The 230,686-nt window shown below is 38.6% G+C and carries 212 protein-coding genes, 1 tRNA gene and 1 pseudogene (2 of these 214 only partly in view); 86 read left to right on the top strand and 128 right to left on the bottom strand.

Annotation, left to right across the window (positions count from 1 at the left end; all coding sequences use genetic code 11):
• Nucleotides 1-276: the final stretch of a RagB/SusD family nutrient uptake outer membrane protein gene (locus tag ACY2A0_RS13045; RefSeq protein WP_461789957.1), read on the top strand. The gene continues 1,101 nt to the left of window position 1, outside the view; only the last 276 of its 1,377 coding nucleotides appear in the window; its start codon lies beyond the left edge, outside the window; its stop codon occupies nucleotides 274-276.
• A gap of 56 nt (nucleotides 277-332) precedes the next feature.
• Here ACY2A0_RS13045 and acs read toward each other — a convergent pair whose 3' ends face one another.
• On the bottom strand, nucleotides 333-2,231 hold the full coding sequence (acs, locus tag ACY2A0_RS13040; protein WP_461789956.1) for an acetate--CoA ligase: 1,899 nt from the start codon (nucleotides 2,229-2,231) through the stop codon (nucleotides 333-335).
• 428 nt (nucleotides 2,232-2,659) lie between these two features.
• Between acs and rpmB the strand changes: the two genes are divergently transcribed.
• From rpmB to ACY2A0_RS13000, 8 genes are all read left to right on the top strand, one after another.
• Nucleotides 2,660-2,893 (top strand): 50S ribosomal protein L28, encoded by a 234-nt coding sequence (gene rpmB / locus ACY2A0_RS13035; RefSeq protein ID WP_113637762.1) that lies wholly within the window; start codon nucleotides 2,660-2,662, stop codon nucleotides 2,891-2,893.
• A gap of 37 nt (nucleotides 2,894-2,930) precedes the next feature.
• Nucleotides 2,931-3,113, top strand: a complete 183-nt coding sequence (rpmG, locus tag ACY2A0_RS13030; RefSeq protein WP_107216618.1) for a 50S ribosomal protein L33 — start codon at nucleotides 2,931-2,933, stop codon at nucleotides 3,111-3,113.
• An 84-nt stretch (nucleotides 3,114-3,197) separates the two neighbouring features.
• Nucleotides 3,198-3,362, top strand: a complete 165-nt coding sequence (locus ACY2A0_RS13025) for a DUF4295 domain-containing protein (RefSeq protein ID WP_461789955.1) — start codon at nucleotides 3,198-3,200, stop codon at nucleotides 3,360-3,362.
• A gap of 67 nt (nucleotides 3,363-3,429) precedes the next feature.
• The gene (ftsY, locus tag ACY2A0_RS13020; protein ID WP_461789954.1) at nucleotides 3,430-4,392 is read left to right on the top strand and encodes a signal recognition particle-docking protein FtsY; all 963 of its coding nucleotides are present in this window, start codon (nucleotides 3,430-3,432) and stop codon (nucleotides 4,390-4,392) included.
• A 35-nt stretch (nucleotides 4,393-4,427) separates the two neighbouring features.
• On the top strand, nucleotides 4,428-4,805 hold the full coding sequence (locus ACY2A0_RS13015) for a GxxExxY protein (protein WP_461789953.1): 378 nt from the start codon (nucleotides 4,428-4,430) through the stop codon (nucleotides 4,803-4,805).
• Between the two features lie 79 nt (nucleotides 4,806-4,884).
• On the top strand, nucleotides 4,885-6,216 hold the full coding sequence (gene rimO / locus ACY2A0_RS13010) for a 30S ribosomal protein S12 methylthiotransferase RimO (protein WP_461789952.1): 1,332 nt from the start codon (nucleotides 4,885-4,887) through the stop codon (nucleotides 6,214-6,216).
• Between the two features lie 147 nt (nucleotides 6,217-6,363).
• Nucleotides 6,364-7,950: a bacillithiol biosynthesis cysteine-adding enzyme BshC gene (bshC, locus tag ACY2A0_RS13005; protein ID WP_461789951.1), complete on the top strand. Its 1,587-nt coding sequence runs from the start codon at nucleotides 6,364-6,366 to the stop codon at nucleotides 7,948-7,950.
• 138 nt (nucleotides 7,951-8,088) lie between these two features.
• Complete coding sequence (locus ACY2A0_RS13000; protein ID WP_461789950.1) at nucleotides 8,089-9,168, top strand: Ldh family oxidoreductase; 1,080 nt, start codon at nucleotides 8,089-8,091, stop codon at nucleotides 9,166-9,168.
• On the opposite strand, the gene ACY2A0_RS12995 is transcribed toward ACY2A0_RS13000, so the two are convergent.
• From ACY2A0_RS12995 to hemA, 10 genes are all read right to left on the bottom strand, one after another.
• Nucleotides 9,165-10,298 carry a hypothetical protein gene (locus ACY2A0_RS12995; protein ID WP_461791536.1) on the bottom strand — a complete coding sequence of 378 codons (1,134 nt, stop codon included), beginning with the start codon at nucleotides 10,296-10,298 and terminating at the stop codon, nucleotides 9,165-9,167. The two genes, ACY2A0_RS13000 and ACY2A0_RS12995, sit on opposite strands and share 4 nt — an antisense overlap.
• A 181-nt stretch (nucleotides 10,299-10,479) precedes the next feature.
• Nucleotides 10,480-11,028, bottom strand: a complete 549-nt coding sequence (locus ACY2A0_RS12990; RefSeq protein ID WP_461789947.1) for a CopD family protein — start codon at nucleotides 11,026-11,028, stop codon at nucleotides 10,480-10,482.
• 78 nt (nucleotides 11,029-11,106) lie between these two features.
• Nucleotides 11,107-12,132 (bottom strand): uroporphyrinogen decarboxylase, encoded by a 1,026-nt coding sequence (gene hemE / locus ACY2A0_RS12985; RefSeq protein ID WP_461789946.1) that lies wholly within the window; start codon nucleotides 12,130-12,132, stop codon nucleotides 11,107-11,109.
• A 6-nt stretch (nucleotides 12,133-12,138) separates the two neighbouring features.
• Nucleotides 12,139-12,657 (bottom strand): hypothetical protein, encoded by a 519-nt coding sequence (locus ACY2A0_RS12980; protein ID WP_461789945.1) that lies wholly within the window; start codon nucleotides 12,655-12,657, stop codon nucleotides 12,139-12,141.
• The gene (locus tag ACY2A0_RS12975; RefSeq protein WP_113637784.1) at nucleotides 12,657-13,361 is read right to left on the bottom strand and encodes a response regulator transcription factor; all 705 of its coding nucleotides are present in this window, start codon (nucleotides 13,359-13,361) and stop codon (nucleotides 12,657-12,659) included. Before ACY2A0_RS12975 ends, ACY2A0_RS12980 begins: the two co-directional genes overlap by 1 nt.
• Before the next feature lies 1 nt (nucleotide 13,362).
• Nucleotides 13,363-14,229: a sensor histidine kinase gene (locus ACY2A0_RS12970; protein ID WP_461789944.1), complete on the bottom strand. Its 867-nt coding sequence runs from the start codon at nucleotides 14,227-14,229 to the stop codon at nucleotides 13,363-13,365.
• A 420-nt stretch (nucleotides 14,230-14,649) separates the two neighbouring features.
• Nucleotides 14,650-15,948, bottom strand: a complete 1,299-nt coding sequence (gene hemL / locus ACY2A0_RS12965) for a glutamate-1-semialdehyde 2,1-aminomutase (RefSeq protein WP_461789943.1) — start codon at nucleotides 15,946-15,948, stop codon at nucleotides 14,650-14,652.
• Nucleotides 15,949-16,025: 77 nt separating this feature from the next.
• Complete coding sequence (gene hemB, locus ACY2A0_RS12960) at nucleotides 16,026-16,994, bottom strand: porphobilinogen synthase (RefSeq protein ID WP_461791061.1); 969 nt, start codon at nucleotides 16,992-16,994, stop codon at nucleotides 16,026-16,028.
• A 431-nt stretch (nucleotides 16,995-17,425) separates the two neighbouring features.
• Complete coding sequence (gene hemC / locus ACY2A0_RS12955) at nucleotides 17,426-19,006, bottom strand: hydroxymethylbilane synthase (RefSeq protein ID WP_461789942.1); 1,581 nt, start codon at nucleotides 19,004-19,006, stop codon at nucleotides 17,426-17,428.
• 116 nt (nucleotides 19,007-19,122) lie between these two features.
• Nucleotides 19,123-20,349 (bottom strand): glutamyl-tRNA reductase, encoded by a 1,227-nt coding sequence (hemA, locus tag ACY2A0_RS12950; RefSeq protein ID WP_461789941.1) that lies wholly within the window; start codon nucleotides 20,347-20,349, stop codon nucleotides 19,123-19,125.
• Between the two features lie 274 nt (nucleotides 20,350-20,623).
• On the opposite strand from hemA, the gene ACY2A0_RS12945 reads away from it, so the two are divergent.
• From ACY2A0_RS12945 to ACY2A0_RS12935, 3 genes are read left to right on the top strand one after another with little or no spacing between them, the layout of a single operon-like run.
• Entirely contained in the window at nucleotides 20,624-21,454 is an 831-nt protein-coding gene (locus tag ACY2A0_RS12945; RefSeq protein WP_461789940.1) for an alpha/beta hydrolase family protein, read from the top strand.
• 9 nt (nucleotides 21,455-21,463) lie between these two features.
• On the top strand, nucleotides 21,464-22,033 hold the full coding sequence (locus ACY2A0_RS12940; RefSeq protein WP_461789939.1) for a hypothetical protein: 570 nt from the start codon (nucleotides 21,464-21,466) through the stop codon (nucleotides 22,031-22,033).
• Nucleotides 22,034-22,043: 10 nt separating this feature from the next.
• Complete coding sequence (locus tag ACY2A0_RS12935) at nucleotides 22,044-22,466, top strand: secondary thiamine-phosphate synthase enzyme YjbQ (RefSeq protein ID WP_461789938.1); 423 nt, start codon at nucleotides 22,044-22,046, stop codon at nucleotides 22,464-22,466.
• 1 nt (nucleotide 22,467) lies between these two features.
• Here the strand turns inward: ACY2A0_RS12935 and ACY2A0_RS12930 are convergent, their stop codons facing one another.
• Together ACY2A0_RS12930 and ACY2A0_RS12925 are read right to left on the bottom strand one after the other, a co-directional pair.
• On the bottom strand, nucleotides 22,468-23,187 hold the full coding sequence (locus tag ACY2A0_RS12930) for a LytR/AlgR family response regulator transcription factor (protein WP_461789937.1): 720 nt from the start codon (nucleotides 23,185-23,187) through the stop codon (nucleotides 22,468-22,470).
• Nucleotides 23,187-24,278, bottom strand: a complete 1,092-nt coding sequence (locus ACY2A0_RS12925) for a sensor histidine kinase (RefSeq protein WP_461789936.1) — start codon at nucleotides 24,276-24,278, stop codon at nucleotides 23,187-23,189. Before ACY2A0_RS12925 ends, ACY2A0_RS12930 begins: the two co-directional genes overlap by 1 nt.
• A gap of 225 nt (nucleotides 24,279-24,503) precedes the next feature.
• Here ACY2A0_RS12925 and ACY2A0_RS12920 point away from each other — a divergent pair, with 225 nt between their 5' ends.
• Entirely contained in the window at nucleotides 24,504-24,821 is a 318-nt protein-coding gene (locus ACY2A0_RS12920; protein ID WP_461789935.1) for a hypothetical protein, read from the top strand.
• 104 nt (nucleotides 24,822-24,925) lie between these two features.
• On the opposite strand, the gene ispG is transcribed toward ACY2A0_RS12920, so the two are convergent.
• From ispG to ACY2A0_RS12895, 5 genes are all read right to left on the bottom strand, one after another.
• Nucleotides 24,926-26,929 carry a (E)-4-hydroxy-3-methylbut-2-enyl-diphosphate synthase gene (gene ispG, locus ACY2A0_RS12915; RefSeq protein WP_461789934.1) on the bottom strand — a complete coding sequence of 668 codons (2,004 nt, stop codon included), beginning with the start codon at nucleotides 26,927-26,929 and terminating at the stop codon, nucleotides 24,926-24,928.
• An 84-nt stretch (nucleotides 26,930-27,013) separates the two neighbouring features.
• Nucleotides 27,014-27,613: an RDD family protein gene (locus ACY2A0_RS12910; RefSeq protein ID WP_461789933.1), complete on the bottom strand. Its 600-nt coding sequence runs from the start codon at nucleotides 27,611-27,613 to the stop codon at nucleotides 27,014-27,016.
• 121 nt (nucleotides 27,614-27,734) lie between these two features.
• On the bottom strand, nucleotides 27,735-28,721 hold the full coding sequence (locus ACY2A0_RS12905) for a LiaF transmembrane domain-containing protein (protein WP_461789932.1): 987 nt from the start codon (nucleotides 28,719-28,721) through the stop codon (nucleotides 27,735-27,737).
• 55 nt (nucleotides 28,722-28,776) lie between these two features.
• Nucleotides 28,777-29,454, bottom strand: a complete 678-nt coding sequence (locus ACY2A0_RS12900) for a PspC domain-containing protein (protein ID WP_461789931.1) — start codon at nucleotides 29,452-29,454, stop codon at nucleotides 28,777-28,779.
• 14 nt (nucleotides 29,455-29,468) lie between these two features.
• Nucleotides 29,469-30,158: an SDR family oxidoreductase gene (locus ACY2A0_RS12895; RefSeq protein ID WP_461789930.1), complete on the bottom strand. Its 690-nt coding sequence runs from the start codon at nucleotides 30,156-30,158 to the stop codon at nucleotides 29,469-29,471.
• A 181-nt stretch (nucleotides 30,159-30,339) separates the two neighbouring features.
• On the opposite strand from ACY2A0_RS12895, the gene ACY2A0_RS12890 reads away from it, so the two are divergent.
• From ACY2A0_RS12890 to ACY2A0_RS12875, 4 genes are all read left to right on the top strand, one after another.
• Complete coding sequence (locus tag ACY2A0_RS12890) at nucleotides 30,340-31,074, top strand: MlaE family ABC transporter permease (protein ID WP_461789929.1); 735 nt, start codon at nucleotides 30,340-30,342, stop codon at nucleotides 31,072-31,074.
• Complete coding sequence (locus tag ACY2A0_RS12885) at nucleotides 31,071-31,823, top strand: ABC transporter ATP-binding protein (protein WP_113637815.1); 753 nt, start codon at nucleotides 31,071-31,073, stop codon at nucleotides 31,821-31,823. The genes ACY2A0_RS12890 and ACY2A0_RS12885 overlap by 4 nt, the downstream gene beginning before the upstream one ends.
• A 92-nt stretch (nucleotides 31,824-31,915) precedes the next feature.
• Nucleotides 31,916-32,797, top strand: a complete 882-nt coding sequence (locus tag ACY2A0_RS12880; RefSeq protein ID WP_461789928.1) for a class I SAM-dependent methyltransferase — start codon at nucleotides 31,916-31,918, stop codon at nucleotides 32,795-32,797.
• 332 nt (nucleotides 32,798-33,129) lie between these two features.
• Nucleotides 33,130-34,179: a hypothetical protein gene (locus ACY2A0_RS12875; RefSeq protein WP_461789927.1), complete on the top strand. Its 1,050-nt coding sequence runs from the start codon at nucleotides 33,130-33,132 to the stop codon at nucleotides 34,177-34,179.
• 164 nt (nucleotides 34,180-34,343) lie between these two features.
• Here the strand turns inward: ACY2A0_RS12875 and ACY2A0_RS12870 are convergent, their stop codons facing one another.
• The 4 genes from ACY2A0_RS12870 to ACY2A0_RS12855 form a co-directional block, all read right to left on the bottom strand.
• Nucleotides 34,344-35,420: an acyl-CoA dehydrogenase family protein gene (locus tag ACY2A0_RS12870; protein WP_461789926.1), complete on the bottom strand. Its 1,077-nt coding sequence runs from the start codon at nucleotides 35,418-35,420 to the stop codon at nucleotides 34,344-34,346.
• A gap of 66 nt (nucleotides 35,421-35,486) precedes the next feature.
• A complete protein-coding gene (gene pnuC / locus ACY2A0_RS12865) occupies nucleotides 35,487-36,110 on the bottom strand; it encodes a nicotinamide riboside transporter PnuC (RefSeq protein WP_461789925.1) in 624 nt (207 codons plus the stop codon).
• A gap of 296 nt (nucleotides 36,111-36,406) precedes the next feature.
• Nucleotides 36,407-36,808 (bottom strand): hypothetical protein, encoded by a 402-nt coding sequence (locus tag ACY2A0_RS12860; RefSeq protein WP_461789924.1) that lies wholly within the window; start codon nucleotides 36,806-36,808, stop codon nucleotides 36,407-36,409.
• 76 nt (nucleotides 36,809-36,884) lie between these two features.
• A complete protein-coding gene (locus tag ACY2A0_RS12855; RefSeq protein ID WP_461789923.1) occupies nucleotides 36,885-39,728 on the bottom strand; it encodes a DNA gyrase/topoisomerase IV subunit A in 2,844 nt (947 codons plus the stop codon).
• Nucleotides 39,729-40,198: 470 nt separating this feature from the next.
• Between ACY2A0_RS12855 and ligA the strand changes: the two genes are divergently transcribed.
• From ligA to ACY2A0_RS12830, 5 genes and pseudogenes are all read left to right on the top strand, one after another.
• Entirely contained in the window at nucleotides 40,199-42,214 is a 2,016-nt protein-coding gene (gene ligA, locus ACY2A0_RS12850) for an NAD-dependent DNA ligase LigA (RefSeq protein WP_461789922.1), read from the top strand.
• Nucleotides 42,215-42,361: 147 nt separating this feature from the next.
• Nucleotides 42,362-42,477: pseudogene (locus tag ACY2A0_RS12845) on the top strand (GxxExxY protein); the annotation flags it as partial.
• Nucleotides 42,471-42,650 (top strand): GxxExxY protein, encoded by a 180-nt coding sequence (locus ACY2A0_RS12840; protein WP_461791060.1) that lies wholly within the window; start codon nucleotides 42,471-42,473, stop codon nucleotides 42,648-42,650. The pseudogene ACY2A0_RS12845 and the gene ACY2A0_RS12840, both read left to right, overlap by 7 nt.
• 79 nt (nucleotides 42,651-42,729) lie before the next feature.
• The gene (gene dapA / locus ACY2A0_RS12835) at nucleotides 42,730-43,608 is read left to right on the top strand and encodes a 4-hydroxy-tetrahydrodipicolinate synthase (protein WP_461789921.1); all 879 of its coding nucleotides are present in this window, start codon (nucleotides 42,730-42,732) and stop codon (nucleotides 43,606-43,608) included.
• 237 nt (nucleotides 43,609-43,845) lie between these two features.
• Complete coding sequence (locus tag ACY2A0_RS12830) at nucleotides 43,846-44,118, top strand: hypothetical protein (protein ID WP_461789920.1); 273 nt, start codon at nucleotides 43,846-43,848, stop codon at nucleotides 44,116-44,118.
• A gap of 62 nt (nucleotides 44,119-44,180) precedes the next feature.
• Here ACY2A0_RS12830 and ACY2A0_RS12825 read toward each other — a convergent pair whose 3' ends face one another.
• From ACY2A0_RS12825 to ACY2A0_RS12725, 21 genes are all read right to left on the bottom strand, one after another.
• Nucleotides 44,181-44,357 carry a histone H1 gene (locus tag ACY2A0_RS12825; RefSeq protein WP_113637836.1) on the bottom strand — a complete coding sequence of 59 codons (177 nt, stop codon included), beginning with the start codon at nucleotides 44,355-44,357 and terminating at the stop codon, nucleotides 44,181-44,183.
• Nucleotides 44,358-44,571: 214 nt separating this feature from the next.
• Nucleotides 44,572-45,816, bottom strand: a complete 1,245-nt coding sequence (locus tag ACY2A0_RS12820; protein ID WP_461789919.1) for an aminotransferase class I/II-fold pyridoxal phosphate-dependent enzyme — start codon at nucleotides 45,814-45,816, stop codon at nucleotides 44,572-44,574.
• Between the two features lie 153 nt (nucleotides 45,817-45,969).
• Nucleotides 45,970-47,655, bottom strand: a complete 1,686-nt coding sequence (gene ftsZ, locus ACY2A0_RS12815; protein ID WP_461789918.1) for a cell division protein FtsZ — start codon at nucleotides 47,653-47,655, stop codon at nucleotides 45,970-45,972.
• Between the two features lie 132 nt (nucleotides 47,656-47,787).
• Nucleotides 47,788-49,140, bottom strand: a complete 1,353-nt coding sequence (ftsA, locus tag ACY2A0_RS12810) for a cell division protein FtsA (protein ID WP_461789917.1) — start codon at nucleotides 49,138-49,140, stop codon at nucleotides 47,788-47,790.
• Between the two features lie 30 nt (nucleotides 49,141-49,170).
• Nucleotides 49,171-50,280: a cell division protein FtsQ/DivIB gene (locus tag ACY2A0_RS12805; protein WP_461789916.1), complete on the bottom strand. Its 1,110-nt coding sequence runs from the start codon at nucleotides 50,278-50,280 to the stop codon at nucleotides 49,171-49,173.
• Nucleotides 50,273-51,625, bottom strand: a complete 1,353-nt coding sequence (murC, locus tag ACY2A0_RS12800; RefSeq protein ID WP_461789915.1) for a UDP-N-acetylmuramate--L-alanine ligase — start codon at nucleotides 51,623-51,625, stop codon at nucleotides 50,273-50,275. Before murC ends, ACY2A0_RS12805 begins: the two co-directional genes overlap by 8 nt.
• A 113-nt stretch (nucleotides 51,626-51,738) precedes the next feature.
• Complete coding sequence (gene murG, locus ACY2A0_RS12795; protein WP_461789914.1) at nucleotides 51,739-52,842, bottom strand: undecaprenyldiphospho-muramoylpentapeptide beta-N-acetylglucosaminyltransferase; 1,104 nt, start codon at nucleotides 52,840-52,842, stop codon at nucleotides 51,739-51,741.
• Nucleotides 52,843-52,885: 43 nt separating this feature from the next.
• Entirely contained in the window at nucleotides 52,886-53,254 is a 369-nt protein-coding gene (locus tag ACY2A0_RS12790; protein WP_461789913.1) for a four helix bundle protein, read from the bottom strand.
• A 43-nt stretch (nucleotides 53,255-53,297) separates the two neighbouring features.
• Nucleotides 53,298-54,479, bottom strand: a complete 1,182-nt coding sequence (locus ACY2A0_RS12785; protein WP_461789912.1) for an FtsW/RodA/SpoVE family cell cycle protein — start codon at nucleotides 54,477-54,479, stop codon at nucleotides 53,298-53,300.
• An 81-nt stretch (nucleotides 54,480-54,560) separates the two neighbouring features.
• A complete protein-coding gene (murD, locus tag ACY2A0_RS12780) occupies nucleotides 54,561-55,889 on the bottom strand; it encodes a UDP-N-acetylmuramoyl-L-alanine--D-glutamate ligase (RefSeq protein ID WP_461791755.1) in 1,329 nt (442 codons plus the stop codon).
• Nucleotides 55,890-56,054: 165 nt separating this feature from the next.
• On the bottom strand, nucleotides 56,055-57,317 hold the full coding sequence (gene mraY / locus ACY2A0_RS12775) for a phospho-N-acetylmuramoyl-pentapeptide-transferase (protein ID WP_461789910.1): 1,263 nt from the start codon (nucleotides 57,315-57,317) through the stop codon (nucleotides 56,055-56,057).
• Nucleotides 57,317-58,774, bottom strand: a complete 1,458-nt coding sequence (locus ACY2A0_RS12770) for a UDP-N-acetylmuramoyl-L-alanyl-D-glutamate--2,6-diaminopimelate ligase (protein WP_461789909.1) — start codon at nucleotides 58,772-58,774, stop codon at nucleotides 57,317-57,319. Before ACY2A0_RS12770 ends, mraY begins: the two co-directional genes overlap by 1 nt.
• 99 nt (nucleotides 58,775-58,873) lie before the next feature.
• Nucleotides 58,874-60,979 carry a penicillin-binding protein gene (locus ACY2A0_RS12765; RefSeq protein WP_461789908.1) on the bottom strand — a complete coding sequence of 702 codons (2,106 nt, stop codon included), beginning with the start codon at nucleotides 60,977-60,979 and terminating at the stop codon, nucleotides 58,874-58,876.
• Nucleotides 60,976-61,401 (bottom strand): FtsL-like putative cell division protein, encoded by a 426-nt coding sequence (locus ACY2A0_RS12760; RefSeq protein WP_461789907.1) that lies wholly within the window; start codon nucleotides 61,399-61,401, stop codon nucleotides 60,976-60,978. Before ACY2A0_RS12760 ends, ACY2A0_RS12765 begins: the two co-directional genes overlap by 4 nt.
• The gene (rsmH, locus tag ACY2A0_RS12755; protein WP_461789906.1) at nucleotides 61,398-62,303 is read right to left on the bottom strand and encodes a 16S rRNA (cytosine(1402)-N(4))-methyltransferase RsmH; all 906 of its coding nucleotides are present in this window, start codon (nucleotides 62,301-62,303) and stop codon (nucleotides 61,398-61,400) included. The genes ACY2A0_RS12760 and rsmH overlap by 4 nt, the downstream gene beginning before the upstream one ends.
• Nucleotides 62,293-62,760 (bottom strand): division/cell wall cluster transcriptional repressor MraZ, encoded by a 468-nt coding sequence (mraZ, locus tag ACY2A0_RS12750; protein ID WP_461789905.1) that lies wholly within the window; start codon nucleotides 62,758-62,760, stop codon nucleotides 62,293-62,295. The genes rsmH and mraZ overlap by 11 nt, the downstream gene beginning before the upstream one ends.
• Before the next feature lie 231 nt (nucleotides 62,761-62,991).
• Nucleotides 62,992-64,182, bottom strand: coding sequence for a phosphoglycerate kinase (locus ACY2A0_RS12745; protein ID WP_461789904.1), 1,191 nt, complete (start codon nucleotides 64,180-64,182; stop codon nucleotides 62,992-62,994).
• Nucleotides 64,183-64,214: 32 nt separating this feature from the next.
• Entirely contained in the window at nucleotides 64,215-64,649 is a 435-nt protein-coding gene (locus ACY2A0_RS12740; RefSeq protein WP_461789903.1) for a GNAT family N-acetyltransferase, read from the bottom strand.
• A gap of 68 nt (nucleotides 64,650-64,717) precedes the next feature.
• Entirely contained in the window at nucleotides 64,718-65,725 is a 1,008-nt protein-coding gene (gene gap, locus ACY2A0_RS12735; RefSeq protein WP_461789902.1) for a type I glyceraldehyde-3-phosphate dehydrogenase, read from the bottom strand.
• Between the two features lie 136 nt (nucleotides 65,726-65,861).
• Nucleotides 65,862-66,998 carry an MraY family glycosyltransferase gene (locus ACY2A0_RS12730; protein ID WP_461789901.1) on the bottom strand — a complete coding sequence of 379 codons (1,137 nt, stop codon included), beginning with the start codon at nucleotides 66,996-66,998 and terminating at the stop codon, nucleotides 65,862-65,864.
• Between the two features lie 202 nt (nucleotides 66,999-67,200).
• A complete protein-coding gene (locus tag ACY2A0_RS12725) occupies nucleotides 67,201-67,944 on the bottom strand; it encodes a glycosyltransferase family 2 protein (protein ID WP_461791535.1) in 744 nt (247 codons plus the stop codon).
• Nucleotides 67,945-68,229: 285 nt separating this feature from the next.
• On the opposite strand from ACY2A0_RS12725, the gene ACY2A0_RS12720 reads away from it, so the two are divergent.
• From ACY2A0_RS12720 to ACY2A0_RS12560, 33 genes are all read left to right on the top strand, one after another.
• Complete coding sequence (locus ACY2A0_RS12720) at nucleotides 68,230-69,024, top strand: polysaccharide biosynthesis/export family protein (RefSeq protein WP_461789899.1); 795 nt, start codon at nucleotides 68,230-68,232, stop codon at nucleotides 69,022-69,024.
• The gene (locus ACY2A0_RS12715; protein WP_461791534.1) at nucleotides 69,025-71,433 is read left to right on the top strand and encodes a GumC family protein; all 2,409 of its coding nucleotides are present in this window, start codon (nucleotides 69,025-69,027) and stop codon (nucleotides 71,431-71,433) included.
• A 3-nt stretch (nucleotides 71,434-71,436) separates the two neighbouring features.
• Nucleotides 71,437-71,943 (top strand): UpxY family transcription antiterminator, encoded by a 507-nt coding sequence (locus ACY2A0_RS12710; protein ID WP_461789896.1) that lies wholly within the window; start codon nucleotides 71,437-71,439, stop codon nucleotides 71,941-71,943.
• Nucleotides 71,944-72,074: 131 nt separating this feature from the next.
• Nucleotides 72,075-73,169, top strand: coding sequence for a glycosyltransferase family 4 protein (locus ACY2A0_RS12705; protein ID WP_461789895.1), 1,095 nt, complete (start codon nucleotides 72,075-72,077; stop codon nucleotides 73,167-73,169).
• A gap of 19 nt (nucleotides 73,170-73,188) precedes the next feature.
• Complete coding sequence (locus ACY2A0_RS12700; RefSeq protein WP_461789894.1) at nucleotides 73,189-74,043, top strand: ABC transporter permease; 855 nt, start codon at nucleotides 73,189-73,191, stop codon at nucleotides 74,041-74,043.
• Between the two features lie 14 nt (nucleotides 74,044-74,057).
• Nucleotides 74,058-74,900, top strand: coding sequence for a glycosyltransferase family 2 protein (locus tag ACY2A0_RS12695; protein ID WP_461789893.1), 843 nt, complete (start codon nucleotides 74,058-74,060; stop codon nucleotides 74,898-74,900).
• A complete protein-coding gene (locus ACY2A0_RS12690) occupies nucleotides 74,900-76,192 on the top strand; it encodes an ABC transporter ATP-binding protein (protein ID WP_461789892.1) in 1,293 nt (430 codons plus the stop codon). The genes ACY2A0_RS12695 and ACY2A0_RS12690 overlap by 1 nt, the downstream gene beginning before the upstream one ends.
• Nucleotides 76,193-76,197: 5 nt before the next feature.
• Nucleotides 76,198-76,983 carry a DUF268 domain-containing protein gene (locus tag ACY2A0_RS12685; protein WP_461789891.1) on the top strand — a complete coding sequence of 262 codons (786 nt, stop codon included), beginning with the start codon at nucleotides 76,198-76,200 and terminating at the stop codon, nucleotides 76,981-76,983.
• Nucleotides 76,937-77,809 carry an alpha-1,2-fucosyltransferase gene (locus tag ACY2A0_RS12680; RefSeq protein ID WP_461789890.1) on the top strand — a complete coding sequence of 291 codons (873 nt, stop codon included), beginning with the start codon at nucleotides 76,937-76,939 and terminating at the stop codon, nucleotides 77,807-77,809. The genes ACY2A0_RS12685 and ACY2A0_RS12680 overlap by 47 nt, the downstream gene beginning before the upstream one ends.
• Entirely contained in the window at nucleotides 77,794-78,744 is a 951-nt protein-coding gene (locus tag ACY2A0_RS12675) for a sugar transferase (RefSeq protein ID WP_461789889.1), read from the top strand. Before ACY2A0_RS12680 ends, ACY2A0_RS12675 begins: the two co-directional genes overlap by 16 nt.
• Complete coding sequence (locus tag ACY2A0_RS12670) at nucleotides 78,690-79,949, top strand: glycosyltransferase (protein ID WP_461789888.1); 1,260 nt, start codon at nucleotides 78,690-78,692, stop codon at nucleotides 79,947-79,949. The genes ACY2A0_RS12675 and ACY2A0_RS12670 overlap by 55 nt, the downstream gene beginning before the upstream one ends.
• Nucleotides 79,950-80,231: 282 nt before the next feature.
• Nucleotides 80,232-81,482, top strand: a complete 1,251-nt coding sequence (locus ACY2A0_RS12665) for an ABC transporter ATP-binding protein (protein ID WP_461789887.1) — start codon at nucleotides 80,232-80,234, stop codon at nucleotides 81,480-81,482.
• Nucleotides 81,475-82,581: a UDP-galactopyranose mutase gene (gene glf, locus ACY2A0_RS12660; protein WP_461789886.1), complete on the top strand. Its 1,107-nt coding sequence runs from the start codon at nucleotides 81,475-81,477 to the stop codon at nucleotides 82,579-82,581. Before ACY2A0_RS12665 ends, glf begins: the two co-directional genes overlap by 8 nt.
• Nucleotides 82,578-83,624 (top strand): glycosyltransferase, encoded by a 1,047-nt coding sequence (locus ACY2A0_RS12655; protein WP_461789885.1) that lies wholly within the window; start codon nucleotides 82,578-82,580, stop codon nucleotides 83,622-83,624. The genes glf and ACY2A0_RS12655 overlap by 4 nt, the downstream gene beginning before the upstream one ends.
• Complete coding sequence (locus ACY2A0_RS12650) at nucleotides 83,624-84,247, top strand: DUF1919 domain-containing protein (protein WP_461789884.1); 624 nt, start codon at nucleotides 83,624-83,626, stop codon at nucleotides 84,245-84,247. Before ACY2A0_RS12655 ends, ACY2A0_RS12650 begins: the two co-directional genes overlap by 1 nt.
• A 2-nt stretch (nucleotides 84,248-84,249) precedes the next feature.
• Nucleotides 84,250-85,158 carry a glycosyltransferase gene (locus ACY2A0_RS12645; RefSeq protein WP_461789883.1) on the top strand — a complete coding sequence of 303 codons (909 nt, stop codon included), beginning with the start codon at nucleotides 84,250-84,252 and terminating at the stop codon, nucleotides 85,156-85,158.
• 86 nt (nucleotides 85,159-85,244) lie between these two features.
• Nucleotides 85,245-86,381: a hypothetical protein gene (locus tag ACY2A0_RS12640; protein ID WP_461789882.1), complete on the top strand. Its 1,137-nt coding sequence runs from the start codon at nucleotides 85,245-85,247 to the stop codon at nucleotides 86,379-86,381.
• The gene (locus ACY2A0_RS12635) at nucleotides 86,368-86,901 is read left to right on the top strand and encodes an acyltransferase (RefSeq protein ID WP_461791533.1); all 534 of its coding nucleotides are present in this window, start codon (nucleotides 86,368-86,370) and stop codon (nucleotides 86,899-86,901) included. Before ACY2A0_RS12640 ends, ACY2A0_RS12635 begins: the two co-directional genes overlap by 14 nt.
• A gap of 119 nt (nucleotides 86,902-87,020) precedes the next feature.
• Nucleotides 87,021-87,764 (top strand): FkbM family methyltransferase, encoded by a 744-nt coding sequence (locus ACY2A0_RS12630; RefSeq protein ID WP_461789880.1) that lies wholly within the window; start codon nucleotides 87,021-87,023, stop codon nucleotides 87,762-87,764.
• The gene (locus ACY2A0_RS12625; protein WP_461789879.1) at nucleotides 87,758-88,669 is read left to right on the top strand and encodes a glycosyltransferase; all 912 of its coding nucleotides are present in this window, start codon (nucleotides 87,758-87,760) and stop codon (nucleotides 88,667-88,669) included. The genes ACY2A0_RS12630 and ACY2A0_RS12625 overlap by 7 nt, the downstream gene beginning before the upstream one ends.
• Entirely contained in the window at nucleotides 88,669-89,826 is a 1,158-nt protein-coding gene (locus ACY2A0_RS12620; protein WP_461789878.1) for a glycosyltransferase, read from the top strand. The genes ACY2A0_RS12625 and ACY2A0_RS12620 overlap by 1 nt, the downstream gene beginning before the upstream one ends.
• Nucleotides 89,827-89,907: 81 nt before the next feature.
• A complete protein-coding gene (locus tag ACY2A0_RS12615; protein ID WP_461789877.1) occupies nucleotides 89,908-90,732 on the top strand; it encodes a glycosyltransferase family 2 protein in 825 nt (274 codons plus the stop codon).
• 101 nt (nucleotides 90,733-90,833) lie between these two features.
• Nucleotides 90,834-91,595, top strand: a complete 762-nt coding sequence (locus tag ACY2A0_RS12610) for a glycosyltransferase (protein WP_461791754.1) — start codon at nucleotides 90,834-90,836, stop codon at nucleotides 91,593-91,595.
• 1 nt (nucleotide 91,596) lies between these two features.
• Complete coding sequence (locus ACY2A0_RS12605; RefSeq protein WP_461789875.1) at nucleotides 91,597-92,454, top strand: glycosyltransferase family 2 protein; 858 nt, start codon at nucleotides 91,597-91,599, stop codon at nucleotides 92,452-92,454.
• Complete coding sequence (locus ACY2A0_RS12600) at nucleotides 92,454-93,680, top strand: glycosyltransferase family 4 protein (RefSeq protein WP_461789874.1); 1,227 nt, start codon at nucleotides 92,454-92,456, stop codon at nucleotides 93,678-93,680. The genes ACY2A0_RS12605 and ACY2A0_RS12600 overlap by 1 nt, the downstream gene beginning before the upstream one ends.
• A complete protein-coding gene (locus ACY2A0_RS12595; RefSeq protein ID WP_461791532.1) occupies nucleotides 93,674-94,885 on the top strand; it encodes a glycosyltransferase family 4 protein in 1,212 nt (403 codons plus the stop codon). Before ACY2A0_RS12600 ends, ACY2A0_RS12595 begins: the two co-directional genes overlap by 7 nt.
• Nucleotides 94,872-96,287, top strand: coding sequence for an exosortase Y-associated Wzy-like protein (locus ACY2A0_RS12590; RefSeq protein WP_461789872.1), 1,416 nt, complete (start codon nucleotides 94,872-94,874; stop codon nucleotides 96,285-96,287). Before ACY2A0_RS12595 ends, ACY2A0_RS12590 begins: the two co-directional genes overlap by 14 nt.
• A 163-nt stretch (nucleotides 96,288-96,450) precedes the next feature.
• Nucleotides 96,451-98,157 (top strand): M3 family oligoendopeptidase, encoded by a 1,707-nt coding sequence (locus ACY2A0_RS12585; protein ID WP_461789871.1) that lies wholly within the window; start codon nucleotides 96,451-96,453, stop codon nucleotides 98,155-98,157.
• A gap of 190 nt (nucleotides 98,158-98,347) precedes the next feature.
• Nucleotides 98,348-100,306 (top strand): amino acid permease, encoded by a 1,959-nt coding sequence (locus ACY2A0_RS12580; RefSeq protein WP_461789870.1) that lies wholly within the window; start codon nucleotides 98,348-98,350, stop codon nucleotides 100,304-100,306.
• Nucleotides 100,307-100,409: 103 nt separating this feature from the next.
• Nucleotides 100,410-101,567, top strand: coding sequence for an XrtY-associated glycosyltransferase XYAG1 (locus ACY2A0_RS12575; protein ID WP_461789869.1), 1,158 nt, complete (start codon nucleotides 100,410-100,412; stop codon nucleotides 101,565-101,567).
• A 13-nt stretch (nucleotides 101,568-101,580) separates the two neighbouring features.
• A complete protein-coding gene (locus ACY2A0_RS12570) occupies nucleotides 101,581-102,465 on the top strand; it encodes a glycosyltransferase family 2 protein (RefSeq protein WP_461789868.1) in 885 nt (294 codons plus the stop codon).
• Nucleotides 102,437-103,009: an exosortase Y gene (gene xrtY / locus ACY2A0_RS12565; RefSeq protein ID WP_461789867.1), complete on the top strand. Its 573-nt coding sequence runs from the start codon at nucleotides 102,437-102,439 to the stop codon at nucleotides 103,007-103,009. The genes ACY2A0_RS12570 and xrtY overlap by 29 nt, the downstream gene beginning before the upstream one ends.
• Nucleotides 102,990-103,544, top strand: coding sequence for a WcaF family extracellular polysaccharide biosynthesis acetyltransferase (locus tag ACY2A0_RS12560; protein ID WP_461789866.1), 555 nt, complete (start codon nucleotides 102,990-102,992; stop codon nucleotides 103,542-103,544). The genes xrtY and ACY2A0_RS12560 overlap by 20 nt, the downstream gene beginning before the upstream one ends.
• Nucleotides 103,545-103,628: 84 nt before the next feature.
• On the opposite strand, the gene obgE is transcribed toward ACY2A0_RS12560, so the two are convergent.
• The 5 genes from obgE to ACY2A0_RS12535 all read right to left on the bottom strand — a co-directional run bounded on the left by obgE (nucleotide 103,629) and on the right by ACY2A0_RS12535 (nucleotide 107,972).
• Entirely contained in the window at nucleotides 103,629-104,624 is a 996-nt protein-coding gene (gene obgE / locus ACY2A0_RS12555; protein WP_461789865.1) for a GTPase ObgE, read from the bottom strand.
• Between the two features lie 231 nt (nucleotides 104,625-104,855).
• Nucleotides 104,856-105,425 carry an adenylate kinase gene (locus ACY2A0_RS12550; RefSeq protein WP_461789864.1) on the bottom strand — a complete coding sequence of 190 codons (570 nt, stop codon included), beginning with the start codon at nucleotides 105,423-105,425 and terminating at the stop codon, nucleotides 104,856-104,858.
• Nucleotides 105,426-105,490: 65 nt separating this feature from the next.
• A tRNA-Arg gene (locus ACY2A0_RS12545) sits at nucleotides 105,491-105,564 on the bottom strand.
• Nucleotides 105,565-106,502: 938 nt separating this feature from the next.
• Nucleotides 106,503-106,964 carry a redoxin domain-containing protein gene (locus tag ACY2A0_RS12540; RefSeq protein ID WP_461789863.1) on the bottom strand — a complete coding sequence of 154 codons (462 nt, stop codon included), beginning with the start codon at nucleotides 106,962-106,964 and terminating at the stop codon, nucleotides 106,503-106,505.
• 87 nt (nucleotides 106,965-107,051) lie between these two features.
• On the bottom strand, nucleotides 107,052-107,972 hold the full coding sequence (locus ACY2A0_RS12535) for an SDR family oxidoreductase (protein WP_461789862.1): 921 nt from the start codon (nucleotides 107,970-107,972) through the stop codon (nucleotides 107,052-107,054).
• A 152-nt stretch (nucleotides 107,973-108,124) separates the two neighbouring features.
• Between ACY2A0_RS12535 and atpD the strand changes: the two genes are divergently transcribed.
• The 17 genes from atpD to ACY2A0_RS12450 all read left to right on the top strand — a co-directional run bounded on the left by atpD (nucleotide 108,125) and on the right by ACY2A0_RS12450 (nucleotide 129,010).
• On the top strand, nucleotides 108,125-109,627 hold the full coding sequence (gene atpD, locus ACY2A0_RS12530) for a F0F1 ATP synthase subunit beta (RefSeq protein WP_461789861.1): 1,503 nt from the start codon (nucleotides 108,125-108,127) through the stop codon (nucleotides 109,625-109,627).
• Nucleotides 109,628-109,713: 86 nt separating this feature from the next.
• The gene (gene atpC, locus ACY2A0_RS12525) at nucleotides 109,714-109,959 is read left to right on the top strand and encodes an ATP synthase F1 subunit epsilon (RefSeq protein WP_461789860.1); all 246 of its coding nucleotides are present in this window, start codon (nucleotides 109,714-109,716) and stop codon (nucleotides 109,957-109,959) included.
• A gap of 189 nt (nucleotides 109,960-110,148) precedes the next feature.
• Nucleotides 110,149-110,466 (top strand): GNAT family N-acetyltransferase, encoded by a 318-nt coding sequence (locus ACY2A0_RS12520; RefSeq protein ID WP_461789859.1) that lies wholly within the window; start codon nucleotides 110,149-110,151, stop codon nucleotides 110,464-110,466.
• A gap of 1,025 nt (nucleotides 110,467-111,491) precedes the next feature.
• Nucleotides 111,492-112,382 (top strand): branched-chain amino acid transaminase, encoded by an 891-nt coding sequence (locus ACY2A0_RS12515; protein ID WP_461789858.1) that lies wholly within the window; start codon nucleotides 111,492-111,494, stop codon nucleotides 112,380-112,382.
• A 204-nt stretch (nucleotides 112,383-112,586) separates the two neighbouring features.
• Nucleotides 112,587-114,266, top strand: a complete 1,680-nt coding sequence (gene ilvD, locus ACY2A0_RS12510; protein ID WP_461789857.1) for a dihydroxy-acid dehydratase — start codon at nucleotides 112,587-112,589, stop codon at nucleotides 114,264-114,266.
• Between the two features lie 33 nt (nucleotides 114,267-114,299).
• The gene (locus tag ACY2A0_RS12505; protein WP_461789856.1) at nucleotides 114,300-114,887 is read left to right on the top strand and encodes an ORF6N domain-containing protein; all 588 of its coding nucleotides are present in this window, start codon (nucleotides 114,300-114,302) and stop codon (nucleotides 114,885-114,887) included.
• Between the two features lie 55 nt (nucleotides 114,888-114,942).
• Complete coding sequence (gene ilvB, locus ACY2A0_RS12500; protein WP_461789855.1) at nucleotides 114,943-116,685, top strand: biosynthetic-type acetolactate synthase large subunit; 1,743 nt, start codon at nucleotides 114,943-114,945, stop codon at nucleotides 116,683-116,685.
• A gap of 21 nt (nucleotides 116,686-116,706) precedes the next feature.
• The gene (gene ilvN, locus ACY2A0_RS12495) at nucleotides 116,707-117,342 is read left to right on the top strand and encodes an acetolactate synthase small subunit (RefSeq protein WP_461791531.1); all 636 of its coding nucleotides are present in this window, start codon (nucleotides 116,707-116,709) and stop codon (nucleotides 117,340-117,342) included.
• A 411-nt stretch (nucleotides 117,343-117,753) separates the two neighbouring features.
• A complete protein-coding gene (gene ilvC, locus ACY2A0_RS12490) occupies nucleotides 117,754-119,235 on the top strand; it encodes a ketol-acid reductoisomerase (protein ID WP_461789852.1) in 1,482 nt (493 codons plus the stop codon).
• 111 nt (nucleotides 119,236-119,346) lie between these two features.
• Entirely contained in the window at nucleotides 119,347-120,750 is a 1,404-nt protein-coding gene (gene leuC / locus ACY2A0_RS12485; protein WP_461789851.1) for a 3-isopropylmalate dehydratase large subunit, read from the top strand.
• A gap of 220 nt (nucleotides 120,751-120,970) precedes the next feature.
• Nucleotides 120,971-121,732 carry a class I SAM-dependent methyltransferase gene (locus tag ACY2A0_RS12480; RefSeq protein ID WP_461789850.1) on the top strand — a complete coding sequence of 254 codons (762 nt, stop codon included), beginning with the start codon at nucleotides 120,971-120,973 and terminating at the stop codon, nucleotides 121,730-121,732.
• A gap of 92 nt (nucleotides 121,733-121,824) precedes the next feature.
• Nucleotides 121,825-122,424, top strand: coding sequence for a 3-isopropylmalate dehydratase small subunit (gene leuD / locus ACY2A0_RS12475; RefSeq protein WP_461789849.1), 600 nt, complete (start codon nucleotides 121,825-121,827; stop codon nucleotides 122,422-122,424).
• A 164-nt stretch (nucleotides 122,425-122,588) separates the two neighbouring features.
• Complete coding sequence (locus ACY2A0_RS12470) at nucleotides 122,589-124,064, top strand: ATP-binding cassette domain-containing protein (RefSeq protein ID WP_461789848.1); 1,476 nt, start codon at nucleotides 122,589-122,591, stop codon at nucleotides 124,062-124,064.
• 137 nt (nucleotides 124,065-124,201) lie between these two features.
• Nucleotides 124,202-125,275 carry a 3-isopropylmalate dehydrogenase gene (gene leuB, locus ACY2A0_RS12465; protein WP_461789847.1) on the top strand — a complete coding sequence of 358 codons (1,074 nt, stop codon included), beginning with the start codon at nucleotides 124,202-124,204 and terminating at the stop codon, nucleotides 125,273-125,275.
• A 75-nt stretch (nucleotides 125,276-125,350) separates the two neighbouring features.
• Complete coding sequence (locus tag ACY2A0_RS12460; RefSeq protein WP_461789846.1) at nucleotides 125,351-126,523, top strand: 2-isopropylmalate synthase; 1,173 nt, start codon at nucleotides 125,351-125,353, stop codon at nucleotides 126,521-126,523.
• Nucleotides 126,524-126,884: 361 nt separating this feature from the next.
• Nucleotides 126,885-128,135 carry a threonine ammonia-lyase IlvA gene (gene ilvA / locus ACY2A0_RS12455; protein WP_461789845.1) on the top strand — a complete coding sequence of 417 codons (1,251 nt, stop codon included), beginning with the start codon at nucleotides 126,885-126,887 and terminating at the stop codon, nucleotides 128,133-128,135.
• Nucleotides 128,136-128,593: 458 nt separating this feature from the next.
• Entirely contained in the window at nucleotides 128,594-129,010 is a 417-nt protein-coding gene (locus ACY2A0_RS12450) for a hypothetical protein (RefSeq protein WP_461789844.1), read from the top strand.
• A gap of 8 nt (nucleotides 129,011-129,018) precedes the next feature.
• On the opposite strand, the gene ACY2A0_RS12445 is transcribed toward ACY2A0_RS12450, so the two are convergent.
• The 4 genes from ACY2A0_RS12445 to ACY2A0_RS12430 form a co-directional block, all read right to left on the bottom strand.
• A complete protein-coding gene (locus ACY2A0_RS12445) occupies nucleotides 129,019-130,011 on the bottom strand; it encodes an ABC transporter ATP-binding protein (protein WP_461789843.1) in 993 nt (330 codons plus the stop codon).
• 450 nt (nucleotides 130,012-130,461) lie between these two features.
• On the bottom strand, nucleotides 130,462-131,274 hold the full coding sequence (locus ACY2A0_RS12440; RefSeq protein WP_461789842.1) for an outer membrane beta-barrel protein: 813 nt from the start codon (nucleotides 131,272-131,274) through the stop codon (nucleotides 130,462-130,464).
• 92 nt (nucleotides 131,275-131,366) lie between these two features.
• A complete protein-coding gene (locus ACY2A0_RS12435) occupies nucleotides 131,367-132,092 on the bottom strand; it encodes a hypothetical protein (protein WP_461791530.1) in 726 nt (241 codons plus the stop codon).
• A gap of 31 nt (nucleotides 132,093-132,123) precedes the next feature.
• Nucleotides 132,124-132,693, bottom strand: coding sequence for an RNA polymerase sigma factor (locus tag ACY2A0_RS12430; protein WP_461789840.1), 570 nt, complete (start codon nucleotides 132,691-132,693; stop codon nucleotides 132,124-132,126).
• A gap of 418 nt (nucleotides 132,694-133,111) precedes the next feature.
• On the opposite strand from ACY2A0_RS12430, the gene ACY2A0_RS12425 reads away from it, so the two are divergent.
• Nucleotides 133,112-133,483 carry a DoxX family membrane protein gene (locus tag ACY2A0_RS12425; RefSeq protein ID WP_461789839.1) on the top strand — a complete coding sequence of 124 codons (372 nt, stop codon included), beginning with the start codon at nucleotides 133,112-133,114 and terminating at the stop codon, nucleotides 133,481-133,483.
• Nucleotides 133,484-133,661: 178 nt separating this feature from the next.
• On the opposite strand, the gene ACY2A0_RS12420 is transcribed toward ACY2A0_RS12425, so the two are convergent.
• The 6 genes from ACY2A0_RS12420 to ACY2A0_RS12395 form a co-directional block, all read right to left on the bottom strand.
• Nucleotides 133,662-135,488: a mucoidy inhibitor MuiA family protein gene (locus tag ACY2A0_RS12420; protein WP_461789838.1), complete on the bottom strand. Its 1,827-nt coding sequence runs from the start codon at nucleotides 135,486-135,488 to the stop codon at nucleotides 133,662-133,664.
• Nucleotides 135,489-135,633: 145 nt separating this feature from the next.
• On the bottom strand, nucleotides 135,634-136,827 hold the full coding sequence (lepB, locus tag ACY2A0_RS12415; RefSeq protein ID WP_461789837.1) for a signal peptidase I: 1,194 nt from the start codon (nucleotides 136,825-136,827) through the stop codon (nucleotides 135,634-135,636).
• A 2-nt stretch (nucleotides 136,828-136,829) separates the two neighbouring features.
• Entirely contained in the window at nucleotides 136,830-137,573 is a 744-nt protein-coding gene (dapB, locus tag ACY2A0_RS12410; protein WP_461789836.1) for a 4-hydroxy-tetrahydrodipicolinate reductase, read from the bottom strand.
• Nucleotides 137,574-137,639: 66 nt separating this feature from the next.
• Nucleotides 137,640-138,314 carry a DUF5683 domain-containing protein gene (locus ACY2A0_RS12405; protein ID WP_461789835.1) on the bottom strand — a complete coding sequence of 225 codons (675 nt, stop codon included), beginning with the start codon at nucleotides 138,312-138,314 and terminating at the stop codon, nucleotides 137,640-137,642.
• On the bottom strand, nucleotides 138,314-139,213 hold the full coding sequence (locus ACY2A0_RS12400) for a ParB/RepB/Spo0J family partition protein (protein WP_461789834.1): 900 nt from the start codon (nucleotides 139,211-139,213) through the stop codon (nucleotides 138,314-138,316). Before ACY2A0_RS12400 ends, ACY2A0_RS12405 begins: the two co-directional genes overlap by 1 nt.
• A gap of 9 nt (nucleotides 139,214-139,222) precedes the next feature.
• Nucleotides 139,223-140,026: a ParA family protein gene (locus tag ACY2A0_RS12395; RefSeq protein ID WP_113637995.1), complete on the bottom strand. Its 804-nt coding sequence runs from the start codon at nucleotides 140,024-140,026 to the stop codon at nucleotides 139,223-139,225.
• Nucleotides 140,027-140,203: 177 nt separating this feature from the next.
• Here ACY2A0_RS12395 and ACY2A0_RS12390 point away from each other — a divergent pair, with 177 nt between their 5' ends.
• Complete coding sequence (locus ACY2A0_RS12390; RefSeq protein ID WP_461789833.1) at nucleotides 140,204-140,725, top strand: NADPH-dependent FMN reductase; 522 nt, start codon at nucleotides 140,204-140,206, stop codon at nucleotides 140,723-140,725.
• A gap of 134 nt (nucleotides 140,726-140,859) precedes the next feature.
• Here the strand turns inward: ACY2A0_RS12390 and ACY2A0_RS12385 are convergent, their stop codons facing one another.
• Nucleotides 140,860-141,930, bottom strand: coding sequence for a DUF2891 domain-containing protein (locus tag ACY2A0_RS12385; RefSeq protein WP_461789832.1), 1,071 nt, complete (start codon nucleotides 141,928-141,930; stop codon nucleotides 140,860-140,862).
• A gap of 39 nt (nucleotides 141,931-141,969) precedes the next feature.
• Nucleotides 141,970-142,422 (bottom strand): hypothetical protein, encoded by a 453-nt coding sequence (locus tag ACY2A0_RS12380; RefSeq protein ID WP_461789831.1) that lies wholly within the window; start codon nucleotides 142,420-142,422, stop codon nucleotides 141,970-141,972.
• Between the two features lie 211 nt (nucleotides 142,423-142,633).
• Here ACY2A0_RS12380 and ACY2A0_RS12375 point away from each other — a divergent pair, with 211 nt between their 5' ends.
• The gene (locus tag ACY2A0_RS12375) at nucleotides 142,634-144,103 is read left to right on the top strand and encodes an ABC transporter substrate-binding protein (RefSeq protein WP_461789830.1); all 1,470 of its coding nucleotides are present in this window, start codon (nucleotides 142,634-142,636) and stop codon (nucleotides 144,101-144,103) included.
• Nucleotides 144,104-144,129: 26 nt separating this feature from the next.
• On the opposite strand, the gene ACY2A0_RS12370 is transcribed toward ACY2A0_RS12375, so the two are convergent.
• A complete protein-coding gene (locus tag ACY2A0_RS12370) occupies nucleotides 144,130-144,606 on the bottom strand; it encodes a hypothetical protein (RefSeq protein ID WP_461789829.1) in 477 nt (158 codons plus the stop codon).
• Between the two features lie 96 nt (nucleotides 144,607-144,702).
• Nucleotides 144,703-145,323 (bottom strand): response regulator, encoded by a 621-nt coding sequence (locus ACY2A0_RS12365; RefSeq protein WP_461789828.1) that lies wholly within the window; start codon nucleotides 145,321-145,323, stop codon nucleotides 144,703-144,705.
• A 134-nt stretch (nucleotides 145,324-145,457) separates the two neighbouring features.
• Between ACY2A0_RS12365 and ACY2A0_RS12360 the strand changes: the two genes are divergently transcribed.
• Nucleotides 145,458-147,416 (top strand): tetratricopeptide repeat-containing sensor histidine kinase, encoded by a 1,959-nt coding sequence (locus ACY2A0_RS12360; protein WP_461789827.1) that lies wholly within the window; start codon nucleotides 145,458-145,460, stop codon nucleotides 147,414-147,416.
• An 18-nt stretch (nucleotides 147,417-147,434) separates the two neighbouring features.
• Here ACY2A0_RS12360 and ACY2A0_RS12355 read toward each other — a convergent pair whose 3' ends face one another.
• The 9 genes from ACY2A0_RS12355 to ACY2A0_RS12315 form a co-directional block, all read right to left on the bottom strand.
• Entirely contained in the window at nucleotides 147,435-147,653 is a 219-nt protein-coding gene (locus tag ACY2A0_RS12355) for a cysteine-rich CWC family protein (RefSeq protein WP_461789826.1), read from the bottom strand.
• Between the two features lie 221 nt (nucleotides 147,654-147,874).
• Nucleotides 147,875-150,253, bottom strand: coding sequence for a ribonucleoside-diphosphate reductase subunit alpha (locus tag ACY2A0_RS12350; protein WP_461789825.1), 2,379 nt, complete (start codon nucleotides 150,251-150,253; stop codon nucleotides 147,875-147,877).
• Between the two features lie 138 nt (nucleotides 150,254-150,391).
• Nucleotides 150,392-151,363, bottom strand: coding sequence for a ribonucleoside-diphosphate reductase small subunit (locus ACY2A0_RS12345; RefSeq protein WP_113638010.1), 972 nt, complete (start codon nucleotides 151,361-151,363; stop codon nucleotides 150,392-150,394).
• Nucleotides 151,364-151,745: 382 nt separating this feature from the next.
• Complete coding sequence (locus ACY2A0_RS12340) at nucleotides 151,746-152,135, bottom strand: septal ring lytic transglycosylase RlpA family protein (protein ID WP_461789824.1); 390 nt, start codon at nucleotides 152,133-152,135, stop codon at nucleotides 151,746-151,748.
• 149 nt (nucleotides 152,136-152,284) lie between these two features.
• Nucleotides 152,285-152,728: a 50S ribosomal protein L9 gene (rplI, locus tag ACY2A0_RS12335; protein WP_461789823.1), complete on the bottom strand. Its 444-nt coding sequence runs from the start codon at nucleotides 152,726-152,728 to the stop codon at nucleotides 152,285-152,287.
• A 10-nt stretch (nucleotides 152,729-152,738) separates the two neighbouring features.
• Nucleotides 152,739-153,002 (bottom strand): 30S ribosomal protein S18, encoded by a 264-nt coding sequence (rpsR, locus tag ACY2A0_RS12330; protein WP_113638014.1) that lies wholly within the window; start codon nucleotides 153,000-153,002, stop codon nucleotides 152,739-152,741.
• Nucleotides 153,002-153,361: a 30S ribosomal protein S6 gene (gene rpsF / locus ACY2A0_RS12325; protein WP_461789822.1), complete on the bottom strand. Its 360-nt coding sequence runs from the start codon at nucleotides 153,359-153,361 to the stop codon at nucleotides 153,002-153,004. The genes rpsR and rpsF overlap by 1 nt, the downstream gene beginning before the upstream one ends.
• Before the next feature lie 242 nt (nucleotides 153,362-153,603).
• A complete protein-coding gene (locus ACY2A0_RS12320; protein WP_461789821.1) occupies nucleotides 153,604-154,845 on the bottom strand; it encodes a hypothetical protein in 1,242 nt (413 codons plus the stop codon).
• A gap of 106 nt (nucleotides 154,846-154,951) precedes the next feature.
• Nucleotides 154,952-155,542, bottom strand: coding sequence for a T9SS type A sorting domain-containing protein (locus ACY2A0_RS12315; protein WP_461789820.1), 591 nt, complete (start codon nucleotides 155,540-155,542; stop codon nucleotides 154,952-154,954).
• Nucleotides 155,543-155,714: 172 nt separating this feature from the next.
• On the opposite strand from ACY2A0_RS12315, the gene ACY2A0_RS12310 reads away from it, so the two are divergent.
• Complete coding sequence (locus ACY2A0_RS12310) at nucleotides 155,715-156,584, top strand: AraC family transcriptional regulator (RefSeq protein WP_461789819.1); 870 nt, start codon at nucleotides 155,715-155,717, stop codon at nucleotides 156,582-156,584.
• A 141-nt stretch (nucleotides 156,585-156,725) separates the two neighbouring features.
• Nucleotides 156,726-158,519 carry a DNA polymerase III subunit gamma/tau gene (locus ACY2A0_RS12305; RefSeq protein ID WP_461789818.1) on the top strand — a complete coding sequence of 598 codons (1,794 nt, stop codon included), beginning with the start codon at nucleotides 156,726-156,728 and terminating at the stop codon, nucleotides 158,517-158,519.
• Here ACY2A0_RS12305 and ACY2A0_RS12300 read toward each other — a convergent pair.
• The gene (locus tag ACY2A0_RS12300) at nucleotides 158,516-158,914 is read right to left on the bottom strand and encodes a hypothetical protein (protein ID WP_461789817.1); all 399 of its coding nucleotides are present in this window, start codon (nucleotides 158,912-158,914) and stop codon (nucleotides 158,516-158,518) included. The genes ACY2A0_RS12305 and ACY2A0_RS12300 overlap by 4 nt on opposite strands.
• Before the next feature lie 386 nt (nucleotides 158,915-159,300).
• Between ACY2A0_RS12300 and ACY2A0_RS12295 the strand changes: the two genes are divergently transcribed.
• The 3 genes from ACY2A0_RS12295 to ACY2A0_RS12285 all read left to right on the top strand — a co-directional run bounded on the left by ACY2A0_RS12295 (nucleotide 159,301) and on the right by ACY2A0_RS12285 (nucleotide 160,943).
• Nucleotides 159,301-159,801, top strand: a complete 501-nt coding sequence (locus ACY2A0_RS12295; RefSeq protein ID WP_461789816.1) for a hypothetical protein — start codon at nucleotides 159,301-159,303, stop codon at nucleotides 159,799-159,801.
• 64 nt (nucleotides 159,802-159,865) lie between these two features.
• A complete protein-coding gene (locus tag ACY2A0_RS12290) occupies nucleotides 159,866-160,237 on the top strand; it encodes a hypothetical protein (protein WP_461789815.1) in 372 nt (123 codons plus the stop codon).
• Between the two features lie 172 nt (nucleotides 160,238-160,409).
• The gene (locus ACY2A0_RS12285; RefSeq protein ID WP_461789814.1) at nucleotides 160,410-160,943 is read left to right on the top strand and encodes a ferritin; all 534 of its coding nucleotides are present in this window, start codon (nucleotides 160,410-160,412) and stop codon (nucleotides 160,941-160,943) included.
• A 310-nt stretch (nucleotides 160,944-161,253) separates the two neighbouring features.
• Here ACY2A0_RS12285 and ACY2A0_RS12280 read toward each other — a convergent pair whose 3' ends face one another.
• The 3 genes from ACY2A0_RS12280 to ACY2A0_RS12270 form a co-directional block, all read right to left on the bottom strand.
• Nucleotides 161,254-161,799 carry a DinB family protein gene (locus ACY2A0_RS12280; protein ID WP_461789813.1) on the bottom strand — a complete coding sequence of 182 codons (546 nt, stop codon included), beginning with the start codon at nucleotides 161,797-161,799 and terminating at the stop codon, nucleotides 161,254-161,256.
• 66 nt (nucleotides 161,800-161,865) lie between these two features.
• Nucleotides 161,866-162,450, bottom strand: a complete 585-nt coding sequence (locus ACY2A0_RS12275) for a Crp/Fnr family transcriptional regulator (RefSeq protein WP_461789812.1) — start codon at nucleotides 162,448-162,450, stop codon at nucleotides 161,866-161,868.
• A gap of 1 nt (nucleotide 162,451) precedes the next feature.
• A complete protein-coding gene (locus ACY2A0_RS12270; RefSeq protein WP_461789811.1) occupies nucleotides 162,452-165,391 on the bottom strand; it encodes an FAD-binding and (Fe-S)-binding domain-containing protein in 2,940 nt (979 codons plus the stop codon).
• A gap of 549 nt (nucleotides 165,392-165,940) precedes the next feature.
• On the opposite strand from ACY2A0_RS12270, the gene ACY2A0_RS12265 reads away from it, so the two are divergent.
• Together ACY2A0_RS12265 and ACY2A0_RS12260 are read left to right on the top strand one after the other, a co-directional pair.
• Nucleotides 165,941-166,840, top strand: a complete 900-nt coding sequence (locus tag ACY2A0_RS12265) for a nucleotidyltransferase family protein (RefSeq protein WP_461789810.1) — start codon at nucleotides 165,941-165,943, stop codon at nucleotides 166,838-166,840.
• The gene (locus ACY2A0_RS12260; RefSeq protein ID WP_461789809.1) at nucleotides 166,831-167,910 is read left to right on the top strand and encodes a phosphotransferase enzyme family protein; all 1,080 of its coding nucleotides are present in this window, start codon (nucleotides 166,831-166,833) and stop codon (nucleotides 167,908-167,910) included. The genes ACY2A0_RS12265 and ACY2A0_RS12260 overlap by 10 nt, the downstream gene beginning before the upstream one ends.
• 169 nt (nucleotides 167,911-168,079) lie before the next feature.
• Here the strand turns inward: ACY2A0_RS12260 and dnaK are convergent, their stop codons facing one another.
• The 4 genes from dnaK to ACY2A0_RS12240 all read right to left on the bottom strand — a co-directional run bounded on the left by dnaK (nucleotide 168,080) and on the right by ACY2A0_RS12240 (nucleotide 174,521).
• A complete protein-coding gene (gene dnaK / locus ACY2A0_RS12255) occupies nucleotides 168,080-169,981 on the bottom strand; it encodes a molecular chaperone DnaK (RefSeq protein WP_461789808.1) in 1,902 nt (633 codons plus the stop codon).
• Nucleotides 169,982-170,702: 721 nt separating this feature from the next.
• The gene (locus ACY2A0_RS12250; RefSeq protein WP_461789807.1) at nucleotides 170,703-171,368 is read right to left on the bottom strand and encodes a LemA family protein; all 666 of its coding nucleotides are present in this window, start codon (nucleotides 171,366-171,368) and stop codon (nucleotides 170,703-170,705) included.
• 15 nt (nucleotides 171,369-171,383) lie between these two features.
• A complete protein-coding gene (locus ACY2A0_RS12245; RefSeq protein ID WP_461789806.1) occupies nucleotides 171,384-173,033 on the bottom strand; it encodes an MAG1210 family protein in 1,650 nt (549 codons plus the stop codon).
• 279 nt (nucleotides 173,034-173,312) lie between these two features.
• Nucleotides 173,313-174,521, bottom strand: a complete 1,209-nt coding sequence (locus ACY2A0_RS12240) for a class I SAM-dependent methyltransferase (protein WP_461789805.1) — start codon at nucleotides 174,519-174,521, stop codon at nucleotides 173,313-173,315.
• A gap of 82 nt (nucleotides 174,522-174,603) precedes the next feature.
• Between ACY2A0_RS12240 and pepE the strand changes: the two genes are divergently transcribed.
• Nucleotides 174,604-175,296 carry a dipeptidase PepE gene (gene pepE, locus ACY2A0_RS12235; protein WP_461789804.1) on the top strand — a complete coding sequence of 231 codons (693 nt, stop codon included), beginning with the start codon at nucleotides 174,604-174,606 and terminating at the stop codon, nucleotides 175,294-175,296.
• A gap of 47 nt (nucleotides 175,297-175,343) precedes the next feature.
• Here the strand turns inward: pepE and ACY2A0_RS12230 are convergent, their stop codons facing one another.
• The 33 genes from ACY2A0_RS12230 to ACY2A0_RS12070 all read right to left on the bottom strand — a co-directional run bounded on the left by ACY2A0_RS12230 (nucleotide 175,344) and on the right by ACY2A0_RS12070 (nucleotide 194,405).
• Entirely contained in the window at nucleotides 175,344-176,147 is an 804-nt protein-coding gene (locus tag ACY2A0_RS12230; RefSeq protein ID WP_461789803.1) for a glycoside hydrolase domain-containing protein, read from the bottom strand.
• 163 nt (nucleotides 176,148-176,310) lie between these two features.
• Nucleotides 176,311-176,883 (bottom strand): 50S ribosomal protein L17, encoded by a 573-nt coding sequence (rplQ, locus tag ACY2A0_RS12225; RefSeq protein ID WP_461789802.1) that lies wholly within the window; start codon nucleotides 176,881-176,883, stop codon nucleotides 176,311-176,313.
• Nucleotides 176,884-177,015: 132 nt separating this feature from the next.
• Nucleotides 177,016-178,008 (bottom strand): DNA-directed RNA polymerase subunit alpha, encoded by a 993-nt coding sequence (locus tag ACY2A0_RS12220; protein WP_113638043.1) that lies wholly within the window; start codon nucleotides 178,006-178,008, stop codon nucleotides 177,016-177,018.
• A 78-nt stretch (nucleotides 178,009-178,086) separates the two neighbouring features.
• Nucleotides 178,087-178,695, bottom strand: a complete 609-nt coding sequence (gene rpsD / locus ACY2A0_RS12215; RefSeq protein ID WP_113638044.1) for a 30S ribosomal protein S4 — start codon at nucleotides 178,693-178,695, stop codon at nucleotides 178,087-178,089.
• 66 nt (nucleotides 178,696-178,761) lie between these two features.
• The gene (gene rpsK / locus ACY2A0_RS12210) at nucleotides 178,762-179,151 is read right to left on the bottom strand and encodes a 30S ribosomal protein S11 (protein ID WP_113638045.1); all 390 of its coding nucleotides are present in this window, start codon (nucleotides 179,149-179,151) and stop codon (nucleotides 178,762-178,764) included.
• A 136-nt stretch (nucleotides 179,152-179,287) separates the two neighbouring features.
• Nucleotides 179,288-179,665: a 30S ribosomal protein S13 gene (rpsM, locus tag ACY2A0_RS12205; RefSeq protein WP_113638046.1), complete on the bottom strand. Its 378-nt coding sequence runs from the start codon at nucleotides 179,663-179,665 to the stop codon at nucleotides 179,288-179,290.
• A 78-nt stretch (nucleotides 179,666-179,743) separates the two neighbouring features.
• Nucleotides 179,744-179,860 carry a 50S ribosomal protein L36 gene (gene rpmJ / locus ACY2A0_RS12200; protein WP_113638047.1) on the bottom strand — a complete coding sequence of 39 codons (117 nt, stop codon included), beginning with the start codon at nucleotides 179,858-179,860 and terminating at the stop codon, nucleotides 179,744-179,746.
• Between the two features lies 1 nt (nucleotide 179,861).
• The gene (gene infA / locus ACY2A0_RS12195) at nucleotides 179,862-180,080 is read right to left on the bottom strand and encodes a translation initiation factor IF-1 (protein ID WP_079643278.1); all 219 of its coding nucleotides are present in this window, start codon (nucleotides 180,078-180,080) and stop codon (nucleotides 179,862-179,864) included.
• A gap of 71 nt (nucleotides 180,081-180,151) precedes the next feature.
• Nucleotides 180,152-180,937 carry a type I methionyl aminopeptidase gene (gene map, locus ACY2A0_RS12190; RefSeq protein ID WP_461789801.1) on the bottom strand — a complete coding sequence of 262 codons (786 nt, stop codon included), beginning with the start codon at nucleotides 180,935-180,937 and terminating at the stop codon, nucleotides 180,152-180,154.
• Nucleotides 180,938-180,956: 19 nt separating this feature from the next.
• Nucleotides 180,957-182,300, bottom strand: coding sequence for a preprotein translocase subunit SecY (gene secY / locus ACY2A0_RS12185; protein WP_113638049.1), 1,344 nt, complete (start codon nucleotides 182,298-182,300; stop codon nucleotides 180,957-180,959).
• A 1-nt stretch (nucleotide 182,301) separates the two neighbouring features.
• A complete protein-coding gene (gene rplO / locus ACY2A0_RS12180; protein ID WP_461789800.1) occupies nucleotides 182,302-182,748 on the bottom strand; it encodes a 50S ribosomal protein L15 in 447 nt (148 codons plus the stop codon).
• Nucleotides 182,749-182,856: 108 nt separating this feature from the next.
• Nucleotides 182,857-183,036, bottom strand: a complete 180-nt coding sequence (gene rpmD / locus ACY2A0_RS12175; protein WP_097132832.1) for a 50S ribosomal protein L30 — start codon at nucleotides 183,034-183,036, stop codon at nucleotides 182,857-182,859.
• Nucleotides 183,037-183,040: 4 nt separating this feature from the next.
• Entirely contained in the window at nucleotides 183,041-183,559 is a 519-nt protein-coding gene (rpsE, locus tag ACY2A0_RS12170) for a 30S ribosomal protein S5 (protein ID WP_113638052.1), read from the bottom strand.
• A gap of 18 nt (nucleotides 183,560-183,577) precedes the next feature.
• Complete coding sequence (rplR, locus tag ACY2A0_RS12165) at nucleotides 183,578-183,931, bottom strand: 50S ribosomal protein L18 (RefSeq protein ID WP_113649316.1); 354 nt, start codon at nucleotides 183,929-183,931, stop codon at nucleotides 183,578-183,580.
• Nucleotides 183,932-183,936: 5 nt separating this feature from the next.
• A complete protein-coding gene (rplF, locus tag ACY2A0_RS12160) occupies nucleotides 183,937-184,494 on the bottom strand; it encodes a 50S ribosomal protein L6 (protein WP_461789799.1) in 558 nt (185 codons plus the stop codon).
• A gap of 18 nt (nucleotides 184,495-184,512) precedes the next feature.
• The gene (rpsH, locus tag ACY2A0_RS12155) at nucleotides 184,513-184,911 is read right to left on the bottom strand and encodes a 30S ribosomal protein S8 (RefSeq protein ID WP_113661952.1); all 399 of its coding nucleotides are present in this window, start codon (nucleotides 184,909-184,911) and stop codon (nucleotides 184,513-184,515) included.
• Between the two features lie 165 nt (nucleotides 184,912-185,076).
• Nucleotides 185,077-185,346: a 30S ribosomal protein S14 gene (rpsN, locus tag ACY2A0_RS12150; RefSeq protein WP_113638055.1), complete on the bottom strand. Its 270-nt coding sequence runs from the start codon at nucleotides 185,344-185,346 to the stop codon at nucleotides 185,077-185,079.
• Complete coding sequence (rplE, locus tag ACY2A0_RS12145; RefSeq protein ID WP_461789798.1) at nucleotides 185,346-185,915, bottom strand: 50S ribosomal protein L5; 570 nt, start codon at nucleotides 185,913-185,915, stop codon at nucleotides 185,346-185,348. Before rplE ends, rpsN begins: the two co-directional genes overlap by 1 nt.
• On the bottom strand, nucleotides 185,915-186,256 hold the full coding sequence (gene rplX / locus ACY2A0_RS12140; protein WP_461789797.1) for a 50S ribosomal protein L24: 342 nt from the start codon (nucleotides 186,254-186,256) through the stop codon (nucleotides 185,915-185,917). The genes rplE and rplX overlap by 1 nt, the downstream gene beginning before the upstream one ends.
• Before the next feature lies 1 nt (nucleotide 186,257).
• Nucleotides 186,258-186,626 carry a 50S ribosomal protein L14 gene (gene rplN, locus ACY2A0_RS12135; RefSeq protein WP_113638058.1) on the bottom strand — a complete coding sequence of 123 codons (369 nt, stop codon included), beginning with the start codon at nucleotides 186,624-186,626 and terminating at the stop codon, nucleotides 186,258-186,260.
• Between the two features lies 1 nt (nucleotide 186,627).
• A complete protein-coding gene (gene rpsQ, locus ACY2A0_RS12130) occupies nucleotides 186,628-186,882 on the bottom strand; it encodes a 30S ribosomal protein S17 (protein ID WP_113638059.1) in 255 nt (84 codons plus the stop codon).
• 13 nt (nucleotides 186,883-186,895) lie between these two features.
• Nucleotides 186,896-187,105 (bottom strand): 50S ribosomal protein L29, encoded by a 210-nt coding sequence (gene rpmC / locus ACY2A0_RS12125; protein WP_113638060.1) that lies wholly within the window; start codon nucleotides 187,103-187,105, stop codon nucleotides 186,896-186,898.
• A gap of 75 nt (nucleotides 187,106-187,180) precedes the next feature.
• Nucleotides 187,181-187,603: a 50S ribosomal protein L16 gene (gene rplP / locus ACY2A0_RS12120; RefSeq protein ID WP_113638061.1), complete on the bottom strand. Its 423-nt coding sequence runs from the start codon at nucleotides 187,601-187,603 to the stop codon at nucleotides 187,181-187,183.
• Between the two features lie 34 nt (nucleotides 187,604-187,637).
• The gene (gene rpsC, locus ACY2A0_RS12115; RefSeq protein WP_113638062.1) at nucleotides 187,638-188,438 is read right to left on the bottom strand and encodes a 30S ribosomal protein S3; all 801 of its coding nucleotides are present in this window, start codon (nucleotides 188,436-188,438) and stop codon (nucleotides 187,638-187,640) included.
• Nucleotides 188,439-188,443: 5 nt separating this feature from the next.
• Nucleotides 188,444-188,806, bottom strand: a complete 363-nt coding sequence (gene rplV, locus ACY2A0_RS12110) for a 50S ribosomal protein L22 (protein WP_113638063.1) — start codon at nucleotides 188,804-188,806, stop codon at nucleotides 188,444-188,446.
• Nucleotides 188,807-188,813: 7 nt separating this feature from the next.
• Nucleotides 188,814-189,080: a 30S ribosomal protein S19 gene (gene rpsS / locus ACY2A0_RS12105; protein WP_113649308.1), complete on the bottom strand. Its 267-nt coding sequence runs from the start codon at nucleotides 189,078-189,080 to the stop codon at nucleotides 188,814-188,816.
• Nucleotides 189,080-189,904, bottom strand: a complete 825-nt coding sequence (gene rplB / locus ACY2A0_RS12100; protein WP_461789796.1) for a 50S ribosomal protein L2 — start codon at nucleotides 189,902-189,904, stop codon at nucleotides 189,080-189,082. Before rplB ends, rpsS begins: the two co-directional genes overlap by 1 nt.
• A 25-nt stretch (nucleotides 189,905-189,929) precedes the next feature.
• Nucleotides 189,930-190,220, bottom strand: coding sequence for a 50S ribosomal protein L23 (gene rplW / locus ACY2A0_RS12095; protein ID WP_461789795.1), 291 nt, complete (start codon nucleotides 190,218-190,220; stop codon nucleotides 189,930-189,932).
• A gap of 1 nt (nucleotide 190,221) precedes the next feature.
• Complete coding sequence (gene rplD / locus ACY2A0_RS12090) at nucleotides 190,222-190,851, bottom strand: 50S ribosomal protein L4 (protein ID WP_461789794.1); 630 nt, start codon at nucleotides 190,849-190,851, stop codon at nucleotides 190,222-190,224.
• Nucleotides 190,852-190,856: 5 nt separating this feature from the next.
• On the bottom strand, nucleotides 190,857-191,474 hold the full coding sequence (gene rplC / locus ACY2A0_RS12085) for a 50S ribosomal protein L3 (protein WP_113638120.1): 618 nt from the start codon (nucleotides 191,472-191,474) through the stop codon (nucleotides 190,857-190,859).
• Between the two features lie 318 nt (nucleotides 191,475-191,792).
• Nucleotides 191,793-192,182 (bottom strand): DUF1634 domain-containing protein, encoded by a 390-nt coding sequence (locus ACY2A0_RS12080; protein WP_461789793.1) that lies wholly within the window; start codon nucleotides 192,180-192,182, stop codon nucleotides 191,793-191,795.
• On the bottom strand, nucleotides 192,182-193,018 hold the full coding sequence (locus tag ACY2A0_RS12075) for a sulfite exporter TauE/SafE family protein (protein WP_461789792.1): 837 nt from the start codon (nucleotides 193,016-193,018) through the stop codon (nucleotides 192,182-192,184). Before ACY2A0_RS12075 ends, ACY2A0_RS12080 begins: the two co-directional genes overlap by 1 nt.
• Nucleotides 193,019-193,151: 133 nt before the next feature.
• The gene (locus ACY2A0_RS12070; RefSeq protein WP_461789791.1) at nucleotides 193,152-194,405 is read right to left on the bottom strand and encodes an NAD(P)-binding domain-containing protein; all 1,254 of its coding nucleotides are present in this window, start codon (nucleotides 194,403-194,405) and stop codon (nucleotides 193,152-193,154) included.
• Between the two features lie 157 nt (nucleotides 194,406-194,562).
• On the opposite strand from ACY2A0_RS12070, the gene ACY2A0_RS12065 reads away from it, so the two are divergent.
• Nucleotides 194,563-195,243: a hypothetical protein gene (locus tag ACY2A0_RS12065; RefSeq protein ID WP_461789790.1), complete on the top strand. Its 681-nt coding sequence runs from the start codon at nucleotides 194,563-194,565 to the stop codon at nucleotides 195,241-195,243.
• Here ACY2A0_RS12065 and ACY2A0_RS12060 read toward each other — a convergent pair.
• From ACY2A0_RS12060 to ACY2A0_RS12015, 10 genes are all read right to left on the bottom strand, one after another.
• The gene (locus ACY2A0_RS12060; RefSeq protein ID WP_461789789.1) at nucleotides 195,240-196,364 is read right to left on the bottom strand and encodes a M14 family metallopeptidase; all 1,125 of its coding nucleotides are present in this window, start codon (nucleotides 196,362-196,364) and stop codon (nucleotides 195,240-195,242) included. The two genes, ACY2A0_RS12065 and ACY2A0_RS12060, sit on opposite strands and share 4 nt — an antisense overlap.
• A gap of 96 nt (nucleotides 196,365-196,460) precedes the next feature.
• The gene (locus ACY2A0_RS12055; RefSeq protein WP_461789788.1) at nucleotides 196,461-197,411 is read right to left on the bottom strand and encodes a hypothetical protein; all 951 of its coding nucleotides are present in this window, start codon (nucleotides 197,409-197,411) and stop codon (nucleotides 196,461-196,463) included.
• Nucleotides 197,412-197,460: 49 nt separating this feature from the next.
• Entirely contained in the window at nucleotides 197,461-198,105 is a 645-nt protein-coding gene (locus tag ACY2A0_RS12050) for a hypothetical protein (RefSeq protein WP_461789787.1), read from the bottom strand.
• A 112-nt stretch (nucleotides 198,106-198,217) separates the two neighbouring features.
• Nucleotides 198,218-199,762: a RagB/SusD family nutrient uptake outer membrane protein gene (locus ACY2A0_RS12045; RefSeq protein WP_461789786.1), complete on the bottom strand. Its 1,545-nt coding sequence runs from the start codon at nucleotides 199,760-199,762 to the stop codon at nucleotides 198,218-198,220.
• 11 nt (nucleotides 199,763-199,773) lie between these two features.
• Nucleotides 199,774-203,100: a TonB-dependent receptor gene (locus ACY2A0_RS12040; RefSeq protein ID WP_461791529.1), complete on the bottom strand. Its 3,327-nt coding sequence runs from the start codon at nucleotides 203,098-203,100 to the stop codon at nucleotides 199,774-199,776.
• A gap of 210 nt (nucleotides 203,101-203,310) precedes the next feature.
• Nucleotides 203,311-204,513 carry a FecR family protein gene (locus tag ACY2A0_RS12035; RefSeq protein WP_461789784.1) on the bottom strand — a complete coding sequence of 401 codons (1,203 nt, stop codon included), beginning with the start codon at nucleotides 204,511-204,513 and terminating at the stop codon, nucleotides 203,311-203,313.
• A gap of 21 nt (nucleotides 204,514-204,534) precedes the next feature.
• Nucleotides 204,535-206,502 (bottom strand): T9SS type A sorting domain-containing protein, encoded by a 1,968-nt coding sequence (locus ACY2A0_RS12030; RefSeq protein ID WP_461789783.1) that lies wholly within the window; start codon nucleotides 206,500-206,502, stop codon nucleotides 204,535-204,537.
• Nucleotides 206,503-206,660: 158 nt separating this feature from the next.
• Nucleotides 206,661-207,254: an RNA polymerase sigma factor gene (locus ACY2A0_RS12025; protein WP_461789782.1), complete on the bottom strand. Its 594-nt coding sequence runs from the start codon at nucleotides 207,252-207,254 to the stop codon at nucleotides 206,661-206,663.
• A gap of 223 nt (nucleotides 207,255-207,477) precedes the next feature.
• Entirely contained in the window at nucleotides 207,478-208,365 is an 888-nt protein-coding gene (locus tag ACY2A0_RS12020) for a PorP/SprF family type IX secretion system membrane protein (protein WP_461791528.1), read from the bottom strand.
• Between the two features lie 46 nt (nucleotides 208,366-208,411).
• On the bottom strand, nucleotides 208,412-211,081 hold the full coding sequence (locus tag ACY2A0_RS12015; protein ID WP_461789780.1) for a T9SS type B sorting domain-containing protein: 2,670 nt from the start codon (nucleotides 211,079-211,081) through the stop codon (nucleotides 208,412-208,414).
• Nucleotides 211,082-211,314: 233 nt separating this feature from the next.
• Here ACY2A0_RS12015 and ACY2A0_RS12010 point away from each other — a divergent pair, with 233 nt between their 5' ends.
• Nucleotides 211,315-212,205, top strand: a complete 891-nt coding sequence (locus tag ACY2A0_RS12010) for a hypothetical protein (protein ID WP_461789779.1) — start codon at nucleotides 211,315-211,317, stop codon at nucleotides 212,203-212,205.
• Nucleotides 212,206-212,393: 188 nt separating this feature from the next.
• Here the strand turns inward: ACY2A0_RS12010 and rpsJ are convergent, their stop codons facing one another.
• From rpsJ to ACY2A0_RS11980, 6 genes are all read right to left on the bottom strand, one after another.
• The gene (rpsJ, locus tag ACY2A0_RS12005; protein WP_084237698.1) at nucleotides 212,394-212,699 is read right to left on the bottom strand and encodes a 30S ribosomal protein S10; all 306 of its coding nucleotides are present in this window, start codon (nucleotides 212,697-212,699) and stop codon (nucleotides 212,394-212,396) included.
• A gap of 140 nt (nucleotides 212,700-212,839) precedes the next feature.
• Nucleotides 212,840-214,954 (bottom strand): elongation factor G, encoded by a 2,115-nt coding sequence (gene fusA, locus ACY2A0_RS12000; RefSeq protein WP_461789778.1) that lies wholly within the window; start codon nucleotides 214,952-214,954, stop codon nucleotides 212,840-212,842.
• 57 nt (nucleotides 214,955-215,011) lie between these two features.
• Nucleotides 215,012-215,479 carry a 30S ribosomal protein S7 gene (gene rpsG, locus ACY2A0_RS11995; protein ID WP_461789777.1) on the bottom strand — a complete coding sequence of 156 codons (468 nt, stop codon included), beginning with the start codon at nucleotides 215,477-215,479 and terminating at the stop codon, nucleotides 215,012-215,014.
• Nucleotides 215,480-215,497: 18 nt separating this feature from the next.
• Entirely contained in the window at nucleotides 215,498-215,911 is a 414-nt protein-coding gene (gene rpsL, locus ACY2A0_RS11990) for a 30S ribosomal protein S12 (protein ID WP_010599925.1), read from the bottom strand.
• Nucleotides 215,912-216,153: 242 nt separating this feature from the next.
• Nucleotides 216,154-219,852, bottom strand: a complete 3,699-nt coding sequence (locus ACY2A0_RS11985; protein WP_461789776.1) for a lectin-like domain-containing protein — start codon at nucleotides 219,850-219,852, stop codon at nucleotides 216,154-216,156.
• Between the two features lie 17 nt (nucleotides 219,853-219,869).
• Nucleotides 219,870-230,686 carry the 3' portion of a beta strand repeat-containing protein gene (locus ACY2A0_RS11980; protein ID WP_461791527.1) on the bottom strand. It continues 1,336 nt past the right edge of the window, so the window shows 10,817 of its 12,153 coding nt (coding positions 1,337-12,153); its start codon lies off the right edge, out of view — the gene reads right to left on this strand; the stop codon is at nucleotides 219,870-219,872.

Here is a 230,686-nt window from a genome sequence, read left to right as displayed (position 1 = left end):
TTGAACACTACAATTGGCGCTACACCGGCAAGCGACATCAATACCCTAAGAGCGAGAGCTGGGCTAGGCACCGTGGTACCTACCTTAAATATTATTTTAAACGAAAGAGAAAAGGAGTTGGATTACGAAGGTTTCAGATTACATGATTATAAGAGAACCAAAAGATCAATTGGTGCATTCCCTTATAATGATCCTAAATTGGTATTTCCAATCCCAGACCGTGAGATTAAAGCAAGTAACAATTCTTTGATTCAGAATCCAGGATATAGCGGATAATAAATAAAAGCCCCGAAGGCAACTACCATCGGGGCTTTTCAATTCGTATAGTCTACTTATTTACTACTTTGCGCAGCCGAGATAATTTCATCAACCACACTCGGATCCAATAATGTTGAAGTGTCTCCCAAGCTAGAAGTATCACCTTCGGCAATTTTCCTTAAAATTCTGCGCATAATTTTACCAGACCTAGTTTTTGGCAAACCCGATACAAATAACATTTTATCTGGTTTAGCAATGGCTCCAATTACACGAGTTACGGTTTGCAGGATATCTTTTTTAGTAAGCTCCGCATCCTGATGATGGTTCGGATAGATAATAAACGCATAAATACCCTGGCCTTTTACATCGTGAGGGTAACCCACTACGGCGCTCTCTACTACGCCAGCATGCATGTTTATCGCATTTTCCACCTCGGCTGTACCTATTCTATGTCCCGAAACATTTAATACATCATCTACCCTACCGGTAATTCTATAATACCCATCTTCATCTCTCAAACAGCCATCACCTGTAAAATACATACCAGGATAGGTAGAGAAATATGTCTGCTTGCAGCGTTCGTGATCACCGTAAGTGGTGCGTAACATGCCTGGCCAAGGGAACTTAATACAAAGGTTCCCACTTACGCTGTTCCCTTCTATTTCGTTACCGCTTTCATCCACCAAAACTGGCTGTATACCAGGCAGCGGCAAAGTGGCGTAGCTAGGTTTAGTTTTAGTTACCGTAGCAATTGGCGATATCATAATACCACCAGTTTCAGTTTGCCACCAAGTATCAACAATAGGCGCTTTTCCACCTCCAATTTTCTCATCAAACCAGTGCCAAGCTTCCTCGTTAATTGGCTCTCCCACTGAACCTAACACACGTAGTGAACTTAAATCTTTGCCTTTCAAAGGTTCATCACCGAATCCCATTAAAGATCTAATAGCAGTTGGAGCCGTATATAACGTATTTACTTTATGTTTCTCTACAATATCCCAAAAACGAGATGGCGTTGGATAAGTAGGTACACCTTCAAAAATTAATGAAGTTGCGCCTTGCGACAATGGACCGTATACAATATAAGAGTGGCCTGTAATCCAACCGATATCTGCCGTACAGAAATAAACCTCGTTTGGTTGATAATTAAATACATTGCTAAAAGTATAGCCTGCGTAAACCATATAGCCACCACAAGTATGCACTACACCTTTTGGCTTTCCCGTGGAACCCGATGTATAAAGGATAAACAACAGGTCTTCTGCATCCATTTCTTCTGCTTCGCAAACGGCATTAACGTGCTTCAATTCATCTTCCCACCAAACATCTCTGCCTTTCAGCATACTTACAGGCGTCCGCACATGGGTGAGTACAATTACTTTCTCCACTGTCGGACAACCAATCAAAGCATCATCAATTACATCTTTTAATGGAATAGGTTTTGCTCCACGATAAACACCGTCTGCAGTTACTACCAATTTACATTGCGAATCGTTAATTCTATCAGCAATTGATTTGGCAGAAAAACCGCCAAAAATTACCGAATGCACAGCTCCGATACGAGCACAAGCCAAAACGGCTACTGCTAATTCAGGCACCATCGGCATGTAGATACAAATCCTGTCGCCTTTTTTAGCACCATTACGTTTCAATACATTGGCAAAACGACAAACACGTTCATGTAACATCCGGTAGGTAATGGTAACGCTATCTTGCTCCGGATCGTTTGGTTCCCAAATAATTGCAGGTTTATCTCCGTTTTTTTCTAAATGTCTATCTAAACAGTTCTCTGTGATATTAAGTTTTGCGCCTTCAAACCATTTAATACTCGGTTCTTCAAAATTCCATGATAGTACTTTATACCAAGGTTTACGCCATTGGAAGTTTTGGGCTACCTCGCCCCAAAATTGTTCTGGATTTTCGACACTTTTTTTGTAGCTTTCTTCATACTGCTCAAAAGATTGGATTTGCATAGTATATCTATAATAGGTTTTGGATTTGTTCGATTGCTAAATTAAGTAATTATATACTATAAAAACATCAAAATCGTTTCAATCTTATAAATATTTCCGTAATAAATAGGTTGATTTATTTCAATTTCAGTAAAATAAAAAAGCCCAAGCTTATTGTTGAGCAAGGGCTAATGGGAGCCTGTAACCTAGTTTACATATCTTAACTCTTCAAAGTTAAAACACCGATTAAACAAATGAAATACTCAAAACTTGGTATTTTAAACGGAAAAATACTGCCAATGCCATTAACTTGCTAGGCTTAACTTGATTAATAAAAAAATATCTTTAAAATATTTTTACAGCACACTTGATGAATACAAAAATTATTCTGATATTTGCAGGCTCTTAAAAAGAATTAAGCGACGAATAACAAATAACAAAATAAAGTCATGTCAAGAGTTTGTGATTTAACAGGAAAAGCCGCGATGAAAGGACATAACGTTTCTCACTCAAACGTTAAAACCAAGCGCAAGTTTTATCCTAACCTACAACTTCAGAAGTTTTATATCCCTGAAGAAGATCGTTGGATAACATTAAAAGTATCTACTTCGGCTATTAAAACCATCAATAAAATTGGTGTTTCTGAAGCGATTAATCGTTTCATGAAAAAAGGATATTTGTAACAAAATTTGCCGTTTTACGGCATAAATAGATAAAGAAATGGCAAAAAAAGGTAACAGAGTTCAAGTTATTTTAGAGTGCACAGAGCATAAAACAAGTGGTATGCCTGGTATGTCTAGATATATTTCTACTAAAAACCGTAAAAACACTACTGAGCGTTTAGAGTTGAAAAAATACAACCCGGTTTTAAAGAAAGTAACCGTACACAAGGAGATTAAATAATTTTGAAGGAGGTAAATGATTGAATTACAGGATTAAATTCAGTCATTGGTAATTCACTCACTCAATCATTAAATTTAAAAAAACATGGCAAAGAAAGTAGTTGCAACCCTTAAAACAGGTACAGGTAAAGAATATTCAAAAGTGATCACAATGACTAAATCACCTAAAACTGGTGCTTATTCATTCAAAGAATCAATTGTTCACAATGATCACGTTAAAGATGCTATTGCTGGAACAAACGGCAAATAACAATATTTAAGAATAGCTTAAGAGCCGTTCCGTATTAACGGAAGGGCTTTTTTTATTTTATCAGATTATGGGTTTATTCGATTTTTTTAAAAAGAAAGAAACCGCACCTGAAGCTCAGGAAGCGCTAGATAAAGGACTGGAAAAAACGAAAGAAGGTTTTTTCAGCAAACTCACCAAGGCAGTAGCCGGTAAGTCAACAGTAGATGACGATGTGTTGGACAACCTCGAAGAAGTACTGGTAACTTCGGACGTTGGTGTAAGCACTACGTTGAAGATCATTGATAGGATCCAAGACCGTGTTGCTAAGGACAAATACCTTTCTACTTCGGAATTAAACCACTTACTTCGTGACGAAATTCAGTTACTATTAGCCGAAAACAACAGTAACGATTTTAGGAACTTTGAATACGGAGAACATAAACCTTATGTAATTATGGTTGTTGGGGTTAATGGCGTAGGCAAAACCACTACTATCGGCAAACTTGCGCATAAACTCAAAAAAGAAAATTTAAAGGTTGTGCTTGGCGCAGCTGATACTTTCAGAGCTGCGGCGGTTGACCAAATTAAACTTTGGGGCGAACGTGTTGATGTACGCGTAGTAGCGCAAGCAATGGGTTCTGATCCTGCTTCGGTAGCTTTTGACACTTTGCAATCGGCAGTTGCCAATAAAGAAGATGTGGTGATAATTGATACCGCTGGCCGTTTACACAACAAAGTTGGATTGATGAACGAGCTTGGCAAAATTAAAAACGTGATGCAAAAAGTTGTCCCTAATGCACCCCATGAAATTTTATTGGTGCTAGACGGATCAACCGGACAAAATGCTTTTGAACAGTGCAAGCAATTTACCGAAGCTACAGACGTAAATGCATTAGCCATTACCAAATTAGACGGTACTGCCAAAGGCGGCGTGGTTATTGGGATTTCGGATCAATTTAAAATCCCAGTAAAATATATCGGCGTGGGAGAAAAAATGGATGATTTGCAGTTGTTCGATAAGAAAGAGTTTGTGAATAGTTTATTTAAATAAATGATTACACAGATTTTAGGATTACACAGATATATATGGAATACGAGACAGCCTATGATGAGGTAACCCGAAAAATAATTGGGCTTTGTTTTGAGATACATAATACTCTTGGTCCAGGTTTTCTTGAAAAAATATATGTAAATGCCTTAAAAATAAAACTTCAACACATCGGTTTATCATTCGAAGCCGAAAAAGAATTTATTGTTGAATTTGAGAATGTAATTATCGGTAAATTTAGGTGCGACTTATTGGTTGAAAATAAAGTAATAGTAGAATTAAAATCTGTTACGGGCTATCAGCCCAAATTATTTCAAAATCAATTAATTTCCTACTTAAGAGCTAGTAGAATAAAAACCGGACTACTAATAAATTTTGGCAATACCAGCTGTGAAATAAAACGTCTTTCAGTTTAATCAATAAATCGGTGTAATCTCATCATCTGTGAAATCATACCGTAGGAAATAAAATCTCTGAAATCATCTTAAGATAAAAATGATTACAAAAAACAAAACTACTACAAAAACGGCTCAACCTAAGATTAACGTAATTACGCTTGGTTGCTCTAAGAATACTTACGATAGCGAAGTGCTGATGGGGCAACTAAAAGGCAACAATCTTAATGTGGAGCACGAAGCGAATAAACTTGGGAAAGATGATATTGTAGTAATAAACACTTGCGGCTTTATCGACAATGCCAAGCAAGAATCTATTGACACCATTTTACAGTATAGCCAATTAAAAGACGAAGGTAAAGTTGCAAAGGTAATTGTTACAGGCTGTCTTTCTGAGCGCTACAAGCCAGATTTGGAAGCGGAAATTACTAACGTAGATGCCTATTTTGGTACTAATGATCTTCAAAATATCTTACACACTCTAGGTGCCAACTACAAGCATGAACTCATAGGCGAGCGTTTGCTTACCACACCATCGCATTTCGCTTATTTCAAAATTGCTGAAGGCTGTAACCGCCCATGCTCCTTTTGTGCTATCCCGCTAATGCGAGGAAAACACGTTTCGAGAGATATGAGCGAGTTGGTAAATGAAGCAAAAATATTAGCAGCCAATGGAACAAAAGAACTGATTTTGATTGCCCAAGATTTAACCTATTACGGTTTAGATTTATACGGTAAAAGAAACTTAGATGAGCTTTTACGTCGCTTATCTGATGTGAATGGCATTGAGTGGATCAGGTTACAATATGCCTATCCTTCTGGTTTTCCAATGGAGATTTTAGATGCTATGAACGAGCGTGAAAACATCTGTAAATACTTAGACATGCCTTTACAGCATATCACAGATAACATGTTGAAGTCGATGCGTCGTGGGATTACTAAGCAAAAAACCATTGATATCGTTAATGAGATTAGAGCTAGGGTTCCAAACATCGCTATGCGTACTACGCTAATTTGTGGCTATCCAGGTGAAACTGAACGTGACTTTGAAGAAATGTACCAGTGGGTAGAAGATACTAGATTTGATAGACTTGGCTGTTTCACCTATTCACATGAGGAAAAAACGCATGCCTATGATTTAGTGGACGATGTGCCGGATGAAGTTAAACAAGAGCGTGTGGATGCCATTATGGAACTGCAACAGGGCATTTCATTTGACATCAATCAAGAAAAAGTAGGCAAAACTTACAAAGTGCTGGTAGATAGAAAAGAAGGTGATTTTTTCATCGGACGTACTGAATTTGATTCCCCGGAGGTTGACAATGAAGTCTTAATCGATGCCAACTCGGGTTACGCAGCCATTGGAAGCTTTGTTAATGTTAAGGTAGATAGAGCGGAAGATTTTGATTTGTACGGGCAAATTGTAAAGTAGAAATCAAAGTATTATTATATAGAATGGTCGGGCCAAATTAGCTCGACCTTTTTTATTTCAGTGAGGCAGGCAAAGCTATAACATCGATAAAGTGTAAAATAAAGTAAATGGCTACTCTTGTTTCAAAATTTAATTTAATTTCGAAATGTGAAGGCTAAATACATTTCTTATCAGGACACACATTCTTTTTCAAAACTGGTCTTAGACTATGTTAACGATGTGGAATTCCTAAAATCGTTTTACAGTTACCGACCAGATATCGATGGTCTGAAAAAAGCAGTAGAGACGCACCAGTTCATTGGAAATAGGGCCGTCTTAGTAAAGACATTGCAACAGCAATACCAATCGATAAAAGTTAACCAAGCCGTTAGTGCAAACATCGATTTACTAGCAGCCGACAACACTTATACTGTTGCTACAGGCCATCAGCTCAACCTTTTTACCGGTCCTCTTTATTTCATTTATAAAATAGTAAGTACTATCAACTTAGCTTTGGAGCTAAAAATAGCGTTTCCTGACAAAAACTTTGTACCCATTTATTGGATGGCGACGGAGGATCACGATTTTGAAGAAATTAATCACATCAGTCTGGACGATAAGCAAATTAGTTGGATACAGCAAACCAACGGCGCTACCGGTAGGCTAAGTACAAAAACAGTGGCTGCAGCCGTACAAGCCTACAAAGGCTATTTAGGCATTAGCAAAAACGGGAAAAAACTAGGTAAGTTGGTTGAAAAAGCTTATCTGGAAAATGAAAATTTAGCGGATGCTACCCGGACATTGGTAAATAGCTTATTTGAGCAATATGGCTTGGTAATTATCAACGCGGACGATACCGATTTGAAAGCACAATTTAAGGATATTATTAAGCGTGATATCACTGAACAAAACAGCGCTAGATTAACAGAAGAGACAAGTGACATATTAGAAGATAAAGGCTATAAATCTCAAGTAAATGGCCGCGACATTAACTTCTTTTACTTAAAGGAAAATCTTAGAGAACGCATTATCAAGGAGGAAAATCTCTTTAAAGTGAACAACACAGCTATCACTTTCACTGAAGATGAGCTCCTGAATGAGATCGATAGTAATCCGGAGCGATTCAGTCCGAATGTGATTATGCGCCCACTTTACCAAGAGGTGATTTTACCCAACATTGCCTACATAGGTGGTGGTGCCGAGGTTGCTTATTGGATGCAACTAAAAGCAAATTTCGATTTTTATAAAGTGAACTTCCCAGTATTACTGTTGAGAAATTCGGCCTTGGTGATAGACAGAAGAAGTTTGGAGAACCTGAATAAGTTGAGGTTCGATTTTGAAGACATCTTTTTACCCACGCAAGAACTGCAGAATAAATGGATCAAGAACAATACAGAATTCCAGATTTGTTTAACAGACGAAGCTGCTGCTATTAAAGCCATTTTCGATAGAATTAAACTCAACTCTTTCAAAATAGATAAGACTTTAGAAGCATCGGCAGATGCTGCTCTTACCAAAACTGAAAAGCTAATCAAGAATTTGGAAAAGAAACTCGTGAAAGCGGAAAAGCGAAATCATGAAGTGTCAATATCCCAAATTGAACATTTAAAACAGCGTTTATTCCCAGGAGGAACATTGCAGGAAAGAACTTTGAACTTAGCTCCAATGTATGTTAACTATGGTGATGATTTTATTGCTTCACTAATTGAAAACTTTGAACCTTTAGGTGGTGATTTTACATTGATACTTGCGTAAGGCGGATGAGTGAGGGAGTGACTGAATTAGTGAATGGCTAAATGAATAAATGGTTGAACGCTTACACCAAAAGCTACGTCAACTAACCTTAATAACAATCCAACAATAAAAATTTAATAGTATACAAATTCCGAAACCATGTTTATCACTTTCAGCGAAGAACAACTAAGAACCTTTACCTACGATGTTTTCAAAAAAATGGGTTGCTCTGATGAACATGCAGCGCTGGCAACTGATGTGTTAGTTAGAGCTGATCTTCGAGGAATTGATTCACATGGTGTAGCCAGATTAAGTGGTTACTATCGCCTTTGGGAGAAGAAAAGAATTAACGGCACGCCAAACATTCGTATAGTACATGAAACAGCGACCACCGCAACGGTAGATGGAGATGCAGGCCTAGGTTTAGTTGTTGCGCCGTTTGCCATGCAAGTCGCTATGGAAAAAGCAGAGAAATACGGAAGTGGTTGGGTGTCGGTTAAAAACTCTAATCATTTCGGCATTGCCGGCTATCATGCGTTAATGGCGGTAGCACAGGACATGATTGGAATTAGCATGACCAATGCCAGTCCACTAGTAGCACCAACCTACGCTAATGAGCGTTTACTAGGTACCAACCCGATGTGTTATGCATTCCCAGCGGGAAATTATCCTCCGGTAGTTGTTGATATGGCAACCGCTGCCGCAGCCAATGGCAAACTAGAAATTGCGCAACGAGCAAACTCTCCTATTCCAGCAGGCTGGGTTCAAAATAAAGATGGCGAGGTGTCTACTAATCCAAACGAACTAAAAAGTGGCGGATCGCTACTTCCTTTAGGCAGCGACAAAGATCATGGCAGCCACAAAGGATATGGACTTGGCACCACGGTTGACATCCTTTCTGCGGTACTTTCTGGTGCAAACTATGGCCCTTGGGTACCACCTTTTGTAGCTTTCCTAGAACCGGATCCTAACCCAGTTGGTGAAGGGATTGGTCACTTTTTAGGTGCAATGCGTGTGGATGGCTTTCGTCCAGCACAAGACTTTAAAGACCACTTAGATAATTGGATAGAGCGTTTTAAAGGCGCTAAAACTATTGATGAAAGCAAAAAAGTCATCATTCCAGGCGAACCCGAATATCAATTTGAAAACGAGCGTAAAATAGCAGGAATTCCATTGATTGACGTGGTTGTAAAAGACTTAAATGAATTAGCAGAAAAAATCGGCGTGGCTAAACTTTAATTCTTGAGCTTAAAGAGCTTGAAGTCTTGTTTATAAGTAAGAAAAAAAGAGTGATTAAATTGCAAATTGCTACTGCTATTCGCTAAATCAAAATGCGGTTCAAAACGAACATCTAGATATAAATTAGGTAACAATTCCTTAAGATATTGATATCGAAACATTAAGATTTGCCGCTTATTTTCGGTGTAGCCTTTTTCATATAAATTATCAGAAACTGATTGATACAAAGGCATCCCTTTAATAGTAATAAACTTATTCCCTTGCCAGTAAGAAGTTGAGAAATTACCGAAATAGGTATCAATTCCGGCATTTAGCCACAAACCAAACCCACCTTGATAAGCCCTCACTTTTGTGGGCGAAAAATCCTTATAAGCAGCAATGTAGTTGTTGGTATATATTTGTTTGATTCGATACCCGATGTTTTTGCTCAAGCTAAATCCAGCAGCACCGTTAAATAAGGTAGAAATCGGGATCTCTTTTAAAACATCTATTTGCCCACCTTGATGGTACACTAACATTTGAGCGGGAATACTAAGTTTCCAGTCATCATTTTTTAGCAAAGTAATATCGGTAGTAAATCCACCAACAATTTCTTCCTTAGCCGCCTCACCAGTGTAAATCATCTTTTGCCAAGCAATCCAAGTATCTAACCTAAATTTTTCTCTGTTAAGCAAAAGCTGGGTACCATATTCTATTGGCGTAGTAATTTTACGCTCAAAATTATACAGCGGCTCAATATACTGATGTTGTATATTCCCTTCTAAACTACCAAAAACTAAGGTTAGGTTATTCTTACTGTATTTTAAGTTGAAAAGCGGCTTGGCATCATATAACCCCCGTTCATTTCCGAAATCTTTCCTTAGATATGCTCCAGCAGTGATAGCAAGATTTGGATGAGCATAATACACCAACTGCGGCTCAAGTTGCGTACCGTAAAGGGTGTAGCCATCATGAAAATTATTGGAATATTCGTAGTTTCTAACGTAGTTGAAGTTATAGAAATTAAGGTGAATCTCGTTCGTTAAGCTATCCGCTGGACGAATTGGGTTATACAAATAGCTGTTGTTGAGCTGCGCCTGCCCCGACAAAACAAGTAAAGCGAATAAGACTGTAAGTAATTGTTTCCTCATTTATATTAATTTCACGATGTGTTCTTCGCTGCTAGCAAAGAAATCTATACAGTATTTTGTCATTTAAAGCAAGCTCCCTGTCATTCAGAGTAAAGTGAGGAACCTAATCGCATATTTTAGACTTCTCGTAACCTCGAAATGACAAAGGAGCCATCTACTATTTCTAATGCCAAAAGCGTAACTATACTCCTTTTTTTTCCCTGTATTTTTTATACAACTTCACAGCTATCATTATAAGCAAAGCGATGCCCATAATTCCGACTAAGCCATAAACCCAATCCATAGCGTTTTTAAGAATCACCACAAAAACAATGGCAATCATAAATATAGTGGCAAGCTCTCTCCATAAACGTAGTTTAAAGCTACTCCAAACAAAACGCTCATTTTTCAACTTAGCAATAATGCCTTGGCAAATAAAATGATAAATGAGCAAGCCTAAAACAAAAGCTAGTTTTACCCACATCCAATCCATTTGCAACAACCCCGGATTCAAATGAAGCATACTTAAACCTGCTAGCAAAGAAATAATCATTGCAGGTTGGCAAATGATTTTCCACAGCGTAGCTTCCATCTTAACAAACTGCTTTTTAAGGATGCTATTTTCTGGCTCGGGTTTATCGTTAGCTTCAGTATGGTAAATAAACAAACTTAGCAAGTAGAAAAGTCCTGCCATCCAGCTGATTACAAAAACGATGTGTACTGCCTTGAAATATTGATAATACTCTACCATTTGAAATTTCCTCAATTAGCTTAATTGCTAAACAATAATATAAAAAAAGACCCCGAAATTAATTCAGGGTTCCAGATTTTAATATCTAAATTCTTTAACTACTTCAATAGCATATTTAACGTTATCGAATGGAATATCGGGCATAATGCCGTGACCTAAGTTAAAGATAAAGCCATTTTCGCCACGCATACGTTCAAACAATTTATGTATTTGCGCTTTAATTACAGGCTGATCAGCATACAAAATATGCGGATCTAGATTACCTTGAACTGCCATTCCAGCTGGTAAAGCCTTTTTGATGTTCAATAAATCAGCATTCCAGTCAATTGAAACCACATCAGGTTTAGCTTCTGCCATTATAGGTGCAAAAACAGAACTTCCTTTACAAAAAGAAATTACAGGGATATTGGTTCTATTTAAACCAGCAATAATTTGCGCATTATATTGGTGAGAAAACTCTTGATAATCGTTCCACGAAAGTGCTAAAGCCCAACTATCAAACAATTGCAACGCATTAACTCCCGCTTCAATTTGTAGATTCAAGTAATCGGTAGTTACTTTAGCAATTTTAGCCAATAATTTGTGGGCCAACTCCGGGTGGTTATGAATCAACAACTTCGTTAATTTAAAGTCTTTTGAAGATCCACCTTCCACCAAATAACTCATCACCGTAAACGGAGCACCAGCAAATCCAATTAACGGAATGCTACCATTTAAGCGTTGCTGAATAACTTTTATTGCATCGGCAACATATTGCAGTTTATCTAAGCAATCGGTAGCTAAAGCCTCTACATCAGCTTCTGTACGTACCGGATTGGCAAACTTAGGACCAACACCTTGGGTAAAGCTCAAATCACCACCCATTGCTTCACCTGTCACTAAAATATCAGAGAACAAAATGGCTGCATCAATACCCAACAAATCCACCGGCAACATGGTTACGTCAGCGGCAATTTCTGGAGTTTTGCACATCTCCAAAAACGAATATTTGTTTTTAATTTCCCAGTATTGCGGCATAAACCTACCCGCCTGTCTCATCATCCATACTGGTGGTCGTTCTGTTTGTTTTGAAAATGCTGCGTCTAAAAATAAGTTGTTCTCCATTTTTTACTATGCCATCTTAGCGGCTTCTATCTCTATATTTTTAATAATGTCAATTGCTCTTGTTGATGTTGCCAACTCTTTCGCTTTAGCAGTATACGCTAATGCACGTTCGCTATCTTTTTTTCGGAGCGCTAAGTTAGCTAAATGAATTAAAACATAAGCTTTATCATTTTTTCCTCCTAAGGGGAAACGACTTGCTACCTGAAAATGAAACTCCGCTTTATCGTAGTCGCCCCTTTTCAACGCAATGTTTGCCCTCATAAATTCATAAAATCCACGCCTGTTTTTAGCTAATCTGTCTGGATTTTCTACTTCGTTTAAAACCTTTTCTGCGTTATCGTAATCCGAATTTTTAAAATACTTGGATGCCAACAGAACAGAACTTTGTTTAAAATGGCTCCACAGTACAAAGCAAAAAAGCAGCCCTGAAATAGCTGCCAGCTGATATTGCTGAAAATAAAGACTTACTGATGCCGATAAAGTAAAAATACCCATCAGCACGTACCTGCCAAATCTATTATACATTAGTGTATATCAGTAAATTTATATCCAACCCCTCTAATTGAGTGAAAGTAGATAGGATTTTTTTGATCAGGCTCAAAATACTTACGGAAAGTCAAGATGAAATTGTCAATTGTCCTAGTTGATGGATAAACGTCATAATTCCAAACCGTTTCCAAAATTTGCTCACGAGAAACTGCTTCGTTTTTTCGCTCAATCAACAACTTAAGTAACATGGTTTCCTTTTTGGTCAAAGGCACTACAGTTCCATCATCTTGCTTTAACTCAAACGAATTGAAATAAATGGTTTTATCACCAATTTTGTATGAATTTAGCTCCTTTAAATCGTCAGGTTTTAAACTGCGTTTTACTAAAATTCCTACACGTAAAATAAGTTCTTCTAAGTTGAAAGGTTTTACTAAATAATCATCAGCACCTTTCTTTAATCCCATTACTCTATCTTCACTGGTATTTTTAGCGGTCAAAAATAAAATAGGAACTTCTGTATTTTCCAAACGGATAGTTTCACAAACTTGGAAACCGTCCATTTCAGGAAGCATTACATCTAAAATTACTAAATTAAAGCGCTCTTCTTTAAAAACTTTCAACGCTGTTTTTCCATCTTTAACAGCATGAACTTTATACCCTTCTAATTCGAGGTTTAATTTGATGGCATCCAACAAGTGATCTTCGTCTTCAACCAATAATACTCTTAATTTTTGTGACATATTAATTAAATGTTACTTCAAAAATTGCACCGTGAGGTACGTTATCTTTAACGCTAATATCAGCGTCGTGGTTTTGTAATACTTCCTTAACAATAAATAAGCCAAGTCCCGTACCCTTACTTTTGCGCACATTTTCGTCGCCCACACGGTAAAATTTATCAAAAATAAGCATCTTTTCGGCATCCGGAATGCCCAATCCTTTATCAGAAACCACTAATTTCACTTTACCGTCATTTTGGCACAGCTCTACTGTAATTTCGGCACAAGGACCCGAATACTTCACTGCATTTTCTACCAAGTTAGTTACCACTGATGATAATGCAAATTTATCCCCCTCTATAAAAACGCCTTCTTTGATATCGGCTTTGATAATTTGCTCACAACCGCACGAATGTACTTGCAGTCTATCCGTAATACGAGTAACCAAATCAGAAAAATCGAACTCTTCCTTAGGGAAAGAATAGGTTCTGCTTTCAATTTTAGTGGCCAACAACATATTTTCCACCAAATCATCCAAGCGTTCCACGTCTTTCAAAGAATTTCTGATTAGTGTGGTACGCTGCTCCTTGTCCAATTCTCTACGGGCAATAGTTTGTAATGAAAGCTTAATAGCCGCTAAAGGCGATTTTAACTCATGCGTAATAGACATTAAAAAATTCTGCTGCTGCTCTTTCAAACGCCCCTCTTTTTTAATGGAAGCATGGATAAAATAAGCACCTATACCTAGCAGAAACAGGAAAACTGCCCCCTCTCCCATAATCATCGGCATACGGGTAGCATCAATTTTTACCACTAAAGCACCCCAGCTAATCAGCTGCCCTAACGAGTAGAACAGTAAAACGTAAAATATGATGATCGATTTTTTCATATCTCCTATCCCTTGCTTATAGGATTCTAAATTTAATTATTTTATTTGAAAAGCAGTTTCTGTGATCCTTCGGTTATTTCAGCCCCGCTTTTCGTTATCATCTTTTTGCTGGTAGCGCTTTTAAACAACTTGTTATGCTGAGTTTATCGAAAGCATCTACTAACAACCAATCCTTCGACAGGCTCAGGATGACACCTACAAAAAGGATTCTCACTTCAATCGGGTTTAGTTAACAACCCCTATCTTCCTAAAATCCGGGATTATTCCATTAACGTTACTATCACCGTCATTGCGAGGTACAAAGCAATCTTACAACGATAAAAAGAACTAAGCAATAGCTTTAAGATTGCTTCGTACCTTGCAATGACGACCGAAACCCCATCTCAAGTTCTAATTCTTTTTTCCTATGTATTTGCTCCTCTATCCAAACACCACTTCCAAAGCTTCAAAAATTGCAGTCTTAGCTTTATCTAATTCTACCTGCGTATGTGCAGCACTCACAAAACCCACCTCATAGCCCGATGGACCAAAGTAAATCCCTCTGTTCAACAACTCACGGTGCATGATTTTAAATTTTTCCATGCTTGTCGGATCAATATCTTCTGCAGTTTTAATATCCTTACTAGTAAATGCAAACCAGAAAATTGATCCAACGGTAAAAATCTTCAATTCGTAGCCCTTCTCAGCAATGTGCGATTTTAGCTCGTTCACAAAAGCTTGTGCTTTGGCATTTAATTGTTCGTAAAAACCTTCGCTACTTAAAATCGTTAGAGCAGCGATACCCGCAGCCATAGCCACTGGATTTCCAGAAAGCGTACCCGCTTGGTAAACGCCACCATCTGGAGAAACATGAGCCATAATTTCGTTAGAACCACCGTACATGCCAACAGGTAAACCACCGCCAATAATTTTGCCATAAGTTACAATATCAGGCTTGATGCCATAATGAGCCGCAGCACCTTCAAAACCTACCCTAAAGCCGGTAATTACCTCATCAAAAATCAATAACGCAGCATTCGCTTTACAGATTTCACTCAAAAACTCAACATATTCCTGATCTTGAATTAATAAGCCATTATTGGCAGGAATTCCTTCTATAATTACCGCAGCGACATCATTTTTAAATTGCGCAAAAGCTTCAGTTACGGCATTTTTATCATTTAAAGCAATTACAATAGTTTCATCAGCAAACGCCTTAGGTACACCAGCCGAAGATGTTTCGCCGAATGTAACCAAGCCTGAACCTGCTTTTACCAAAAGTGAATCGCTGTGACCATGATAACACCCTTCAAATTTGATGATTTTATTTTTTCCAGTATAACCTCTAGCCAAACGGATAGCCGACATTACTGCTTCGGTTCCTGAGCTTGTAAAACGAATTTTCTCTACAAAACGATTGTTCTTGATGATCAATTCCGCTAATTCATTTTCCAAAGCAGTAGGTGCACCGAAACTCATTCCGTTTTGCATCACCTCGGTCACTTTCTCTCTAATTTCAGCGTTGTTATGCCCTAAAATTAGCGGTCCCCAGCTGGCACAAAAATCAACAAACTGATTACCATCAGCATCCCAGATGTAAGGCCCATCGCCTTTTTGAATAAACAAAGGTGTTCCGTAAACAGATTTGAAAGCACGTACTGGTGAGTTTACTCCCCCAGGAAAGTAAGTTTTAGATTTTTCGTACAGTTCCGCCGATTTGGCTCTTGATATATCTTGCATTTGTTATTAGTGGTTAGGCATTAGGAGTTAGGAGTTAGGGATTTTAACTGACACCTGGTCCCTGGCTCCTAATTCCTTTAAATCCATTTATTCTCTACAATATCTCTAATGTGATAAGTTGTAATGATACTTGCTCCTGCCCTAGCAAAAGCGTACATCGTTTCCATTACCACTTTTTGTTCGTCTATCCAGCCTTTCTCGGCAGCTGCTTTAATCATCGAGTATTCGCCCGATACATTGTAAACTGCAATAGGCAACTTGGTATTTTGCTTTAACCTAGCAATCACATCTAAGTAAGCTAAACCTGGTTTCACCATTAGTACATCGGCACCTTCCGCTTCATCTAGCAAAGCTTCTCTCACCGCCTCATCAGGATTACGAAAGTCCATTTGGTAGGCTTTCCTATCACCTTTGCTAGGCGCACAATCTGCAGCTTCCCTAAACGGTCCGTAGTATGCGGAAGCAAACTTAGTCGCATGACTCATCACTGCCACGTTTTCAAATCCATTTGCATCAAGCTTCTCACGGATTGCCGCAACCCGTCCATCCATCATGTCGGATGGAGCAAGCATATCAGCACCAGCTTCCGAATGATTTAAAGCCATTTTAGCAATCAACTCTACCGTGGCATCATTTTGTACATAATCATTATGCATGATACCGCAGTGACCATGGTTGGTGTAAGAGCAAACGCAAACATCAGTAACAACATACAAATCGTCACCAAATTGCTTTTTCAACTCCCTAACCGTAACTGGCACTAACGAATTGCTATCATAAGCCGATTTAGCATCTTCACTTTTTTCATCACCCACACCAAATAGCATAATTTTATTAACGCCCAAAGCAAGTCCTTTTTCTACATCTTTCAATAAAGTGTCCGTAGAAAAGTGGCTGATACCAGGCATTGCATCAATTGGATGAGCAACATTATTTCCCGGCACCACGAAATACGGATAAACAAACATATCCTTGGATAATTTCGTTTCGGCAACCATTTCTCTTACAATGGGATTTTTTCTGAGCCTACGTGGTCTATGCATAATTAGTATCGAGATTTTAGTATCAAGTATCAAGACTTGCTAATTTTATTTTTTCTTCTGAAAAGCGCCTACTCTGCAGTAATTCAATTCAGTCCCGCTATTCGTTTCATCTTTTTGTTGTCACCAGCGTTCATTTCTGTTATGCTAAGTTTATCGAAGCATCTATTCAAAAACCAATCCTTCGACTACTTGTCCCGACAATTCGGGGAGCTCAGGATGACACCAACAAAAAGGATTTCACTTCTATCGGGTTTATTGTACAACATTTCTGCTTTCTAGCAAATTGTAAAGTACAAAAATGCAAAGACAGAAGCATTATTGTTTGATACTTCTGTCATTTGTAAAGTCTTTACCTTGTGTTAACAATTTATTTAGATTCTTCGCTGTGCGCTGAATGAAGGCCAAGCATATCTAATTTATGAAACTGAGAGAAATTATTTCAGTTCAATTCCAAAAACCGCCTCCGCCAAGCCAATTTCATCAGGCGAGTAAGGCAATGCATATTTCACGCCCATCTCATCAAATTTCTTACCTGTTGAGTTTCCTATGGCAATTACCTTTTGCTCAGGCTCTAATAAGTTATCTGCAAAATATGCGTCAACATTGCTTGGACTGGTAAACACCAATACTTCCGCTGAGGTTCCGTCTACATTTTCCTCAATTACGGTTTCGTAAATCGGTAAATCGATAACTTTGGTGCTCGTAGTAAGGAACTTTTGCATCGTTAACAACGAATCTTGGGCTCGAGGAAAAACTACGGTTTGCCCATCTATTAATTTGGCAAAGTCCTGCGCTACCTCTTCAATTTCACCACCTTCGCCAACAAAATCAGCTAGGTGCCCAAATTTACGAAGCGAATCTTCCGAACCTCTGCCAACAACGCCAAATTTCACTTTTTTAGGCAGCACAGCATTCAACTTAAAGAAGTATTCTACGCCATTTCTGCTGCTAAAGAAAATCCAATCGGCATTTTTAAGGAAAAAATCGTCCAGTTTATTTACAATTGGAAACGTACGAATCAACGAACGACCATCTATTTCAATCTGCTGTTTTTCTAAAGCTTTACGGAAGTAACTATTTTCACCTACTTCTCTAGAAATAAACACTTTAGCAGGTTTTTTACGCTCAGCAGCAAATTTTGCAACAATTTTCTCTGCCAAACCTTCAGTTGAAGGAACTCTCAAGAACAATCGGTCGGGAAAATCCTCAGCCGTTGCAGCTTTAGAAGTCCAAACTTCAAATTCATCATCCTCCTTTTTACAGAAACAGCCTAATGGCATGTGGCAGCCACCCTCAAATAGGTTCAGCACCTTACGTTCTACTTCAATAGCTTCAACAACAGCAGCATTATTTATCTTTTGCAGCTCATTAAAAAGCTCGGTATCATTTTCCCTGATCTGTATTGCCAATGCGCCTTGAGCAGGTGCAGGAACAATTTCGGTAGGGTCAATCACTTCTACGTGGAATTCGCTCAAATCTAAACCTAAACGATTAACGCCCGCTTTTGCCAAAACAATAGCATCATAATCTTCATCACGTAATTTTTGGATACGTGTTGGTACGTTACCACGTAAATCTTCGATATTTAGATCAGGTCTTAGCGCTAATAGTTGTGCCTTACGACGATTGGAAGATGTACCCACCATCGCTCCTTTTTTCAGCGAAAGCTTATGACTTACATCCACGCAATCTTTTAAAATTAGCAATAGCTCCGAAGGATCTTCACGTTCAGGCACTGCAGCAATAATTAAACCTGGTGGATTTGTTGTTGGTAAATCTTTATGAGAGTGTACAGCAATATCAATAGTGCCATTGATTAGCTCCTCTTCCAGTTCCTTTGTGAAAAAACCTTTCCCTTCCAACTTATCCAACCTTAGGTTAAGGATTTTATCGCCCTGCGTTTTGATGATTTTAAGCTCAGCTTCAATGCCTATGCTTGCTAATCTATCTTTCGTGTAATTGGCTTGCCAAAGGGCTAAATCACTGCCACGTGTCCCGATAATTACTTTCTTCACTTTATAATAAGATTTTGCGCTAAATTAAGAAAATTTGATGATGTGCGAAGGTGATAATTTGATGATTAGTATAGAGCTTATTTTCAGACAAGTTAACTTTTCTGACTTACCGACTACTAACTATTCTTCACCAAAATTTCTTTGGCCATCACCATTGGAACGCTGATGTATTTTTTTTCCATGTAGCTAATTACCTGTTGTAACACCGCTTTTGCCTCATCATCAAGTGCATTAATTTCTTCGGCAAACACAGTGTTAACCGCTTTATCTTTAATTTCCTTGATTTTTTTAGGCACTTCGCTCATCGCCAACTCGATCCGACGCTGGCGTAAAACCAGTTCAAATTCTTTGATGTTCTCCTCAATGATTTGCTCGGCGTGTACCAGCTCGTCATAACGTTCTTGGATATTTTTACGAGCAATTTCCTTTAGAGATTCCACTTCTATGTAGTGAATAGGAAAATTTTCTCGCACATCTAACGCTGTATCGTTAGGAATAGCTAAATCCACGATTACCTTTTTTCCGGTTTCTCCGTTCAATAAGCTTTCGTAAATATCCCTAGTAATTACTGGCTCAATAGCCCCTGTGCAAGTGATAATTACGTCAAAACCTTGCTTGTAGGTGGATAGAGCCTCTAGAGAAAAAGCTTTTCCATTAAGTTCCGCAGCCAATGTCTCCGCCTTTTCCAGTGTACGATTAAATACAGAAAAATTAGAGTATTTATGCTTTTTTAAATATTGAGCAATGTTATTGTTGGTTTCGCCAGCGCCAATAATGAGCAAACGAGAGTTACCACACATATTTAACTCACGCAGCTTCCTGTAAGCCAAAGAAACCACTGATACTGGATTTCGAGAGATATTGGTATTGGTATAAACTTCTTTCGCAGTTTTCACCACCCTATTCATGATGGTGCGCATATAATCACCGGTGAAACCCGCTTTCTGACAAGCTTCATATGCCCTGCGTACTTGTGCCAAGATCTCTTTTTCGCCTACTACTAAGCTTTCCAAAGAACATGAAATACGCAACAGGTGATTGAACGCTTCTACTTTTTCATAAGTAGATACATTATTGATAAAATTTTCCATGTACTCTTCTGGCAAACCCATATCCAGCACATGCAAAAATTTCGAAATAAAGGCTTTATTTAATTCGGCAGCAGAGGTAAAGATAAATTCAACTCTATTGCAAGTGCCAACATAAAATATCTCTTTGATATTTAACTCAGACTGGACATTACGCAACCGATCATCCAACGTTTGCTCACATATAACCAATTTGCCTAAAGACTTTAGGTCAATTTGTTGATGTGTGAATGCAATAATCTTTAAATATTCCAAAATGGTTAGCCTCTATTATTTAAGCGCAACAAAAGTAATAAGCAGTGTGAGTTTATCTGTCATTGAGCTGTAATTTAGGCTAATTTAGAACGGTTTTAAATTACAAAACTTTAGAAAATAGCAATAGAAACTAGGTTTGATAACGAATAACCTAAGCTAGAATTATCACAAATTTCCATAATTTTACTTTACTAGGAAACAAAAACTAAAGCTACTTGTCAAGTTAATGGACATCACATAGTTTTAAATAAACGCTATCCGAAAAATAATTGATATGGTACATCAAGAGCAATTTTCTTTAGTTGGCGCAAATGGCAAGCCAATTTATGGTGATTTAAATTATGACCCGCAAAACAGCAACATGCCTTTAGTGATATTTGTACATGGCTTTAAAGGGTTCAAAAATTGGGGAGCGCATGATTTAGTTGCGAAATATTTTGTTCAAAATGGTTATCGTTACCTTAAATTTAATCTTTCTCATAGTGGTGTAACAGGAGAGAATCTAACAGACGTAACCGACATGGATACCTTTGCTGATAACACATTTAGCAAGGAAATGATAGACTTAGATGTGGTAATTAATCATGCTACTAATTATTTAGGCGTAGATGGAGTGATTTTAATTGGGCATAGCAGAGCAGGCGGATTGAGCATCTTGCAAGCCGCTAACAATCCCGCTGTAAGGGGTTTAATCACATGGAGTTCCATAGCCGATTTCAGCAGTCTTTGGAAAAAAGAGCAGGAAGAAGATTGGCGAAAAACAGGCAAAATTGGCGTTTACAATGCCCGCACTAAAGAAACCATGCCATTAAATGTGACACTGCTTACCGATTTTGAAACCAATAAAGAAACATTAAATATACTGGCTGCTGCAAAGCGAATCAATGTCCCTTGGCTGATTGTGCAAGGCGATGAAGATGTAAATGTTCCTTTCGCCACAGCTGAAAAGCTAGCCAATGCGAATCCGGCAAGTAGGTTAATCAAAATTGCTGGCGCCAACCACGTGTATGGCGTCACACATCCGTACAGAAGTGACACCTTACCTGCACAATTATTTGAAGTTTGCGAAAAAAGCTTGAAGTTTTTAGCGCATAATTTTAAGTAGATTAGCTGGATGAAAAACTATCTAATTTACCTATTGATTGGTGGTATATTCCTTTCCTGTAACACCAAACCGAAAACTTCTTCTCAACCGAAAGACATTCCTCCCACAGGATATACGCCTCTGGTGATGAAACCAGTTAGCAGAGCTGATACTGCAATTGACGTTAATGTTGATGCAATGGAAAATAACTATGCGTTTTATGATATTATTGTTGCCGATACCGGAACGAATTATCAGCAGTTGCAGCGACAAATGCTGGTATTGAAGGACAAATTGCAAGTTGATATTGATTCTATGGGAAGATATTACGACAGTAAACAAAAGAAAATTATCCTACCAAAAACGGATAGTGATGAAATATATGCTGGTGAATATTTTCCCAGAAGAATTGTTTCGTCTACATTAAGTATCGAGTATTTAAAACAATATAAAAAAGATGCAAATCAACAAACTTTAGCAATTATCAGTGGGATTTTCGATGATGCTAAATCAGCAGATAGTGCCTTAAGCGCAGCAAAAAAATATAATGCTAATGCGTTTAAGGTAAACGCAAAACTGTATGTAGGTTGCATGCACTAATATAAAAAATATGCAATTTTTTCAACGACAAATATCACTTCGAGCCCGCAGCCGCGGTTTCCACTTGGTTTCCGAGGAGATACTCCAATCAATTCCAGAAGTTAAAAATATTAAAGTAGGGATGCTACAAGTTTTTATCCAACATACTTCAGCTTCGCTTACTATTAATGAAAATGCAGATCCAACGGTACGCCTAGATTTTGAAACTTGGATGAACAAAGCCGTTCCAGAAGGAGATCCAGATTACGAACATGATTACGAAGGTGATGATGACATGCCAGCGCACATTAAATCATCCCTAATGGGAGCTTCGGTTTTAATTCCAATAACCAATGGAAAGTTAAATTTAGGCACTTGGCAAGGAATTTATCTTTGTGAGCATCGCAACCATGGTGGCAGCAGAAGGGCTGTTATTAGCGCTTGGGGAAACTAAATCATGTCAACTGCAAACATTTAATAGCCTGTTGCTTGTAATTTCTTCCGATGGGAAGCTCCTTACCCAAAATCTCAACGGCATGTGCGTAATAACTTTCTACTTTATTGGTGGCTACGATGAATGATTTGTGTATCCTACAAAATTGATCTTCGGGCAACAATTCCTCCAAAATTGAAATTTTCTGTTTACTGATAAGCACTTTATCCACCAAAACTACTTTCACGTAATCCCTAATACTCTCTATCCAATAAATATCTTTTACGTTAACTTTTACCGTTTTTCTATCCACTTTTAAATACAAAAACTTATTAATGTCGTTTACATAAGTGCTTTCTGGAAATACTGTAGCCTGCTTTTTAGCACCCATTGAGGTGAGTACTTTATCCATTGCTTTTAAAAACCTGTTGAATGAAATTGGCTTCACCAGATAATCAACCGCATCCAGCTCAAAACCTTCCACAGCAAATTCGGTAAAGGCAGTAGTAAAAATCACTTTCGGCGGATTTTTTAAGCTTTTCAAAAGTTCAACGCCATTTATTCCTGGCATTTTTACATCGAGGAACATCAAATCAACGGTTTTTCGTTGAAGGGTATGGAAAGCACTCATTCCATCTGTACAAGTTTCTACGACTTCAACCTCCGGAAAATGCGTCAAATATTTTGCAATTATGTCTAACGCATGTGGCTCATCATCAACGATAACAGCTTTAATTTTCATTAAATCATTTCCTTTTTAAGTAAATTAATTTTTAAAATCACAACAAACATCTCCTCTTCATCAAAAATCTTGAGTTGGTGCGCTTTAGGATAAATTAAATCCAGACGCTTCTTCAAATTATATATTCCAATACTCCCCTGCCTTACTTCGTTGGAGCTTTCCTCTGGCTTACTATTGTTTATTTTAAAAGTGAGTAAATCTTTCTCAACTTTTAACTCCATATTGATCCAAGCTTGACCAACTTTTTCACCGGCACCATGTTTAAAAGCATTTTCAACGAGTGGTAGTAAAAACAACGGGGCAATTTCCAAATTGTCAAGATCACCTTCTATCGCAAAGTTGAAATCTAGCCGTTCTTCATAACGCATACGCTCCAATAGGACAAAATTCTCCAACATTTCAACATCTTTCTTCAAAGGCACACTTTCTACATCACATTCGTAAAGCATGTACCTTAAAATTTCCGAGAGTCCTAAAACTATCTCTGGTGATTTTGGAGAATTATTTAGCGTTAAGGCGTACAAATTATTTAATGTATTGAATAAAAAATGTGGGTGTACTTGCGCTTTTAGCAAATGAAGTTCTGCTTGTAGCGCAGCGTTATGACGTTGATACCAAGATTGAAAAAATTTGATCGCAATGGCCGACCAAATCACCAAGTTTGTGCCTCGGAAAGCATTGAGGTAGTACACCATGTTAGAGAACCGGTCCCAAAATGACCCTCTAACTTTTGACCAACCACTGTAGCCCAAGCTTTTCAAATAATTATCTAATTCAGGCTCAACTATAAGGATATCAAAAAGTCGAGTTAAACCTGGCATTACTGCTACAAAAATTAAGAGTACTATAGCGAATTGCAGGTATTTCCTAGTAATGAGATAACGGGGGATAATGAAGTAAGCTACAGTATAAAAGTAAATGATGTGTATTGGCAAAAGCATCAAGTTCACTTTTAATGCCATCAAAATACTTTGCTTTTCATAACCGTACACGAAAGCAGTAAGTAACCAAGCCATGATCCAAAACGCAGCATGTTGCGCTATCCGTTGCTTAGGAGTTCTTTGCGCTTGGAAATTTTCTAAGTCTTGCATTAATCAAAAATACATTTACCGAGTCAATCTTCCACCAATTTAAGTATAAACGACATCGAATTAAAGACAAACGACCGCAAACGCGACATAAGATTTAACTCATTGGCTACAAAAGCATTTCGTACAACAAAAAAGAGCAGTTATCACCTAATTATTCCTTTATAGCATCAAGGTTTGCTTAGAGAAAAATAAGCAATCAAATTGCATTAAATAAATAGTAAGAAAATGAAAAAGTTAAACCTCATCTTTTTGCTAACGGTGGCGCTAGCAGCTGTGGCAAAAGCTCAAATAAAAGGAAATAAACCATCAAACTTTGCTAACTGGGTTATAGAGAGCAATGTAAAAACGCCAAAAAATGCAACTGTTAAATTTTACAACAGCAGGCAAGAGCTTATTTACCAAGAAGAAGTTGCCGGAGTAAAGCTAAATGTAAAAAGCAGAAATGTAGTTGAAAAGTTAAACGCGATATTAACCCGCTTAGTGACGGAAGGAAATGAAGCTATCTCTGCAAATCTAGTGACGGCAAAACTTCATAAAAAGTAAAAAATACGGAAGAGTAAACCGAGGGAGCGAACACAAGCAATCTATTTGTTTAATGAATTAAAAATGCGATAGTTTAAAAATACCACCCAGCTTATCGCTCCCTTTTACTCTTTATCCACCCAGTTGCCATCTTCTCGGATAATTCCAATTAACTCCTCAATAGCATTCGCAGTTTTCACGTTTTTCTTTACTACTTCCTGTCCACGGTAGAGTGTAATTTTATCTATCCCCGCTCCTACGTATCCGTAATCTGCATCAGCCATTTCACCAGGGCCATTTACAATACAGCCCATGATACCAATTTTAATCCCCTTAAGATGTGATGTACGTGCTCTTATGGCTTGCGTAGTTTCCTGCAAATCGAACAGGGTACGTCCGCAGCTTGGGCAAGAGATATATTCCGTTTTTGAGATACGGGTGCGGGTAGCCTGCAAAATTCCAAATGAGGTAGAGTTGATAGTTTCCAAAGCAATGCCGCTTGCGTTAAGCCAAACACCATCGCCAAAACCATCCAGCAACAGTCCACCAAAATCAGTTGAGCTGTACAGTTGAAAATCTTCCAAGTTAATTTCTCCAAAGTTTCGTTCAATTACTACTGGGATTTTTATTCCGGCTTCTAATAATTTCACAAAAGCTAAGCGGATTGTTTGCATGGCATTTTCCTTCTGCGTAGTCAATACTAAAACTACATTATGCAAATTTTGCAACTGCTCTACCGATAGCTCTTCGGCTTTCACCTTTACAAAATTCAATCGTTCATCCTTAACTGCTGCTTCTGAAAAATCTGTTATATCAAATAAAGGATGGCAATTTTGCTGATTAGTTAGGCGCAACCAAGTTGGATAATTATACAACTGTTTTAATCCGCCAGGAAATGAAAACGAAGGCAACTGATCACCTAAATAAACCAAATCACAAGCTTGGTCGGTTAGGTTGTATTTATCCAGCAAAGCCGAATATTGGAAACCTACATTGTTCAAAACAGCTGGATCTTTAAGGTTTTCTTTTTCCAGATTGATGATTACCCGAGGAACTTGATGACCTCCAAAGTTTTCTATCTCTACTGTATCCCTGCGCTTGTATTGGAATGGGTTATAAACAGATTGAAAAGTTGGAAGGTTGGAAGATTGGAAAGTTGGAAGATTGGAAGATTGGAGGGATATTGCCTCTTCACTTCGAACCTCGGACTTCGGACTTCCGGACTTTCTTTCAAAACGTTTAGCCAAAGCTTTAGCTACTGGTGCCTCAAATTCTGGATCTTCAGTTAACGACACCCTAATTGTGTCACCCAAACCATCAGCTAATAAAGCTCCAATTCCCACGGCAGATTTGATACGGCCATCTTCCCCATCTCCGGCTTCAGTAACGCCTAAATGTAAAGGGTAATTCATGCCCTCTTTCACCATCGTTTCTACCAAAAGGCGATAAGCTTGCACCATCACTTGGGTATTACTAGCTTTCATGGAAATCACCAAATTGTAGTAATTAAGGCTTTCGCACATGCGGATAAATTCCATCGCGGATTCGACCATACCATGTGGGGTATCGCCGTACCTGCTCATAATACGATCAGAAAGCGATCCGTGGTTGGTGCCAATACGCATTGCGGTACCATACTCTTTACACACTTTAACTAGTGGCGCAAATTTCTGATAGATACGCTCTAGTTCTGCTTGGTACGCGGTATCTGTATAATCGATGTTTTCGAACTTCTTTTTATCGGCGTAGTTACCGGGATTTACACGAACTTTTTCGATTAACCTGGCAGCCACTTCAGCCGCATTTGGCGTAAAATGAATATCAGCAACAAGCGGTACATTATAACCACGTAAGCGTAGCTCCTTTTTAATATTTGCTAAATTTTCTGCTTCCTTAATACTTGGAGCGGTAATCCGCACATACTCGCAACCACTTTCTACCATGCGGATGGTTTGCTCTACGGTACCAATGGTGTCCATGGTATCAGTGGTTGTCATCGATTGAATACGTATGGGATGATGCGCACCCATTGGTATATCTCCAATTTGCACTTCACGTGTTACAAACCTACTGTATTCGGTTAAGCTATTGCAATAACCGCCGTTTAACAAAATTGCTTCTTTCTGCATGGTGATACAAAGATAGGTCAAAAGTTGAAAGAGAAAAGGAAAATGTAAAGACTTGAAATTAGGTAAACAAATTAGATTTTCTACCTACAACAATCTTTCCTTAACTACTAAGGTGCTAACAATAACATCGTGTAAGCATTGTTGTTTTTTATTTAAGAAGCAGTAGAGATAACCCAAACCTAATGTAGCATTAGATGTGATTTTGGCGACATTTCTTAGCAGCGCAGCGCCGAAAGTTAATCGTTGACCAAACTCATTAGTCACTTTAATGTCCATTAGCTTTTTACCGATGCTACCCTGCGTTTTTGAGGCATCGGCAATGCTGCAATAAACAAATTTTGTAAAGGGAACTAACATGAAAAATGCAAAAACTAATGCTATCCTACTTTCCTTATCTTCAAAAAACAGTACAGCAATAGCCAAAATAATAGCATAAACTACCACAATTAAAAAATAATCGATTGCCCATGCCATTAACCGCTGGTCAAAACTGGCGAAATATTGTGGTGTATGCTTAGGGACATTAAATCCGAGCAGCTCTCTCAACTCTTGTAGTTCATGCGCTTCTTTGTAGTCGTCCATACCAGGCTTCCTCACAAAAGTATCTGGAAAAATTTCCATTTTTTTGAGCTGCTCCAAAGTGTAAGGCCCCTGAGGTTTTCCTTTAATAACGATAGTGTACAATGCGATATTGAGATTAAAAAGCTAAAGTTAAAAGTTAATGCGATAGGAACAGGACATCAAACAAAAAACTTCTAAAAGACTAGGCAATTAGAAGCTTTTACTGTAAATTTTACTTTTTACTTTAATAAGTGTCTACTTCGAAACTAGCTAAACCGCCATCCAAATTAATGAATATCTTATTTTTTGAAGTGTTAAAGTTTGGTGTTTCATAATAGCCATCGTCTTTTTTAACGAAGCCTTTAAAATCTTTAGACGCCAATCCAGTATGTGTTTTAATGCGACAACCAGAAGCTTTAGGCACACTAATTTCAACATTAGAAACTCCAGTCTTTATTTTTAAATCAGTAATTGGTAACAATTGCCCTACCTTAATTTTTAAATCGGCAGCACCTCCATCAAAATTTAAAGTTCTGATTTTATATTTTGTTAAGTCAAAATTAAGATCGCCAGCGCCAAGTTTCAGGTTCATTTCCCACATTGGCTGCGTGTTTAACCTAACATTTACCTTACTTGTACCTGCATTGAACGACCATTTGTTTTTACCGTTTTTACGTGTACTGTTCATTTTGAACGTAAGTGTGTTGGTACTATCAGTTGTTGTTTTAGCCAGAGAAAACTCCCCTTTCCTTTTCACAACCGAGGCTTCAAATAAACTATCTGTTGTATTTTCCAATTTAAATGAAGTACCACCACCTGATAGGTTTAGTACTGTTTTTTTACCGGAATCAGCAGCTACAAAGGGTTCAGAAAAATGAAACAAATTTCCACTCGAAATAGCGGTATCAATCGTAACATTATCATCCCAATCCACATCTGCGTCAATATTTTTATCTCTAAAAAAGCCCCACCAAGTATTGCTTGTTGGTTTCTCTTGTCCTTTAACAAATAAAAACGCAAGTGTAATGATTAGAATTGCAAGCGACACGATACTACCCGTTTGCAAACCATTTCTATTTAGTAATAAGTTAACACCAGCTATGATTAGAAATATTGGCCAAAACCCCCAAACATTTCTCCAGTAAAACTCAATTACATTTAAGTTTTCTAGTAGTAGTACGCCGCCAACAAAAAGCAGCAATACTCCCCATATAATTCTTTCGTACTTCATTTTAATTTCGGTTATGATATCCCGTTGATGGGAAGTGATTAATCAATTTTGACGACTACAGGTTATTTCCTTGCGGTGTTTCAGTTGAAGAGGGTGCTGAAGGTTCTTGATCCGTTTGACGCTCCCGCTGTTGCTGTTCTTGCCTACGTTGAGCTTCCTCTGTATCTTTCTTAAAGTTTTCCCACTCATTCTTGCGTTGATTTTTGAAAATCAAGCTAATTCCCAAGGCAACAATGGCTATTGGCCACAACTTATAAATTTTAAAGATATTGAACCAATGCGGCATGATGTCCATCTGTTTTAGCAAAAAGTAAACACCCAACACCAATAACACCAAGCCCACTACAGTTTTGCCTGTATCGTTATTTTTAGCAGCTGGCATTTGATCAAATTTAGTGGAACCATCATTATTCGGCGTGTTCCATTTGGTTTGCTCCGCTTTAGGGGCGCCACCAGCAAAAGCCTCTGGCGAGTTAAATACCGAGCCTCCCTGCGGTGTATTCTGTTTATAAAAATCAGCGAATTTTTTAAATTTCAATGTAGGATCATTATTAACAGGTGCAACAATCCAAAGTACAATGTAAGCTAAAATTCCACTTCCCGCTAAAAATATAGTCGACAGTACAAAAAGTAAGCGTACGATGGTAACGTCAATTTGCATGTATTCTGCCAAACCAGAAGCCACTCCTGCAATGGCTTTATCATGGTCGTTTCTATATAGTTTCTTGTTCATTTTTTTTCCTTTCCTTAAAAATTGAGCGGTGTTAGCACAATCTCATCCACGTTTGCCGCCGCACTCAATTGAAGTGCCATGCTAATCGACTTTGCTACATCCTCAGGTTGTACAAACTTTTCCTTTGCTAGCGTTGTACCCTCCCAAGATGAAGTATAAGTAGACCCGGGGATTACAGCTGTTACCTTTACGTGATGAGGTGCCAATTCCTTTCTCATTACATCATTAAGACTAAGCATCGCCGCCTTTGTTACACTGTAGCTACCGGCATTTTCAACCGGCGCTTTACTCGCTACTGAACAGATGTTGAAAATATGACCAGACCTTTGCGTTAACATCTGTTTACCAATGCGTTTACCCAAATAATACGCTGCGTTAACGTTCAACAACTGTTGGCTTTCAAACACCTCGTCATCTTCATCAAAAAAAGAACTCGGCACAAATGATCCTACGTTATTTACTAGCACATTTACATTTCCAGCAAACTCCATAGCACTTTCAACAAATGTGATTACTTGAGTTTTCACACTAAAATCTACTTTTAACGCTACAACTTTAACGTTGTAAGCATTCAATTCAATTGTAAGTTGTTTCAAGTCTTGCTCGCTTCTAGCACCCACTATAACGTCGTAGCCGTTTTTAGCTAACTCTATTGCAGTTGCCCTGCCGATACCTTTAGTTGCTCCAGTGATAATTGCTTTCATAATTGCCTTTTTTAAATAAACAGAATGGATTTAGTGTACACAGCGCTACATTTTATTCTCTTCTGCAAAAGAGATAATAAAATTTTAATGATGAATATTTTTTCAATAATTAGCACAAGCCAGAACATTTTTGTTGTTTCTTTGTATATTATTGAGTTAAATTAAACAAATTGTTTATTAGATGAACTTTACCAATTTTGGCCGCTACATCCTACTGCTAAAAGCTGCTTTCAAAAGGCCCGAAAAATGGAAAATATATATGAAAGCCATCTTTCAACAGATGGAATTTATTGGTGTAGGCTCATTAGGCCTGATCAGTATCATATCTACATTTATTGGCGCTGTAATGACTTTACAGATTGCTTTCCAGTTAGTGAGTGATTTCATTCCTAAAACGATCATAGGTTCGGTTAACCGAGATTCGAGTATTTTAGAGCTTAGCCCTACAATTAGCGCAATTGTATTGGCTGGAAAAATTGGCTCTGCCATATCTTCTGAAATTGGAACCATGAGGGTAACTGAACAAATTGACGCCCTCGAAATTATGGGGATCAACGCACCTGGTTATCTTATTTTACCAAAAATTATTGCAGGTATTACCATGGTACCAGTTTTAGTTATTATCTCCATGGTATTAAGTATTACCGGTGGTTATTTAGGAGGAACTTTATCAGGCGCCGTGAGTGCATCAGAATATATTCAAGGTATTACTACCGATTTTAATCCTTTCACCATCACTGTAGCATTAGTTAAAGCATTTGTTTTTGGTTTCATTATTACATCGGTACCTGCATACGAAGGTTTTTACGTTAAGGGTGGTGCATTAGAAGTAGCGCAAGCAAGTACGAGAGCAGTAGTAGTAAGCTGTATCAGCATTTTAGCATGTGATTATATTGTAACCCAACTTTTATTATGATCGAGATCAAAGACATCCATAAATCGTTTGGGGAAAACGAAGTATTAAAGGGAATTTCAGGAAAATTTGAGCCTGGTATCACCAACTTAATCATCGGTGGTTCTGGTTCTGGAAAAACTACGTTGCTTAAATGTATGATTGGTCTACACCATCCAGAACAAGGTAGCGTGGCTTACGATGGCAGAGATTTTACGCAGTTAAATACTGAAGAACGCATCGAAATTAGAAAAGAGATCGGCATGCTTTTTCAAGGTTCTGCCCTTTTTGATTCGATGACGGTAGAGGAAAACATCATGTTCCCACTCAACATGTTTACCGAGCAATCCAGAAGTGAGAAACTAGACCGAGTGAATTTTTGTTTGGAAAGGGTAAACTTGGAAGGCAAAAACAAGTTATTTCCTGCCGAGCTTTCGGGTGGTATGAAAAAGCGTGTGGGCATTGCTCGTGCAATTGCCATGAACCCAAAATATTTGTTTTGCGATGAGCCTAACTCGGGCTTGGATCCAAAAACCTCTATTGTAATTGATGAATTAATCAAAGAAATTACCGAAGAATACAACACCACAACTATTGTGGTTACCCATGATATGAACTCGGTAATGGGCATTGGCGATTACATTATGTTTTTACACCAAGGAAAAAAATTCTGGGAAGGTTCCAATAAAGAAATTGCCAAAACTGATATCGAGGAACTGAATGACTTCGTATTTGCTAGCCGTTTTATGAAGGCGGCGAAGGATAAATTTTAATTTCTGTATCTTTGTACCTTTTACACTAGCAAACTTGAAAATTCTACTGCTAATTTTAACTATGCGGTAAATTTTTATTTAAAAAAAGGTACATGATACAACTGCTTACACCAACCCACTGGAAAGATTACGAATTACTTGATTGCGGCGATTTTGAGAAATTGGAGCGCTTTGGCAACTTGATATTATCTAGACCAGAACCACAGGCAGTTTGGAAAAAAGCGTGGTCAACCGAAGAATGGAGAAAAAGAGCGCACATTACTTTTAGAGGAAGATCAGCTACTAGTGGCGAGTGGCTAAAGCACAACAAAAGTGCTCCAGACCGCTGGAATGTAAACTATCAAAACGATGAAGTAAGTATCAATTTACGTTTGGGCTTAACTTCATTTAAGCACGTTGGCGTATTTCCTGAGCAAGCGGTTAATTGGGATTACATTTCTTCATCCATCAAAAAATTCAAAACACCAAGCCCTAAAGTGCTTAACCTTTTTGCATACACTGGGGCGGCATCACTCATTGCAAAAGCCGCAGGAGCTGATACCACCCATGTTGACTCTATCAAGCAAGTGGTAAATTGGGCAAATGAAAATCAAGAGCTTTCCAAGCTAAAGGATGTGAGATGGGTAGTTGAAGATGCCTTGAAATTCGTAAAACGAGAACTGAAACGCGGAAAAAAATACAATGGTATCATTTTAGATCCTCCAGCATACGGACACGGGCCAAATGGTGAAAAGTGGAAACTGGAAGATCATATCCAAGAAATGATGCAAGATGTGGTTCAATTGCTGGACCCAGAAGAACACTTTCTAATTTTGAATACTTATTCGCTTGGATTCTCTTCAGTGATTGTAGAAAACTTGATTAAAACTTCATTTCCGCAGGTTAAAAATCTGGAAACTGGAGAATTATTTTTACAAGCTACGTCCGGAGTTAAATTGCCTTTAGGCGTGTTTGGAAAGTTCAGAACTGTATAATCCTTTAGATTGGGGATACTTGAAAAATTTTAGTCTATAGTCTTTCTTAGAGGATGCGGCGACAAAAAGAGAAGCCCCCATTTGCATGGAGGCCGTCCCTAAACAAAACAAACTATTATACACTAACTAAACCTTTACGAGTTTAAATTGCGTTCCCGCTAAGTGAACCCAAAGTTAAAAATTTATTTAGACTAATTATAAATAATTTAATTTTTGAAGATATAATTACAAATCGCTTCAAAACGTTTATTTTAGAAACATATTCCCAAATTGTGTCATTTCTGAGAACATTTTGTAGGATTATTATAAAAAGAAGTTGAAATTCGATGAATATGAGAATAAATAAGATCGCGAGTTTGATCTTGGTGGCGGGTGCTACCATTTGTACATTTACCTACTGCACTAGTGGTGCCAATGAAAAAAACGAGAAAAAAGCAGGTAAAGTAACCGACTCGACAAGTGCTGATACCCAAGAGCAAGCTGACCTTAAAACGCCAGTTGATTCAGCAAAATATAATGAGCTTGTGAAAGCAAACGCAAACGGCGATACTACCGGAAAATGGCCAGTTAAAAATCAGCCAATCCCTTTAGATGGTGCGATACTACCGTTCAAACGCATTGTAGTTTATTATGGCAACCTACACTCAAAAAAGATGGGCGCTTTAGGCGAATATGCACCGAAAGAAATGTGGAGCCGTTTGAATGCTGAAATTAAACATTGGGAAAAAGTAGACCCAAGTACACCTGTACAAGCTGGCTTGCATTATATTGCCGCAGTGGCAAGCGGTACGCCGGGAAAAGACGGCAAATACATCAACCGTATGGCCAATTCCCAAATTGACTCGGTATTGGCTATCGCTAAAATGCGTCCAAATACTATTGTATTTTTAGATTTACAAGTAGCGTTGAGTAATATTAAAGCAGAACTACCACATATTGAGAAATACTTGCAATTGCCTTATGTTCACTTAGGAATTGATCCAGAGTTTTCGATGAAAGATGGATCTTTACCAGGTAAAAAAATTGGAACTTATGATGCAGCCGATATCAATTACGTATCGGGCTATTTAGCAGATATGGTAAATAAATTGAATTTACCTCCAAAAGTTTTTGTGGTACACCGCTTCACTAAAAAAATGGTGACCAACTCACAAAACATCAAACTACGTCCTGAAGTACAAATTGTAATGCACATGGACGGCTGGGGTGAACCTGATCTGAAATTAGGCACCTATCGTCACTTTATTTATGGTGAACCAGTTCAGTTTACAGGTTTCAAATTATTTTACAAAAACGATTTGAAGAAAGCGCCTAATAGATTGATGACACCAGAGGAATTGATGAAATTAAAACCGCGACCAATTTACATACAATATCAGTAAGGCGGATGCCTTATTGGAACTAGGGTGCTGAAAATTCTTTGTCGCTATTTTGGTTGATAGCGTTTTGAAAGAGTTTTTGGGCACCCTTTTTCTTTTCTACATATTTGACTAAATTCTTTCTCCGCTGTTACGATTGAAGTTTTGCAGACCATGCTTGAGCTATATTAAAACGTCAATAAGGCGTGCTGACTAGCGGTATGTAAATCTCTCCAAACCCTGTTCAATTCTGTTTCGCGTTTTGCTGCTTCTAAGCCGGCATAAGGATATAATGCATCTACCATTTTTCTAGATTGATGTGCAAGCGACCTGCTTAGCCTGCTAACTTCCAGCAAAACGCTTTCATCTATAGTTCCATTGGATATCAATTGATCCCACGACGCATCAAATACTTCGTAAAAATGTTCTTTAACTGTACTTATTGTATGTGTACAAGTTGTTAGTTCATCTTTAAAAAATTCAACTTGATTAGTGTTGTAACGCTTAAAGCCTGAGCGATTGTAAAAAGCATCAGCAACTAAGTCGATAAAACGTCTTGCCATACCTAAACTATTCACCGCCAACGTAGTTTCTGCCAACTGCAAAAAAGGATAATCAAAACCTTCATCAGCTACCTTTAGCTCGTTAATTTTAAAGGATCGATTTTCAGGTACAGTTACATCGTTCACATCAAAAGCGTGACTTCCAGTAGCAACCAATCCAAAATATGACCAGCCAGATTGAATTTCTACTTCATTTCTTTTCAATATAAAAGACTTAATGATTTGATCCCCATTTTCATCCAGTAAATCAACCCCTCCCTCATTTTGAAGCACGCAATTTGCGGTGAAGATAGTGGCATGTAAAGCACCACTTGCATATTTCCAATGTCCGTTGATGACATATCCGCTTTCCGTTTCTCTGGCAGTTCCTCCAATAGCACCACTACCTGCAAAGCAAACTTTTGGATCTGCGAAAATCTCTTCCGCCAATGGTGGATCTAAAAAACCTGCAAACCAAGCAGCTCCGCTACACAAAGTCACAGTCCAAGCTGTACTCCCATCCACATAAGCTAAGTCTTCCTCTAAGCGTAAAATCTCTGGTAGCTTCTTACCTGGCCCGCCATAGGCCACAGGCACGTAAAGCTTAAACCATTCTTCTTTATAAGCGATCTCTAAAACATCTGGATGTAATTCTCCTAAGGCCTCAGATTGGGGTGCTAAGTTTAAAATGGCTTCCTGCCAAGTGTGTGTAAGTTGCTCCATGCTGAATGTTATTGATAGAAAAGTTGGAATGTTGTAAGGATCGGATAATCGGTTAATTGAAAACTGTTAACTGGAAACTGTCGACTGCTTCTTGTATATTTTCTTCCAATCGAAATACCCAAAAATGGCGACGATAAAAAGGAATAGCGTAAGCAATGCAAACATGACATAGCCTTTATGCCACATCAGTGGGATAGCTACAATATTCGAAACATTTAAAAAAATCCAATTTTCTATTTTCCTGCGGGCCAATAGCCACATGCCTGCCCAAGCGGTAGATGATACAAAAGCATCTAGAATAGGTACATCGGAATTAGTAAAATTCACCAAGGCAAAATAGAGTATGAAGTAGCCTAATATAGCAATGGCAAAAGCAGTTTGCAGCTCTTGTTTACTGGTCCAGCTAACGGGCAAAGTTTCATTTTTTGTTTTACGCCTGCTCCAAATGATCCAACCGTAAATGCTCATTACCAAGTAGTACATACTTAGTAAACTTTCCGCATAAAGGCGCACCTTCAATTTCAAATACAAAGAAAGTAGAATACCAATGATGCCCGCAGGATACAGCAGGATATTATTTCTTTTGGCTAATAGCACCTCGGTTACGCCAAAAGCAACCGCAATCCACTCTAAATAGCTGGTTGCCTTAAGCTGCTCAATAAATAAATTAAGGTATTCCTGAAACTGCATTTCTCAAAAAAATTATAGCCCGAAGGCATTAAAAATAAATTGAAAAACTGCTTTCAGGGCGAAACAGTAATTGGCTAACCTCTAAATTAATCCCTACGTCGGTATTATCCGCATCAGGTGCTTTTGAGAGGTATAAGGTTTTAGGTGTAAGGTATTAGGAAAAACCTATACCTTAGTCTTTTAGCTTAAACCTCCAAAATGGGTATAATCTCAGCCTGCCAAAATATTAGATGTTGCAAGCACCCCTTTGAGTTAAGGCAAATATATGTAATTTGCTTTCGGATAAAGAATAAATCCTAATCCATTTTTCCTATCGGTGGAGGATCACCTTTTCCTCCGATTGCTTCGAAATTTAGGTAGCGGAATTTATTATCTACGTCAATAACAATAATCACGTCTGCTTCCACAGCATTTTGACCAAAAAAAAGATACTTATAATACTGACCGTTGAATGAGACATATTTAAAAGACTTTATCGGCCCCATTAACCGGAAAATGGTGCTTAAACTTTTAGTAAATTTTCCCAAGTCCACTTTATCTTTATAAAAAGAAGCATATAGTGCATACGACTTCTCGTAGTCTTGTTTATTATAAGATTCTTTCCATTTGTTCAGCAAACTGTCAACCTTTGCATGTTGAGCCTGTGAAAAGAAGCTCATAAAATGAAGGAAAAAAACCAATACTAATAATTTCTTCATACGTACATTAATTTAAACTACAGCGCCCCTTTTAAAATTCGTAAGGCTCATATTTACAGCTAATTTTCAACAAAGATTAAAACAACGAGCCCTGCCCTTTGTCATCTATTTTGATATCTCCAGGATTGGTAATCTCAAAAGAAATCTTTTTCTTCTGCACAGGTGGTTCAGTCGGAGCTGCCGCAGGCTTCTCGTCACTCGTTTCCTTAACAGGAGTCTCTTCTTCAACAATTAACGGCTTAGCCGCCGATTTGAACGAAGGCTTAGGCTTTTGAGCTTCTAACGTTACCTCAGTTGAACCTGCTTCTTCTGATACTTCTTGGATATCTTCAGTTGCAATATCTTCACCAACTTCTGTTTCGTCCGTTTCTTCGTCTGCTATTACTTCAGGAATACCTATTTCCAGTTCAGCATCAACTAACGTCACCTGTTTCACCACATGCGGCGTCAACCGATTTCCGTTGGCTTTCCATCCTTTAACATCAATCAGGCTTGCCAATTCTAGCTCTAAAGTTTCTGGAGTTTTAGTCTTTCCTTTCTCTACGTCAACAGTCAATTTAGCTTCAGTTTTACCTGTAATTAAAACCAACTTCGAACCATTTTCTTCGCTGATAAAACTTACTACCTTCCCAACGGGCTGCACCTCAAAAGCAAATCGTTTTACGAAATAATTTTTAGCCTTACCATCGTAATGCACTGCACCAAAAACCTGCTCTGCGTTGAATTTCTGCATTAAAACAATTCCCTCATCAAAGTGGTTGCTCAGCTCAAAGGTGCTAAGTTCATAAGTACCATTAGCATACACTTGAAGAATTTTATCGTCACCGTCAAACTCACCCAGATACTTGCCTCTACCGTCAACATTTAAGCGCTTTAAAATATCGTCGTACCAAATTTTGATACCCGCCAAAGTAGACACGCCTTTAGTTTTGAGCAGTACTTTTTTGATAGGGAATTTTACTACGATATTACCCATTGATGCCCTACCTTTAATAGCGACATTAGCGAAATCAATATCGATACTCAGTTTTTTAAGCTTAGAATGTGGTTTCAGCTGAACATTAACCACTTCGGCCTCACCATTAGGATTGGCTGTAAAATACAACACCTTTGATCCTTTGGTACCTTTAGTTAAATCGTATTCCTTATCACGGGTAACACCTAAAACCGAAAAACGCTTGATGTAACTGATTCCACTTCCGCCATCCTTGTAAATCATGTTATACACAGTACGCTCATCGCCTTTTTTAAATACCTGAGCGTGAATAATGTGTTTACCGACAAATGTTTTATCCGCAACCTTTGTCACAATAAACCTACCATCCTCACGGAAAACTATAATTTCATCAATATCGGAGCAATCACCAATATATTCATCCTTTTTCAAGCCTGTACCAATAAAACCATCTTCGCGGTTCATGTACAACTTCACATTTGCCAATGCTACCTTAGCCGCTTCTACCCTATCAAATAGTCTAATCTCCGTTTTACGTTCTCTGCCTTTTCCATATTTTGCTTTAATTTTCTCAAACCAAGCAATGGCGTAGTCAGTCAAATGGCGTAAGTGGCCTCTAACCACTTTCATCTCATCCTCCAGTGACTTCATCATTTCATCTGCCTTTTTCACATCAAAACGGGTGATGCTACTCATTGGCTTATCAATTAATTTCTTAAAGTCTTCCGGCTGAATTTCACGATATAGCGATGGTTTGAATGGCTCAAACAAACGATGCAACACCGTTACAACGGTATCAAAGTCTCCAGAATTTTCGTATTCTGGATTTTTGTACATCCCCTCTTGAATAAAAATCTTGAGTAGAGAACTAAAAAACACCCTTTCCTGCAATTCATGCAAACGAATTTCAAGTTCCTGCTTCAACAGCGCCTTAGTGAACTTTGTATTCTGCTCTAAAATATCGTTTACACTTAAAAAGTGTGGCTTGTCCTCTTTAATTACACAAGTATTTGGCGATATTGACACCTCACAGTTAGTGAACGCATATAGCGCATCAATAGTTACATCTGGCGAAATACCTGGAGCCAAATGCACTACAATTTCAACATTGGCAGCCGTATTATCCTCAATTTTTTTGATTTTGATCTTACCCTTGTCATTCGCAGCTAAAATACTGTCAATCAATGATCCAGTAGTGGTACTATAAGGAATTTCGGTAATTACCAAAGTCCGTTTATCACGTTCTAAAATCTTAGCCCTTACCCTAATTTTACCTCCACGTTGGCCCTCGTTATAGTTGGAGAAATCAGCCATGCCCCCAGTAAAAAAGTCTGGTAAAATATTCGGGCGATTCCCTCTCAAAACTTCTATGGAAGCATCCAACAACTCGTTAAAGTTGTGGGGCATAATCTTGGTAGCCAAACCTACCGCAATACCTTCGGCACCTTGCGCCAACAACAAAGGAAACTTTACAGGCAGGGTAATCGGTTCGTTATTACGACCATCATAGCTCAATTGCCAAATCGTAGTGTCCGGATTAAAAACTACATCATTAGCAAATTTCGAAAGACGAGCTTCGATATAACGAGGCGCAGCGGCACTATCACCCGTAACCGGATCACCCCAGTTGCCCTGGCAGTCAATTAATAAATCCTTCTGACCAATTTGTACCATCGCATCCCCAATAGAGGCATCCCCATGCGGGTGGTACTTCATCGTATTACCAATTACGTTGGCCGCTTTATTGAAACGTCCATCGTCCATTTCCTTCAGCGAGTGCATGATCCTACGTTGCACAGGCTTAAAGCCGTCATTAATGTGCGGCACAGCCCTGTCCAAAATTACATACGAAGCGTAGTCTAAAAACCAATTTTCGTACAAACCGTTAATAGGAATTACTTTCTGTTTGCTTTCCTGCTCTTCAGGCAAGTTGGTTTCGTTTAAATCGTCCAGTTCGTCACTCATGTGGTAAAAAAAGTTTTTGGGATGCGTAAATATAAGGTTTGAAGCCCATTTTTACGAGAGAAGTTTTTAACAATTAACGCTAATAAATTGACAGCCAAGCGCTGAACTATTTGAAAAGCAGATGCAGCAATACATCGTTTCCGAAAGCCCCGCTATCCGCTGCAATCTTTTTGTTTAGTTCATTTGTCATTCCGAGGAACGAGGAATCTATTGATGCACTACGATATGCTCAGCATCACCGATAAAACACAAAAAGTATTTTCGCTGCTATCGGGTTTAAATTACAAAAGCTTTTGCTTCTAGGAGCTTTGACAAACCTCTATTCAATTTACAAACGCTTTCGACTTTTACTAAATGCTAGCTCATTAGGAGGTACGCAAACAAATGAAAACGCAGCCTTAAGCCATCCTCCCATAAACAATTTATCAATTTAACCATCAAACAATTTTACTAAACCTTATCTTCGCTCTATGTCTCTATTTTCAATTAAAGAACAAATGGATGCCTTGGTTGCAGAGCTCAACCAGCATACCTACAACTACTATGTTTTGGCCATGCCAACCATCGGCGACTATGAATTCGACAAAAAGCTCGAAGAATTAGCCAAATTGGAAAAAGAATATCCAGAATTTGCAGATCCTAACTCGCCTACTCAAAAAGTAGGTGGCGATATCACCAAAACGTTCAATACCGTTCGCCACAAATGGCCTATGTTATCCTTGGGCAATACTTACAATGAGCAAGACCTTCGCGATTTTGATGAACGTGTGCGCAAAGCTATTGGTGATAATTTCGAGTACGTTTGCGAGCTCAAATTTGACGGACTGTCTATGAGTATCACTTACGAAAATGGTAACCTACTAAGAGCGGTAACACGCGGCGATGGTACGCAGGGCGATGATGTGACTGCCAACATAAAAACTATTCACTCGATACCACACCATGTAAAAGGAAATGATGTACCCGAAACTTTTGAAATTAGAGGAGAGGTTTTTATGCACCGGGCTGCATTTGAACGCCTAAACCGCGAACGTGAAGAATTGGGAGAAGTGCCATACGCCAACCCTAGAAACTTTGCAGCGGGCACGGTGAAAATGCAAGATTCTAAGGAAGTAAAAAAACGTCCCTTAGATTGTTTTCTTTATGGCTTATACACAGATAAACAAATCTTTAAAACACATTGGGAAAGCTTAGAAGCAGTTAAAGAGTGGGGTTTTCACGTTTGCGAACATACCAAGTTAGCAAGTAATATTGATGAAGTATTGGATTTTATTCACTACTGGGATACGCAACGCTTTAAGTTAAGCTACGACATTGATGGTATTGTAATTAAAGTAAATAGTTACGGCCAGCAACAAGAACTCGGATTTACTGCAAAATCGCCTCGTTGGGCAATATCCTACAAATATAAGGCGGCAGAAGTTCAAACTGTATTGGAAAAAGTAACCTATCAGGTTGGTCGTACAGGTGCGGTAACGCCAGTGGCAAATTTAAAACCTGTGGTACTGGCTGGCACTACTGTTAAACGAGCAACTTTGCATAATGCAGACGAAATTGCTCGTTTAGACCTTCACGAGGGTGATACCGTAATGGTTGAAAAAGGAGGCGAAATCATCCCTAAAATTATCCAAGTGAATTTAGCACTTAGAAAAGCGGATGCCAAGCCAATACACTTTATTGCAAACTGTCCGGAATGTGGTACTCCGCTAATAAGAAGAGCGGGTGAAGCTGCTTACTATTGCACTAACGAAGATGGTTGCGGACCGCAAATCGTTGGAAAAATACAACATTTTATTGGTCGCAAGGCAATGAATATTGATGGATTAGGGGACGAGACTATTGAGACATTCTATAAACGTGGATTGGTTAGACACATCAGTGACTTGTACCACCTGCATGAAAAAGCGGATGAACTAAAGGCAATTGAACGATTTGGAGAAAAATCGATAGATAACATGCTGAAGGGTATCGAAAAATCTAAGGAGATGCCTTTCGAGAAAGTGCTATTTGGTTTAGGGATCAGATATGTCGGGGAAACTGTGGCAAAAAAACTGGCTATCGCTGTAAAAAATATCGACAACTTAGCCAATGCAAGTTTAGAGGAACTGACCGCTATCGATGAAATTGGAGTACGTATTGCTGAAAGCATCAACGAATACTTTGCACAAAACAGCAACATTTCGCAGATAAACGAACTAAAGAATGCAGGTTTATGCTTTCATGTAAAAGAATCTTTAAATAAGCCTCAAAGCGATAAATTAAATGGAAAAACATTTGTAATTTCGGGCGTTTTCGAAAAATATAGCAGAGATGAGTTGAAGAATTTGATAGAAGAAAATGGTGGAAAAATCTTAAGTGGCATTTCTGCCAAACTGGATTTTTTAGTAGCAGGAGATAATATGGGACCTTCCAAATTAGAAAAAGCTACTAAACTTAATATCAAGTTAATTAGCGAAGAAGAATTAGAAGCTTTGATTAACCACTAAGACACAAAGAACACTAAGAATATTATCATAAGATTCACAGCATATCTACCGTATGACTGAAGATGAAATAGCTAAATTAATTGACAAGCTGCATACAATGTCCATGTACAACTTGGACCAGGTTTATTAGAATCTGCATATGAAGCCTGTTTAGTTTTTGAGCTAGCGACTTTGGATTAAAAGTCTCTTCGCAAGTAAGTCTACCTCTAAATTACAGGGGTATCCAAATTGATTGTGGGTATAGGATTGATATTATATTATAGTAGAGGACAAAGTTATTATTAAGATAAAGTCAGTAAGTGAGCTTAGTAATGTTCACTTGGCTCAAACATTGACATACTTAAAACTTGGCAGTTATAAACTAGGCTTGCTAATCAACTTTAATGTTGCTAGAGTAAAAGATGGAATAAAGAGAGTTATAAATGGCAATTTATAATTACAAGTAAAGCGAATTAAATAAAAAACACCTTCGCGTCCTTTGTGACTTGGCGGTAAAAAATAAATAATAAAAAATAATGAACAAATTTCACGGAACAGGTGTAGCATTGGTCACACCTTTCAACACTGATGGCTCAGTAGATTATCAAGGCCTAAAAAACCTGATCAATCACTTGGTTGATGGAGGTGTAGAGTACCTCGTATCTTTAGGGACAACTGGCGAAACTGCCACATTAAGCAAGGATGAGAAGAAGAAGGTGTGGGAGTTTACCGCTGAAATTAACAATGGCCGTTTACCTTTGGTGGCTGGAATTGGTGGCAATGATACTTTAAGTGTAGCTGAAGAAATTAAAACGTTCGAAGGCAATGCATACAGCGCAATCTTATCGGTTAGTCCGTATTACAACAAACCCAATCAAGAGGGAGTTTATCAGCATTACAAATATTTAAGTGAGATAAGCCCACTGCCTATTTTATTATACAACGTTCCAGGTAGAACTGGAATCAGTATGACACCAGAAACCACTTGCAGGCTAGCCCACGACTTCAAAAATTTAATCGGAATTAAAGATGCTGCAGCCTCTTTTGATCAGTTTAATCAGATCATGAGGGATAAACCCGCAGATTTCATGTTGATTTCCGGCGATGACCCGGTAGCATTACCTATGATGTCAATTGGAGCTGTAGGAATTATCTCGGTTATTGGAAATGCCTTGCCTAAACAATTCTCCGACATGATTAGATTTTGCTTAAACGGCGAATTTGCTAAAGCCGCTCCCGCACACTTAAGTATGATCGAGTTTACGAGACTATGCTTTGCTGAAGGCAATCCAGTAGGTGTAAAAGCAGCTTTAAAGCAACTTGGTATTTGTGGCGATGATGTGCGTTTACCATTAGTTAAAGCAAGTGATGATCTTAATAAAGCTATTGCTGCGCAACTGAAGCAACTAGCATAACTGAGCTAAAAAACATACTTATGGCCCCGATTGAATCTCAGTCGGGGCTTTTTTATGGAGTACTTCTTCGCTATACTAAATCAGCCCATAGCTTTCCGAGTTGACCTACAAGCAAAAGATCATTGTAATTCTCAACTTTGGTAAAACACATTATAATGTTACACGGTTTGTCACCTAAATGTAAGCCAAAGGCATAAGATTTGCTTATATTGGTATACACACAAAAAAAATACACAAATGAAAAAATTACTATTTATCCTTATTGTGCTAGGCACGATGAGCTGTAACATTACGCAACTCTACGAACCAAAATTTACAGTTGGTATGGAAGAGACTGAATTTAAAAATGCCAACAGAAATGCTACGAAAGTATATGGCGACGATAAGGGCGTGGTGATATACAGAACTTACAACAGAATAACTGAAGGTTATAAATTCTTCATGTTTGAAAAGCAAAAACTTGTCAAATTTCAAGAAGGCGCCTATCGTGATGACTATAGATATTTATAAAATCGTTAAACTAAAAAAGCACCTTGGTCAGAGGTGCTTTTTTGTTCACATTGCGTTTTTAATTAAGCTTTGTTTTTAGTCTCTTGTACTTCTAAACGGATGCTTTGAGCCAAGTTTTTCAAGTCTTGCATACCTTTGCGTACACGAGTTCCAGCAGCGCTGTTAGATTTGTTGTAAAATTTGTCCACATCAGCTTCCAAAGCTGCTACTAGTGCTTTTACTTCAGCAAATTTTTTCATTTTTTAAATACTCCTATTAGTTTTTAAGGTTTTGATTAATACTCTGTTACTAATGTAAGAGGTTTATTTTAATAAAAAAATTTTTGTAGAAATAAAAAATACTGTTTTATGCGTTTTTTTTCCACAAAAGTTGCATTTATAAACAGCAAAATACTGAAAATCAAAACTTAACAAAAAGTCCCGATATTTCTATCGGGACTTTACTATGTTTTTATTACTCAGCTGAAGAAAACTTATTTTGCTGATAATAACCACTTTGCAATTTTTCAGCAACTTCACTGAAGGCGTCCAAAGTGCGCTGAACATCATCTAAAGTGTGTACTGCAGTAGGAATTAATCGCAGTTCAATATGTCCTTTAGGGATAACCGGATACACTACAATTGAACAGAAAATCCCATAATTTTCTCGAAGATCGCGAGTTAAAGCAGTTGCTTCTAGCAATTCTCCCTTCAAAAACACTGGAGTTACCACTGTATCAGTAACGCCAATATCAAATCCTCTTTCACGTAAGCCATTTTGTAATGCTAGTGCCACTGTCCAAAGTTTCTCACGTAATTCTGGATTATTCTTCAATAACTCCAAGCGCTTTATCAATCCAATCACCATCGGCATAGGCAAGGCCTTCGCGAAAGTTTGTGAACGCATATTATATCTAAAGTAATCGGTAAGTTGTTTTGTAGATGCTACAAATGCACCAATACCTGCCATTGATTTAGCGAAAGTAGCGAAGTATACATCAACCCCATCAATGCAATTTTGCGCTTCATGTGTACCAGCGCCGGTTGGGCCCATTGTACCAAAACCATGTGCATCATCAATTAACAAACGGAAATCGAACTCCTTCTTTAAATCGATCAGTTCTTTAAGTTTACCTTGCGCCCCCGACATTCCAAAAACGCCTTCGGTAATCAATAAAATTCCTCCTCCGGTTTGCTCAGCCAATTTTGTTGCTCTTTGCAGTTGTTTGCGGGCATCTTCTACACTGTTATGTTTATACACAAAACGCTTGCCCATATGTAAGCGCAAACCGTCTAATATACAAGCATGCGACTCTCCATCATAAACTACCACATCGTTTCTATCGAGTAATGCATCAATAATAGATACCATACCTTGATAGCCGAAATTCAATAAAAAAGCATCTTCTTTACCTACAAAGCTTGCTAGGTCTTGCTCTAATTGCTCGTGATATTTAGAGTTTCCTGACATCATTCTGGCACCCATAGGGTAAGCCATACCAAACTCAGCAGCACCTTGCTCATCCGCTTTTCTAACTTCTGGATGATTAGCTAGGCCCAAATAGTTATTTAAGCTCCAAACTAAATGTTCCTTACCATTAAAATTCATGTGAGGCGCTATCTCTCCCTCTAATTTTGGAAAAGAAAAATAACCATGAGCCCAGCTTTGGTGTTGACCAATTGGCCCCATGCGTTTTGCTACTTTATCAAAAATATCCAATGTTTTTATTGTTATATGTAAGTGTTATTGTAATGTTAATTCGGCAAATTTACGGTTAAAATCGCTATTTGGCAACTCATTAGGCATGTTACCATACAGAAAAAGCCTTGACAACACGTATTGCCAAGGCTTTAACATTATTTAACTTTTTTATTAATCCACATTATCGTGTAAAAAAGAGTTATTAGGTCTAATTCCAGTTTCTCCATCTTCATCATTAGTTAATGTAAATCTAGAAACTTGAGACTCTGATGAATGCTGAATTTGTTGCAGTTGCATTTGTTTACGCTGATAAGCAGGTACATTTTCTAATTCTTGCAACCCGTTTGTAGTCCTTAACTTCATGCTTAAGTCCTTCAATCTCAAAATTCTCTCCTTAGATTTTCTCAACTGCTCTTCAATTGATTCGTCAGTTTTATCCTGATCAGCACCGAAAGACTCAACAGGAGTTGGAGCAGGCATTTGTACCGCTGGCTTTTGTTCTACCACATCTTCCTGAACCGTTGCTATTGGCGTTTCGAAAACAAACTCTGTTTCAGCTACTTTAACCTCAAATTCAAATGCTGGTTCTTCAGCTTGCTTAGGTTCTTCTTGAACAGGCGTTTCCTCCACTAACTGATGGAAAACCATACCATTGTCCTCTTTAGCTGGCGTAGGTGCCGCTACCACAGGAGCAGGCTTTGCGATATTGAACAAGTCACCAAATAAATCTGGCTGTTTTGTTTCTTCTGGTTGTACCTTTAATACAGGCTCGTTACTTACCGGTGTTTCTTTTGGCGTGATGAAAGAATTTACTGGCTCAACTGGTTTTACCAACGGCGCTTCTTCAGGAGTTAATAAAGAGATCTTTTTAACGTTCTGTTTATCTTTTTCACGTTGCTCAGTAGTTTGGAAACCTGTAGCGATGATCGTCACCGAAATCTTATCATCTAAGTTTTCGTCAATGCAATTACCCCAAATTAAATCTGCACTTAAGCCAGCCTTATCTTGAATGTAATCGGTAATGATAGAAACCTCATCCATGGTCACCTCTTTTACACCAGAGCTGATGTTTAACAAGATATACCTTGCACCTTCAATTTCGTTATCCTTCAATAATGGAGATGCTAACGCACCTTCTACGGCTGCAAGAGCACGGTTATCACCATCAGCAGCAAAGCTACCCATGATACAAACACCACTTTCCCTCATTACCGTTTTCACATCTTTGAAATCGACGTTGATATAACCTGGAACTGTGATGATCTCTGCAATACCTTTAGCGGCCGTTGTTAAAATATCATCTGCTTGTGCAAAAGCCGAACCCAAAGTTAAGTTTCCGAAGATTTCACGTAGTCTATCATTAGAAATTACCAGATAAGAATCTACGTATTTTTTAAGCTCTTCTAAACCATCATCAGCTTGCATTTTACGTCTTTTACCTTCAAACGAGAAAGGCGTAGTAATGATAGCTACGGTTAATATATCTAGCTCTTTTGCAGCTTTAGCAATAATTGGACTTGCACCTGTACCAGTACCACCTCCCATACCTGCGGTAATGAAAAGCATTTTGGTAGTGCTGCCCAACATGGTTTTAATATCTTCAATATTTTCGATAGCGGAATTTTTACCCACTTCAGGAATAGAACCAGCGCCCATACCTTCGGTTAAGCTAGCGCCCAACTGTACCTTGTTAGGAATTGGACTCGACTCCAACGCTTGTGCATCAGTATTACAAATGATAAAGTCTACACCAGTAATTCCTTGACGGTACATGTGGTTTACCGCATTACCTCCACCGCCTCCAACACCAATTACCTTGATGATTGAAGATTTATCTTTTAACATTTCGAACTTCATATCGTTATGAATCAGTAGTTTAAAATTTCAATTTATGCTGTTCATTCCTTTTGTAATATTAACACTTTTTTAACAGTCGTTTTCCACAAGTGTTAAGAATGTGGAAAATTCCCAAAATGTGGATAAATATTACTATCTAATGTAATCTTCGTCGCTAACGTTCATATCATCTTTGATAAACTCACTAGCTTTTCCTAGTAATTTATCGAATAAACCGATTCTCTTTGCTTTCTCTTTTACCTCTTTCGGTTTTTCAACAAATACTCCAGGCTGCTTCATTTCCTCTAACATTTCTTCAGCCTTTTGAATACCTTTTATTAGCAACCCTACCGAAGTAGCATACATTGGGCTTTTCAAATCGTCGTAAATGTTTTTAGGCATTTCTTCGTATTTAGACAAATGTTCGTTAGGATATCCAACGCGGCAATCTAAACCAGTTACATATTCCACCATTTGGCTAAGGTGTTTCAACAAAGCACCACCTCCGGTAATAACTACACCACCAATTAAGCGTTTCTCGTAGCCTGATGATTTAATTTCGTAATACACATGCTCCATGATCTCTTCCATACGGGCGTGGATGATATAGGCAAGATTTTTTACTGAAATTTCTTTAGGCTCACGACCACGTAATCCTGGTACACAGATAATCTCATTTTCTTTATTCTCTTCAGGCAGGGCTGACCCGAAGCGAGTTTTTAACAATTCAGCTTGGTTGCGCATAACCGAACAACCTTCTCTGATATCCTCCGTTACGCTGTTACCTCCAAAAGGAATTACTGCGGTATGACGGATGATACCTTCGTGGAAAATAGCTACATCGGTTGTACCACCACCAATGTCAACTAAACATACACCCGCTTCTTTTTCCTCTTCGCTCAACACCGATTCAGAAGAAGCTAATGGTTCCAAGATTAACTCTTGCGTTTGTAAGCTTGCGTTTGTAACACAGCGCATGATATTTTTAACAGCAGTTACCTGGCCAGAGATGATGTGGAAGTTAGCTTCCAAACGTACGCCCGCCATACCTACCGGATCTTTGATACCTGGTTCGTTGTCAATAGTGAATTCCTGTGGCAAAACATGAATAATTTCTTCGCCTGGAGGCATCACCAATTTGAACATATCATCAATTAACTTGTCGATATCTTTCTTACTGATTTCGTTATTTAATTCTCTGCGGGTTAAAATACCGCGGTGCTGCAAACTTTTGATATGCTGCCCAGCAATACCTACGTTTACAACGCGTATCTCAACATTTGATTGTGCGCTAGCAATTTCAACTGCTGCGTTAATACCCTGCACAGTTTTCTGAATATTGGAAACCACACCGCGAGTTACACCCGCTGATTCGGCTTTGCCAATACCTAAAACTTCTATTTTACCATGATTTGTTCTGCGGCCCACAATTACGCAGATCTTGGTAGTACCAATGTCTAAACCTACTACGATTGGTGATTGAATGGTAGTTTTTTCTTTGCCCATAACCATTTTTATTTATTGTTGAGTTTGATATTATCTGTTCGTTTTCTTGTTGTCTTTTTCTTTGGAGCTTGTTTTTTGCTCCGTTTTCGGCTTCGTTGCTACCTCTTTATCTTTTTCCTTCTTTGCATCTGTTTTCTTAGCGTCAACAGTAGTTGTTATTTTTGCCTTTTCTACTTTTTTCGTTTCTGCCTTTACTGGTGCAGCTTCGGTTGTCTTTACACTTTTAGTTTCATTAGTCGGCTGCGTTTGAGTGGCTTTATTGATTTCGCTCTGTATTGCAGCTTTCACTTCTGCATCAATCGTTTGTCGCTGTTGCACTATAGAATCAGGTACAATTAATTTTTCTATCTTCTTTATCGCAAGCGAATCTCTTTTTTCACAAACAATCTGATTGATGTATTTCAGATTGATAGATCGATAAGCATTCCAACCAACCTTAGGCATTGCCTGCTTGTAAAAAGCAAGCAGATTTTCCATCTTAATAGCTATATCCTTAGCGTTGCCCAAAATGATCCGTTGACTGCCAACCCTCGGCACCATTTCGATATCGTTTTTTTCATTTACATACAACTGCTCAATCTGCGCATCCCAAAGTGTATCCTTTTTCACAAACACCGCTGTTCTATACAGATCTTTGGCTATACCTGTCATTAGGGTATCCACCTTTCCGTTGAAACCTTCTAGGATGTTGCCCGAAGCCACCAGAACATTAGCAGTAAAGTTTGGCGAAACAGGCATTTTCAGACCATCTCTGTCCACATAATAATCTTGACCACCGGCATTTAAAATCCTTAAAACAGGTTGGCGCTGTTTCACCTCAATAAAAACAGTACCGTTCATATCGGCGTAAACTTTCACAAAACCGATGTAAGGATTTGCGGCAATGCTCTTTTCGATATCATGTAGGTTGATACCTTCTAAATTTCTTCCAATCAGATCGCCTTGATTTTGTTTTAGGATAGCATCTATTTCCTCTATTTCAATAAAATTGTCCGCTCCAGGAATCAATATTTCAATTTTAGCACACTTAACAGTATGCTTTTTAACACCAATGAAACTCATCAACACCACCACGCCCGCCAAGCAGGTTAGCCAAGCGAAAACTTTAAAAATTGCTTTCCAGTTAATTCTCTTAAGCATGGTTTAAAGTGTTTTTTAACGGTTCAATTAAGGTGTCAATATCTCCAGCGCCAACTGTTACCAATAGCTCTGGGTTTTTATTTTTTATCAATTCAACAGCTGATTCCTTTGCACACAGCTGTTTATTTTCATTTGTGATTTTATTCAAAAGCATTTGAGAATCAACCCCATCTAAAGGCAGTTCTCTTGCTGGATAAATATCTAACAACACGATGTCATCGGCACTGCTTAATACGCTTGCAAAATCTTCAGCGAAGTCGCGAGTGCGAGTGAACAAATGCGGCTGAAAAATTACTGTCAGTTTTTTTTCAGGGTACAACTGCCTTACTGCATCAAAACAAGCCTTTAACTCCTCGGGATGATGTGCATAATCATCAATATAAATATGCTGATCATTCTTTACGATAGTTTCGAACCTACGTTTCACCCCTTTAAAGCTAGCCACCGCTTTTTTCACACTATTTGGGTGGATGCCCAAGCTCAATGCAACACCGATAGCTGCCGTAGCATTCTCCACGTTGTGCTTACCAGGCATTGCCAATTTTAAATCTTTTATGGTAGTGTAGCCATCCTCAAAATCGAAGACGAAACAACCATCTTGCACCCGGATGTTTTGAGCATTAATAGCAGCATCGCCGCTTGCGCTATACGTTATTCCTGTTATAGGCAGGCCATCCTTAATAAACAAACGACCTTCCGGTTTAAGTTGATCAGCAAATAAATTAAACGACTCATGCAAATGACTCTCATCTCCGTAAATATCTAAATGGTCTGCATCCATTGAGGTAATCACAGCAACATCTGGATGAAGGGTAAGAAACGAGCGGTCGTACTCGTCGGCCTCCACTACTACCACATTGTTTTTACTATAAAGCACGTTGCTTTGATAATTTGTGGTGATTCCACCCAAAAAGGCGGTGCAACCAAAACCGGTGTCGGTTAAAATATGTGCAACCATAGATGAGGTTGTTGTTTTACCATGCGTACCCGCTACAGCTACACAATACATGCCTTCGCTAATAATGCCAAGCACCTGCGAACGTTTCTTTAAATCAAACCCCTTGCTTTGGAAAAAATTAAGGATTTGTGCATCTTTCGGAATAGCAGGTGTGTAAACCACCAACGTATCATCGTATTTTTCTCTGAACGCTACCGGGATGGTATCTGCCTCATCTAAAAATGAAATTAAAATACCTTCTTGCTCCAACTGTGCAGTTAAAGCAGTACGAGTTTTGTCATAGCCACAAACTACGCAGCCACGTTTTGCAAAATAACGAGCAAGCGCACTCATGCCTATGCCCCCTATGCCTACAAAATAAACCCTATTGATATTTGATAATTCCATTTCTTTTAGATTTGAGATATGAGTATTGAGATTTGAGACTTTTCGTTACCTATATCTGCCGTTTTCTAGCTCATGCTTGACTTTTCGGTCAACAACTTTTTACTTTTTACTTTTTACTTAATTAATTTCAATACTTCTTTCGCAATTACTTCATCAGCGTTAGCAAAAGCCATTTTACCTATATTTTCACTCAACGTTGCTGATTTTTCTTTATCATTTAGCAGTTCTAATACTTGCGCCACCAAAGTATCTTCCGCTGCAGCATCTGCAATTAAAATAGCTGCATTTTCTTTCACCAATGCCAAGGCATTTTTAGTTTGGTGATCTTCCGCAACATTTGGCGAAGGCACCAAGATTACCGGTTTCTTGATAAGGCAAAGCTCTGCAATGGTACCAGCTCCGGCTCTCGATATAATTACATCTGAAGCTGCATAGGCTAAATCCATTTGGTTCAAAAACTCTAACACACGTACGTTAGGGTGGAAATTTTGACCTAACCGCTCTACGATTCCTTTGTAGTAGAACTTTCCTGTTTGCCAAATTACCTGCACATCTTGTGCGATGATTTCGCCGAGGTGTTTTTCTATCGCTTTATTCAAGGTTCCCGCACCCAAACTCCCGCCAGTAACCAAAATGGTTTTCTTCAATGGGTCAAGCTTTAAAAGCTCTGCACCAGCATGCCTACGTCCTTCGATGCTTACAATGTTTTTTCTTACCGGATTTCCAGTTTTCAAAATTCTATCCGCTGGAAAAAATGCTTCCATTCCATCAAATGCTACGCAAATTTTTGAAGCTTTCTTGCCTAACAATTTATTAGTAACACCGGCGTATGAATTTTGCTCTTGAATCAAGTAAGGTATGTTTTTTAGCGATGCGGCATAAAGCAAAGGGCCAGAAGCATAACCACCAACCCCAACAACAGCGTTAGGTTTAAAATCGGCAATTAATTTCATCGCTTTGCGCACACTTCCTATAACCTTAAATGGTAGCCCAAGGTTTTTAAAAATTGAACCTCGTTGAATACCACTGATATTTAGTCCCACAATTTGATATCCAGCCGCCGGAACTTTCTCCATTTCCATGCGACCTTCTGCCCCAACAAACAAAATCTCGCACTGTGGCGAAATTGCTTTTAAGGCATTAGCGATAGCAACGGCGGGGAAAATATGCCCGCCAGTGCCACCACCAGATATGATAATTTTTGGGAAATTATTCATGTTAATTTAATTGTAAATGATTTAATGAGTAAGTGAGTAAATACTATCGACTATCGCTCGTTGTTTTTCTAGCTTTAGTTAAGATAGCTACTATTTCACCCGCTTCTTTCATTAAATCCTTTATATCTTTTGTTACTATTCCTGATTCAATTAATATCTCTAACCAAAATTGCGTTTCATCAGCTTCCTCAATTGTAATACTTAATTTAGCAAAGAACTCAGCCTTAGACCTTGCTCTACATGCGGCTCTATAATTTGCTCCTACCGATGAAGAAGATCTCAAAAACTGCTTACCTAGAATTCTAGCCTCATCAGTTTTCGGCAATGATTGAAAAAGCCTTATCGAAGCGACGACAAATTCCTTAGTTCTCGATTTTAACGCCGTAACGAAATCAATTTTATTATTCTCCATCGTTATTCAATCATTTTCTCATTTCATCATTTTCTCATTTCTCTTACGCCATCGCTGGTATTTCTCCTACAATCACTTTATCCTCTTTTTTAACGCCACTGCTTTTCTCCTCCACATCGCGGCTTACGCTTAAAATAATGCCAAAGGCGATACTTGTAAAAATCATGGAGGTACCTCCCATACTTACCAACGGCAAAGGCACACCCGTAACTGGACCTAAACCTACTGCAACAGCCATGTTGGCAAAAGCTTGAATGGTTAAGCTAAAACTCAATCCGGCCGCCAACAACGCCCCAAAAGCCTTGGGACTTCGATTTACAATGAGCACACACCGATACAATAGGGTGAGGTACAAAATGATCACTACTAAACCGCCCACCGTTCCATATTCCTCAATAATAATGGCGAAAATAAAATCGGAATATGGATGCGGTAAGAAGTTTCGTTCGGTACTATTGCCCGGCCCCTTGCCTAATACGCCGCCTGTAGCCAATGCAATTTTTGAGTGATCAGATTGATATGTTTTATCAGAATGTTGTAACTCAGGATGTAAAAACGATTCGATACGAGACTTATAGGTTTCTTTCCTAGGACCTAAAAACACCACAAAAAGTAATAGCACTAAACCTCCAGCACAAACGGTAAGGATTTGTTTGATACTGATACGACCAATAATGAGCAGTAAGATACTAACGCCGAACAACATCAGTGCTGTCGATAAATTGGCTAATGCAATTAATATAAATACCACACAAACCGAACCCATAATTGGCAAGAAAGCTTTCTTCACATCCTTGATGTTCTCCTGTTTACGGGTTAACATCCTAGCTAAAAAAGTAATCAAAGCCAACTTAGCTAAGTCGGATGTTTGAAAGGTCAAGTTAATTACTGGAATTTTCACCCAACGTGATGCGTCATTAAGTGTTTGACCAAAGGCCAAAGTATAAAGCAATAACGGTATGGTAATGATCATCAAAATCTTCGAAATACCTGCGTAGTATTTATAATCCAGCAAGTGGGCGATATAAATCATTACTACCCCAAGTATTACGAAAATCACATGCTTAAACAAAAGGTACTTTTCAACTGAAATCCCTTTTTTATAAGCGATGGCTCCAGTGGCACTATACACCACCATAATCGAGATCATTGAAAGGAGCATGATGATGATCCAAATCCAACGATCGCCTTTGGTACGTTCAAGAAGTGCGTTGATGTTAAACATTTTCTTTTTTATTGATTTTTTCGTTGGTTACACAGATTCTGTGATTTCACCGATAACTTTTGACTTTAAACTTTTTACTTATTATAGTTCTTTCACTGCCGCTTTAAACTGATTGCCTCGGTCTTCATAATTTTTAAATAAATCAAAACTTGCGCAAGCTGGCGACAACAAAACTGTACTGCCTTTCTTTGCCAAATGGTAAGCTACTTGTACCGCTTCTTCTGCTGAGAAAGTATTCACGATTACTTCCACATCATCTTCAAAAGCTTCGTGAATACGCTTATTATCTTTACCCAAACAAATGATTGCTTTTACTTTACCTCGAACCAAATCCTTCAACATGGTGTAATCATTGCCTTTATCTACTCCACCCATAATTAAAACCACATCAGTATTTACACTTTCCAATGCGTACCAAGTAGAGTTAACGTTGGTCGCTTTTGAATCATTGATATAAGTTACATCATTGATTTTGGCTACAAATTCTAACCTATGGTCAATATTTTTGAAATTACCCATGCTTTCGCGGATAGTTTCATTGCGTAACTCCAGTACTTTCGCTACTATGCCTGAGGCCATTGAGTTATAGATGTTGTGCTTACCTTGTAAGGCTAGGTCTGAAATTGACATGGTTAGTTTGTTGTTTAAATTAATATTGATGTGGATGTTATCTTGTTCCAAATAGGCTCCTCTATCTATTTTTTGAAGGATAGAAAAGGGATATGTAGTAGCTTGGATATTAGCTGTGGTTAAAATCTTCTTGGTTTCTTCGTCGTCAGCACAGTAAATAAAACTATCAGCAGGGGTTTGATTTTGAGTGATCCTCAACTTAGAAGCTGCATAATTAGCAATATTGTAGTCGTACCTGTCCAAATGATCTGGAGTGATGTTAAGCAATACCGAGATATCAGCCTTAAACTCGTACATATCATCCAGCATAAAGCTTGAAATTTCCAACACGTACCAATCAAAATCTTGATCGGCTACTTGCGCTGCGAAACTATGACCTATGTTACCTGCTAATCCTACATTTAAACCTGCATTTTTAAGGATGTGGTAGGTTAGCATACTTGTGGTTGATTTACCATTTGAGCCGGTAATGCAAACCGTTTTAGCATTAGTATATCGTTTCGCAAATTCTATTTCTGAAATTACAGGCACACCTTTTTCAACCAGTGCTTTTACCATTGGCGCTTTTGAAGGAATACCTGGACTTTTCACTACTTCAGTAGCGTTCAATATCAAATCTGCAGTATGCTGGTTTTCTTCAAAAGGGATATTCATGCTTTGCAACTCAGCTTTATAGGCCGCAGCAATTGCTCCGAAATCGGAAACAAAAACATCGAAGCCCTGTTTTTGAGCAAGTTTTGCGGCACCAACGCCACTTTCACCAGCGCCCAAAATCACCATACGCTTAGCCGCAGCCGGGTTCGACTGTGTCTTTTCTTGCGATATGTCAGGATTCGAGTTCATTTTATCTTCTATTTTACTTCCTTTTAGCATTGTTAGTCTTCGAAAGCCTCAGACTGACAACTTTGCATTTTTACTTTTGACTTTCGACTTACTACTTTTTATCTATCTTAATTTCAGTGTTACAAAGGCAATTACCGCCAGTAAAATTCCAATGATCCAGAAGCGGGTAACAATTTTTGCTTCGTGATATCCTTTTTTCTGGTAATGGTGGTGCAAAGGCGACATTAGGAAGATTCTTCTTCCCTCACCGAAACGTTTTTTAGTGTATTTGAAATAAGTAACCTGCAAACTTACCGACAGCACTTCTACCAGAAACACGCCGCAGATAATTGGAATCAGCAATTCTTTTCTAATCATGATGGCAAAAACTGCGATGATTCCGCCAATAGTTAAACTACCCGTATCTCCCATAAAAATTTGAGCCGGATAAGAGTTGTACCATAAGAATCCGATACAAGCACCAACAAATGCCCCCGCAAAAATGATCAGCTCACCACTATTAGGGATGTACATGATATTCAGGTAATCCGCGATAACGGTGTTACCAGAAACATAGGCAAAAATACCTAACGTTATACCAATAATGGCCGAAGTACCTGTGGCCAAACCATCAATACCATCAGTAAGGTTAGCTCCATTTGATACCGCAGTAACAATAATGATCACGAAAGCGAGAAATACGATGAAAGCATATTTTTCGTAGCCTTCTCCTAAAAACTTCACCACTTTGGCGTAATCAAACTCGTTATTTTTATAAAATGGAATATTTGTTTTTGTCGACTTGATATCCTGTGTGTAATAATAGGTTTCGCCTTTTTTGCGCAATACCATTGGTGCTGAACTTTGCACTTTAGCGGTATCTACCTTAGCTGTTTCATCTACCGTTTGACGTACCACAATGTTGGGATGGAAATACATGGTTACACCCACAATTACTGCCAAGCCTACTTGCCCAACTACTTTAAATCTGCCAGCTAAACCTTCCTTATTTTTTCTAAATACTTTGATGTAATCATCCAAGAAACCAATTGCACCCATCCATAATGTTGTGATGATCATCAAAATCACATAAATATTGGTGATGTTGGCAAATAAGATGGTAGGAATCAAAATACCCATTAAAATCATGATACCACCCATTGTTGGTGTACCTTGTTTTTGCATTTGCCCCTCTAAACCCAAGTTTCTAACGGTTTCCCCAACCTGTTTCATCCGCAAGTAATCGATGATACGACGACCATAAACCGTAGTAATGATCAGCGACAAGATAATAGACAGCGACGAGCGAAAAGTAAGATATTGGAACAACCTTAATCCCGGGAAATCGTAGTGTTTATGTAGATATTCGAATAATAAATATAACATTAGCTGATTTGGTTTAGTTGTTCGTTAATAATTTCCTTATCGTCGAAATGATGTCTAACACCATTCACTTCCTGATATTTTTCGTGCCCTTTTCCTGCAATGAGGATGATATCTCCCGGTTTTGCTAAATGACAAGCAGTTTTAATCGCTTCCTTTCTATCTAAAATACTGATGGCTTTGCGCTGATTAGATGGAGAAACACCCATCTCCATATCTTTAATGATGGCTTGCGGATCTTCAGTGCGTGGATTATCCGAAGTTAAAATCACTTTGTCGCTCCAGTCGCATGCCACCTGAGCCATTACCGGACGTTTAGTTTTATCCCTATCGCCGCCGCAACCTATCACAGTAATTACTTGTTCGGTTCCTTTTCTGATATCAGCAATGGTGCTCAGCACATTTTGAACTGCATCAGGCGTATGTGCATAATCCACAATACCTACAATGCCAGTTTTAGAAACGATGTAATCGAACCTACCTTCCGCTCCGGAAAGTGCGCTAAGCGCAGTAAGCACTTTCATCTTATCTTGCTCTAACAAAACTGCAGTAGCATAAGCTGCAAGCAAGTTATATGCGTTAAACGAACCCACCATCTTGAAGTAGACATCGGTTTGGTCTATTTCCAAATGCAAACCGCTAAACCTATTTTCTATTACCTTAGCCTTAAAATCAGCCATTTGTTTTAGGCCATAGGTTTTCTTATGCGCTTTTGTATTTTGCAGCATTACCATACCGTTTTTATCATCGGTATTGGTTAAGGCAAAAGCCGATTTAGGCAGCATGTCAAAAAAGCCTTTTTTAGCTTTGATGTAATTATCGAAGGTTTTATGAAAATCTAAATGATCATGAGTGATGTTTGAAAAAACAGCACCTGCAAAAGTTAATCCAGCAATGCGATGTTGCGACACAGCATGCGAACTTACTTCCATGAAGCAATATTCACAGCCTTCACTTACCATTTCCCTTAACAACTGATTTAGTGCAATTGGATTTGGCGTGGTATGCGTAGCCGGAACTATTTTATCTTTGATTTGATTTTGTACCGTAGAAATCAAACCTGTACCATAATTGAGCTTACTAAATAACTGATAAAGCAATGTGGCAATAGTTGTTTTTCCGTTAGTTCCGGTAACGCCTACTAGCTTTAATTCTGTAGATGGATTACCGTAAAAATTGCAAGCCACTACCCCCAAAGCTTCCGAAGAATCTTCAACAACTACGTAAGTGACTTTGTCATTTAAAATCGATGGAAGCGTCTCACAAATAATTGCAGATGCACCCGCGTCTATGGTCTTGCCGATGAATTCATGACCATCAACAGCAGTGCCTTTAATTGCAAAAAACAATGTTCCGGCATTTACCGTACGCGAATCAAAAGTAAGCGCACCAATCTCCAACTGAGATACACCCACTACACTTTTAATTGAAACACCGTAAAGTAAATCTTGTAAATTCATATATCTAACAATGATTAATTGAATAAATGAGTAATTTTTAAGTCCCGACTTTCATCGTCCGATTTTCTCATTTGTTCATTTTTTCATTTAACATTCTATTTATTGCAACAGTATATCTACCATCAAACCTTTGCCAATTCTGCTTCCAGCTTGTATAGATTGGCTTACCACCTTGCCGCTACCTTTAACCCTGGCTTTAAGGCCTGCATTGCCCAACAAATACATCGCATCTTTCAATCCCATTCCATTTACATTAGGCATCACTCCTTTTACTGGATTACTTTCTTCATAAGCAACTCCATTATTAGTATCAATAGAATTGAAATAGTCGGATTTTGCAGCATAAAGTGCCTTAATACCAAATGCGTTGTACACCTTCTTAGTGGCTTTACTTTGGCCTGCCTTAGCCTCTGGAGCTATGGTATTACCAACAAATCGCTCCTCTACTTTATTATACATATTCACGTCGCTAGCGTAAATTCTGTCTGCCACTTCTCTAAATACCGGACCCGAAACCAGCGCTCCATAGTAAGCGCCTTTTGGATCATTAATTACCACAATCATGGAGTACTTAGGCTTATCGGCTGGGAAATACCCAACAAAAGAAGCCTGATATTGTCTTTTTGCCTTGTAACCCAAATTAGCATCTGCCACCTGCGCAGTACCAGTTTTACCGGCAATCTTATATAGAGGATTGTATACAATTTGCTTTCCACTACCATTGTTCACCACGCCTTCTAGCATAGCCTTTAATTTAGACAAGGTTACATCTGAACAAACTTTTTCGTTCATTACCTTAGCCTTAAATTGCTCAATTGGATTACCCAATCTTCTAATTTCCCGTACGAAGATTGGAGCGATCATTTTTCCATTATTAGCAATGGAATTGTAAAGCGTCAACATCTTCAATGGTGTTAACTGCATCTCATAACCGTAAGCCATCTGAGGCAGCGTCATATTTTTATTCCAACTTTTGAAAGTTTTTGGATTTTTAACTACTGGCTTAGCTTCTCCAGGTATCTGCAAACCAGTTAATTCATTTAAATGCCAGTTGTAAAGGTGGTCAGTAAACTGCATTGGGTTATCACGATAGTTGTTATTCACCAACTGTGCAATAGCCGAGTTTGACGACTGCTCAAAAGCCTTTTTCACAGTTACCACACCAATACTTCCATGCGAATCTTTAATAGTGTGACCACCTGGCAAACGATAGTTTTCGGTACCAATCAAGGTATTGGTGTCCACTTTTTTATCTTCCAATAATGCCATATAAGATGCCAACTTGAAAGTAGAACCTGGATCTTGGTTACCTGCAATGGCATAATTGAACTGCTCCTTATATACGCCTTCTTCTACTTTCGTGAAGTTAGCTACCGCTCTAATTTCACCTGTTTCAACTTCCATTACGATTACACAACCATGATGTGCCTGACTTTTAATCAGTTGTTTCTCCAGCGCACTTTGTGCTAAATCCTGAATATTTACATCGATAGTGGAGATGATATCGGCCCCGTCTTTAGGCGCCACTTCCGCATCGCTATTTACCGGAATCCAAACTCCACCACTGATACGCTGCATTAACCTTCTGCCTGTTTCTCCATTGATATAGTTACCGTAAGCACCCTCCAAGCCAACTCCGTTTTTTACATTTTCGTTTTTATAACCGATTGTACGTGCAGCTAAAGCTTTAAAAGGCAAAATCCTTCTGTTTTTTTGAATCGCCATTAAGCCGCCAGAATATTTACCCACATTATACAACGGAAACGTTCTGATAACTTTTAGATCCTGATAAGAAACCTTACGCTTAATCAATAAATAGCGAACACTATCTTGCCTAGCTGTGCGCAGGTAGCGAGAATAATCTTTAGCACTTTTATCTTTGAAAAAATCGGCCAGTTTCATCGCAAGCGAATCCACTTTAGAATTAAACAACTTATCATCCTGAATACCGCCAGCAAACATATCCATCCGCAACTCATATTCAGGCACCGAAGTAGCTAACAAACTGCCATCTACCGAATAGATATTGCCACGAGTGGCTTCTATTTCAAACTCCTTAGTCGATAAACTATCAGCCATGGCCACCCACTTATGACCTTGTCTAAATTGAACATCACATAACTTAGCAAATACGGCAAGCGCAAAAAGCACAATTAGCCCAAAAGCCAAGTACACTCTAAGTAATATGTTTGCTCTAATGTTCATTGTCTAACTTCTACTACTATTTTTTTTGGTGGTTCAATTAATTCTCTCAAACCCAACGTATCTACCTTTTTAGCCACCTCCGTCATTTTACTTTTAAACATCAGCTCCGCTTTTAAAGACTTATACTCCCAACTCAATTCTTTCACTTCTTTGCTTAAGCGGTCTATATCTCTAATTCGTTTCACTGCCATGTGACTGTTGGCGATATAAATCATCCCAATAACACATAAGAAAACTAAATAAGGCAACATATCTGTTGCTGCCTCCTTTGATACCGCTCCGTCAACAAACAGCTTTCTGAAAAACGCAGTAGCGCTACCTTCTTTGGCAGGCTCTCTTTTTTTCAGTTTAGGCTCTTCCAGCTCCTCAATCGGATCCTCATTAGCCAACTCCTCTTCTATTTTTTCCCTAAACCTGTTCACAGCCGCTCTCCTATTCTTAATTTCGCACTGCGAGATCTGCTATTACTAGCTAATTCTTCTGCACTTGCCACAATCGCTTTTCTGGTAATTGCGTTAAAAGGCTTCTGGTCATTTCCAAAAAAATCCTTCTCCACTTCGCCCTTAAATTTTCCTTTAGCTAAGAAGTTTTTTACCGGGCGATCTTCTAACGAATGATAAGCAATCACTACCAATCGGCCTCCAGGCTTCAACACCTCCGCAGTTTGTTCTAAAAAGCGCTCCAACACCTCAATTTCAGCGTTCACCTCGATACGCAGCGCTTGAAAAACCTGCGCCATATATTTATGCTCTTTACCACGCGGGATATGGGCGGCAATGATATTTTTAAAACCAGACAAAGTTTGGATAGGCTCATCCAATCTGGCTGTCACGATAGTTCTAGCTAATGATTTAGCATTTTGCACCTCACCATACAACCCGAATATCCTGTGCAAGCCCTCTTCCGTATAAGTGTTCAGTACTTTTGCAGCAGTAAGCTCACGCTGCTGATCCATACGCATATCCAAATCTGCATCAAAACGTGTAGAGAAACCTCTCTCTGGCTCGTTGAATTGATGAGAAGAAACACCCAAGTCAGCTAAAATTCCATCAACCTGCTTAAAACCTAATAAGCGAAGATTGTTTTTTAGATAGCTGAAGTTTTGATCCACGAAATGGAAACGAGGATCATCAATTTTATTTCTTTGCGCATCCGGATCCTGATCAAAAGCAATCAAAACTCCATCAGCACCCAAATGCTTTAAAATTTCTCTAGAGTGGCCACCGCCACCGAAAGTTACATCAACATAAACGCCGTTAGGTTTAATAGCCAAGCCATCAATACACTCTTGCAACAATACCGGCACATGGTAATTATTCTCCATCAGCACCTCCTTTCTTTCCACCCATCACTTCTTCAGCTAATGCAGCGAAGTTCTCAGGAACATCATCAAAAAGCCCATCGTAAACCTTTTTATCCCAAACCTCAATTTTATCCAACTGGCAAGCCAAAACTAAATCAGCCTCAATTCCCGCATACTCCACTAAAGTTTTTGGCAAAAGCACACGACCGGCAGCATCTAAAGTAAGCGGCATAGCGCCACGTTGGAAAGCCCTAACAAACTCACGGTTTTTACGCTCGAACATATTCAGCTTACTTAATTCAGCTACGGTCTCATCCCAAACTTTTTTAGGATAAATGACCAAATTCTTTTCAAAACCCCTATTCACAACCAACCCATCTCGCTCTACATCAAGCAATTGCTTCTTCAGCAAAACAGGCACCATCAAGCGCCCTTTCGCATCCAATTTACAATCAAATTCTCCGATGAGTTGGTTCATTATAGTAGCTACACTTCTTATGTAGTGTAAAAGTAAATCACTTCTACCACTTTTTACCACTTTTTACCACAAAAAAGTTTTCAACATACATTTTCTACCACTTTAACCCACTTTTTGCTATTGTGAGGCCAGATTTTGAAGTGGTAAAAAAATAAAGCGGCCCCGACTTTTTAGTCGGGGCCGCTTATTTACAAGGAGTTAACCCTATTTATTTAAAATTTAATTTGATTATTATCTCTCGATTGCCGCTACTCCTGGCAGCTCTTTACCTTCCATATATTCTAACAAAGCACCACCGCCAGTTGAGACGTAGCTTACTTCATCTTCTAAACCAAACTTAGCAATTGCCGCAGCAGAATCACCGCCGCCAATTAGTGAGAATGCACCATTTTTAGTCGCTTCAACAACAGCTTCGGCAACAGCTTTAGTCCCGTGCAGGAAGTTATCCATTTCAAACACGCCCATCGGACCATTCCAGAGCAAAGTTTTTGAGTTTTTAATGATATCGCTAAATAACGTAATTGTTTTAGGACCAATATCTAACCCCATCCAATCTGCAGGAATTTCACCGCTATCAACAGTGTCTTTTTGCGCTTCGTTATCGAACTTGTCTGCAATTACCGTATCCACCGGCAATACTAAATTAACTCCTTTTGCTTTAGCTTTATCCAACAACTCTAAGCAAAGCGCCATTCTATCTGCTTCCAACAAAGACGTACCAATTTCACCTCCTTGCGCTTTCGCAAAAGTGTAGGCCATGCCGCCACCAATAATCAGGTTATCCACTTTGTCCAACAGGTTCTCGATAAGCAAAATTTTATCAGATACTTTAGCGCCACCCATAATTGCAGTGAATGGTTTTTCGGCTCCGTTGATCACTTTCTCTGCATTTTTGATTTCTTCGGCCATTAAGTAGCCAAAGTACTTAGCGCCCGGGAAAAATTGAGCAATAATGGTAGTTGATGCATGCGCTCTGTGGGCTGTACCAAAGGCGTCGTTTACATAAACATCTGCCATTTTTGATAGCTTTTCAGCAAATGCAACATCACCTTTTTCTTCCTCTTTATAAAAACGGAGGTTTTCCAATAACAAAATCTCACCCGGAAACAAATTGGCAGCTTGGTGTACCGCATCTTCCCCAATACAATCCTCAGCGAATTTCACCGGCAAGCTTAACATACGAGACAAATCAGCTACGATGTGTTTTAAGGAATATTTATCCGTAGGTCCATCTTTAGGTCTACCTAAGTGCGACATTAAGATTACTGAACCACCATCTCTTACTATTTTTTGAATTGTTGGCAAAGCTGCCCTCATTCTTTTATCGTCAGTAATGTTAAAGTCTGCATCAAGAGGTACATTAAAGTCGACTCTTACAATGGCCTTTTTATCTTTAAAATCAAATTGATCTACTGTATTCATTATTTCTATATTTTGTTTTATTGTTTTGGTTTCTATATTAAGTCTAAAATCATCACATAATGAGGCCCCACACCTGAAATATCAAACTCATCCGATATTGTTTGAAAGCCTTGCTTATTGTAAAAATCAACTGCAGATGTACGGGCGTTGCACCAAATATACTCAGCTTTAGCCGCTTTCAGGTAATCTACAGCATATTTTATTAAATCTGCCCCATATCCTTTTCCAAAAAAAGCTTGATCGGTTGCCATACCACGCAATTGGTAACCCATACCTGTTTTACTATCTAAATTTTGAGGGAAGAAAGTGGCAACGGTAGCTATCTCGAGCTCGGTAACGTAGTAGGCCAGATGAAATACGCCATTAACTTGGTCTGTTGGAAACACACATTCGCTTTCAGGCGCACCATTTCTTAACATTTTACTTCTTAAGGCCAACACTTCGGCTAATGGAACAAATTTGATCATTGCTATTGCGTATTATTGTTTATTAGTGATTGAATATTGGTGATTGGTGATTGGTGATTGGTTATTGGTTATTGGTAATTGACTATTGGTGGTTGTCCTATTCTTTCCACTACATCAGCCAGTCGATTAGAATAGCCTGATTCATTATCATACCAGCCCACCACTTTCACTAAATCACCTACAATAGAAGTCAGTTGTGCATCAAAAACACAAGAATGAGGGTTATTAATGATATCAACCGAAACGATAGGATCTTCTGTGTATTGTAGGATTTTTTGCATTTCGTTAGCGGCAGCTTGCTGGAATGCTTTATTGATTTCCTCAATAGTAGTTTTCTTTTTAAGAATACAAGTAAAATCTGTTAGAGAGCCATTAAGCACAGGAACCCTGATACCAGCTCCCCCTAACTTGCCATCTAAATGCGGAAAAATATGAGTTATAGCCTTTGCGGCACCAGTTGAAGTAGGAATAATTGATGACGAAGCAGCCCTAGCCCTACGTAAGTCATGGTGTGGTGCGTCGTGCAAACTTTGATCACCTGTCATAGAATGAACAGTAGTAATATAACCATCTTCGATACCCCAAAAATCATCCAATATTTTTACCATTGGTGCTACATTATTAGTTGTGCATGAAGCATTGGACAACACCGGCGAAGAAAAATCTATCAATTGATCATTTACCCCCATCACCACCATTGGTATATCTTTATCGGCCACTGGCGCCGATACCAACACCTGTTTAGCACCAGCTTGCAAATGTTGATCAGCACCTGATTTATTAGCAAACTTTCCAGTAGCCTCAATTACCAAATCAATACCTAAGCTTGCCCACGGTAAAGCACCAGGATTTGCGTTGCTTAGGATGGCAATTTCTCTTCCGTCGATAAATAACTGGGTGTCACTTGATGAAACTTCACCGGAATAAATTCCATGAACCGAATCGTACTTGAATAAGTGTGCTAAAGTTGAAGCAGAAGTTAGATCGTTAATGGCCACAACATTAAATCCTCTTTGCAAAGCAGCACGTAGAAACATACGCCCAATGCGGCCAAAACCATTTATTGCAATATTCATTTGCTATTATGCGAAGGTTATTATTTCGCAGGGCAAAGCTAGGCAATATCTATATAAAGAAAACGTAAAATTCAAATATTTACGAGCAACAATATGGCTCAGCCATTTGTCGGTATTTAAAAAGATGTCAGTATCATTATTTGACGTTAGAAACCTCTATGGCATCTTTCCGAAAAACATCCTTGATTGTGTAAGATTTAGTTATTTTTCTGCCCTTTACAAAAGTAAGTACAGTATTAAATATCATACAGATACCTATTTGCAGAAATATAAGAACAAAGTTGCCCAAATGGCTAAGCACAATAGTAAGTGCTATCATACTGGCATTGAAAAGAAAAGTGATGATTAATATCTTCTTTGCATTCAATCCAAGTTTCAGTAAACGGTGATGGATATGGTTCCTATCCCCTTTGAATGGCGATTTTCTATTAATTAGCCTAATAAAGAAAATACGGAGCGAATCAAATATGGGTACAATAAGCACAGCAACAGCAATTGCCGGTGCCGAACTAATTACAGGACCAGCTGCTACACCAATTTTATTTACTTCGATGAATTTTATTGCTAAAACGGCAGAAACTAATCCGATAATTAAGGAGCCGGTATCTCCCATAAATATTTTTGCGGGTGGATAATTGAACATTAGGAAACCAATAATTGCACCCAATAATGAAAATGCGATAAAGGCATAGGCAACATCGTTACTTAATGCAAACAACACGCCGAAGCACAAATTCACGGTAGCGCCAACGGTTCCGGCGAGCCCGTCTACACCATCAATTAAATTAAAGGCATTATTGATGAAAATAATTAGCGCAATAGAAAATACGCTTCCAACTATTGGGTGCACATCCCAAACGTTAAAAACTCCATAAAGGCTGGTTAATTTAAAATCACCTAAAACCACTAAAATTAGTGACACTACTATCTGTAAAGCGAACTTAGTGCTAGGGCTTACGCCATATATATCATCCTTTATGCCTAAGGCAAATAATAAAATACTTGAAGCGATTAGAAAATTTGCTTGATGATAGTGTACCGTTGTAGCGAAGAGCAACACAGTAATGGTAAATCCGCAGAACAATCCGATACCTCCTAAACGAGAGATATTATCCTTATGATCTTTCCGATGTAAATCAACAGAATCAAACAACTGATGTTTATTGGCAGCATGGATAATAGAGGGTATAGAAAACCTCACCAGCATACAAGCCAATGTAACTATGGAGATATAAAATATAAGCGGATACTCCGCAAATAGCTGTTTGGGCATGTCAGTGTAAAGTATTGACAGTCAAATTTATTAATAATTCAAACAATATAGTTGTGATTTTTTCAAAAAAAATAAAATTCCAACAAACTCAACATACCCATTTACCGGTATTTTTTACCGCGAATAACCGTTTACCACCACTAATAACTGCACATATCCAAAGCTCTTTTTGTTTGTTTGACGTGGACACACCTGCATTTTGCTAAAAAAACTGCTTTATTTTTCGAAGCTTTTTAAACAGCAACACAAACGCTGGAAAATGGACTTTATTATTTTGCAGTGCTTTGAAATCATTAAGTAGCGCTTGATAGCGATGCTTCCAAGACTGATTACTCATTCCTCCACTTCGCATATTTACCATTAGCCGCGGCAAATAGGTAGCAGCAATTTTATGCCGGTACAGGTACCGAAGCATTAATTCATAGTCGGCAGCAGATCCGTAATCCAGCTGATATCCACCAAATTTTTCGAACAACGAGCTCCTGATGTACAACGTAGGATGAGCGGGCATCCATCCCCGAGCCAAATCTTTATAAGAGGCTTGCTTGGAGCGCCATTTCCGCTGTATTTTATGGGTATGTTCAGGATCGATATAGTTGAGATCGCCGTAAACAGCCGCTACATTACTATCCATAAATGCTTTAGCGACATCCCCAATTACATCATCAGCGGAAAGCATATCATCAGCGTTTAATATTCCAATTACCTCTCCTGTGGCTAAAGAAATGCCTTTATTTAATGCGTCGTACATTCCTGCGTCTGGTTCAGAGATTAGGACAGCTAGTTGTTGTTCGTATTGTTTTGCTATCTGAAATGAAGAATCAGACGATTGCCCATCAATCAAAATGTACTCGATATCATCATATTTTTGACGGAGCACCGATTCGATACAATCTTTAAGGTATTTTTCCGCATTGTAAACTACGGTAATGATAGTGACTTTCAAGTTAATGATTTTCGGTAAAAATACAATCCAAAAATGCTATTCCGAAATTTGATTTTCTTTAATTCAAAGGTGTGTTTTTAAACAATAAAAAGTTGTGGGGCACTAAAACAGTAAGTTAACTTCGTTGGTAAAATATTGCTTTAAAAAAAACCATTACGCAACACATAAATCAAAATAAGACTTTCATAATAAAACTTGTGGTTTTGGCAAACTGCTAGCGTCCATTTTTAATTTTATCACTTGACAAAAGATAAAAAGTTGTAATTTGCACCTTCATTCAAACTAATGAGCAACAACAAATTATCTGTTTTTATACTTTTTTTTATCGGTTTTGGCTTGCTATTTTTTAGCTCCTGTTCGTTTAAAAACCGACAAGCACTGCTAAAAACGCCCTATGATGCCGATACTGTTAAAACTGTTAGGGTTATAAATGGAACTGCAAACGACGATTCTTACTACAATATAATCAAACCTGAGGATGAACTAGCCATAAGAAATGTGCAGGACATGAGTTTGATTGTAAAAAAGCAAGATGGTACAGGCAACAATAACCAACAGGTATACGCTACATTTAAAGTAAATGCTAATGGTGAAGTTACCCTTCCCAAAGTTGGACCGATTAAAGTGAGCGGGCTTAACAGAACTCAAGCAGCAGAAATTATTCAGAAAGCTTATGAGATAAAAGAACTGAATGCGCCATTGATAGATGTACGCATTGCAAATGCCTACGTGGTGCTTTTAGGAGAAGTAGCTAGACAAGGTAAATATGTAATTGAAAGAGAGGACTACGAATTAATTGATCTTTTGGCAGATGCGGGCGGTGTAAATGTAAACGCAAATCGCAAAATGGTAAGGATTTTTAGAGGAGACAGGGCCAATCCGGAAATCATCATGGTGAATTTAAATGATTACAATTTCATTAAAGATCCAAAGCTAAAACTACGAGCAAAGGACATAGTTTATATTGAACCGAGACGAATTGCTTCCAGCAGTCAAAATTTTCAAGCTTACTCTAGCTTTATACAAATAGGTTTAGTAGTTTTAAATACCGCATTAATTATCTACAATATAGCCAAATAGATGGAACAACAAGTCAACGGAAACGCAAATGTGCAGCAAGATATCGACTATGTTAAAATCTTAAAGATTGTACTTAGTAGATGGTACTGGGTAGCAAGCACGATCATCATTTCTTTGATTGTAGCCTATATTTATCTCTGGTATACGCCCGAAACTTTTAGCACTAGCGCTTCGCTGAAATTTGAGGAAAAGAGATCAGAAATATCAGAATTGCTCAATGTTAGGAATGTTTATGATAGAAACAATAAGATTCAGTCAGAACAGTTTGTTATTCGATCTAGGCAGGTTTTAAATAACGCCATCGGCGATTTAGACTACAAAATATCCTTTTACTTAAAGGGCCGCGTAAGGACAAGTGACATCTATCCTCAAAAGCCTTTAGACATAGCCATTATTGAGCAGGACAGTTTAGATTTTGCGACCAATCTATTCGAGTACGAACCAATTAGCCCAAATTCATTTAAACTTAGCCACCAAGAAAACGGCAAAGAAATAACTAATGAATACCATCAGGGAGATATCATTGCGGTACGTGGCATTAAGTTCAAAATCAACAATAACACTTTCAACAAAAATAATGCGATTTACTGCTTCAAATTCAATACTAAAAATGCTTTCTTAGGCCGCATTGCTGGAGGTTTAAGCATGGCAGAAACCAAAGGAACGAATATCCTCACCTTATCGCAAACAGACATTAACCCGTACTTCGCGACCGATATTCTTAACGCCATTTTGCGAGCATATGTTGATTACGACAGGAATCAAAAAACAATTTCTGCCACCCAAACAATAAAATTTATTGACACCTTGCAACAAGGCATGTCCAAAGTAGTAAGGGCTTCGGGGTCGGAACTTGAGCAATTTAAAGTAGCTAACAAAGTACTGGACATCTCTGCTGCAGGACAGGATGTAATGAAAAAATTAACTGACCTTGAAACAGAGAAAAGCACACTAAATCTACAAGGCATCTTCATTAATCAGTTAGAGAAAGAAATTGTTGGCAACAAAAACCTAAATGCCATCAATTATAACTTACAAGGCATTACCGATCCAATGCTCTCTAATTTACTAACGCAATATAATGCCCTCCTACTTAAAAGAGAACAGGCCTTAATTGATTATAAGGCTACGTCGGATATTGTACAGCAAATAGACAAACAGATTTTAGAAATAAAATCAGCTTTTGTAAGTAATGCCAACAGCCAACGACAAAAGAATCAAAAGACTTTAGATTTTTTAGATCAGCAAATTACGGGCATCAAACAAACGTTTAATACGATACCGAAAGCTGAGCGAGATTTGATCAATCTACAATCTAATTTCTCTATCAATCAAAAAGTATATAGCTACCTTTCGGAAAAGAAGCTTGAGGCGCAGATTAGTAAAGCGGCCATTACGCCTGGTGCCACTATTGTAGATTTTGCACTATATAACACCAGAGCAATAGCACCAAAACAACAAAAAACTTATGTAAGTGCCTTTATTATTGGCTTGGTTGCGGGAATTGGATTAATTTTTCTAATTAGGCTGTTGAACCCATTCATTTACGATAAAGAAACGATAGAAAGCTTAACTACCATTCCGATTATCGGTGTAATAAGAAAATATCAGGATGCGATTGATGAAGATAACCGACAAATATTATCCATCAAAAACCCTAAATCACTTTTTGCAGAATCTGTACGTTCGGTTCGTACGAATTTAAGCTTTCTTGCCGCCGACAAAGCCAGTAAGATAGTTTGTATTACTTCTGAAATTTCTGGAGAAGGTAAATCTTTTACCACTGTTAACCTAGCTAGTACGCTTAGTTTAATTGACAAAAAGGTGATTGTAATTGCGGCCGATTTAAGACGTTCGAAACTACATCATACTTTTAAAGTAAATAATTTAAAAGGTTTAAGTTCCTATTTATCTAATCAAGCAAGTTTCGAAGAAATTTGCCATCCTACCGAGGTCGAAAATTTAACTTTCGTACCTGCTGGCCCCGTTCCGCCGAACCCTTCGGAATTGTTATATTCAGATAAGATGAAGGCACTATTGGAGTCGCTAACTGAAATTTACGACTTCGTCATCGTCGATTCGGCTCCAGTTGGACTAGTATCGGACGCTATTCCATTGATTAGAATGGCAGACGTGAACCTTTTTGTGATACGTTCGGGAGTATCACGTTACCAGGCGGCATCCGTTCCGGAAAGATTATCCAAAGAATTCAACTTATCAAATATCGCCATCATATTAAACGCATTCGATAACGATATACTTCACAGTAGGTACTACACCACTAACTATACCGGCAGCTATTACGCCAACTACTATTATTATTCCGATTACTCTAACACCGGATATGGCAATGGTTATTATAGCGACGGACCTGATAAAAAGTGGTGGGAATTTTGGAAAAAGAAATAGAAGATGATTGATAATTTGTACAGATGGTATCCAGTGTATACGAATTCAAGAGCAGAGAAAAAGGCATATCAAGAGCTACAAAGAAAGCACATTGAATGTTATCTGCCTTTGAAAAAAGAATGGAAACAATGGAGCGACCGCAAAAAATTAGTGGAAGAGCCGTTGTTTAAGTCCTATATTTTTGTGCGTATATCCAATAGAGAACAAGCCGAAGTTTTAATGACCCAAGGTGTAAGCCGTTTCCTTTACTTTTCGGGTAAGATTGCCGTCATGCCTGATAAGCAGATGGAAGATCTAAAACTGCTAATGGCTTCGGGAGAAGAGTTGGAAATTATAGAACATGAACTTTGTGAAGGTGAAAAAGTAATTGTTAACGCTGGGCCTTTCAAAGGAATGATTGCTGAATTGGTAGCCATAAAAAACAAAAAAAGCTTAGTTTTAAAGTTGGAAAACTTAGGATATGCTATACAGGTCAAAACGTCAATGGCTTATATCAAACCTTTAAAATAGCTTTTTAAAAACATAAATAACGAAAGAGCATTTTGAACACCATCTCTTTCGTTTACTAATTAATTGATAATCTGGCCGCTAGGTTCCGCACTGGGACTGAAAGGGCGAAGCTGCGATCAGTCAAAAACACGATGATTCTTTTTCTAACATTAAAAACATTTAGTCTTACTGGAGGAATAGAAAAAGCTTGTAGATCAATGATTAAAGCTTTAGACGAACTGCAGGTTCCGTTTAATGTTTGGTCAATGTATGATGACGCAAAAGCGCTAGATCAACGTTATACCGCTAGTTCAAATTTCTTCGGGTTCAGTGGTCAAAAACTAGTTTTTGCTATCAATTGCGTCAAAGCAGCATATAAATACGACAAAATCATTCTAAGTCACATCAATTTGCTGTTATTTGGGAAGATAATCAAGTTGCTGAAGCCATCTGCTAAAATAATTTTATGGGCACACGGCATTGAAGTATGGAGACCATTACCGGATTGGAAAAAGAAATTCTTAAGAGAAAAAGCTGAAATATGGTCGGTAAGTGATTATACCAAAAGGCAGCTTACCGAGCTGCACCAAGTGCCTGCAGATCGCATTAAAGTTCTAAACAATACGTTAGATCCTTTTTTAACTTTGGATTCAAACTTCGTTAAGCCAATCTCAATTTTAAATAGACACGATATCAGTATTAACAATTTCGTTCTTTTTACACTTACACGTTTGTCGTCTACCGAGCACCTTAAAAATTACGATTTAGTAATTGAAGCTGTACAAAAGCTAAAAAATCTACATCCCCAATTGTGCTATCTTATCGGAGGAAAAGCCGATGCAATGGAAAGGCAACGGTTAGAACAATTGATTGAGCATAACAAGCTTAGTGACAAAGTAAAATTAATTGGTTTCATTGATGAAACGGAAATTGCGGCGTACTACCAATCTGCAGACTGTTTTGTGCTACCAAGTAAAAAAGAAGGCTTTGGTTTGGTGCTGATCGAAGCCGCGGCAAATGGCTGCCAGGTAATTGGTGGCAATATTGATGGAAGTACAGACGCTTTACTGAACGGAAAATTAGGTCAGCTTGTTAATCCAGATGATGTAGATGCTATTGCCGCAGCAATTGAGCATGCCATTGCTAATAAAAACCATCATCCTAAGTTGCAGCAACAGCTTACTATAGAACATTTTGGCTTTGAAACCTATAAAAACAAAGTAGCACAGCTGTTGACAGCAAACTAAAACCCATTCATAACTTTACATGAATAATCAACAAACATACGACTGGAGCATCGAGCCTCAAAACTCATTGCTTGATTTGAAGTTGAAAGATACCTGGGCCTACAGGGATTTACTTTGGCTTTTGGTAAGAAGAGATTTTGTTTCTTTCTACAAACAAACCATTTTAGGCCCACTCTGGTTCTTTATACAACCGCTGTTCACTACCATTATTTTCACCTTCGTTTTTGGACAAATGGCAAAAATAAGTACCGACGGTTTACCCCAGCCCCTATTTTATATGGCTGGTATTACAGCATGGAACTACTTTGCCGACTGCCTTACCAAAACATCGACCGTTTTTAAAGACAACGCCAATATTTTTGGTAAAGTTTACTTTCCTAGGCTAATTATGCCATTAAGTATAGTAGTAAGTAACTTAGTAAGATTCGGTGTACAATTTTTGCTTTTTTTATTGGTAATGGCTTACTATTACTTCGTTGCTAAAGCAAATTTTGGCATCACCTGGGCTATCACGCTATTTCCAATGGTAGTTTTATTAATGGCGCTGCTAGGACTAGGTTTGGGTATGCTTATTTCGGCAATGACTACCAAATACAGAGATTTAGCGTTTTTAGTTACCTTTGGCGTTCAATTGCTGATGTATGCTACTACGGTTATCTACCCACTAAGCACTGTAATTTCTAAACCATTAGGCTGGTTAGTTCAATATAATCCTATGACGCCTATGATAGAAACATTCAGATATGGATTTTTAGGTCAGGGCACCTTTACTTGGGCCAGTTTCGGTTACACTGCGGCAATTACATTTGTGTTATTGCTTATCGGTATCGTAGTATTTAACAAAGTCGAAAAGAATTTCGTAGACACCGTTTAAAGGACATTAGGCAGTTGACTTCTTCTCCTAAAATCAGTATCGTAATACCAAGTTTTAATCAAGGAAAGTACTTGGAAGAAACTTTACTTTCTGTGATTGGACAAAACTATCCAAATCTGCAATTAATTATAATCGACGGAGGAAGTACAGATAACAGCCTAAGCATTATAAAACGGTACCAGCATCAAATTGATTACTGGATTAGCGAAAAAGATAAGGGACAAAGCCATGCTATTAACAAAGGGCTAGACAAAGCAGATGGTGAACTAACAAGTTTTTTAAATAGCGACGACTTGTTGATGCCCAATGCTTTGTTTGAAGTGGCACAGCGTTATGTGCAGGGTAAAAAGCAAATCATTACAGGATCCTGGTTAGAGGGGCCAAATATGCAGGAAGCTATCAAAAGAGAGGTACTTACTCCCTTCACTATCGAAAACTTCATACTGAATATTGGGCTTTTTGGGCAACCAGGTACGTTTTGGAGCACAAACAGTGATTTACGCTTTAATGAGGATTATCACTTTTGTTTGGATTTTGAGTTCTTTTATCGCTTGCTGATTGATGACTATAAAATTGTAGCTACGTTGCAGCCCTTAGGTTTTTTTAGGACTCAACCAGAAGCAAAAACTACGCTGAAACAAGATGTTAAACTCAAAGAGATTATCAGATTTCTTGAAAACAACAGGAAGTTTCACAGCAATATTGGTAATGACATGCATTTGTTGGCCGCAAGAAACACTCGGTCACTATATCGTTTGCAGTTATTAAAAAATTGGAAAAATAGTAAATTGGACTTTTGTTCAACCTTATGGTCGGCAATAAAGTACGATCCTCGAGTGTTAATTAGAGGTATTTAATGAAATCCAATATCGCGTTAAAAGCTATCAACATAAGTAAAGCCTACCAATTAGGAGAAATTGGGACGGGAACTATCAGTAGAGATATGGAACGTTGGTGGGCCAAAGTTAGGGGAAAAGCAGATCCATTAGCTAAAATTGGGGAAGTTAACGATCGGACCAAAGCAACCAGTTCTGAGGTAATTTGGAGTTTGAAAGATATTAACTTCGAAATTGAACAGGGCGAAGCTATCGGAATTATTGGCCCTAATGGTGCTGGAAAAAGCACCTTACTTAAAATACTTAGCAAAATTACTTCGCCAACAACTGGTAAAATAGTTGGACGCGGCCGCATTGCATCCCTATTGGAAATTGGTACAGGCTTTAACCCCGAGTTGACCGGAAGAGAAAATATTTTTCTTAATGGTTCGATACTTGGCATGCGAAAAGCCGAAACTCAACGTAAATTAGATGAAATAGTTGACTTTGCGGGAGTTGCCAAATATCTCGATACACCTGTTAAACGCTATTCATCGGGCATGTATATCAGATTGGCTTTTGCAGTAGCGGCGCATTTAGAAAGCGAAATATTATTAGTAGATGAAGTGCTGGCTGTTGGAGATGCCGAATTTCAGTCGAAATGCCTTGGAAAAATGGAGAACGTCACTAAGGCGGAAGGGCGTACCATACTTTTCGTGAGTCATAACATGGGAAGTATCAGCGAGCTATGTCAAAAGTCAATTTTATTAAACCAAGGCCAATTAAAAAGATTTGACCATACCAATTTAGTAGTTGGAGAATATATTAGCGGTGAGTTTAGCGAATACCCAAAATGGGAAAAATTAAATGACCGCTATTACAGCACTTTTTTTGATTTGCTAGCCTTTCATTTAGTGGACAGCAATAAAAGTCAAAATTTAACTGGTGTTGTAAAAAATGATGATTTAGGCGGCGTTTATATCAAATTTGAAGTAAAGGAGCAACATCCAAACTTGTGTTACGGAATTGCAGTATACACGCAACACGAACAATTGCTTTTTTGGTCCTATCAAACGGATAAAGCGCAGCAGGAATGGGTGCAGCCTCACATCGGCATCAACGAAGTGGTTATTTGGCTACCCAAACGCATTTTAAATGAAGGGGCTTATAAAATTAAGGTCATCGCCAGCTTACATTTTATTAAGTGGATTATTCTTCATAAAGAGGCCCCGCATATCAACTTACAAATTGTAGGTGGTTTAAGCGACTCCCCTATCTGGAATGATGCCAGACCAGGAATATTAGCGCCAGTATTGGACTTCGAAAAAATCTAACATCTGTGACACTGAAGAAACCTAACTTTATCAAAACAATAGCATCAGCAACAGCTCATGTGCTAATGGACAAAGTAAGGGAAAATAGCAGCCACAGAAATATCTTAGCGCAATATCAAGCATTCCTCATATCGAGAGATCAAAATGAAAAGCCAAGATTTCTAGACGAACAAAATACATTTTACCCTTGTATTGGAGATGATACAAGCACCACTGATTTCGAGCCTCATTACACCTACCACCCTGCTTGGGCGGCTAGAATTTTAGCGAAAACATTACCCAAAAAACATATAGACATTGCGTCGACACTAAAATTTTGTGCTATGGTGTCGGCTTTTATTCCTGTAGAATTTTACGACTATAGACCAGCAGCACTTAAACTAGACGGTTTAACCTGTAAAAAGGCCAATTTACTGCATTTACCATTTGATGATGCAAGTATTGATTCGCTTTCATGCATGCACACCTTAGAGCATATTGGTTTAGGGAGATATGGTGATGAGATCGATTATAATGGAGACCTTAAAGCTATTGAAGAACTTCAGCGAGTTTTGGCGCCAAAGGGAAATTTGCTTATTGTTGTGCCGGTAGGTAAACCCAAAATTGAGTTTAACGCTCATCGCATTTATGCCTATGCTCAAATACGCAGTTATTTTAAAAATTTAACCCTAGTGGAGTTTGCTTTAGTTCCCGATGACTACAAAGCGCATGGACTAATAACAAACGCGACGGAAGCAATGGCTGATGAGCAGCGCTGGGGATGTGGATGTTTTTGGTTTAAAAATGGTTAGCGTACAAATACACGGCGGACTCGGAAATCAGTTATTTCAATATGCTTTTGTGTATTCGGCGGCTAAAAAGTTGAACTCGGATTTTTATTTAGATGAAAGTATCGACCTCTTTAAATGCGGAAAATACTTCAACATCAAAGAATCAAATACGCGAATTTGGCTCAGAAATATTTATGCTTTCAGGGGAATGCACCGACTACTGTTTAAAATAAAGCGTAGTTATTTTAAAAGCTTATGCCGCAAGCATCAACTGCAAAGTATCTTTTTAGATCAAAGTTTGCCTGCTGAGCAAGAGCTACTGAAATTAAAGGATGGCTCGCTATTCATTGGTTTTTTTCAATCGGAAGATTATTTTAAAACGCAAAAAGCAGAATTACGGGCTAAATTCCAAGTTAAAAACACCTGCCAAAAAAGATTTCAAAAGTTGCTTGAAAAAATTGATAGCAACCTAAAATTAGTTTGTGTGCATGTTAGACGTGGAGATTACGTTGACCTTGAGCTAGCGCTGCCGCTCCAATATTATAAGCAGGCTATTGAGTTGGCTCATCAAGCCAATAATCACTATGTTTTCATCTCTGACGATCCTTCGTTTGTTATCCAAAACTTTGCCGATATTGAAAACAAAACAATATCAACAGAGAAAGAAATTATAGATTTTCAGTACCTGATCAATAGTCACGTAAACATCCTCTCTAACAGTTCATTTAGTTGGTGGGGAGCTTATCTGAATAAAAATAATGCACTTACCATTGCTCCAAAAAATTGGTTAGGTAAAACCGAACAGTACCCATTTAATATTACGTTAAGCAATTGGAAACTCATTTAGGCGTAACCGCAGCATTAGCGCCACTAGTGTTGTTCGTATATCAGAGGCCTTCTCACACCAAGAAGGTGCTGGATGCAATCGCTAATGACCTCCTTGCCAAAAAAACTGTGCTTCATGTTTATTCGGATGGGCCAAAGCAGCCTGAAGATGGTATCGAACTAGAAAAAATAGCGCAAACTAGAGCCCTTATAAAAGATTTTAAAGGTTGTAAAGAAGTGCATCTGTACCCGAAAACTAAAAATGAGGGCTTGGCCCAATCAATAGTTGGTGGTGTGACAGATATAGTAGAAAAATATGGAAAGGTCATTGTATTGGAGGATGATATTTTGATATCGCCGTTTTTCCTCACCTACATGAATCAAGCGCTCGACCTGTACGAGAAAGAAGATCGGGTAATGCATGTCGGTAGTTTTGTACCGCAGCGCAGTGGTCAAGAAAAATTACCAGAAACTTACTTTTTAAGATTTATGAACTGCTGGGGTTGGGCAACTTGGCAAAGGGCTTGGCAAAAGTTGGAACTGGATACGCCGCTTTTACTGGATAAATTGCAGGATAGAGAGGATAAAACATTTTTCGATTTGGAAAACTCAATCGGTGTATTGAAACAGCTTAAAGATAACATCAATGGAAAAATAAACACCTGGGCCATTAAGTGGTATACCAGTATTTTCCTGCACAATGGCTTATGTTTATACCCAAAACGGTCTTTAACTTCACAAATAGGCTTAGATGGCTCGGGTATTCACGCTGATGTTGATATAGACAATTGGTACCAAGTTAGCATGAGCGCAAGTATCAATGTGCAAAAAATTTCAGTGGCCGAAAATACTGTCGCTTATCAATACCTCAAACAGTTTTACAGGTATGGCAATTTTAGAGGTTGGAAAGCAGTAAAACGCTACCTAAGGTTTCACCAGCAACGCCTAAAGTTTTGAAAATTACCCATATCATTACTTCAATTGAGGGCGGAGCCGGAAAAGCTTGCCTAAGTTTACACCGGGCATTGCTAAATGAAAAAGTTGACTCCAAGGTGTTGTTTTTGTATGGCGATGACAAAGGACAGGCGGCAGTTTACCCAGTAAAAACCGTTAACACCTTGTTAAGGAAAGCATTACGCAAAACTGGTTTGTCTGGTAGAAAAGAAGATTTAATCTACAAACAAATAAAAAAGGTTGGCGGTCATTATGAAACCGTGTCTTTGCCCTATAGTAGTTATCAGTTGCACCAGCATCCACTAGTAAAGCAAGCGGATGTAATCCATTTGCACTGGATAGGTGATTTTGTAGATTTAGCGAGTTTTTTCGCCAATGTTGCAAAACCCATTGTCTGGACGTTACACGACATGAATCCTGTAGAAGGAATTTTTCATTTCAAAAATGATCAAAACGCCAACCCAGCATTAGCTGAAATTGACCAAAAAATTAGGCTACAAAAAACGCAAATAATTGAACGGTACCAGCCATATTTAATAACGAGTAGTTTGCATTGCGAAGATAAAATTAAGGAAAAGCAACTTAATTGTGCCAGCACAACTATTCCATGCATTATTGATACCGAAAAATGGGCAGCTATATCAAAGCGAGATGCCAAAAACGCACTGGGCTTGGCGGATGACTGCGTTACCATAGGATTTGGTGCACAAATGCTTCAACATCCTTTTAAAGGTTATAAGGTATTTCGTGAAACTTTAAATCAACTTGTTAAAGAGCATCAATTACCAATTCAACTGCTTACTTTCGGAGCGTACGATCAAATGGAAGAGGCTTTACATGACTCAAAAGTTAGGCACTTGGGCAACGTAAGCCAACAATTGCTTAATACAGCTTACGCAGCAATGGACATATTTGTAGTTTCATCCAACGAAGAAAGTTTTGGACAGGTAGGATTTGAAGCATTGCTTTGCAACACCCCAATTATAGCAACTACTACTGGTGCCATGCCTGAATATGCGGCCTTTCCTAGTTCATTATTTGAAACGAATGATAGTGAAAAGCTAAAACAGAATATAATTAATACCATTGCACTGATTAATGCAGCGGATACATCGTTAAAAAATGTTCGGAATAATGTAATCAATTGGTATATGGCAGCTAGGCCACTTCAAAGGCATATTGAATTATACGAAACATTAACGGCTTAACAACAATAATTATCTTTTTACCTTGACCATTTAAAACACCAGCCTACCCAATGTTTAACCATTCGCGTTTATATTGAGTGCAGCTGGATCTTATAAAAAGCGTCTTTTTCTTCTACCCAAAGACCAGAGTTTTATTTTTTATAAAAGAAAGTAAACCAAGCAATCTTCCTATGAAACATGTCGAACGCAGACTTAAAAAGCGTAATTGAAAAACTAAGATTTTACTTAACCATGCCGATCCTTGTACGAGTATAAGGAAAACCAGAAACAACAATAGACAACATGTCCAACATTGCTATAAAAGCAGAAAACCTAAGTAAAGCTTACCAACTTGGCGAAATTGGTACAGGCACCATCAGTCGTGATTTGGAACGTTGGTATGCCCGTATTCGAGGTAAGGAAGATCCTTTTTTGCGCATTGGCGAAACTAACGATCGAACCAGCAAAGGCAATTCAGATATTGTTTGGAGTTTGAAAGATATCAACTTCGAAATTGAGCAAGGTGATGCCGTAGGAATCATAGGTCGTAACGGAGCTGGCAAGAGTACCTTATTAAAAGTACTTAGCCGTGTAACCAGTCCTACTACCGGTCGCATTACGGGCAAAGGGCGCATTGCTTCCTTATTAGAAGTAGGGACAGGTTTTCATCCGGAACTTACCGGCCGCGAAAACATTTACCTCAACGGTGCCATTTTGGGCATGCGTAAAAAGGAAATTACCCGCAAGTTTGATGAAATTGTAGATTTTGCTGGCGTAGAGCGCTACATTGATACTCCAGTGAAGCGCTACTCGAGCGGTATGTATGTGCGTTTAGCCTTTGCCGTTGCTGCCCACTTAGAAAGTGAAATTTTGATTGTGGACGAAGTATTGGCCGTTGGTGATGCTGAATTTCAAAAGAAATGCTTAGGCAAAATGGGCGAAGTAAGTAAAGGTGAAGGGAGAACGGTGTTGTTTGTGAGTCATAATATGGGGAGTGTGAAGACGCTTTGTAATAAGGGCATACTTTTGAAAAACGGAAAAATTGAATTCAATGGCAATATAAACGAAACCGTAGAGAGATACAGCCTAGTATTCAATAACGAAATTAAAAGTTCTTATTACAACCCTCAGGAAAAAGACGAAAAAATAACTCATATTTTTTTAACAGATTCAGCAAACAAAAGAAAATCTAGTATTTCGGAACTTGACAATGAATATTACTTAAATTTCGAGATTAAACTTAAAAACAAACTTAATGTAAATTTCGGGTGCACATTGTACACCAACAATGGTGAAGCTTTTATGTCGACTCCTATTTTAACTGACTTTTCTAAAGGAAAAGATATTTATCATTACAAAATCAAACTACCCCATCGCTTTTTCAAAGCTGGCATTTACTCACTAGAGGGCGCTTTATGGATTAATGGAGGGGAAGTACTGGATAAAAATGAGAGCTTCTTACATATTGTAGTCGAGCCCAGGAGCAAAGTTGAACTGGAGGGTGATTCAATCAAAGGAATTATACAAAACCCATATAATTGGACAAATGAATAAAAAGTTACTAATTGTAGGCGCTGGTTTTTCCGGAGCAGTCATAGCTGAACAACTTTCAAAAAATCCAAACAACGACATTACGATCATTGAAGAGCGAAATCATATTGGAGGTAACTGTTATACTGAAAGAGATCCTGAAACTAATGTCATGGTTCATACTTATGGTCCTCACATTTTTAATACAGACAACCTACAAGTTTGGAATTATATACAACAGTTTACTGAACTCATGCCTTTCATAAACAGAGTGAAATCTGTTTACGATAACAATATATATTCTCTTCCAATAAACTTGCATACTATAAATCAATTTTTTGGAAAAACTTTGAATCCCAAAGAAGCGCAGGAATTTATAACAAATATAGGTGACAAGAAATTTACAAATCCTAAAAATTTTGAAGAGCAAGCACTTAGGCTTATAGGCAAAGATCTTTATAAAGCTTTCTTCTATGGCTACACGAAAAAACAATGGGGGTGTGAGCCTAAAGAACTTCCTGCTGGCATTTTAAAACGGTTGCCAATTCGTTTCAACTACGACGATAATTATTACGGAACAGCTTTGCAAGGAATACCCAAAAACGGTTATACTGAGATTTTTGAGAAAATGCTTGATAAAACAAATATAACGGTAAAACTAAATAGTAAATTTTCGCAAGTAGATGCATCAACCTACGATCATACTTTTTATACCGGACCATTAGATGCATTTTTTAATTTCAAATTTGGCAGACTTGGTTACAGGACGGTTTATTTCGAAAAACATACTATGAAGGGGGATTATCAAGGAAATGCCGTTATTAATTATGCCGAAGAAAGCATTCCCTACACACGCATACATGAGCATAAACATTTTACACCTTGGGAACAGCACGAAAAAACAATTTATTTTAAAGAATTTAGTAAAGAAACTGAACCTTATGACGACCCTTTTTATCCTAAAAGATTAAAAGACGACATGGATAAATTAGAGCTGTATCAAAAAGAAGTGGAAAATTTAAAGAATGTAACGTTTTTGGGTAGACTTGCGACATATCGCTATATGGACATGCATCATGTTATAGCGGAAGCGTTGGAAATTGCAAAGAATTTCAAGATATGATGACTACCGATAAAATATTGATTTATACCCCTTTCCCTTATGATATTAACAAAGGCGGACCACCGGGTTTTATTGCTCATAATCTGGTTGATGTTAAATCAAATTATTTTATTTTATCAAACCATTTAATTCCTAAATCAAGTTTTTTAAATAAAGTTAAATATAAAATTTTCGAACATGTTTTTAATGAGACTGATTCATACTTCGATAAAATAAAAGCCAATAGATATAAATATCTTTATTTTCATGATTGCTTAAGCTTCTACTCTTGTCGAAAAAAAATTAAAAGTTCGCAAATTGTAATCTTTCAGTCGCATTCACCCGAACTGCCTTCCGAAGAAGTAAAAAGTTTTGGTGATAATGATTTTTATGAACTAGTTAAAAAAGCTGAAATTGAAGCTTTCGACAGGGCGGATATATTAGTATTTCCAAATTCTGGTGCAGAAAAAATTTACGAGACAGTAAAAAGAACTCAGTCAGAAACAAAATACATATTAAGCGGTGCTAAGAGTGTTAGCGATATTAGGAGATACCCACTTGATAAGGAAAAAATAAATGTATTGTATATAGGTAGAAGAAATCAAGTTAAAGGTTTTGACATGTTACTCAATCAATTCTCTAAAGTATCGGAATTCAGAAAAAATATAAACCTGATAATAGTTGGTAATGGTGAAAAAATAAATGGAACAAATATATACGACGTCGGATTTTCAAGCACTCCTAATAACTGGTATAACAGTGTTGATTACGTCATTAATTGCAACCGTCAAAGCTATTTTGATTTATCTGTCATTGAAGCTCTTTCCACTGGTGTCCCTTTAATCATGACAGATAATTTCGGACATGAATATTATAGAGACAAATCTAAAGAAATAATAACTTTTGATTCTAACTCTCCTGAACAACTTTTTGAAATCTTAACCAAAGAGCCTCTTAAAAAAAGAGATTACGAGACAAAAGAAAATATAAATTTATATAAAAATGAATTAAGCAACTTAATTTATATTAACCGTTTAGAGAGCTTCGTAAAAGAAATATTATAATGTTTTCCTATATCCGAACCAAATTTAATTTTCACGCTAACAATCTTTATTGTTGGCTTCTGAGAAAAAAAAATAAAAACAAAAATTTTTCAATTATTTCTAACAACTGTTGGGGAGGCGGCGTATACGAAGATTTGGGTATAAAATATTTCACTCCAACCATTGGACTTTTTTTCTTTGCGCCATGTTATATTAAGTTCATTAAAGATTTAAAACTTTATCTATCATCGGAATTACAGTTCAAGAACAAGTCAAAATATTTATCGGATGCAGATTTATCTTATCCAATTGGCGTGTTGAGAGACATTGAAATTCACTTTTTACATTATGGATCAGAAAAGGAAGCTAAAGAAAAGTGGGACGACAGAAAGAAAAGAATTAACTTTGATAATTTGTTCATTAGTTTTTCTGACAGGGACCTATGTACATTAGAGCTTGCTTTAGAATTTGATTCATTGAATTATAAAAATAAAGTTTTCTTTTCTGCTAAAAATATACCTGAGATTAGATCGATTGTGCACTTGAAAGATTTTAAGAATCAAAAATGTATTGGCGACATCTACACATTAAGATGGTCTTATAGAAAAGCGTTTAATATTTTAACATGGCTTAATAGTAACTAATAATGACTCCAAAAATAAGTGTAGTTATAAGCGCTCATAATCCTCGGAAAGATTTTTTTCCAAAGGTGTTACGCGGATTGGAAAGACAGACCTTAGCAAATAATGATTGGGAACTTATTATTGTCGATAACTTATCTACAGAAAAACTTCAAAATATTTATAAAATAAACTGGCATCCTAACCATAGATTTATTGTTGAAGAGAATCTAGGATTAGCTTATGCTAGAAAACGAGGTTTTTTTGAAGCGAAAGGAGATTTACTTATAAACGTAGATGATGATATAATTTTAGATGAAAATTATCTGAAAAATGCTTGGAACATCTACAGCCGTTTCCCTTTCTTAGGAGTTTTCGGATGTCAAATAAAACCAGAATTTGAAATACCACCAAAATTAAAAATAGAGTACTACGGTAATGCAGAAAGAAAGGTAGAGGAAGATATCTGGTCAAATAACATAAAAGAATATGATTCAACACCATTTGGTGCTGGTATGTGTTTGAGGAAAGAAGTTTACAAAGAATACCTAGAGGTTCTAGAAACGGAGGATTTTAGATTGCAATTAGGCAGAAGAGGAAAAGAGCTTTTATCCTGTGAAGATATAGATATTGTTTTTTTTACTTGTCAAATGGGACTAGGGAAAGGCATGTTTAAAGACTTGATTATAACACATTTTGTACCTGAAACCAAAATGTCAGTTGGATATTTAATTAAAAACAATTATTGGAATATGTACTCAGCTACCTTCCAAAACTACTATTTGTTTGGACAGGTTCCAAATCAACCATCATTGAAGACTATAATATTAAGATGGCTCAGAATAATTTCAATGGACGGTTTTAAGAGAAAGGTTGAATTTGCTAAAATTAAAGGTGTAAAAGATGCTCTTAAAAAATTGAAAGAAGCTAATTAACACTTAATACGCAGACATTATTTAATAATTGCTATGAATTCACCTAAAATAAATGCTATAGCAATAATAATTTTAAATAAAAATTAATGAAAATAAAATCGGTATACTTTTTTATTGCAGATCATGTAAAAACGTACGAGGATTCATTAATCTATCTAGCAGAAGGCCTCGATAAACTAGGCATACCATTCTATGCCAATAAAAATTTTTGGCAGAAAGACGTTGATGGGAACTACTTGTTCAATAAAGATGAAAACGTGTCATATAAAGATTGTGATCTTGTAGTTATATCATATACTTGGTTCGAATATATAGATCACGTGTCTTATAAACACTTCCAACAGGAGTTCCCACATTTCTTATTTTCAAAAAACAGGAAGTATAAAGTCATATATCTAGATCCTACCGATGGTTATCGAACTAGAAGTTGGGACGAAGAATTTAGAAAATTTGACATCATTTTTAGAGCAAAGTACAATAAATACACATACAATCCTGATAATGTTAAGCCATGGGTTTTAGGTTTTACTTCCAGAATTCTTGAAGCAACTAAAAACTTTAAAGTTAGTGATGAGAGAAATAGAGTAGTGCTTCAGAACTTTAATTTTACACACCCATATGAACATGGAATAAGAAAGATTGCGAAAGAAAGTATTTTACCTAAGATTAACGAAAAAATAAAGGTCGTGACAAATGTGAACGATGAACGAGAAGTATTAACAGGGTATAATTTATTGATGTGGGAACAGACAGGAGGTAAACATTCTCCGAAATATTATGACACTTTAAAGAGTTCATTTGCTATTGCCGCCTTTTGTGGCGAATTAATCCCTTACTACCCGAAGAATCCTAGTAACTATATGAAAGGTGGTAACAAGGGTAAAATTCTTAAAATAGCGTATGATATCATCTCTAATCTCTGTAAGAAAGATATGCGAATTATCCAATGGGATAGTTGGAGATTTTGGGAAAGCCTGTGTGCTGGATGCATTCCAATACATTTGGATTTAGAAAAGTATGGTGTCGAGTTACCAATAATGCCAGAAAATTGGAAGCATTATGTGGGTATAAATTTAGAAAAGATTGAAGATGATATTGAAAGATTAGTCAATGATAAAAAAGTTGACAATATCGGAACTACAGGTTATAACTGGGCGATGACTCATTACTCACCTAGTGCTGCAACAAAAAGATTAATCGAGCAATTAAATGAATTACTTTAAACGATTTTACTTAAAACTTAGAACTATAAGAATAAAAAGGCTAAAAAATTTGTCTATTGGAACAAAAAACTATTTCTATTATAATACTGAGATATCCTTTATATATGGTGGAAAAATTGAAATCGCGAACAATAATGAATTTTTGAACGGTGTTCTTTTGATGACCTATGGTGGAAAAATAAAGATCGGAAGCAATTGTAGCTTCAATCCACATTCTATAATATACGGACACGGAAACGGAGTAGAGATAGGAAATGATGTGTTGATTGCAGCCAATTGTGTTATTATTCCCTGTAATCATGTGTTCGTGGATAAAAAAAGGTTAATTAGAGAACAGGATATAGTATCAAAAGGCATCATAATTGAAGATGATGTATGGATTGGAGCGAATGTAATGGTTTTAGATGGGGCGATAATAAGAAAAGGAGCTATTATCGCTGCGGGAAGCGTTGTTAGAGGAGAAATAGAATCTTATAAAATATATGGTGGTTCTCCCGCCAAATACATAAAAGACAGATAAACTAAATGAATATAAATTTTTTACGTCAATTAACCTTTAAAGAACAAATTACTCTAATACTAAATTTAATAAGAAATAAATTTCAGAGTTTTTCTTCCCCCAATCAGAGATTTAAGACTTTGTACGATCAACTAGTTAAGGAAGGTGTCAAATTCACAAAACAGGGAAGCGATACTAGGATAGATGGTTTCAATGTAAATGGCAAGAATATCAGCCTTCTTATGAGAAGGAACACAAGTGATATTGATGTTTTTCAGCAAATTTTGATCGAGGAAGAATTTAAACCCTTGTTAGTATTGTTAAGAAAATTAGATTTGCTTAATCATAGTTTAAACGTTGTAGATGCTGGTGGAAATGTCGGTTTCGTATCGATATATCTTTCAGTTTTTTTAAGGATATCTAATCTTATAGTAATCGAACCCGCAAGTGATAATATTAACTACTTAAATTTAAACCTCGAAATAAATGGAATCTCAAACTATAAAATAGTGCAAGGAGGTATTCATTATGAAGACGATAAACTATCGCTAAACACATCGTTTAGAGACGGAAACTTTTGGTCCATCAATTTAGTAAAAGGTCAACATGATAGAAATATTCCGGTTTACTCTGTTGATACAATAAGAAAAAATTCTAACCTAGACATTATTGATATTTTAAAAATAGATATCGAAGGCAGTGAAAAAGGTATATTTGAGCACAAGAATTTAGATTGGCTTGACATTGTAAGAGTAATAACTATTGAAGTCCATGAAGAATTCATTTCCAAGGAATTCGTTAAAAAACGCTTAACAGATAAGCTTTTTGAAGTTTTTGAACAAGGAGAACTTCTAATAGGCTATAATACTAGACTCGTATGCTAAGCGTAATTATTTGTACTTATAACCCAAAAATTTCCTATTTAAAGCAAACTTTAGCGGCTTTAAGATCTCAAACTCTCACCCCAACTGAATGGGAATTAATTATAGTTGATAATAATAGTTCAAATAATTTCGCCCAAGAAATTGATATATCTTGGCATCCTAACGTTAATATCGTGTTTGAAGCAACCCAAGGATTAACTCCAGCACGAGCTAAAGGCATTTTATCCGCCTCTGGAAACTATCTTCTATTTGTTGATGACGACAACATACTAAGCAAAAATTATCTTTTTGAAATAATAGAAATAAATAAGAAATGGCCATTAATTGGTGCTTTCGGGGGTAGTATTCAAGGTATTTTCGAAATTGAACCTGAAGCCTGGACTAAAGACTATTGGTATTATTTAGCACTAAGAGATGTTGAGAAAGACTATTGGAGTAATGATCCTAATAGTTCCAAGGCAGAGCCTTGTGGGGCAGGTTTGTGTATAAGAAGGGACGTTTGTTTTCAATATTTAGAAAATCTTAACAACCAGCCTCAAAGAAAAAGATTAGATAGAACAGCTAACTCTCTTGTTTCGGGAGGCGATACAGATATGATATTGACCGCACTCGATATGGGATACGGAATGGCAGTTTTTAAATCTTTAAAAATGCAACATATCATACCCCCTGAAAGATTAACGGAACATTATTTATTAAAATTGATGGAAGGATTAAAATATTCTCACATAATACTTTCTAAATTGCGAGGAAATCAAGACATCAAATATCGTTATGATTTTATTGACTTTGTAAAAAACAATTATTACTTATTCAGGCTTAAAGGAAGAGCAAAAAGATTCTATAAAGCAAAAATAAGAGGTGAATCAAAGGCGTTTAGATTTATAGAGCAAAATCAATTGTGATGTCTGGAGCAAAAATTCTCTTTATAGCAGACGAAATTCCTCAGTCTATCAATGCAGGATCAATACAGTTTATGAGACTGCTAAAAAGTTATCCTTCAGAAAATCTCTTGATAATTGGAAGAAAACCTACGAATAATGCTGAAATATTGAATTGCAAATACTATACATTTGAAGTTAAATTAATTGACAGGTTGCGTTTAAGTAGATTAGCTAGGTATTTAAGTGATATACAGTCGATTGGTTTAGCATTACCTAAGTTACCTAATCAGCTACAAAAAATTGCTGATGATTTTAAACCAGACTTAATAATAAGTTTAATGCAGTTTTTACCATTTTATTACGCTGCATACCATTATTCTAAAGAAAAAAAAATTCCTTTAGTACTGTTTTGCCATGACGATACGGAAGACTTTGCTAATCCTCACAATATTTTTAGGAAAGAACTGGTAAAACTAAATGCTAAAATCTATCAAGCAGCAAGTAGTCGGGTTTGTATCAGCCCCGAAATGGCTACAGCATGGGAAAAAAAATATGGAGCAAAATCCGAATTTCTCTACCCTACATTTTCAGATGCTATACAGGGACGCAAGTTGGAAAAATCTGTAATGCTTGTAAACGGTAGTACACTAACTATAGGATATGCAGGATCATTAGCTTACGGATATTTGGAAGGCATCAATGAAATCGTTACAATACTAGAGGACACGAATACTAAATTAAAGATTTTTAGAGACGTAGATAACCGAATAGAAAAATCGCCGAACATCGAATTTATGGGTTATGCAGAAACTCCTGAAGAGACTTGGAAAAAAATAAGCGAACAATGCGATGCGGTAATACTACCATACTCCGAAGAAAAAAAATTTAAGCAACTCTATTCCACGCATTTCCCTAGCAAACTTCCTGAATACATAAAATTGAATATGCCTATCATTGTAATTGGTCCTCCTTATGCTAATGGAATAAAATGGTGTAAGAGTAAACAAGGTATGTTATCAGGCAATAAAAAAGACCTTAAAAACTTAATCAATTTTCTATTATTTTCGTCCAATAGGCTTAAATGTATTGGACAAATTAGCCAGATAAAAGATTTTGAACACCATTCTATACTGGAAAAATTTAGAAAAATAATAGCCGCTATTTATACACCTGGCTAAAAGATAAGCTAAATAATATTAATCGTACTTATCTAGGTATTTTTCTGTAACAAATAATTTATCACAAATAAATTCAACAATTTGAAAATTTTTGGTATCTGCTTAATAAAAAATGAAGCAGATTGTATTGAAGAAATCTTATCAAAAGCATCTACTTGGTGTGATAAGATATTCGTTTTTGACACCGGAAGTGATGATGATAGCTGGGAAAAAGTTCTCTCGTTGGCAAGAGAGAATCATATCATTATACCATTCAAAAAAGAAAAAAGAAAATTTAGAGATGAGTTAAGAGCCGAAGTGTTTAACAACTATAAACATTTAGCGCAAGACGGAGATTGGTGGTGCAGGTTGGATGCTGATGAGATTTATATTGATAATCCTAGACATTTTTTGAAACAAATACCCAAAAGTCAACATGTAGTGTGGAATGCTAGTTTCCAGTATTATTTTACAGAAGTGGAAAAATCAGTATTCGAACAAAGTCCTGACTCTTTTGACAAAATGGAACTAGAAGGTAGAATCAAATACTATTTATGTAATCATTCAGAAATTAGATTCTTTAAGTTTAGAAGTAGACTAACTTGGAAAAACGGATCTTGGCCTAGGCACTTAGGTATTACGGCATGCCAACGTATTAAACTAAAGCATTATCAATATAGGTCCCCTTCGCAAATGCAGAAAAGGCTTGTAACTCGATTGATCGCGATACAAGAGGGTTATCATGTGTTCGCTAGCTACACAAAGGGAACACATTGGGAACAAAGTATAAAAGATTCCAATACCCTCAAACTAGATGATGGGTCAAAGAATTACTCTTATGACAATGGCTTACTGCCAAAACATATAGAACGTTGGGATAAGCGTTTGTTAAAATACATCCTACATACAGTTGGTATATTTCCTTAACATTTCAAAATGTATTCAGTAATAATCGCTACAAATAACCGACAAAAAGAATTGTCAACTGTAATAGCCTGTTTAAAAAATCAAATTTTTAACCAGAAAACATTATAATAATTGATAGTTCAGATGTAACTGATAACCGCTATATAAATGATACCGCAGTTTTTTACAAAAAAGTTGAATATAAAAGTGCTGCTAAGCAGAGGAATGAAGGTGCATTAATGAGTAATTCTGAATACGTTGTGTTTTTAGATGATGACGTTGAGTTCGACCAATTTTTTTTTGATAGTATCTTCAAATTAGTAAAATCAAATAATATTGCAATTTGCGCCCCTCGACAAATAGGTGCAGAAATTCAAAAACCAAGCTTTCTATTAAAACTTTACTATAAAATTCAATCAGGTTACACTCATGAATCGTATGGAGGTAAGTTGTTTGGACCAGGCTTGAACTGCTACCCCCACTATTCATACACTGAAGAAGAACTCATGAAAGTTGATTGGCTTCCATCGACATGCCTAATTATCAAACGTGATGTTTTTAGTCTTTTCAAATTTCCGAATTTTGATGGCTATAGTTTTGGAGAAGATGTTTACCTCACAGCTTCGATAGGTAAAATCCACCCGATTTATTGCTTTCCGAAGATTTACTACAAACACTATTCTCTACCTACTGTATTCAAGAAAGATATATTAGCGCTAAATAAAATGAAGTTACAGAATCAAAAAAAGATAGCGAAAGACATCTTAGGTCTTTCGGGAACAGAATTAAAAATAAAAATGCTTCTTCATAGAATTTTTTTAAGTTTATATGCGCTAAAAAGTCAGAGAAATAAGCTTTTGTATCTACGTTCTATATGGCAATAGCATGGAACTATTAATTGGTATAACGTCTAAGAATAGGGCGAAAATATTGCCCAAAGCAATTTGTTCAGCGCTAAGACAAACTTTTGCGGAAAAAAAAATTTGGGTTTATGACGATGCTTCTGAAGACAATACAACAGATTTGTTAAAAACATTTAACAATGTGAGTTGGTCGATTGGTGAAACTTCCAAGGGACTAGTTTGGGCAAGAAATTTCTTTATGCAGAAAGAAGGTTATAATTACTTTTGTAGCCTAGATGACGATGCATGGTTTCTTGAAAACGACGCTATTGAAGAAGCTATGCTTTACTTAAAATCTAATCCAGATGTAGGTGCTCTCGGATTCGATATGCTTAGTCCAGATGCACCAGAAAAAAAAACCAAGAACCCATATTTTTGTGAGACTAACAATTTCATCGGTTGTGGTCATATAATTAACTTAAAAGCGGCAAAAGAAATCGGTTATTACACTCCAAATCCTGGTTTCTACGGCGCTGAGGAAAAAGATTTCTGTATAAGATTGATAGACTTAGGGTATAAAATAATCACATACAAGGGGAAGTATGTATGGCATGATAAAACCATGATATCAAGAAATTTAAGCGCACAGCATCGATCTGGAGTATGCAACGATTTAGTCTTTACTTATCGTAGGGCACCATTTTTAACATTAATCCCACTTATTTTGATAAAAATATTTAAACATGCCAAATTTGCTGTGAATCATAAACCGACCTCTCTTATATCTCCTTTCAAAGACGGATTTATTGATTTTATCAAATGGCTATTAAAAGGAAACACAAACAGAAAGGCTGTGAGCTTTAAAGCTTTCAAACGATATACAGATCTTCAAAAAAACTAATGCCTAAACAGATCAAAGTTTTACTAGCTCATCCTGGTACGCAACATTCTTTCCAATTAGCAAAACAGTTGGAGAAAAATGGCCTTTTATTTGAATTTTGGTCACCATTTGTAGTTCCAGAAAAAAGTTGTCTTTATTACGTCTTAAAAAGGTTACCACATACACTTTTCAAAAAATTATCTAACCGAATAATTAGCGGTGTTAGTCGAACTAAAATCAAGACAATTTGGTGGTTTGAAATTAACTATTTAATAAAAGGAAAACTTAAAGGATTTGATGAAAAACTAATTTATGAGCGGAATAAGCAATTTCAAATGCTCATACCAGATAAGTCTCTAAACGAGGCAGACGTTATCATTGGATTTGATACTTCTTCCTTTTTGTTGGTCAAACGGGCAAAACAAAAGGAAAAAATTTTCATTCTAGATCAGAGCATAGCCCATCCAAATTCTAAAGCCATTATTTTCGAGAAGCTAAACAGTTTATATCCGCATTTAAAACTACGACTTCCTTTTAAATCTGAACAATTAACAGCATTGGAGAAAGTAGAACATGAAAATGCTGATTATATCATAACAGCAAGCACCTTTACAAAAAAAACATTAGTCGAAAATCAAGTAGACGACAAAAAAATTGTTATCAACCCCTATGGTGTCGATAATCAAAGATTTAACTTAAATCAATTATCTACTAAAGAAAAATTGAGATTTTTATTTGTTGGTTCTTTAACCGCAAGGAAAGGAATTAACATCTTATTAAAAGTTTGGAAAGAATTAAATCCCCTAAATGCTGAATTATTGTTGGTAGGGCCAGCCGAAAAAGAGATTATAGACCAAATTCCTCAACTCGCTTCAATAAATTATTTGGGTAAAATTGCACATCAAGACTTACAATTAACCGTTAGCTCTTGTGATGTTTTCGTACTACCAAGTTTTTTTGAAGGTTTCGGATTGGTAATTTTAGAAGCAATGGCTTGCGGTTTACCCGTAATTAGCACCGAAGCTACTGGTGCTCCCGACATTATCGAATCTGGTATCGATGGAATAGTTTACAATTCATTTGATACAGAGAAATTAAAAGCTAGTATCCAACTCTTTTTAGAGTCGCCAGATAAAGCAAAAACTTTGGGTTTGAATGCCCGTAAAAAAGTAGAAAACTTCACTTGGGATGCTTACGGATTTAGATGGGCACAGCTTATTAATAATTTATTTGATTGCAAATGTTGATCATTTTCGCTACTCACCCAATTCAATATCAGGTGCCTCTTTGGAGAAAGATGACCGAAGCTGGTATCAAGTTAGAAGTTTGGTATTTTACTGACTTTGGTTTGAAAGATAGTTATGATGTGCAATTTGGCAAATCTTTTTCTTGGGATTTACCGATGTTAGAAGGATATGCCTATCGCTTTATTAAAACAAACGCCGGTGCAGCGCCAAATCAAGGGTTTAAAAACTGTCGTATCGCTGAAAATATCAAAGATAAATTAAAATCAGCGAGGGCTACTCATGTTTACATCAATGGCTGGCACATCATGGCCTACTGGCAGGCGCTATGGACTGCCAAAGCCTTAGGATTAAAAACCATATTCAAAGGCGAAAGCAATGATCTGAAACCTGAGAGCAAATGGAAGTGGCCTTTAAAGAAGCTGATATTAACGAGTTTTTTCAGGCGAATAGATTATTTCTTATATATCGGTGAAGCTAACAAAAGGCTTTATAAAAAATACAACATACCAGATCATAAACTACTTCCGGGTCTGTACTGTATAGAAAATGATAGATTTTTTGAGCAGTCACTTAAGGCAAATAATCAGAAAGCTATATTAAGAAACAAATGGGGAGTTCCTACTGATGCATTTTGTATATTGTTTTCCGGAAAATTCATTTCAAAAAAACGGCCTGTAGATATTGTACTTGCAGCAGAAAAAATAATTAAAAATCCGTCTATTAAAAACAAAATTCACCTACTTTTCGTCGGGGACGGACTATTGTACGAGGATATTGCATCAAGGGTAAATGTAGTTTATGATAAAGAAAAAGGACTAATTAATCATTTTACCAAAGACAGGGTTAATGCCAGCTTTACAGGTTTTGTAAATCAAATGGAAATACCAATTTGCTACGCAATAGCGGACTGTCTTATTTTACCATCCGACTATGGAGAAACTTGGGGTTTAGTAGCCAATGAAGCGATGGCCACTGGCCTTCCCGTTATTATATCATCACAATGTGGTTCTGCGGAAGACTTGTTAAAACCAATTTTACCTAATTTAGTATTTGAAACGGGAAACATAAATTCTTTACAGAGGGCAGTTGAATGGCTAATTCTCAACGGTTTTAAAAAAAAACAGGTGCTTGATCATATTCAAAAATATTGTTACTCATCTACGATAAATTCAACACTTGCTATCCTAACTGATGCCGTCAAATAAAGCGAAATATTTCCTCTTTTTCGTGCCTTTTGTGATTTCTTTTCTACTAAGTGGCACCCCAGTTATTAGCTTTTTTGTAGCATGGCTCGGCTCTTTTTACATATTCTATCTAACTTGGCTTTCTCCTCATCGCATAGTAAAAAAAGACTTGAGTATATCTCATCAGATCATGCGACCAATTTTTCTATTACAACTCATATTTGCAGGCTTTATGTGCTGCACTTCGATCTTCTACTTCATAGACCATTTAGGATATGAGTATTTTGAAAAAGTTGACTCGATAAGCTTTGTTGTTAATGAGGAAACTTATTTAATTGCAAAGTGTCAGCGGCTGGCCTTACTGGCACATACAGCTTTAGTTTGTGGGATTCTAATGGCACAACAAAGCCGACAAAAAAAACGAGCTTATGAATTTCATTTAAATCGTAGAAAAAACATCATTTGGTTGAGAATTGGAATAGCTTCTTACCTTTTAACCATTGTAATGCAGTTTTTGCCTGGTTTGTTTCAATTTTCGATATACTTAAGCAACATCGCTATCTTTTGCGCTTCTTTGTTATTGTTAAAAGGTTTAAGGAGCAAAGATTCAATCTTTATCATTTATGGAGCGACCATGTTCGGGGTTAACTTTATTAATGCAACGCTTACAGGCTACAAGGAACATATCATTGTGAACGTAATCATATTATTTGCTCTACTATTTCCCTATTATAAACGGCTAATAACTGTATTAGCGATTCCTAGCATCTATTTTCTACTTTACATCTTGCCTACATACGCTAATATCATACGTCAGCAATCATGGAGCGGTGATAAATCAGCAGAGGAAGCAAGATCGGAAGCCTTTGAGACGATATTTCAAGAAGATAATAGTGACCAAATCGTTGAAACGAACTGGAGTTTTTTGACCAATAGATTTTCTGAAATTGGAATGTTTACTCAGTTTGTTAATCATGTTCCTGAAAAGAGAGATTTTTACGGTTGGGAAATTATAGAAAATTCATTCTTAGCTATTATACCAAGAGTTTTTTACCCAAATAAACCAGTTACTGAAAAGATTGCCATGCAGCGAGTTTATGATGCAGGGGTTGCCGATGAAAGATCTTCAGTTTCTGCAAAAACACGTCCGGTAGTAGATGCTTACCTTTCTTTTGGCTATTTCGGTGTTTTACTGTTTTTATTCGCTTTAGGTTACACCGTTCAATTTTTTAACAATACCGCTGAGCGCTGGTTTGGCGGCTATGAATTTGGATGTATTGTAATGTTCAACGCTTGTTTTCAAACGCTTTGGCGTGGAAATAACTTTGAATTCATGATCAACAACATGTTTTACGGCTTTATCACCATGTGGCTAATGTTTGTCATCCTTCGGAAAATGCAAATTTTAGTACGAAAACATTGACCCAGAACTCATAGTCTTAAAGCCTGATGTTTCCAAAAACGCTGGTGTACAACATCCACTAACAGTCTACTTATAACCTACAGCATTTAGACGCTGTTAAGGAACTATAAAACAACAAAACATTCGTAACTTTTCTACGTTCAAACTATACAACATTATACATATGACTACTGTAAAAAAACAGCGCAACTATATCCCTCAAGATTTAACCATTAAATGGGAAAACCTCTCTCCTATTTTTGAAGAACTACAACACAGAAATATCACCAGTGCCGCCGAACTTGAACATTGGCTACGTGACAAGAGCGAGCTGGAAGCAGCTTTGGAAGAGGACTTTGCTTGGCGCTACATCAAAATGAGCTGCGATACAGCTAATGAACAGTTAGTAACCGACTTTCAATACTTCGCAACAGAGATTGAACCTAAAATAGCACCGTTAGCCAACGAACTAAACAAAAAATTGGTAGAAAGCGAATATGTGGAAGAGCTAGACCAACAGAAATATTTCGTTTACTTACGTGCTGTACGCAAAGCCTTAGAGCTTTTCCGAGAAGAAAATATTCCGTTGTTTACCGATTTACAGGTTAAACAACAAAAATACCAAGGTATTACCGGTGCGATGAGTGTTGAAATTAACGGGCAGGAATACACATTGGAACAAGCCAGTAACTTCTTGAAAGATACCGACCGCAACATTCGCCAAAATGCTTGGGAAACCATCCAAAGACGTCGTTTGGCAGATAAAGATGATTTAAACATCCTATTTGACGAACTGGTGAAGCTACGCCATCAAGTAGCGCTGAACGCTGGTTTTGAAAATTACCGCGATTACATGTTCCAAGCCCTAGGCCGTTTTGATTATACGCCTAAAGATTGTTACAAATTTGCCGAAGCGATTGAAACCGAAATTGTTCCGATATTAAGGGAACAAGCACAACAGCGCAAAGAGGCTTTAGGTTTAGATACGTTACGTCCTTGGGATTTAGATGTAAGTACTACCGGAAAACCAGCATTGAAACCGTTTCAGAATGGCAACGACTTAATTGACAAATCCATCGCTTGTTTCAATCAGATTGACTCTTCCCTTGGCGAAAAGTTGGCTTTCATGAAGACGAATAACTTATTTGATGTAGAAAGTAGAAGAGGCAAAGCGCCAGGTGGCTATAATTATCCTCTAGCGGAAACCGGAGCACCATTTATTTTCATGAACTCCGCAAATTCATTGCGTGATTTAACTACCATGGTGCATGAGGGCGGTCACGCTATTCATACTTTTTTAACCGCAAATTTGGAGCTGAATGACTTTAAACATTGCCCTTCGGAAGTAGCTGAACTAGCTTCAATGAGTATGGAATTGATTTCCATGGATCAATGGAACGTATATTTCGATAAAGAAGAAGATTTGATTAGGGCTAAAAAGGAACAGCTGATCGACGTGTTGAAAACCTTACCTTGGGTAGCGGTGATCGATCAGTTCCAACATTGGATTTATACCAATCCTGATCACAATGCGGCAGACAGGGAAGAAGCTTTCAAGCAAATTTACGATCGTTTCGGGGCAGGCTTCGCCGATTGGACAGACTTGGAGCAGCAGTTTGGAAATGTTTGGCAAAAACAACTACACTTGTTTGAGGTTCCATTTTATTACATCGAGTACGCCATTGCGCAATTGGGCGCTATCGCAGTGTGGAAAAATTACAAAAATGATCCTCAACGTGGACTACAACAATATTTAGATGCTCTTTCGTTAGGCTACACTAAGCCAATGAACGAAATTTACGAGACGGCAGGCATCAAATTCGATTTTAGCGCAGATTATATTCAAGAATTGGCGGCATTTGTTAAAACCGAGCTTGAAAAATTGGGCTAGGATCAATAATCGGTTTGATATCATTCAGCACTGACGTACATTTTTGAAGCCGATCAACGGCACAGTGCCAACTAATCCATATGAAATGGACAAACGGCGCTGCTGAAATAAATTCAGTACGACTCGGTATGTGTCGAACAAAAATAAATCTAAAGTTGTAAATTGCACCATCATCAAACAAACCTAGTGCATGCTAAAAAACCTGTTCAGAAAGAAATCTGTAAGCAAAATATTGGCCGACGCCGCAAAAGGCTATGGCGATCATGAAGCGTCTCTACATAAAACCCTTGGTGTTAGAGACCTAACAGCCTTTGGTATTGCCGCAATTATTGGTGCTGGCATTTTCAGCACCATCGGAAAAGCCAGTGCTGATGGCGGACCAGCCGTAATTTTCTTATTCATCTTTACTGCCATTGCATGTAGCTTCGCCGCTTTCGCTTATGCAGAATTTGCCTCTATGGTACCTGTCTCTGGAAGTGCATACACTTACTCGTATGTAGCTTTCGGCGAGTTAGTCGCTTGGATCATAGGTTGGTCGCTCATAATGGAATACGCCATTGGAAATATCACGGTGGCCATATCCTGGTCGGATTATTTTACAGGGTTACTCTCCTCCATCAAAATACCAGCGCTAGGCATCAATGGCATCCATGTACCTGATTGGGCTAGTATGGATTACCTTAGTGCCTATAACGGACACAAACATGCTGAGGCTTTAGTAAATGCGGGAAAAAGCATAGCTGATTTAGATGATGCAACCCGCCTGGCAAGTAATGCTTGGAACACTGCGCCACAAATTGGTGGTTTTCACATTGTGGCCGACATTCCCGCTTTAGCCATTATCATACTGATCACTTGGTTGGTATATCGTGGAATGAAAGAGTCAAGAAATGCAAGTAATGCCATGGTTGTGGTGAAATTAGCAGTAATATTACTGGTATTAGCGGTTGGTATTTTTTACGTAGATACCAGCAATTGGAACCCTTTCGCACCTAACGGAATGTCGGGTGTACTTAAAGGCGTATCTGCCGTATTTTTTGCCTACATCGGGTTTGATGCCATTTCAACCACAGCTGAAGAATGTAAAAATCCCCAACGTGATTTGCCACGAGGAATGATGTGGGCCATCATCATATGTACCACACTCTATATCGCCATTGCGTTAGTATTAACAGGGATTGTAAAATATAATACACTTGCCGTTGGCGATCCGCTAGCTTATGTTTTTGATCAAATCGATTTGAAACTAATGAGTGGCATTATTGCGGTATCTGCAGTTTTTGCCATGGCATCTGTTTTATTGGTATTCCAAATGGGACAGCCACGTATTTGGATGAGTATGAGTAGAGATGGCTTGCTGCCGAAATCTTTTTCCAAGATTCATCCTAAGTACAAAACACCTTCATTTTCAACAGTAGTAGTGGGCTTCGTGGTGGCCGTACCGTCCTTATTCCTTAACTTAACCACCGTTACAGATTTATGTTCTATAGGAACTTTGTTTGCGTTCGTACTAGTTTGTGCTGGTGTGCTAGTGCTTCAAAACAGGCCAGATGTGCAACGTGGCAAGTTCAAAATACCTTATGTCAACGCCAAATTTATCATTCCTGTACTTCTTGCTGGCGGATTAATTTTAGCATTCACTCAGTTTAAAGCAGAAACTACTGCTTTTCTAACTAATCAAGCTAAAGTGATCAGTCCAACCAAATTCGTTACTTCACTGAATGCAGAAGAACTACAAACCGTTAAGAACGAAATTGCCGAAAGTCCAGTAGTATTGCAGGGCAAACAGATAGATGCTGAAGCTTATTTAAGCAACCTTAAAACCGAGCAATATGAAGGGTTCATGAGCAAATCTAGCATCAGTAAAGACAAAAAATACGAAAGTGGTTGGCACTTGTTCAAACATAAGATCCCGATGTGGATTTTCATGATCATTTGTGTCATCATCACTTATCTTTCTATTGCAAAAAATCTCTCCTTAATCCCCGTATTGGGATTGCTGAGTTGTCTTTACATGATGTGCGAGTTGGATTTAAGCAACTGGATTGGATTTTCGATATGGTTGGTAGTTGGCTTAGTGATCTACTTCTTCTACGGTTATAGGAACAGTAAATTGTCAAAAGAAGAAAATGGTGCTTTAGTGCATTAACCATTGGTTATAAGTTACTAATTATGATCTCTGCATCTGTTAATCAATTATGTGCCGTTAAATGATTCAGTCTTTCAAAACTTACTCATTCATCCACTAAATATTGAAGATAATCCAAATTTGTGCTGCTTATAAACCTGCCTACGTTTACGGCGGGCCTACCATGTCAGTTGCAAAACTTGCTGAAGAGTTGACAAAAGATGGACGAGATGTAATAGTGCTAGCTACAACCGCCAATGGAAAATCAGAACTTGACGTTCCTGTAGACAAACAGCAAATAGTTGACGGCGTTAAAGTACATTACTTCAAACGACTTACCAAAGATCATACTCATTTTTCTCCGGCGCTACTGTGGTTCTTACACAAAGAAATCAAGAGGAATAAGCGTTCACCTCAGCCTGCCCAACTGGTTGTACATATTCATGCTTGGTGGAACCTAGTATCCATATTTTCCTCCCTTATAGCAAAATGGCATCACGTTAAAGTGGTATTATCGCCCAGAGGAATGCTTACCAACTACACACTTAACAATAGGAATTCGAAGTTTAAGGATGTTTTACACAAACTAATTGGCAAAACGCTACTAGCATATAGCCATATACATGCCACCAGCCAAAAGGAACAAAATGACGTAGTGCAAACTGTTGCTACTAGAGGCGTAACGGTTATACCAAACTTTGTTGCATTGCCGCAAACTTCATTTGAAACGCCTCATGCTAAAACAACAACTTATCGACTGCTGTTTCTGTCGCGAGTTGAGCAAAAGAAAGGACTCGAAATTCTTTTCGAAGCATTAACTAAAATAGATTTCCCCTGGCAACTTACCATAGCCGGCAGTGGAGATGAAAATTACATCGAGCAACTTAAACAAGAGGCGTCTTCAAAAAATATCACTAAAAACCTTCGTTGGCTTGGCCACGTTGCTAATGAGCAAAAATTCGAATTGATTGCTCAACAAGATCTGTTGGTACTCACTTCATATAACGAAAATTTCGCTAATGTAGTTGTTGAAAGTTTAGCGATGGGCACCCCCGTATTAGTGAGCAAAGAAGTAGGTTTGGCCGACTATGTGCTTAACAACAAGCTTGGTTGGGTTACTAGTTTAGATGCGGAAGACGTTGCTGCAAAGCTTACTAGTGCATACTACGATGTAACTTTACGCGACCAGATTCGTTCAAATGCACCATTACTGGTTCGAGATGAATTTGATGGGAATAGACTAACAGCACAATATTACGACATGTATCAAAGCTTATTTTAAATATATTTGTACGATGTCCCAAGCCTTTAGCTTTATTATCCTTACTTTCAACGAAGAGCAACACCTACCCAGACTGCTTTCTTCGATCAGCGAGTTAAATGCACCTATCTTCATACTAGATTCTGGAAGTACAGATCGTACACTTCAAATTGCCGAAGAGTTTAATGCAACGGTACAATATCACGCATTCGAAAATCACCCTAAGCAATGGGATTACGCCATTAAAACATTTGAAGTAAACACCCCTTGGACCATTGGTTTAGATGCCGATCAAATTGTTACTCCAGAGCTATTAACACTGCTTAAAAACTTCGATCAGAATACTTATAAGGATATAGACGGGATTTATTTCAACCGTAAAAATTTCTTTAAAGGTAAATGGATCAAATACGGTGGCTATTACCCTAAATACCTACTTAAAATGTTCCGTACTGGTGTTGGATTCTCAGACACCAACGAAAATATGGACCATCGCTTTGTTGTATCTGGCAAAACAGCAATTTGGAAAAAAGGGCACATTCTAGAAGAAAACTTAAAAGAAAACGAAATCAGTTTTTGGATAGCTAAGCATAACAGATATAGTGATTTGGTGGCTCAAGAAGAGATTGAAAGGATGAATGAACTAAGGCATCAGACCACAAAACCTAAACTTTTTGGGGATCCTTACCAGCGGATGGCATTTTTTAAAAAGATGTGGTGGAACATGCCTCGCTTCGTGCGTCCATTTCTTTATTTCAGTTACCGAATGATTTTTCAGTTAGGAATCTTGGATGGAAAAACCGGGATCATTTTTCATTTTTTACAAGGTTTTTGGTTTCGTATTATAGTGGATATTAAAATTGAAGAACAATTAAAAAAGTCAACAAGTAATGCAGCAGTTGAAAAAAATTTGGGCTGATCCATACCTTAGATTTGTAATTTTATTTGTTGGCTTATACCTTTTATTCAACTATTTCAACGAATTTTATATCGGAATTACAAATAAAGGCGGCTTGTATAGTGGCTTCCTCGATGAGCATCTCAACTATATCGAATGGTGGCGAAGTTCTTTGTTAAAGGGTGCGGCCTCAATTTTACACTTATTCGGCTACACTGCTATAACTAATGAAACAGATTTGCTAGTGGTTGGCAAAGGAGGCATCCGACTTATATATACCTGTTTAGGATATGGTTTGATGAGCGTATTTGCAGCATTCTGTCTATCATTTCCTCGACCATTTAAACATCGACTAATCTTCTTATTTATTGGCCTGCTATTCATACAGTTCGTAAATGTCCTGAGATTTGTTTTATTGCCACTATTTTGGGACAGAAAACATCCTTTTCTCGGGATGGATCATCACGACCTATTTAACATCATCATCTACTTACTTCTATTTGGAATGTGCTATCTTTGGATAAAATATTCAATTAGAGTTACAAATGCTAAAAACTCAGCTTAGAAAAGCCTTTGACACAAAAGGGTTTGATCCCGGAGCCTCTTCTTTGAAAATATTACTTTGGTACTTTACTAGTGTGATATTTATCCGATCTGGTATCATTCCATTCAGCAGCATCATTGTATTCATTTTAAAACTATTTGGTGCTAAAATTGGTAAAGATGTACGTATAAAACCCGGAATTTATATCCATTACCCTTGGAAACTGTCGTTAGGGGACCATTCTTGGTTAGCCGAATGTAGAATTGAAAACCTGGCTCCAGTAACCATAGGTGCAAATGCCTGTGTATCTCAAAAAGCAATGCTGTTAACGGGAAATCACGACTATGCTTCGGTAAATTTCGATTTGATAACAAAGCCCATTGTATTAGAAGAAGGGACATGGGTTGGTGCAAATGCAACGGTTTGTCCAGGTGTTACATTGAAATCACACGCAGTACTCACTGTTGGCTCTGTGGCTACAAAAAATCTGGAACCTTATAGCATTTACAAAGGTGATCCCGCTATTAAGATAAAAGATCGAATAATTAAAGGCTAGTAGTTTTCCGTAAATAAAATTACCTCCTGAGCCACTTACTAATCCCTAGTCCCTAACACCTAATCCCTAATACCTAGTCCCTAACTAGCTATTAATCGCTTTCCATAGTAAATCTTTCAACTCTAGCAAGCCTTGCTGCGCTACGGATGAAATAAAAAGATGTGGAATAGCAGGCAGTTCTTTCTCCATCTCGCTTTTCAGCTCCTCATCTAACATATCTGATTTAGTAACTGCCAAAATATGTGGTTTCTGCATCAATTCTGGATTGAATTCCTGTAACTCACGCTTCAAAATATCATATTCTTCGGCAATACTTCTGCTTGTATCTGCCGGCACCATGAACAACAATACCGAGTTACGCTCAATATGTCTTAAAAATCTAAACCCTAAACCTTTTCCTTTAGATGCTCCTTCAATAATCCCTGGAATATCTGCCATTATAAACGACTTTGAATCGCGATAGGATACAATCCCTAAGTTAGGTACTAAAGTAGTAAATGGATAATCGGCAATTTCTGGCTTAGCAGCAGATAAAACGGAAAGCAAGGTAGATTTACCTGCATTTGGAAAACCCACTAAACCAACATCTGCCAGTACCTTTAATTCCAAAACTACCCATTCCTCCAAACCTGATTCTCCTGGTTGCGCAAAGCGAGGTGTTTGTTGGGTAGCACTTTTAAAATGTGAATTACCCAAGCCGCCCCTACCGCCGGAAGTCAGGATCTTGGTTTCGCCATCTTCGGTAATCTCAAAAATTACTTCGCCGGTTTCCGCATTTCTAGCGATAGTTCCCAATGGCACTTCCAATATTTCATCCTTACCCTGCTTGCCAAATTTGTGACCACTACCTCCAGCACCGCCATCTTCTGCAATAATGTGCTTCCGATACTTCAAATGCAGTAAAGTCCAAAACTGTGCATTACCTTTTAGAATAATGTGTCCGCCCCTACCGCCATCACCGCCGTCAGGACCGCCCATAGAAGTGTGTTTGTCACGGTGCAAATGTGCAGAGCCTGGTCCGCCTTTTCCGGAGCGACAACAAATCTTTACATAATCGACAAAATTGGAACCTTGAGACATTTTAAATTACGATTTTAGATTTACGAAATACGATTGTTAGCAGGCTATATTCTTTTTATTGCTGAAATTTGGAATGTTACTCAATTGGCTAATTCTAAATTTCTTTGTGTTCTTTGCGTCTTCGTGGTAAACCTTAATAAAAACAAACATCCGCAAAAATAACCAATGTATTTTATACGGATGTTAATCATCAGCTAATTTTCAAATCGTTAAATTAGCTAATTAAATAGGTTAGTAGCTGTCGATAACCTCGCAAAGGCTACCAAAAATTACCTCGATTTCGCCAATACCATTTACCTTAACCAATTTACCTTGGCCTTCGTAGTAGGGTAAAACATGAATGGTTTTGTTGAAATATTCGTCAATACGTTTTTTTAGTTTCTCCGCATCATCATCAGGTCTACCGCTAATTTTATGACGCTCGGCAATACGGCGGGTCAACTCATCTTGATCAACATCTAATGCAATAACTCCATCAATTTTCGATGATTTACCTTCTAAGAATTTATCCAGTTCTTCTGCTTGAGGTACCGTACGAGGAAATCCATCAAAAATAAAACCTTTTGCATCAGGATTTTTATCTACTTCCTCTTCTAACATGGCAATGGTAATGCTGTCAGGTACTAATTCACCATCAGCAATGAGTTTGCTTACTTGTTGACCTAGTGGGGTTTGGTTTTTGATGTGCCCGCGGAATAAATCGCCGGTGGAGATGTGTACTAACTGATATTTATCAATTAATTTCTGAGATTGGGTGCCTTTGCCTGCTCCCGGAGGCCCAAAGAGAACTAAATTGAGCATTTAAGTTTATCTTTAAAAATTAAAAGCCTTCCCGCTTGGGCGGCAAGGCTTTACCTAATTGTTTGTGCTCTCGTAGGGATTCGAACCCCAAACCTTCTCATCCGTAGTGAGATGCTCTATCCAGTTGAGCTACGAAAGCATTTCCGTATCGCTAACGGAATGCAAAAGTAATGTTTCAAATTTATATTCGCAATTTTTTTGTTGTAAATATTTAAATAAAGTATCGCAATAGTCCTATCTCTTTGAAAATCATGCAACTGCTTATTATTCAACCAAAGACTCGCTATCGCTTTATTTCAAACTAGCGTCGGGATGCCCGCTACTGCAGGTTTAATGTACGACAACACGTGCTATACAAACTTTGACCGACCTCTAAAAAAACGCTACAACATTTGCCAAAGCTTGATAATCATTTGCGCTCTTGACGATCACCTTGCCCTTTTGCGTTATAAAATAACCACAAAGCACACAAAGCAAACCACAAGATTCAACGAGAAACTTCTTTGCGATCTTCGAGAAAACTTCTCTTCCCTCTGCGTTATAAAATAACCGCAAAGCACACAAAGCAACACAAAGCAAACCACAAGATTCACGAGAAATGCCTTTGCGATCTTTGCGAAGACTTCTCTTCCCTCTGCGTTAAAAAATAACCGCAAAGCACACAAAGCAACACAAAGCAAACTATAAGATTACTAGAAATGCCTTTGCGATCTTCGCGAAGACTTCTCTTCCCTCTGCGTTAAAAAATAACCGCAAAGCACACAAAGCAACACAAAGCAAACCATAAGATTCAACGAGAAACTTCTTTGCGAACTTTGCGAAGACCTCTCTTCCCTTTGCGTTAAAAATAACCGCAAAGCACAAACAGCAACGCTACCTAACGACTTATGTAAAATGGCGCACAGGTTTAAGTAAGCCAAACCCGATTGAAGCGAAAATACTTTTTGTTGCACTTTTTTTCAACTTCGTAAGTTTTAAAAACTTACGAAGTTTGAGCACCACAAATCACAAAAAGATTGCAGCGAAAAGCGGGGCATTACGCTAAATAGTAGCAGCAAGATTGCTTTTCAAAACTTTTTAACCGGCAACTACTTTATTGATAGCAGCGAAGTCAGGCAAATTACCAGCGTCTTCTAAAACTTCCGCATAGGCGATCTTACCTTCTTCATCAATTACAAAGGCAGCACGCTTAGCGATACCTTTCATGCCTAAAAAATCTTCGTACAATGCTCCGTAAGCAGCTGCAGCGTCTTTGTTAAAATCAGATAGCAAAGGAAACTGATAAGCCTGCTCTTCCTTGAACTTACCTAAAGTAAAAGGAGAATCAACAGAAACACCTAAAACCTGTGCGTTTAAACCTTCATAGTATCCGAAATTATCTCTCATGGTACAAAGTTGCGTGGTGCAAACTCCGGTGAAAGCCAGCGGAAAAAAATGAAGAACAACTTTTTTACCTTTAAAATCGCCTAACGAAACTTCTTTAAGTTCCGTGCTCTTTAATTTAAAATCTGGAGCCTGAGCCCCTACTTGTAATGACATCTATTTTAATTGTTAATGGTTAATTATTAATGGTTAATGTTCCGCTGGCTATTTGGGGTTTTACGTCAATTAACTGACGACTAACACCTAGTTCCTAGTTCCTATCCCCTCACTCAACTGCTGACGAACTAGAGCCAATCCTTCTTCAAAACTATGAGGTTGATACTGCAATTCGGTCATTGCTTTGTCTAAAATAAAACCCGTTTTTTTAGGCCGCTTAGCCTCTTGTCCCAAACTGTCGGAGCTTACTTCTTTCATCAAGCCAGCATCTAAATTCCAAAATGCCGCTACTCTTTTTACCAACTCCGCCACGCTCATCATATCTTTTCCGGAAATATGAAAGGTTCCCACTGCACCATGTTTTACCGCCAGCAGGCAAGCATCCGCTAAATCCTCAGCTAAGGTAGGCATACGCCATTGATCATTTACTACGTTAATTGGCTTACCCGCTTCTAACGCACCCTTTGCCCATAACACAATATTACTACGGCTCATATCATTTAAAATGCCGTAAACCAAAATAGTGCGAATAATTGTCCAACGGCCTTTCATATGTTTCGTTAAATTTTCAGCGGCCAACTTACTCTCGCCATAGTAACTTACTGGATTTGCCAAATCATCCTCTTTATAAGGCCCATTCAAGCCATCAAATACAAAATCTGTAGAAACATAAATAAAGTGAATGCCCATTTTTTCGCAAAGCGATATCAGGTTGTCGGTGGCATCTACATTAGTTTCCCAGCAGGCTTGGCGATCTGTATGGCATATATCTACGTTAGTAATTGCAGCAGTATGTATTACAGCATCTGGCCGATACCGTTGTAAAACGTTCGCCACCTGATCTTTGTCCAAGATGTCCATCGTTTCGTAAATATAACCTTCCTCAACAGGATATTTGTTTGCCCCACGGCTAGTCGCAATAAGCTCCACCTCCGGACGGCGTAAGATTTGCTGTGTTATTTTTTGCCCTAAAAGGCCATTGCTACCGGTAACTAACACTCTTTTCATGACAGCTAAAATATCATTTATTAAACTGTTGAAAAACATTTTATTTCTATGTAAAAATTACATTAAAAATTAATAACTTTGCCATCCGAAAAGTGGGAGGTGCAAACAACCCTCTAAACATTTGATTTTTATAATTTTACCAAATACAAAATATGCCTAACATTGGAAAGATAGCGCAAATTATAGGACCGGTAGTTGACGTAAGCTTTGTTAACGATGCCACTTTGCCTAAAATCTTCTCTGCTTTAGAGATTAAAAAAGAGAATGGACAAAAAATCGTTTTAGAGGTTCAGCAACACCTTGGTGAAGACCGTGTTCGTGCCATTGCGATGGACTCAACCGACGGTTTAGTACGTGGGATGGATGCTTTGGATACTGGAGCCCCTATCAAAATGCCTGTTGGCGATGAAATTAAAGGACGTTTATTCAACGTAGTTGGTGAAGCTATCGACGGTATTAATGCTGTAGATAACGCTAACGGAAAACCAATTCACACAACACCTCCTAAGTTTGATGAGCTTTCTACAGAAACTGAAGTACTTTTTACAGGTATCAAAGTTATCGACTTGTTAGAGCCTTATGCAAAAGGTGGTAAAATTGGATTGTTCGGTGGTGCCGGTGTAGGTAAAACCGTATTGATTATGGAGTTGGTAAACAACATCGCTAAAGCTTATGCTGGTTTATCAGTATTTGCCGGTGTGGGTGAGCGTACTCGTGAGGGTAACGATTTACTTCGTGAGTTTATCGAGTCTGGCGTAATCAACTATGGTGATGAGTTCTTACATTCAATGGAAAAAGGTGGATGGGACTTAGACAAAGTTGACACTGAAAAATTAAAAGAATCAAAAGCTACATTGGTATTCGGTCAAATGAACGAGCCTCCTGGTGCACGTGCTCGTGTAGCATTATCAGGTTTAACTGTTGCAGAATATTTCCGTGATGGTGATGGTGAAGGCGCAGGAAAAGACATCCTTTTCTTCGTTGATAACATCTTCCGTTTCACTCAGGCAGGTTCAGAGGTATCAGCGCTATTAGGTCGTATGCCTTCAGCGGTAGGTTACCAACCAACCCTAGCTACTGAGATGGGTTTAATGCAGGAGCGTATTACTTCAACTAAACGTGGTTCAATTACATCTGTACAGGCTGTTTATGTACCTGCGGATGACTTAACTGACCCTGCTCCGGCTACAACTTTTGCCCACTTAGATGCTACAACCGTATTATCTCGTAAAATTTCTGAGCTAGGTATTTATCCAGCGGTAGATCCTCTAGATTCTACTTCACGTATCTTGAACCCAGCAGTTTTAGGTGATGAGCATTACAATACAGCTCAACGTGTGAAAGAAATTTTACAACGTTACAAAGAGTTACAGGATATCATTGCAATCTTAGGTATGGACGAATTATCTGAAGAAGATAAATTAACTGTACACAGAGCTCGTCGTGTTCAACGTTTCTTATCTCAACCTTTCCACGTAGCTGAGCAGTTTACAGGCTTGCAAGGTGTATTAGTTGATATTAAAGATACCATCAAAGGTTTCAACATGATTATGGATGGTGAAGTTGACGAGTATCCAGAAGCTGCATTTAACTTAGTAGGTAGCATTGAAGATGCTATTGAAAAAGGTAAAAAATTATTGGCAGAAGCTAACTAAGAACCAAGATACGAGTATCAAGTATCAAGATAGGTTTTCTTAATCTTGATACTCGATACTAAATACTTGCTACTCAAATTAAAAAAATGAACTTAGAAATATTAACTCCAGATAAAAAAGTTTTCGAAGGCGAAGTAACTGCAGTTACTGTTCCAGGAACTTCTGGCTCTTTTCAAATCTTGAAAGACCACGCTCCTATCATTTCAACGTTGGAAGATGGACCGGTAATAGTGAAAGAACTAAATAGCGAAAACATCTACAACATTAAAGGTGGCGTAGTAGAAGTACTGGATAATAAAATTATTGTTTTAGCCGAAGCCGTTGTAGCTTAAGCTAAATCATCAAAGTTTTAAGATAAGCCTCAAACGAAAGTTTGGGGCTTTCTTGTTTTATACATTACTCCCGTCATGCTGAATTTATTTCAGCATCAGTTAAGCATTTTGACATGAAGTAATTACCATACATCAATACTAAAAAACTCCACACTTTTTATCTTCGTTGTATCATTAAACTCGAAGACAATGAAAGAAGAATTCTTAAACCTACCGCTACACAAAAACCAAGAGACTAGCCGTTTTGAATTAATAGTCGACGGCCATACGGCTTTTATCGATTACGAAGAAGATGATAAAATCATCAAACTAATTCATACAGAAAGTCCCGAGGCTTTGGCCGGACGAGGAGCCGCAACAGCATTGATTGAAAAGACACTTAATTATCTAGAAGAAAACACCTACCAACTGGTTCCGCTTTGTCCTTTGGTTTTTGCATACATTAAAAGGCATCCAGAATGGAAACGTTTAGTACCTAGCAAATATTTGAGGTTGTTTGATCGATAGATAATTTCTAGAGTAGTTAAGACTTTCTGTTCGACATCTGCAATGTCGAATGACCTTTCTGCTATTTTTAATCCGTTTAACTCGGAAAAGAATAGTTATATTTATTCTCATTCAGTACTGAGTAAATGTCGATAAAAAAAAATATTCTGACGATTCTAAAGTGGACACTAGTTGCATTTTTTACTTTGCTAATTGACCTTGAAATATTATACGTATTAGAACATAAGCATTTTTACATCAGCGAAAGAAGAATTTTATTATTACTAGTTCTAAACGTAATTTTATTATTCAAAAATAGATATACGTGGTTAATAGGCATTCTTCTATTCTCCTACAGCCTGTATTACATAACAGTTGTTGCTGTTAATTATTCATATTTTGTCTCTTTAGAGTTTACTGCTAGGTTGTATATCTTACTCAAACACAATCTCGGACGAGGCTGGCAAATATTTGCTCGGGGATTTCCATTTTATTTCTATTTCATTTCTCTGTTTATTTTTCTTAGCCCGATAGGAAGAAGATGGTATGGCGTTGCATTAAAAAACAACACAAAATATCATCGTTAAGCTGACACTACATTTTTCACATTTTTTCTGACATTTCTCACTTTTAGGCAGAAAATTGCAAAATTTATAATGCAAGCATAATATTTATACCGAATACCGATTTCATTTTTGGTCTACTTTTAACCATGTTTACCCTAACAAAACAGCTAATTATCAAAATATAAATTGATAAAAAACAATAAAATCAAAATTATATTCCGAAAAAAATATTTTCATTTTATCTATTGCTATTTTTTGAACCAAATACTAAATTGGTTTTTATAAAACAAAAGGAAATTTTACCAACCTAAAGTGATGAAAACAACAGCACAAAATAACGATTTAGCACTTGCCATTAACGTGGTATTCTTGCTCAATCTCGTGCTTTGTAAAAAGTCCAAGGGTTCCTTTTAAGATATTAAAAAAATACTGAAGCGTCCCTTTTCATAAAAATGGGACGCTTTTTTTAAACATAGCAATATGGATTATTACAATTCGAACACGGTAATTTATTTGAACGGGCAATTCGTAAAAGCTAATGAGGCTAAAACCGACTTGTACGGCCAGTCGCTACATTATGGCTTTGCAGCTTTTGAAGGCATTAGAGCTTACAAAACGCACAATGCTACCCGTATTTTCAAGGCTAGAGAGCATTATGAAAGATTAAAACGTTCATGTGATCTTACCGGCATACCCTTTAACTGGGACATCGATGATTTGATTAAACAAACCTATCGCTTGCTTGAATTGAACAATCTAAAAGATGCCTACATCCGCCCTTTAGTTTTTAGTGAGCCACAAATGACACTTGTTACACCTGAAAAAACTTCTATTATGCTTTGTGCATGGGAATGGGGTGCTTATTTAGGTGACAAACAATTAAAAGTTTGCATATCATCTTTCGAAAGGCCTAATCCTAAATCTACTAAAATTGAAGCAAAGATTAGCGGAAATTACGTGAACTCAATTTTAGCTACATCAGAAGCTAAGAACAAAGGCTTTGACGAGGCACTTTTATTAGACGGTAAAGGACTTGTTGCAGAAGGGTCTGGTTCGAATATTTTCATAGAGAAAAATGGCAAGCTGTACACCCCCGCTAAGGGAAATATCCTTCCTGGCATTACAAGGGCTACCATTATAGAGCTTTGCAAGGTGTTAGATATTGAAGTTATTGAAAAGGACATCACAGTAGATTTTCTTAAAGAGGCCGACGGTGCATTTTTATGCGGCACGGCTACAGAAGTAGCTGGTATACATACTATTGACGATACAGTTTTCAGACAAAGATGGAGAGATAGTATTGGTACAACTTTACAAAGAGCATATAAAAACCTGGTATTAGAGAAAGTGAACTATGAGGTGATCATTTAATTTTTCTTCTTGATAATTTGTTAGTATGTTTGGTGCAGAAAAACATAAACATGCTTTTAAACACAGTCATTATTAACAACATTATCATTATTCCTCAACCAAGGGAAGGCAATCGTTGTATATAATAAAAGATATCAATTAGCGAACCGCCTCCCAAACAGAGGCGGTTTTTTTTTGAATTAAACACGACAAACAACAATATAAATGGAATTAAATAAGTACAGTAAAACTTTTACGCAAGACCCAACACAACCCGCAGCACAAGCCATGCTTTACGGGATTGGTTTAACAGATGCCGACATGGCAAAAGCGCAGGTAGGTATTGCGAGTATGGGTTATGATGGTAATACTTGTAACATGCACCTAAATGACCTAGCTGCCGTTGTTAAAAAAGGGGTTTGGAATAATGACTTAGTTGGACTTACATTTAATACCATTGGTGTAAGCGATGGCATGAGCAACGGAACAGAGGGTATGCGTTACTCGCTAGTTAGTCGCGATGTAATTGCCGACAGTATTGAAACCATTTGTGGCGGCCAATATTATGATGGTGTAATTGCCATTCCTGGTTGTGATAAGAATATGCCAGGAGCGATAATGGCCATGGCTCGTTTAGACCGTCCTTCGATTATGGTTTACGGTGGCACTATTGCTCCGGGACATTACAAAGGCGAAGAGCTAAATATCGTTTCTGCTTTTGAGGCTTTAGGTCAAAAAATTTGCGGTAATTTATCAGATGAGGATTACCAAGGAATCATCAAACATACTTGTCCTGGAGCTGGCGCTTGTGGTGGCATGTACACCGCAAACACTATGGCTTCCGCTATCGAGGCGCTAGGAATGAGTTTACCTTATTCTGCTTCTAACCCAGCAGTGAGCGAGGAAAAACAAAACGAATGCCTAGAAGCTGGTAAATATATCCGTATCCTTTTAGAAAAAGATATCAAACCTTCGGACATCATGACCCGTAAGGCTTTTGAAAATGCAATCCGTACCATCATTGTTTTGGGTGGAAGTACCAACGCTGTATTGCACTTCATTGCAATCGGTAAAGCAATGGGCGTTGAAGTTACGCAAGATGATTTTCAACGCATGAGCGACATCACTCCTGTGTTGGCAGATTTTAAACCAAGCGGTAAGTTCTTGATGCAAGATTTACATCAGTTTGGTGGAACTCCGGCAGTGATGAAATATATGCTAGATGAAGGTATGCTACATGGCGACTGCCTAACGGTTACTGGAAAAACTGTGGCAGAAAACTTGAAAGATGTCAAATCTATTATTGATTATAACCAACCCATTGTCCAAAGAGTAGACAATCCTGTTAAGGCTACTGGCCACTTACAGATTTTGTACGGTAACTTGGCAGAAAAAGGCTCTGTAGCGAAAATATCTGGTAAAGAAGGCGAAAAGTTTGAAGGACCTGCAAGGGTATTTGATGGTGAACAGGATTTGGTTGCAGGCATTGCCTCTGGCAGAATTAAAAAAGGTGATGTGGTAGTAATTAAAAACGAAGGACCAGTTGGAGCTCCTGGAATGCCAGAAATGCTAAAACCTACATCATTAATTGTTGGTGCTGGTTTAGGCAAAAGCGTTGCCTTAATTACTGATGGGCGTTTTTCTGGTGGTACTCACGGTTTTGTGGTAGGTCATATCACACCAGAAGCTTACAAAGGTGGTTTAATTGGCTTGGTGGAAGATGATGATGTGATTTTGATAGATGCAGTAAACAATAAAATTACGCTGCAAGTAAGTGATGAAATCATTGCCGAACGCAGAGCAAAATGGCAACAACCGAAGCTGAAAGTCAGCAAGGGCGTATTGTTTAAATATGCCAAAACCGTAACAGATGCGGCAGGAGGTTGTGTAACCGACGAAGCTTAAATTTAGCAAACATCTACCAAGAAAAATATTGCTATGGAAATCATTAAAAGTATTCAAAGCAGAATATATGAAATAAGAGGAGAGCGAGTAATGCTCGACTTTGATTTAGCTGTTCTTTATGAAGTTGAGACAAAAGTTTTAAATCAGGCTGTAAAACGAAACATACAACGTTTTCCAGATGATTTTATGTTTCAGCTTACAGCTGTGGAATTTCAAAGTATTCAGTCACAAATGGTGACTGTATCAAGCGAGATTAAATCATCATCACAAATAGCGATGATGAACCGGTCACAATTTGTGACCGGTTCACAAAAACATAGAGGTAATTTACCTTACGCTTTCACCGAACAAGGTGTAGCGATGCTAAGTGGTGTTTTGAGAAGCGATAGAGCAATTGAAATGAACATCGCCATTATGAGAGCTTTTGTTGACATCAGAAAGATTTTGATGAAACAAAGCAACATTAATGAGCAATTGGCAGAGATTAAAGAACGAATTGGAGAACACGATATTCAATTGAACGAATTATATGATGCGATGGATAACTTGTTAGATGAAAAAATTGCACAATTAAAGTGGAAAGACAGAGAAAAAATCGGTTTTATAATCGATAAGAAATAATAAAAACCTAATCCCGAGAGGGATAAGAATTGACCAAAACCATAAAATATAGACAATGGAAACCTTACAAGATACAGCTACAAAAAAGGCGACAACAAGCTCCCCTACTTTTAAAGGAACGGGTTCGCAAATGTTGTTAAATGCGCTGATTGAAGAGGGCGTAAGCACAATTTTCGGCTACCCAGGTGGCGCAATTATGCCTATTTACGATGCACTTTACGATTATGCAGACAAACTAGAGCATATTTTGGTACGCCATGAGCAAGGTGGTATTCATGCAGCTCAGGGTTACGCCCGCACCAGCGGAAAAGTGGGTGTAGCTTTTGCCACAAGTGGGCCAGGCGCTACGAATTTAGTAACTGGTCTAGCTGATGCTCAAATCGACAGTACGCCTTTGGTTTGTATCACCGGACAAGTATTTGCTCACCTTTTAGGCACAGATGCTTTTCAAGAAACCGATGTAATTAACATCACTACCCCAGTAACCAAGTGGAACTATCAGATTACTGATGCCAAGGAAATCCCTGAAGTGTTAGCCAAAGCCTTTTACATTGCCAAAAGCGGCAGACCAGGGCCGGTTTTAATCGACATCACTAAAAATGCACAATTGCAAGTAGAAGAGTTTGAGGCTTATGTAAAGTGTAATCACATCCGCAGTTATCGACCTAAACCAAAAGTTAGGGTGGAATTTATTGAGGAAGCGGCTAAGTTGATTAACGGCGCCCAAAAACCTTTTGTTTTATTTGGTCAGGGTGTGATTTTAGGAAATGCCGAAAAAGAATTCAAAGCATTTATCGAAAAAACGGGTATTCCCGTGGCTTGGACCATTATGGGCGAAGGCGCCATTCCAACAGAACACCCTTTAAATGTAGGCATGTTGGGGATGCACGGCAATTACGGTCCGAATGTGTTAACTAACGAAGCGGATGTAATTATCGCTATCGGCATGCGTTTCGATGACCGTGTAACTGGCCGTTTAGATAAATATGCGAAGCAAGCAAAGATTGTTCATTTAGATATTGATCCTGCAGAGATTGATAAAAATGTAAAAGCTGAAGTTGGGGTTTGGGGAGATTGTAAAGAAACGCTTCCAATTTTAACCAACTTGGTGAAAGAAAATAAGCACGAAGCTTGGGTTGCACTTTTCAGAGATTACAACCAACAAGAGATAGACCAAGTCATTACACCAGAATTATATCCTACTGGTGAAGAAATGACCATGGGCGAAGTATTACGCACTTTAAATGAAATTACTGGCGGAGATGCGGTGATTGTTACCGATGTTGGCCAGCACCAAATGGTAGCTTGTCGTTATGCGAAGTTCAATCAAACCCGTAGTAACGTTACTTCTGGTGGTTTGGGAACGATGGGCTTCGGCTTACCGGCTGCAATTGGCGCAAAATATGGCGCTCCAGAACGTACCGTAGTTGCTATTATTGGCGATGGTGGTTTCCAAATGACGCCACAAGAGTTGGGCACTATTATGCAATTCGGTGCAGCAGTAAAAATCCTAATTTTGAATAACCAATTCCTAGGAATGGTACGCCAGTGGCAGCAATTGTTCCACGATAAACGCTATTCATTCGTAAACATCACCAGTCCGGATTTTGTGGCTTTGGCTAAATCTTACTACATCGCGGCAAGCAAGGTAGACCAAAGAGCTGAGCTTAGAAAAGCTTTAGAAACAATGATTAACCACGAAGGCTCGTACCTTTTAGAAGTAATGGTAGGCAAGGAAAATAATGTTTTCCCGATGGTACCGCAAGGTTGCAGCGTAAGTGAAATAAGATTGAAGTAATTAGAGCAAAGAACAAGGACAATGAGTAACGACACTATAAAATACACACCTGGAGATACCAATTACGAAGGCAAACAGGATTTCACGATCACAGTTTATGCTGAAGATAGAGTTGGTTTACTGAACCGTATTTCGATTATATTTTCGAAAAGAAAAATCAATATTGACAGTTTAAATACTTCTCCTTCGGAGATTGCGGGCATTCATCGTTTTACCATTTTGATTAACGAAAGTTATGAGGTGGTAAGGAAATTGGCTCGTCAAATTGAAAAACAAGTTGAAGTCTTGAAAGTATATTTCAATACGGATAGCGAAGTGATTTGGCAAGAATTGGCACTTTACAAAGTATCTACAGAAGAGATTACCGAAAAGGTAACGGTAGAGCGTTTGTTGAGGCAATACGGAGCGACGGCGGTGGTGATCCGTAAGGATTACACTGTTTTTTCGGTTGCCGGCCACAAAGAAGAAACTGATGCTTTGGTGAAAGCGCTTGAACCTTATGAACTGATTGAATTTGTGCGTTCGGCAAGAGTAGCGATTATCAAAGACAGTGCTGGCTTCCACGAAAAGTTGAAAGAATTTGAAGCAGACGAACCCGGTGAAGAGCGTGTGGAGAACGAGTTCTTAGATAAGGGCGATAAGATTTTTACAATGTAGGAGGAAGTTGTAAGTTTTAGGTAATACGTTGTACGTGCTGTACAGGACGCACAACTTAAAACATATAACCTACAACCGTCAAAAACTAAACCTGATTGAAGCGGAAATACTTTTTGTTCGTGTCATCCTGAGCTTCCCGAATTGTCGGGAGAAGTAGTAGAAGGATTGATGGTTAACAGCAGTGCCAACAAAAAGATTGAAGCAAAAAGCAGGACTGCAATAACCGAAAAGCAAAAGACAATGCTTTACAAGAAAAAAGTGCAAGGATTAATTAACAAAGACTAATAATACAGAAATCGGTGATATCACAAAATCTGTGTAATCAAGCCGAAGGAAAAAAGAAAAAATAAACATCCTACTAGAGCCCTCCCCTTGGGGAGGGTTGGGTGGGGCTAAAAACTAAATAAAAAAATGGCAAATTATTTTAACACATTACCACTTAGAGAAAAATTAAACCAATTAGGTGTATGCGATTTCATGGCTAACGATGAGTTTTTGGATGGCGTAAATGCTTTGAAAGGTAAAAAATTGGTAATTGTAGGTTGCGGTGCTCAAGGCTTAAACCAAGGTTTAAATTTAAGGGACAGCGGTTTGGACGTATCTTACGCATTGCGTGCAGCAGCTATCGAGCAAAAAAGAGATAGTTGGAAAAATGCTACTGACAACAATTTTAACGTGGGCACTTACGAAGAACTTATTCCGAATGCTGACGTAGTAATTAACCTGACGCCCGACAAACAACACACCTCGGTGGTAAATGCTGTAATGCCATTGATGAAACAAGGTGCTACGCTTTCTTATTCTCACGGTTTTAACATCGTAGAAGAAGGCATGCAAATCCGTAAAGACATTACTGTAATTATGGTTGCGCCTAAATGCCCAGGTTCTGAAGTTAGAGCTGAATATTTAAGAGGCTTTGGAGTGCCTACTTTAATTGCTGTACACCCAGAAAATGATCCTGAAGGTAAAGGTTTGGCACAAGCTAAAGCTTACTGTGTAGGTACTGGTGGTCACAGAGCTGGTGTATTGAAATCGTCTTTCGTAGCCGAAGTTAAATCTGATTTAATGGGCGAGCAAACCATTTTATGTGGTTTATTGCAAACTGGTTCTATCCTTTCTTTCGATAAAATGATTGAAAAAGGAATTGATGCTGGATATGCGTCTAAATTGGTACAGTACGGTGTAGAAGTAATTACCGAAGCTTTAAAACATGGCGGTGTAAGCGGTATGATGGATCGTTTGAGCAATCCAGCGAAGGTAAAAGCATTCCATATTTCTGAAGAACTGAAAAACATCATGCGTCCGTTGTTCCAAAAACACCAAGATGATATCATGAGTGGCGAGTTCTCTAGCACGATGATGGCTGACTGGGCTAATGGCGATGCGAACCTATTGAAATGGAGAGCTGAAACTGGTGAAACTGCTTTTGAAAAAACGCCTGCCGGTGATGTAAAAATTGGTGAGCAAGAATATTTTGACAACTATACTTTAATGGTAGCTTTTGTAAGAGCTGGTGTGGAATTAGCTTTCGAAACGATGGTTGAAGCTGGTATTAAACCGGAAAGTGCTTACTACGAGTCGCTACACGAAACGCCATTAATTGCTAACACGATTGCTCGTAAGAAATTGTTCGAGATGAACCGTGTAATTTCTGATACAGCGGAATACGGTTGCTACTTATTCGATCAAGCTTGTAAGCCGCTATTAGCCGATTTCATGAAAACAGTTGAAACTGATTTGGTAGGCAAAAACTTTAACGAAGGAAAAGATGGTTCAGTTGATAATGCTGAATTAGTTGCCATCAACGAGATTTTACGTGACCACCAAGTAGAAGTTGTAGGTAGAAGATTGCGTAAAGCAATGACTGCCATGAAGTCGATCAAAACGGCATAAAAATGACAAAAAGAGCGTCTACTGAGCTTGTTGAAAGAATTCTTTTCTAATTTTACAGAGAAGTCTTCGACAAGCTCAGACTGACAAACTAACTATAAAATTTATAAAAAGATGGCGAAAACATTAGTAGAAAAAATATGGGATGCTCACGTTGTAAAACGCGAAGAGGGCTTTCCTGATATTTTGTACATTGATACGCATTTAATTCACGAGGTTACTTCGCCTCAGGCTTTTGATGGCTTGAGAAAACGTGGCATCGGACTTTTTCGTCCGAAACAAACGGTAGCTACTGCCGACCATAACGTGCCTACATTAGACCAACATTTACCGATCAAGGAAGAGCTTTCTAGGTATCAGGTAGATATGTTGACTAAAAACTGTGCTGAATTTGGTGTGGAACTTTATGGTTTGGGGCATCCGTTCCAAGGCATTGTACACGTCATTGGTCCTGAGTTGGGTATTACCTTACCGGGAAAAACCATGGTGTGCGGCGACAGCCATACCTCAACACACGGCGCTTTTGGTGCTATTGCGTTTGGTATCGGTACTTCGCAAGTGGAACAGGTATTTGCAACGCAATGTTTGCAACAATCTAAACCTAAAACCATGAAAATTGAGGTGAATGGCGAGTTGAAAAAAGGCGTTGGTGCAAAAGACATCATCCTTTACATCATCTCTAAAATTTCTGCGGCTGGTGGTACGGGTTATTTCGTGGAGTTTGCAGGTTCGGCTATCCGCTCGTTAAGTATGGAAGCACGTATGACTGTCTGCAACATGAGCATTGAAATGGGCGCCCGTGGCGGTTTAATTGCCCCTGATCAAACTACTTTCGATTATGTAAAAGGTAGAAAATTTGCTCCACAGGGTGAAGAATGGGACAAAGCACTAGCCTATTGGAAAACGTTATACAGTGATGATGATGCTCAGTTTGATGCAGTGTTAACTTACGATGCTGCTGATATTGCACCAATGATCACCTATGGTACTAACCCTGGAATGGGCATTGGTATCGCCGAGCATATTCCATCAACTGCTGCTCAACCAGAAACAGAGCAAGTATCTTACAAAAAAGCGTTGGATTATATGGGCTTTGCCGACGATGAAAGTTTATTGGGCAAACCTGTAGATTACGTTTTCATCGGCAGTTGTACCAATTCTCGTATCGAAGATTTACGTGCAGTTGCCGAGTTTGTGAAAGGCAAACAGAAAGCAGATAACGTTGAAGTTTGGATTGTTCCAGGGTCTAAGCAAGTGGAAGCTCAAGCTATCGCTGAAGGTTTAGACAAGGTATTTGAAGCGTCGGGTTTCCAATTACGTGAACCAGGTTGCTCGGCTTGTTTAGGGATGAATGAGGATAAAATTCCTGCCGGAAAATATTGCGTTTCTACCTCGAACAGGAACTTTGAAGGCCGCCAAGGACCAAATGCTAGAACGATGCTGGCTAGTCCACTGACGGCTGCTGCTGCTGCTGTGACTGGTAAAATTACGGATGTAAGGGAGTTGTTGGAGGTTTAGTGATTAGGGGTCAGGTATTAGGGGTCGGTCAAAACGTCGATATCTAACCCTAACAAACGAAATACTAACCGACGAGTGAAAGGTTTAAGAACGGTATTCATTACGAGGAGAAACGACGAAGCAATCTTAAAGCGAGTAGGTTTAATTAACGTTGCAAGATTGCTTCATCCCTCGCAATGGCGAAACAACCAACCAACGAAACAACTAAAAAACTAGCATTATGCCAGAAATAAATTGGGACAGTAAACTGTACAACGAACAACATCGTTTCGTATCTGATTACGGAGCTGATGTACTGCAATGGCTCGCTGCCAAAGCAGGTGAAAACATTTTGGATGTAGGTTGCGGAACTGGTGATTTAGCTGCTAAAATTCAAGAAGCTGGAGCCGAAGTTTTAGGAGTTGATGCATCGGCTGACATGATTGAATTAGCAAAGCAAAGCTACCCGACTATTTACTTTGAGCAAAAAGATGCAGCCGCTTTAGATTACAACCGTGAATTTGATGCGGTATTTAGCAATGCAACTTTCCATTGGATTGAAAACCAAAGAGGGCTATTGCGGGGCATCTATAAAAGTTTAAAACATGGCGGCCGACTAGTAGCTGAGTTTGGAGGAAAAGGTAATGTAAAATCCATTACGGATGCCATTGATCAAGCGGCAAGGGAATTAGGTTTAGAACACAAAGTGATTTCTAGCTTTTGGTTCTTTCCTTCAATTGCGCATTATGCTAATTTATTGGAATCAAGCGGCTTTGAGACAGAACAAATGTGGTTATTCGACAGACCTACCAAATTAATGGGGGAAGACGGCATGTTAAAATGGATCAATCAATTTGCTCAACATGCCTTTGTAAACCTAAATGAAGAAGAAACTAATGCGGTAACAGCTTTAGCGGTAAACATCCTAAAGCCAACCCATTTTGAAAACGGAGATTGGATTGCAGATTATAAAAGACTGAGAATAAAAGCTTTGAAAAGATAAAATCCGGAAGACTGATAGACTAAAGCACAAAGTAAAGGAATAGGCGAAAATAAGTCTTGATACTTGATACTCGCCACTTGATACTAATTAAAATGAAAAAATTTGAAACATTAAGCTCATCGGTAGTGCCTTTATCGATTGAGAATATAGACACCGACCAAATCATCCCGGCTAGGTTTTTAAAAGCCACTACCCGTGAAGGCTTTGGTGAAAACTTGTTCCGCGATTGGCGTTACAATACTGACAATACACCCAAGGCAGATTTCGTATTGAACGACCCAACTTACAGCGGAAAGATCTTGGTAGCAGGTAAAAACTTTGGTTGTGGCAGTAGCCGTGAGCATGCGGCCTGGGCTATACAAGATGCAGGTTTTGACGTAGTAATTAGCAGCTTTTTTGCTGATATTTTCAAAGGTAATGCCCTAAACAACGGCTTGCTCCCTATACAAGTAACTGATGCTTTTTTAGCAGATATTTTTACGCAAGTAGCTAAAGACGCTACTTCTACCCTGACCGTAAATCTAGAAGAACAAACCGTAACGATTGACGCTACTGGAAAGGCTGAGAGCTTCGAAATCAATCCTTATAAAAAATCTTGTCTGATTAACGGTTACGATGATATCGACTTCGTTCGCAGCCAAACTGATTTGATCGAAGAATTTGAGAAAAATAAAGTCATTAAATTTTATTAACGACTAAAACAAACCAAAGAAAAGCTGATGCTGACCTGTAGCAGAGCGGAAAGCTACGCAGTAAAATAAATTCAGCATGACGAGCCACCTAGCGTCACCCTGAATTTATTTCAGGGTCTGTTAGAAAGGCTCTCCAAACAAAGTGATAAACAATGAGTAAACCAATGGTCCAAATATCCAACTTCAATCTAAAATACGGCAATAAAACCGTGTTAATGGATTTGGAATGGACTATTCAAAAGGGTGAAAACTGGCTTTTATCCGGTGTTAGTGGAAGTGGTAAAACGTCACTATTGAAAGCAATAGCCGTTGTTGAAAAGAGCAGCAACGAAGTCGTCGTCAGCTTTGATGAACAGTACGATACCAAACCCTTCTGCCAATACATTGCGCAGTGGTATCAGTTCAAAAACAAAGAAGGTGTTGCCAATTTCTATTATCAGCAGCGCTACAACGTACAACAAGTACAAAACACCTTAACCGTTAATGCCGAATTAGCGCATTACGCTAAAGAAAACCATCTTTCAATAGATCAAGTAAATCCAATTTTAAAGGCATTGGGTTTCGATAGTCTTCGAAACGCCCAACTCATCGAGTTATCAAGCGGCGAACATAAAAAATTGCAATTGGTAAAAGCGCTATGGTTAAAACCGCAGCTTTTATTGTTAGATCAGCCTTACACAGGTTTGGATATCCAATCTCGTCAGAATCTTAACAACTTATTAGATGAAGCCACAAACGATGGTACACAAATCATTTTGGTGAGCAATGAAAACGAAATTCCAGCTTGTATCAACAGGTTTGGCGAAATCGTTAGCGGAAAATTGGTGGAGCATTTCACTTTCTGCACCAAAAATGCGATTGGCATCGAAGAAAGGAACATTCCTGAATTTTTACATGAAGCGCCACCATCGAGTAGCAAAGTTCTAGTTAAAATGGTTGATGTTAACATCAGCTACGGCGAAAAGCAGGTACTTAAGAAAGTAAATTGGGAAATTAAAGCAGGTGAAAAGTGGCTATTGCAAGGTCACAATGGCTCGGGAAAATCAACGTTGCTAAGTTTAGTCAACGGCGACCATCCGCAAGCTTATGCCAATGAAATTTATCTTTTTGGTAATAAACGTGGCTCGGGAGAAAGCATTTGGGACATCAAGGAACATATTGGTTTAATTTCTCCAGAGCTACATTGGTATTTTGATTTTAATGCTAGCGTTTGGCAAAGTATCGCTTCTGGATTTTTCGACAGCATTGGTTTGTTCAAAGAAATTGGATGGCATAAACGCACACAGGTTGATGAATTAATTGAATACTTTGGCCTAACAACGAATAAAAACGATTTGCTTTCACAGTTACCTCTTGGCAAACAACGCTTAGTTTTATTAGCGAGAACAATAATTAAGAACCCAGAATTGTTGGTTTTGGATGAGCCTTGCCAAGGTCTAGATGCGCACCAAACCCTTCAGTTTAACAACTTAATTGATGGTTTATGCACTACTAATAGAACCTTGATCTATGTATCACACAGCGATGATCAGCTACCTAGAAACTTAACGCATCAATTATTACTGAGCAAAGGCGAAGTGATTGGAAACAATATTTATAATAAGAAAACGAACATTGAAGAATTAGAAAGCGTGATTTAAAACTCGGAATTACATGAAGCTCTAGAGATTGCTTCGTGCCTCGCAATGACGTAACTATTGTCGTCATTGCGAGGAGGAACGACAAAGCAATCTCATCTGAATTTGGAGTATTATCACCACGAAAAGAAATGCATATAATGAAAAAACACATTTTAGTAATACCTGGCGATGGCATCGGACAAGAAGTAACTCAGTGGGGAAAAGCTGCCTTAGAACAAATCGCTAAAAACTTTGGTCACGATTTCACTTTTGATGAAGCGTTAATGGGACATGCCGCCATTGAAGTTACTGGCAACCCGTTACCTGATGAAACACTAGAAAAAGCTCGCAAAAGCGATGCGATTTTATTTGGCGCTATTGGTCATGCCATGTATGATAACGATCCTTCTCTTAAAGTACGTCCGGAGCAGGGTTTGTTAAAAATCAGGAAAGAATTAGGCCTTTATGCAAACCTTCGTCCAATCTTATTATTCGATGAGTTGTTAGAAGCATCCAGCATTAAAGCGCATATTTTAAAAGGCACTGATATTTTATTCTTCAGAGAATTAACGGGCGATGTTTACTTCGGTGAGAAAAAACGTTCAGAAGATAGAAATACCGCCTCAGATTTGATGATTTATCACAAATATGAAGTGGAGCGCATTGCGCACAAAGCTTACCAAGCGGCGCAACAACGTAGTAAACGACTGTGTTCGGTAGACAAAGCAAACGTGTTGGAAAGCTCACGTTTATGGCGTGAAACCGTACAAGAAATTGCTAAACAATACCCTGATGTTGAAACAGAACACATGTTTATCGACAATGCGGCGATGCAATTAATTAAAAATCCTAAGAAATTTGATGTGGTATTAACCGCTAATCTTTTTGGAGATATCCTTACCGATGAAGCTTCGCAAATTGCAGGATCAATGGGGATGTTGGCTTCTGCATCTGTAGGTGATGGCGTCGGCTTTTATGAACCTATCCACGGTTCAGCACACGATATTGCTGGAAAAAATTTAGCAAACCCACTGGCTTCTATCCTATCTGCTGCGCTAATGCTCGAAATTAGTTTCGGACTAAAACAAGAAGCTAAGACACTTACTGATGCAGTAGATAAAACCTTAAAACAGGGTTGGAGAACTGGTGATATTGCCGACCAAAATACCGCTAGCGACAAAATTTTGGGAACAAAAGAAATGGGAGAAAAAGTAATTAGTTTAATAAAGTAAAAAAAATAAGCAAACCTAGAGTAAACAATAAACAGGCATTTGCCTTTTGAATTTTTACTTTTTAATTGAAATATTATGTTACACGATCCAAACAGAGTACATATTTTTGACACCACCTTGCGTGATGGCGAGCAGGTGCCAGGTTGCCAGTTGAGCACACCTCAAAAAATTGAAATTGCAAAATCGTTGGAACTGCTAGGCGTAGATGTAATTGAAGCTGGTTTTCCTGTTTCTAGCCCCGGCGATTTCAATAGCGTGATAGAACTCTCCAAAGCGGTGAACGACCCAATCATTTGTGCTTTAACAAGAGCAAACAAAAATGATATCGACGTTGCTGCAGATGCGCTACGTTATGCTAAAAGGCCTCGTATACACACTGGTATAGGTGCTTCGGATATGCATATCAAAACTAAATTCAACAGCACTAGGGAAGAAATTTTAGAACGTGCTATTGAAGCGGTAAAATATGCCAAAAAATACGTGGAGGACGTGGAATTTTATGCAGAAGATGCTGGACGTGCCGATATTGAATATTTAGCTAAAATGATTGAGGCTGTGATTGCTGCTGGTGCTACCGTGGTAAATATTCCAGATACTAATGGCTATTGCTTGCCTGATCAATACGGATCTAAAATTCTTTACCTAAAGGAAAACGTAAAAAACATTGATAAAGCGATCATCTCTTGCCACTGCCACAACGATTTAGGCTTGGCTACGGCCAACTCTATCGCTGGCTTACAAAATGGCGCTCGCCAAGTGGAGTGTACCGTAAATGGCATTGGTGAACGTGCTGGTAATACTTCCATGGAAGAGGTGGTAATGATTTTAAAAACGCATAAAACCTTGGGATTGAATACCAACATCAATACACAGGGCTTTTATGAAATCAGTCATCAAGTACGTAGCCTGATGAATATGCCCGTACAACCAAATAAAGCTATTGTGGGAGCAAACGCTTTTGCGCACAGCTCTGGTATACATCAAGATGGCTTCTTAAAAAATCGTGAAAACTACGAAATAATTAGACCAGAGGATGTAGGTTTTCCTGACGCTACTATTGTTTTGACAGCGAGAAGCGGCCGACATGCATTGAAGCATCACTTAGATAGACTTGGGCATCAATTAGATAAGGAGCAATTGGGTGTAGTATATACTGCTTTCTTAAATCTAGCGGATAAAAAACAAGGGATTGAAGACAGTGATTTAAATGAGCTAGTTACGGTTCATTTAGCACCAAAGTTGAGTTAGTTTCTTCTCATCGTTATTCTTGCCTTGTCGTTCCTATGTCGTCATTGCGAGGAGGAACGACGAAGCAATCTTAAAGCGAGAGAGTCAAATTTGGAATAGAAACACTGCTTTAAGTTAACTAAACCTAATAGTAGTGAAAAGTTTTTTTAGCAGAAATATCCGTTTTGTGTCATGCTGAGTTTATCGAAGCATCTGTAAGCGATGAAAATCCTTCGACAAGCTCAGGATGACAGAGCGAAAAAACTTGCAACAGATAGCCTCGAAGTTAATTCGGGACAAGCACGACTATCGTAACCGATGAAAAGCCGGAATTGCTTTTCAAAAATAAAATTAAAGCTTCGCCAACTGGCGGATTTAGAAAATGGAAACAACAACAGCATATACTTTCGACTTCGAAAAGGCCTTTGAAACGCTACAAGGCGTGGTGAAAAGAACACCTTTGGAATTTAACGCAGGCCTTTCTTTAAAGTACAATGCCAACATTTATTTGAAGCGAGAGGATTTACAAATTGTACGTTCTTATAAATTACGAGGCGCTTATAACAAAATTAGCGGATTAACTGCCGACCAACTCCAAAATGGTGTGGTTTGCGCTAGCGCTGGGAACCATGCGCAGGGTGTGGCTTATTCGTGCAAAAAACTTGGTATAAAAGGCGTCATCTTCATGCCCGAAATTACACCTAAACAGAAAATTACCCAGGTAAATATGTTTGGCGGCGATCACATTGAAGTAGTACTTGTTGGCGACACTTTTGACGATTGTTTAAAAGAAGCTTTGGCTTATTGCGAAGCGAAATCAGCGACTTTTATTCCTCCATTTGATGATGAAAAAGTAATTGAAGGCCAAGCTACGGTGATGATGGAAGTTTACCAAGACTTGCCAGATTTGGATGCGATAGTAGTTCCAGTTGGTGGCGGTGGACTAGCATCGGGTGTTACTGCTTATTTGCAAACGGTAAAGCCTGGCGTAAAAGTTTTTGGTGTAGAACCGATGGGCGCTCCATCCTTAACCGAAGCTATTAAACACGGCGGACCGGTAACGGTAGAAAATATCGAACGATTTGTTGATGGAGCCGCAGTAAAACGCATGGGCTGGATTACCTACAAATACTGCAGCGATTTATTGAACTCTACTTATTTAATTCCGGAAGGACAAATTTGCACCACCATCTTAAAATTATATAATGAAGATGCCATTGTGGTTGAGCCCGCCGGAGCTTTATCTGTAGCGGCATTAGAGCAGGTAAAAGATCAAATTGTTGGCAAAACCGTTGTGTGCGTGGTTAGTGGTGGCAATAACGATATCGAGCGTATGCAAGAAATCAAGGAGAAATCTTTGTTGTTTGAAGGCTTAAAGCATTATTTCATTGTACGCTTTCCGCAGCGACCAGGAGCCTTAAAACTTTTCGTGAATGAAGTTTTGGGCCCTCAAGATGATATTACCCGTTTCGAATTCATCAAAAAAACAAACCGTGAAAACGGCCCTGCTTTGGTAGGTATAGAATTGATGAACAAGAATGATTATCCTAGTTTATTGCAACGCATGAAAGACTTTAAGTTTGATGTCATTGAACTAAATCAAGACGCAACGTTGTTTGAGTATTTGGTTTAGGCGTTAAGTCGTCATTGCGAGGAGGAACGACGAAGCAATCTTAAAGCGTTAGTTTTGTTTTTATATAGCGATACTCTTAGGATTGCTTCGAGCCTCGCAATGACGAGTAGATAAAAGAAACCTTTCCATAATTATACCATCTGAATAGGAGCCAAGAAGTTGTCTCCTATTTTATTTAATAGCAAAATTTAGTTTCCAAAAAACTATCCATTTTCAAAGCACAACGTGTTAATAGGAAAAATTTATTGATGTATTTTTTTGTTACAGGCCTTTAAAAAACCACGTTAAATCGCATTAAACAAAACTCTCTTTCTTTTGTTTACGATTTTTTAGCTTAATGGTTCAACTTGACATTTTTTTGGCATGATTTTAATATATGTTAAATAACACACAAATGAAATTGAATTGAAATATCCAAAGTGCAAACCTAGGAGTTTCTAAACCTTAAACAGCAAACAATGAAAAAGCTAACCTTACTCCTACTTTGCGTTGCCACACTAGGTCTGGTATCATGCAAGAAAGACACTTACATTACACAAGAATTAAAGGCGAAAACTTATAATTACGAGATCAGAACCTCAGATTGGAAAAGAAACGCTAATGGTAGTTATACTGCAACTTGGCTAAATAAAAAATTTGACAATATAACGCTAGAGGATGAAGGTGTGATGGTTTACTTCGAGCACCCGGTTACACCGAGTAGCTTTATTCAACTACCATACACATTTAATTATAGCGCTTACAGCTACGAACTTTTCAATGGTGGAATTGCTTTTGATGTACAGGACACAAACAACTTGGCCAATAGTGTTGCACCAAACTACAATATACTAGTTAAAGTGGTGGTGGTTCCTTCGGAATACGAACCTAATTAATTTTGAATTTAATACTCTAAAAAACGGCCAATGTTCACATACACTTGGTCGTTTTTTTTGTGCTCACCACTATTGAGCTGCAAGGCTCTAATGTACACCCCATTTCTTTCTAAGAGCAATTCGTCGTAAAAACCTTTGTAATAAATATCGCGTACGTTAAATTTCTTCGCCGACCAGCCCGCTTTCAGCTCCACCCATTCAGGGTAAAAACATACCTGCTTGCCACTTACTTTTAGTTCTAAAGCTTGAGCTTCTTTTTTAGAAAGCACTACTGCATTACCCAACATTTTTGCAGTATAAGTGCTATTTGGATGATTATAAACTTCTCTTGGTTTACCTTGTTGTAGCAACTTTCCCTCCTTTAACATCACCAACCGATCAGCCATAAACAAACCATCGGTTGCATCGTGAGAAACCATAATAATGGTCAATCCGGTATCTTTTGACAACTGTTTAATATCGGCTCTCAACTGGTTTTTCAAAATAGCATCTACTTGAGAAAACGGTTCATCCAGCAACAAAACTTTTGTATCGCTAACTAGTGCTTTTGCAATGGCTACACGTTGTTGTTCGCCACCACTTAACGCTATAATTTTTTTGTCTTTAAGTGCAGTAATTCGAAGGTGTTCCATTACCTCCATAGTTTTTTGCTGCTTTAAAGCAACATTGGTATTTGAAAGCTGCGAGGCAATGTTGTCGTAAACCTTTGCATAGATATTGAGCGAGAAATCCTGGGTTACCATTTTCATTTCCGCATGTCCAGGGATCAATTGTTCATCTGGACCTTTCACACGCTTGCCATTGAAAATTACTTCGCCCTCATCTACTTTCAACAAACCGTAAATACATTTGAGCAGGGTCGATTTGCCACTCCCACTTTCGCCAATAATTGCTACAATTTCACCCGTGTTAATTTCAAAACTGACATCTGAAATCCCAGATAATTGCTCTGCTTGATGTTGCTTTGTTAAATGCTGTATGCTTAAAATTTGTTCGCTCACGGCATAAAGATAAAGAAAGTCCGGGAGTTTGGAAGTCGGAAAGTCAGGAAGTCTGCAAGATGGGAAAGTTAATTTAGGCTTTATATAAAACCTTTGTATTTGAGCTTGCAGACTAAAAACTTTTTGAATGTCCGTAAGTTCTAATGAGCCTATTTTTTAAACGTTTTGTCATTCCGACGTTAGGAGGAATCTATACTTGGCGACTATGGGGATAGATTCTTGAAAATTTAAAGAATTACAAAATGCAGGTTATGCCTAATAACGGACAATCAAAAAAACTTTTCCAACTTTCGGACTAACAAAAAATCCTGCCTCTCTTACAGAAACAGGATTAGTTTTATTTGTGTGTGTAATAGTTTATTGGTTCATTGGTATTAAATCAATTACATTTCAGATCTATCAGACTCCCTACCTTCCCAACTTCTCTGACTTGCGGACTTCCCGCCTTATTTAATTCAATCCAAAAGTTAAACCAAACGACATTGCTTTCAAACCTTTTTGCGCTGGTGTATCAAACAAATCATTAGCTGAGTACTTAGCGAATAATCCGATACCTCCGTAACCAACTCTTACTGTACCGCCATAACGGAAAGCAGTGAAGTGATAATCATCATTTACTTTAACCTTACCATATTTTTCACTGATTTGTTTCACTTTTCCGTCAAGTAAAAACGCTACTTCCGGGCCAAATACAAACCTGAAACGTTTACCGTGGCTGTTCTCTTTAGTTCTTAATTCAAAGTTTAATGGGAAATGTACATAACTTGCAGAGAAACGGTTTTTGCTAAAAGTAGCATCGGTAATCAGATCATATTCCAAAGCTGGAGCATTTTTTCTAATGGTAATGTTTTGGTCCAAACGGATAAGTGTCCAATCAAAACCGCCGGCTAAATAAACTTTAAAATAGTTGTTAAACCTGTAGCCAAATTGTAAAAGATCAAATGATACAGTACTGGTTTTCCAAGGCTTGTAGTCTAAGAAGTTGTTAGCAGGCGATAAAGTAAAGCTACCGTTATCTACCAATTTGGTAAAACCAATATCTAAGCGGGTAAAGGTAATGCCACCTACAAAACGTCCCTTGTTTTGATCAACTTTTCCAGTGCTATCTTTTTTCTCACCAATGGTAATTCCAACACCATAGTTAATTTCAAATTTTTTACGTTTTACCGAATCTTTTACATTCTCATCTTGCGCTTTTAAACTACCTGCTGCCAGAAAAGTAAGTCCACTTACCAATACTGCTTTTAAAATTAGATGTTTCATTTGTGTGTGTGTTTAATGTTGTTGTAAAGTTGGAAGGTTACAAGGTCGCAAGGTTAAATCTCATCAATCTTGCAAAACCAAGAATCCCGTTCTTATTTATTATTTTTTTTATTCAATTTCAAAAACCCAATATTCAATCCAATAATCGATGAGTTGTCATCATCATCTGTATTAAACTTGATAAGTTTCTTCTCTCTTTTATCAACTTTGTCTACCACGTAATTCACCAAATCTCCCACGTTGCGTATTCCTTTTTTATTATCAGTGTCCTCTACAGGATCAATGTATTCCGTATTTTCATCTTTCATCGGAACTGCCGCTATCATTCGGTTGGTTTGTGTTTCTGTTATTACCTTCTCTTGTTTAATCACCTCCAAAGGCTTAACCTCTCCCCTTTTGATACCGTCTTTAATATCTAGATGATCATTCGTTTCAGATGGTTGCACGCTTGCAAAAATATTTTTTTGTTCGTCGGCATTAACTGCCTCAACAGGAGCAACAGAACGTTTAACCGCTTGTACATACTTTGTAGCACTTGGCGCTGTAGTCTCCTTGGCAACTACTTCATCTTGCGTACTTACTACTGTACTTACCGGTGCAGCAATAGCATTACTTTCATTACTTACAGAAGCCACCGCAGTAGCATTAGGCCTCAACAAAATTTTATCATCACTTTGTGTAAATAACATTACCGATGCCACTACCGCCACACTAGCAGCCGCCACCCACATCATCGGGAAGCCACGTTTTTTCTTGGGTTCTAACTTATCGGCAATATTGCCCCATAAGTCTGCAGATGGTTCAATCTCTGCATCCATAAATTTGTCATGGAACAATTTATCAAATTCCTTATCCGGCATGTGTTGCATAACCAAAGCCCTCCAATTTTATAATTTCCTGTTGTAAAATAGCTCTTGCTCTTGAAAGTTGCGATTTGCTCGCTCCCTCCGTAATTCCTAATGTATCGGCAATTTCTTTGTGCGAATATCCCTCAATCACGTACATGTTAAATACCATTCGGTATCCATCCGCCAATTTCTGTATCACTTTCATTAAATCCTGCATACCCAAGCTACTAAAATCAAAACCACTCGATGGCTGCTCATAAGCATCCTCAATAGGCACTACATTGAGTGTGCGCAGGTTTTTTCTGTAGCTTTCAATAGCAGTATTCACCATAATGCGTCGTATCCATCCTTCAAAAGATCCCTCGCCCTTAAACTCCTTCACCTTCTGAAAAATCTTTACATAACCCATTTGCAATACATCTTCGGCTTCCATTCTGTCTTTGGCATATCTCATACACACGGCCAACATTTTAGATGCGGTTTGCCTGTAAAGCATCTCCTGCATCTGCCTGTTGCCGGCCTTACAGCCTTCCATCAGTTCGTTTAACGTATATGTTTTTGCCACCTTCATTTGTCTGCTTGTATTGGGTAGATGATCATTTCTACCCAAAGGTTGCAAGCCTTTTTATTTTTTTTAATATTTTTTTCTGATGTCTTAAATAGGATGCCACGGGGGCTAATGTTTGTTTGTTTTTTCGAAAAGCAAAAATAGCAGTTCTTCGGGTAATTTAGCCCTGCTTTACACTTCAATCTTTTTGTTTTTGGGTTCTTGTCATTCCTACCTTAGGAGGAATCTGTTTATGAGATGCATAAACTAAACAGATCCTTCTCCCGAAACTTCGGGATCAGGATGACAAGAAAAACAAAAAGGATTTTCGTTACAATCAGGTTTAATGAACAAAAACCTGTAAAAAAGCTGCTCAAATAAAGTTACTGCATTTTAAAAAAGCTTTTACGTAACTTTAAGTAAATCAAAAAACTAAAAGTGTATGAAAATCGTAAAAACCATTATTTGTGTCCTTTTCGGGCTAATGTTTATTAACGGCGGACTAAACAAATTTTTCAACTACATTCCAGTGCCCGAATTACCGGCCGATCAGCTTAAAGTAATGACAGCAATGATGACCATTCCTTGGTTAATGCCACTATTAGCAACTATGGAAATTATTGGCGGCATCCTTTTCGCCATTCCAAAAACACGTGCCTTAGGTGCGGTTGTCGTTTTTCCAATAATGGCGGGCATATTACTTCATCATATTGCCGTGGCACCAGAGGGTATAATTATGGCAGCCGTGTTATTCCTTATCAATATATGGATCATTGCTGATAATTGGAGCAAATACAAACCAATGATCAGTTAATAAAAAGACTTACGAAGTTTTAAAAACTTCGTAAGTCTCAAATTCATCAGTCTACAAATTTTTATTGCTGTAAGCAGTCATTTTGATTCTTTTCTCAGCATAGCCTACACTCGAATTATTCAATATTGATCGGTCTGTTTTTAGGATATTTCACCTGATATTTCAAATCAAGTTTCTTTTATTCATTTGGCTGTAGCACAAGCTGCCAAGTAAGTTTCCCACTGGTTTCATCAAGCTTTGCTTTGGAAATTTCTTGCCTTTCAACAGTAATATCACTATTTGTTGAAACCGGAACTTGATCTTCAATGGTAATATTAATTGCCTGACTTTTCTTATTCTTTACGTCAATTACAAAATGTCTGGTATCTTTTTGCGACGAACCAATAAACTGTCTTTCCGTAAAACCTTTCTGCTTTTCCCTTTTAATAGATACATTCTTATCTACACCCAAGGAAATCGTAAGCGTATCTGCATTTTGAACATCCAATAACGATTTCCCTAAATAAGTACCTTCAAAGAAAATACTTGCTTCGCCGCTAATCAAATTAACTTCATTTAACTCGGTAATTTTAGCGGTCAAAAAAGCATCTGGAGTTACTTTGGGGATAGCATAATATTCGTAATCAGCTTTAAAATCATAATTGCCTATGTCTACCGCAGCGTATTTTCCATCACTTAAAATAGTATAGGCCGTTTTAATCTCAAAAGTAACATTAGTAGGTTTCTCCATACTTTTTACTTCCAAGGGAACGGAAGATATAGAACTGGCACCTCTAATTTTGACATTAGTGCCAGCAACTTTACCTTCAAGCGCACTCGTTAAATTTTCTTTTGATTTGTAACCGGCCACAACCACTTCATTCAACGTGTTCGCACTTGGATTAAGCCTAACATTCAATTGTCCAGAGTAGGCTGTAAGCTCTTGACGGTCATACCCCACGTAAAAAAACTCCAGCCGATTGTTTCCAGCCGGCAGTTGTATGCTATAATTACCTTCACCATCTGTTGCGGTACCTATTGATGAATTTTTAACCCTAACCGATACACCTGCCAGTGGCGAATTATCACTTGCATCTACTGTCCTCCCTCTAACGACATTAGCGGTTGCTGTTACCGGATTAAAGAACGCATATCCAGCACTTAAATAACCCAAAGAGTAAGTAGGTAAAGTTGGCTTCTCATTATTGTTAGATGGATTTCCGGACGAAAGCGTTAGTTTTACTCCTTTCCAATCCTCACCTGAATTTTGACTTACATTTGCTTTATAAACCAGCTGAATTGGACTAGCTACATCTATAGCTCTGATATCATAACTTGGATACCAATTGGCATTTTTAACCAAATAGCTGAGCATAAATTTGCCTTTTGTAGCCACTTTGGCCGATACTTTCACGATGACATCACTAGAATTTCCAATAGGCTTACCATCCACCTCTGCCGCTTGCATAGCCAATTTACTCATCTCCTTTCTCAAGTCATCTATCTCTTTGGCCAATGCGGTTTGTTTATTCTTGGTGTCGGTTAATCGTTGTTTTTGAAAATCCAATGCAGCTTTCAATTTCACCAAATCATAAGTCACATAATCACCAGTTACTTTTTGGTTTTTCATCAGCATTTCTTCTTCTGCTTTATAAACTGCTAACTCGTTATTAAGCTTTGTGATTTTATCTGCAAATTCTTCTACCTTATTTTGCAAGGCAGCCTTCTGCTCAGATTTTTTCTTCTCCAGCAAGAAATTACTTTGTTTACCTACCGAAAGGATAGTGAAATTGCCTTCGCCTTTAGCTTGCAAACTTTGCGTTTCGATACTTGAAGCTAAACCGGAGAAAACCAAAAGACTTACTCCCTGCGGTAAATCTATCTGATCAGATTGGCGCTGTACCTGTGCACCTTGCATAAAAACAGTAACGTTCGTGATTTTTGAACTCACATTTAATTGTGGTTCCTGCGCAATAGCCCTAAAACTTAGTAAAACAAGTAATGCCAAAAGTATTTTTCTATTCATGTTGATTAAGTTGGTAACCACATGATGCAACTATGGGCAAAATTACATAAGCATCAAACGAAAAAAGCACCACTTTAAAGGTGATGCTTTTTTGGAAACTTACGAAGCTTCGGAAACTTCGTGAGATTAGCCGACTTAATATCTTTTAATGGATACCTTTAAAAATTCGGCTCCATCTAATTTTATTCAGTAGTTTGGCTTCGCCGTCTACACTTAACCAAATAAATAAGGCTTTGCCTACCACATGATCTTCCGGTACAAAACCCCAATAACGTGAATCCGCAGATGAATGTCGGTTGTCTCCCATCATCCAATAATAATTCATTTTAAATGTATAATTGGTAGCTTTCTTACCGTTCAATATCCAATCATTTCCAACTTTTTCAAGCTTATTACCTTCATAAATACGAATGCTTCTTTCGTAAAGCGGCATATTTACACTATCCAAAGCCACTGTCCAACCTTTTTTAGGTACGATGATTGGGCCATAATTATCTAAATTCCAAGCCCTATTTTTATCATGAGGGAAAATCAAAGGATCATATTCTCCCTCAGGACTCAATTCTTCTTTAACCGACTTCACAAAAGGCGATTTTTTCAGTTCATTGATCAAGTCGGGTGTACCTTCAAACCTGAAAATGGTTGGTAGTGCGGTAGCTCCAATACGAAATCCCATATCTTCAAACAGTTTAAAGTTCACTTCTGAAGTGTTGAATTCGACCGTATAAACAAACCCACCAGTACCAACTAAAGGAGATGGTTTTCCATTTACAATAGCCAAACCATTTTTCATACTTACCGTATCGCCAGCTATCGCTATACAACGCTTAATGAAGTTTTCACGTTTATCCACCGGGCGACTAGTTACCGAAAATCCAGACCAAATTGATTGACGGGTTTCGCCACGCAACTGCATTTGATAGTAATTGTCATCTTGACGCTCTAATACTACCGTGTCACCTTCTGGAAAGTTAAAAACTACTACATCGTTACGTTTAATTTCCTGCAATCCTGGCAACCTTCTGTATTTCCACTGTACACCATCCCAATAAGCTTTAGTGTTGATGAATGGCATGGTGTGGTGAGCAAAAGGAAATGCAACAGGTGTCATTGGTACACGAGCACCGTAATTAACTTTGCTTACAAAAAGGAAGTCGCCTACCAAAAGTGAGCGCTCCATTGAACCCGAAGGAATAGTGTAAGCCTCGATAAAAAATACTCGGATGATGGTTGCAGCCACTACGGCAAAAACGATGGCATCAACCCATTCTCTAGTTTTAGTTTTTTTCTTTTTAGGCTTATCAGAATCCTTTCTTCTTTGCCAGAATTTCCAGTTCATTATTAATCTTTAAAATTAAATATATCAGCTATGCTGTAAAAACCTTTTTTATCTTGTAGCCACTCTGCAGCTACCACCGCTCCTAAGGCAAATCCTGCCCTACTGTGCGCAGTGTGTTTAATCTCTATGTCATCAACCTCGGAGCTGTAAACTACCGTATGCGTTCCCGGTACATTTTCAATGCGTAGAGATTCAATCAATAACTGATTGGTCTTTAATTTCTCGGGCATTGTAGCACCTTCTAATTCATTTACCCACTCCGTTTTACCATCCAATTGTTCGATGATCCCTTCGGCGATCGTCATGGCGGTGCCACTTGGTGCATCCAACTTTTGTGTATGGTGTATCTCTTCTACTTGTACATCGTAAGCTGGGTAGTTGTTCATCAGCTTTGCTAAAACTTTATTCAAATGGAAAAAGATGTTAACTCCAATACTAAAGTTAGAGCCATAAAGTAAGGTATTGTTACCGGCGGCGCAATCATTTTTTATACGCTGAAGTTCTCCATACCAACCCGTGGTACCAACTACAACTGGAACTTTGGCTTCGAAACACTTAACGATATTATCAACTGCTGCATCTGGAGCGCTAAAATCAATAGCTACATCAGCGGCTTTAAGGTTTTCAACCGTAAAATCTTGGAGGTTCTCAACGCCTATTTTAAGTACAACGTCGTGTCCTCTTTCGCTAGCAAATCGCTCTATGATTTGCCCCATTTTGCCATAGCCTAAAAGTGCTATTTTCATTGTTTGTTATTTAATATATTGCAACGTAAAAACTGCTACAATATCAGCTTTTTATTTTTGTTTAATTTAGAGTCTGAGTGTAAGCCTTAATCCCGGCGCAACCTGATTAAAGCCGTACATCGTATTTGTACCTGTACTAATCGTTGTCGGCGAAATTTTGAAAGATAATGTCTCATCTACATTAAAATACTTTAAGCGAGCTGTCACAAACGCATCAAGTACATTTAATCCATACAAACCAACTAAAGATATAATTACGATTTCGCGGTTACGCTTATAAATATTTTTAGCTACTGTTAATGCGTTAACATCCGGATATTGACTTAAGCCATTTTCTGGATCTGGTTCTTTATAGAGCTGACGATATTGCAACTCACGCAAAAAGCGTTTATAATTATTGTTATTGTCGATATAAGACATCACCAACAATGTTCCACCAGCATAAATGGCTCCGATTTTACCGATGATATAAAGTTTTTGACCAATTCTTTTACCTTGGGTTCTACCTGCTTTTACATCGTCAACTACCAAACCATAATTATACATTTGACCTAAACCTGGAAAAATCAACGAGCGATATACCGCTTTTTTACCTGCTATCCGGCCTTGGTTAATGTATTTTGCAGGTGCAATGGTATCTAATTTGGCCGTGGTATCCTGTTTAATTGGCGTAGCTGGATTTTGCGCTTTAGCAATAGCGAAAACGGAACAACATAAAACAGAAAGCAAAAATGCCCGCATTACCAATCTAAAAGTTCTAGTATTCTATTAAGATCTTCGTTATTTACAAAAGGGATTTCGATAGCGCCTTTTCCATTGTCTTTAACTTTTAACTTTACCGCCGTCGCAAACTTAGAAGCTAAATCTTTTTGCAGTTTTTGGTACTCGAAAGAAACTGCTTCAGTTTTAGTTGGGGCTTTTACTTGGACATGGTTAATACCTCTTACCATATCTTCTACCTTACGCACTGAAAGTCCTTTATCGATAATTTCTTGGTGGATGAAAAGTTGCTTTTCAACATCATCAACAGATATCAACGCCCTGGCGTGTCCCATCGAAATTTTATTATCACGAATAGAAGCCTGAATAACCGGCGGCAATTTCAACAACCTCAAGTAATTGGCAACGGTAGTTCTATTTTTACCTACGCGTTCACCAAGTTGTTCGGGCTTTAGGTTACACTCATCAATCATCTGCTGAAAACTTAAAGCAACCTCAATTGCATTTAAATTTTCACGCTGAATATTTTCGATCAGTGCCATTTCTAGCATCTGCTGATTATCGGCAGTGCGGATATAGGCCGGAATTTCGGTTAATCCTGCCAATTTAGAAGCTCTAAACCTACGTTCACCAGAGATAAGCTGGTATTTATTTCCGTTTTTGCGGACGGTAATTGGCTGGATTAAACCTTGCACCCTGATAGATTCGGCAAGTTCGTCCAACGCTACCTGATCAAACTCTGTACGTGGTTGATAAGGGTTTGTTTCGATATCAGCAACGCTGATGTGGCTAATGCTACCTACTTGTGGGGTAGCTGGTATATTTTCAACGGCAGGTTTTGAGGAATTAACCGTTTCGTTATCGTCCAACAACGCACTTAATCCTTTACCTAATCCGGTTTTTCTTTGAAAAGATGTCATCTATAAATCTTAAATAGTTGCTGTGTTTTCTGCCTGTTCTTCTTTCACCAATCCGTTTTTACGCACAATTTCTCTAGCTAAATTTAAATAATTGATTGCGCCTTTGCTGTTCGCATCATGCATTATTACCGACACACCATAGCTAGGAGCCTCACTTAAACGGGTGTTACGCTGAATAATGGTTTCGAAAACTAAATCTTGAAAGTGTGTTTTCACCTCTTCAACAACTTGGTTCGACAAGCGCAACCTTACATCGTACATGGTTAGTAAAATCCCTTCAATTTCCAATGCTGGATTAAGTCTGTTCTGTACAATCTTGATGGTATTCAACAATTTGCCCAATCCTTCCAAAGCAAAATATTCACATTGTACTGGAATAATTACAGAATCTGCCGCAGTTAACGAGTTGATGGTGATTAAACCTAAAGATGGTGAGCAATCGATAATGATAAAATCATATTGATCTTTCACTTTTTCCAAAACCGTTTTCATCTTGTACTCACGATTGGCCAAGTTGATCATCTCAATTTCGGCACCTACCAAATCAATATGGGCAGGCAACAAATCTAAATTTGGGGTTTCAGTTTTTACAATGGCGTCTGTAGGTTCAACATCATTGATGATACATTCGTAGATGCTGTTTTTGATGTTTCTGGGATCAAAGCCGATACCCGAGGTAGAATTGGCTTGAGGGTCTGCATCAACCAAAAGCGTTCTATATTCCAAAACGGCTAAACTAGCTGCTAAATTAATAGATGAGGTAGTTTTTCCAACTCCCCCTTTTTGGTTTGCTAAAGCAATAATTTTACTCATTTATCCTCCTTAAAAAAGCCATCGCTTATAATGGCCTTATTTTAAACTAAAAATATCTAAAAAATGCTATTTTTGCGATGTACAGGCATTTTTTAACAATTAGCTAAGATACGAACTAAAACTAAATATTCGCAGTGGCTGGTTCTGTGTTTTGCACATCTTATCAACAATTTTTATATGGTTACCATTATAGCTGGCACAAACAGGCCCAATAGCAATACGCTAAAAATTGCTAAATATTATCAAAACAAACTGGCTGAAAAGGGCTTACAAACCAACTTGCTTGATTTACAGGATCTACCTAGCAACTTTATTGCAGAAGATTTGTACGGAAAAAAATCTGAAACATTTCAGAACATTCAAGACATAGTAACCGGCACCAGCAAGTTTTTATTCGTTATACCTGAATATAATGGAAGCTACCCAGGCGTACTTAAAACCTTTATTGACGCATGCGCTTTTCCTGAAAGTTTTTATGATAAGAAGGCGTGTCTAGTTGGTATTTCATCAGGAAAGTACGGCAACATTAGAGGGATAGAGCATTTTAATGGTGTTTGTGCTTACTTACATTTAAACGTTATGCCTTTGAGAATCCACATTTCCTACATTAAAAATGAACTTAACGAAAACGGCGAGCTACATTTAGAGGACACCGTAAAGTTTACCGACCAGCAAATAGAAAAGTTTTTAAGTTATTAGATGGTTGTTTAGTTGTTTAGTTGTTTGGTTGTTTGGTTGTTTAGTTGTTTGGAAATTTCAGAACTAATTACTAGATCCTAACTCCTAACTACTAATTCCTAATCCCTAGACCCTAATTCCTAACAACTGACCCCTTACTTCGCTAAAGCATAAACAGCAAATGAGGCCAGCCAATGATCACCGCCATAGTTTCCTTTAAAGATGAGCGGCAGTGCATTGGATAAAAAATGATTAGCTGTTGTTTCAAAGCGTAATTTCAAGGGATGATTTTTAGGTAATTGCTGTGCCACTCCCTTCATGCACCAAGCTCGTGTAAAAGAAAGACCAACCAAATGCACTGTTTGATAATCACTCAAATCGCTAACCACTGGCATTTCGCTAATTCTTTTAATGCTGCGCTCCTCGTAAAACTTATTCAACCAATTTGCAAATTGTTCTTTTGGTAAAACTCTCCTCATCAAATCAGCGATCTCTAAACTTGGCGAAAAGAAATCTGCACCATCGGGCTCCAAATAAGCTGGTGTTTTTTCATTATCTAAATAAAAATCTTTCGCTTTTTGAATGATCTGATTTTCAAAATCCTTATCATGATTGGCCCTAGCCCAGTCTAACGCAAACACCAAAGCAAATGCCGTATTTCCATGTACGCCTGTACGATTTGGATAAGTTTGTTTGGGTAGATAAGCTTTCCATAACTCCAGTATTTGCTGCGTTAGCGGCTGCATAGCAGCATGCCATTTCTTTGCATTAGCATCATCAAACTGCATTAGCTCCTGGTCCAACTTTAGCAACCAAGCCCAGCCATAGGTACGTTCAAAAATCTTAGCCAGCTCGTATTTTTTAAAATATTCTGCTTCCACTTGCATGTTCTCCACTGTAAAAGTTTTATCCAGTTTAGCTACAATTTCAGCCCGATTTTTAATATCTGGAAAAGTCTTTAACAAATGTACCAACATCCAATGTCCGTGAACAGAACTGTGCCAATCGAAACAACCATAAAAAGCAGGGTGTAATTGAGAAGGAGTCAACTTTGCGTCTACTTCGTTGTTAATAGAATGCGCCGTTTTGTTTGGATATTCCTTATCCATGCAAGACAAAGGCAACAACGATAACTTTTCGGCAATGGCTTTGTCAAGTTTTGGAGCTACTTGCGCATAAGCGATCGAAATGTTTAACAGCAATAATACGAGGTATATTTTTTTCATGCCCACTTAACTTAAATCCTTATTGAAATAGATCACACACTATATCGTAAATCTTATCCACTTATCCCCTTCGTAGCCAAATATAAAATGTCCCGGATGCGTCATCTCCGCCAAATCTTCAACCAATGCTACGGCATCCTCGGCTGTACCGAGTTTATAATCATCAGCCAACAAACAAACTCTGCTAAATTGTACCGCTGGCCAAGCATCATCTAGCAAACTTGGCACAGTACGCATTAAATCATCTAAAGCCTTTCCATTATCTCTAAAAATAACATACACGGCCTCAGCAGGCTGCGTAGTTAGTACTGCACCGCTCATCGCCGCAAATGACGCTAACGAAATATCTGGATTTCCTTCGGTATCTAAAAAGCAGACTGGCACTTTATCAATGAACTTTATTTTATGTTCAACAATATCCAAACGTTCCTGTAATTCTTCTCGTAACTCCTCACTGTTTTCAGCAATTATAAGCTCATTTAAAACCGACATCTGATTTATTTTATTTAATTTGTACACAAAAATAGTATTTCCACTTACGATGCGAACCTTTACACTCAATATATTTTATTGCTTACTTGTTATTTCCTTTTTTTCTTGCAGATCAAACTCTAATTCCGATAAGAAAATATTTTACATCAATTTAGATCAAAACTTAACTTCACTTGATCCGGCGTTTGCACGTAACCAAAATGCCATTTGGATGATCAATCAAGTTTTTAACGGATTGGTGCAAGTAGATAAGGCGCTGAACACCAAACCTTGCATCGCTAAAAGTTGGGAAATCTCAGAGGACGGGCTTACCTACACTTTCTTGCTTCGGAACGATGTTTACTTTCAAGACGACCCTTTATTTAAAAATGGAAAAGGCAGAAAAGTGGTTGCTGAAGATTTTGCCTACAGCTTTAACCGCTTGATTGATCCAAAAGTGGCATCATCGGGAGGTTGGATTTTTAGCGATAAAGTTAAAGACCAAAATAGTTTCAAAGCACTGAACGACAGTACATTTCAAATACAATTGATTAAACCATTTCCTGCGTTTATAAACTTGCTTACTGCACAATACTGCTCGGTAGTTCCAAAGGAAGTAGTTGAACATTATGGTAAAGATTTTAGAAATCATCCCGTAGGTACCGGCCCTTTTAAATTTAAATACTGGAAAGAGGACGAGGTGCTAGTGCTGTTAAAAAATGAGCACTATTTTGAGAAAGACAGCGCTGGTAATTCGCTACCTTATTTAGATGCTGTAAAAGCAACTTTTATTAATGATAAACAAAGTGCTTTCATGAATTTCCTTAAAAAGGAGCTTGACTTTTTTTACAGTGTTGATGGAAGTTACCGTGATGACATTTTGACCAAGAGTGGGAAGATGACGAGCAAGTATAAAGGTCATTTTCAGCTGATCAAAGGTCCTTATTTGTGTACGGAATATGTTGGTATTTTGGTTGATCCTGATAAAGATATCGTTAAAAACTCGCCTTTAAGATTCAAAAAGGTTAGGCAGGCAATCAACTACGCTATCGATAGGAAAAAACTAATTAAATACCTGCGCAATAGTATTGGAACACCTGCTACATCTGGTTTTATACCACGAGGAATGCCAGGTTTTGATAGCGTGAAAGTAAAAGGTTACGATTACAACCCAGCCCTTGCCGCAAAATTATTGGCTGAAGCAGGTTTTCCTAATGGGAAAGGGATGCCAGAAGTTAAATTGAGCACCTCGACTACTTACAAAGATCTCATTGAATTTATCCAGGGCGAGCTTAATAACATCGGAATGAAAGTGAAGGTTGATGTTAGTCCGAGCACTAGCTTAAGGGATTTGATGTCAAAAAATGAGGTGGTGTTTTTTAGAGGTTCGTGGATTGCCGACTATCCTGATGGCGAGAATTACCTATCAGTTTTCTATTCGAAAAATAAAGTTCCCTTTGGACCAAATTACACGGGCTACTTCAATAAATCATTCGATAAGCTGTTTGAGCAGGCTTATTATGAAAAAGACGATCGAAAGCGTTTTGAACTTTACCATCAAATGGACAATATGGTATTGGAGCACGCCTCCGTTGTGCCGATTTTATATGATCAATCAGTGGTAATGCTGCAAAATAACATTAGCGGATACAATATTAACCCGCTAAGTTTGATGATTTTGAAAAACGTAGATAAGAGGTAGTATTGATAGTAGGTAATGTAATTACGTCAATTCGTTTTAGGCTTTGGTTCAACTTCACCCCTAAATAGTTCAAAAATTTCGTTGTCGCCCATTACTATCCAAATTTTTTCGATGTCCTCCAAGGTGAATTTGTGGCTAAAACAATATTCTTGGTAGTGAGTTTCGCCGGGCTGAACGGAATATCTAACGGCGTAGTCTCCGGTTTCTGCCTTGGTCGTATAGTTTCTGATTAACTTACCGCTTTTCAAGTAAATGTGTACTTTATCATCTTTCCAGTCAAAAGCCTTTGCTGTTTTTTGATTAATTACCGCACACCTAACTACCGTGTAGCCCTTTTGTCCGGCTGGCTCAACATACTGCATTGTTTTAGGATAAAATCCGAAATCGAAGTCAATGGTTTTGTCGGGATTGCTGATTACTGTAGAATAGTAAACGATTTTTTGGGCGTAAGAAGTAGCAGTTGCTAAAAAAAGCATCAATGCCACAGAAAGCATCTTTTTCATTTTGGTTTATCATTAAGTTAACAACCCAAAATTATTCACTTGAAGATACTATAAGTTCAGCATTTGTACGGAAATCAGCTACGTGAAAATTGGTATTTAAATCAGCTTTTTAGCATAAGCATACCTCACCAATCCAATAGCGTTATTGGCCCCGGTTTTCCGCATTAGATTTTTTCGGTGGGTTTCTACGGTGCGCTCGCTGATAAATAGCTTTTCTGCAATTTGCTTACTGGTGAGTTCCTGCGCTAATAACTTCAGCACTTCCAACTCTCTGTCGGTTGGTTGGTTTTCGTTGGAAGCTACCGGCTGTAAGGCTCGTAAAAGTGCTCGATTTACCTCGGCACTCCAAAATTGCCTACCGCTTGCTACTGCTCGTACGGCGTTTAGGAGCTCCTGTTGTGCGTACTTTTTTAAGACATAAGCATCCACGCCAGCACTCAGCATATCTTTAACCATAGTAGCTTCGTCATGCATGCTAAGTACCACTACTTTAAGATTTGGCTTTAACGCCTTAGCCTGCTTAACCAAGGTCAAACCGTCCATATCCGGCATAGAATAGTCGGTGATCATCATGTCGACTTCGTAGTTTTTCAAATATGCCAAGGCAAAATTCCCTGAAGTTAGCTTTTCTACAATGCTAAGCCCTTCCTCATTTTGTAATAACATTTGTAAACCATCACTCACAATAGCGTGATCATCAACCAGTAGAAGCTTCATTAATTCAGTTTATTTTATTAAAAGTAGCAATATTCCTTTTCAGAGTAAATTTTATTTCAAATTAAAATATCAGTAAAAGCACGGATAAAGAAATGTCCTTTTTATTGTTAAATTTAAGCTAACTAATTGACCTAATGCCATTAAGTAGACTTTACTCCATTGTAGCGCTGTATGTTTTGACACTATTTTTCTCTTTGGCGGCAAACGCACAAAGTAGAATAGACAGTTTACAGCATGCTTTAAAAACAAAGCCTAATCAAAAATTGGTTTTATTGATCGAACTTTGTTGGGAGTACCGCTACCATCATCCGGATTCGGCTAGGTTGTATGGGTATCAGGCATTAAAAATTGCTAAGCAGCAAAATAAGAAGCTGTATGAAGCTGAAGCTTTACATAACCTTGCAGTGACTTATGAGGCGCAGGGAGATTACCGAAAATCGTTAAATTTTAACCTAGAAGCCTTAAAAATTAGAAAGCAACTTCATGACGATTTAAAAACCGCCAACACGTTAAACAACATTGGGATTGCTTACGATGAATTAGGAAATTTTTCCCTATCGCTGAAATACTACCGTGAAGCTTACAATACCTACAAAAAAAAGAAGCACATTGAAGGCATTGCTTTGGTGAGTGTAAACTTAGGGATACTATTTAAGGCACAACAGGATTATAAAAATGTGATCAAATATTACCGTGAAGCTAACGCCATTTACACACAGTTAAACAAACCAAGGGAAATTGCTTTTACAGAAACCAACTTAGGTTCGGTTTACTTCTATACAAAACAATATGACAGCTGCATTTATTATTCGCTAAAGGCCCAACAAAAATTAAAGGAGCTCAACATCTTACAATTTTTACCGACCACCTACACCAATGCCGGTATCGGCTATGCTGCATTGGGCCAAAATTCCAAAGCACTTCAGTTTTTAGAAACTGCTGTAGCTTTAAATAAAAAATACAATAACAGAAAAGAACTTGCTTTTTCAAATATCCACTTAGCAAAGCTAATGTTGAAAATCAATAAGTTAAATGAGGCGCAAAAAGCTGCAAATGAAGCACTAAGCATAGCAGAAAGCATTGGAGCCAGCAAGGAAGTGATGGATGGTAAACAAGTGCTTGCAGAAATTCTAAGCCGTAAAGGCGAGTTTAAATCTGCATATCAGCTGAACCTATCGGCCAATAAAATAAAGGATTCGCTATTCCAATCGGATAAAACCAAACTGATTACAGATTACCAAGTAAGGTATCAAACAGAAAAAAAAGAAGAGCAAATTAAACTGCTGCACCAAAGGAATACTATACAGCAGTTGAAATTGAAACAGCGCAATTTATTGTTAGGTGGCTTAGTAGCTTTGCTAGTTGGCCTTGCTATTGTCGCTTACTTGATAGTGAACAGAAGAAGGTTAAAAGCTAAAGCTGAATTACAGACAGAAATTATCAAACAACAGGATCTAGCTTCGAAAGCGGTGTTGGATGCCGAAGAGAGAGAACGGCGAAGGATTGCTAGTGACCTACATGATGGTGTTGGGCAAATGCTATCAGCTGCGTTAATGAATTTGAATGGGCTTTTTTCAGGATTGAAATTGCCCAACGACACTGAGTTAAAAGCTCAGCAAGTACTAGCGCTAGTTAACGAAAGTTATGATGAAATGCGTTCTATTTCCCATCAGATGATGCCAAATGCATTGATCAAATCTGGTTTAGCTTCAGCAGTAAAAGAATTTATCGGAAAATTAGATAAAGAGCAGCTTCAAGTTACTTTATCTACCGTTGGTTTAAACGAAAGGCTGGATGAGCAAACCGAAACGGTGATCTATCGGGTAATTCAAGAAACAGTAAATAATGTAATTAAACATGCCGAGGCCAACAAACTCGACATTCAAATTATTAAAGACGAAGAAGGCATAGCTGTTACGATTGAAGACGATGGAAAGGGCTTTGAAAAGGACAAAGTGTATTTAAAAAGCGGTTTAGGCCTAAGTAATATTTACTCGAGAGTTGGTTTTTTAAAGGGTACTGTTGACATAGATAGTAGCGAAGGGAATGGAACGTTAATAGCAATTCATTTGCCCACGATTAATGAGCTATAACTTTATCCAGTGAAATAACTACAGCATTTCTTCCCTATATTCTTGTTGGAGTTCCAGCAAACACTTTGCGCATAAGCAACCGTCATAAAGCTCACTTACGTACTGCACCTCATTAATGGTTAACTGTACTACACTGCACTGGCATTTGGTGTAAGCATTTGCCTTACATTCAATAGAAGTGCCGCAGCGCTCACAAGCAATAATTTCGTGTTTACTATGGATGATTGTTTTGTTCATTGCATTCATCAATTCATCAGTTCATTTTTGGAAACGATAATTAATCAACCAATGCCAATGAACTATTGAATGGTTACAAAAGTAAGAACAAAAAATAAGGTTGTGAACGTTATGTCCAGAACCTTATTTTAATATTGCTTTATAATGAATGTTCACTCGTTCATCGGGTCATTTGGGTGTTTATAATGAATAAACCAATTACAAATGAACTATTGAACTAACTAGCCAGAGCAGCTGATACAACCTTCTTCCATTGTACAAACTGGGCCTGAAATAATTTCCTCGGCACCATTTTCAATTACCGGAGGAATAACTGCCTCAATTGCTTTACCTGCTTGGTTTTCAACAGTAAACTTCACTGCTTGTGAAGCCGCCTGCGTACGTAGGTAATACATACCTGTTTTCAGGCCTTTTTTCCAAGCATAGAAGTGCATTGAAGTAAGTTTCGAAGTATTTGGTGCATTGATAAACAAGTTCAGCGATTGCGATTGGCAAATGTATGCACCTCTATCAGCCGACATATCAATAATGTTTTTCATCTTGATCTCCCAAACTGTTTTGTATAATTCTTTGATATAATCTGGAATTTCTGGGATGTCTTGAATAGATCCGTTGGCTAAAATAATTCTATCTTTCATTTGTGGAGACCATAAGCCTAACGACACTAGATCTTTCAATAAATGTTTATTTACCACAATGAACTCACCACTCAATACACGACGAGTGTAGATGTTAGAAGTATATGGCTCAAAACATTCGTTGTTACCTAAAATTTGAGAAGTTGAAGCGGTAGGCATTGGCGCAACTAATAAAGAGTTGTACACCCCTTTTTTCACTACACGTTTTCTCAAGCTTTCCCAATCCCAACGATTGCTATCAGGAGTTACGTTCCATAAATCAAATTGGAACTGACCTTTTGATAGTGGAGAACCTTTGAAGGTCTTGTAAGCACCGTGTTTCTCAGCCAAATCAGCCGAAGCAGTCATGGCCGCGAAATAGATGGTCTCGAAAATATCTTTGTTCAAACGCTTAGCCGCATCACTTTCAAATGGATAACGCATCAAGATAAAAGCATCAGCCAAACCTTGTACACCTAAACCAATTGGACGGTGACGTAAGTTCGAGTTTTCAGCTTCTTTTACTGGATAGTAGTTATAATCAATGATTTTATTCAAGTTTAATGCAGCTTGATAAGTTACATCATATAATTTTTGATGATCAAATTCGCCATTGATTACGAAGCGAGGCAACGCTAAAGAAGCTAAGTTACAAACCGCAACTTCATCTTTAGAAGTATACTCAATAATTTCTGTACACAAGTTAGACGACTTGATTGTACCTAGATTTTGTTGGTTCGATTTAGCATTTGCAGCATCTTTATACAACAAGTACGGCGTACCAGTTTCAATTTGCGCATCTAAAATAGCAAACCATAATTCTTGTGCTTTAACTACTTTACGAGCTCTACCTTCTTGCTCGTATTTCACATATAGTTTGTTGAATTCTTCACTGTGGCAATCCGCTAAACCTGGCGCTTCATCAGGAGAGAACAAGCTCCAATCCCCATTTTCCTCTACACGTTGCATAAACAAATCGTTGATCCAAAGTGCATAGAACAGGTCACGGGCACGCATTTCTTCTTTACCGTGGTTCTTACGTAAATCTAAGAATTCGAAAACATCAGCATGCCAAGGCTCTAAATAGATAGCAAAAGCTCCTTTACGTTTACCCCCACCTTGATCTACGTAACGAGCAGTATCGTTAAATACACGTAACATTGGTACAATACCGTTACTTGTACCGTTAGTACCGCCAATGTAAGCTCCCGTAGCACGGATGTTGTGAATGCTTAAACCAATACCACCAGCGCTCTGTGAAATTTTTGCAGTTTGCTTTAAGGTATCATAAATACCTTCGATACTGTCATCCTGCATGGTTAACAAGAAACATGATGACATTTGAGGCTTAGGAGTAGCTGCGTTGAATAACGTAGGAGTTGCATGTGTAAACCAACGCTCACTCATTAAGTTGTAGGTTGCAATAGCACTTTCGATATCTTCTTTGTGGATACCAACCGCCACACGCATAAATAAATGCTGAGGGCGCTCTACAATTTTACCGTTCACTTTTAGCAGGTAAGATTTCTCTAATGTTTTGAAACCGAAGTAATCAAAACCGAAATCCCTATCGTAAATAATTGTGCTGTCTAAAATCTCAGCATTATCTTCAATTACTTTCCAAACATCATCAGCAATTAGCGCAGAGTTTTTACCTGTTTTTGGATCAACATAATTGTAAAGCAATTCCATCGTTTTTGAAAACGATTTCAAAGTGTTTTTATGTAAGTTAGAAACAGCAATACGCGATGCTAATAATGCATAATCAGGATGTTTGGTAGTTAAAGAAGCTGCTGTTTCTGCTGCTAAGTTATCTAACTCAGAGGTAGTAACACCATCATATAATCCTTCAATTACCTTTCTGGCAACGTCAATAGGATCTACTAGTTCAGCATTAAAACCATAGCACAGCTTCTCAATACGAGCTGTAATTTTGTCAAATTTTACCGCTTCTTTGCGGCCATCTCTTTTTATTACAAACATCCTTACAAAATTTTAGGTGCATATTTAAACAGCGGCACCTGGTTTCAAAATATTATTTAGCATTTAGATATTGGTATTTAGTAAAAGATAGGAGGCATTACTACCCGACACCTAAAAACTGATACCTGATACCTTAATTTAAAAATCTTCATCTAATGAAAACGCCTGCGCTTTATCTTCCGAAGAAGTTAATACGCCGCTTTTTTGGTAATCGCCTACCCTCTTCTCAAAGAAGTTGGTTTTTCCCTGTAGCGAAATCATTTCCATGAAATCAAACGGGTTGGTTGAATTGTAGATTTTAGCATAACCTAATTCAGTTAACCATCTATCGGCTACAAACTCAATGTATTGCTTCATCAAATCCGCGTTCATGCCAATTAATTTCACAGGTAAAGCATCACTAATGAAATCTTTTTCGATCTCAACCGCATCTTTAATGATTGTGTGTACTTGTTGCTGTGTCAATTTGTTTTGCAGCATGCTATAAAGCAAGCAAGCAAACTCGCAGTGCGAACCTTCATCTCTTGAAATCAACTCGTTGCTGAAAGTTAAACCTGGCATTAAACCACGTTTTTTCAGCCAAAAGATAGAACAGAAACTACCACTAAAGAAAATACCTTCTACCGCAGCAAAAGCAACCAAGCGCTCTGCAAAAGTTCCATTTTCAATCCATCTTAAAGCCCATTCCGCTTTTTTCTTCACCGCTGGTACAGTTTCAATAGCATGGAAAAGTCTATCTTTCTCTTCAGGATCTTTAACGTAAGTATCAATTAACAAGGCATAGGTTTCAGAGTGGATGTTCTCCATCATGATTTGGAAACCGTAATAGCAACGAGCTTCAGGGATTTGCACCTCGCTCATAAAGTTAACTGCTAAATTTTCGTTAACGATACCATCGCTAGCGGCAAAGAATGCTAGGATATGGGAAATGAAATGGCGCTCGCCACTATTTAAATTTTCCCAATGTTTGATATCATCAGAAAGATCAATTTCCTCTGCAGTCCAAAAACTAGCTTCAGCCTTTTTATACATTTCCCAAATAGCTGGAAACTTAATTGGCAATAGCACAAAACGATCCTTGTTTTCCTTTAATAATAGTTCTTCTTCCATAAACTCTTTTTTACTTTCTTTAGAAATGAAGTTTCAGCAAACAGACGATATTCTTTGAAGTAGTATAAACAGCCGACCAAAGCGTACTTAGTTTTAACCTTGAGAAAAACTTAAAAACCTAAGTTTTTCGAAAGAACTAGATAACAATTAGTTACAACGATGATTTGGGTGTTTTCTATTAAAGAACTTCGTATAACAAATATAGAAGATAGGGCATTTTTTATCCTACAAAGTTGTTAACATGTCTTTAATTTTATGGGGATTTCTAATCAGAATTTAGTCATAAACACCGAGAAAAAAAGCTAATTATTTCTTTTTAAGGACTTAGGAAATAAAAACGAGTGTTAATAATTTTAAAAAGTGTAAGAATTACACTCGATTTTTATTTGGAAACGTATGCGATTTCCACACGGGCATAACCTAGCTTGTAAATGCCTAAAGCCTGTGCCGCGGCACGAGAAATATCCAAAGAAAATTTCTTACTGAAAGGCCCACGATCATTCACCTTTACCTCCACTGTTTTGCCTGTACGCAAGTTTTTAACCTTAATGATGGTACCAAAAGGTAACGTACGATGTGCAGCCGTAAATTTGCTCGAACGATAGCGCTCGCCGCTAGTTGTTCTTCTGCCTTCAAACTTCTTAGCGTAGTAAGTGGTTAAAATGATTTTCTTTACTGTGTCTGGTACTTTTTCAACAATTTCTTGCGATTTAGCAACCACAGCAAACAAACATAAGAGCAATAACAACCGGATGGGTTTTAGGTATTTCATCAGCATCTTATTTGGACAGCTGTTTGATCAACTAGTGATAAAACAGGGCAACAAATATAACAAAAGGCTTGCTTTTTAAAAACATAAGCCCTACTAAAAAAACAAAGCCCCGAAATAATCCGGGGCCTGTATAATTTTTGAGTTAGTGATTACTCAGCTACTACTTCGAAAGGTACTTTAACTTTTACTTCTTTGTGTAAGTTCAAGTTAGCTACGTACTCGCCTAAAGTTTTAGGCTCAGTTTCGAAAGTAATACGACGACGGTCAACTTCAAAACCTTTAGCTTTTAATGCGTCAGCCACTTGGATTGTGTTAACAGCACCAAAGATTTTTCCAGTTTCACCAGCTTTAGCTCCAATAGATAATTTAACATCAGCTAATTGAGCCGCTACTGCTTCAGCGTCTTTCTTAATTTTTTCTTGTTTAAAAGCAGCTTGCTTTAAGTTTTCAGCCAATACTTTTTTTGCCGAAGGAGTTGCTAAAACTGCAAAACCTTGAGGGATTAAGTAATTACGACCAAAACCAGGTTTTACCGTAACGATATCATCTTTTTCACCTAGTGATTTGATATCTTGCTTTAAAATAACTTCCATTGCTCAGCTCCTATTTTAATTGGTCAGTAACGAAAGGCAACAAACCGATGTGGCGAGCACGTTTTACCGCTTGAGCCACTTTACGTTGAAACTTCAAAGAAGTACCAGTTAAACGACGAGGTAAAATTTTACCTTGCTCATTAACGAATTTCAACAAAAAGTTTGCGTCTTTATAATCAATGTACTTAATGCCATTTTTCTTGAAACGGCAATATTTTTTCCTGTTATCCTCCACTTTTGGAGCAGTAACATATTGAATTTGATCTTTTGCCATTACGCTGTAGCCTCCTCTTTTTTAGTTTTGTTAAAAGCTCCGCTACGTTTTTTCTCATTGTAGGCAACCGCGTGACGGTCTAACTTTACAGTTAAGAAACGTAAAACACGCTCGTCGCGTTTTAATTCTAGCTCTAACTTGCTGATGATTTCACCATTACATTTGTATTCTGTAAGATGAAAGAATCCGTTTGCTTTTTTGTCAATCGGATACGCTAATTTTCTCAAACCCCAATTATCTTCTGCGATAATTTCGGCTCCGCTGTCAGTAATAATGCCTTTAAATTTAGCAATCGCTTCTTTAGCAGCTTCTTCTGACAACAATGGGGTAAGAACGATAACAGTTTCGTACTGATTCATTGTTGTGATTTAATTATTTATTGTTTATTCCGCTTAAAACGGGCTGCAAATGTAACAATATATTTCTATAAATCAAAGTGTTGTTTTGAAAATTAAACTTTGATTCATAAGTTCTCTAGCGGAAAGCATTACGCTGAAATCTACTTCACAACGCTAAAAGTCTATATCAAGTCTTTTTACAGCTTTGTACGTCCAATACGATTTTTAAAAGATTGCCCTAATCGCTTACAGGAACCTTGCCCTTAAAACAGCTTTCCAAAATGGTAATTAACGGATAGGCTGTAAATACGTGACCAAATGCCAAACTCCGAATAATTAGTGATCGGAGATGGAAACTGATAAGCTGCAGCAAACTCTACTCTTTTGTAAAACATCATACCTGCTTTAACAGGAAAGCCGAACACCATTTTTTCTAGTTTAGGGCCTTCAACCTGACGAGAATCATAACTGTACTCACGTTCTATAATATTATTCTTCGATTGCACATGTCTGATAGAAAACCCCGCACCTAAATAAGCCTTAAAAGCGGATGTATTATACACGTTATGAATCAAATGAGCTGAAAGGATAAAGTTATATTGTTTAAAGCTGTGCTTAATCGACTTGTAAACACTGCCGATATTCCTAACAAATTCGTTTTCATTATAAAAAAATCCCAGCTCTGCTCTTAGCAAGGTCTTCCCATATGCCGGGTTCGTGTACACATCAAAACCTACACCAAGATAAGGGCTAACAGCAATCTTTGAAGTTGTAGAAGGATCTGCAAAATCAGAGTAACCTCTATATTTTGTATCTAAAATATTAGCTCCAGCACTAACATATAAACTGGAAACAGGATCGGTTGATTTTTTCTTCTGTTCATCATTTATCAAGTAACCCATATTGATCATCCCTGATTCGTCATAAAGCAAATCTTTAAGCAAAATCATTTTCGATTCGGATACCTTATACTTGTTAAAAAAGGCGCCAAGAGTACTCCTATACCTATTATTTTCAATAATGTTTGAAGGCGCATCTGGATTAAGATAAACTTGCTTCACCAACTCCATAGGCACATCCATGTCTTTGTCCTTAATGTAAAATCGTGACTTTAAATCATCGGCATACTGATATATAGTTACATTTTTGCCCGATTGCAGTACTTTTAGGAAAACACTTTCATTGGTGCTAGCGGTATCAACACCTAGTGGCAGATTGCTTAAATCGAGTGTTGACTGACTTATTTTGACGAAGTGACGCTCAAAGTTCTCCTTTTTATAAATACCAAAGGCTTTGCAATCCTCAATTTCAAGCTGTCTCGTTTCGGCCTGCAAGCTTTCTTTAAAACGGACTCTTTTGGGATTTGTGACACTTTCCCTGCCATAAACATAACCAACGGATGTATCGCCAGCGTTAGTGACGATATAACCTTTAAAAAAATTATATTGTGAAAAGGCGAAAATTGGGCTTATTAGACAAAAAGCCAACATTAAAAAACGTTTCATTCAGATGTAATCTAGCGTATTGGCCGGGAAGTTAGCTAAATTCTTCAAAAAACAAAAAAACACTACCGTAAACAGTAGTGTTTAAACTTATCGTATGTAGTAGTAATTAAAGTGCAATAGTTTCAGAGAATTCCTCGCCTTCCGATCTTAAAACGAAAGTCAATTGTTTAGCTGTGGTAGTGCTTATATCAAATTTCTTAATCATTTTAATAGCATCATCATAAGTATCCTGATGAAGTTTTTCGTCGTATTCGTTATAAATTACCAATTCAACTTTTCCTTTACAGGCGCCATTCAAATTCAGTGTAAGTAAATTATCTTTTTTGATCAACACTGGACGTTTTATCTCTTTAACTACAGGCTGCGAGAGTACTGCGTTTTCTTCGTTGACGCTAATTTGATACGTCACCACTTTAGAAGTTGATTCGATTTTCAAAACATATTCGCCGGATGGAAGTGCATTTAAATCGTAGGTTTGAAATTTATTGTTGCTATTCTTTACAGTTTGTTCGTGTATCAAATCACCATCTGATGTAAACAATGACACCTCCACTTTTTGTGTATCACTAGTAATGAAGCTAACCCACTTGCTGTTTTCTTTAGCAATTTTAACTAAAACTTCTATGTCATCTGCCTTCACAACCTTTACGCTAAATAAAGCGATTGCCAAAAGCAAAATTTTGTATGTATTTTTCATGTTTCAAAATATTATTAGTTAGAGACCTAATTGATTGATACAAAGTTAATTCAACTCAAAACCAGATTTATATTTCAAATACACCAATAAATATGCTATTTTAACATCTAAACGATTTAAAAACCTACAAGTAGTGAATTTATTATATTTTATTGTTAATTTTGACTAGTTTATGAAGAAAATAAAGCCTAGTTTCGAAATCATCGAACCTTCATTTGGAAGTTCATTTTACTATTCAAAATATTCGCCTAACGCAAACAATAACGCCCACGTATGGCATTACCATCCGGAGATTGAAATGGTCTTTGTTAATGGTGGAACTGGCAAAAGACAGATCGGAAGTCATATTTCTTATTACACAGATGGCGACTTGATTTTAATTGGCAGTGAACTTCCACATTGCGGCTTTACTGATGAAACTACCGGAAATACCAACGAGGTAGTAATACAAATGAAGCCCGACTTTTTGGGAACCAATTTTTTAGGACTTAAGGAAACCAAGGGTATCGCCAATTTATTTGAAAAAGCTAAATACGGAATTGCATTTGGTAAAGATACCATGAGGCTAGTTGGGCCTGTGTTGGAAAAAATGAGTAACCAGTGGCCTTTCGAACGATTATTGTCTTTACTTGGTGTGTTGAGAGAGCTGGAACAAGCGCCTGATTACAAACTATTAAATGCTCAAAATTTCTCGTTTGAAATGCAGGCGCAGGATAACGACCGCATTAATTTGATTTTTAATTATGTAAAAGATCATTTTACTGAAGAAATTAGTTTAGATGAAGTAGCAGAAATGGCCAACATGACTGTTCCCTCTTTTTGCAGGTATTTTAAAAAGGCCACTAAAAAAACCTTTACCAAATTTGTAAACGAATACCGTGTGGTACATGCTTCTAAGCTATTGGCAGAAAAGCCGATGAGCATTGCACATATTGCTGTAGACAGTGGATTTCCCAACTTTAGCCATTTTAATAAGGTATTTCACGAATTTACTGGCAAAAGCGCTTCACAGTATAGAAAAGAATTAAAATCGATTATATGAGTAATCAGGAGTGAGTTGTTAGGGATTAGTAGTTAGTTAATGTGCTGGATCAATGGCGCACAACCTAATTTCAACCATCAAATTTTCCACATTCCAATTTCCAACATTCCAACTACGTAAAAATTACTTATTTTCGTGGCAATGGAAAATTTTATTGTTTCAGCCCGTAAATATAGGCCAGCTACGTTTGAAACCGTAGTGGGGCAGCAACATATTACGGGAACATTAAAAAATGCCATTAAAAACAACCAATTAGCACAGGCATTTTTGTTTTGCGGTCCACGTGGCGTTGGTAAAACTACTTGCGCTCGTATTTTAGCCAAAACAATTAACTGTACTAACCTTACCGCTGAGCAAGAGGCTTGTGGAACCTGCGAAAGCTGTCAATCGTTCCAATCCGGCCATTCGTTTAATTTTCATGAGCTGGATGCCGCTTCCAACAACTCGGTAGACGATATCAGAAGCTTAATTGAGCAGGTTAGGATACCGCCGCAAGCTGGCAAATACAAAATATATATTATTGATGAGGTTCACATGCTTTCTACTAGTGCGTTTAACGCCTTTTTGAAAACTTTGGAAGAACCACCTCCGTATGCCATCTTTATTTTAGCTACTACAGAAAAGCACAAAATATTACCTACGATTTTATCGCGTTGCCAAATATTTGATTTTAACCGTATACAGGTTGAAGATATCGCTCATCATTTAGCCAAAATAGCGCAAAGGGAAAACATCAATACAGATAATGATGGCTTACACATTATTGCACAGAAAGCAGACGGAGGATTACGGGATGCGCTTTCGATGTTTGACCAAATTGTTAGTTATACCAATAGGAATGTAACTTACCAGGCGGTAATTGCAAACCTCAACATCTTGGATTATGATTATTATTTCAAGCTAACTGACTTTTTAACAAATGGCGATGTAAGCAACACACTTTTGCTGTTTAATGAAATTTTAAACAATGGCTTTGATGGCAATAATTTCATTAATGGTTTGGCAGGACACTTCAGAAACTTATTGGTAGGTAAGGATAACCAAACGATTAAACTGCTGGAAGTTAGCGAAACGATTAAGCAAAAATACCTACAACAAAGTAATAGTGTTGGATTAGGATTTATTTTAACGGCGTTGAATTTGGCAAATCAATGCGATTTAAATTATAAAAACAGTAAAAATCAGCGGTTACAAGTTGAGCTGGCGCTGATTAAAATGTGTCACATTCCATCCGTTATTCAACTAGCCAACACAGCAACTGATCCAGATCAGGATAAAAAAAAAACTTTAGTTAAATCTGCACTTCAAGAAAACCCAAGGCCTGAAAATAGCGTACAACGGCCTGCCGCAGCCGAACAAAAACCTCTAACGAGCACTCCACCCGTAGTTCCGCCTGCAAAAACTGAAACTACTACAGCCAAAACGGCGCCCGCTACTTCTTCCATTAAAACAATGCCGGTTCAAAGAAACGCAATGCCGTCTCTTATCCCATCGTTAACAGACCTGAATGCCGGTAATAATTTAAATGAGGAAGATAAGGGTCCACAATATGTTAGAGGCAATGAAAAGCAAGCATTTACAACTGATCAGTTCATGGCATGCTGGCAAGCTTATGCTCAAAAAGCGAAAGAGGAAGATAAAATACACCTATTTACGCTCTTAAGCAGCAATGAACCTTTAATTGATGGCTTTCACGTCACTGTGCTAGTAGAAAATATCGCTTTGGAAAGCACCCTACAAAGTGAAAAAATTGAATTGCTCAACTACTTACGTGGAAATTTGAGCAATTTCGATATACAAATTTTTTCAAAACGTGTGGAAGCCAAACAAAGCGATCGCATTTATACCAATAAAGATAAGTATGCCTATTTGGTGGAAAAAAATCCTAAACTGGAGGAATTCCGTCAAAAATTTAATCTAGACGTACTTCCTTAACTAGGCAGGTCGTTTTTAGGATAGCCTTCCTCATCCAAATCATCCCTAAAATCTTCTTCTGTTTGAGATAATATGCGATCTTCCGGATCTAAAAGCACACTCTCACCCGTACGGTCAATTCTCATTCCGTTATCATCCAATTGTTCATCCACTAATTCGTCTTCGTTATACTCATTGCCTACGTAAGGGTTAGCTTCATCGTAAGTAGAAATAGCATCTTCGCCATTGGCTGCAGAGGTATCGTAAGGAAGCGGATGATCGTAGCTCGACTCCTCTCCTTTTACATCAAATTCGAAGCTGTTTTTATCTTTATTATAAGACAGTTCGTTAAAATCTTTCGTCTCGCCCAAATCGCTATCATGTAGCTTGTCTTTGGCTGGTTTTTGATTATCCATGGTCTATTTATTTAGCAATAGATAAACCTCAATTATTTCGCTTTTGTTTTGATAATGATATTAATCATTTATTAATAAGAAGAGCAACTGCAGTCGCTTTTCGGTAACTGTCGTCCTGCTTTACGCTACAATCTTTTTGTGACTGTTAGGATTAAACCTCGTAGGTTTTAAAAACCTATGAGGTTTGTTCGGCGTCCATAACAAAAAGTATTTCCGCTACAATCAGGTCTAAGTGGCCAAAGCACTGTAATCCAAGTATCACAAACTAATTTCCTGCTTTTCAAACAAAACCTCGCAGGTCTTGAAAACCTGCGAGGTTAAAAAGCTTGCTTCCAAATTGTTTAATTGAAAAAGATACGCTATTTTAACTAAATAATTAGTTCAAAATGAAAGCAAAATATATCATCATATTATTATTGTGTTTATTTAGCTACGTGATATTTACGCAAATCCTATTTGCCGAAAACAACCTCATTGTATTAAAAGGTTCTTTAAATAAAACTCATCAATTTACAAAGAAGGAGAAAAACGGTGCGCAAGAAACGGAGTACGCCTACCTAACTTTCATGTTAAACGGCAGCAACAAATTCTTTATCCTCAAATTAAATATCGACTCCGTAAAAGAAGGTTTCAACATCTTCTCTGGTGTCAACAAATCGTTAAAATACGCTGGCCAAATTAAGGTCAAAATAAAGAAATCGGATATTCTTCAAGTACGACCAGCGGTACATGAAATATATGCGGACGACCAAAATATTTACCAGCGAAACAAAAAGCCATTTAGCAACACCTATTTATTTGTCATCTTGGGTTTAAGCCTATTAGTCATCGCTTTTCTGTCTATCCCTCACCTCCACAGAAACCGCAACACAGTCTACCCTGCATAAGTTTTATCTTTTTATTTGTATTAAATCTAAATAATACTACTTTTGTATAAATATTTAACTTACTGTGCAAAAAATAGAAGAAGCATTATTTCCCGTTGCCACGTTTGAAGAAGTGTTTGCGACCCAAAGCGGCGCCATTTTTCAATCGGATTCAGAAAATTGCTGGTATATTGATTTTGCAGGAAAGTTAGCCCGCTTTGATTACAGAAATCTTCTTAAACTTAAAAAAGCGGTTTACCAGGTTGACATTGAAGAAAAACTTTTGAGCAGCGATAAAACTGCTGATGTAGAAATCATCTTCATTTGTGCATGCGACCATTCTTATGTACTTTCTTTATTGGAGCTCATCAAACTTAAAGAACTGCTACAAGGCACTTTTGTCATGTTGGAACTTAACCACATCATCCACGATTGTCTTTATCGCTTGGTTTCTTAAAACTAAGACTTAGACTCTTTCCATATTATTAATAATTTCTTTTACAGAACATTATCGCTGTAACTTTGTAGTGTCAAAGGAAATAATTAATGAAACAAAATGACCTTTCACATAGTTTTTAAACTGGCTCTATCATAGCGTTTCACTACCATAAAAACTAAAAACAAAAGAAATGAAAGATTTAATGAGAATTAAATGTTTGCTTTCCTCAGAAATAGAAACATTGATCAACCAGCAAATTAAAAAAGAAGCCTTATCCTCCGCTATATATTTATCGATGGCGTCGTGGTGCAACAGAAATGGCTTTGATTTTTCAGCGGAATATTTTTTTAAGCAAGCTGAAGAAGAAAGGCAGCACCAGTTAAAGTTTTTCAAATATGTATTAGACATGGGTGGTACTGCAATTTCACCAGAAATCACCAACATTAAGCAGGAATACAATTCTTTCCGCGAAGTTTTTGAAGATGCTTTAGATCAGGAAATCAGCGTAACGCAATCTATTAAGAACATTGCAGCACGTTGCCATAAAGAGCAAGATTATGTAACCTTAGAATTTTTAAACTGGTTCTTTAGAGAACAACGTGAAGAAGAATATAAAGCTCGCAGAGCATTGGAATTGTTTGAAGTGATTGGTGAAGAAGGTACAGGAAGATGGCAAATCGACAAACACGTTGGACAAATTTCCTACGACAGCGAAGCTAATTAGGAGTTTGTTTATTCATTATTTGAATAACTACATTAATTTGATTTAGATATTTATCAGTGACAACTCAAAGCACTTAAAAATATCGTCGTAATTCATGTTAATAATTTTAAAGTAATAATTAAGGTGTACACCAACATGTGTATGCCTTTTTTGTTGTATTTCCATTATTCAACCTCTGCTTAATTGACTGACATGTCGAAGAAGGATAAAAAGAAAAAGGATAAAAAAGATAAGAAAAAGAAAAAAGTATGCTGTGAGAAATACTTAAAGGGAAAACGCTGCAAAAATTGTCCGTTGGCCTGAGGCTTCTCTATCCCGCAGCAAGGATTCGCTTTATTTGTACCGCATGCCGCTCGTGGTGGGCAACCATAAATGCTAAAATGTCGCCAACTTTAAGTTTAACAAGTTTACTAACTGATGTCGCAATGCTTACATCATTTATATCCATTTCTCTGAAAGCACTGATACATTTCAGCATCCTCTCCTGTTGGGATATAAACTCTGCAACCTCTTGGTAAGCATCGGTAACGTTAGGCAAATGTATTTTAGCTGCTTTGAACTTTTTGCCTCGAGCTTCCATCATTTTAACAAAATAGCCACCCAACCAACCCTTACGAAATGGTGCATTTGAATAATGATTTGTATGCTTTAAAACTTCCTCTAGTTTTGGAAGATAATAATTACCATAAGAATTGAGATGAGAAAGGCATTCGGCTACGCTCCATGATTTATCATCCATTGAAAAGTTTAATTGGTCGTCTTTTAGATTTTGGTAACGTTCAACTGCTTCGTTGAGTAAAACCTCGGTACGCTGATACAAATCAGTAATAAAGGTATTCTTATCTATCGCTTTCATTTGTTTCTTTTTTGATGAAGCAAAACTATATCGGCTCTAACTAAAAAAGATTGGTATTTACCAAGATTAAATTTTTACCCTATTTATTAACTTGCTGAAATTGGTGGGGTCAATGCCCAAATAGCTGGCTAAATATTTATGTGGCACTAAAGTTAAAATATGCGGACTGCGGCTCAGCAACTGCTTAAATTTATCTTCGGAAGATAATAATTGTATTTCGGCCAAGCGATCTAATACGCCACTCAAAGCAGCACTTACACCTAAATTAACCATTTGCGAAATTTCCGTATTGTTTACCATCAGCTTTTTAACTTCCCTTACAGGTATCCGTAAAAATGACGACGGTGTTAGTGTTTCGTAACAAAATTTGGAAGGCTGTTCAGTCATCATGGCATCCAATACTCCACCAAAAGATGGTGCATAGGTAAATATCAATGTAGCTTCCCTTCCATCTGGGTTAAGCAAATAGATGCGTTGCACACCCTCTATAACGAAATAAAGGTAATTTTCACGTTCACCTATATCAGTCAGTATTACTTTCCGAGCACATTCGAAATATTCCCAATGTGGCAAAAAATCAACTGTACTGGCACTTGACAAATTAAAGGAAGATTGAAGATAAGTTGACAGTAATTGAACGTGCTTATCCATTTCATTTAAGTGCGTTCCACAAAATTTCAACCGGATGCTGTGCTACACGCTGCGCCCCGTCCTTAATTTGGTGGCGGCAACTGGTACCAGCTGCGGCGATAATTACATCTTGCGGTTGTTTTCTTACTTCGGGTAGCAATACCAGCTCCCCAACTTTCATCGATACTTCGTAATGCTCATCCTCGTAGCCAAACGAGCCAGCCATGCCACAGCAGCCAGAAGGAATAAGTTCCACCTTGTAATTAATGGGCAGGTCTAGAATCTGCTGAGTTGGCAGCAAAGCGTTTAATGATTTCTGGTAGCAATGACCATGCAATTTCACTAGGCGTTGTTCTTCCGTAAATAACTGCCGATCTATACGATCTGCCGCTAATTCTTTCACCAAAAATTCCTCTATTAGCATGGCATTTTTTGCTAAAACTCTAGCTTTAGGCATCAAATTAGCGTCTACCAACTCAGGATATTCATCTCTAAAAGTAAGCAAGGCAGATGGTTCAATACCCAAAAGTGGGGTTTCAGCGCTCACCAAATCGGCTAACATATTTACATTGCGATTGGCCAATAATTTTGCATCACGTAACAAGCCTTTGGAAAGGTAAGTTCTTCCGCTTTCTACATGTTCTGGTATAATTACTTCATAACCCAGTTTCTCCAACAGGCGAATCGCTGTAATACCAATCTCCACGTCGTTATAATTGGTAAACTCATCGCAGAAAAGATAAACTCGTCGCGATCTCTGAGTAGATTGATTGCGATCATGCCTTTTCTTCCAGCTACGCAAAGTGGTTTTGCCAACTTTAGGCAATGATCTATCTTTTGCAAAACCCGCCACCTTTTTAATTAAATTGGAAGTAAGTTTGTTTGAAACCAAAACATTGTACAACGAAGGCACTAAACTAGCCAAGCGCTGCGACTTTGTAAAATTGGCAATCATTTTAGCACGGAAAGGAACGCCGTTCGCATCATAGTAATGCTGAAGAAATTCGGCTTTCATTTTGGCCACATCAACGCTAGAAGGGCATTCTGATTTACAACCTTTACAACTAAGACATAAATCCATCACCTCCTTTATCTCTTGATGATTAAAAGGATTATCGCCGGTATCGTTGGTCAAAAATTGACGCAAAATATTTGCTCTGGCACGAGTGGTATCCTTCTCCTGTCGGGTAGCCATATACGACGGACACATGGTGCCACCGCTAACATGCGTTTTCCTGCAATCTCCCGATCCTGAACACTTTTCAGCTAAGCGTAAAATGCTCTCGTTTTTAGAAAAGTCAAAAATCGTTTCTATAGGCTTCACTTTTTTATCAGCTTCGTACCTTAAAAACTCATTCATCGGTGGCGTATCCACAATTTTATTGGCATTAAAAACACCGATTGGATCAAAGAGCTGTTTTACTTCTTTTAAAAGCTCATATACTTTATCTCCCAATACATCTTTGATGAACTCACCTCGTAATCTGCCGTCGCCGTGTTCGCCGCTTAATGACCCTTGATGTTTTTTAACCAGGGCAGCGGTTTCCTTTAACACCGTTCTAAAAAGCGCCTTACCTTCCGAAGTCTTTAAGTTAATCATCGGCTCGATATGCAACTCCCCAGCACCAGCATGGGCATAATAAGATGCCCGCAAATTATATTTGTTAAGGATAACCTGCAGATCTTCTACATAAGCGGGCAAATCTTCGGGTGCAACCGCACAATCTTCAATTAAATTCACAGGCTGCTCGTCTCCAGGTAAATTTCTGATTAAACCTAAACCTGCTTTGCGTACGTCCCATGCCAATTTTGTTTGCGCACCATACACAACAGGATAAGCGTAACCCAACCCGGCAAGCTTCAAATCAGCAATCAACACTGCTGTTTTAAGGTCAAGTTCTTCCTGAGTGTCCGCAAAAAACTCAACCATCAATAAAGCTTCCGGCTCACCCTGTATGAAAAAACGGTTGTGCTGATAAACTGGGTGACCTTTGGTGAAATCCATGATATATTTATCTACCAACTCCGAAGCCATTGGCTGGTGTTTCAGGATAATGATATTGGCCAACAGCGACTCGGCTAAAGAGTTGAAATGAACACAAACCAGTGCTTCTTGTTTTGGCGGCAATGGTAACAGTTTCAATTTCGCCTCAGTGATAAAAACTAATGTTCCTTCCGATCCGGCAATAAGTTCGCACATATTGAAGTTTTCCTTCCCTTCCTGTGGAATAAGGAAATCTAAAGCATAGCCTGTATTTCTTCTTGTTAACGTTTTTTTAGGGTAACCGTTTTCAATAGCTGCTATATTTTCGGGATGATTAACTATTTGCGAAACTCCTTTGTAAATGACTCCTTCCAAACTATTTAATTTGGATTTTTCGGCCACCTCTTCCAATGACATAGAACTAAACACAACCTCTTGTCCGTTACTTAAATAGCCTTTTACTTCCAGCAAATTCTGGCGAGTATCACCCCAAACGATAGAATGTAGTCCACAAGAATTGTTACCAATCATTCCACCAATCATGGCTCGGTTCGCGGTAGATGTTTCAGGACCAAACATCAATCCGAAAGGTCTTAACGCAACATTCAAATCATCGCGTATTACGCCAGGCTGCACCCAAACATAACCTTCCGTCTGATTAATCTCTAAAATTTGGTTAAAGTATTTAGAAATATCAACTATAATCCCATTCCCTACAACTTGACCAGCTAAAGAAGTACCGGCTGCCCTTGGGATCAAGGTTAAATGGTGCTCATTAGCAAAAGCAATCAGCTTTTCAATATCACTTTTTATTTTCGGCACGGCAACCGCCAAAGGCTTTTCCTGATATACGGAAGCGTCCGTAGCATAAACCATTTTTTGCGCTTCATGCGTACTCGAATCGTCAAAAAATAGTTCGCCAGCAATACTTTTGCTTAGCGACTTAAATAGAGGCAGTAGTTGAATTGGATTTGACACCTTGTAAAATTAAGCATTTTATTGCCTTCTTTTAAAAAGAAAAACAGCAAAAACCTGCATTAATGTTTACGGGACATGTCACACAAACGTTTGCTATTAATAATCGCTTTATAAATAGCTCATGTCAATTTTCAATCTATAAACGCATTGCGAGATAGCAAACCGTACGCAAACGTTTGTAAAACATGTTTGTATTATCAGTTAAATTACCATTTTAGTTTAATCAGAGCAGACAGATGCCCTGAATTAAAATTTCTAAACTTAAATAAGTGCTTATGAGATATTAACCAGTAGAATAATGATAATTGGCCATGAATAAAAGTTGATCGACCGAATACGGAGGTACATATTGACGCAAACAAAACCTAGTTAAAACAGTTTGAATAAAGAGATTATTGGAGTAAATTAGAAAGCTCGCACCTCAGTTTTATGAAGCTACGTTAAAAAAGTAAAACTTTATCGAAAGTAAATCAAATCATGATGTGCTATTTAATTTGTAAAACTTAACTTTGACAACAACTAAATATTCATTTAAAAACTAAATAGTTAATGAAACCAACCTTACTAATTTTGGCCGCCGGGATGGCAAGCCGCTATGGTAGCATGAAACAAATTGATGGTTTTGGGCCTAATGGAGAAACCATTATCGATTATTCTATATACGATGCAATTAAAGCTGGATTCGGAAAAGTTATATTTATCATCAAAGAAGAATTTGCTGAAAACTTCAAATCCATTTTCGACGAAAAGTTAAAAGGCAAGATAGATGTGGATTATGTTTATCAAAATTTCGACTTAAAACAATTTGGAATAGACGAAGAGATTTACAGAGAAAAACCTTGGGGAACAGCTCATGCCATTCTATCGGGAAGAAAAGTAGTAAAAGAACCCTTTTGCGTAATTAATGCAGATGATTTTTACGGCTACGATGCTTTCAAAAAAATGGCCGATTTCCTTACTACTGAAGTGAATGATGCGAATTACGCTATCATCGGTTACAAAATTGGAAAAACTTTATCTGATTTTGGCGCAGTTTCTAGAGGTGTTTGTAAAGCGGATGAATCAGGTAATTTGACAGAAATTGTAGAACGAACAAAGGTTTACAAAAAAGATGGCACTATTGTGTACGAAGAAGATGGGCAAGAATTCCCATTGGATTTCGATACGCCTGTGTCTATGAATTTTTGGGGCTTTACTCCTGCAGTTTTCTCAATTGCTGAAGATTTATTTAGAACCTTCGCAATGGAAAATAAAGACAAGCCTAAAGCCGAGTTTTTTATTCCACTAGTTGGAGAGCATCTGGTTAATACCAACGAAGCTTCTTTTAAAGTAGTGCCAACCGACAATCAATGGTTTGGTGTTACCTATAAAGAAGATAAGCCATTAGTTCAAGAAAGCATTGATGAGCTTATAAAAAATGGTAATTATCCAGAAAAATTATGGAATTAAAAATTGATGAAAGTATAATAAAAGCTTACGGCTTTACCCATCAAAACATCAACATTCAGCAAATAGGTTCCGGTCATATCAACGGAACCTATTTGTTAACCAAACTCCCAAGTAATGAAAAATTTGTATTGCAGTATATCAATACTAATGTTTTCACCAACCCAAAAGCTATTGCCAATAACATCCAAGCGGTTGCTAGCTTTCTAAATCAACAATTTCCTACTTATCTTTTTCCGGCTCCGTTATTAACAGTTAATGGCGAAAATATGGCTACCTACAACGGATCTTACTGGCGATTATCGCCTTTTGTGGATGATACTGTTGCGCTGGACACGCTAAGTTCGCCCAAACAAGCCTACGAAGCCGCAAAACAATTCGGAAAATTAAGCAGGTTACTCAATGGCTTTGACAGCAATAAATTACAAGCTACAATTATTGGATTTCACGACTTAGTGCTTCGATTTGAACAGTTTGAAAATGCTTTGGCTAATGCCAATACAGCTTTTAAAACAAAAGCTGCCGAAGAAATTGAAGCTGCAATTAACTATCAATACATTTTAAATAATTACCTGGAAATAAAGGACGTTTTACCTGACCGGGTAATGCACCACGACACCAAAATTAGCAATGTACTGTTAGATCAAAACAGCTATGAAGGTGTATGTGTAATTGATTTGGATACTTTAATGCCAGGCAAGTTTATCTCAGATTTAGGAGACATGATGCGTACTTACCTATGTGAATTTTCTGAAAACGAAACCGACTTTTCAAAAATCAATATTCGAGAAGATTACTTTGCTGCTATGATTGAAGGCTATCTTTATGAAATGGGCAGCATTTTAACGAAGAAAGAAAAAGAAGCGATCTTATTTAGCGGAAAATATATCATCTACATGCAAGCCTTGCGCTTCTTAAGTGATTATCTAAATGGAAGTGTATACTATCCCATCCACTACCCTACTCAAAACTTAGATAGAGCGAAAAACCAGCTTAAGTTATTGCAAGAACTGGTTGACAATGAAGAAAAACTACAGGATATCATCAACCAAAGCCTGCTTAAAGTAATCTAGTCAACTCAACAGCAGCATAAACGCAAGCAACAAAGCAACCTCAAACCGAAATTGCGAAACCAAACCGTCTTGACAAAAAAAGCGTCACTGAACTTAATCAGTGACGCTTTGTATTTTAATTTAGCTCCAAAAGTCTTGAGGACTTGCGATCTCTAAACTTTCCGACTCATTATTTGTCGTCCTTTACTTCCTCATAATCAACATCAGTTACGGCATCACCACCTTGTTGTGGCTCAGCTTGTGTAGCATCACCTTGAGGTTGACCATCCTGACCTGCTTTATACATCTCTTCAGAAGCTGCATTCCAAGCATTTTGCAACTCAGTTTGTGCAGCTTCAATATCAGCGAAGTTACGAGCAGCATGTGCATCTTTCAATTTTTTCAAGCCATCTTCAATTGGAGCTTTTTTATCAGCAGATAATTTATCGCCAAACTCTTTCAATTGTTTCTCGGTTGAGAAGATTAATGCATCAGCACTGTTAATTTTATCCGCCTCTTCTTTTGCTTTAGCATCAGCTTCTGCGTTAGCTTCAGCTTCCTGCTTCATCTTTTGAATTTCAGCATCAGTTAAACCAGAAGAAGCCTCGATACGGATTTTTTGCTCTTTACCAGTAGCTTTATCTTTAGCACTAACATGTAAAATACCGTTCGCATCAATGTCAAAAGCCACTTCAATTTGAGGTACACCACGTGGCGCTGGTGGAATTCCATCTAACATAAAACGACCAATTGTACGGTTTTGAGCAGCCATTGGACGCTCACCTTGTAAAATATGGATCTCTACCGATGGTTGGTTATCAGCGGCTGTAGAGAAAGTTTCTGTCTTCTTAGTTGGAATAGTAGTATTAGCTTCAATTAATTTTGTCATTACACCACCCATAGTTTCAATACCTAAAGAAAGCGGAGTAACATCCAACAACAATACATCTTTCACATCACCAGTTAAAACACCACCTTGAATAGCAGCACCAATCGCTACTACCTCATCAGGGTTCACACCTTTTGAAGGCTCTTTACCGAAGAAAGCTTTTACAGCGTCCTGAATAGCAGGGATACGAGTTGAACCACCTACTAAGATAATTTCATCAATATCGCTAACTGATAAACCAGCATTTTTCAAAGCAGATTTACAAGGATCGATAGTACGTTTAATCAAATCGCCAGCTAACTGTTCAAATTTAGCACGGCTTAACGTACGCACCAAGTGTTTAGGTCCGCTAGCATCTGCAGTAATATAAGGCAAGTTGATTTCTGTTGATGTAGTGCTTGAAAGCTCAATTTTAGCTTTTTCAGCAGCTTCTTTTAAACGTTGCAATGCCATTGGATCTTTGTGCAAGTCCATGCCATTTTCGTTTTTAAACTCTTCTGCCAACCATTCAATCAATACATGGTCAAAGTCGTCACCACCTAAGTGAGTATCACCGTCAGTTGATTTTACTTCGAATACACCGTCACCAAGTTCTAATACAGAAACGTCATGTGTACCACCACCGCAGTCAAACACCACAATTTTCATATCCTTGTGTGCCTTATCTAAACCATAAGCTAAAGCAGCAGCCGTAGGTTCATTGATGATACGTTTCACCTGCAAGCCAGCAATTTCACCAGCTTCTTTAGTAGCCTGACGCTGTGCATCATTAAAATAAGCAGGCACTGTAATTACAGCTTCAGTCACTTCCTGACCCAAGAAATCTTCTGCCGTTTTCTTCATTTTCTGCAAAATCATTGCAGAAATTTCCTGAGGCGTATATTTTCTATCGTCAATTTCAACACGTGGAGTGTTGTTGTCACCTTTTACCACTTTGTAAGGCACTCTTCCAACTTCTTTATCAACTTCACCGAAGCTGCTTCCCATAAAGCGTTTGATAGAGTAGATCGTTTTTGTTGGGTTTGTGATTGCCTGACGTTTTGCAGGCTCGCCCACTTTGCGCTCGCCGTTTTCCGTAAAAGCAACAATAGATGGCGTAGTACGTTTACCCTCGCTGTTAGCAATAACCACAGGCTCATTACCCTCCATTACGGCCACACAAGAGTTCGTAGTTCCTAAGTCTATACCAATTATTTTTCCCATTTTGTTATATATTTTCTTAATTATTTTTTGCGTTCACAACTTAATAACAAGCCATGTGCCAATAGGGTTTTGGCAGAATTTTAAGCAAAAAAACTGTTAAAATGTGAATGAAAAACAAAATATCTGCTGACAGCTTGGCAGAAACAACGATTTACAGGCGTAGCAGTGTACGTTGGAAGTAGATACCCAACAAGGCTATAAGAAAATAGCGATATGCCCGTCAGGATAAACTCACATTCCGTCAATCTTTAACTTATAATTTCGATCCGTCTTAAATCAACAATAAAGACTTTATAATCTTCAATTTATTGGAAATTTTACTGACCGAGATGCTGCAGAACAAGAAAAGAGCAAACTTGCATGCCTACCTAAATACTTTATAGCAAAACTGACAGGATACGGGAGAGCCATTTAAAAGGCATCGCCAAAGAGCATAACACTACTAAATTGGAAATTTGAAAGCAGCCATCACTTAAATTGACCAGCTCTTAAAGTTTTGCAATGCAACAATGTAATGTAGCGAAGGAGGAATTTCAAGAGATGACAGGTATCTTGAAAGGATATCTTTAGGCTTGATCCAATTTGCTCAAATGCTTGTTGAATAAGGAAGATATCTTAACACGTGCAATAGCAGTTTACTATGTATCAATTAATAGGTTATGATTCGATCAATAGGCAACATCGACCGAATCATAAGTAAAACGAAGATCTTCGTCAGGTATTAGAAAAACGTACCTCTGGCCTGCTCTTTTGTTTCTTTTGATGCTGTGAAAGGTACACGCGTAGTATAACCTGATTTAGCAGCAACAATTTGTTTTGTAGGCCAGTCATTAATGTCCATGTTCCAACGGGCGATGCTATCATTGTAAACCTCTCGAGCCGCCGTGATTTCTCTTTGTAGATAATTGTTTTGCTGCATGGCATCGGCTATGGCAGCGTGTGCTTTAATATCTGGATAACTCTCAACCGAAAAATTTAATCGAGCAAAAAGATTATCAACTTTACCGGATAGCTCAGGTCGGGAACTACTTGTAGGATTGTAACCACTTCGCAGACCTGCGATAGAAGTCATAACGTCCTTATCGAGTGAAACAGCTTGACCTACCAGACGGGCTGCATTCTGTAGAACCTGTACACGTTGTTCCAGATAATTGTCAATTTGGGACGCGTCATGCTGGATTTTCTGTTGAAGTTGCTGCAAATAATTTTTTGCCTTTTTCTTCATAAACAAAAAAATGATTCCCGGAATAATCCCCAACACCCATAACATAATTTCAAAGATGGCACTACCCGTTCCTACTGTCACCGGTAGCTGTTTATCAATTACATATACATCACGCCCCTGTTCGTTAATTATCGGGTTCATTTCGTCTAGTTCGTTTGCCATAATAATTTTTCTAAGTTATAAATCAATATTTGTTATGTTTGAAACAGGAATATATTCAGTCCAATCTACTGGAACGTCATGATAATTTCCATCTCCACCTCGTACTCGAACATAGGCTGTACGAGCTACACTGCGAAAGCCATAAGCGGTAACAATTACATTTTCGCCTCGCAAGGAATTATCTAAAAATCTAGTTTTCAACACATTATTTGTTACAGAATTTGACGGAGCGAAGTTTGCATCCTTCATATTGTTGACGATGCGCTCGTGTTCAAAATTACTGAAACGCTGTCGATATATATTTCTGTATATAAATTCCTGTGGTTTATAATCTTGATAAAGCGAGATAGCGAGTAAGGGCGCAAAAGCAAAGTAAACTGATTTAAAATACAAATTATTGTAGTCATTAAATTTAGAGCGCATTTTCACCAAATCATAGTCAATATAATTATTGATGTCGCCGGAGATGTCAATGCCTTTTAAATGTTCCGCTCCAATGATATTTAGCATGTAATGTTTGTTAAAACTAAAATTATCGCCCCAGCCAACATTTTTGTCTTTTATCAAATTTAACATCTCACGTTGTGCCATTGGAGTAAACAGCAAACGGAACTCAACTTCATTATTACGATTTTCCGCTCCGAAAAGAACCTCAAATTCTGTATTCCCCATTGAGGTGAAATTTTCGCCCTTTTCAATTTTTTTCCTCATCAGTTTATCAATCTCTTTCGATTTTGATTTAACGTGCTTCTCTAATTGCCTTTCATTTAATTCGTTTGCTTTGGATTTCGACCTTTTGAAAACTAAGTTTGGAGCGGCTTCGTTACCATAAACGAGGTATGTATCGTTGTAATAATCAGGAAAAGGCTTTGTTACTGACGCACGTAAAGTTTGAGAGCGAGAACGTGTTTGCCATTTGTTTTCACGGTCAAGATAACGCTCAGTCCAATGTATAACCATGGAACCCTCATATGTTTTTTGGCTCATGTAGTGGTTCAAAGTTTTGAAAAAACAAAACGGATTTCCATTAATTTCACCGCTTTGAACAAAAAGAGTCGAAACATTAATGTCGTCATTATCCCATAATCCAAATTTTTGACTAAGGTAAGCGAAACGCTCTATGTTAAATTTATCATCAAGACGGATTAAAGGGTAGGTAGTTTCCGATAGACGAGCTGAAACGGTTTCATTAAGTTGAGATATTAATGGCTTCATTTGCCCCCAAGCCTCCTCTATTAAGGCTTCTAATTCCTCTAATAAGAGTTTTTTAGTTTGATCCAAACTTTTAATAGACGGGGTAATCTTATTCTTGATTAAAGTGTACAAATATACCGCAAGGCCTCCGCTACCAGCAAGCACCAATAGTGCGTGCTGCCTTTGACCTTGTAACATCTTAAATAAAAACAATAAAAAAGTACAGACTAACAGGACTATTACAACAATTAAAAAGACTTTGAGTATACGCTTTTTACGCAATGAAGATCCTATTTTCGCGATTTTGACTTTCTGCTGGTTAATCTTTTCAACAGTCTTTCTATTAGCTTTTTCATCTATATTACCCGATTTGACGCAATTTTCGAAAAAATCTTTAGTATTAGTTCTGTGGAGTTCGCAATAACGATCCTTATAATCGTTAAGCGGTTGGTAGGTGGGCAAATGAGACATTTGAGATTAGCGAATTTAAACGTTGGTTGATTACAAAAAATAAGCGCTATATATCTCCTGTAATTTTTTACGGTTTAAATATATCAGATATTAATATCAAAAGCAATATATAGCGAAATTTTGCAGATTTTTCTGTCCTATTAGAAACCTGAATGTTATAATTGACAGACCTTTCGTAAAGGGAAATAAGTCCTATTGTTCGAATTTTTAATTAATAGAAATGTAGTACCATAAAATTTATACGATGGCTTAAAACCATAAAGTTGGCTTTTAGTTCGATTATAGGCCAAGCAATCTTTCCAAATGATGATAGCCAATGCCAAAATATGCCTTCGTATCTTTTATTTTTTGCAAGATTTTGTTTTGCGCTTCACTCAACACCTCCAAATTCCCGCCTTTTACTTTTAACTTTTTACTTTTTATTCCTACTACCATTACATTTTTAGGCGTATGCACATCAGAAACAAACTCAAAAACTTTCGTTTTATAACCGAAATATTCCAAAATTAATGCCCTCAATCCATCCGTCACCATCTCAGCCTGACGTTCCAAGAATATGCCGTGCTTGGTAAGAAAATTTAAATCGTTCTGCGCTTTATTCTTTTCAATTTCCCTACGAATTTGCTTATGGCAACAAGGGGCTACTACAATTAGTTCAGCATCAGCTTTTATTCCTTTGTATATCGCATCATCTGTCGCTGTATCGCAAGCGTGTAATGCAATTAACAAATCAATGTTTTGTGGCTGGTAACTATCAATAGTACCTTCTACAAAAGAAAGCTGATCAAAGCTAGACTGTTGCGCTATCGCATTACACAACTCGACCATATCTTTTCTAAACTCCACTCCTACCACATTCGCCTTCTGTACAATTTGCTGTAAATAATCATACAGTGCAAAAGTAAGATAGCCCTTTCCTGATCCCATGTCAACAACATCATGTATACTATTTTCTGGGAGCTCTTTAATTAGAGAACTTAAAATCTCCACATATTGGTTAATCTGACGAAACTTATCCTGTGCATGCTTTAACACTGTTCCGTCACCATCCGTTACGCCAAGTGCGTTTAAGTAAAAATTATCTACTGCTGCAATTAGCCGCTTCTTTTCTTTATCATGCGTTTTTACCACTGATTTAACATTCTTCAGTTGACTAGCTCTCAATTTCACCGCACCTTTGAGGTTGCGCTCCAAAATAAACTCCTCCGTTGTAGTAAACAATGTCGCCACATTAAATCCGTCCAACAAATAGTTATTAATTGTACTTAACGTGTCGTCAAATGAGAAGTTTTTAAAGATATCTTTTGTTTGATATCTAAGCGTAAAAGCGTACATCGTCTGTCGTTTAATCACAACCGGTTTTACAAAAATTTGCTTTAAATTTTGCTCCTCACCTTTGTAATTACCCAATGATAGTTTTACGAAAACCTCTTGCTGTATGGCTTCCCGCAAATGGTTAATAAACTTAGTAGTTTGATTCATTTCCATATTGATTTACAAATTTAACGCTCTATTTCCAATAATGATGAAAGCTTGCCTTTTTATTCCGCACGCTGCTTATATTTGACGCATGAATATCATACTTGCCTCTACTTCCACTTTATTTGGAGGACTTTATTTAGACTATCTTAAGTCAGAGATTATTTCTCTTTTCCAAGGAAAAACAGAGATTGTATTTATTCCGTTTGCACGCCCTGGCGGTCTATCACACGATGAATACACCGAAAAAGCGAGTTCCTTTTTTGAGCAGCTAAACATAAAAGTTAAAGGCCTACATGAGTTCGACGATAAGTCAGCCGCAATTGCCAATGCACAAGGATTTTTTACCGGTGGAGGTAATACTTTTTTATTGGTTAAAACTTTACATGAGCAAGGCTTAATGGATGCACTTAAAAATGCAGTTAGTAAAGGAACGCCTTATCTTGGCTGCAGTGCAGGGAGCAACATCGGTGGCATTAACATGAAAACTACCAATGACATGCCTATTGTTTATCCGCCAAGTTTCGAGTGCATGGGACTGGTACCATTTAACATTAACCCGCATTATTTGGATCCACAACCTGAGCTAAAACATAACGGAGAAACAAGAGAAACCAGAATACTCGAATTTTTAACACAAAATAAAGTTAAGGTAGTAGGTTTGAGAGAAGGTAATTGGATTAGAAGAATTGATGATAAAATCACTGTTGAAGGCACTCAACTTACCAGAATATTTGAGCAAGAAAAATCCCCTTATGAAATTGAGCCCGGTAGTGAACTTTAAAAGATGACGGGATCGATACCTCATTGCAAATTACCAAAAAGCTAGTATTAGCTTTGCTGCACTAACTTTCGATAAAATTTCAATTTCTTTTTCACTGGAATTCGCAATTCTGTCGGTATCTGTGGCGTTATAATTAAGTTGAAATCAAAACTCACCTGTTCATCCTTCTTAAGTGTTATTTGATCTGCATTGACATCTAACAGCATAGAACCACCCTTAACATTGATCTGCATTGCGCCATTGCTGGGCAACAAAGTAGTAGGTTTACTAAGACTAAAATATAGACCCAAAGAATCATTCCCGATCCAAACACTAGGTTTAATTTTTTGCCAATTGCCAAGTTGCCACCTTACCGTATCCGGTCGCAAACCACCTTTTTCCCCTAAACCAGCCAAATATTTAGTTGCCGTTTTCTCAAAAGGAATATGAAAATTCATAGTGGTTAGCAAAATATCGTTAATTGCTGTTATGTTGATGTGATAGCTCACCACCCCGTTAGATAGCATTTTACCTTGAACATCCATTTTCAAATTTGCAGAAGTACTAATTGCATTCCACACGATGGAGTCTGCATTTTGTGTCGTGATGTTAACACCAATACCGTTCATCTTTTCCTGAGCCTTAGCGCCAGAGTAAAAGTGAAAATGCATTGGTTCGAATAGAAGTTTTTGGGGTTTAACCTCTGTATTAACATCAAACACATCACATTGCTTCGGAAATCCATCATTGTTAATCTCTAGCCTAGTTGTTTTAAGCGTTATCACCTGCTTACTTATTTTCAGGGAGCCGTCTTGTGCAAAGGCCACAAAGTTACTTAGGAGTAAGCACAGCAATACAATTTTATTATACATTTTAAGATGATGTTAAACAACAGAACTTATAAACTCAACACAAGATAAGCACAAACAAGCACTTACAATAGGTATAGCGAAATTTGTTACAATTAAAAATTACGCATAAAAAAACCCTTTAGGAAAAACCTAAAGGGTTAAGCATAATAATAAGTTAGTTAGATTACGCTTTTTGCTCTTCTGCATCATCAGCAGCTGGTGCCTCAGGAGCAGCTTCCTCTGCAGCTGGTGCAGCCTCTACTTCTTCCTTAGCTTCAGCAACTGGAGCCGCTTCTTCTTTCACTTCCGCAGCAGGAGCATCAGCTTTCTTAGTAGCTTTGCTTCTTCCTCTACGAGTAGTTTTCTTCTCAGCAGCCGCTGCATCTTTTCCGTATACCTCGTTATAATCTACTAGTTCGATTAACGCCATTTCAGCATTATCACCTAAACGATTGTTTAATTTGATAATACGAGTGTAACCACCTGGACGGTTAGCAACTTTCGCTGCTACATCACGGAACAACTCTGTTACTACTTCTTTGTCTTGTAAGTAAGCAAATACTGTACGACGTGAGTGAGTAGTATCATTTTTAGATTTAGTGATGATTGGCTCTACATAAACTCTTAAAGCTTTTGCTTTAGCTAATGTAGTAGTAATTCTCTTGTGAGTAATCAAAGAAGAAGCCATATTAGCCAACATCGCTTTTCTGTGCGAGGTTGTTCTTCCTAAGTGGTTGTGTTTTTTACCGTGTCTCATTTTTTTGTTTATAAAGTGTGTACCGTCTCTTTGAACTTAATCTGAGGGAATTACACACAGTGAATATTTTTAGTTTTCAGTTGGCAATTTTCAGTTAGCAGTTAAACTGTAAACTAAAAACTGCAAACTGATTTATTCTTCGTCTAACTTAAATTTAGAAAGGTTCATTCCAAACGATAATTGTTTAGATTTTACCAATTCTTGAATTTCAGTTAAAGATTTTTTACCGAAGTTTCTGAATTTCAACATATCAGCTACATCGTAAGAAACCAAATCAGCTAAAGTACGGATATCAGCTGCTTTTAAGCAGTTCAACGCACGTACAGACAAATCTAAATCAACTAATTCAGTTTTTAGGATCTTACGCATGTGTAAGATTTCCTCATCAACCTCTTTAGTTTCTTCTTTAGCTTGTGATTCCAATACCAAATTCTCATCAGAGAATAACATGAAGTGTTGGATCAAAATTTTAGCTGCTTCTTTCAAAGCTTCTTCCGGATGGATAGAACCATCGGTTGAAATATCTAAAATTAACTTCTCGTAATCCGTTTTTTGCTCTACACGATAGTTTTCAATCGTGTACTTTACGTTTTTCATTGGAGTAAAAATCGAATCGATTGCAATCACTCCAACTACGCTATCAGAAACTTTATTCTCTTCTGCTGGAACATAACCACGTCCTTTGTTTACAGTTAATTCAACTTCCAAAGTAACAGATTTCTCCATATTGCAGATTACCAACTCTGGGTTTAAAACCTCAAAATTGTTAGAGAACTTAGTAATATCTCCTGCTAAAAATTGCTCTTGACCGTTTACGATGATAAAGATTTTTTCCGAATCGCCAGATTCACCTGTTTTCTTAAAACGAACTTGTTTCAAGTTAAGGATAATTTCCGTTAAATCTTCAACTACACCTTTGATAGTAGAAAACTCATGAGAAACGCCTGAAAAACGAATGCTTGTAATAGCATAGCCTTCTAATGAAGAAAGTAAAATTCTTCTTAGGGCATTACCAATGGTTACTCCGAAACCGGGCTCTAAAGGACGAAATTCAAATTGACCATCGAAATCGGTTGATTTCTGCATGATTACCTTATCTGGTTTCTGAAATGCTAAAATTGCCATTTATTAATGTTTTTAGATCGTTTATTAATGTTTTGTAATGTAAAAAAGTTAAAGCCACAAGGGCTTTAACAATTATGATTACTTAGAGTACAACTCTACTATAAGGTTTTCCTTAATGTTTTCAGGAATCTCATCGCGGTTAGGGTATGATAAGAATTTACCTGACAATTCTTTAGCATTCCAATCCAACCAAGAATGTTTGTTGATTGCTCTTCCTGCTACCGAATTAGTGATCGCTTCTAAAGATTTTGATTTCTCTCTCACCGCGATTACATCACCAGCTTTCAACTGGTATGATGGAATGTTTACTACTTCACCATTAACAGTTACGTGTTTGTGGCTAACCAACTGACGAGCACCTGAACGGCTAGGAGCAATACCTAATCTGTAAACCGTGTTGTCTAAACGAGCTTCTAATAATTGCAATAAGTTATCACCAGTGATACCTTGACGAGAAGACGCTTTAGTAAATAAATTACGGAATTGTTTTTCCAATACGCCGTAAGTATATTTTACTTTTTGTTTCTCTTGCAACTGTACTGCGTACTCAGATTGTTTACCTCTTCTTTTTGAAGCACCGTGCTGCCCTGGAGGGTAGTTTTTTCTTTCTAATGCTTTATCAGGGCCGAAAATTGGCTCTCTGAATTTACGGGCGATTTTGGACTTTGGTCCGGTATATCTTGCCATTTTTTTGTGATTTTAAAGTATCAACCCGACCGCATCGGGTGACTCTTAGCTTTAAAAATTAATTGATTAAACTCTTCTTTTCTTTGGAGGACGACATCCGTTGTGAGGAAGTGGAGTAATATCTTTGATAGATGTTACTTCTAAACCTGCAACTTGTAAAGTTCTGATAGCCGACTCACGACCTGAACCAGGACCTTTAACGAAAACCTCTACCTTACGCAAACCTAAGTCGTAAGCCACTTTACCACAATCAGAAGCAGCCTGTCCTGCAGCGTATGGAGTGTTCTTTTTAGAACCTTTGAAACCCATTTTACCTGCTGAAGACCAAGAAATGGTTTGACCATTGTTGTTTGTTAAAGTAACAATGATGTTGTTGAACGTAGCATTGATGTGAGCTTGGCCAACTGGCTCAATCACAACAAGACGTTTTTTGGTAACTTTTTTACTTTTAGCCATTTTTTCTTTAGATTTTTAGCTGTGAGAATTGAGAAACGAATCCCCGGCACTCACGCCTTAATTTTTCTTAGATATTCCAGATTAGAGTAAAACCTAAAAGAATATTCTTAAAGAATTTTACTCTACCTATCAATTATTATTTAGATGCTTTTTTCTTGTTAGCAACTGTTTTTCTCTTTCCTTTACGAGTACGAGAGTTGTTTTTAGTGCGTTGACCACGAACCGGTAAACCTTTTCTGTGACGAAGACCTCTGTAGCAACCGATATCCATTAAACGCTTGATGTTTAACTGAACCTCAGAACGCAAAGCGCCTTCCACTTTAATTTGATCATTGATGATACCACGAATTGCAGACAATTCGTCATCTGACCAATCTTGTACTTTTTTGTTGAAATCGATACCTGCTTGAGTTAAAATCTCTTGAGCAGTTGACTTACCTATACCATAGATATAAGTTAATCCAATTTCACCTCTTTTGTTTCTCGGTAAATCAACACCTGAAATCCTTGCCATATTTGTATTTTTGCTTTTTTTAATGAACGACCGAACGGCGGGCCACCGTTGTACGGAAAACTCGTTCTAATTTTTTAATTATCCCTGACGTTGCTTGTATTTCGGATTTTTCTTGTTAATGATGTAAAGTTTTCCTTTACGGCGAATAATCTTGCAATCAGCGCTACGTTTTTTAATTGATGACCTAACTTTCATTTTATTTATATCTATAAGTGATTCTACCTTTTGTTAAATCATAAGGCGACATCTCTAGTTTTACTTTATCACCAGGCAAAATTTTGATGTAGTGCATCCTCATTTTACCTGAAATATGTGCAATAATCTCGTGCCCGTTTTCAAGTTCTACCCTGAACATTGCATTTGATAATGCTTCTTTAATTACTCCGTCTTGCTCAATTGAGGCTTGTTTAGCCATATATTATTGATTTTTACTTAATTAGCTGCTATTAAACAGGGTTGCAAAATTAAATATTATTTTTCAAATTTTTAACTTTTTTCTGCTAAAACTTTTTCTATCACCGAAAAAGTGCTTAAAACGTCGGCTTTGCCCTTTTTTACAGCAACAGTGTGTTCAAAGTGTGCAGAGGGTTTATTATCCTTCGAAGTTACCGTCCATCCATCAGACCAAAATTTAACAGCTGCAGCACCTGCATTGATCATCGGCTCTATGGCAATTACCATTCCTTCTTCCAACTTAATCCCTTTTCCTCGGCTACCATAGTTTGGAACTTCAGGCTTTTCGTGAAGCTTAACACCAACACCATGACCAACTAGTTCCCTCACCACTCCGAAGCCGTTAGCTTCCGCATGTGACTGTACGGCATAAGCAATATCGCCGATGCGCATACCAACAACTGCTTTGTCAATAGCAAAATTCAAACACTCTTGTGTAACCTTGATCAATTTCTGACGTTCGTCATCTATATCACCGATAGCAAAAGTGTAAGCCGAATCACCAAAGAAATTGTTTTTGATCACTCCACAATCCACAGAAATTAAATCACCTTCTTTGATGACATAATCACTTGGAAAACCGTGGACTACCTGTTCGTTGGGAGAAATACAAAGCGAATATGGGAATCCGCCGTAATTAAGAAAAGCTGGCACAGCTCCGTTATCTTTGATAAACTCGTATGCCAGCTTGTCTAATGATAATGTTGTAATTCCGGGTTTAATTACCTTAGCCACTTCGGCCAAAGTTTTTGAAACCAACAATGAACTTTCTCTAATTAACTCAATCTCTTCTTGAGACTTGTAAAATATCTTAGACATGTAATGTTTTAAACGCTAATTACAGCGCTGCTCCGCTAGTGCTTGTAACAGCAGAAGGAATTCCAGAACGACCGGTTACCCTACCTGTTTTCATCAAACCATCATAGTGGCGCATTAACAAATAACTTTCTATCTGTTGCAAAGTATCTAATACTACCCCTACCAAAATCAACAATGAAGTACCACCAAAAAAGTGCGCAAACTCCTGCTGAATTCCAACTTTTACTGCCAATGAAGGTAAAATCGCAATAGCTGCTAAGAATAACGATCCTGGGAAAGTAATCTTAGAAATTACATCATCAATAAAAGAAGAAGTAGCTAAACCTGGCTTAACACCTGGGATAAAACCACCATTTTTCTTCATGTCATCAGACATCTGCGTAGGATTAACCGTAATTGCAGTGTAGAAGAAGGTAAACGCAATAATCAAGAATGCGAAAGTTAAGCTATAAGTTAACGAAGTAATATCCGAATATTGGTGCAACCAACTGTTTTGCAAGTTAGGGAACAATCCAATTAAAGCACTTGGCACAAACATTAAAGCTTGCGCAAAGATGATAGGCATTACCCCTGCAGCATTTACTTTTAAAGGAATGTACTGTCTAACCCCACCTACTTGTTTGTTACCAACAATACGTTTAGCATACTGTACCGGCACTTTGCGTACACCTTGAACAATAAGGATGGTGAACATGATAATAGCATATAACGCTACAATCTCTAATACCAATCTGATCAAACCACCGTCACTACCTGCAAACACAGAACTAATCTCTTGTGATAATGCAATAGGTAAACGAGCAATGATACCAACCATGATGATTAAAGAAGTACCGTTACCAATACCTTTATCTGTAATCTTTTCACCAAGCCACATTACGAAAAGTGTACCTGCAGTTAATACGATAGCTGAAACAAAGTAAAACAAGGTATGATTGATAATAATCGCATCTTGAGCTACTTGGGTTTTAACATAACCAACGGCTTGTACAAGCGTAATAGCTACTGTTAGGTAACGTGTATACTGCGTTAACTTTTTACGTCCACTTTCACCTTCTTTTTGCATTTTTTGGAAAGTTGGCACGGCAATACCTAATAACTGCACTACGATAGACGCAGAAATATAAGGCATTACACCTAATGCTACGATAGATGCCTTTGAAAAAGCACCACCGGCAAACATATCCAACAAGCCTAAAAGACCAGTTTTTTGCGCATTTGATAATTGTGCAGGATCAACTCCTGGCAATACCACTTGGCAAACTAATCTGTAAATCACCAGAATCATCAGCGTAAATAAAATACGCCCTTTTAATTCTTCGATTTTCCAAATATTACTTAAAGTAGAAAATAGCTTCTTCATTTTATAATTTTACGATTGAGCCTCCAGCTGCTTCGATAGCTTTTTGTGCGCTAGCCGAAAAAGCATGAGCTGTTACTTCCAATTTAGCTTTAACTTCGCCACGACCTAAGATTTTAACTAAATCGTTTTTAGAAGCTAAACCATGCTGTTGCAATGTAGCAAAATTAATGGTGTCTAAGCTAAATTTTTCAGCTAATCCTTGTAATACATCTAGGTTAACACCAACATACTCTGTACGGTTAATTGGTTTGAAACCAACTTTAGGTACACGACGTTGCAAAGGCATTTGACCACCTTCGAAACCTATTTTTGTAGAAGTACCTGAACGAGATCCAGCTCCTTTATGACCGCGTGTTGATGTACCACCACGACCAGAACCTTGACCACGACCAATTCTTTTACTTGTTTTAACAGCACCTTTTGCTGGTTTTAAATTACTTAAGTTCATTTGATAAACTTTTGTGTTGCCCCTTCGCTTTCACTAATCAGGAAACAACGATTAAACAAAAAAATTTGCCTAAGATATATAAATCCTAAGCAAATCCTAATAATAAATTTATATAGCTTCGATAGCTACTAAGTGATTAACTTTTCTAACCATGCCAATGATTGCAGCATTAGCCTCAACCTCAACACTTTGGTTTAATTTGCTTAAACCTAAAGCCTTCATGGTTCTTTTTTGGCGCTCGCTTCTATCGATAACGCTCTTTACCTGAGTGATTTTAATTTTAGCCATGATCTTATCCGTTAAAAACTTTGTTTAAATCAACACCACGGTTTTGAGCTACTGTATAAGCGTCACGCATTTTAGTTAATGCATCAACTGTAGCTTTTACCACGTTGTGAGGATTTGATGAACCTTTTGATTTAGCCAATACGTTGTGTACACCAGCACTTTCTAGTACGGCACGCATCGCACCACCAGCAATTACTCCAGTACCCACAGCAGCAGGCTTAATTAATACAAAACCACCTGAGTATTTACCGATTTGCTCGTGAGGTACAGTACCGTTCAAAATTGGAACTTTTACCAAGTTCTTTTTTGCGTCGTCTACACCTTTAGCGATAGCTTCAGTAACCTCTTTAGCTTTGCCTAATCCGTAACCTACAACGCCGTTCTCATCACCTACAACTACGATAGCTGAAAAGCTGAAAGTACGACCACCTTTGGTTACTTTAGCAACACGTTGGATGCTCACTAAACGATCTTTTAATTCAATCTCGCTAGTTTTTACTCTTTTTATATTGATAGTTGACATTATATCTTATTTAAATGATTAAAATACTAGACCAGCTTCGCGGGCACCTTCTGCCAACGATTTTACACGACCATGGTACAAGTAACCATTTCTGTCGAAAACAACTTCTTTGACACCAGCTGCAATTGCTTTCTCGGCAACTAATTTACCTACTGCGACTGATTGTTCTGACTTGTTTCCTGAAGCATTGAAATCTTTAGATAAAGATGATGCTGCAACTATAGTTTTACCAGTTTCATCGTTAATGATTTGAGCATAAATACCTTTATTGCTTCTATAAACTGATAAACGTGGACGGTTCTCAGATCCAGTAAGTCTTTTTCTGATACCTTTTTTAATACGCTCTCTGCGTGATAATTTTTTTCCTGCCATTTTAATTATTTTTTAGAAGCTGATTTACCTGCTTTTCTTCTTAACACTTCGCCTACGAACTTGATACCTTTACCTTTATATGGCTCTGGTGCACGTAACGAACGGATTTTAGCTGCTACTTGACCAATCAATTGTTTGTCGATGCTCTCTAAAATGATTTTAGGAGTTTGACCTTTTTCTGATGTGGTAGTTACTTTAATTTCAGCTGGCAATTGGAATACATAGTGGTGAGAATAACCTAATACTAAATCCAAAGTTTGACCCTGGTTGCTAGCACGGTAACCAACACCTACTAATTCTTGTTCTAATTTATAACCTTCTGTTACACCTACAACCATGTTGTTGATTAGTGAACGGTACAAACCATGTAAAGCTCTGTGTCTTTTTTGATCTGTTGGACGTTGTACGGTTAATACGCCATCTTCTTGAGAGATAGTGATATCTTTATCTACTAACTGGGTTAACTCTCCTTTAGGACCTTTTACAGTTACTAAGTTATCGTTGTTAACGGTAATAGTTACTCCTGCAGGTACGTTAATTGGGGCTTTTCCTATTCTTGACATTGTACTGATCTCCTTTAATTAATAAACGTGACACAATACCTCACCGCCAATATTCAATTTGGCTGCTTCTTTATCAGTCATTACACCTTTAGAAGTAGATAAGATTGCGATACCTAAACCATTTAATACTCTTGGCATGTTTTCAACGCCTGCATACTGTCTCAAACCTGGCTTACTGATACGAGTTAACGTGCGGATAGCAGGAATTTTAGTGATAGCGTTATATTTCAACGCAATTTTGATCACTCCTTGAGCAGTAGTGTCTTCAAACTTGTAGTTTGCAATGTAACCTTTGTCAAAAAGAACCTTAGTGATTTCTTTTTTAAGGTTAGAAGCTGGAATTTCTACAATCCTGTGATTTGCTTTGATAGCATTTCTTAATCTTGTAAGATAATCCGCTATTGGATCTGTATTCATTATGAATCGAATTGTGATACTGGTTTCCGTACGCGTCAGCCGACTTCCGGACCTAATATCGGTTAATAATCTGTTTGTTCACTTATATGCTAATGAGTCATAAGCTGTAAGGGCTGCAAAAATACAACTTACAACTTATAACTCAAAAACTTATGTGATATTAAATTACCAGCTAGCTTTTCTTACTCCCGGGATTTTGCCTTCTAACGCCATTTCACGGAAAGTTACCCTTGAAATACCGAAAGTACGCATATAACCACGAGGACGGCCAGTTAACTTGCAACGGTTGTGTAAACGTACAGCCGAAGAGTTTTTAGGTAATTTGTCTAATGCTGCGTAATCGCCTGCTGCTTTCAATGCTGCACGTTTCTCAGCATATTTAGCTACTAATTTTTGGCGTTTAACTTCGCGAGCTTTTACTCCTTCTTTTGCCATTATTGTTCTGCTTTTTGTTGATTTTTAAATGGTAATCCAAATTGTTTTAAAAGTTCCAATGCTTCAACATCAGTTTGGGCACTAGTTACAAACGTAATGTCCATACCTAAAATCTTGTTGATTTTGTCGATGTTGATCTCAGGGAAAATGATTTGCTCGGTAACACCTAAAGTGTAGTTACCTCTTCCATCAAATCCTTTATCATTGATTCCTTTGAAATCACGGATACGAGGCAAAGCTACTGAAATTAATCTATCTAAAAACTCGTACATGTTATTGTCACGTAAAGTTACGCGTACACCAATTGGCATACCTTTACGCAATTTAAAGTTTGATACGTCTTTTTTAGACTTAGCACTTACCGCTTGTTGACCAGTGATGGTGCTTAACTCAACGATAGAGCTATCGATAATTTTCTTATCAGCTACAGAGTAACGACCAACACCTTGGTTGATAGAAATTTTCTGAAGCTTAGGAACCTGCATTACGCTTTTGTATTGGAATTTCTCTTTAAGAGCCGATACAATTTCCTCTTTATATTTGCTTTTTAATCTTGGTACGTATGCCATTATTTAATTTCCTCCCCTGAAACTTTAGCAACTCTAACTAATTTTCCGTCGGCATTTAATTTACGGCCAACACGAGTAGTTTTACCAGATTTTGGATCAACCAACTGAACGTTCGAAATATGAAGAGCAGCTTCTTTTTTAATTATGCCACCATTTGGAGCAGCAGCACTTGGCTTAGTGTGTTTAGATACAAGGTTTACACCTTCTACTACCACTCTATTTGCAGATACAAGTACTTCCTGTACTTTACCTTGTTGTCCTTTAGAGTCGCCAGCAATAACTTTTACTAGGTCGCCTTTACGGATCTTTAATTTTGCCGGTTTGTTAACTTTGTTTCCCATTTTATAATACCTCCGGTGCTAATGATACAATTTTCATGAATTGTTTTTCACGCAGTTCTCTTGCTACCGGGCCAAAGATACGTGTGCCACGAGGCTCATCTTGGTTGTTTAACAACACGGCTGCATTGTCGTCAAAACGGATATAAGAACCATCTTTACGACGGATTTCTTTTTTAGTTCTAACTACAACTGCTTTAGAAACAGTTCCTTTTTTAATGTTACCAGAAGGCAATGCGCTCTTTACAGTTACAACGATTTTGTCACCAATTGATGCATATCTTTTGCCGGTTCCACCAAGTACACGGATAACCAATACTTGTTTTGCGCCGCTGTTGTCGGCTACGTTTAATCTTGATTCCTGTTGTACCATCTTATTTAGCTCTTTCTAAAATTTGTACTAATCTCCAGTTCTTGTTTTTACTCAGCGGACGAGTTTCCATGATCAATACTGTATCGCCGATACCGCATTCGTTTTTCTCGTCATGAGCCATAAATTTGGTAGTTTTCTTTACGAACTTACCATAAATCGGGTGCTTCACTTTACGCTCCACAGCAACCACAACAGATTTATCCATTTTGTTGCTTACTACTAACCCGGTTCTTGTTTTTCTTAATTGTCTTTCCATTTCGACTCTAAAATTATTTAGTTTCAGTAGCTGCCGCTGCTTTCACAGCAGACAATTCAGTGTTTAATCGGGCAATAGTTTTTCTGGCCGCAGTGATACGGTTAGGATTTTCGATAGCCGAAATTGTGTGCGCAAATTTTAACTTAACTAAGTTTTGTTTTTCTTCTGCGATCTTCGCTACTAATTCTTCTTGTGAAAGCCCTTTGATTTCTGAGTTTTTCATCTTATTAATTTTTATAGTGATGGGTCTAGCGGTTATAATAACAAGTTACTTACAACATTGATCCCATCTTTCTTTTTATGCTTCTACGTAATCTCTACGTACTACAAATTTTGTTTGAACAGGTAATTTCTGAGCAGCTAACCTTAAAGCTTCTTTAGCAATTGCCAAAGGCACGCCTTCTGCTTCGAAAAGGATACGTCCAGGTCTAACTACGGCTACCCAATATTCAGGCGCACCTTTACCTTTACCCATACGTACCTCAGCTGGTTTCTTAGTTACCGGTTTGTCCGGGAAAATTCTGATCCAAACTTGACCTTCACGTTTCATGTAACGAGTTACCGCGATACGTGCTGCCTCAATTTGGCGACTTGTGATCCAAGTAGCTTCTAAAGATTTGATTCCAAAAGATCCGAATGATAGCTCAGCACCACGAGTTGCTAAACCTTTCATCCTGCCCTTTTGCATCTTTCTGAACTTGGTTCTTTTTGGCTGTAACATTTTATTTAAATATTATCGTTGAACGATTTGTTAACTATTTGCGAGGGCCTCTGTTGTTGCCACCGCCTCTATTATCTCTTCCGCCTTGACCCGGACGACCGCCACCGCGTTTGTCGTTATTCCTTCTGTCGCCGCCGCCTCTGTTCTCTCTAGCTCCGCTGTTACCTGGTGCATTGTTAGCTGCGCCAATGTTTGGAGAAAGATCACGTTTGCCATAAACTTCACCTTTACAGATCCAAACTTTGATACCTATTTTACCATAGGTAGTTAAAGCTTCTGCTAAAGCATAGTCGATATCGGCACGGAAAGTATGCAAAGGAATTCTTCCTTCTTTGTACTGTTCTGTACGAGCCATCTCAGCACCACCTAAACGGCCAGAAGTCATGATTTTGATACCTTCTGCTCCCATTCTCATGGTTGATGCGATTGATGATTTCATTGCTCTACGGAACGAGATCCTAGCTTCTAATTGTTTTGCAACACCTTCTGCTACTAATTGTGCATCAAGCTCAGGGCGTTTAATTTCAAAGATGTTAATTTGAATTTCCTTTTTAGTCAATTTCTTTAACTCTTCTTTGATTTTATCAACCTCTTGGCCTGCTTTACCGATTACAATTCCTGGACGTGCTGTGTGGATAGTAACAGTGATACGTTTTAAGGTACGCTCGATTACTACTTTAGAAACACCGCCTTTTGCAATACGAGCTGAAAGGTATTTTCTTATTTTTTCGTCCTCAACTAATTTATCAGCATAGTTGTTGCCACCGAACCAGTTAGAATCCCAACCTCTGATGATTCCTAACCTGTTACCTATTGGATGTGCTTTTTGTCCCATTTCTGTTAATTAGTTTGAGTTTCAACGTTTTTACTATCTACAACAAGGGTTACGTGGTTAGAACGCTTACGGATTCTATAACCGCGGCCTTGAGGTGCTGGTCTAAGTCTTTTCAACTGACGACCACCGTCAACCATTACCGATTTAACGAATAATTGGCTTTCTTCAGGGCGAGAACCAGAGTTTTTTTGCTCCCAATTGTTGATGGCAGACAATAAAAGTTTTTCAACTCTTATAGCAGCTTCTTTATTGGTGTACTTCAAAATCTGTAATGCTTTCTCAACACGCTCACCTCTGATAAGATCCACAACTAAACGCATCTTACGCGGTGAAGTTGGGCAATTGTTTAATTTCGCTACTGCTTCCATCTTTTAATTATTTTTTCTTTTCAGAGTGGCCCCTAAAGGTTCTAGTTGGAGCGAACTCCCCTAGCTTGTGGCCAACCATGTTTTCTGTTACGTATACTGGTATAAATTTATTGCCGTTATGCACTGCAAATGTGTGACCAACGAAATCTGGTGAGATCATTGATCTACGTGACCAAGTTTTGATTACAGTCCTTTTGCCTGAATCATTCATAGAGTTTACTTTACGCTCTACGTTATGGTCAATATAAGGTCCTTTTTTAATTGAACGAGCCATTATTTTTTCCTTTTCTCTATGATGAAACGATTTGAGTATTTTTTCTTAGAACGTGTTTTGAAGCCTTTAGCTAAAACGCCGTTTCTTGAGCGTGGGTGACCACCAGATGATCTACCTTCACCACCACCCATTGGGTGATCTACTGGGTTCATCGCTACTGGACGAGTACGAGGACGGCGACCGATCCAACGGCTGCGACCTGCTTTACCCAACACTTCGTTTGCATGATCAGAGTTAGAAACTGTACCAATAGTGGCTAAACAAGTAACTAAGATAGATCTTACTTCACCTGAAGGCAATTTGATAGTAGCATATTTACCGTCTCTTGCAGCTAATTGTGCATAAGAACCTGCGCTACGTGCTAATTGAGCACCTTTACCTGGATGAAGCTCTAAATTGTGGATGATAGAACCTAACGGAATGTTAGCTAATTTCAAAGTATTACCTACTTCTGGAGTAGCTTTATCGCCCGAAAGCACTGTTTGTCCAACTTGCAATCCTTCTGGAGCAATAATGTAACGCTTCTCACCATCAGCATAGTTTAACAATGCGATGCGTGCTGTACGGTTAGGATCGTACTCAATAGTAGCTACAACAGCAGGAATATCAAATTTATCACGTTTAAAATCAATTAAACGGTAAGATTTTTTGTGACCACCACCGATATAGCGCATAGTCATCTTTCCTGTATTGTTACGACCTCCCGATTTCTTAGAAGATACAACCAATGATTTTTCGGGCTTGGTTGCTGTAATCTCCGTAAAACTAGCACCAACTCTAAAGCGGGTACCCGGAGTAACTGGTTTAAATTTTCTTAAGCCCATAGTTATTAATTATTCAATTTTTATATTAAATATTCGCGTAATAATCTATTGTTTCTCCGTCTTTAAGGGTAACAACAGCTTTTTTGTATTTAGGGCTACGGCCAGTTACCAAACCTGCTTTGGTGTTTCTGGTTTTTGCCTTGCCTTGTACTATCATTGTATTTACCGCAACGATAGTTACGCCATACATTTGCTCGATAGCACTTTTAATCTGCAATTTGTTAGCTCTGTGATCTACTTGGAAAGTAAAACGGTTAGCTTTTTCGGTTAATGCAGATGCTTTTTCGGTTAAAATTGGTTTTTGTAAGATTTCCATATTACTTGGCAAATGCCTCCTCCAATGATTTAAGCGAATTAGCAGTTAACAAAAGTTTACTAGCGTTCAATACATCATAAGTATTTAAATCGCCTGCAGTAATAACTTTAGCTTTCTGAATATTTCTGCTTGATAAATAAATATTGTTGTTTTGTTCTGGCAATACTAACAAAGTTTTTTCGTTTGTTAAGTTTAGTGCGCTTACCAAGTTCACATAGTTTTTAGTTTTGATGCTATCAAAATTGAAATCTTCTAAAACCACGATGCTGTTATCCTGAGCTTTATAAGCTAAAGCCGATTTACGAGCTAATGATTTTAATTTCTTGTTCAATTTAAAACTATAGTCACGAGGTTGAGGACCAAAAACACGACCACCACCATTGAACAATGGAGATTTGATGCTTCCGGCACGTGCACCACCAGTACCTTTTTGTTTGTATAATTTACGTGTAGAACCAGCAATTTCGTTACGTTGCTTAGACTTGTGCGTACCTTGACGTTGGTTAGCCAAATACTGTTTTACATCTAAATAAATCGCGTGGTCGTTTGGTGTAACACCAAATACCGACTCAGGAAGTTGCACCTTGGCACCTGTCTCTTTTCCTGAAATGTTTACTACTTTAACTTCCATCTTGCTTACTTATCTAAGATTACGTAAGAACCTTTAGCTCCTGGTACGGAACCGCTAACTACTACTAGGTTTTGCTCAGGATAAACTTTCAATACTTGTAAGTTTTGAACTTTTACTCTGTCGCCACCTGTTCTACCTGCCATACGCATACCTTTGAATACACGTGAAGGCCAAGAAGAAGCTCCCAATGAACCTGGTGCACGCATCCTGTTGTGCTGACCGTGAGTTTGGCCACCCACACCACCAAAACCGTGACGTTTTACCACACCTTGGAAACCTTTACCTTTTGAAGTTCCCACAACATCTACATAGTCACCTTCAGCGAAGATGTCCACAGTAACTGTGTCGCCTAAGTTTAAAGTTGCTTCAAACTCGCCGAACTCAACCAATTTACGTTTTGGAGTTGTGTTTGCTTTTGCGTAATGGCCTTTTAATGGCTGCGTTACGTTTTTCTCTTTTGCTTCATCAAATCCTAACTGGATTGACGAATAACCGTCTGTTTCTTCGGTTTTAACTTGTGTTACTACACAAGGTCCAGCTTCGATTACAGTACAAGGAATGTTTCTTCCTTCTGCATCGAAAATACTGGTCATTCCTACTTTTTTTCCAATAATTCCTGACATTTCTTTAATTAAGTTAACACCCATCGAAGCAGTAGGGCTTCGTTCAAGGTGGATATACAATCCCCGCAAAGGGACGGCAAAGATAGGCAAGAATTATTAATTTTCAAATAGTTAGCTAAAAAAATTTTAATGTTTTATTAACAGCTATTTGATGGTTCGGGAAGTAAATGCGTTTCGAAATCAAATTATGTAGCAAAAAAATGCAACAAATTGAATTACAAACATTTAAAGTTATTGAGAATTTAGACCGTTAATTACAGGGATATTTAATTTAAAAAGCAGCATTGGAGCTTCACTACATCAGCTTTGCTTAATTAACTAATGTGCAAAACCACCACTTAAGCTAGCCATAATAATTGCTAGCACTAGCAAACCAATAGCGACATATAGGTAATCTTTTTCAATGAAAAAACTAACTACCGCCATTAGCACTCGAGCTATTGGAGTAAATATGAGCATCAATAACCCAAACTGCACAATAGCAACACCTTTAAAGGTTAATACTGCGCTAAATATATCGGACACGGTTTTTAACGACACTTTATTAAAATCGAAAACCTTATAATTAATGGTTTCGGCTGAATGATCAAATAGGTAAATGATACCGCCAATAATGACGATCCCCATAGAAATGTATACGCCAACTCTTAACAAGTTGCCTACCAAGCTTTGAATATCTTTATCTGTAATGTTTTTTGCTTGCTCCATTAAAAACCTCCCGTCAATCCTTTATAAATCATTTGTATTGCCAAAATAGTGACCACCACGGCAAACACTATTTTCAATTTATCTGTTTTTGCCTTAACCAAAACTTTGGCGCCAACGGTTGCTCCTAGTAATACGCCAATACATACCGGCATTGCTATACCAGGATCAATTTGCCCGCGGTGCAGATAAACAACAGCACTAGCCGCAGCGGTAACTCCCATCATGAAATTACTGGTAGTTGTAGAAACCTTAAAAGGCAAGCGCATGATGTTATCCATTGCTATTACTTTTAAAGCACCACTTCCTATTCCAAGCAGACCCGATAATGTACCGGCAAACAACATCATAAAAAAACCACCGGCCACATTTTTTACAGCATAAGGCGTATCTACACCCTGATTGGGATACGACCCATTCAGTTTGAAAAATTTTGCGCCTTTGCTACTGTAATCTATATTGGTATGATCTACTTTTTTACGCAAAGTCATTAAAGAAGAGAAAATCAATATGCAGCCAAATATGACAGCTACGTAGGCAGCATTTAAATACACCGCAATTACAGCACCTAAAATAGCTCCCACTGTAGTGGCGATTTCTAAAAACATGCCTATTCGCATATTGGTGAGTCCTTCTTTGACATAAGCAGCCGCAGACCCGGTTGATGTAGCGATTACCGATATGATAGATGCCCCGATAGCGTAGTGAATATCTACGCCCAAGCCCAGCGTTAGTAAAGGAATAATAATTACTCCGCCTCCCAAACCAGTGAGAGAGCCTAAAAAGCCAGCTAAAAATGCGCCAACAAGTACGATTAATGTAAAGACTAATACCGTCATACCGGCAAATATAAGGTACTTAAAAAGGCTTTATGCAATAAACAAGCAATAAAATAATGTCTATAGGATACTTAGAATTTATAGTTTATTGGAATAATTGTAAATTGACAAACTGTTTAAATTGGTAGAAGCACTAATCCATTAGTTCGGTAATCATTTCGGAACTTAAGGCCCTAGCTTGTTCCAAACGGTCTTCAAAAAAAGTTTTAGCGGCTTCAAAATGCGCCTTGTAGCCTTCCATATCGCCGTAACAAATCATTGAGGCCCATTCGTGAACTGCGGTGTGAAAGGCTAAGTCGTCATTTCTTATTGATTTATCAAACAAAGCAGCCTGTAGTGTTTCTTCTAACAAATCTTCGTTTTTAAAAAGATATTCGGCAATGCCTAGCCTTAGTTTAAACGGCGGGGTTTGGCAAATTAAGTTTTCGTAAGGATTGATCCCTAGTGTATGCCAGGTACAAACCATACTTAAAATACTTAAGTGCGAGTTTGGTTTTCGTGTACAGCTTCCGTCGGAAAGGCTGAACGTATGCATTACGTCAGCATTAAATAATAATGGTGTATCATCTTCAAAAACAAAACTTTTAGCCTTCATGATTTTTGCTCTGAGCTCATTTTCTTTTTCGGCAATCATCAAAGCAAAAAGCTCATTCTCTGTTTTTGCATATTGCCTTACCTGAATTTTGGCATGGGGATTTAAAATTGCCAAGCCTGCATATATGTGAGATTTATAGCTGAATATGCGCAAAGTTGTTAATATTTTCACGTTATCAATACCGCCAGCATAGCTAGGACTTTCCCAAGGATAATAACCTTGACTGGCCCACGCCGACCCCATACTTTCGAAACCCATATGAGTTACAGCTTGCGTATCGGCAACAATTTTATCATGTTGTTGATAGCTATCCATCTCTATAATATTGGATTGCAACGATTGGTATATCGCCAGTGCTTGCTGATAGGCCACGTCGGTAGCGCGGTGCCTTATAACAACTAAGGTTTGCCCGCGAGTTGTAAAACCTGGACCATGAAGCGAGTGGCAAGTAACAATATGAACGTCATTGGGCAGATAAGCTTCAAAAGCTTTTATTTCGGGATGTTTCACAGATGTTTGTCCGCCTACAATAGCATTATATTTGGTAGACTTAGCAAATAAAGCTACTACCTGCGCTATTTTTTCTGCTTCGACGCAATACAGTATGAAGTCCGATTTTCTAGAAACCTGATGACCGTCGCTCAATATTTCGATACCTTGTGGTTCAAGCTCGGCAGTAAGGTGCGGAAGCCGTGCTGGCAAATCTGTACCGCAGATGTTATAGCCTGCTTTAGCAAAAGTAAGCGCATACAACTTGCCCATATCTCCCAAACCGATAATACCTATCTGCATTAGGCAAATGTATCACTGTAAGGTTTAAAAAAAATGACCGCAATCAATTGATTTATTGATTAAACATCCTAACTTGAGCCAAATTACAATAACATAACACAATTACATCGACAATAATTCTTTACTAATATTGTTTTAGTATTAAATAACATTAGGCATGAGACAAACCTTACTACTTACAACAAGCACTCTACTATTCCTTACTATTGGACAAAATGCGCTGGCACAAACCCAGTCCAATACAATTCAACCAAAGCCCGCTCCTGTTGTAAAAAAGGTGTATCGACAACGAGATACGGTAAAGAATACGGATCCTAGTTTAAACGGACAGTATACATTTATGCTATCTAGAACGAGGACATCGCCAGATGGGTATAAAATGATTGCCAAATACCGATTAGATGAGCTTTGGAAAAACGTGATGGATACGTTGCGTAAAGAAAAAGCAGACAAAAAAAATTTACAGCAGAAGCTCAACGACCAAAACAAGACAGTGAACTACTTAAAAACAGAGATTTCTGGAAAGGAGGCATCACTAACTGAAAACACCAATAAGGTTAATGAGATTAGCATATTAGGCATCACCTTCGAAAAAGGCACCTACAACATTATGATGTGGGGAATTGTAGGAGCTTTAACCATTGCATTAATCATTGTAATTATTCGTTCAGGCAAAAGTATTGGTGAAGCCAAACACCGCACTGGGCTTTATAACGAAATTGCCGAGGAGTATCAGGCCTTCAAGTCAAAATCGGTGGAGAAAGAAAGAAAGCTTGCTAGAGAATTACAAGACGAAAGAAATAAGCTGGAGGAATTAATGAACGGCAGAAAAAGCTAGTTACTATTAGTGTTCTTTAGTAATTCGGTCATCAGCACCTCAGCCACTTTTGTAGCTTTCTTCTGGATGTAAGGTCGCGGTGTGTTATCGCCAACTTCATAAGTTAGCGCCTCAGCGTTAAGCACTTTGCCTAACCAAGCCTTTGAAACATTGCCACCGTTACCTGAGGGTTTAACGGTAGTTTTATTGTTCCCCTCAAAATCGTGTAATCCTTTTACCCAAGCATTTGTTAAACCCGGAAAATTAGTATCCGCTCTATCTTCGTTGGTATACAGTACATCGTTAAAGGTAGAATGAAAATCTAAAGCAAAGTATACCTTAGCTTTTTGTTTTTGGACTTTCTCTAATAGAAAATCTCTAACTGCTCTGGTTTCTGGCTGCTTAAAATCAATCCAATCTCTATTTAAATCAACGCCAGCCAAACTGTGACGCCAATTGCCTTCGTCCACGCCATCAGGATTTATCATCGGAATAATGATCAATTCGTAGTTTTCCATAAATTTTTTGGCTAAATCTGTTTTACCTAGTAAGGTTTCTACAAACTGAACCATTGCCATATAACCTGAAATCTCCGGTGGATGTTGACGGCTCAACACCACCACTATTTTCTTTCCATCGCTTTTTGTTGAATGAAGTGCAATGATAGGTTTACCTCCGATGCTTTTACCAATGGTGGTTTTAGTTAGTCCAAAAGTTTGCGACAGTTGATCCATCCATTGATAAGATTGACTGGAAGATATGATTTCCTGGGCAGCTACCGTTAATGTATCTTTTGTTAAATTAATTTTAAAAGAGGCTTCATTTTTCTCCTTATTTAAAACGATTTTTTCAAGCGTTTGCCAGGTTGTACCATTGTAAGATAATTTTGGCTGATATCGATGTTTGCTATGTGGATAGATTAGATTAACATATACATTTTTGCCACTTTTGCCCCAAACTTTGAAGGCATACCAAGCACTTTGATTAACGGGCTGGTTTTCGGGCTCAATAGCTATATTAAAAGTACTATCGTTGAGCATCGTCAATTGGTTTACCCTTGCCGAAGGAAATTGATTACTGAAGTAAACACCCTGCTTATCGAAAGCAAAAACCTTTCGGTCTTGCAATTCAATTTTCACCATTGCCGGGTTTAGGCTTGATGAACTATTGTTTTTTACCGCACAACTTTGAATAAGAAGTGCTGCAGAAATGAGGCAAAACTGTAAAAATTTCAAGGGTTATTTATCTAAAAGTAAACCGTAATGACTTTTCATGTACTTGATGATGGCATCGGCAATTTTAATTCCTGAAGCTTTACGCTGTGTTGCATTGTTTCTTAAATCAGTGCCGTGTGTTTCTAGCTGGATTGCCGAAACAGTGCCGCCGTTTCTGGAACCGTAGGTAAGCGTGCAGTAACCGCCATTGAAATAATCGTCATCGTTAGGTGTCGGATCTGTTTTACTAGGGACAGCGGGAATACCTTCGTTGGCCAGTAGCGTTCCAAAAGCATAATCCCCTCTGATGAGCTGAGAAAACGAGTACGCTGAATTGGTCGACAGGTTGTAAATGCTCGAAGTGTTGGCTACACCATTCAAGGTGGCATCGGAAGCATTCAGGTTTGACCTAGATACGATATAACCAACTTCTACCCGCTTTTTCGTATGGCCATGCCCATGCATATCTAAGAACAGTCCTTTACCCACATTTTTAGCAACCATATCCCTAGCAGCTTTTAAATAACCGTGATATTCTCTCCAAAGTGCATTTGCAGCTTCACTTTTATGGTATGCTTCCTCTAGTGAACGATTTGGCTCCATGCGCTCCCTTGCTACATCATTTACTATAACGTGTGGATGTATTCCAGTTTTAGCATAAAAAGCACTGGCAATTTCCTCTACCAAATCTGTAACGTATAAATCTCGTACCGTTACAGCATCAGGATTATCTCTAAATGGCATGCTGGCAGGAGTAATGGTACCGTCATGTGGTGAAGCCAAAATAATTGGCGAGTTGGCATCACCTACAACAAATCTAACATATTTATTACTGCCATAAACGGTAGTATTTGGTTTGTAGACGGTTTCGTTTGGCTTACTGGCAGGATCACCGTCAGTATTATTTTCTGTGTGTTTTTTGCAAGAAATGATAGCGAACGCTAACATTAACGCCAATAATTTAATCTTTTTCATATCTACTGATTTAATTGTCTTCTATTAGATATCCGCTAGGTAAATTGTATCAAATTATGCCCTTTTTAGACCAATCTCTTAAGATTTCTCCAACAACACTACCAACACCATAAGCTGGATCTTCTTCTGGTTTGTGTCCCCATTTATAAGCCTTCTCCACCTTATTGTCGTGCCTGTAGCCTCTTACATGCGTAAATTCATGTGCAATGTGCCTTGCTAATCGCTGTGCCAACTCCCCTTTTTCTACTAGCCAATAATCGTAAGTTGTAATGCTGTAATTGCAAGCATTGGACGATCCCATGGTTCCTTTTTTATCGCCATTATTTTTGATATTTATCACCAAGTTGATTTCATTATCTGCTAACAGATTATCATAAACAGCCTTCCCAGGAATGCGACCCGTACTTTGATCAAATACAATATCAAAGCACTTCTTTTTTGATTTGCTATAGGCAGAATCATTATAGTTTTGCTTATACATCGCTTCCTTAAATTCCGAAGAAGAAAAGACCTTGCTCAACAGCTGCTCAGCTTTTTTTAAGGTATCTGCGAATTGACTGGGCACAGTAGCTTTTTCATCTACCGTAAAAGAAATTTTAAAGCGAATATTAGCTACATTCTTTGGTCTGATAGCGAATATGTTTATCGCAATTAAAACCATAATTACGAGTAGCAGCCATGTTAATTTTTTCATAACGCATTACTTCATTTGTAGGATTTCGCCTAAATATTAGGCACAAAGAATGATCAGAAGGAGCAATTTCATGCTCCTTTGATCTTAACATATATAACTAACTTACTATTAGCTAGGGATTTTGAACCATATAGGGATTAGCCTGGATTTCACGTCTTGGAATTACGAACTGCCACGTTACAGCGCCTCTAGCACGGTCCATTGCGTTAGCTAAAGTAGATGTAGCTCCGGTATTTGCTCTAGCCAAAGCTAAATCTAGGCGTTTCAAATCTAAAAAACGGAATCCTTCTCCCCATAATTCGATTCGGCGTTGGGTCATTATCAAACCATTATTATCGTTAGCTATGTCCGTAATGTTGTCAGGACGGACATAATTAGGATCACGATTTTTCGCCAAAATATCAATGATGTCTGCAGCCTCATTAATGAAGCCATCTTTTGCTTTCGCTTCGGCTGCAATAAGATACATTTCTGCAACACGCATGAAAGGAATATCGCCAGCGCTAACGGCCGGATCAGAAACGACGAACTTTTTATGCATGTACATCGCTCTGGTTTGACCTGGCACAGGTTGCCCAGTTGAAGCATCAATTACGCCAGGAAAGTTCACAAAATCATTAACGTTATCGCAAAACAACTTCTTCCTCACATCTGTATTGCTCAATGAGTTATACAACAAACTATTGATTTTTTTAGGATTTGGCCTTGTATGCGCAGAGTTAAAGTTAGATGACATGTACGCATAAAACGAACCATAAGTAGGCAATTGCTCTGGCAGTTGGTGCGCACCCCACATCCATTCTGAGTTTTTCATGTCAGTGAAACCATCTAAGTAAGCAGAGTTAGACATCAACTGGTATCCTTTTAAAGCTTCTAAAGCATAGTAAGCCGCATCAGTCCAATTTTGTTGCGTTAAGGCCACTCTAGCCTTAAAACCCTGAGCTACGCTTTTATCGATATGAGTTCTGTACAATCCTCTAGCTGGCGCTCCATTCAAAAGCAATATGGCATCATCCAGGTCCTTATTAATTTGGATGTATACTTCCTCTACCGTATTTCTAGGCTGAGGATCTAGCGAATACTTTGTCATGATTGGCACGCCAAGCTGTACCCTTGGGGAATTTGGATTAGCCACATCTGTTAAAATAGACTTATCGTAACGTTTGGCAAACAGTTGCACCAACATAAAATGTGAAAAAGCCCTTAGTGCTAAGCACTCACCTTTAATCACATTCTTTTGAGCATCGGTAGCATCAGGTACTTTATCTATGCCTTCTAGCAATAAATTCGCGTTAGCAATTATCCGATAATAAAGGCGATAGGCAAAATAGGGCAAGTCATTCAAATCAGATCGATGGTCTGTCCAACGATAAGCGCCTCTAAAATAGCTGGTGCCCGTTGCGGTATGAACGATATCTTCGCCCATAAAATCCATTACAATCATGATAGCGGCATGTCCATCCTGTTCCTGATCGGAATACTGCATATACAAACCCCTGTAAATACCATTCAATGCCACTTTCACATTATTGATGTTGTCAAATACTTTATCTGCATCAATTTGATCAGTAGGAACGGTACTTAAATAAGACTTTTTACATGAACCTAGTAGCAGTAAAAAGAAAAAAGCTGATAGAACTAAAAAATATTTTTTCATTATTGAACAAACTATAATGTAATGTTTAAACCAAAACTGACAATACGTGAAGGAGCGTAGGTATATTTTGCATCTCCGGTGTAGGTTTGCGTAGGATCCATACCTTTCCTTGCGGAGGTGATAAATAAATTCTCGCCGTTTACAAATGCCTTCGCATTAGTTAGTTTCAACCTAGACAACATTTTTTTAGGGAGATTATAGGTTAGTGAAACTGTGCGCAAGTTCAAGTAGTCAGATTTTGTTAGCCATCGATCTGTATCGGATATAGATGACGAGGTGCTTAATACAGGTATGTCAGTTACATCGCCTGGTTTTTGCCAGCGCTTTAACATATCTACGTGCAAGGCTCTACCGTTTGTAGTGGTACCGCCCCTGAACATTAGTGAGCGATAATCATTATCAAAAGTATAACCTCCTACTTGATAAATAAATAATACATTTAACGACCAGCTCTTATAACTGAACCCATTGTTTACGCTACCAAAAAAATCTGGTATGGCGCTGCCAGCGTAATAATAAGTGGCATCGGCTAATGTGGTAGTTAAGGTACCATCTGCTTTTCTGTATTGATTTGCTCCTGTTTCTGGATTTACCGAATCCCAATCTCTCAACCAAAATTCGTAGAGCGATTTACCGGTTTCATATTTTTTCGTTCCGCTCACTCTTCCTTCATATGACGGAGGCAGCGAAAGTATCTTATTTCTGAACGTACTCCAATTTACATCTATGCTCCATTTAAACCTTTTAGTTTTCAACGGGATACCATTCAACTGTACTTCGATCCCTTCATTTTTCATGGTACCGAAATTGTCATTGTATGTAAGCAAACCAGATGTTAATGGTAATGTTACTGCAAATAATAAATTGCTTGATTGGCGACGGAATGCTTCTACAGTACCTCCAAGTCTATTTTTTAGCACAGAAAATTCTACTGCAACATCAGCATTTTGATTGGATTCCCAAACCAAGTTATTATTTCCAGCTTGTGTGTATAGGGCTCCTGGTTCTGTACCATTATTGTAATTTAGGGTATATAAACGCTGGTAGGTGAAATAGCTACCCGTTCTATCGTTACCCACTTGGCCATAAGAAGCTCTTAGTTTTAACGCATCTACCCATTTAACTTTGAAAAAAGGCTCCCTATCGATGTTATAGGCAGCACTAAGCGACCAGAAATTACCCCATCTGCTTATAGGCGAAAACCTAGAGGTACCATCTCTTCTAAAAGATCCGGATAATAAGTATTTACCTCTGTAGCTGTAATCTACTTTTGACAAATATCCTTCTGTTTTATAATCTCTATCGTATGAACCTAAAGCTGTAGTGGTGGTCATGTTATCCAACACTGGCAAGCCGGCAATTCCTTCACTTCTACGAGAACCCGATAAATAATCATAATAATTCAGGTAATTCTCATGCCCAACAAGCACACTGATTTTATGCTGGTTGATGGTTTTACTCCAAGTTAAAAGTTGGTTGAAGTTTAGATAGGTAGTGATGCTGTTGGTTCTGGTTGTTCTTCCCACGCCTACTGCATCGCCCATCACGCTGTTATCGTATACGTTGTTTCTATAGTTACCTAACGTAAAACTGAAATTGGATGAGAATTTAAAATCTTTCCAAAATTTAGCTTCAACGTTAGCAACGCCGTTTAGCGAGTTTCTTCTTACTTGGTTTACGTTATACAACGTTTCGTACACTACATTTCTCCCTGTAAAAAGTGGCCTGTAGTCTCCCGGATCGTAAATTTTATTTCCTTTATTGTCTAAAACATAAGCTCCAGTAACTGGGTCATGCTTAAATACTGGATAAATAGGCGCTAAAATTAAATCGATATAAAATGGATTTTCATTGATCCCGCTACTCTCATTAGCTTGATCAGATTTGGTATATGTACCGAACAAATTCAAGCCAAACTTTAGCCAATCTCTAGGTGTAGAATTTACACGCAACCTGCCTGAGAAACGCTTGAAATCAGACCCAATCACATAACCGTTTTCATCCAAATAGTTAAGCGAAATGTAGTGATCCGTTTTTGCGGAACCACCACTAAGCGAAATAGACATATCCGATCTCATTCCTAAACGTTGGAGTTCCTCTCTAAAACGTACATCATCAGGGTAAAGCAACTTAGCATTGGGGTTAAGTTGCCCATTTTGCAACACTATTTCATCATCAGCAACGTTGAATGGATTCCATCCTACATAACTTTTTAAACCTGCAGTTGCAGCGGCGGGTGTTCCAGATGTTCCATTTCGCAATGCTTCCCATACAATTGGAAAGTATTGATAGGCATCTAACGTTTCGTAATTAGGTAAGCCGCGTTGCGAGAAAGCCTGGGTAAGTTTAGCCGTGATAGTAGTTTTGCCATTGGTATTTCCCTTCTTGGTAGTAATTAATACTACGCCATTAGCCGCTCTAGCTCCGTACAGTGCAGTTGCAGAGGCATCTTTTAATATCGAGATATTATCAATATCCTCTGGGTTAATGTTACTGATTACTCCTTCATAAGGGGCACCGTCCAGTACGTAAAGCGGGTTATTATCACCAGTGATTGAACCAAAGCCCCTGATTCTGATATCAGGTCCTTCGCCTGGCTGCCCACTACCAGCGGTTGTTTGTACACCTGGAGACGCACCCACAATTGCTGAATTTAGGTTACTGATTGGACGCTGCTCAATGTCTTTTGCAGAAATTTTTGTAACGGAGTTAGTAAGTTCGTTACGGGTGGTAGTACCAAAAGCGATTACAACTTCATCCAGCTGTTTGCTGTCCTTGGCTAGCGTTACCTCATATTTAACTAATGCTGTTAAGGGAACTTCTTTGGTTACATATCCGATGGAACTGAACACCAAAACTTTTTCGCTTGCTTTAACATTAATTGCAAAGTTACCTTCTACGTTGGTAACAGCGCCAGTAGTTGCACCTTTAACCCTAACTGATACGCCAAATAGCGGCGAACCATCCTCCGCATCGGTAACCTTACCTGAAATTGCCCTATCTTGCCTTACCTGCGTAGCATTTAGAGCCAAATCATGACTATTATCTAGCGGTTTAACAGAAATAATCTTATCCTCGATAGTGTAACTTAAGGACATACCTTTGAGCACCGAAGATAAAACCACGTCGATAGGCGTATTGGAAAAGTTAGCAGACACCCTTTTTTCATCCGAAACTTCTTTACTATTATAAATGAAATAATAGTTAGTTTGATTTCTCAGCTCCTTGAACATCTCTTTTAAAGTAATGTTTTGCTTCTTAAGACTTACATTTTGTGCTAATGTGTTGGCACTTACGTGTAAGCTAAAAACAAATACGATTACTGCAATGATTCTCATAACCAGTAAAGCTTTTTTAAATAGTTGTTTTTGTTTGGTCGAAAAATCGATACTAAAAATAGTATGCGACAATCTACAATGTATTTTTTCTTTCATACATTTGTATATAAGGGTTTTGAATAAATAGTGGTTTCGTTTATTATTGTTTTATTTAAGCCTTTTTTCGCTTTTCTCGGTTGCCGCCGAGAAAAGCTTTTTTGCTTCTTATCATTATTTTCTCATCTTCTTCTCGCAGGTAATTACATTGTTTTCAATTCCAAAAACTACATCTCCAGTAAGTTCTAGTGTTTTTAAAACCTTTGAAACATTCGTATTTCTAGGTATTACACCAGTAAAAGATATATCCGGCTTCTCTCCTTCGTATTTAATTTTAACATCGTACCATCTCATTAACTCCTTCATAATTTCATCAATGCTGGTGTTGTTGAAAACAAACAGGTCATTTTTCCAAGCCATTACTTCTTCAATGTTAGCCTCTTGCTGCCTCGTTTCAGGCTCGGCCTCGGTATAAATAATTTGTTTGCCTGGTTTTAGCAACTGCGATTGACCATTTTTAGTGAATTGTACCGATCCCTCAAGTAATGTAAGCTCAGATCGGTATTCATCCGGATAAGCCATTACATTAAAATGCGTTCCAAGCACTTTAACTTCAGAGTTGCCGCTCTTCACGTAAAATGGCTTGCTCTTATCCTTAGCAATTTCAAAATAAGCCTCTCCTTTTATTTCTACTCGCCTTGTATCACCAACGAAAGCGGCAGGAAACTTTATAGATGAACTTGCATTTAACCAAACCTTACTACCATCAGATAGTACTACACTAAACTTTCCTCCCGCTGGTGTAGATAGGGTGTTGATTTTCGGTTGATCTTCTGTTGATTTACCATCAACCAAATAAACTATCTGACCATTTGCATCTTTTTCAATCGAAATTCCGCCTTGAGTGGCCAATTTTCCATCTGCGGTATTATCCAATACTATTTCTGAACCATCAGAAAGTGTTAATACCGCCTTCTCACTACCAGGTAAAATATCATTATGGTAGGCAAGCGGAGCCGATTTTTGTGTAGAATGATTGGAAGCAAAATAAATGGTCAAACTAGCTACAAGTAAAATGGCGGCCGCAGCGCCGTATTTCCAAATTGGTTTACGCTCACGACCACCCAACTTTTTTGGGTTGGTAATATTTGCATACATACCATCCCAATCTATTTCGTGTACAAGCGCATCAGATTGTACTTTTTTATTATGCTCATCCAAAAAAGCTAAAACTTGCTCTTTAGTTTCTGGATTTCGTATGTAAACAAATAACTCGGCATGCTCTTCCTCGGTGATGCTTTTGTCTACATATTTTTGGAAAAGTTCCGCTAATCTGTCATTTGTTCCTAGTGTCATCTGATGTTCTTGATTGTTCATTTATACATTTATTGTCGTTAATTATTTCACGACCAATAATGTTTGCTTTTCTTCACTTATCTTACCTTTGTTAATCCATAAAATGTAGGCACCTTTTGGAACATTGGCTAAATTGAGTTGTACACTTACTTGCGTAGTTGTTTGAGCGTAATTATTGGTCAGTACAGTTTTACCCGTCAAAGATATTAGATTTAAAGAAACTACGCCATCGGCAGAGGATGAAGCCACACTAACGTATTCAACCGCCGGATTTGGATATACCTTTACAGTTGTAGTTAGATCAAATCTTAAGCTTTGCATGCTTAAAACTTCCGATGTTCCATCTTTATCATACTGCACCAAGCGGTAGTAATTAATTCCCGACAACGGTGAAAAATCAGTCACAGCATAGCTTAACGGAGAATTACTGTTGCCTGCTGCCGACACTTCTTTCAAAAATTTGAAATTGTTTACTGTCGATCCTCTTTCTATGACGAATTTGCTGCTGTTGCGTTCACTTGCTGTTTTCCAAGCAAGTACCGCAGTATTATTTTGCTTTACAGCCGTAAATGTAGAAAACTCCACTGGCAGCGGATAGTTACCTAGTTGGAATTCATAGGCACCTAAATCAATTTTGGTATTTCGTATACGTGGGTTGCCAAGTAAATCTGTTAATGAAGTTGACAAAGAATTATCACCTGCATCTAATGCGACACTAGTTCCAGCCGCTAATTTTAAGAAATCCGCATCAGTTGATACAGTACTTGCAAATAAACTGCTTGGAGATGAATTGGTGATATTATTGCTAACTGTACGGCTACCTGAAGTTGTAAAACTATTTTGAAACAAATTAAATTTCAGGTCTTGTATTGCAGCTGTACCACTTCTAATGTCAGTTGAGTTTTGATTGAAAATATTATTGTATAGTTTAAAAGTAGTGGACGAGCCGTTATTAAAACCAATGGCTCCGTACGTACCAGCAGCTAAATTTTTGTAGAACGTGCAGTTAACTACAGAACCGTTGCTATACGAACCAATATATATTGCCGCTCCACCCGCCGTGGTCCTTGCCGAAGCGTTATCATAAAATACAGTGTTTTTTATCTCGAAACGCAGGAAGCTTGTTGATGTAGCCCCGTAAATACATAAGCCACCGCCACCAACACCATCATTAGTACCTGTTAATGTAGATGTAGTGGCATTCGAAATAAATGAAACTTTATCTAATCTTAGTATAGGTTGATCCAATGAATCGTACACGAATAATCCACCACCTTCGCCAAAAGTTTTATTGTTTACAAAAGATACATTGGTAAACTCAAAAACTACGTCCGTACCCGACACCCTTAAATATGCACCACCGCCAGAATCAAAAGATTGATTGTCTTTGATAATTAAGTTTGACCATTTGATTGCATTATTTGTACCTCTAACAGCTATACCACCACCTACATTTTGTGCAACAGTAGTTGAACTGGTACCCGTAGTTCCATTAGCACTTACAGCAGCAGTTCCATTAGCATAACCGTGTTGAATGGTAAATCCATCTAACTCAGCATCATCAGCACTATTTCTAGAGCTAACAACATGGTAGCAATCTCCATCAGATGCGGTATTGTCATTGTTCAAATCGCCGCTTAGAATAGTGGTATTGACTAAAAAATTACGTTGACTTAAAATAGTTTCAGAACCGGAAAATCCTCCGTAAATTTTAACTCCGCCTTTTAAAATAAAAGCCTTATCCCTATCAGTTGTTGGATCACCTACCCCTGGACTAGCCACATAAGTAATCGCTTGTAACTTTTCGGTTGGCTTGTAAGTTCCCGCGGCCACCCACACCTGATCTCCCGAAGAAGATGCATTAATCATCGCTTGCAAATCTGCAGTAGCGTTAGCCCAACTTGAGCCATCACCAGTACCAGTCGTCACCGGTTTAACATAGCGTACAGTTTGCGCAAATGTTGTTAGAGAGCCAAATACAATTAGAAATAAAAAGTAGAGTTTTTTCATGAATTGTTGGTTTAGGGTTTGTTGATGCTATATAGACTGGCTAGTCTGCACAACGGACCGTTTTTTAACCAACTTTTTTATTTTTTCTTTGAAGACTGCCTCTGTTAGCTAGATGATCTTCGTAGATACCGAAGACCAATTTGCCCACAACGGAGATGCTAAAGGAAATAATTTAGCAGCAATAACAAGGAAACAGAAATATGATGTTTGGCAATGTGATACTTAAGATGCTTTAAAACTTCTACGATTACATTCTTAACTCGGCTTTTGGATAGCCCCACAGCTTGCGCTATTTCTTCATGGCTCATGTGTTGAGCACGACTCATCTGAAATATTTCTTGTTTTTGTAGAGATAGCGTTTGTAAAACCTTATTTATTAAAAATGTGCTTTCCTTTAAATTAATTTGATCGTCAATATTATTTAAAGAAGTGGATGTATTGATCCAAGCATTATTAATGGTTTTCTCGGTACGACTGATTTTTGCCAAATAATCGTATGTTTTGTTGCGGGCAATGGTGTAGATATAATTACGTGGATGCTCTATCGAAAGCAACTTATCTCTATTTTGCCAAATTACCAGAAATGTTTCTTGAACTATTTCCTCGGCATCTGCTTTACTGTGAACAAGCGAATCAACAAAAGCAAGTATTTTACCCCTGTAGAGGCAGAACATTTTATTAAATGCCAAGGAATTTCCATCTGAAATTTCTTTAAGCAATAGCTTTTCCGCTGTTAAATCGTATAATGCCATTAAAATAATATCTTCTAACCTAGCTAAGAAATAGCAGATTAGTTAGTTTGTGGTTTAGGTTAACTAAAATTAGCAATCATCTTTTACTCTACAAAATATTACAACTTATTTTTTTAAAAATATTCCTACTAAAACGCAAAAAGCAAGTGCATTACAATGCAATTGCTAAAAAAAAGCTCAAAACATAAACGGCCTCACAATGTGAGGCCGTAAATTGAGTCGCTTATTTATATAGATTAATTTTTATTCCCAATTCTACATTTCCATAGGTATATTTTTGCAGGTTACTGTTAATCGGCAAAGAATAGGAAGCCTGTAATTGATATTTAGCAAGAATATCAAACCCAAGACCAAACGAAACATTGTTACTAGTGTGATAAAACGCCAAAATATTAAATTTATCATTTAAAAGTTGAGCATTTAGCCCTACATCTAAAACACCATCGTATCCTTTCATCCCTCTGTACATTGCCTTCGGCGTTAGTTTAATAGTACCATCGGTTACCTGATAGGCGGCAGCAGCATAAAAAGTGGTGTAGTTGTAGCCATCATTTACATTTTCTGTATAAATTAAACTGCGTAAATTAGGTGCAACAACGCTTAAATTCAACTTATCTGTTGCGTAATTCACTCCTAAATCACCATCGAACACATAACCCTGATCGTTAAATTGCGTAGGAATTGGATCATCCAAATCTCCAATCACATCAGCCATATCAATTTTTAAGGAGGTTACCCCGGCAGACAAACCAAACCTCAAATTTCCATTAGCTGAAGTCTTTAAATTATAAGCGTAAGTAGCGGCAAACTTATTGACATTCAGAACTCCATCCTTATCAGTATTTACGGTTAAACCAAATCCACTTTTACCTGTTCCATAGTCTAAGGTCAATGTATTTGCTACCGTTTGCCCGTTGCTTCCAGTTAAATTATTTTTATAAAACGCACCAATATTCAGCCCTTGTTTTTTTCCCGCAATTGCCGGATTATAGAGATATTCATTAAGGTAATACATTGACAACGGAGGATTTACCTGCGCATACAGCTTTGACGTTGCCAAAAAAAACACAACTGTAAGTGTAATATAAGAGATGATATTATTTTTTTTCATTGTTGTTTGGTTAAACAAAATTTGTTGTTTCAGCTAGTCGTTACTTTTATCTTCCTGTTAATATGGTAATTGTTCCTTTAACCGGTTTAAGTCCAGCTCCAATGTTGATTTCATAATAGTATGTTCCGGAATTTAAAGTTGCCCCATTAAAACTTCCATCCCAATCATTTTGATAGTTTGCTTTCCTAAAAACTACTTTACCGGTCTTATCGTACACTATCACTTCATTTTTCGGATACATAACTTGTAAATCAGTTACAGTCCAGAAATCGTTTTTGCCATCACCATTTGGAGTTAATATGTTTGTAGCTACAACTTCTCCACTGTAAAGGCGTAAAACAGCACCAGTTTTTGGACTTGCATTACTTGTACCTAGGCTGTTGTTGGCAATTACGTAGAAAGTATGCGCTCCTGCAGATAACTCATCGGTAAAATTGTACACCCACTCCCCCTTATCATTAGAAAAAGCCGTTACGTTATGTGCTTTATCATCTACATAAATTGTAATAACGCTCAAGGGTTCGGCAACGCCACTTAACCTTGGTCTAAAGCTTGTTAACACACCATTTTTTACATTAGCTATTATTGGAGCTAGGGGATCTTCCATTAAGTTATTTAAAGAAATGATTACTCTTAAAACCTGATCACCGCCCGCATTGTTAAAAACCTTTATCGTTAAAGTGAAAGACTTTATCTTTTCATAATCTAGCTCAGTACTTTTTGCCACCGTAATGTTTCCTGTAGTTGAATTTATGGCAAATGCATCATTAAAATTTCCGCTAACTATAGTCCAGTTGGTTATAACGCCAGTAAGTGTAGTTACCGGCTTAGCTACAAATGAACCATTGGCCAAATTTTCGTCAATAGAAACTTGTAACGGCGGAACGGGTGCGGCACCTCCAAATTCAAAGGCACCCATATCTAAAATTAAATTGTTAATGCGCACTTTACCAGCTAAATCAACGTTAACTCCCGATGGCAGAAATGATTTTTGACCCGCATCAATTGCCGGGCTAAAGTCTTGTAGATACAGAAATTTGGCATTGTTTGGATCTTCGCTTTCAAATACTGGATCTTGACCAACTAAATTGCCATCAGCACCATTGGTGCCATAAGATTCCGTTAAGGTTGCTTTCACCACTAAGTTAGCAGCAGTAGCGGTATAAAAATCTGCGGTTGGCACTTCTCCAGCCACATTTTTGTAAGATATACTATTATAAACTGTTGCTGAACCTGTTGACGATACATATATAGCACCACCTCTGGAAACTGCCTTATTTGCAAAGAAAGTTGCATTGTGAATTATAGGTGCAGCGCTGGTAGATACATATATACCTGCCCCACCACCAGAGTTAGTATTGGATTCGTTGTTATAGAAAAGATTATTGATTAATACAGGGCTCGCCAAATTGCCCGTTACGCCAAAAAGATAAATAGCACCACCGCTAGTCGCAGCCTTATTGCCTATAAATTTAACGTTAAGCATTTGTGGGCTATTGGCATTAAGATACAAGCCTCCAGCCGTTGTACTTGCTTCATTATTTAAAAAAGATACTTCACTTATTGTTGATACCAAAGTACTTGTACCTAAATAAACACCCGCAGCAGAGGTGGCTTTGTTAGCAGAAAAAGTCGATCCTGTTAAATTCAAAGTACCTGTAGTAAAGTAAATTCCGCCTCCGCTACCACCAGCGATATTATTTCTAAAAGTACAATTGGTAACGTTAACTACGGTACCTAGTGCATTACTGATTCCGCCACCATTGGTAAGCGCATTATTGTTGCTAAAATTACAATCCGTAAAAGTTGCACTGGCCGATGCGGAATTCATTAAAACTGCTCCTGCAGTAGTGGATAATGATTTGTTACCATCAAAAATACATTTGGTAAATACCGGCGCTCCAGCAGTGGAAACTGCAATTGCCCCGCCTGAATTTGCTTCATTTCCTATAAACTCTACTTCGTTAAATATTGGAATAGAAGGCGTAGCTACAGCGCTAAATATAAAAATTGCGCCTCCACTTCCTCCAGTAGCTTTATTATTGATGAACTTTACTTTGGTATAGGTTGGCGAGCCATAAAAGATATATGTTGCTCCTGCGCTTTGATCGGTTGAAGCGTTAATGTTATCTCTAATGATTAAATTTTCGTAAGCTGCGCTACTGTAGTAATTAATAATACCTGGCGACCTACTTGGAGGAATAGCATTACCGTTTACAGTGACTGAATTGCCGGTTCCAGTACCGCTACTATAGCCTTTAGTTACCGTAAAACCATCTAGCTTAGCCGCTCCTAAATCTCCCGAAGCAATTACTACGTGATAGGCATTATCGGTGTCAATTGCTTCATCACCAATGTTTCCACTTAAAATTGTAACGTTTGTAGTAACATTCCTTTGAAAGCGGGAAGTTTCGGTACCTGCAAAGCCGCCATATATTGCTACATCTTTTTTCAATACAAAGGAATTATATCTATCGTTAGCGGTAATTGTACCAGTGGCATCAGCCCGTCGATTAGGTTTATGCGTTCCTGCAGCCACCCAGATCTCATCGCCGGCAGCGGCAGCATTGATCGTTGCCTGCAAATCTCCGGAAGCAGTTGCCCAAGTAGCTCCGCTTCCTGTGCCTCCAACTTTAACATATCTGATCGTTTGCGCAGCAGCATCAGCACCTACCAGTAATGAAAAGAAAATGAGCAATACGTAAAGTTTTTTCATATCATTTGTTAGTTTATCTTTTTGTTTTCTTCTTGAGCAAAGCGGTTTTTTGGCTCAAAACTATAGGATAGACTGCCACCAATACGAAGAGGACCTTTTTTATATGAAATTTTTATGCATTAAAGGAGCAAATGCCTACACTAAAGTAATTGTTAAAATATTTCGGTACTTATGATCGCCTATGGCGTCTATATCAAAAGCGCTATTAAAAAAACTTAAATAATACTAAAACAATGAAATTTATCAAACTCACTCTATCTCTAATTTTAATTTCCGTTTTCGCATTTGCACAAAAATGGGAAGTAGGAAAAACTTACACCGATGAAGAAAAATGGACCGAATTTGTGGTTGGCGATTTACCTTTGGTGATTAGCGTACCTCACGGAGGAGCCATTAACTTACCTGATGTAGGGACTAGAGATTGTAAAGGCGCTGTAACTGTTACCGATACCAGAACGATTGAACTTGTGAAAGAAATCGAAAAAGCATTTCTTGCTAAATATAATGCAAGGCCTTACATCATCATCTGTAATTTATCCAGAAAAAACGTTGATCAAAATAGAGAAATCGAGGAAGGCACCTGCGGAAATAAAGCAATGGAAAAACCTTGGAATCAATTTCATAATTACATTGATACTGCTGTGGCCCTGGCAACTAAGAAATTCGGAAAGGCAATTTATATCGACTTACACGGACATGGGCACACCAAACAACGCTTGGAGCTAGGCTATACCATTTCTGCCGATGAATTAAGAGATTTAGATAAAAAAAATCTAAAGGTGGCATCGAAGTCTTCGGTTGCTAATGCTTTGGCAAATGATAAGAGCTTAGATATTGAACAATTGTTAATAGGTGCAAACGCTTTTGGAACCTTAATTGCAAACGAAGGATTCAATGCTGTTCCGTCTAAACAAGATAAGGCACCGCTAGAAGAAGATAAGTACTTTAACGGAGGTTATAACACTCGTCGTTACACCTCTATTCAGTACCCAAATGTATTTGGATGGCAGATAGAAAGTAATTATAAAGGTGTACGCGATGCAGAGGGAAGACCCGCATTTGCTAAGGCATTTGCCGAAGTAATGGGTGATTACTTTAAAACTTACCTTAAAATTAAACTTTAGGAGAAATGCTTTTTGAAGGAGAATGGGTGAAGGAGTGAATGAGAGAATGATTAGATGATGAAATGACAAACCACCCTCACTTTCGACTTTTAACTTTGAATTTCAACTTTTGACTTTTGACTTTTGACTTAAAATAAAAAACCCCGAAGAACAAGTCTTCGGGGTTTTTTATTGCTGTATTAAAATCATTAAACTTTGATTTCTACTTCAACACCGCTAGGCAATTCTAGTTTCATTAAAGCATCAACAGTTTTTGAATTTGAGCTATAAATATCTAAAAGACGTTTATAAGCACATAATTGGAACTGCTCACGAGCTTTTTTGTTTACGTGTGGTGAACGCAATACAGTGAAAACTTTTTTCTCTGTTGGCAACGGAATAGGTCCGCTAACTACTGCGCCTGTAGGCTTTACAGTTTTTACGATTTTCTCAGCAGATTTATCTACCAAGTTATAATCGTAAGATTTTAATTTGATTCTAATTCTTTGGCTCATTTTGTTATTTAATTAAACCGATAGTTAGAGCTATTTATAACTAAAGGCGGGTTTATTTTAATAGTATTTAGATGTTAGTATTTAGATAATGTACAAGCTAAAAGCTGACCCTCTAAATACCAACTACTAATATCTAATCACTAGTCTTCAGATTTAAGTCTACCTTTTGACTTAGCGATGATCTCATCTTGAACACCTCTAGGTGCTGCTTCATAGTGATCAAATTCCATTGTTGAAGTTGCACGACCTGAAGTGATGGTGCGTAACTGAGTTACATAACCAAACATTTCTGAAAGTGGAACCAATGCTTTGATTACTTGAGCACCGTTACGAGTATCCATACCTTGAAGTTGACCACGACGACGGTTCAAGTCACCCATTACGTCACCCATGTTTTCTTCAGGAGTTAATACTTCAACCTTCATGATAGGCTCCATTAATACTGGAGAACATTTAGGCAATGCAGTACGGAACGCCATACGAGCAGCAAGTTCGAATGATAATGCATCAGAGTCAACCGCGTGGAATGAACCATCAATTAAACGAACTTTGAAATCGTTGATTGGATAGCCAGCTAACACACCGTTAGACATTGCCGAAGCAAAACCTTTTTCTACTGAAGGGATGAATTCACGAGGAATAGCACCACCAACAATTTCGTTTACGAACTGTAAACCACCTTTTTCGTAATCAGCGTCAATTGGAGAGATAACCACTTGGATATCCGCAAATTTACCACGACCACCTGATTGTTTTTTGTAAACCTCTCTGTGTTGAGTTGTACCAGTGATAGCCTCTTTGTAAGCTACTTGAGGAGCACCTTGGTTAACTTCTACTTTAAATTCACGTCTCAAACGGTCAATCAAGATATCTAAGTGAAGCTCACCCATACCTGAGATTACAGTTTGACCAGTTTCTTGATCAGTCTCTACTCTAAAAGTCGGATCTTCTTCAGCTAATTTACCTAAAGCAATACCTAATTTATCTACGTCAGCTTGAGTTTTTGGCTCAATTGCTAAACCAATTACTGGCTCAGGGAAAGTCATAGATTCCAAAACAATTGGGTGTTTCTCATCGCAAAGCGTATCACCAGTTTTGATATCTTTAAAACCAACTACCGCACCAATATCACCAGCCTCGATAAAAGGAATAGGATTTTGTTTGTTGGCGTGCATTTGGAAGATACGAGAAATACGCTCTTTGTTTCCTGAACGAGTATTCAATACGTAAGAACCAGCATCTAATTTACCAGAGTAAGCACGGATAAAGCATAAACGGCCTACAAATGGGTCAGTTGCAATTTTAAAACCTAAAGCTGCAAATGGCTCATTTACATCTGGTTTACGAGAAATTTCAGCATCAGTACGTGGATCAGTACCTTTAACACCTTCAGAATCTAATGGTGATGGCAATAACTCCATTACTAAGTCCAACATGGTTTGTACACCTTTGTTTTTGAAAGATGAACCACACACCATTGGTACAATTGAGTTATCTAATACTGCAGCACGTAAAGCGTTCAAAATTTCACGCTCAGTTAATGAGTTAGGATCGTCGAAGAATTTCTCCATTAACGACTCGTCATAACCAGCTACAGCTTCTAATAATTTTTCACGGTACATTGCTACCTCTTCTACCATATCATCAGGAATTGGCACTTCGGTAAAAGTCATACCTTTATCATGCTCATTCCAAACAATACCACGGTTGTTGATTAAGTCAACTACACCTTTAAAAGCATCTTCAGATCCGATTGGCAATTGCAAAGCAACAGCATCAGAACCTAACATATCTTTAACTTGCTTAACAACTTTTAAGAAGTCAGCACCTGAACGGTCCATTTTGTTAACGAAACCAATACGAGGCACACCATAGTTATCTGCTAGTCTCCAGTTAGTTTCCGATTGAGGCTCAACACCATCAACTGCCGAAAACAAGAACACTAAACCATCTAGTACACGTAATGAACGGTTTACCTCTACGGTAAAATCCACGTGTCCAGGGGTATCGATAACGTTTACTTGGTATTTCTCACCACGGTAGTTCCAGAAAACAGTAGTAGCAGCAGAAGTGATGGTTATACCACGCTCCGCCTCTTGTACCATCCAGTCCATGGTAGATGCACCTTCGTGTACCTCACCAATTTTGTGGTTTACACCAGCGTAATAAAGAATACGCTCAGTAGTAGTTGTTTTACCAGCATCGATGTGGGCAGCGATACCAATATTTCTTGTGTATTTTAAATCTCTTGACATCTTTTTTTTATTAGCTAATTAGCTAATCCGAGAATTAGCTAATTAGTTATTTTCTTTTTAGAATCTGAAGTGAGAGAACGCTTTGTTAGCCTCAGCCATTTTATGCGTATCTTCTTTTTTCTTAACTGCTGCACCTTCACCTTTAGCCGCTGCAACCATTTCGCCAGCTAATTTTTCTTTCATGGTTTTTTCACCACGCTTACGCGAGTAGTTGATTAACCATTTCATACCTAAAGCAGTTTTACGCTCTGGACGTACTTCTGTAGGTACTTGGAAGTTTGCACCACCCACACGACGAGATTTAACCTCTACAGCAGGGCTGATATTTGCTAATGCACGTTTGAAGATTTCTAAACCGTTCTCGCCTGATTTTTTCTCTGCCAATTCAACAGCATCATAAAAAATTGTATAAGCGATAGATTTTTTACCATCAAACATCATGTTGTTTACAAATCTTGTAACCTGAACATCGTTGAATTTAGGATCAGGAAGAATAATTCTCTTCTTTGGTTTTGCTTTTCTCATTTCTAATGTCCTCCTAAATTATTTCTTTTTACCTTTTGCTGGTGCTGCAGCTGCCTGTCCTGGTTTAGGGCGCTTAGTACCATATTTACTACGACGTTGGTTACGACCAGCTACACCTGATGTATCTAATGCACCACGGATGATGTGGTAACGTACACCTGGTAAATCTTTAACACGACCACCACGGATTAACACGATTGAGTGCTCTTGTAAGTTGTGACCTTCACCTGGAATGTAGGCATTCACCTCTTTTCCATTGGTTAAACGTACACGGGCAACTTTACGCATTGCAGAGTTTGGTTTCTTAGGGGTAGTGGTATATACACGTGTACATACGCCTCTTCGCTGTGGACAGCTGTCCAACGCTGGAGATTTACTCTTAAACTCCAGTGCTACTCTACCTTTTCTAACTAATTGTTGAATGGTTGGCATTTCTTGCTTTTTGTTTCTATTATTTATTTAATTTCCTTGATGTTAGCAGCTGATAACTAGCCCACATTAAGGGACTGCAAAAGTAGAACAATTTCTTTTAACTATCAAGGCGTTACAGAAAAAAAAATTAAGCTTAAACCAGACATCACATCTAAAAGATATAGACATCATTAAAGAACTCCCGTTAAAACTTGAAATTCATGTTTAAAACCGCGAAGCATTTCTTCGGTCAAAAAAGCTTTTTAAAATTTTAGTGGATTTTTTTCTCCCTTTTTTACAGATTTTCCATGTCGCATAAAAGGTGTATTTTCTCCATAACCAAAGCTAAAAAATTGCCCGTCAGTAAGTTGTACCGTAACAATGTAATTAGTTCCAATCTTAGCCATTGGATAAACATTGGCATCACTAAAATCGTTACTATTGCTAACTAAAAAAGTATAGTTTTGTCTTAGTGTTGAGGGTAAACCGGTACTAGTGAGCGAAGAAACCGGTACTACCATAGTAACCGTTTCTATTGTACCAGTTTCTTGAATTTTCCATTCTCTAGGCAACTTATAGATGGTTCTCTTTGGTGTCTCGCTATTACGCACAAAGGTACTAATGCTAGCGTTGTCGTTTCCCACCATTAAAAAACTATTATCTGCCGAAAAAGAATTGCTGTTGTTCGCATTCGTAGCTGGAAAACTACCTGTACTGTAATCGCCCAAATAAATAGTGATTGGTATATCAGCAGTAGTTTGATTAGTGGAAATAGACTGCTTTTGCTGAAGGTTACTCCTGTCGTCCCGTCCTATTCCAAACACATCATTATTATACCCGCTATTATTGGAACTGTTCCAAAAAATAGTTGTTCCGTCGCCGGCGGTATAGTTTGCACCTGTGCCATCATTTAAAGAAATACCATATTTAAGGGCTAAATAAGCGTTGACCCTATTTATTTCTGCAGCTGAAAGACTGTTAATATTATAGACAATCGCATCTGCCAAATAACCAAATGGTCTGGTACTGGATCCATCACCGCCAATTTGATTATACTGACCTGTTGGATCGATCGTAGAAGTTGCAGTTGAAACGGTTGATGATCCATTTTTAGCATATTGCACAGTGCTACTGCCGGAAGGTATAAAACCATTGACTAAGGCAAGTTCGCCCTCGTTCCAACTCATGGTTGAAGCCCTAAGCGTGTTGGATGGCTGACGATCGTAAAACGTAAGAAAATCGTTGGTATTTATCACCATCGGGTGATCTAAGTCGCCGACATTTGAGCGAAACACGGTTCTAACGCCACCTGTGGATATTGATTTCAATCCTGGTCTTCCCACTACAAACATGCTTGAATTAGGTTCAGTTGGAACAGTCCCTCCAACATTAAATCTTTCACCTGCTGCACTGCTATCAAAAAAAATTGTAGGATTAAAATTGGCCAATGTAGCGGCGCTTGATTGATAGGTAGGGGTGGCAGTTGCTGTTGCGCTTGCTCCGTTAAACTGGTTTTGCCAGCTACTTACGGTAGCTCCATGGGTAGTTGTGCTGGTACCGGCATCAGCCCTATACCACAAACTTAGTCCATTTAATACCCCGCCAGGCGCTAACTGGACAGTTGCCAAGGTGAAATAATCATTATTATTAAATACAACTCCCGCAATGCGGCCATTAGCATCCAAAGCGCCTACCTGTGTAGTCCCAGAACTAAAATCGGGATTACCATTTTTCTTTAACAAATATACCGTACGATTGCTGTTAGTACCCCAGCCCGTAAATTCTAAATTAACTGCTTGTGAAAAGTTGGTTGCCTGTACTTTCCACTCTCTACCAATCCTACCATTGTAAATGTTACTTTCTAAATCAGTAAATTGAATGTTACTGCTACCGTTATCATTACCAACCATCAAAAAACTAAGGTTCTGCGCAATATCTGTGTGATTGGCTGAAGTGTTGCTCGTACTAAAATTATTATCTGTAGATATAATGAGAAAATCATCTGTATTTGCAGAAGTAGAAATTCTTTGATGCAATAATGTCAAATCATCTCTACCAACACCAAAAATATCATTATTGAAACCATTGTTAGTTGAAATATCCCAATAAACTGTGCTATTATTACTAGCAATGTAGTTGACACCCGTTCCATCATTTCTGGAAATGCCATACTTGGTAGCTAAATAAGATTCTATCACATTATAATTACTGCTATTATCTGTGTTATAGGTGATAAATTCTCCAATAATCACGTTTGAGGTTTCATTATTTCCAGAACCATATCCACCTAAGCTAATTCTCCAGGAGGCATCGTTACTCGTATTATTTGAATTTACCTGTACACCATTTTTCCTTTGCGCCACCACTTCTGCGGCGGTACGGTTGAGCGAAAATTGATTTAAATTGGTAGTTGCCGCAATCACTCCATTTGAACCATTGCTACTGAAATTAGGCGTTCCATTAATGTAAAGCGCATTCTCCAAGCCCGAATAGTACCCAAAGAAGTTATTACTGATTTCGGAACTAAACACCCTCGCATTCGACGTTCCCTTTTGCTTTGCCACACCGAAGAAGCTATAAGGCTGGCCGTTGCCACCAACATTTAACGCCACAGGCAAATTCATAATGGCAGTGTTCATCGTGTAGGTACCATTGAAGTTCAGCAAATCAGCACCGTTAGTATTCAGTGTTGGTGTTCCAATATCTACTGTAGCATTATTAGTAGAATTTTGTTCCTTCCAAGAAGAAGCCGTGTTGCTTGCATTATCGCCCCTATACCAACCCAGATACCCATTAGCAATACCTCCCGGCGCCAACATGCTTAGTTCAACATTTGCTGTGTTCGAATTTCCAAAAATATCTGATAATTGAACCGTTAAAGTTCGGCTATAGTTCAAGGTGGCGATATCGGCCATAGAAGCGATTGTATATCTTACCGCATTAATTGCATTGCCAATATCAGCGGTTGAAGCAATGTTAGCTAATGTAATTACCCTATTGCCAGATACTGTGGTGATCGTTGAAGTTACTCCAGAGGGCAAACCGCTAACCGAAAAGCTTTCTGAAGATAATGCTGATGGTATGGTAACGATTGCTGTGACTCTCTGTCCGCTTGAAAAATCTGCAAAGCTGGCACCTACAGCATCGGCATCGCAAATTCTCGTAGATAAATTTAAACCTGTGACCGCCCTATACCCCCCTGTTGAAACTGGTAAAGTGGATTCATCATCATCTAACCTAATGATAGAAGCAAAATTACCTGTTATGCTATTGACAGTAACTTGCTGCAAATTAGTTAGGGCGCCGGTAGCACCGGTAAATCCAAAATAAGCCTTGGTAGTGCCACCCAGCAAAGTACTAATATTAGATAAAGTCCGTGTATCTAAGGTAGTTCCATTCCACGACATCGTTAGCACTTTGGTAGTCGCATTCCAGTTGATAATACACGCATGAGTGGCATTATTCTCAATGTTAGTAGCGAAACAGGTTTGCGTAGTCCAAGTTGGACCAGTTCCAGTTCCGAATGCCCAAAAATCACCACTTGCAGTACAGTTCGGTTCCGTGCCACCATTATAATAGGTATCGAATTTGTACATAATGGAATTTACAATCCCATCCAAACCGATACTTCCACCGCCCCCTCCTATTGTATTTTCTTTTCTCGGATCATTATGAAACACAAATCCTGTGCCGTCAGCTCCCGTGTCACTAGCCCCCATAAACCAAGTGAGGTTGATGGAAAAATCAAAGGCAAAATCAACTTGAATTTTCGAAAAAGCAGAACCCGACTGACTTCCTAAATTAGGGGTTAACGTAATTCTGTTAGTTGGCGTAGTAACTGAGGCATTGCCATTTACTTTAAATTGAGTATTGAAATTCGGAACAAAAGTACTTGTTTGTGCAAAAAGTGGATTATTGAAAAACAATATCGATGCTACTAAACTCCAAATTATCCATCTCATAACAGCACACGTTAAGTTTATTGATAATTTAATGTGATATCGCCAACCCTAGCTACGTTCCCGTTTGTTGCAGACAGGGTAATTAATAAAGTAGCTACTGTACCTGGAGTAGTCCAACTTGAGAGATTTGTACTCGTAAAGGCAGTTTTGTTCCATGTGGTATTAGTAATATTAGTTTGACTTGCAAATGTGCTACTACCGGTTAGGTACCATTGCAGAGAAACCGAACAGCCTGAGTTTGCAAAATTATCAACTTGTACTGCGTTGTTCGTATCCCAAGCAGTAAAGTCGTTTGGAAGCATAATCCTTACTGCAATTTGGTAGGTCTGTGCACCTGAGGCATCAGTACCCATCCATTCGTAATAGTTCATCCAATTAGGAGTAGCGGATGTCCTTGTATTATCGCTAGTCATGTTACCATTATTTCCAGTACCCGAAGCGGTTAAGGCAGCTCCAGCATACTCTGCTGGTAAAACCATTTTTTTACTAGCAGTAGTGGTAGCCATACGTTGCCAAACTGTGCCGTTAAATTGATAAAGTCCAACCGCAGTAACATTAACTGTTTTAGTTGATGATGTACCTACAGGAGCAGTAACATAAACCATTGTACCAGCACTAGTATAAAGTGCATCTTTTGCTTTAAGTTGGTCGCCTGTTAGCCTTGGAAAAGTTATACCATCGGCAACTGCTGTACTGCTTGGAGCACCTTGAACATCTAGCGTACTTCCCGGACTAGTTGTACCTACACCAACGCTAGCGCCATTTCCTAAGATAAGTGTATTATTTTGGCTGGCAGTGGCATTATATCCAATTGCCGTCGCATTAGTCGCACTGGCGGTAGCTCCCTGACCGATAGCAGTACTATTTTGACCTGACGCGGTACTATTTTGGCCAACGGCGGTAGAATTTTGATTTACCGTTGCTTTGGCATTCTGTCCTATGGCTACTGTACCATTTTGTGTCGCTTCAGCAGAATGCCCAGCAGCTACAGCTTGATATGCAGATTTTGAAGTCGCACCTAGCGCAACACTACTCGTACTTGTATTTTGAGCAGAACTTCCTACGGCTACACTTTGATAATCGCCTTTGGCGGAATGTCCTAGTGAAACGGATTCGGTCTTACCAGTGGTACCCGAACCATAGCCAATATTTGTACTCTTAAATTCTGATAATGATGATACCCCTAAGGAAGTTGCCTGATTAAAGATGTTTATCCTACCAGATTCTGTATTGTTCGTTTTGAAAACGATATCCTGATTATCAGTAGTTCCTATAAAATTAGTGCCAGCCGTTGTACCGGCATTACCAGTAAGCGCCCATCCACTAGCGCCTGTAGCCGTTGCGGTCACTAAATTTCCACTAGCATCAAAGCCTAAATTTTGGGCAATCGTACCTGAGCTTGGCGTGAGATCTGCAGAAACACCATTAACCGTAGTTGTTATCTTATTGCTAGAAGCGGTCAAGCTATTGCTGTTGATGATGTTGACTCCCGTACCGGTAACACCGTTCACCGTGGTCGTCAACGTATTCGTATTGGAAGCGTTCGATACCGTGGTAGGAATCGAGCTGGCGCTCAACTGTTTCACCACACCTGTGGCATCTGCAACCAAAATCTGGTCGGAACCACTGCCCGTCTGCAGCCCCTCAAGGCGCAAAGGATTGGAAGCGGCCTTCACGTGCAGCGTGTTGCTCGGTGCACTCGTGTTGATACCGATGCTGCCCGCAGGAGAGGCAAGGCTTCCGCTAAGGCCGGTACCGAAGATGCTGTTCATGATGTTCATCTGGTTGCTCGCAGTACCGCTCGGCACACCAAGCTTGTAACCGATCAACAGGTTGTTGGAACCTGTGGTAACGTCGTTAGCACCGGCACCACCCGTACCTATGCCCAGCTGGATGTTCCTTGCACCGGTGGTAGCCTCCTGTAGTGCCCTGGTACCAACGCCAGTATTCTCCGCTCCCGTGGCCTTCAGTATCGCAAAGAAGCCAAGGCCGGTATTGTTGTCGGCAGTGGTGGCAAGGTTCAGCGCACCATAGCCCAGCGAAGTGTTGAACTTGCCCGTAGTCAGCGACTTGAGCGAAGCTGCCCCAACGGCAGTATTCTGGTTGCCCGTAGTGACAACGCTCAGCGCCTCCCCGCCCACTGCGGTATTATCGCTGGCCGTGTTGGAAACAAGTGTACCATAGCCGATGGCTGTATTGCGGCTGCCGCTAACGTTCGCCTTCAGCGCCTGGCTACCGATGGCCGTGTTAAAAAATCCAGTTGTATTGGTCTGCAGCGTATTGGAGCCCAGACCGGCATTGTGGTTCCCACTAGTGGTCGCAGTCAGGGAATTGGCCCCAACAGCGGTATTGTCGCTCGATGTGGTAACCGTAGCCAGCGTACCGAAGCCGATGGCAGTGTTCCTCAGACCGGTGGTGTTGCCCGCAAGCGCATTGCTGCCGATGGCAACGATGCCCGTACCGGTGGTATTGGCGGCCATGGCCCCCGAGCCGATAGCAATAATGTCGGTGCCCGTGCCCAAAGAGGTGCCGTTGCCGCCTACGCCCGCATCGGATGTCACGTGGTTCCTGGTGCCAAGCAAACGTACGTCGGCATCGAAGGTTGACCTTGCAACGGTCTTCAGTACGCCGCCGCCGTCGGCAACAACGATGTTGTCCGAGTTGGCCCCGGTCTGAAGGCCGGAAATGGCAAGGGTCTTGGTCGCATCGGTGGTGATCGTTGTGGCAGCGCCCAGGGTTCCGCCCAATTTCACGTCGCCGTTGCTGGCGGTAAGTCCGCTGCTGGCGCTAACCAGCACCGGTGTGGCAGTGGTAGAAACGCCGTTCACCGTGGATACCAGATTGCCGTTGGTGGCCGTCAAAGTATTGGTCGTGCTGCCGCCAAGTACGGCGGTCAGGCTGATCGACGAGGATACGCCGTTCACCGTGCTCACCAAGTTATCCCCCGATGCGCTCAGCACATTGCTGTTGATGATAGGTACAGCAGCTGATGTTACACCGTTAACCGAGGTAGTTAAATTATTTGCACTAGAAGTATTAGATACCGTAGTGTTGCTGTTCAGTAAGCTTGGTAGGCTGATCGATGAGCTTACTCCGTTCACCGTGCTCACCAGGTTGCCGCCAGATGTGCTCAGCGCATTGCTGTTGATGATGTTCACTCCCGTACCGGTAACACCGTTTACCGTGGTCGTCAATGTATTTGTATTGGAAGCGTTCGATACCGTTACCGGCAATGAACTGGCACTGGTCCAGGTCGGCGCAGCTCCCGCACCCGCAGAGGTTAAAATCTGTCCGCTGGTACCAGCAGCGCCATTTGGCATCAGCGCTCCGGAGAAACGTACGTTGCCGGTCACGTCCAAACGCTCGGCCGGACTGCTGTTGGCAATACCTACCCTACCAGTACCGCTGGGACTGAATACCAGGTTACCTGTGGTAGCGCTGAAGGTCAGGTTATTAGCTCCCTGGGTAACCGTACGGTTGCCACCAAGGGAACCATCGGTACTGTAGATGTTCTGCCCATTGGCAGCATTGTTGGTCTGCCTTACCAGAACACCTGAGCTGTTGAAGCCGAGGCTCTCGGCGATCGTACCGCCGGCTGTTGGCGTTAATGTGGTAGATACCCCGTTGACAGTGCTAACGATCGCATTTCCAGACGAGGTCAGCGCATTGTTGTTGATGATGTTGACTCCCGTACCGGTAACACCGTTCACCGTGGTCGTCAATGTATTCGTAGCTGAGCTGTTCGATACCGTTACCGGCAATGAACTGGCACTGGTCCAGGTCGGCGCAGCTCCCGCACCCGCAGAGGTTAAAATCTGTCCACTGGTACCAGCAGCGCCATTTGGCATCAGCGCTCCGGAGAAACGTACGTTGCCGGTCACGTCCAAACGCTCGGCCGGACTGCTGTTGGCAATACCTACCCTACCAGTACCGCTTGGACTGAACACCAGGTTACCTGTGGTAGCGCTGAAGGTCAGGTTATTAGCTCCCTGGGTAACCGTACGGTTGCCACCAAGGGAACCATCGGTACTGTAGATGTTCTGCCCATTGGCAGCATTGTTGGTCTGCCTTACCAGAACGCCCGAACTGTTGAAGCCGAGACTCTCGGCGATCGTACCGCCGGCTGTCGGCGTTAATGTGGTAGATACCCCGTTGACAGTGCTAACGATCGCATTTCCCGAAGAGGTCAGCGCATTGCTGTTGATGATGTTGACTCCGGTACCCGTAACGCCGTTAACTGAGGTAGTTAATGTATTCGTATTGGAAGCATTGCTTACCGTAGTATTACTGTTCAACAACGTTCCCAGACTCACCGTCGAGGACACGCCGTTAACGTTCGATACCAGATTTCCACCAGTGGCAGTCAAACTGTTGCTGTTGATGATAGATACCGCAGCAGCAGTAACCCCATTAACCGAGGTAGTCAAGTTATTTGCACTGGAAGTATTGGACACCGTAGTGTTGCTGTTCAACAACGTTCCCAAACTCACCGTCGAAGATACGCCGTTAACGTTAGATACCAGGTTTCCACCGGTAGCAGTCAAACTGTTGCTATTGATGATCGGTACCGCAGTCGATGTTACACCGTTAACCGCTACAGTTATATTGTTGGCCGATGACGTCAAGCTGTTGCTGTTGATGATAGATACCGCAGCAGCAGTCACCCCGTTAACCGAGGTAGTCAAGTTATTTGCACTAGAAGTATTGCTTACCGTAGTGTTGCTGTTCAATAAGCTTGGTAAGCTGATCGACGAGCTTACTCCGTTCACCGTGCTCACCAGGTTGCCGCCAGATGTGCTCAGCGCATTGCTGTTGATGATGTTGACTCCGGTACCGGTAACACCGTTCACAGTGGTCGTCAATGTATTCGTAGCTGAGCTGTTCGATACCGTTACCGGCAATGAACTGGCACTGGTCCAGGTCGGCGCAGCGCCTGCACCTGCAGAGGTTAAAATCTGTCCGCTGCTGCCAGCAGCGCCATTTGGCATCAGCGCACCTGAGAAACGTACGTTGCCCGTCACGTCCAAACGCTCGGCCGGACTGCTGTTGGCAATACCTACCCTACCAGTACCACTGGGACTGAATACCAGGTTACCTGTGGTAGCACTGAAGGTCAGGTTATTAGCTCCCTGGGTCACCGTACGGTTGCCACCAAGGGAACCATCGGTACTGTAGATGTTCTGCCCATTGGCAGCATTGTTGGTCTGCCTTACCAGAACACCTGAGCTGTTGAAGCCGAGGCTCTCGGCGATCGTACCGCCGGCTGTTGGCGTTAATGTGGTAGATACCCCGTTGACAGTGCTAACGATCGCATTTCCAGACGAGGTCAGCGCATTGCTGTTGATGATGTTCACCGAACTGCCTGTAACTCCGTTAACCGAAGTGGTCAAGTTATTTGCACTAGAAGTATTGCTTACCGTGGTGTTGCTGTTCAACAACGTTCCCAAACTCACCGTTGAGGATACCCCGTTAACGTTCGATACCAAGTTTCCTCCAGTGGCCGTCAAACTATTGCTGTTGATAATAGATACCGCAGCAGCAGTCACCCCATTTACCGATGTGGTCAAGTTGTTTGCACTAGAAGTATTGCTTACCGTAGTGTTGCTGTTCAACAATGTTCCCAGACTCACCGATGAGCTTACGCCGTTAACGTTAGATACCAAGTTTCCACCAGTGGCCGTCAAATTGTTGCTATTGATGATCGGTGCCGAAGTTGATGTTACACCGTTAACCGCTACAGTCATATTGTTGGCCGATGATGTCAGGCTGTTGCTGTTGATGATAGATACCGCAGCAGCAGTCACCCCGTTAACCGAGGTAGTCAAGTTATTTGCACTAGAAGTATTAGATACCGTAGTGTTGCTGTTCAATAAGCTTGGTAAGCTGATCGACGAGGATACGCCGTTCACCGTGCTCACCAGGTTACCACTCGATGTGCTCAGCGCATTGCTGTTGATGATGTTGACTCCGGTACCGGTAACACCGTTCACCGTGGTCGTCAATGTATTTGTAGCTGAATTGTTCGATACTGTTACCGGCAATGAACTGGCACTGGTCCAGGTCGGCGCAGCTCCCGCACCCGCAGAGGTTAAAATCTGTCCGCTGGTACCAGCAGCGCCATTTGGCATCAGCGCACCGGAGAAACGTACGTTGCCAGTCACGTCCAAACGCTCGGCCGGACTGCTGTTGGCAATACCTACCCTACCAGTACCACTGGGACTGAATACCAGGTTACCCGTGGTAGCACTGAAAGTCAAGTTATTAGCTCCCTGAGTCACCGTACGGTTGCCACCAAGGGAACCATCGGTACTGTAGATGTTCTGCCCATTGGCGGCATTATTTGTCTGCCTTACCAGAACGCCCGAACTGTTGAAGCCGAGGCTCTCGGCGATCGTACCGCCGGCTGTTGGCGTTAATGTGGTAGATACCCCGTTGACAGTGCTAACGATCGCATTTCCAGACGAGGTCAGCGCATTGCTGTTGATGATGTTGACTCCCGTACCCGTAACGCCGTTAACTGAGGTAGTTAATGTATTCGTATTGGAAGCATTGCTTACCGTAGTATTGCTATTCAATAAGCTTGAAAGGTTAACCGATGAGCTTACTCCGTTAACGTTCGATACCAGGTTTCCACCAGTAGCCGTCAAACTGTTGCTGTTGATGATCGGTACAGCAGCAGCAGTAACCCCATTCACAGAGGTAGTCAAGTTATTTGCACTGGAAGTATTGCTTACCGTAGTGTTGCTGTTCAACAACGTTCCCAAACTCACCGTTGAGGATACGCCGTTAACATTAGATACCAGATTTCCGCCAGTAGCCGTCAAACTGTTGCTGTTGATGATCGGTACAGCAGCAGCAGTAACCCCATTCACAGAGGTAGTCAAGTTATTTGCACTGGAAGTATTGCTTACCGTAGTGTTACTGTTCAACAACGTCCCCAAACTCACCGTCGAAGATACGCCGTTAACGTTCGATATCAGGTTCCCGCCAGTGGCCGTCAAACTATTGCTGTTGATAATCGGTACTGCAGTCGATGTTACACCGTTGACCGCTACAGTCATATTGTTGGCCGATGATGTCAAACTGTTGCTGTTGATGATAGATACAGCAGCAGCAGTAACCCCATTCACAGAGGTAGTCAAGTTATTTACACTGGAAGTGTTAGACACCGTAGTGTTGCTGCTCAACAACGTTCCCAGGCTTACCGTCGAGGATACGCCGTTAACGTTAGATACCAGATTACCGCCAGCGGCCGTCAAACTGTTGCTATTGATGATGTTTACCGAACTGCCTGTAACTCCGTTTACCGAGGTAGTTAAATTATTTGCACTAGAAGTATTAGATACCGTAGTGTTGCTGTTCAGTAAGCTTGGTAGGCTGATCGATGAGCTTACTCCGTTCACCGTGCTCACCAGGTTGCCGCCAGATGTGCTCAGCGCATTGCTGTTGATGATGTTCACTCCCGTACCGGTAACACCGTTTACCGTGGTCGTCAATGTATTTGTATTGGAAGCGTTCGATACCGTTACCGGCAATGAACTGGCACTGGTCCAGGTCGGCGCAGCTCCCGCACCCGCAGAGGTTAAAATCTGTCCGCTGGTACCAGCAGCGCCATTTGGCATCAGCGCACCGGAGAAACGTACGTTGCCGGTCACGTCCAAACGCTCGGCCGGACTGCTGTTGGCAATACCTACCCTACCAGTACCGCTGGGACTGAATACCAGGTTACCTGTGGTAGCGCTGAAGGTCAGGTTATTAGCTCCCTGGGTAACCGTACGGTTGCCACCAAGGGAACCATCGGTACTGTAGATGTTCTGCCCATTGGCAGCATTGTTCGTCTGCCTTACCAGAACGCCCGAACTGTTGAAGCCGAGGCTCTCGGCGATCGTACCGCCGGCTGTTGGCGTTAATGTGGTAGATACCCCGTTGACAGTGCTAACGATCGCATTTCCCGAAGAGGTCAGCGCATTGCTGTTGATGATGTTCACTCCCGTACCCGTAACGCCGTTAACTGAGGTAGTTAATGTATTCGTATTGGAAGCATTGCTTACCGTAGTATTGCTATTCAATAAGCTTGAAAGGTTAACCGATGAGCTTACTCCGTTAACGTTCGATACCAGGTTTCCACCAGTAGCCGTCAAACTATTGCTGTTGATGATAGATACCGCAGCAGCAGTAACCCCATTAACCGAGGTAGTTAAATTATTTGCACTAGAAGTATTAGATACCGTAGTGTTGCTGTTCAATAAGCTTGGAAGGTTAACCGATGAGGTCACTCCGTTAACATTGGAGGTCAGTTGCCCAGAGGCCACGCTCAATGTATTGGTCGTGCTGCCGCTAAGCACTGTATTCAGGCTGATCGATGAGGATACGCCGTTAACTGTGCTCACCAGGTTACCACCAGATGTGCTCAGTGCATTGCTGTTGATGATGTTCACTCCCGTACCGGTAACACCGTTCACCGTGGTCGTCAACGTATTCGTATTGGAAGCGTTCGATACCGTGGTAGGAATCGAGCTGGCGCTCAACTGCCTTACCACACCGGTAGCGTCGGCAACCAGGATCTGGTCGGAACCACTGCCCGTCTGCAGACCCTCAAGGCGCAGCGGATTGGAAGTGGCCTTCACGTGCAGCGTATTGCTCGGTGCGCTCGTGTTGATACCGATGCTCCCCGCCGGAGAGGCCAGGCTTCCGTTCATGCCCGTACCAAAGATCGTGTTCTTGATGTTCATCTGGTTGCTCGCGGTACCGTCCATGATCGAAATGCCGTTGCCGATCAACAGGTTGTTGGAACCTGTGGTGACATCCGTCGAGGTGGACGTGCCCGTACCTACGCCAAGGCCGATGTTGTTGCTGCCGCTCGTATTGCCCCTAAGTGCCTGGTAGCCAAAACCGACGTTGTTGCTCGCAGTGTTGTTCTGCAAAGCCTGCGTACCGAAGGCCGAGTTGTTCAGACCGGTGGTATTGGAGCCCAAACTGCTTACACCTACGGCAACGTTGTTGTTGCCCGAGGTATTTGCCACCAGTGAATTGTTGCCCACGGCCGTGTTGCTGGACCCGGTGTTCGCCAGAAGCGTAGCCGAACCGATGGCCGTATTCCCTGAACTGGTGGTAACATTGGCCAGTGCGTTCCAGCCAACTGCAACCGTACCCGTTCCCGAAGTAAGCTTGTTCAGTGCGTTGGCTCCGATGCCGATAGAACCGGTGCCGGTGGTCACAGCTCCAAGTGAGGAGGAACCGATGGCAATATTGTCGGCACCAGTGCCCAAAGAGGTACCGTTGCCGCCAACGCCCGCATCAGAACTCACGTGGTTCCTGGTGCCAACTACCCTTATATCAGCGGTAAAGGTAGACCTTGCAACCGTTTTCAGTATACCGCTGCCGTCGGCAACAACGATGTTGTCCGAGTTGGCACCGGTCTGCAGGCCAGTAATGGCCATTGTATTGCTGGCACTAGTAACGATTGTAGTGGGTGAACCCAAAGTACCGCCCAATTTCACATCGCCGTTGCTGGCGGTAAGTCCGCTGCTGGCGCTAACCAGTACCGGTGTGGCCGTAGTAGAAACGCCGTTCACCGTGGATACTAGGTTGCCGTTGGTGGCAGTCAAAATGTTGCTGTTGATGATAGATACCGCAGCAGCAGTAACCCCGTTAACCGAGGTAGTTAAATTATTTGCACTAGAAGTATTGTTTACCGTAGTGTTGCTGTTCAACAGGCTCGGAAGGTCGACCGATGAGGTCACACCATTTACGTTAGAGGTCAGTTGGCCGGAGGCTACGCTCAAAGTATTGGTCGTAGCGGCAGCAAGCGCAGGCGCAAGATCCAAAGATGCAGAAGTAACTCCGTTGATCGTTGTGGTCAACGAAGAGCCCGACAAGGTATTGTTCACCGTAGTGTTGCTGTTCAACAGGCTCGGAAGGTCGACCGATGAGGTCACACCATTTACGTTAGAGGTCAGTTGGCCGGAGGCTACGCTCAAAGTATTGGTCGTAGCGGCAGCAAGCGCAGGCGCAAGATCCAAAGATGCAGAAGTAACTCCGTTGATCGTTGTGGTCAACGAAGAGCCCGACAAGGTATTGTTCACCGTGGTGTTGCTGTTCAACAGGCTCGGAAGGTCGACCGATGAGGTCACACCATTTACGTTAGAGGTCAGTTGGCCGGAGGCTACGCTCAAAGTGTTAGTCGTAGCGGCAGCAAGCGCAGGCGCAAGATCCAAAGATGCAGAAGTAACTCCGTTGATCGTTGTGGTCAACGAAGAGCCTGCCAACGTATTGTTTACCGTAGTGGCAGATGCCAGGGCGGAGGATATATCAACTGGGGAACTGCTCACACCGTTAACATTGGTGATCAGGTTCTTGCCGCTGAAGCTGTTGCTCACCGTAGTAGCGGCAGCAAGCGCAGGTGCAAGATCCAAAGATGCAGAAGTAACTCCGTTGATCGTTGTGGTCAACGAAGAGCCCGACAAGGTATTGTTCACCGTGGTGGCAGATGCCAGGGCGGAGGAAATATCAACTGGGGAACTGCTCACACCGTTAACATTGGTGATCAGGTTCTTGCCGCTGAAGCTGTTGCTCACCGTAGTAGCGGCAGCAAGCGCAGGTGCAAGATCCAAAGATGCAGAAGTAACTCCGTTGATCGTTGTGGTCAACGAAGAGCCCGACAAGGTATTGTTCACCGTAGTGTTGCTGTTCAACAGGCTCGGAAGGTTGACCGACGAGGTCACACCGTTTACGTTGGACGTCAGGTTACCGGAGGCTACGCTCAAGGTGTTGGTCGTAGCGGCAGCAAGCGCAGGCGCCAGGTCCAAAGATGCGGAACTAACCCCGTTGATCG

Source organism: Pedobacter sp., assembly GCF_965249885.1.
Lineage (GTDB): Bacteria > Bacteroidota > Bacteroidia > Sphingobacteriales > Sphingobacteriaceae > Pedobacter.
This window is presented reverse-complemented; position numbering and strand designations above follow the sequence as displayed.

Coding starts and splice junctions, on each gene's coding strand:
- ACY2A0_RS12380 (WP_461789831.1), bottom strand. CDS start 142,422: ATGTCGGTTTTAAATGAGCTTATAATTGCTGAAAACAGTGAGGAGTTA.
- secY (WP_113638049.1), bottom strand. CDS start 182,300: ATGAAGAAGCTATTTTCTACTTTAAGTAATATTTGGAAAATCGAAGAA.
- ACY2A0_RS12405 (WP_461789835.1), bottom strand. CDS start 138,314: ATGCGGGCATTTTTGCTTTCTGTTTTATGTTGTTCCGTTTTCGCTATT.
- ACY2A0_RS12665 (WP_461789887.1), top strand. CDS start 80,232: ATGTCCAACATTGCTATAAAAGCAGAAAACCTAAGTAAAGCTTACCAA.
- ACY2A0_RS12365 (WP_461789828.1), bottom strand. CDS start 145,323: ATGAAGCTTCTACTGGTTGATGATCACGCTATTGTGAGTGATGGTTTA.
- ACY2A0_RS12440 (WP_461789842.1), bottom strand. CDS start 131,274: ATGAAACATCTAATTTTAAAAGCAGTATTGGTAAGTGGACTTACTTTT.
- ACY2A0_RS12400 (WP_461789834.1), bottom strand. CDS start 139,213: ATGACATCTTTTCAAAGAAAAACCGGATTAGGTAAAGGATTAAGTGCG.
- dnaK (WP_461789808.1), bottom strand. CDS start 169,981: ATGGGAAAAATAATTGGTATAGACTTAGGAACTACGAACTCTTGTGTG.
- ACY2A0_RS12690 (WP_461789892.1), top strand. CDS start 74,900: ATGAAATCCAATATCGCGTTAAAAGCTATCAACATAAGTAAAGCCTAC.
- dapB (WP_461789836.1), bottom strand. CDS start 137,573: ATGAAAATAGCACTTTTAGGCTATGGCAAAATGGGGCAAATCATAGAG.
- rplE (WP_461789798.1), bottom strand. CDS start 185,915: ATGGCATACGTACCAAGATTAAAAAGCAAATATAAAGAGGAAATTGTA.
- atpD (WP_461789861.1), top strand. CDS start 108,125: ATGCCTAACATTGGAAAGATAGCGCAAATTATAGGACCGGTAGTTGAC.
- ACY2A0_RS12435 (WP_461791530.1), bottom strand. CDS start 132,092: ATGGATGCAGAGATTGAACCATCTGCAGACTTATGGGGCAATATTGCC.
- ACY2A0_RS12940 (WP_461789939.1), top strand. CDS start 21,464: ATGAAAAACTATCTAATTTACCTATTGATTGGTGGTATATTCCTTTCC.
- rplO (WP_461789800.1), bottom strand. CDS start 182,748: ATGAACTTAAGTAATTTAAAACCAGCAAAAGGTGCTGTTAAAACAAGT.
- ACY2A0_RS12995 (WP_461791536.1), bottom strand. CDS start 10,298: ATGAGGAAACAATTACTTACAGTCTTATTCGCTTTACTTGTTTTGTCG.
- rpmD (WP_097132832.1), bottom strand. CDS start 183,036: ATGGCTAAAATTAAAATCACTCAGGTAAAGAGCGTTATCGATAGAAGC.
- ispG (WP_461789934.1), bottom strand. CDS start 26,929: ATGCAGAAAGAAGCAATTTTGTTAAACGGCGGTTATTGCAATAGCTTA.
- ftsA (WP_461789917.1), bottom strand. CDS start 49,140: ATGGGCAAAGAAAAAACTACCATTCAATCACCAATCGTAGTAGGTTTA.
- ACY2A0_RS12535 (WP_461789862.1), bottom strand. CDS start 107,972: ATGAAAAGAGTGTTAGTTACCGGTAGCAATGGCCTTTTAGGGCAAAAA.
- rsmH (WP_461789906.1), bottom strand. CDS start 62,303: ATGGAGAATAATTACCATGTGCCGGTATTGTTGCAAGAGTGTATTGAT.
- ACY2A0_RS12020 (WP_461791528.1), bottom strand. CDS start 208,365: ATGAAAAAAAATAATATCATCTCTTATATTACACTTACAGTTGTGTTT.
- ACY2A0_RS12740 (WP_461789903.1), bottom strand. CDS start 64,649: ATGATCAAATTTGTTCCATTAGCCGAAGTGTTGGCCTTAAGAAGTAAA.
- ACY2A0_RS12015 (WP_461789780.1), bottom strand. CDS start 211,081: ATGAAAAAACTTTACGTATTGCTCATTTTCTTTTCATTACTGGTAGGT.
- rpmG (WP_107216618.1), top strand. CDS start 2,931: ATGGCAAAAAAAGGTAACAGAGTTCAAGTTATTTTAGAGTGCACAGAG.
- rpsH (WP_113661952.1), bottom strand. CDS start 184,911: ATGAATACAGATCCAATAGCGGATTATCTTACAAGATTAAGAAATGCT.
- rpmB (WP_113637762.1), top strand. CDS start 2,660: ATGTCAAGAGTTTGTGATTTAACAGGAAAAGCCGCGATGAAAGGACAT.
- rpsL (WP_010599925.1), bottom strand. CDS start 215,911: ATGCCAACCATTCAACAATTAGTTAGAAAAGGTAGAGTAGCACTGGAG.
- ligA (WP_461789922.1), top strand. CDS start 40,199: ATGTCTCTATTTTCAATTAAAGAACAAATGGATGCCTTGGTTGCAGAG.
- ACY2A0_RS12050 (WP_461789787.1), bottom strand. CDS start 198,105: ATGAAAAAATTAACATGGCTGCTACTCGTAATTATGGTTTTAATTGCG.
- ACY2A0_RS12505 (WP_461789856.1), top strand. CDS start 114,300: ATGGAAATCATTAAAAGTATTCAAAGCAGAATATATGAAATAAGAGGA.
- rplW (WP_461789795.1), bottom strand. CDS start 190,220: ATGGAAATCTTACAAAAACCAATTTTAACCGAAAAAGCATCTGCATTA.
- rpsR (WP_113638014.1), bottom strand. CDS start 153,002: ATGGCAAAAGATCAAATTCAATATGTTACTGCTCCAAAAGTGGAGGAT.
- ilvN (WP_461791531.1), top strand. CDS start 116,707: ATGAGTAACGACACTATAAAATACACACCTGGAGATACCAATTACGAA.
- ilvB (WP_461789855.1), top strand. CDS start 114,943: ATGGAAACCTTACAAGATACAGCTACAAAAAAGGCGACAACAAGCTCC.
- ACY2A0_RS12375 (WP_461789830.1), top strand. CDS start 142,634: ATGATCAATCAAGTTTTTAACGGATTGGTGCAAGTAGATAAGGCGCTG.
- ACY2A0_RS12560 (WP_461789866.1), top strand. CDS start 102,990: ATGCTAAAAACTCAGCTTAGAAAAGCCTTTGACACAAAAGGGTTTGAT.
- ACY2A0_RS12855 (WP_461789923.1), bottom strand. CDS start 39,728: ATGAGTGACGAACTGGACGATTTAAACGAAACCAACTTGCCTGAAGAG.
- ACY2A0_RS12320 (WP_461789821.1), bottom strand. CDS start 154,845: ATGAAACGTTTTTTAATGTTGGCTTTTTGTCTAATAAGCCCAATTTTC.
- ACY2A0_RS12345 (WP_113638010.1), bottom strand. CDS start 151,363: ATGGAAGAAGAACTATTATTAAAGGAAAACAAGGATCGTTTTGTGCTA.
- ACY2A0_RS12240 (WP_461789805.1), bottom strand. CDS start 174,521: ATGGAAATGAATCAAACTACTAAGTTTATTAACCATTTGCGGGAAGCC.
- ACY2A0_RS12590 (WP_461789872.1), top strand. CDS start 94,872: ATGCCGTCAAATAAAGCGAAATATTTCCTCTTTTTCGTGCCTTTTGTG.
- rplP (WP_113638061.1), bottom strand. CDS start 187,603: ATGTTACAGCCAAAAAGAACCAAGTTCAGAAAGATGCAAAAGGGCAGG.
- rpsC (WP_113638062.1), bottom strand. CDS start 188,438: ATGGGACAAAAAGCACATCCAATAGGTAACAGGTTAGGAATCATCAGA.
- ACY2A0_RS11985 (WP_461789776.1), bottom strand. CDS start 219,852: ATGAGATGGATAATTTGGAGTTTAGTAGCATCGATATTGTTTTTCAAT.
- ACY2A0_RS12720 (WP_461789899.1), top strand. CDS start 68,230: ATGAGCAACAACAAATTATCTGTTTTTATACTTTTTTTTATCGGTTTT.
- rplD (WP_461789794.1), bottom strand. CDS start 190,851: ATGGAAGTTAAAGTAGTAAACATTTCAGGAAAAGAGACAGGTGCCAAG.
- leuD (WP_461789849.1), top strand. CDS start 121,825: ATGAAAAAATTTGAAACATTAAGCTCATCGGTAGTGCCTTTATCGATT.
- ACY2A0_RS12700 (WP_461789894.1), top strand. CDS start 73,189: ATGAATAATCAACAAACATACGACTGGAGCATCGAGCCTCAAAACTCA.
- ACY2A0_RS12805 (WP_461789916.1), bottom strand. CDS start 50,280: ATGCTTAAGAGAATTAACTGGAAAGCAATTTTTAAAGTTTTCGCTTGG.
- rpmC (WP_113638060.1), bottom strand. CDS start 187,105: ATGAAAAACTCAGAAATCAAAGGGCTTTCACAAGAAGAATTAGTAGCG.
- rplB (WP_461789796.1), bottom strand. CDS start 189,904: ATGGGCTTAAGAAAATTTAAACCAGTTACTCCGGGTACCCGCTTTAGA.
- ACY2A0_RS12395 (WP_113637995.1), bottom strand. CDS start 140,026: ATGAGTAAAATTATTGCTTTAGCAAACCAAAAAGGGGGAGTTGGAAAA.
- ACY2A0_RS12605 (WP_461789875.1), top strand. CDS start 91,597: ATGGAACTATTAATTGGTATAACGTCTAAGAATAGGGCGAAAATATTG.
- ACY2A0_RS12060 (WP_461789789.1), bottom strand. CDS start 196,364: ATGGTGAAAATTGAATTGCAAGACCGAAAGGTTTTTGCTTTCGATAAG.
- leuC (WP_461789851.1), top strand. CDS start 119,347: ATGGCGAAAACATTAGTAGAAAAAATATGGGATGCTCACGTTGTAAAA.
- ACY2A0_RS12480 (WP_461789850.1), top strand. CDS start 120,971: ATGCCAGAAATAAATTGGGACAGTAAACTGTACAACGAACAACATCGT.
- pnuC (WP_461789925.1), bottom strand. CDS start 36,110: ATGCAGTTTCAGGAATACCTTAATTTATTTATTGAGCAGCTTAAGGCA.
- ACY2A0_RS12075 (WP_461789792.1), bottom strand. CDS start 193,018: ATGACGGTATTAGTCTTTACATTAATCGTACTTGTTGGCGCATTTTTA.
- rplC (WP_113638120.1), bottom strand. CDS start 191,474: ATGTCAGGAATTATTGGAAAAAAAGTAGGAATGACCAGTATTTTCGAT.
- ACY2A0_RS12895 (WP_461789930.1), bottom strand. CDS start 30,158: ATGAAAGCAATTATCACTGGAGCAACTAAAGGTATCGGCAGGGCAACT.
- mraY (WP_461789910.1), bottom strand. CDS start 57,317: ATGTTATATTTATTATTCGAATATCTACATAAACACTACGATTTCCCG.
- ilvA (WP_461789845.1), top strand. CDS start 126,885: ATGGAAACAACAACAGCATATACTTTCGACTTCGAAAAGGCCTTTGAA.
- ACY2A0_RS12430 (WP_461789840.1), bottom strand. CDS start 132,693: ATGAAGGTGGCAAAAACATATACGTTAAACGAACTGATGGAAGGCTGT.
- infA (WP_079643278.1), bottom strand. CDS start 180,080: ATGGCTAAACAAGCCTCAATTGAGCAAGACGGAGTAATTAAAGAAGCA.
- ACY2A0_RS12550 (WP_461789864.1), bottom strand. CDS start 105,425: ATGCTCAATTTAGTTCTCTTTGGGCCTCCGGGAGCAGGCAAAGGCACC.
- rimO (WP_461789952.1), top strand. CDS start 4,885: ATGATTACAAAAAACAAAACTACTACAAAAACGGCTCAACCTAAGATT.
- ACY2A0_RS12230 (WP_461789803.1), bottom strand. CDS start 176,147: ATGTATAATAAAATTGTATTGCTGTGCTTACTCCTAAGTAACTTTGTG.
- ACY2A0_RS12645 (WP_461789883.1), top strand. CDS start 84,250: ATGACTCCAAAAATAAGTGTAGTTATAAGCGCTCATAATCCTCGGAAA.
- leuB (WP_461789847.1), top strand. CDS start 124,202: ATGAAAAAACACATTTTAGTAATACCTGGCGATGGCATCGGACAAGAA.
- rpsJ (WP_084237698.1), bottom strand. CDS start 212,699: ATGAGCCAAAGAATTAGAATCAAATTAAAATCTTACGATTATAACTTG.
- ACY2A0_RS13000 (WP_461789950.1), top strand. CDS start 8,089: ATGTTTATCACTTTCAGCGAAGAACAACTAAGAACCTTTACCTACGAT.
- glf (WP_461789886.1), top strand. CDS start 81,475: ATGAATAAAAAGTTACTAATTGTAGGCGCTGGTTTTTCCGGAGCAGTC.
- ftsY (WP_461789954.1), top strand. CDS start 3,430: ATGGGTTTATTCGATTTTTTTAAAAAGAAAGAAACCGCACCTGAAGCT.
- ACY2A0_RS12540 (WP_461789863.1), bottom strand. CDS start 106,964: ATGTCATTACAAGTAGGGGCTCAGGCTCCAGATTTTAAATTAAAGAGC.
- rplF (WP_461789799.1), bottom strand. CDS start 184,494: ATGTCAAGAATAGGAAAAGCCCCAATTAACGTACCTGCAGGAGTAACT.
- ACY2A0_RS12920 (WP_461789935.1), top strand. CDS start 24,504: ATGAAAAAGTTAAACCTCATCTTTTTGCTAACGGTGGCGCTAGCAGCT.
- ACY2A0_RS12310 (WP_461789819.1), top strand. CDS start 155,715: ATGAAGAAAATAAAGCCTAGTTTCGAAATCATCGAACCTTCATTTGGA.
- ACY2A0_RS12860 (WP_461789924.1), bottom strand. CDS start 36,808: ATGAAGAAATTATTAGTATTGGTTTTTTTCCTTCATTTTATGAGCTTC.
- ACY2A0_RS12285 (WP_461789814.1), top strand. CDS start 160,410: ATGAAAGATTTAATGAGAATTAAATGTTTGCTTTCCTCAGAAATAGAA.
- rpsN (WP_113638055.1), bottom strand. CDS start 185,346: ATGGCAAAAGAAGGAGTAAAAGCTCGCGAAGTTAAACGCCAAAAATTA.
- ACY2A0_RS12745 (WP_461789904.1), bottom strand. CDS start 64,182: ATGAATACAGTAGATCAATTTGATTTTAAAGATAAAAAGGCCATTGTA.
- pepE (WP_461789804.1), top strand. CDS start 174,604: ATGAATATCATACTTGCCTCTACTTCCACTTTATTTGGAGGACTTTAT.
- ACY2A0_RS12715 (WP_461791534.1), top strand. CDS start 69,025: ATGGAACAACAAGTCAACGGAAACGCAAATGTGCAGCAAGATATCGAC.
- ACY2A0_RS12390 (WP_461789833.1), top strand. CDS start 140,204: ATGGTTACCATTATAGCTGGCACAAACAGGCCCAATAGCAATACGCTA.
- ilvC (WP_461789852.1), top strand. CDS start 117,754: ATGGCAAATTATTTTAACACATTACCACTTAGAGAAAAATTAAACCAA.
- ACY2A0_RS12030 (WP_461789783.1), bottom strand. CDS start 206,502: ATGAAAAAACTCTACTTTTTATTTCTAATTGTATTTGGCTCTCTAACA.
- ACY2A0_RS12585 (WP_461789871.1), top strand. CDS start 96,451: ATGACTACTGTAAAAAAACAGCGCAACTATATCCCTCAAGATTTAACC.
- ACY2A0_RS13025 (WP_461789955.1), top strand. CDS start 3,198: ATGGCAAAGAAAGTAGTTGCAACCCTTAAAACAGGTACAGGTAAAGAA.
- map (WP_461789801.1), bottom strand. CDS start 180,937: ATGTCTAAGATATTTTACAAGTCTCAAGAAGAGATTGAGTTAATTAGA.
- ACY2A0_RS12385 (WP_461789832.1), bottom strand. CDS start 141,930: ATGAAAAAAATATACCTCGTATTATTGCTGTTAAACATTTCGATCGCT.
- ACY2A0_RS12650 (WP_461789884.1), top strand. CDS start 83,624: ATGTTTTCCTATATCCGAACCAAATTTAATTTTCACGCTAACAATCTT.
- ACY2A0_RS12625 (WP_461789879.1), top strand. CDS start 87,758: ATGCTAAGCGTAATTATTTGTACTTATAACCCAAAAATTTCCTATTTA.
- ACY2A0_RS12250 (WP_461789807.1), bottom strand. CDS start 171,368: ATGGCAAACGAACTAGACGAAATGAACCCGATAATTAACGAACAGGGG.
- ACY2A0_RS12935 (WP_461789938.1), top strand. CDS start 22,044: ATGCAATTTTTTCAACGACAAATATCACTTCGAGCCCGCAGCCGCGGT.
- ACY2A0_RS12885 (WP_113637815.1), top strand. CDS start 31,071: ATGATCGAGATCAAAGACATCCATAAATCGTTTGGGGAAAACGAAGTA.
- ACY2A0_RS12580 (WP_461789870.1), top strand. CDS start 98,348: ATGCTAAAAAACCTGTTCAGAAAGAAATCTGTAAGCAAAATATTGGCC.
- ACY2A0_RS12265 (WP_461789810.1), top strand. CDS start 165,941: ATGAAACCAACCTTACTAATTTTGGCCGCCGGGATGGCAAGCCGCTAT.
- ACY2A0_RS12980 (WP_461789945.1), bottom strand. CDS start 12,657: ATGTATAATAGATTTGGCAGGTACGTGCTGATGGGTATTTTTACTTTA.
- ACY2A0_RS12570 (WP_461789868.1), top strand. CDS start 101,581: ATGTCCCAAGCCTTTAGCTTTATTATCCTTACTTTCAACGAAGAGCAA.
- ACY2A0_RS12825 (WP_113637836.1), bottom strand. CDS start 44,357: ATGAAAAAATTTGCTGAAGTAAAAGCACTAGTAGCAGCTTTGGAAGCT.
- hemL (WP_461789943.1), bottom strand. CDS start 15,948: ATGCAAGATATATCAAGAGCCAAATCGGCGGAACTGTACGAAAAATCT.
- ACY2A0_RS12640 (WP_461789882.1), top strand. CDS start 85,245: ATGAAAATAAAATCGGTATACTTTTTTATTGCAGATCATGTAAAAACG.
- ACY2A0_RS12600 (WP_461789874.1), top strand. CDS start 92,454: ATGCCTAAACAGATCAAAGTTTTACTAGCTCATCCTGGTACGCAACAT.
- ACY2A0_RS12730 (WP_461789901.1), bottom strand. CDS start 66,998: ATGCCCAAACAGCTATTTGCGGAGTATCCGCTTATATTTTATATCTCC.
- ACY2A0_RS12680 (WP_461789890.1), top strand. CDS start 76,937: ATGAGCAGCGCTGGGGATGTGGATGTTTTTGGTTTAAAAATGGTTAGC.
- rpsE (WP_113638052.1), bottom strand. CDS start 183,559: ATGTCAACTATCAATATAAAAAGAGTAAAAACTAGCGAGATTGAATTA.
- dapA (WP_461789921.1), top strand. CDS start 42,730: ATGAACAAATTTCACGGAACAGGTGTAGCATTGGTCACACCTTTCAAC.
- rplI (WP_461789823.1), bottom strand. CDS start 152,728: ATGGAAGTTATTTTAAAGCAAGATATCAAATCACTAGGTGAAAAAGAT.
- ACY2A0_RS12010 (WP_461789779.1), top strand. CDS start 211,315: ATGAAATTTATCAAACTCACTCTATCTCTAATTTTAATTTCCGTTTTC.
- rplR (WP_113649316.1), bottom strand. CDS start 183,931: ATGGCAGGAAAAAAATTATCACGCAGAGAGCGTATTAAAAAAGGTATC.
- ACY2A0_RS12340 (WP_461789824.1), bottom strand. CDS start 152,135: ATGAAATACCTAAAACCCATCCGGTTGTTATTGCTCTTATGTTTGTTT.
- ACY2A0_RS12925 (WP_461789936.1), bottom strand. CDS start 24,278: ATGCAAGACTTAGAAAATTTCCAAGCGCAAAGAACTCCTAAGCAACGG.
- ACY2A0_RS12905 (WP_461789932.1), bottom strand. CDS start 28,721: ATGAAGTACGAAAGAATTATATGGGGAGTATTGCTGCTTTTTGTTGGC.
- ACY2A0_RS12065 (WP_461789790.1), top strand. CDS start 194,563: ATGAGACAAACCTTACTACTTACAACAAGCACTCTACTATTCCTTACT.
- rplV (WP_113638063.1), bottom strand. CDS start 188,806: ATGGAAGCAGTAGCGAAATTAAACAATTGCCCAACTTCACCGCGTAAG.
- atpC (WP_461789860.1), top strand. CDS start 109,714: ATGAACTTAGAAATATTAACTCCAGATAAAAAAGTTTTCGAAGGCGAA.
- ACY2A0_RS12970 (WP_461789944.1), bottom strand. CDS start 14,229: ATGAAAAAATCGATCATCATATTTTACGTTTTACTGTTCTACTCGTTA.
- rpsS (WP_113649308.1), bottom strand. CDS start 189,080: ATGGCTCGTTCAATTAAAAAAGGACCTTATATTGACCATAACGTAGAG.
- rplN (WP_113638058.1), bottom strand. CDS start 186,626: ATGGTACAACAGGAATCAAGATTAAACGTAGCCGACAACAGCGGCGCA.
- ACY2A0_RS12705 (WP_461789895.1), top strand. CDS start 72,075: ATGATTCTTTTTCTAACATTAAAAACATTTAGTCTTACTGGAGGAATA.
- ACY2A0_RS12300 (WP_461789817.1), bottom strand. CDS start 158,914: ATGGATAATCAAAAACCAGCCAAAGACAAGCTACATGATAGCGATTTG.
- ACY2A0_RS12220 (WP_113638043.1), bottom strand. CDS start 178,008: ATGGCAATTTTAGCATTTCAGAAACCAGATAAGGTAATCATGCAGAAA.
- xrtY (WP_461789867.1), top strand. CDS start 102,437: ATGCAGCAGTTGAAAAAAATTTGGGCTGATCCATACCTTAGATTTGTA.
- ACY2A0_RS12035 (WP_461789784.1), bottom strand. CDS start 204,513: ATGAACAATCAAGAACATCAGATGACACTAGGAACAAATGACAGATTA.
- ACY2A0_RS12880 (WP_461789928.1), top strand. CDS start 31,916: ATGATACAACTGCTTACACCAACCCACTGGAAAGATTACGAATTACTT.
- ACY2A0_RS12515 (WP_461789858.1), top strand. CDS start 111,492: ATGGATTATTACAATTCGAACACGGTAATTTATTTGAACGGGCAATTC.
- ACY2A0_RS12275 (WP_461789812.1), bottom strand. CDS start 162,450: ATGGATAAGCACGTTCAATTACTGTCAACTTATCTTCAATCTTCCTTT.
- ACY2A0_RS12890 (WP_461789929.1), top strand. CDS start 30,340: ATGAACTTTACCAATTTTGGCCGCTACATCCTACTGCTAAAAGCTGCT.
- ACY2A0_RS12790 (WP_461789913.1), bottom strand. CDS start 53,254: ATGGAGAATAATAAAATTGATTTCGTTACGGCGTTAAAATCGAGAACT.
- murG (WP_461789914.1), bottom strand. CDS start 52,842: ATGAATAATTTCCCAAAAATTATCATATCTGGTGGTGGCACTGGCGGG.
- ACY2A0_RS12450 (WP_461789844.1), top strand. CDS start 128,594: ATGAAAAAGCTAACCTTACTCCTACTTTGCGTTGCCACACTAGGTCTG.
- ACY2A0_RS12350 (WP_461789825.1), bottom strand. CDS start 150,253: ATGTTTGTAATAAAAAGAGATGGCCGCAAAGAAGCGGTAAAATTTGAC.
- ACY2A0_RS12460 (WP_461789846.1), top strand. CDS start 125,351: ATGTTACACGATCCAAACAGAGTACATATTTTTGACACCACCTTGCGT.
- obgE (WP_461789865.1), bottom strand. CDS start 104,624: ATGTCTCAAGGTTCCAATTTTGTCGATTATGTAAAGATTTGTTGTCGC.
- rpsQ (WP_113638059.1), bottom strand. CDS start 186,882: ATGGAAAGACAATTAAGAAAAACAAGAACCGGGTTAGTAGTAAGCAAC.
- ACY2A0_RS12975 (WP_113637784.1), bottom strand. CDS start 13,361: ATGTCACAAAAATTAAGAGTATTATTGGTTGAAGACGAAGATCACTTG.
- murD (WP_461791755.1), bottom strand. CDS start 55,889: ATGGTGATTTTGGGCGCTGGTGAAAGTGGCGTTGGTGCCGCAAAACTT.
- ACY2A0_RS12520 (WP_461789859.1), top strand. CDS start 110,149: ATGAAAGAAGAATTCTTAAACCTACCGCTACACAAAAACCAAGAGACT.
- ACY2A0_RS12245 (WP_461789806.1), bottom strand. CDS start 173,033: ATGTCTCATTTGCCCACCTACCAACCGCTTAACGATTATAAGGATCGT.
- ACY2A0_RS12025 (WP_461789782.1), bottom strand. CDS start 207,254: ATGGCATTATACGATTTAACAGCGGAAAAGCTATTGCTTAAAGAAATT.
- ACY2A0_RS12425 (WP_461789839.1), top strand. CDS start 133,112: ATGAAAATCGTAAAAACCATTATTTGTGTCCTTTTCGGGCTAATGTTT.
- ACY2A0_RS12040 (WP_461791529.1), bottom strand. CDS start 203,100: ATGAGAATCATTGCAGTAATCGTATTTGTTTTTAGCTTACACGTAAGT.
- ACY2A0_RS12360 (WP_461789827.1), top strand. CDS start 145,458: ATGCCATTAAGTAGACTTTACTCCATTGTAGCGCTGTATGTTTTGACA.
- acs (WP_461789956.1), bottom strand. CDS start 2,231: ATGCAAATCCAATCTTTTGAGCAGTATGAAGAAAGCTACAAAAAAAGT.
- ACY2A0_RS12470 (WP_461789848.1), top strand. CDS start 122,589: ATGGTCCAAATATCCAACTTCAATCTAAAATACGGCAATAAAACCGTG.
- ACY2A0_RS12370 (WP_461789829.1), bottom strand. CDS start 144,606: ATGAAAAAGATGCTTTCTGTGGCATTGATGCTTTTTTTAGCAACTGCT.
- ACY2A0_RS12900 (WP_461789931.1), bottom strand. CDS start 29,454: ATGAACAAGAAACTATATAGAAACGACCATGATAAAGCCATTGCAGGA.
- ACY2A0_RS12635 (WP_461791533.1), top strand. CDS start 86,368: ATGAATTACTTTAAACGATTTTACTTAAAACTTAGAACTATAAGAATA.
- rpsK (WP_113638045.1), bottom strand. CDS start 179,151: ATGGCTAAAAGTAAAAAAGTTACCAAAAAACGTCTTGTTGTGATTGAG.
- ACY2A0_RS12280 (WP_461789813.1), bottom strand. CDS start 161,799: ATGAAAGCGATAGATAAGAATACCTTTATTACTGATTTGTATCAGCGT.
- ACY2A0_RS12080 (WP_461789793.1), bottom strand. CDS start 192,182: ATGGAGCAAGCAAAAAACATTACAGATAAAGATATTCAAAGCTTGGTA.
- ACY2A0_RS12655 (WP_461789885.1), top strand. CDS start 82,578: ATGATGACTACCGATAAAATATTGATTTATACCCCTTTCCCTTATGAT.
- fusA (WP_461789778.1), bottom strand. CDS start 214,954: ATGTCAAGAGATTTAAAATACACAAGAAATATTGGTATCGCTGCCCAC.
- ACY2A0_RS12620 (WP_461789878.1), top strand. CDS start 88,669: ATGTCTGGAGCAAAAATTCTCTTTATAGCAGACGAAATTCCTCAGTCT.
- ftsZ (WP_461789918.1), bottom strand. CDS start 47,655: ATGAAGTTCGAAATGTTAAAAGATAAATCTTCAATCATCAAGGTAATT.
- gap (WP_461789902.1), bottom strand. CDS start 65,725: ATGAATATTGCAATAAATGGTTTTGGCCGCATTGGGCGTATGTTTCTA.
- rpsG (WP_461789777.1), bottom strand. CDS start 215,479: ATGAGAAAAGCAAAACCAAAGAAGAGAATTATTCTTCCTGATCCTAAA.
- ACY2A0_RS12770 (WP_461789909.1), bottom strand. CDS start 58,774: ATGAATTTACAAGATTTACTTTACGGTGTTTCAATTAAAAGTGTAGTG.
- ACY2A0_RS12260 (WP_461789809.1), top strand. CDS start 166,831: ATGGAATTAAAAATTGATGAAAGTATAATAAAAGCTTACGGCTTTACC.
- ACY2A0_RS12055 (WP_461789788.1), bottom strand. CDS start 197,411: ATGAAAAAGATTAAATTATTGGCGTTAATGTTAGCGTTCGCTATCATT.
- ACY2A0_RS12710 (WP_461789896.1), top strand. CDS start 71,437: ATGATTGATAATTTGTACAGATGGTATCCAGTGTATACGAATTCAAGA.
- rpsM (WP_113638046.1), bottom strand. CDS start 179,665: ATGGCAAGGATTTCAGGTGTTGATTTACCGAGAAACAAAAGAGGTGAA.
- rplQ (WP_461789802.1), bottom strand. CDS start 176,883: ATGAGACACGGTAAAAAACACAACCACTTAGGAAGAACAACCTCGCAC.
- murC (WP_461789915.1), bottom strand. CDS start 51,625: ATGGAATTATCAAATATCAATAGGGTTTATTTTGTAGGCATAGGGGGC.
- ACY2A0_RS12595 (WP_461791532.1), top strand. CDS start 93,674: ATGTTGATCATTTTCGCTACTCACCCAATTCAATATCAGGTGCCTCTT.
- ACY2A0_RS12830 (WP_461789920.1), top strand. CDS start 43,846: ATGAAAAAATTACTATTTATCCTTATTGTGCTAGGCACGATGAGCTGT.
- ACY2A0_RS12045 (WP_461789786.1), bottom strand. CDS start 199,762: ATGAAAAAATATTTTTTAGTTCTATCAGCTTTTTTCTTTTTACTGCTA.
- ACY2A0_RS12315 (WP_461789820.1), bottom strand. CDS start 155,542: ATGAAAAATACATACAAAATTTTGCTTTTGGCAATCGCTTTATTTAGC.
- ACY2A0_RS12945 (WP_461789940.1), top strand. CDS start 20,624: ATGGTACATCAAGAGCAATTTTCTTTAGTTGGCGCAAATGGCAAGCCA.
- ACY2A0_RS13015 (WP_461789953.1), top strand. CDS start 4,428: ATGGAATACGAGACAGCCTATGATGAGGTAACCCGAAAAATAATTGGG.
- ACY2A0_RS12070 (WP_461789791.1), bottom strand. CDS start 194,405: ATGCAGATAGGTATTATCGGTTTGGGAGATATGGGCAAGTTGTATGCG.
- ACY2A0_RS12305 (WP_461789818.1), top strand. CDS start 156,726: ATGGAAAATTTTATTGTTTCAGCCCGTAAATATAGGCCAGCTACGTTT.
- rpmJ (WP_113638047.1), bottom strand. CDS start 179,860: ATGAAAGTTAGGTCATCAATTAAAAAACGTAGCGCTGATTGCAAGATT.
- rplX (WP_461789797.1), bottom strand. CDS start 186,256: ATGGGAAACAAAGTTAACAAACCGGCAAAATTAAAGATCCGTAAAGGC.
- ACY2A0_RS12785 (WP_461789912.1), bottom strand. CDS start 54,479: ATGTTTAACATCAACGCACTTCTTGAACGTACCAAAGGCGATCGTTGG.
- hemE (WP_461789946.1), bottom strand. CDS start 12,132: ATGGAGAACAACTTATTTTTAGACGCAGCATTTTCAAAACAAACAGAA.
- lepB (WP_461789837.1), bottom strand. CDS start 136,827: ATGAACTGGAAATTCTGGCAAAGAAGAAAGGATTCTGATAAGCCTAAA.
- rpsD (WP_113638044.1), bottom strand. CDS start 178,695: ATGGCAAGATATACCGGACCAAAGTCCAAAATCGCCCGTAAATTCAGA.
- ACY2A0_RS12420 (WP_461789838.1), bottom strand. CDS start 135,488: ATGAATAGAAAAATACTTTTGGCATTACTTGTTTTACTAAGTTTTAGG.
- ACY2A0_RS12875 (WP_461789927.1), top strand. CDS start 33,130: ATGAGAATAAATAAGATCGCGAGTTTGATCTTGGTGGCGGGTGCTACC.
- ACY2A0_RS12765 (WP_461789908.1), bottom strand. CDS start 60,979: ATGAACATTAGAGCAAACATATTACTTAGAGTGTACTTGGCTTTTGGG.
- ilvD (WP_461789857.1), top strand. CDS start 112,587: ATGGAATTAAATAAGTACAGTAAAACTTTTACGCAAGACCCAACACAA.
- rpsF (WP_461789822.1), bottom strand. CDS start 153,361: ATGAATCAGTACGAAACTGTTATCGTTCTTACCCCATTGTTGTCAGAA.
- ACY2A0_RS12295 (WP_461789816.1), top strand. CDS start 159,301: ATGAAAGCAAAATATATCATCATATTATTATTGTGTTTATTTAGCTAC.
- ACY2A0_RS12990 (WP_461789947.1), bottom strand. CDS start 11,028: ATGGTAGAGTATTATCAATATTTCAAGGCAGTACACATCGTTTTTGTA.
- ACY2A0_RS12355 (WP_461789826.1), bottom strand. CDS start 147,653: ATGAACAAAACAATCATCCATAGTAAACACGAAATTATTGCTTGTGAG.
- mraZ (WP_461789905.1), bottom strand. CDS start 62,760: ATGAACCAACTCATCGGAGAATTTGATTGTAAATTGGATGCGAAAGGG.
- ACY2A0_RS12930 (WP_461789937.1), bottom strand. CDS start 23,187: ATGAAAATTAAAGCTGTTATCGTTGATGATGAGCCACATGCGTTAGAC.
- ACY2A0_RS12870 (WP_461789926.1), bottom strand. CDS start 35,420: ATGGAGCAACTTACACACACTTGGCAGGAAGCCATTTTAAACTTAGCA.